215 protein-coding genes and 2 pseudogenes (1 of these 217 only partly in view) are annotated in these 226,569 nt (G+C 67.6%); 93 read left to right on the top strand and 124 right to left on the bottom strand.

Annotated features, from left to right (window positions below):
• The first annotated feature begins 434 nt into the window (after positions 1-434).
• The 4 genes from AB0F51_RS15315 (at position 435) to AB0F51_RS15330 (ending at position 2,665) form a co-directional block, all read left to right on the top strand.
• Positions 435-596, top strand: coding sequence for a hypothetical protein (locus AB0F51_RS15315; protein WP_360281570.1), 162 nt, complete (start codon positions 435-437; stop codon positions 594-596).
• Positions 597-999: 403 nt separating this feature from the next.
• Complete coding sequence (locus AB0F51_RS15320) at positions 1,000-1,161, top strand: hypothetical protein (protein ID WP_360279756.1); 162 nt, start codon at positions 1,000-1,002, stop codon at positions 1,159-1,161.
• Between the two features lie 169 nt (positions 1,162-1,330).
• Positions 1,331-1,639 carry a hypothetical protein gene (locus AB0F51_RS15325; protein WP_360279759.1) on the top strand — a complete coding sequence of 103 codons (309 nt, stop codon included), beginning with the start codon at positions 1,331-1,333 and terminating at the stop codon, positions 1,637-1,639.
• Between the two features lie 381 nt (positions 1,640-2,020).
• The gene (locus tag AB0F51_RS15330) at positions 2,021-2,665 is read left to right on the top strand and encodes a DUF4241 domain-containing protein (RefSeq protein WP_360279762.1); all 645 of its coding nucleotides are present in this window, start codon (positions 2,021-2,023) and stop codon (positions 2,663-2,665) included.
• A 478-nt stretch (positions 2,666-3,143) separates the two neighbouring features.
• Here AB0F51_RS15330 and AB0F51_RS15335 read toward each other — a convergent pair whose 3' ends face one another.
• On the bottom strand, positions 3,144-3,821 hold the full coding sequence (locus tag AB0F51_RS15335) for a hypothetical protein (RefSeq protein ID WP_360279764.1): 678 nt from the start codon (positions 3,819-3,821) through the stop codon (positions 3,144-3,146).
• A 419-nt stretch (positions 3,822-4,240) separates the two neighbouring features.
• Between AB0F51_RS15335 and AB0F51_RS15340 the strand changes: the two are divergent.
• Positions 4,241-4,654: pseudogene (locus tag AB0F51_RS15340) on the top strand (IS21 family transposase); the annotation flags it as partial.
• A gap of 435 nt (positions 4,655-5,089) precedes the next feature.
• Here the strand turns inward: AB0F51_RS15340 and AB0F51_RS15345 are convergent.
• Positions 5,090-5,470, bottom strand: coding sequence for a Rid family hydrolase (locus tag AB0F51_RS15345; RefSeq protein WP_360279767.1), 381 nt, complete (start codon positions 5,468-5,470; stop codon positions 5,090-5,092).
• A gap of 669 nt (positions 5,471-6,139) precedes the next feature.
• Here AB0F51_RS15345 and AB0F51_RS15350 point away from each other — a divergent pair.
• Complete coding sequence (locus tag AB0F51_RS15350) at positions 6,140-7,978, top strand: hypothetical protein (RefSeq protein WP_360279770.1); 1,839 nt, start codon at positions 6,140-6,142, stop codon at positions 7,976-7,978.
• Positions 7,979-8,130: 152 nt separating this feature from the next.
• Here the strand turns inward: AB0F51_RS15350 and AB0F51_RS15355 are convergent, their stop codons facing one another.
• Both AB0F51_RS15355 and AB0F51_RS15360 read right to left on the bottom strand, forming a co-directional pair.
• Positions 8,131-8,730 carry a hypothetical protein gene (locus AB0F51_RS15355; protein WP_360279773.1) on the bottom strand — a complete coding sequence of 200 codons (600 nt, stop codon included), beginning with the start codon at positions 8,728-8,730 and terminating at the stop codon, positions 8,131-8,133.
• Positions 8,731-9,022: 292 nt separating this feature from the next.
• Positions 9,023-9,475, bottom strand: a complete 453-nt coding sequence (locus AB0F51_RS15360; protein ID WP_360279776.1) for a GNAT family N-acetyltransferase — start codon at positions 9,473-9,475, stop codon at positions 9,023-9,025.
• Between the two features lie 323 nt (positions 9,476-9,798).
• Here AB0F51_RS15360 and kdpF point away from each other — a divergent pair, with 323 nt between their 5' ends.
• The 6 genes from kdpF to AB0F51_RS15390 all read left to right on the top strand — a co-directional run bounded on the left by kdpF (position 9,799) and on the right by AB0F51_RS15390 (position 17,692).
• Entirely contained in the window at positions 9,799-9,888 is a 90-nt protein-coding gene (gene kdpF / locus AB0F51_RS15365; protein ID WP_360279779.1) for a K(+)-transporting ATPase subunit F, read from the top strand.
• Positions 9,888-11,549 carry a potassium-transporting ATPase subunit KdpA gene (gene kdpA, locus AB0F51_RS15370; protein ID WP_360279781.1) on the top strand — a complete coding sequence of 554 codons (1,662 nt, stop codon included), beginning with the start codon at positions 9,888-9,890 and terminating at the stop codon, positions 11,547-11,549. Before kdpF ends, kdpA begins: the two co-directional genes overlap by 1 nt.
• Before the next feature lie 112 nt (positions 11,550-11,661).
• Positions 11,662-13,740: a potassium-transporting ATPase subunit KdpB gene (kdpB, locus tag AB0F51_RS15375; RefSeq protein ID WP_360279784.1), complete on the top strand. Its 2,079-nt coding sequence runs from the start codon at positions 11,662-11,664 to the stop codon at positions 13,738-13,740.
• Positions 13,741-13,770: 30 nt separating this feature from the next.
• A complete protein-coding gene (gene kdpC / locus AB0F51_RS15380) occupies positions 13,771-14,418 on the top strand; it encodes a K(+)-transporting ATPase subunit C (RefSeq protein WP_360279787.1) in 648 nt (215 codons plus the stop codon).
• A gap of 23 nt (positions 14,419-14,441) precedes the next feature.
• A complete protein-coding gene (locus tag AB0F51_RS15385) occupies positions 14,442-17,018 on the top strand; it encodes a DUF4118 domain-containing protein (RefSeq protein WP_360279790.1) in 2,577 nt (858 codons plus the stop codon).
• A complete protein-coding gene (locus AB0F51_RS15390) occupies positions 17,015-17,692 on the top strand; it encodes a response regulator (protein ID WP_360279793.1) in 678 nt (225 codons plus the stop codon). The genes AB0F51_RS15385 and AB0F51_RS15390 overlap by 4 nt, the downstream gene beginning before the upstream one ends.
• 14 nt (positions 17,693-17,706) lie before the next feature.
• On the opposite strand, the gene AB0F51_RS15395 is transcribed toward AB0F51_RS15390, so the two are convergent.
• Together AB0F51_RS15395 and AB0F51_RS15400 are read right to left on the bottom strand one after the other, a co-directional pair.
• On the bottom strand, positions 17,707-17,850 hold the full coding sequence (locus tag AB0F51_RS15395; RefSeq protein WP_360279796.1) for a hypothetical protein: 144 nt from the start codon (positions 17,848-17,850) through the stop codon (positions 17,707-17,709).
• Between the two features lie 2 nt (positions 17,851-17,852).
• Positions 17,853-19,832: an amino acid transporter gene (locus AB0F51_RS15400; RefSeq protein ID WP_360279799.1), complete on the bottom strand. Its 1,980-nt coding sequence runs from the start codon at positions 19,830-19,832 to the stop codon at positions 17,853-17,855.
• 125 nt (positions 19,833-19,957) lie between these two features.
• Between AB0F51_RS15400 and AB0F51_RS15405 the strand changes: the two genes are divergently transcribed.
• Both AB0F51_RS15405 and AB0F51_RS15410 read left to right on the top strand, forming a co-directional pair.
• A complete protein-coding gene (locus AB0F51_RS15405; protein WP_360279802.1) occupies positions 19,958-20,770 on the top strand; it encodes a sulfite exporter TauE/SafE family protein in 813 nt (270 codons plus the stop codon).
• Complete coding sequence (locus AB0F51_RS15410) at positions 20,763-20,972, top strand: hypothetical protein (protein WP_360279804.1); 210 nt, start codon at positions 20,763-20,765, stop codon at positions 20,970-20,972. The genes AB0F51_RS15405 and AB0F51_RS15410 overlap by 8 nt, the downstream gene beginning before the upstream one ends.
• Before the next feature lie 188 nt (positions 20,973-21,160).
• On the opposite strand, the gene AB0F51_RS15415 is transcribed toward AB0F51_RS15410, so the two are convergent.
• Positions 21,161-21,601: a cupin domain-containing protein gene (locus tag AB0F51_RS15415; RefSeq protein WP_360279807.1), complete on the bottom strand. Its 441-nt coding sequence runs from the start codon at positions 21,599-21,601 to the stop codon at positions 21,161-21,163.
• A gap of 116 nt (positions 21,602-21,717) precedes the next feature.
• On the opposite strand from AB0F51_RS15415, the gene AB0F51_RS15420 reads away from it, so the two are divergent.
• On the top strand, positions 21,718-22,377 hold the full coding sequence (locus AB0F51_RS15420; RefSeq protein ID WP_360279810.1) for a helix-turn-helix domain-containing protein: 660 nt from the start codon (positions 21,718-21,720) through the stop codon (positions 22,375-22,377).
• A gap of 11 nt (positions 22,378-22,388) precedes the next feature.
• Here the strand turns inward: AB0F51_RS15420 and AB0F51_RS15425 are convergent, their stop codons facing one another.
• Entirely contained in the window at positions 22,389-23,150 is a 762-nt protein-coding gene (locus AB0F51_RS15425) for a phytanoyl-CoA dioxygenase family protein (RefSeq protein ID WP_360279813.1), read from the bottom strand.
• 116 nt (positions 23,151-23,266) lie between these two features.
• Here AB0F51_RS15425 and AB0F51_RS15430 point away from each other — a divergent pair, with 116 nt between their 5' ends.
• The 3 genes from AB0F51_RS15430 to AB0F51_RS15440 all read left to right on the top strand — a co-directional run bounded on the left by AB0F51_RS15430 (position 23,267) and on the right by AB0F51_RS15440 (position 26,304).
• On the top strand, positions 23,267-23,923 hold the full coding sequence (locus AB0F51_RS15430) for an AraC family transcriptional regulator (RefSeq protein ID WP_360279815.1): 657 nt from the start codon (positions 23,267-23,269) through the stop codon (positions 23,921-23,923).
• A gap of 598 nt (positions 23,924-24,521) precedes the next feature.
• Positions 24,522-24,968 carry a hypothetical protein gene (locus AB0F51_RS15435; protein WP_360279818.1) on the top strand — a complete coding sequence of 149 codons (447 nt, stop codon included), beginning with the start codon at positions 24,522-24,524 and terminating at the stop codon, positions 24,966-24,968.
• A 163-nt stretch (positions 24,969-25,131) separates the two neighbouring features.
• Positions 25,132-26,304, top strand: a complete 1,173-nt coding sequence (locus AB0F51_RS15440; protein ID WP_360279820.1) for a serine hydrolase domain-containing protein — start codon at positions 25,132-25,134, stop codon at positions 26,302-26,304.
• Here AB0F51_RS15440 and AB0F51_RS15445 read toward each other — a convergent pair.
• The 4 genes from AB0F51_RS15445 to AB0F51_RS15460 all read right to left on the bottom strand — a co-directional run bounded on the left by AB0F51_RS15445 (position 26,288) and on the right by AB0F51_RS15460 (position 29,478).
• Positions 26,288-27,148, bottom strand: a complete 861-nt coding sequence (locus tag AB0F51_RS15445) for an LLM class F420-dependent oxidoreductase (RefSeq protein WP_360279823.1) — start codon at positions 27,146-27,148, stop codon at positions 26,288-26,290. The genes AB0F51_RS15440 and AB0F51_RS15445 overlap by 17 nt on opposite strands.
• A gap of 72 nt (positions 27,149-27,220) precedes the next feature.
• Complete coding sequence (locus AB0F51_RS15450) at positions 27,221-27,862, bottom strand: carbonic anhydrase (RefSeq protein WP_360279825.1); 642 nt, start codon at positions 27,860-27,862, stop codon at positions 27,221-27,223.
• 67 nt (positions 27,863-27,929) lie between these two features.
• Positions 27,930-28,673, bottom strand: coding sequence for a GAF and ANTAR domain-containing protein (locus tag AB0F51_RS15455; protein WP_360279828.1), 744 nt, complete (start codon positions 28,671-28,673; stop codon positions 27,930-27,932).
• Positions 28,674-28,728: 55 nt separating this feature from the next.
• The gene (locus AB0F51_RS15460) at positions 28,729-29,478 is read right to left on the bottom strand and encodes a ZIP family zinc transporter (protein ID WP_360279830.1); all 750 of its coding nucleotides are present in this window, start codon (positions 29,476-29,478) and stop codon (positions 28,729-28,731) included.
• A 163-nt stretch (positions 29,479-29,641) separates the two neighbouring features.
• On the opposite strand from AB0F51_RS15460, the gene AB0F51_RS15465 reads away from it, so the two are divergent.
• The 4 genes from AB0F51_RS15465 to AB0F51_RS15480 all read left to right on the top strand — a co-directional run bounded on the left by AB0F51_RS15465 (position 29,642) and on the right by AB0F51_RS15480 (position 32,916).
• On the top strand, positions 29,642-30,160 hold the full coding sequence (locus AB0F51_RS15465) for an Hsp20/alpha crystallin family protein (protein WP_360279832.1): 519 nt from the start codon (positions 29,642-29,644) through the stop codon (positions 30,158-30,160).
• Positions 30,144-30,566, top strand: coding sequence for an Hsp20/alpha crystallin family protein (locus AB0F51_RS15470; protein ID WP_360279835.1), 423 nt, complete (start codon positions 30,144-30,146; stop codon positions 30,564-30,566). The genes AB0F51_RS15465 and AB0F51_RS15470 overlap by 17 nt, the downstream gene beginning before the upstream one ends.
• Before the next feature lie 295 nt (positions 30,567-30,861).
• On the top strand, positions 30,862-32,301 hold the full coding sequence (locus tag AB0F51_RS15475) for an AI-2E family transporter (RefSeq protein ID WP_360279839.1): 1,440 nt from the start codon (positions 30,862-30,864) through the stop codon (positions 32,299-32,301).
• Between the two features lie 54 nt (positions 32,302-32,355).
• Positions 32,356-32,916 (top strand): hypothetical protein, encoded by a 561-nt coding sequence (locus tag AB0F51_RS15480; protein ID WP_360279842.1) that lies wholly within the window; start codon positions 32,356-32,358, stop codon positions 32,914-32,916.
• A gap of 33 nt (positions 32,917-32,949) precedes the next feature.
• On the opposite strand, the gene AB0F51_RS15485 is transcribed toward AB0F51_RS15480, so the two are convergent.
• The 3 genes from AB0F51_RS15485 to AB0F51_RS15495 all read right to left on the bottom strand — a co-directional run bounded on the left by AB0F51_RS15485 (position 32,950) and on the right by AB0F51_RS15495 (position 35,006).
• On the bottom strand, positions 32,950-33,816 hold the full coding sequence (locus AB0F51_RS15485; protein WP_360279844.1) for a cytochrome c biogenesis protein CcdA: 867 nt from the start codon (positions 33,814-33,816) through the stop codon (positions 32,950-32,952).
• Positions 33,817-33,829: 13 nt separating this feature from the next.
• Positions 33,830-34,417 (bottom strand): redoxin domain-containing protein, encoded by a 588-nt coding sequence (locus AB0F51_RS15490; RefSeq protein WP_360279847.1) that lies wholly within the window; start codon positions 34,415-34,417, stop codon positions 33,830-33,832.
• Positions 34,418-34,520: 103 nt separating this feature from the next.
• On the bottom strand, positions 34,521-35,006 hold the full coding sequence (locus AB0F51_RS15495; RefSeq protein WP_360279849.1) for a TspO/MBR family protein: 486 nt from the start codon (positions 35,004-35,006) through the stop codon (positions 34,521-34,523).
• A gap of 123 nt (positions 35,007-35,129) precedes the next feature.
• Between AB0F51_RS15495 and AB0F51_RS15500 the strand changes: the two genes are divergently transcribed.
• Positions 35,130-35,462, top strand: a complete 333-nt coding sequence (locus AB0F51_RS15500) for a TfoX/Sxy family protein (protein WP_360279852.1) — start codon at positions 35,130-35,132, stop codon at positions 35,460-35,462.
• 16 nt (positions 35,463-35,478) lie between these two features.
• Here AB0F51_RS15500 and AB0F51_RS15505 read toward each other — a convergent pair.
• The 3 genes and pseudogenes from AB0F51_RS15505 to AB0F51_RS15515 form a co-directional block, all read right to left on the bottom strand.
• Positions 35,479-35,553, bottom strand: a pseudogene (locus AB0F51_RS15505) (hypothetical protein); the annotation flags it as partial.
• 12 nt (positions 35,554-35,565) lie between these two features.
• Entirely contained in the window at positions 35,566-36,354 is a 789-nt protein-coding gene (locus tag AB0F51_RS15510; RefSeq protein WP_360279854.1) for an alpha/beta fold hydrolase, read from the bottom strand.
• Complete coding sequence (locus AB0F51_RS15515) at positions 36,351-36,872, bottom strand: PadR family transcriptional regulator (protein ID WP_360279857.1); 522 nt, start codon at positions 36,870-36,872, stop codon at positions 36,351-36,353. The genes AB0F51_RS15510 and AB0F51_RS15515 overlap by 4 nt, the downstream gene beginning before the upstream one ends.
• Before the next feature lie 204 nt (positions 36,873-37,076).
• Here AB0F51_RS15515 and AB0F51_RS15520 point away from each other — a divergent pair, with 204 nt between their 5' ends.
• Entirely contained in the window at positions 37,077-37,490 is a 414-nt protein-coding gene (locus tag AB0F51_RS15520) for a hypothetical protein (RefSeq protein WP_360279860.1), read from the top strand.
• 370 nt (positions 37,491-37,860) lie between these two features.
• On the opposite strand, the gene AB0F51_RS15525 is transcribed toward AB0F51_RS15520, so the two are convergent.
• The 11 genes from AB0F51_RS15525 to AB0F51_RS15575 form a co-directional block, all read right to left on the bottom strand.
• On the bottom strand, positions 37,861-38,727 hold the full coding sequence (locus AB0F51_RS15525) for an NmrA/HSCARG family protein (RefSeq protein ID WP_360279862.1): 867 nt from the start codon (positions 38,725-38,727) through the stop codon (positions 37,861-37,863).
• Between the two features lie 198 nt (positions 38,728-38,925).
• A complete protein-coding gene (locus tag AB0F51_RS15530; protein ID WP_360279865.1) occupies positions 38,926-39,084 on the bottom strand; it encodes a DUF2945 domain-containing protein in 159 nt (52 codons plus the stop codon).
• 33 nt (positions 39,085-39,117) lie between these two features.
• On the bottom strand, positions 39,118-39,879 hold the full coding sequence (locus AB0F51_RS15535; protein WP_360279868.1) for an anti-sigma factor: 762 nt from the start codon (positions 39,877-39,879) through the stop codon (positions 39,118-39,120).
• On the bottom strand, positions 39,860-40,432 hold the full coding sequence (locus AB0F51_RS15540; RefSeq protein ID WP_360279870.1) for a sigma-70 family RNA polymerase sigma factor: 573 nt from the start codon (positions 40,430-40,432) through the stop codon (positions 39,860-39,862). The genes AB0F51_RS15535 and AB0F51_RS15540 overlap by 20 nt, the downstream gene beginning before the upstream one ends.
• Positions 40,433-40,491: 59 nt before the next feature.
• Complete coding sequence (locus tag AB0F51_RS15545; RefSeq protein WP_360279873.1) at positions 40,492-41,172, bottom strand: class F sortase; 681 nt, start codon at positions 41,170-41,172, stop codon at positions 40,492-40,494.
• Positions 41,169-41,999: a DUF4397 domain-containing protein gene (locus AB0F51_RS15550; protein ID WP_360279876.1), complete on the bottom strand. Its 831-nt coding sequence runs from the start codon at positions 41,997-41,999 to the stop codon at positions 41,169-41,171. The genes AB0F51_RS15545 and AB0F51_RS15550 overlap by 4 nt, the downstream gene beginning before the upstream one ends.
• Positions 42,000-42,112: 113 nt before the next feature.
• A complete protein-coding gene (locus AB0F51_RS15555; RefSeq protein ID WP_360279879.1) occupies positions 42,113-43,714 on the bottom strand; it encodes a ubiquinol-cytochrome c reductase cytochrome b subunit in 1,602 nt (533 codons plus the stop codon).
• 208 nt (positions 43,715-43,922) lie between these two features.
• Positions 43,923-44,798 carry a MerR family transcriptional regulator gene (locus AB0F51_RS15560; RefSeq protein ID WP_360279882.1) on the bottom strand — a complete coding sequence of 292 codons (876 nt, stop codon included), beginning with the start codon at positions 44,796-44,798 and terminating at the stop codon, positions 43,923-43,925.
• Positions 44,799-44,972: 174 nt separating this feature from the next.
• Positions 44,973-45,305, bottom strand: coding sequence for a hypothetical protein (locus tag AB0F51_RS15565; protein WP_360279885.1), 333 nt, complete (start codon positions 45,303-45,305; stop codon positions 44,973-44,975).
• 226 nt (positions 45,306-45,531) lie between these two features.
• Positions 45,532-46,200 (bottom strand): response regulator transcription factor, encoded by a 669-nt coding sequence (locus tag AB0F51_RS15570; protein ID WP_360279888.1) that lies wholly within the window; start codon positions 46,198-46,200, stop codon positions 45,532-45,534.
• Between the two features lie 5 nt (positions 46,201-46,205).
• Complete coding sequence (locus AB0F51_RS15575; RefSeq protein ID WP_360279891.1) at positions 46,206-47,438, bottom strand: sensor histidine kinase; 1,233 nt, start codon at positions 47,436-47,438, stop codon at positions 46,206-46,208.
• A 208-nt stretch (positions 47,439-47,646) separates the two neighbouring features.
• Here AB0F51_RS15575 and AB0F51_RS15580 point away from each other — a divergent pair, with 208 nt between their 5' ends.
• Together AB0F51_RS15580 and AB0F51_RS15585 are read left to right on the top strand one after the other, a co-directional pair.
• Positions 47,647-48,609 carry an SDR family NAD(P)-dependent oxidoreductase gene (locus tag AB0F51_RS15580; RefSeq protein ID WP_360279894.1) on the top strand — a complete coding sequence of 321 codons (963 nt, stop codon included), beginning with the start codon at positions 47,647-47,649 and terminating at the stop codon, positions 48,607-48,609.
• A 92-nt stretch (positions 48,610-48,701) separates the two neighbouring features.
• Positions 48,702-49,730 (top strand): LacI family DNA-binding transcriptional regulator, encoded by a 1,029-nt coding sequence (locus AB0F51_RS15585; RefSeq protein ID WP_360279896.1) that lies wholly within the window; start codon positions 48,702-48,704, stop codon positions 49,728-49,730.
• A 122-nt stretch (positions 49,731-49,852) separates the two neighbouring features.
• Here the strand turns inward: AB0F51_RS15585 and AB0F51_RS15590 are convergent, their stop codons facing one another.
• The 4 genes from AB0F51_RS15590 to AB0F51_RS15605 form a co-directional block, all read right to left on the bottom strand.
• Positions 49,853-50,746, bottom strand: coding sequence for an alpha/beta hydrolase (locus tag AB0F51_RS15590; protein WP_360279899.1), 894 nt, complete (start codon positions 50,744-50,746; stop codon positions 49,853-49,855).
• Positions 50,747-50,830: 84 nt separating this feature from the next.
• Positions 50,831-52,486 (bottom strand): cellulase family glycosylhydrolase, encoded by a 1,656-nt coding sequence (locus AB0F51_RS15595; protein ID WP_360279902.1) that lies wholly within the window; start codon positions 52,484-52,486, stop codon positions 50,831-50,833.
• Complete coding sequence (locus AB0F51_RS15600; protein ID WP_360279905.1) at positions 52,483-53,817, bottom strand: SGNH/GDSL hydrolase family protein; 1,335 nt, start codon at positions 53,815-53,817, stop codon at positions 52,483-52,485. The genes AB0F51_RS15595 and AB0F51_RS15600 overlap by 4 nt, the downstream gene beginning before the upstream one ends.
• A 266-nt stretch (positions 53,818-54,083) precedes the next feature.
• Positions 54,084-55,109, bottom strand: coding sequence for a LacI family DNA-binding transcriptional regulator (locus AB0F51_RS15605; RefSeq protein WP_360279907.1), 1,026 nt, complete (start codon positions 55,107-55,109; stop codon positions 54,084-54,086).
• 179 nt (positions 55,110-55,288) lie between these two features.
• On the opposite strand from AB0F51_RS15605, the gene AB0F51_RS15610 reads away from it, so the two are divergent.
• Positions 55,289-57,604, top strand: a complete 2,316-nt coding sequence (locus AB0F51_RS15610) for a beta-galactosidase (protein WP_360279909.1) — start codon at positions 55,289-55,291, stop codon at positions 57,602-57,604.
• A gap of 240 nt (positions 57,605-57,844) precedes the next feature.
• On the opposite strand, the gene AB0F51_RS15615 is transcribed toward AB0F51_RS15610, so the two are convergent.
• The 3 genes from AB0F51_RS15615 to AB0F51_RS15625 form a co-directional block, all read right to left on the bottom strand.
• Positions 57,845-60,754 carry a S8 family serine peptidase gene (locus AB0F51_RS15615; RefSeq protein WP_360279911.1) on the bottom strand — a complete coding sequence of 970 codons (2,910 nt, stop codon included), beginning with the start codon at positions 60,752-60,754 and terminating at the stop codon, positions 57,845-57,847.
• A gap of 206 nt (positions 60,755-60,960) precedes the next feature.
• Complete coding sequence (locus tag AB0F51_RS15620; RefSeq protein WP_360279914.1) at positions 60,961-61,881, bottom strand: XRE family transcriptional regulator; 921 nt, start codon at positions 61,879-61,881, stop codon at positions 60,961-60,963.
• A 58-nt stretch (positions 61,882-61,939) separates the two neighbouring features.
• Positions 61,940-64,513 carry a BTAD domain-containing putative transcriptional regulator gene (locus tag AB0F51_RS15625; RefSeq protein ID WP_360279917.1) on the bottom strand — a complete coding sequence of 858 codons (2,574 nt, stop codon included), beginning with the start codon at positions 64,511-64,513 and terminating at the stop codon, positions 61,940-61,942.
• Between the two features lie 99 nt (positions 64,514-64,612).
• Here AB0F51_RS15625 and AB0F51_RS15630 point away from each other — a divergent pair, with 99 nt between their 5' ends.
• The 3 genes from AB0F51_RS15630 (at position 64,613) to AB0F51_RS15640 (ending at position 67,606) form a co-directional block, all read left to right on the top strand.
• Positions 64,613-65,416, top strand: coding sequence for an alpha/beta hydrolase (locus AB0F51_RS15630; protein ID WP_360279920.1), 804 nt, complete (start codon positions 64,613-64,615; stop codon positions 65,414-65,416).
• A gap of 387 nt (positions 65,417-65,803) precedes the next feature.
• Complete coding sequence (locus AB0F51_RS15635; protein WP_360279923.1) at positions 65,804-66,835, top strand: LacI family DNA-binding transcriptional regulator; 1,032 nt, start codon at positions 65,804-65,806, stop codon at positions 66,833-66,835.
• Between the two features lie 216 nt (positions 66,836-67,051).
• On the top strand, positions 67,052-67,606 hold the full coding sequence (locus AB0F51_RS15640; protein ID WP_360279926.1) for a hypothetical protein: 555 nt from the start codon (positions 67,052-67,054) through the stop codon (positions 67,604-67,606).
• 16 nt (positions 67,607-67,622) lie between these two features.
• On the opposite strand, the gene AB0F51_RS15645 is transcribed toward AB0F51_RS15640, so the two are convergent.
• The 3 genes from AB0F51_RS15645 to AB0F51_RS15655 form a co-directional block, all read right to left on the bottom strand.
• Entirely contained in the window at positions 67,623-68,582 is a 960-nt protein-coding gene (locus AB0F51_RS15645) for a DUF389 domain-containing protein (RefSeq protein WP_360279929.1), read from the bottom strand.
• Between the two features lie 64 nt (positions 68,583-68,646).
• Positions 68,647-68,868 (bottom strand): DUF2188 domain-containing protein, encoded by a 222-nt coding sequence (locus AB0F51_RS15650; RefSeq protein ID WP_360279932.1) that lies wholly within the window; start codon positions 68,866-68,868, stop codon positions 68,647-68,649.
• Positions 68,869-68,978: 110 nt separating this feature from the next.
• Positions 68,979-69,746, bottom strand: a complete 768-nt coding sequence (locus AB0F51_RS15655; protein ID WP_360279935.1) for a helix-turn-helix transcriptional regulator — start codon at positions 69,744-69,746, stop codon at positions 68,979-68,981.
• A 90-nt stretch (positions 69,747-69,836) separates the two neighbouring features.
• Here AB0F51_RS15655 and AB0F51_RS15660 point away from each other — a divergent pair, with 90 nt between their 5' ends.
• On the top strand, positions 69,837-70,517 hold the full coding sequence (locus AB0F51_RS15660) for an alpha/beta hydrolase family protein (RefSeq protein WP_360279938.1): 681 nt from the start codon (positions 69,837-69,839) through the stop codon (positions 70,515-70,517).
• A gap of 86 nt (positions 70,518-70,603) precedes the next feature.
• On the top strand, positions 70,604-71,653 hold the full coding sequence (locus AB0F51_RS15665) for a M23 family peptidase (RefSeq protein WP_360279941.1): 1,050 nt from the start codon (positions 70,604-70,606) through the stop codon (positions 71,651-71,653).
• A 43-nt stretch (positions 71,654-71,696) separates the two neighbouring features.
• On the opposite strand, the gene AB0F51_RS15670 is transcribed toward AB0F51_RS15665, so the two are convergent.
• Positions 71,697-72,245: a hypothetical protein gene (locus AB0F51_RS15670; RefSeq protein WP_360279943.1), complete on the bottom strand. Its 549-nt coding sequence runs from the start codon at positions 72,243-72,245 to the stop codon at positions 71,697-71,699.
• Positions 72,246-72,288: 43 nt separating this feature from the next.
• Between AB0F51_RS15670 and AB0F51_RS15675 the strand changes: the two genes are divergently transcribed.
• Positions 72,289-73,254, top strand: coding sequence for a helix-turn-helix domain-containing protein (locus AB0F51_RS15675; protein WP_360279946.1), 966 nt, complete (start codon positions 72,289-72,291; stop codon positions 73,252-73,254).
• A 6-nt stretch (positions 73,255-73,260) separates the two neighbouring features.
• On the opposite strand, the gene AB0F51_RS15680 is transcribed toward AB0F51_RS15675, so the two are convergent.
• Genes AB0F51_RS15680 through AB0F51_RS15695 form a run of 4 tightly spaced genes read right to left on the bottom strand, consistent with a single transcriptional unit; the run spans position 73,261 to position 79,305 of the window.
• The gene (locus AB0F51_RS15680) at positions 73,261-74,943 is read right to left on the bottom strand and encodes an extracellular solute-binding protein (RefSeq protein WP_360279948.1); all 1,683 of its coding nucleotides are present in this window, start codon (positions 74,941-74,943) and stop codon (positions 73,261-73,263) included.
• Positions 74,944-74,976: 33 nt separating this feature from the next.
• Positions 74,977-75,924: a carbohydrate ABC transporter permease gene (locus tag AB0F51_RS15685; RefSeq protein WP_360279951.1), complete on the bottom strand. Its 948-nt coding sequence runs from the start codon at positions 75,922-75,924 to the stop codon at positions 74,977-74,979.
• Complete coding sequence (locus AB0F51_RS15690) at positions 75,921-76,910, bottom strand: ABC transporter permease subunit (protein ID WP_360279953.1); 990 nt, start codon at positions 76,908-76,910, stop codon at positions 75,921-75,923. The genes AB0F51_RS15685 and AB0F51_RS15690 overlap by 4 nt, the downstream gene beginning before the upstream one ends.
• A 25-nt stretch (positions 76,911-76,935) precedes the next feature.
• Positions 76,936-79,305, bottom strand: coding sequence for a glycoside hydrolase family 95 protein (locus tag AB0F51_RS15695; protein WP_360279956.1), 2,370 nt, complete (start codon positions 79,303-79,305; stop codon positions 76,936-76,938).
• A gap of 133 nt (positions 79,306-79,438) precedes the next feature.
• On the opposite strand from AB0F51_RS15695, the gene AB0F51_RS15700 reads away from it, so the two are divergent.
• From AB0F51_RS15700 to AB0F51_RS15715, 4 genes are read left to right on the top strand one after another with little or no spacing between them, the layout of a single operon-like run.
• Entirely contained in the window at positions 79,439-80,755 is a 1,317-nt protein-coding gene (locus AB0F51_RS15700) for an L-fuconate dehydratase (protein WP_360279958.1), read from the top strand.
• The gene (locus AB0F51_RS15705) at positions 80,752-81,483 is read left to right on the top strand and encodes a FadR/GntR family transcriptional regulator (RefSeq protein ID WP_360279961.1); all 732 of its coding nucleotides are present in this window, start codon (positions 80,752-80,754) and stop codon (positions 81,481-81,483) included. The genes AB0F51_RS15700 and AB0F51_RS15705 overlap by 4 nt, the downstream gene beginning before the upstream one ends.
• A gap of 14 nt (positions 81,484-81,497) precedes the next feature.
• Positions 81,498-83,522 carry a glycoside hydrolase family 36 protein gene (locus AB0F51_RS15710; protein WP_360279964.1) on the top strand — a complete coding sequence of 675 codons (2,025 nt, stop codon included), beginning with the start codon at positions 81,498-81,500 and terminating at the stop codon, positions 83,520-83,522.
• An 18-nt stretch (positions 83,523-83,540) separates the two neighbouring features.
• Positions 83,541-83,693 (top strand): hypothetical protein, encoded by a 153-nt coding sequence (locus tag AB0F51_RS15715; RefSeq protein ID WP_360279966.1) that lies wholly within the window; start codon positions 83,541-83,543, stop codon positions 83,691-83,693.
• Positions 83,694-83,747: 54 nt separating this feature from the next.
• Here the strand turns inward: AB0F51_RS15715 and AB0F51_RS15720 are convergent, their stop codons facing one another.
• On the bottom strand, positions 83,748-84,461 hold the full coding sequence (locus AB0F51_RS15720; protein ID WP_360279969.1) for a helix-turn-helix domain-containing protein: 714 nt from the start codon (positions 84,459-84,461) through the stop codon (positions 83,748-83,750).
• Positions 84,462-84,549: 88 nt separating this feature from the next.
• Between AB0F51_RS15720 and AB0F51_RS15725 the strand changes: the two genes are divergently transcribed.
• Complete coding sequence (locus tag AB0F51_RS15725) at positions 84,550-84,981, top strand: DoxX family membrane protein (protein WP_360279972.1); 432 nt, start codon at positions 84,550-84,552, stop codon at positions 84,979-84,981.
• A gap of 36 nt (positions 84,982-85,017) precedes the next feature.
• On the opposite strand, the gene AB0F51_RS15730 is transcribed toward AB0F51_RS15725, so the two are convergent.
• On the bottom strand, positions 85,018-85,449 hold the full coding sequence (locus AB0F51_RS15730; RefSeq protein ID WP_360279975.1) for a hypothetical protein: 432 nt from the start codon (positions 85,447-85,449) through the stop codon (positions 85,018-85,020).
• Between the two features lie 121 nt (positions 85,450-85,570).
• Complete coding sequence (locus AB0F51_RS15735) at positions 85,571-86,263, bottom strand: helix-turn-helix domain-containing protein (protein WP_360279977.1); 693 nt, start codon at positions 86,261-86,263, stop codon at positions 85,571-85,573.
• A gap of 159 nt (positions 86,264-86,422) precedes the next feature.
• Between AB0F51_RS15735 and AB0F51_RS15740 the strand changes: the two genes are divergently transcribed.
• Together AB0F51_RS15740 and AB0F51_RS15745 are read left to right on the top strand one after the other, a co-directional pair.
• A complete protein-coding gene (locus tag AB0F51_RS15740) occupies positions 86,423-87,148 on the top strand; it encodes a DUF2249 domain-containing protein (protein ID WP_360279979.1) in 726 nt (241 codons plus the stop codon).
• Positions 87,141-87,560 carry a hypothetical protein gene (locus AB0F51_RS15745; RefSeq protein WP_360279982.1) on the top strand — a complete coding sequence of 140 codons (420 nt, stop codon included), beginning with the start codon at positions 87,141-87,143 and terminating at the stop codon, positions 87,558-87,560. The genes AB0F51_RS15740 and AB0F51_RS15745 overlap by 8 nt, the downstream gene beginning before the upstream one ends.
• Here the strand turns inward: AB0F51_RS15745 and AB0F51_RS15750 are convergent.
• From AB0F51_RS15750 to AB0F51_RS15765, 4 genes are all read right to left on the bottom strand, one after another.
• Positions 87,520-88,059: a DUF488 domain-containing protein gene (locus AB0F51_RS15750; RefSeq protein ID WP_360279985.1), complete on the bottom strand. Its 540-nt coding sequence runs from the start codon at positions 88,057-88,059 to the stop codon at positions 87,520-87,522. The genes AB0F51_RS15745 and AB0F51_RS15750 overlap by 41 nt on opposite strands.
• Positions 88,060-88,122: 63 nt before the next feature.
• Positions 88,123-89,154, bottom strand: coding sequence for a slipin family protein (locus tag AB0F51_RS15755; protein WP_360279988.1), 1,032 nt, complete (start codon positions 89,152-89,154; stop codon positions 88,123-88,125).
• 92 nt (positions 89,155-89,246) lie between these two features.
• On the bottom strand, positions 89,247-91,997 hold the full coding sequence (gene aceE, locus AB0F51_RS15760) for a pyruvate dehydrogenase (acetyl-transferring), homodimeric type (protein ID WP_360279991.1): 2,751 nt from the start codon (positions 91,995-91,997) through the stop codon (positions 89,247-89,249).
• Positions 91,994-92,974, bottom strand: coding sequence for a universal stress protein (locus AB0F51_RS15765; protein WP_360279994.1), 981 nt, complete (start codon positions 92,972-92,974; stop codon positions 91,994-91,996). Before AB0F51_RS15765 ends, aceE begins: the two co-directional genes overlap by 4 nt.
• A 177-nt stretch (positions 92,975-93,151) precedes the next feature.
• On the opposite strand from AB0F51_RS15765, the gene AB0F51_RS15770 reads away from it, so the two are divergent.
• The 3 genes from AB0F51_RS15770 (at position 93,152) to tal (ending at position 96,403) form a co-directional block, all read left to right on the top strand.
• Positions 93,152-94,390, top strand: coding sequence for a helix-turn-helix domain-containing protein (locus AB0F51_RS15770; protein ID WP_360279997.1), 1,239 nt, complete (start codon positions 93,152-93,154; stop codon positions 94,388-94,390).
• A gap of 116 nt (positions 94,391-94,506) precedes the next feature.
• Positions 94,507-95,259 (top strand): hypothetical protein, encoded by a 753-nt coding sequence (locus AB0F51_RS15775; RefSeq protein WP_360280000.1) that lies wholly within the window; start codon positions 94,507-94,509, stop codon positions 95,257-95,259.
• A gap of 43 nt (positions 95,260-95,302) precedes the next feature.
• Positions 95,303-96,403: a transaldolase gene (gene tal, locus AB0F51_RS15780; RefSeq protein WP_360280003.1), complete on the top strand. Its 1,101-nt coding sequence runs from the start codon at positions 95,303-95,305 to the stop codon at positions 96,401-96,403.
• A gap of 66 nt (positions 96,404-96,469) precedes the next feature.
• On the opposite strand, the gene ctaD is transcribed toward tal, so the two are convergent.
• From ctaD to AB0F51_RS15820, 8 genes are all read right to left on the bottom strand, one after another.
• Entirely contained in the window at positions 96,470-98,194 is a 1,725-nt protein-coding gene (gene ctaD / locus AB0F51_RS15785) for a cytochrome c oxidase subunit I (protein ID WP_360281542.1), read from the bottom strand.
• Positions 98,195-98,346: 152 nt separating this feature from the next.
• The gene (locus AB0F51_RS15790; protein WP_360280006.1) at positions 98,347-98,775 is read right to left on the bottom strand and encodes a TraR/DksA family transcriptional regulator; all 429 of its coding nucleotides are present in this window, start codon (positions 98,773-98,775) and stop codon (positions 98,347-98,349) included.
• 350 nt (positions 98,776-99,125) lie between these two features.
• On the bottom strand, positions 99,126-99,614 hold the full coding sequence (locus AB0F51_RS15795; RefSeq protein ID WP_360280009.1) for a GMC family oxidoreductase: 489 nt from the start codon (positions 99,612-99,614) through the stop codon (positions 99,126-99,128).
• A 20-nt stretch (positions 99,615-99,634) separates the two neighbouring features.
• Positions 99,635-100,288, bottom strand: a complete 654-nt coding sequence (locus AB0F51_RS15800) for a response regulator transcription factor (RefSeq protein WP_360280012.1) — start codon at positions 100,286-100,288, stop codon at positions 99,635-99,637.
• The gene (locus tag AB0F51_RS15805) at positions 100,285-101,241 is read right to left on the bottom strand and encodes a HAMP domain-containing sensor histidine kinase (RefSeq protein ID WP_360280015.1); all 957 of its coding nucleotides are present in this window, start codon (positions 101,239-101,241) and stop codon (positions 100,285-100,287) included. Before AB0F51_RS15805 ends, AB0F51_RS15800 begins: the two co-directional genes overlap by 4 nt.
• Positions 101,242-101,277: 36 nt before the next feature.
• Complete coding sequence (locus AB0F51_RS15810) at positions 101,278-102,081, bottom strand: rod shape-determining protein (RefSeq protein WP_360280018.1); 804 nt, start codon at positions 102,079-102,081, stop codon at positions 101,278-101,280.
• Positions 102,078-102,449, bottom strand: coding sequence for a TraR/DksA C4-type zinc finger protein (locus AB0F51_RS15815; protein ID WP_360280020.1), 372 nt, complete (start codon positions 102,447-102,449; stop codon positions 102,078-102,080). The genes AB0F51_RS15810 and AB0F51_RS15815 overlap by 4 nt, the downstream gene beginning before the upstream one ends.
• Before the next feature lie 30 nt (positions 102,450-102,479).
• The gene (locus AB0F51_RS15820; RefSeq protein ID WP_360280023.1) at positions 102,480-102,788 is read right to left on the bottom strand and encodes a TraR/DksA C4-type zinc finger protein; all 309 of its coding nucleotides are present in this window, start codon (positions 102,786-102,788) and stop codon (positions 102,480-102,482) included.
• Between the two features lie 169 nt (positions 102,789-102,957).
• Between AB0F51_RS15820 and AB0F51_RS15825 the strand changes: the two genes are divergently transcribed.
• Together AB0F51_RS15825 and AB0F51_RS15830 are read left to right on the top strand one after the other, a co-directional pair.
• A complete protein-coding gene (locus AB0F51_RS15825) occupies positions 102,958-103,194 on the top strand; it encodes a hypothetical protein (protein ID WP_360280025.1) in 237 nt (78 codons plus the stop codon).
• Complete coding sequence (locus AB0F51_RS15830; protein ID WP_360280027.1) at positions 103,191-103,889, top strand: alpha/beta hydrolase; 699 nt, start codon at positions 103,191-103,193, stop codon at positions 103,887-103,889. Before AB0F51_RS15825 ends, AB0F51_RS15830 begins: the two co-directional genes overlap by 4 nt.
• A gap of 31 nt (positions 103,890-103,920) precedes the next feature.
• On the opposite strand, the gene AB0F51_RS15835 is transcribed toward AB0F51_RS15830, so the two are convergent.
• From AB0F51_RS15835 to AB0F51_RS15845, 3 genes are all read right to left on the bottom strand, one after another.
• Positions 103,921-104,364 carry a PaaI family thioesterase gene (locus AB0F51_RS15835; protein WP_360280029.1) on the bottom strand — a complete coding sequence of 148 codons (444 nt, stop codon included), beginning with the start codon at positions 104,362-104,364 and terminating at the stop codon, positions 103,921-103,923.
• Between the two features lie 47 nt (positions 104,365-104,411).
• Positions 104,412-104,945, bottom strand: coding sequence for a hypothetical protein (locus AB0F51_RS15840; RefSeq protein WP_360280032.1), 534 nt, complete (start codon positions 104,943-104,945; stop codon positions 104,412-104,414).
• A gap of 63 nt (positions 104,946-105,008) precedes the next feature.
• Complete coding sequence (locus tag AB0F51_RS15845) at positions 105,009-105,911, bottom strand: serine/threonine-protein kinase (RefSeq protein WP_360280035.1); 903 nt, start codon at positions 105,909-105,911, stop codon at positions 105,009-105,011.
• 83 nt (positions 105,912-105,994) lie between these two features.
• Between AB0F51_RS15845 and AB0F51_RS15850 the strand changes: the two genes are divergently transcribed.
• From AB0F51_RS15850 to rph, 4 genes are all read left to right on the top strand, one after another.
• The gene (locus tag AB0F51_RS15850; protein WP_360280037.1) at positions 105,995-106,555 is read left to right on the top strand and encodes an RNA polymerase sigma factor; all 561 of its coding nucleotides are present in this window, start codon (positions 105,995-105,997) and stop codon (positions 106,553-106,555) included.
• 2 nt (positions 106,556-106,557) lie between these two features.
• Positions 106,558-107,319: a hypothetical protein gene (locus tag AB0F51_RS15855; RefSeq protein ID WP_360280040.1), complete on the top strand. Its 762-nt coding sequence runs from the start codon at positions 106,558-106,560 to the stop codon at positions 107,317-107,319.
• Positions 107,320-107,422: 103 nt separating this feature from the next.
• Positions 107,423-108,115 (top strand): hypothetical protein, encoded by a 693-nt coding sequence (locus tag AB0F51_RS15860; protein ID WP_360280043.1) that lies wholly within the window; start codon positions 107,423-107,425, stop codon positions 108,113-108,115.
• Positions 108,116-108,261: 146 nt separating this feature from the next.
• Complete coding sequence (gene rph / locus AB0F51_RS15865; RefSeq protein WP_360280046.1) at positions 108,262-110,880, top strand: rifamycin-inactivating phosphotransferase; 2,619 nt, start codon at positions 108,262-108,264, stop codon at positions 110,878-110,880.
• Positions 110,881-110,882: 2 nt separating this feature from the next.
• On the opposite strand, the gene AB0F51_RS15870 is transcribed toward rph, so the two are convergent.
• Positions 110,883-111,725 carry a universal stress protein gene (locus AB0F51_RS15870; protein WP_360280049.1) on the bottom strand — a complete coding sequence of 281 codons (843 nt, stop codon included), beginning with the start codon at positions 111,723-111,725 and terminating at the stop codon, positions 110,883-110,885.
• A gap of 4 nt (positions 111,726-111,729) precedes the next feature.
• On the bottom strand, positions 111,730-112,710 hold the full coding sequence (locus AB0F51_RS15875) for a hypothetical protein (protein ID WP_360280051.1): 981 nt from the start codon (positions 112,708-112,710) through the stop codon (positions 111,730-111,732).
• Positions 112,711-112,903: 193 nt separating this feature from the next.
• On the opposite strand from AB0F51_RS15875, the gene AB0F51_RS15880 reads away from it, so the two are divergent.
• Complete coding sequence (locus AB0F51_RS15880) at positions 112,904-113,458, top strand: hypothetical protein (RefSeq protein ID WP_360280054.1); 555 nt, start codon at positions 112,904-112,906, stop codon at positions 113,456-113,458.
• A 9-nt stretch (positions 113,459-113,467) separates the two neighbouring features.
• On the opposite strand, the gene AB0F51_RS15885 is transcribed toward AB0F51_RS15880, so the two are convergent.
• Entirely contained in the window at positions 113,468-115,222 is a 1,755-nt protein-coding gene (locus AB0F51_RS15885; RefSeq protein WP_360280057.1) for a GAF domain-containing protein, read from the bottom strand.
• A 111-nt stretch (positions 115,223-115,333) separates the two neighbouring features.
• Here AB0F51_RS15885 and AB0F51_RS15890 point away from each other — a divergent pair, with 111 nt between their 5' ends.
• The gene (locus tag AB0F51_RS15890) at positions 115,334-115,990 is read left to right on the top strand and encodes a response regulator transcription factor (RefSeq protein ID WP_360280060.1); all 657 of its coding nucleotides are present in this window, start codon (positions 115,334-115,336) and stop codon (positions 115,988-115,990) included.
• Between the two features lie 13 nt (positions 115,991-116,003).
• Here the strand turns inward: AB0F51_RS15890 and AB0F51_RS15895 are convergent, their stop codons facing one another.
• Together AB0F51_RS15895 and AB0F51_RS15900 are read right to left on the bottom strand one after the other, a co-directional pair.
• Positions 116,004-116,450 (bottom strand): pyridoxamine 5'-phosphate oxidase family protein, encoded by a 447-nt coding sequence (locus AB0F51_RS15895; protein WP_360280063.1) that lies wholly within the window; start codon positions 116,448-116,450, stop codon positions 116,004-116,006.
• Between the two features lie 89 nt (positions 116,451-116,539).
• The gene (locus tag AB0F51_RS15900) at positions 116,540-117,136 is read right to left on the bottom strand and encodes a M15 family metallopeptidase (RefSeq protein WP_360280066.1); all 597 of its coding nucleotides are present in this window, start codon (positions 117,134-117,136) and stop codon (positions 116,540-116,542) included.
• Positions 117,137-117,223: 87 nt separating this feature from the next.
• Here AB0F51_RS15900 and AB0F51_RS15905 point away from each other — a divergent pair, with 87 nt between their 5' ends.
• Both AB0F51_RS15905 and AB0F51_RS15910 read left to right on the top strand, forming a co-directional pair.
• The gene (locus AB0F51_RS15905; RefSeq protein WP_360280069.1) at positions 117,224-117,913 is read left to right on the top strand and encodes a response regulator transcription factor; all 690 of its coding nucleotides are present in this window, start codon (positions 117,224-117,226) and stop codon (positions 117,911-117,913) included.
• On the top strand, positions 117,906-119,003 hold the full coding sequence (locus AB0F51_RS15910; RefSeq protein ID WP_360280072.1) for a HAMP domain-containing sensor histidine kinase: 1,098 nt from the start codon (positions 117,906-117,908) through the stop codon (positions 119,001-119,003). The genes AB0F51_RS15905 and AB0F51_RS15910 overlap by 8 nt, the downstream gene beginning before the upstream one ends.
• Here the strand turns inward: AB0F51_RS15910 and AB0F51_RS15915 are convergent.
• Genes AB0F51_RS15915 through AB0F51_RS15930 form a run of 4 tightly spaced genes read right to left on the bottom strand, consistent with a single transcriptional unit; the run spans position 118,975 to position 122,757 of the window.
• The gene (locus AB0F51_RS15915; RefSeq protein ID WP_360280075.1) at positions 118,975-120,075 is read right to left on the bottom strand and encodes a UDP-N-acetylglucosamine--N-acetylmuramyl-(pentapeptide) pyrophosphoryl-undecaprenol N-acetylglucosamine transferase; all 1,101 of its coding nucleotides are present in this window, start codon (positions 120,073-120,075) and stop codon (positions 118,975-118,977) included. The genes AB0F51_RS15910 and AB0F51_RS15915 overlap by 29 nt on opposite strands.
• Positions 120,072-120,689, bottom strand: a complete 618-nt coding sequence (gene vanX, locus AB0F51_RS15920; RefSeq protein WP_360280078.1) for a D-Ala-D-Ala dipeptidase VanX — start codon at positions 120,687-120,689, stop codon at positions 120,072-120,074. Before vanX ends, AB0F51_RS15915 begins: the two co-directional genes overlap by 4 nt.
• A complete protein-coding gene (gene vanA / locus AB0F51_RS15925; RefSeq protein WP_360280081.1) occupies positions 120,686-121,717 on the bottom strand; it encodes a D-alanine--(R)-lactate ligase in 1,032 nt (343 codons plus the stop codon). The genes vanX and vanA overlap by 4 nt, the downstream gene beginning before the upstream one ends.
• On the bottom strand, positions 121,714-122,757 hold the full coding sequence (locus AB0F51_RS15930) for a D-isomer specific 2-hydroxyacid dehydrogenase family protein (protein ID WP_360280084.1): 1,044 nt from the start codon (positions 122,755-122,757) through the stop codon (positions 121,714-121,716). Before AB0F51_RS15930 ends, vanA begins: the two co-directional genes overlap by 4 nt.
• On the opposite strand from AB0F51_RS15930, the gene AB0F51_RS15935 reads away from it, so the two are divergent.
• The gene (locus AB0F51_RS15935) at positions 122,666-122,956 is read left to right on the top strand and encodes a hypothetical protein (RefSeq protein ID WP_360281572.1); all 291 of its coding nucleotides are present in this window, start codon (positions 122,666-122,668) and stop codon (positions 122,954-122,956) included. The genes AB0F51_RS15930 and AB0F51_RS15935 overlap by 92 nt on opposite strands.
• Before the next feature lie 18 nt (positions 122,957-122,974).
• On the opposite strand, the gene AB0F51_RS15940 is transcribed toward AB0F51_RS15935, so the two are convergent.
• The 4 genes from AB0F51_RS15940 to AB0F51_RS15955 are packed head-to-tail and all read right to left on the bottom strand — an operon-like array spanning position 122,975 to position 125,653.
• The gene (locus AB0F51_RS15940) at positions 122,975-124,108 is read right to left on the bottom strand and encodes a peptidoglycan bridge formation glycyltransferase FemA/FemB family protein (protein WP_360280087.1); all 1,134 of its coding nucleotides are present in this window, start codon (positions 124,106-124,108) and stop codon (positions 122,975-122,977) included.
• Between the two features lie 8 nt (positions 124,109-124,116).
• The gene (locus AB0F51_RS15945) at positions 124,117-124,485 is read right to left on the bottom strand and encodes a hypothetical protein (RefSeq protein WP_360280091.1); all 369 of its coding nucleotides are present in this window, start codon (positions 124,483-124,485) and stop codon (positions 124,117-124,119) included.
• A 41-nt stretch (positions 124,486-124,526) separates the two neighbouring features.
• On the bottom strand, positions 124,527-125,321 hold the full coding sequence (locus tag AB0F51_RS15950) for a hypothetical protein (protein ID WP_360280094.1): 795 nt from the start codon (positions 125,319-125,321) through the stop codon (positions 124,527-124,529).
• Entirely contained in the window at positions 125,318-125,653 is a 336-nt protein-coding gene (locus AB0F51_RS15955; protein WP_360280097.1) for a PadR family transcriptional regulator, read from the bottom strand. Before AB0F51_RS15955 ends, AB0F51_RS15950 begins: the two co-directional genes overlap by 4 nt.
• 80 nt (positions 125,654-125,733) lie before the next feature.
• Here AB0F51_RS15955 and AB0F51_RS15960 point away from each other — a divergent pair, with 80 nt between their 5' ends.
• Both AB0F51_RS15960 and AB0F51_RS15965 read left to right on the top strand, forming a co-directional pair.
• Complete coding sequence (locus tag AB0F51_RS15960; RefSeq protein ID WP_360280099.1) at positions 125,734-126,909, top strand: acyltransferase; 1,176 nt, start codon at positions 125,734-125,736, stop codon at positions 126,907-126,909.
• A gap of 24 nt (positions 126,910-126,933) precedes the next feature.
• Entirely contained in the window at positions 126,934-127,449 is a 516-nt protein-coding gene (locus AB0F51_RS15965; protein WP_360280102.1) for a DUF2231 domain-containing protein, read from the top strand.
• Between the two features lie 114 nt (positions 127,450-127,563).
• Here the strand turns inward: AB0F51_RS15965 and AB0F51_RS15970 are convergent, their stop codons facing one another.
• The 4 genes from AB0F51_RS15970 to AB0F51_RS15985 all read right to left on the bottom strand — a co-directional run bounded on the left by AB0F51_RS15970 (position 127,564) and on the right by AB0F51_RS15985 (position 132,582).
• A complete protein-coding gene (locus AB0F51_RS15970; RefSeq protein ID WP_360280105.1) occupies positions 127,564-128,193 on the bottom strand; it encodes a sigma-70 family RNA polymerase sigma factor in 630 nt (209 codons plus the stop codon).
• A 242-nt stretch (positions 128,194-128,435) separates the two neighbouring features.
• The gene (locus tag AB0F51_RS15975; RefSeq protein ID WP_360280108.1) at positions 128,436-129,902 is read right to left on the bottom strand and encodes a cation:proton antiporter; all 1,467 of its coding nucleotides are present in this window, start codon (positions 129,900-129,902) and stop codon (positions 128,436-128,438) included.
• 18 nt (positions 129,903-129,920) lie between these two features.
• Positions 129,921-131,264 (bottom strand): SidA/IucD/PvdA family monooxygenase, encoded by a 1,344-nt coding sequence (locus AB0F51_RS15980; protein ID WP_360280110.1) that lies wholly within the window; start codon positions 131,262-131,264, stop codon positions 129,921-129,923.
• A gap of 31 nt (positions 131,265-131,295) precedes the next feature.
• The gene (locus AB0F51_RS15985; protein ID WP_360280113.1) at positions 131,296-132,582 is read right to left on the bottom strand and encodes an ATP-grasp domain-containing protein; all 1,287 of its coding nucleotides are present in this window, start codon (positions 132,580-132,582) and stop codon (positions 131,296-131,298) included.
• Positions 132,583-132,858: 276 nt separating this feature from the next.
• Between AB0F51_RS15985 and AB0F51_RS15990 the strand changes: the two genes are divergently transcribed.
• On the top strand, positions 132,859-133,674 hold the full coding sequence (locus AB0F51_RS15990) for a BTAD domain-containing putative transcriptional regulator (protein ID WP_360280116.1): 816 nt from the start codon (positions 132,859-132,861) through the stop codon (positions 133,672-133,674).
• Positions 133,675-133,763: 89 nt separating this feature from the next.
• Here AB0F51_RS15990 and AB0F51_RS15995 read toward each other — a convergent pair whose 3' ends face one another.
• Positions 133,764-135,050, bottom strand: coding sequence for a glutamate synthase-related protein (locus AB0F51_RS15995; RefSeq protein ID WP_360280119.1), 1,287 nt, complete (start codon positions 135,048-135,050; stop codon positions 133,764-133,766).
• A gap of 145 nt (positions 135,051-135,195) precedes the next feature.
• Here AB0F51_RS15995 and AB0F51_RS16000 point away from each other — a divergent pair, with 145 nt between their 5' ends.
• From AB0F51_RS16000 to AB0F51_RS16010, 3 genes are all read left to right on the top strand, one after another.
• Positions 135,196-136,209 carry a matrixin family metalloprotease gene (locus tag AB0F51_RS16000; RefSeq protein ID WP_360280122.1) on the top strand — a complete coding sequence of 338 codons (1,014 nt, stop codon included), beginning with the start codon at positions 135,196-135,198 and terminating at the stop codon, positions 136,207-136,209.
• Between the two features lie 104 nt (positions 136,210-136,313).
• Positions 136,314-136,826 (top strand): SigE family RNA polymerase sigma factor, encoded by a 513-nt coding sequence (locus tag AB0F51_RS16005; protein WP_360280124.1) that lies wholly within the window; start codon positions 136,314-136,316, stop codon positions 136,824-136,826.
• The gene (locus tag AB0F51_RS16010) at positions 136,816-138,027 is read left to right on the top strand and encodes a hypothetical protein (RefSeq protein WP_360280127.1); all 1,212 of its coding nucleotides are present in this window, start codon (positions 136,816-136,818) and stop codon (positions 138,025-138,027) included. The genes AB0F51_RS16005 and AB0F51_RS16010 overlap by 11 nt, the downstream gene beginning before the upstream one ends.
• 8 nt (positions 138,028-138,035) lie before the next feature.
• Here AB0F51_RS16010 and AB0F51_RS16015 read toward each other — a convergent pair whose 3' ends face one another.
• The 6 genes from AB0F51_RS16015 to ddaH are packed head-to-tail and all read right to left on the bottom strand — an operon-like array spanning position 138,036 to position 143,416.
• Positions 138,036-139,310, bottom strand: a complete 1,275-nt coding sequence (locus AB0F51_RS16015) for an amino acid permease (protein ID WP_360280130.1) — start codon at positions 139,308-139,310, stop codon at positions 138,036-138,038.
• Between the two features lie 28 nt (positions 139,311-139,338).
• Complete coding sequence (locus AB0F51_RS16020; protein WP_360280133.1) at positions 139,339-140,352, bottom strand: asparagine synthetase A; 1,014 nt, start codon at positions 140,350-140,352, stop codon at positions 139,339-139,341.
• The gene (locus AB0F51_RS16025) at positions 140,291-141,655 is read right to left on the bottom strand and encodes a methylaspartate mutase (protein WP_360280136.1); all 1,365 of its coding nucleotides are present in this window, start codon (positions 141,653-141,655) and stop codon (positions 140,291-140,293) included. The genes AB0F51_RS16020 and AB0F51_RS16025 overlap by 62 nt, the downstream gene beginning before the upstream one ends.
• Positions 141,652-142,179 carry a cobalamin-dependent protein gene (locus AB0F51_RS16030; RefSeq protein WP_360280139.1) on the bottom strand — a complete coding sequence of 176 codons (528 nt, stop codon included), beginning with the start codon at positions 142,177-142,179 and terminating at the stop codon, positions 141,652-141,654. The genes AB0F51_RS16025 and AB0F51_RS16030 overlap by 4 nt, the downstream gene beginning before the upstream one ends.
• Positions 142,176-142,541: a hypothetical protein gene (locus AB0F51_RS16035; protein ID WP_360280142.1), complete on the bottom strand. Its 366-nt coding sequence runs from the start codon at positions 142,539-142,541 to the stop codon at positions 142,176-142,178. The genes AB0F51_RS16030 and AB0F51_RS16035 overlap by 4 nt, the downstream gene beginning before the upstream one ends.
• Positions 142,538-143,416, bottom strand: a complete 879-nt coding sequence (gene ddaH, locus AB0F51_RS16040) for a dimethylargininase (protein WP_360280145.1) — start codon at positions 143,414-143,416, stop codon at positions 142,538-142,540. Before ddaH ends, AB0F51_RS16035 begins: the two co-directional genes overlap by 4 nt.
• Before the next feature lie 142 nt (positions 143,417-143,558).
• Here ddaH and AB0F51_RS16045 point away from each other — a divergent pair, with 142 nt between their 5' ends.
• Entirely contained in the window at positions 143,559-144,953 is a 1,395-nt protein-coding gene (locus AB0F51_RS16045; RefSeq protein ID WP_360280148.1) for a hypothetical protein, read from the top strand.
• Positions 144,954-145,019: 66 nt separating this feature from the next.
• Here the strand turns inward: AB0F51_RS16045 and AB0F51_RS16050 are convergent, their stop codons facing one another.
• Positions 145,020-146,318 (bottom strand): MFS transporter, encoded by a 1,299-nt coding sequence (locus AB0F51_RS16050; protein ID WP_360280150.1) that lies wholly within the window; start codon positions 146,316-146,318, stop codon positions 145,020-145,022.
• 231 nt (positions 146,319-146,549) lie between these two features.
• On the opposite strand from AB0F51_RS16050, the gene AB0F51_RS16055 reads away from it, so the two are divergent.
• Positions 146,550-147,800: a cytochrome P450 gene (locus tag AB0F51_RS16055; RefSeq protein ID WP_360280153.1), complete on the top strand. Its 1,251-nt coding sequence runs from the start codon at positions 146,550-146,552 to the stop codon at positions 147,798-147,800.
• 76 nt (positions 147,801-147,876) lie between these two features.
• Here the strand turns inward: AB0F51_RS16055 and AB0F51_RS16060 are convergent, their stop codons facing one another.
• The 8 genes from AB0F51_RS16060 to AB0F51_RS16095 all read right to left on the bottom strand — a co-directional run bounded on the left by AB0F51_RS16060 (position 147,877) and on the right by AB0F51_RS16095 (position 157,749).
• Positions 147,877-149,667 (bottom strand): ABC transporter substrate-binding protein, encoded by a 1,791-nt coding sequence (locus AB0F51_RS16060; protein WP_360280156.1) that lies wholly within the window; start codon positions 149,665-149,667, stop codon positions 147,877-147,879.
• Between the two features lie 39 nt (positions 149,668-149,706).
• Positions 149,707-150,963, bottom strand: coding sequence for an ATP-grasp domain-containing protein (locus tag AB0F51_RS16065; RefSeq protein WP_360280159.1), 1,257 nt, complete (start codon positions 150,961-150,963; stop codon positions 149,707-149,709).
• A gap of 22 nt (positions 150,964-150,985) precedes the next feature.
• Entirely contained in the window at positions 150,986-152,134 is a 1,149-nt protein-coding gene (locus AB0F51_RS16070; RefSeq protein ID WP_360280161.1) for an FAD-binding oxidoreductase, read from the bottom strand.
• A gap of 6 nt (positions 152,135-152,140) precedes the next feature.
• Positions 152,141-153,796, bottom strand: coding sequence for a class I tRNA ligase family protein (locus tag AB0F51_RS16075; protein ID WP_360280164.1), 1,656 nt, complete (start codon positions 153,794-153,796; stop codon positions 152,141-152,143).
• A complete protein-coding gene (locus AB0F51_RS16080) occupies positions 153,793-154,260 on the bottom strand; it encodes a cupin domain-containing protein (protein ID WP_360280166.1) in 468 nt (155 codons plus the stop codon). The genes AB0F51_RS16075 and AB0F51_RS16080 overlap by 4 nt, the downstream gene beginning before the upstream one ends.
• 2 nt (positions 154,261-154,262) lie before the next feature.
• The gene (locus AB0F51_RS16085) at positions 154,263-155,798 is read right to left on the bottom strand and encodes a PqqD family protein (protein WP_360280169.1); all 1,536 of its coding nucleotides are present in this window, start codon (positions 155,796-155,798) and stop codon (positions 154,263-154,265) included.
• Positions 155,799-155,834: 36 nt separating this feature from the next.
• Positions 155,835-157,151 (bottom strand): SidA/IucD/PvdA family monooxygenase, encoded by a 1,317-nt coding sequence (locus AB0F51_RS16090; RefSeq protein ID WP_360280172.1) that lies wholly within the window; start codon positions 157,149-157,151, stop codon positions 155,835-155,837.
• 82 nt (positions 157,152-157,233) lie between these two features.
• A complete protein-coding gene (locus AB0F51_RS16095) occupies positions 157,234-157,749 on the bottom strand; it encodes a hypothetical protein (RefSeq protein ID WP_360280175.1) in 516 nt (171 codons plus the stop codon).
• An 80-nt stretch (positions 157,750-157,829) separates the two neighbouring features.
• On the opposite strand from AB0F51_RS16095, the gene AB0F51_RS16100 reads away from it, so the two are divergent.
• Together AB0F51_RS16100 and AB0F51_RS16105 are read left to right on the top strand one after the other, a co-directional pair.
• The gene (locus AB0F51_RS16100) at positions 157,830-159,149 is read left to right on the top strand and encodes a hypothetical protein (RefSeq protein ID WP_360280178.1); all 1,320 of its coding nucleotides are present in this window, start codon (positions 157,830-157,832) and stop codon (positions 159,147-159,149) included.
• Between the two features lie 88 nt (positions 159,150-159,237).
• The gene (locus tag AB0F51_RS16105) at positions 159,238-160,287 is read left to right on the top strand and encodes a biotin/lipoate A/B protein ligase family protein (RefSeq protein ID WP_360280181.1); all 1,050 of its coding nucleotides are present in this window, start codon (positions 159,238-159,240) and stop codon (positions 160,285-160,287) included.
• Here the strand turns inward: AB0F51_RS16105 and AB0F51_RS16110 are convergent.
• The 6 genes from AB0F51_RS16110 to uraD (AB0F51_RS16135) form a co-directional block, all read right to left on the bottom strand.
• Positions 160,284-161,048 (bottom strand): IclR family transcriptional regulator, encoded by a 765-nt coding sequence (locus AB0F51_RS16110; RefSeq protein ID WP_360280184.1) that lies wholly within the window; start codon positions 161,046-161,048, stop codon positions 160,284-160,286. The two genes, AB0F51_RS16105 and AB0F51_RS16110, sit on opposite strands and share 4 nt — an antisense overlap.
• A gap of 72 nt (positions 161,049-161,120) precedes the next feature.
• The gene (locus AB0F51_RS16115) at positions 161,121-162,359 is read right to left on the bottom strand and encodes an aldolase (protein ID WP_360280186.1); all 1,239 of its coding nucleotides are present in this window, start codon (positions 162,357-162,359) and stop codon (positions 161,121-161,123) included.
• 19 nt (positions 162,360-162,378) lie between these two features.
• The gene (locus tag AB0F51_RS16120) at positions 162,379-163,869 is read right to left on the bottom strand and encodes an 8-oxoguanine deaminase (protein ID WP_360280189.1); all 1,491 of its coding nucleotides are present in this window, start codon (positions 163,867-163,869) and stop codon (positions 162,379-162,381) included.
• Positions 163,866-164,771, bottom strand: coding sequence for a factor-independent urate hydroxylase (gene pucL / locus AB0F51_RS16125; RefSeq protein WP_360280192.1), 906 nt, complete (start codon positions 164,769-164,771; stop codon positions 163,866-163,868). Before pucL ends, AB0F51_RS16120 begins: the two co-directional genes overlap by 4 nt.
• Before the next feature lie 4 nt (positions 164,772-164,775).
• A complete protein-coding gene (locus AB0F51_RS16130; protein ID WP_360280195.1) occupies positions 164,776-165,426 on the bottom strand; it encodes a hydroxyisourate hydrolase in 651 nt (216 codons plus the stop codon).
• Positions 165,423-165,929: a 2-oxo-4-hydroxy-4-carboxy-5-ureidoimidazoline decarboxylase gene (gene uraD / locus AB0F51_RS16135; RefSeq protein WP_360280198.1), complete on the bottom strand. Its 507-nt coding sequence runs from the start codon at positions 165,927-165,929 to the stop codon at positions 165,423-165,425. The genes AB0F51_RS16130 and uraD (AB0F51_RS16135) overlap by 4 nt, the downstream gene beginning before the upstream one ends.
• A gap of 104 nt (positions 165,930-166,033) precedes the next feature.
• Between uraD (AB0F51_RS16135) and AB0F51_RS16140 the strand changes: the two genes are divergently transcribed.
• Positions 166,034-167,230 (top strand): transposase, encoded by a 1,197-nt coding sequence (locus AB0F51_RS16140; protein WP_360280200.1) that lies wholly within the window; start codon positions 166,034-166,036, stop codon positions 167,228-167,230.
• A 37-nt stretch (positions 167,231-167,267) separates the two neighbouring features.
• On the opposite strand, the gene guaD is transcribed toward AB0F51_RS16140, so the two are convergent.
• From guaD to AB0F51_RS16170, 6 genes are all read right to left on the bottom strand, one after another.
• The gene (guaD, locus tag AB0F51_RS16145; protein WP_360280203.1) at positions 167,268-168,560 is read right to left on the bottom strand and encodes a guanine deaminase; all 1,293 of its coding nucleotides are present in this window, start codon (positions 168,558-168,560) and stop codon (positions 167,268-167,270) included.
• Positions 168,557-169,393, bottom strand: a complete 837-nt coding sequence (xdhC, locus tag AB0F51_RS16150; protein WP_360281544.1) for a xanthine dehydrogenase accessory protein XdhC — start codon at positions 169,391-169,393, stop codon at positions 168,557-168,559. Before xdhC ends, guaD begins: the two co-directional genes overlap by 4 nt.
• 5 nt (positions 169,394-169,398) lie before the next feature.
• Positions 169,399-171,804 carry a xanthine dehydrogenase molybdopterin binding subunit gene (gene xdhB, locus AB0F51_RS16155; RefSeq protein ID WP_360280205.1) on the bottom strand — a complete coding sequence of 802 codons (2,406 nt, stop codon included), beginning with the start codon at positions 171,802-171,804 and terminating at the stop codon, positions 169,399-169,401.
• Complete coding sequence (locus AB0F51_RS16160) at positions 171,801-173,333, bottom strand: FAD binding domain-containing protein (protein WP_360280208.1); 1,533 nt, start codon at positions 173,331-173,333, stop codon at positions 171,801-171,803. Before AB0F51_RS16160 ends, xdhB begins: the two co-directional genes overlap by 4 nt.
• On the bottom strand, positions 173,330-175,258 hold the full coding sequence (gene uraD / locus AB0F51_RS16165; RefSeq protein WP_360280211.1) for a 2-oxo-4-hydroxy-4-carboxy-5-ureidoimidazoline decarboxylase: 1,929 nt from the start codon (positions 175,256-175,258) through the stop codon (positions 173,330-173,332). The genes AB0F51_RS16160 and uraD (AB0F51_RS16165) overlap by 4 nt, the downstream gene beginning before the upstream one ends.
• Positions 175,259-175,399: 141 nt before the next feature.
• Entirely contained in the window at positions 175,400-176,932 is a 1,533-nt protein-coding gene (locus tag AB0F51_RS16170) for a helix-turn-helix domain-containing protein (protein WP_360280213.1), read from the bottom strand.
• A 251-nt stretch (positions 176,933-177,183) separates the two neighbouring features.
• Here AB0F51_RS16170 and AB0F51_RS16175 point away from each other — a divergent pair, with 251 nt between their 5' ends.
• The 11 genes from AB0F51_RS16175 (at position 177,184) to AB0F51_RS16225 (ending at position 187,598) form a co-directional block, all read left to right on the top strand.
• On the top strand, positions 177,184-178,008 hold the full coding sequence (locus tag AB0F51_RS16175; protein ID WP_360280216.1) for a TIM barrel protein: 825 nt from the start codon (positions 177,184-177,186) through the stop codon (positions 178,006-178,008).
• Between the two features lie 37 nt (positions 178,009-178,045).
• On the top strand, positions 178,046-178,930 hold the full coding sequence (locus tag AB0F51_RS16180) for a 2-hydroxy-3-oxopropionate reductase (protein WP_360280219.1): 885 nt from the start codon (positions 178,046-178,048) through the stop codon (positions 178,928-178,930).
• On the top strand, positions 178,930-180,663 hold the full coding sequence (gene gcl / locus AB0F51_RS16185) for a glyoxylate carboligase (RefSeq protein ID WP_360280222.1): 1,734 nt from the start codon (positions 178,930-178,932) through the stop codon (positions 180,661-180,663). The genes AB0F51_RS16180 and gcl overlap by 1 nt, the downstream gene beginning before the upstream one ends.
• Complete coding sequence (locus AB0F51_RS16190) at positions 180,663-181,796, top strand: glycerate kinase (protein ID WP_360280224.1); 1,134 nt, start codon at positions 180,663-180,665, stop codon at positions 181,794-181,796. Before gcl ends, AB0F51_RS16190 begins: the two co-directional genes overlap by 1 nt.
• A 22-nt stretch (positions 181,797-181,818) precedes the next feature.
• Positions 181,819-183,168 (top strand): allantoinase AllB, encoded by a 1,350-nt coding sequence (gene allB / locus AB0F51_RS16195; RefSeq protein WP_360280227.1) that lies wholly within the window; start codon positions 181,819-181,821, stop codon positions 183,166-183,168.
• A complete protein-coding gene (locus AB0F51_RS16200; RefSeq protein WP_360280230.1) occupies positions 183,165-183,974 on the top strand; it encodes a bifunctional allantoicase/(S)-ureidoglycine aminohydrolase in 810 nt (269 codons plus the stop codon). Before allB ends, AB0F51_RS16200 begins: the two co-directional genes overlap by 4 nt.
• A gap of 660 nt (positions 183,975-184,634) precedes the next feature.
• Positions 184,635-185,300 carry a Type 1 glutamine amidotransferase-like domain-containing protein gene (locus AB0F51_RS16205; RefSeq protein ID WP_360281546.1) on the top strand — a complete coding sequence of 222 codons (666 nt, stop codon included), beginning with the start codon at positions 184,635-184,637 and terminating at the stop codon, positions 185,298-185,300.
• Positions 185,301-185,399: 99 nt separating this feature from the next.
• Positions 185,400-185,603, top strand: coding sequence for a hypothetical protein (locus AB0F51_RS16210; protein ID WP_360280232.1), 204 nt, complete (start codon positions 185,400-185,402; stop codon positions 185,601-185,603).
• A gap of 30 nt (positions 185,604-185,633) precedes the next feature.
• Complete coding sequence (locus AB0F51_RS16215) at positions 185,634-186,101, top strand: NUDIX domain-containing protein (protein WP_360280235.1); 468 nt, start codon at positions 185,634-185,636, stop codon at positions 186,099-186,101.
• 159 nt (positions 186,102-186,260) lie between these two features.
• Positions 186,261-186,563, top strand: coding sequence for an HNH endonuclease (locus AB0F51_RS16220; RefSeq protein ID WP_360280238.1), 303 nt, complete (start codon positions 186,261-186,263; stop codon positions 186,561-186,563).
• Between the two features lie 225 nt (positions 186,564-186,788).
• Positions 186,789-187,598 (top strand): hypothetical protein, encoded by an 810-nt coding sequence (locus tag AB0F51_RS16225; RefSeq protein WP_360280241.1) that lies wholly within the window; start codon positions 186,789-186,791, stop codon positions 187,596-187,598.
• Positions 187,599-187,660: 62 nt separating this feature from the next.
• Here AB0F51_RS16225 and AB0F51_RS16230 read toward each other — a convergent pair whose 3' ends face one another.
• The 5 genes from AB0F51_RS16230 to AB0F51_RS16250 form a co-directional block, all read right to left on the bottom strand.
• Entirely contained in the window at positions 187,661-188,059 is a 399-nt protein-coding gene (locus AB0F51_RS16230) for a VOC family protein (protein ID WP_360280243.1), read from the bottom strand.
• Positions 188,046-188,414 carry a metalloregulator ArsR/SmtB family transcription factor gene (locus tag AB0F51_RS16235; RefSeq protein ID WP_360280246.1) on the bottom strand — a complete coding sequence of 123 codons (369 nt, stop codon included), beginning with the start codon at positions 188,412-188,414 and terminating at the stop codon, positions 188,046-188,048. The genes AB0F51_RS16230 and AB0F51_RS16235 overlap by 14 nt, the downstream gene beginning before the upstream one ends.
• Positions 188,401-188,835 carry an SRPBCC domain-containing protein gene (locus AB0F51_RS16240; protein WP_360280249.1) on the bottom strand — a complete coding sequence of 145 codons (435 nt, stop codon included), beginning with the start codon at positions 188,833-188,835 and terminating at the stop codon, positions 188,401-188,403. The genes AB0F51_RS16235 and AB0F51_RS16240 overlap by 14 nt, the downstream gene beginning before the upstream one ends.
• Positions 188,836-188,989: 154 nt before the next feature.
• Positions 188,990-189,571: an HD domain-containing protein gene (locus AB0F51_RS16245; protein ID WP_360280252.1), complete on the bottom strand. Its 582-nt coding sequence runs from the start codon at positions 189,569-189,571 to the stop codon at positions 188,990-188,992.
• Positions 189,572-189,578: 7 nt separating this feature from the next.
• Positions 189,579-190,676 (bottom strand): helix-turn-helix domain-containing protein, encoded by a 1,098-nt coding sequence (locus AB0F51_RS16250; protein WP_360280254.1) that lies wholly within the window; start codon positions 190,674-190,676, stop codon positions 189,579-189,581.
• Positions 190,677-191,414: 738 nt separating this feature from the next.
• Here AB0F51_RS16250 and AB0F51_RS16255 point away from each other — a divergent pair.
• The 4 genes from AB0F51_RS16255 to AB0F51_RS16270 all read left to right on the top strand — a co-directional run bounded on the left by AB0F51_RS16255 (position 191,415) and on the right by AB0F51_RS16270 (position 195,728).
• Positions 191,415-191,663 (top strand): putative ATP-grasp-modified RiPP, encoded by a 249-nt coding sequence (locus tag AB0F51_RS16255; RefSeq protein WP_360280257.1) that lies wholly within the window; start codon positions 191,415-191,417, stop codon positions 191,661-191,663.
• Positions 191,663-192,457, top strand: coding sequence for an MvdC/MvdD family ATP grasp protein (locus tag AB0F51_RS16260; RefSeq protein ID WP_360280260.1), 795 nt, complete (start codon positions 191,663-191,665; stop codon positions 192,455-192,457). Before AB0F51_RS16255 ends, AB0F51_RS16260 begins: the two co-directional genes overlap by 1 nt.
• A 153-nt stretch (positions 192,458-192,610) precedes the next feature.
• Positions 192,611-193,741 (top strand): hypothetical protein, encoded by a 1,131-nt coding sequence (locus AB0F51_RS16265; protein WP_360280262.1) that lies wholly within the window; start codon positions 192,611-192,613, stop codon positions 193,739-193,741.
• Between the two features lie 505 nt (positions 193,742-194,246).
• The gene (locus AB0F51_RS16270; RefSeq protein WP_360280264.1) at positions 194,247-195,728 is read left to right on the top strand and encodes a glycosyltransferase 87 family protein; all 1,482 of its coding nucleotides are present in this window, start codon (positions 194,247-194,249) and stop codon (positions 195,726-195,728) included.
• A 1-nt stretch (position 195,729) separates the two neighbouring features.
• On the opposite strand, the gene AB0F51_RS16275 is transcribed toward AB0F51_RS16270, so the two are convergent.
• Positions 195,730-196,662, bottom strand: coding sequence for a threonine/serine dehydratase (locus AB0F51_RS16275; protein WP_360280267.1), 933 nt, complete (start codon positions 196,660-196,662; stop codon positions 195,730-195,732).
• 106 nt (positions 196,663-196,768) lie between these two features.
• Between AB0F51_RS16275 and AB0F51_RS16280 the strand changes: the two genes are divergently transcribed.
• Entirely contained in the window at positions 196,769-197,557 is a 789-nt protein-coding gene (locus AB0F51_RS16280; protein ID WP_360280269.1) for a class I SAM-dependent methyltransferase, read from the top strand.
• 7 nt (positions 197,558-197,564) lie between these two features.
• Here AB0F51_RS16280 and AB0F51_RS16285 read toward each other — a convergent pair whose 3' ends face one another.
• Genes AB0F51_RS16285 through AB0F51_RS16300 form a run of 4 tightly spaced genes read right to left on the bottom strand, consistent with a single transcriptional unit; the run spans position 197,565 to position 201,722 of the window.
• Positions 197,565-198,416 carry a hypothetical protein gene (locus AB0F51_RS16285; RefSeq protein ID WP_360280271.1) on the bottom strand — a complete coding sequence of 284 codons (852 nt, stop codon included), beginning with the start codon at positions 198,414-198,416 and terminating at the stop codon, positions 197,565-197,567.
• Between the two features lie 5 nt (positions 198,417-198,421).
• Positions 198,422-199,801, bottom strand: coding sequence for a glycosyltransferase 87 family protein (locus tag AB0F51_RS16290; RefSeq protein WP_360280274.1), 1,380 nt, complete (start codon positions 199,799-199,801; stop codon positions 198,422-198,424).
• Positions 199,798-201,072 carry a DUF2064 domain-containing protein gene (locus tag AB0F51_RS16295; protein ID WP_360280276.1) on the bottom strand — a complete coding sequence of 425 codons (1,275 nt, stop codon included), beginning with the start codon at positions 201,070-201,072 and terminating at the stop codon, positions 199,798-199,800. The genes AB0F51_RS16290 and AB0F51_RS16295 overlap by 4 nt, the downstream gene beginning before the upstream one ends.
• Positions 201,069-201,722 carry a glycosyltransferase family 2 protein gene (locus AB0F51_RS16300; protein ID WP_360280279.1) on the bottom strand — a complete coding sequence of 218 codons (654 nt, stop codon included), beginning with the start codon at positions 201,720-201,722 and terminating at the stop codon, positions 201,069-201,071. The genes AB0F51_RS16295 and AB0F51_RS16300 overlap by 4 nt, the downstream gene beginning before the upstream one ends.
• A gap of 122 nt (positions 201,723-201,844) precedes the next feature.
• Here AB0F51_RS16300 and AB0F51_RS16305 point away from each other — a divergent pair, with 122 nt between their 5' ends.
• Both AB0F51_RS16305 and AB0F51_RS16310 read left to right on the top strand, forming a co-directional pair.
• A complete protein-coding gene (locus tag AB0F51_RS16305; RefSeq protein WP_360280282.1) occupies positions 201,845-202,543 on the top strand; it encodes a response regulator transcription factor in 699 nt (232 codons plus the stop codon).
• Positions 202,540-203,685 carry a HAMP domain-containing sensor histidine kinase gene (locus AB0F51_RS16310; protein WP_360280285.1) on the top strand — a complete coding sequence of 382 codons (1,146 nt, stop codon included), beginning with the start codon at positions 202,540-202,542 and terminating at the stop codon, positions 203,683-203,685. The genes AB0F51_RS16305 and AB0F51_RS16310 overlap by 4 nt, the downstream gene beginning before the upstream one ends.
• Here the strand turns inward: AB0F51_RS16310 and AB0F51_RS16315 are convergent.
• Entirely contained in the window at positions 203,682-204,704 is a 1,023-nt protein-coding gene (locus AB0F51_RS16315) for an NAD-dependent epimerase/dehydratase family protein (RefSeq protein ID WP_360280287.1), read from the bottom strand. The genes AB0F51_RS16310 and AB0F51_RS16315 overlap by 4 nt on opposite strands.
• Positions 204,701-205,489 (bottom strand): S-methyl-5'-thioadenosine phosphorylase, encoded by a 789-nt coding sequence (locus AB0F51_RS16320; RefSeq protein WP_360280290.1) that lies wholly within the window; start codon positions 205,487-205,489, stop codon positions 204,701-204,703. Before AB0F51_RS16320 ends, AB0F51_RS16315 begins: the two co-directional genes overlap by 4 nt.
• 86 nt (positions 205,490-205,575) lie before the next feature.
• Here AB0F51_RS16320 and AB0F51_RS16325 point away from each other — a divergent pair, with 86 nt between their 5' ends.
• Positions 205,576-206,061, top strand: a complete 486-nt coding sequence (locus AB0F51_RS16325) for a hypothetical protein (protein WP_360280292.1) — start codon at positions 205,576-205,578, stop codon at positions 206,059-206,061.
• A 4-nt stretch (positions 206,062-206,065) separates the two neighbouring features.
• Here the strand turns inward: AB0F51_RS16325 and AB0F51_RS16330 are convergent, their stop codons facing one another.
• Positions 206,066-208,762 carry a substrate-binding domain-containing protein gene (locus AB0F51_RS16330; protein ID WP_360280295.1) on the bottom strand — a complete coding sequence of 899 codons (2,697 nt, stop codon included), beginning with the start codon at positions 208,760-208,762 and terminating at the stop codon, positions 206,066-206,068.
• A 67-nt stretch (positions 208,763-208,829) separates the two neighbouring features.
• Here AB0F51_RS16330 and AB0F51_RS16335 point away from each other — a divergent pair, with 67 nt between their 5' ends.
• The 3 genes from AB0F51_RS16335 to AB0F51_RS16345 all read left to right on the top strand — a co-directional run bounded on the left by AB0F51_RS16335 (position 208,830) and on the right by AB0F51_RS16345 (position 214,132).
• On the top strand, positions 208,830-209,876 hold the full coding sequence (locus AB0F51_RS16335; RefSeq protein WP_360280298.1) for a LacI family DNA-binding transcriptional regulator: 1,047 nt from the start codon (positions 208,830-208,832) through the stop codon (positions 209,874-209,876).
• A 172-nt stretch (positions 209,877-210,048) separates the two neighbouring features.
• Positions 210,049-212,058: a glycoside hydrolase family 6 protein gene (locus AB0F51_RS16340; protein ID WP_360280301.1), complete on the top strand. Its 2,010-nt coding sequence runs from the start codon at positions 210,049-210,051 to the stop codon at positions 212,056-212,058.
• Positions 212,059-212,182: 124 nt separating this feature from the next.
• Positions 212,183-214,132: a cellulase family glycosylhydrolase gene (locus tag AB0F51_RS16345; RefSeq protein ID WP_360280304.1), complete on the top strand. Its 1,950-nt coding sequence runs from the start codon at positions 212,183-212,185 to the stop codon at positions 214,130-214,132.
• 60 nt (positions 214,133-214,192) lie between these two features.
• Here AB0F51_RS16345 and AB0F51_RS16350 read toward each other — a convergent pair whose 3' ends face one another.
• Positions 214,193-215,845, bottom strand: a complete 1,653-nt coding sequence (locus AB0F51_RS16350) for a bifunctional 3'-5' exonuclease/DNA polymerase (protein WP_360280306.1) — start codon at positions 215,843-215,845, stop codon at positions 214,193-214,195.
• Between the two features lie 66 nt (positions 215,846-215,911).
• Between AB0F51_RS16350 and AB0F51_RS16355 the strand changes: the two genes are divergently transcribed.
• The 6 genes from AB0F51_RS16355 to AB0F51_RS16380 all read left to right on the top strand — a co-directional run bounded on the left by AB0F51_RS16355 (position 215,912) and on the right by AB0F51_RS16380 (position 220,659).
• Entirely contained in the window at positions 215,912-217,267 is a 1,356-nt protein-coding gene (locus AB0F51_RS16355) for a PLP-dependent aminotransferase family protein (protein WP_360280309.1), read from the top strand.
• 75 nt (positions 217,268-217,342) lie between these two features.
• Positions 217,343-218,245, top strand: coding sequence for a pyridoxal 5'-phosphate synthase lyase subunit PdxS (pdxS, locus tag AB0F51_RS16360; protein WP_360280312.1), 903 nt, complete (start codon positions 217,343-217,345; stop codon positions 218,243-218,245).
• Positions 218,246-218,251: 6 nt separating this feature from the next.
• Positions 218,252-218,812 (top strand): hypothetical protein, encoded by a 561-nt coding sequence (locus AB0F51_RS16365; protein WP_360280315.1) that lies wholly within the window; start codon positions 218,252-218,254, stop codon positions 218,810-218,812.
• Positions 218,806-219,273 carry a hypothetical protein gene (locus tag AB0F51_RS16370; RefSeq protein ID WP_360280318.1) on the top strand — a complete coding sequence of 156 codons (468 nt, stop codon included), beginning with the start codon at positions 218,806-218,808 and terminating at the stop codon, positions 219,271-219,273. The genes AB0F51_RS16365 and AB0F51_RS16370 overlap by 7 nt, the downstream gene beginning before the upstream one ends.
• Positions 219,266-219,865, top strand: a complete 600-nt coding sequence (pdxT, locus tag AB0F51_RS16375; protein WP_360280321.1) for a pyridoxal 5'-phosphate synthase glutaminase subunit PdxT — start codon at positions 219,266-219,268, stop codon at positions 219,863-219,865. The genes AB0F51_RS16370 and pdxT overlap by 8 nt, the downstream gene beginning before the upstream one ends.
• Before the next feature lie 32 nt (positions 219,866-219,897).
• Positions 219,898-220,659, top strand: a complete 762-nt coding sequence (locus AB0F51_RS16380; protein WP_360280324.1) for a YebC/PmpR family DNA-binding transcriptional regulator — start codon at positions 219,898-219,900, stop codon at positions 220,657-220,659.
• A gap of 57 nt (positions 220,660-220,716) precedes the next feature.
• On the opposite strand, the gene AB0F51_RS16385 is transcribed toward AB0F51_RS16380, so the two are convergent.
• The 3 genes in view from AB0F51_RS16385 to AB0F51_RS16395 are tightly spaced (each overlapping or abutting the next) and all read right to left on the bottom strand, a layout consistent with a single transcriptional unit that may run on beyond the window.
• Positions 220,717-221,790 carry a rhamnogalacturonan acetylesterase gene (locus AB0F51_RS16385; RefSeq protein WP_360280328.1) on the bottom strand — a complete coding sequence of 358 codons (1,074 nt, stop codon included), beginning with the start codon at positions 221,788-221,790 and terminating at the stop codon, positions 220,717-220,719.
• Positions 221,787-224,483: a Tat pathway signal sequence domain protein gene (locus AB0F51_RS16390; RefSeq protein ID WP_360280331.1), complete on the bottom strand. Its 2,697-nt coding sequence runs from the start codon at positions 224,481-224,483 to the stop codon at positions 221,787-221,789. Before AB0F51_RS16390 ends, AB0F51_RS16385 begins: the two co-directional genes overlap by 4 nt.
• Positions 224,456-226,569, bottom strand: the 3' portion of a protein-coding gene (locus AB0F51_RS16395) for a Tat pathway signal sequence domain protein (RefSeq protein ID WP_360280334.1). Its footprint extends 472 nt past the window's final position; the window shows 2,114 of its 2,586 coding nt (coding positions 473-2,586); its start codon lies beyond the right edge, outside the window; its stop codon occupies positions 224,456-224,458. The genes AB0F51_RS16390 and AB0F51_RS16395 overlap by 28 nt, the downstream gene beginning before the upstream one ends.

A 226,569-nucleotide genomic window follows, 5' to 3' on the forward strand; every position in this document is an offset into this window, starting at 1 on the left:
TTGGTCGGTCGGGTGCCGGTTTCGCCCTTGCTCCCCGCCAAGCCGAATACGACGACCAATCACCTGGCGGATCATTGCTCACCCACGGTCACATTATGTGCCCGTTAGACCCACTATGAACCGAAATTGTCACAATGGGTAGTGGTGGAGCGTTTGAGCTTCCGCACTACGCTCAGGTCGGCTCCATGATGAGGCCCGTCACGCAGAGAGTCGTTGATCCCTGAGGGCAGCGGCTCTCAGACAGATCTCTGTCGATCTAGCTTCGGGATCGGCCGGCTTTGAGGCCAGCGGCGACGGAGCCGGTTGACAGCTCGTGATTCGCGCTCGGCAGGGGCGAGGTTGCAAAGCACCGTCTGTCTGTGTCTAGGCACCACGGCCTAGCTCCGTCACTGCTCCGTGGGACGTTGGCAAACGATGATCGCCCTTGAGAACAGGTGACGACAAAACCGCAGGTCAGAGGGCAGATCGGCGGTTGGTGGCCGTCTGCCCTCGCCTGTACCGGGAAGATCCTCGACATCTTCGAAGGCACCCAACAAATCCAGCAACTCATCATCGCCCGCAAGTTGCTGGGGAAGACCTCCGCCGAACTCAAGTAGCCAAGGGAAGTCCCCACGCTGCCTCGCCGCTCGCTCCTCCGTCGCTCACCACTCGACGCTCCCACCCACCCGGCATTGCGCTCCTGCGTCGCGCGGACCAAGAGTAGGCACCCATGGCCCCGAGCCGAACGCCTCGCGTCGCCCTCCGCCGGTCCCGCCCAGTCGTGGGCCTTCGGCTAAGCCGCTTGGGCTGCGGCGAGGGCTTGGACGATGAGTTCGGTGCGGGCGTTCTGGCCGAAGGGGACCGTGGTGTGGACGCCTTCGCGGAGGTACTGAGTCAAGGGCGTTGGTTTGGCGGCCTTGTGCTCGGCCCAGCGGACGATGCGCAGGTTGGGGTGCTTCTTCTGGGCGTCGGACTGAGAGTTGACCCAGGCGCTGTTGCGCTGGTCCGCGAGCTGGACGGATGCAGGCTGGCCCGGTCCGGGCGATCTGGGTGTTGACCCAGATCACGGTGCGCGTCGGGCCGACGATTTTCATGGTGCGGTCGACCTGGGCGGCGAAGACCGGCGGGTTGAAGACGTCGTTGGCGCGGCGGCGGAAACAACTGGTTCAGAGCGGAGCGTGAGATGAAGATCGTCGGCGACTCGGTCCTCAGAGGGTATCGGGATTGGAGTAGTATTACCTTCCTACCGCGAGGGCAATGCGGTTGATATCCCGCTCCCGGGCTCCCTCCGAAGGATGAGATGGAAATATATATTGCGTGGGCGCGGGAATTTCGCCTCTGGCACTATGCCGTGAGCTACTCCCAACTGCTCTTTAGGAGCATTGATGCTAGCGGCAGTCCTAAGCGAATCGACCTGCTGTTTAGCAATGTCGAATGGACGCAGATCGCTGTCCACTACGGCAATTTCTCTGTTGAAGAAATCGTGGCCGTCACCGATCCAAGAGTGGCCGAATTCGGTCTTCGGGTTCCGGTTCACGGAAATATTTTCCTGATCAATGGTGGCCCGGATCATGTGACGGCGACCCATTGTCAATGGCATGAAGATGACGGTGACGTGCGTTCATCTTCGAAGTTCGGGCCATTGCGAGGGATGGACTAGGAAGGAATCGAACCAGGTCGCCGCCAAGGTTAGCTGCGGAGGGAGCGGCGAAGACCGCCGCCGCGGCTCGCGCGCGCTGCGGGGCGTATTGCCCGGGGTCGTCGGCCTGCTCTTCCTTCTCAGTGGCGACTCGGTACAGAACGAGCTGCTCGAGGTGGGCGCAACATGAGCGACATGAAAGAGGTGGAGAATAATATCTCCCGTCGCCTCGCGGCAGGACAGGCAATTTACTACGGGGTGTCTTCGGTCTACGATCCATAGTCGCGACGCCGCAGTACCAAGGGCGTCCAGATATATTGGCGGAGCAGTAACGGTGAATCCGGAGACCCGTATGTTTCCGACTCTCCGTGATCTATCTATGTGGGCCAGGGAAGGTAAACCGTGACAGGTTATGATTTTCCGTTTCGCGCGGGAGACCGGTACGCTTGGTCAAGCGGATCGCAAAGTGAAACAGAGATCATTTCTGCGGGTGAGGTGCATTTTCCAACCGGCAGGGTTGTCGCTGCCGATCCTGCTTGGTCGGTCAATCCGCTGGAGGAATCGGATGCTGTAGCGGCGACTGTACCGCCCGGCAGCTACCCGGTTTCTCTCCTGGTGTCGGTCTGGCGTCAGCCGCCCGCTTCCGGTGTTATTCCGCGGAGCAAGGTGTGCGCCTCCAAGGTTCGTATCACGAATGATCCGATTACTCAATGGAGGCCCGCTTTTCCGTCGGAGTCCGATCAAGGTGTGGCGCTCGGCTTCGCGGTGGACAGTGGAACGGCGAGCTTCTTCGACTTTTCCGCGAAAGAGTGGCTTACCGCGCGGCAGGATAATGACGACTGGTGGGACGAGGTTTCCGATGTAATCCTGCGCGATCTTTATGTTTTGATCGAAGATCAAGCCACCGGGGCTAATGCCATCATCTACGAATGCGGCATGGGCGACGGAGCCTATGAAGTCTGGCTCGGGCTAAATGCCGATGGGCAGGTCGCGGAGATCTTCGTCGATTTGGAGTTACTGTCCCACAGTATCGGCACTGTGTCCTGAGATTCTGAGGTTGGACCGTGGGGGCCTGGCTGAGCAGTTATCGAACGATCGACGAAGCGGTGTGCAGGGCCTCGGAGATGCTGATTGAGAACTCATTGCGACCGTTACCGTAGGGCGCGTTCGTGGACGGACGTGAGACGGGGGCAGTTGCTGACCGGCCGTTTCGCTATCGTGTCGTGTCTTTGCGGGGCCGGACTTCGTCCCAGGACGAGGCTAACCAGCCCGGTGGTGTCGCGGAACTTGGCGTACCGGCCCCTGTGCCGGTGTCTCGTGCCCAGGCTTCGATGTGGCCTTCGGACCAGGTTGCGCGGCGTACCGGTTGCGGGGCTGCGAGGTGTCTGACCGCACTGGCGGGCGGGGCCGTGGGCGTCGTACTGGATCTCGAATTCGACTGCCTGCTTGGCTGCGGTGAGTTCGTCGTGGAGTTTACTGGCGCAGAGGACTTGTTCCGGTTATGTCGTATTCCCGGGGCAACCACTCACGCTTCGTCGGCCGGAACCGCAGCGCCCAACGACCGAACTGCCCTCCAACCAATCGCGATCCGCCATCTGGTCACTCGGCGAGCGGCGATACACAGATCAAGCGCATCGCCGCGCTGAAGGCGATCGGTTGCTCCGAGAGCTTGGCCAGTCAGTTCCGACCCCGCCGGCGGTCTTGGAAAGCCACTGGCCGGGTGGAAGGCGATCGAGCCGTCCGACTGTTCCACGGCCTTCACCCCGGTCGGCTTCAAGCTGAACCGGTACGTCGGACCAGCCGGCGCCGACTCCAGAGCGATGCTCTCCTTCAGCTGATCCGGCCCGACCTGATAGACCAGATCCGCATCACCGAACATATCCGGACAGGTGACCGTGTCCCCGGCCGCCGACGGCGTCAGCGCCTTCGTGGTCGCCATGCCCAGGGTCATCCCGTGACCGCCCAGGTCGAACTTCACCAGTTCGTCGACGCGGGTCCCGAAGAAGCTCCGGAAGCTGTTGGACTCGTTGGCGAGGCTGAATCCCGACGCCCGGCTCGCCTTCACCGTGGTGTCGATCGGCCGCAGCGTGCCGTTGGAGGCCTGGAAGTGGATCGGGTCGCTGGACAGCTCGGCCTCCGTCCGGCCATCTGCCAGCTGGAAGACCTTGCTGGTCGGCGTACGGCGGCCAGGGAGTTCCTTCACACGCCGACCGTCCCGCTTGATCCGCGGCGGAGGCTGCTCGTTGCTGGCGACTCCCGCGGGCAGGACGTTGTTCAGCTGCGGAGCTGACTGACCTGACTGGCTACGCCAGCCCTTGAGGCCGGCAGCGGCCGAAGGCGCTGACGATTGGCCGAGTCCGCAAGGCCTGCGCCTGCAGACCGGACACGAGCAAGGCGACGGTGACGGAGCCCCGACCTTTTCGAGACGTTGAGAGACGCCGTCGGCAAGGGCCGGCTCAAACTCGGGATGACCGTCAGGTACTCCTGGAGGTGAGCCCACAGAACGAAGTTGGCGCTTGCCGGGCTGTCGACGGCAGCTGAAAACTGATCAGTGGGCGGCAACTGACGATTGACCAGCTTCCCGGAGAGATCCTGGCTTGAACCGAGCCGGGGAGCGAGCAGGTGTTAGGCGTGGAGGACTGGGCTGAGATCCGGCGGTTGTATCGGTCGGAGGGTGTGTCGATCTCGGAGATCGCGCGGGTGCTGGCGATCTCGAGGAACACGGTGAAGGCTGCGTTGGCCAGCGATGAGCCGCCGCGGTATCGGCGTCGGCCGGCGGGTTCGGTGGTGGATGGGTTCGAGCCGCGGATCCGGGAGTTGCTGCGAGCGTCCCCGACGATGCCGGCGACGGTGATCGGCGAGCGGATCGGATGGCCGTACTCGATCCGGACGTTGAGTGGCCGGGTGGCGCAGTTGCGGCCGGTATATCTGCCGCCGGACCCGGCGTCGCGGACCAGCTATGTCGCCGGTGAGATCGCGCAGTGTGATTTCTGGTTCCCCGACATCGAGGTGCCGGTCGGGTTCGGTCAGACCCGCTGTTGCGCTGGTCCGCGAGCTGGACCGAGGCGGGCCTGGCCGGTCCGGGTGATCTGGGTGTTGACCCAGATCACGGTGCGTGTCGGGCCGACGATTTTCATGGTGCGGTCCACTTGGGCGGCGAACCGGTTCCTGTCTCGCGACAACTACGACGGCGCCCTGAAAGACATGGCCCTCGGCACGGACCCGTGGACTGTAAACCGGTACTCCTTCGCCGGCGGCAACCCCATCACCGGCATCGAGCTCGACGGCTACTGTGTCCTCCCGGTCCTGCCTGTACCGCCGCCGAACCTCTAGCGAAGGCTCCCCCTCGAGCTGCAGCAACACGTCGAGAGCCCCCGGCGGCACCCCTCGAATCCCCCACTCACGCCCACCACCCTAACCACCACCGCACCCGGCGTAGTTCCCTTGCGTGCGGGAGGTGGCCGGGTGCCGTCAGCCGACGAAAGCGGTCATCCGGATCGAGACGAGCAGGCCGGGCAGGTCGACACCAAGCTTGGCGACGTACCGAGTCGGCGGGTTGGACGGAAACCACCGCGCATACTCCTCGTTCATGCCGGCGAAGTCGGCGGGATGTGTGAGCAGTACACCGACCTCGACGACGTCGTCCAGACTTGCGCCGCCGGCTTGGAGAACAGCCTGGCAGTTGGCCATCGCCTGCCTTGTCTGGTCTTGAATCGCAGCTCCGACGAGGCTGCCCGTGCCCGGGTCGATGCCGACCGTGCCCGAGACGAACACGTGAGGTCCGGCCTTGATTCCCTGACTGTACAGCGGGGACGTGGGCGCATTCGCAGTACTGATGATCTCCCGGGCCATGACGATCCTCCATGCTGTTCGCTAGGACGCGAACTCGGTGAGCACAGTTCGGAGTCACCTGTCGCACGCGCCACAACAGAGACTGCCCGGCACTACCAGGAAGGACAACCACCAGAGGCAATCGGGATCGCCACCGCGGCCTCCCGGCGGATCCGGGGTGGGGATCGTCCGGTGGGGGCGTGAGAACCTTGGGGCGGCGGTTGGACGCTGTGCAGCGGCGGCCCCGGCGGCTCGGGTTTCCGCTGGCCGTGGTGTACAAGGGACGACCAGGGCAGCTATCTCGCGGTGATCGTCACGTACTACGCCTTCGCGGCGATTGTCAGGTGGGTCGCCGGGCGCGACGGGTGCTGCGGGCCTGCGGTGGTGGTGTGATGGTGGGGCTGGCTGGGCCGGTGGACTTCGAGCTGGCTCAAGCGGTGGAGGCGTTGCCTGGGAAGAAGGCGCTCCCGGGTGGCACCGAGTCACGTGGCACCGGGTCACGGGGTCCGGTGAGACGGTGCGACCGTGTCTCGGCGAAAAGTAATTAAGAGGGCAACCTTTCTGCTCTGGGTGGCAACTGAGGGGTGACCGACGAGGGCGAGCCGTGGTCAGCGGCGCTACGCCCTCGGCATCAACACCCGATCGGAGCAGTACGTGTCACCAGACAACCCGAGATCCGCCGAGCAGCCGATGTTTTGGGATGGCGCGCCCCGCCGTGGCCGGATGCTCCGGCATTTCGTCGTGGGGACGGCGGCGGTGCTCGCCGCCTCGGCCGGTGTCGGCGCCCTGGCGCCCAGCGCAGGCGCCGGACCGACCGTCGGCATCAGTGTGGATGCCGGTACCTCCCTGGGCACGATGCCCAGCAGTGGTGTCGGCCTCAACACGGGCTACGGCGACGAGCACATGGGGAACGCCAAGGCGATATCTCTGATGAAGGCCGCGGGAGTTCGCCAGCTGCGCTATCCCGGCGGCTCCGGCGCGGACGACTACCACTGGAAGACCCACACCTACGGCGACGGCTCCGGCTGGATCCCGTCCAACACCGACTTCGACCACTTCATGGCCATCGCGAAGAGGGTCGGCGCCCAGCCGATCCTGACCGCGAACTACGGTTCCGGCACCCCCCAGGAGGCTGCCGACTGGGTCAAGTACGCCAACGTCGACAAAGGTTACGGCGTGAAGTACTGGGAGATCGGCAACGAGGTCTACGGCAACGGGCACTACGGCAACGGCAAGGGCTGGGAAACTGACACGCACGCCGACAAGAGCCCGAAGGAGTACGCGAAGAACCTGATCGCCTACGCGAAGGCGATGAAGGCCGTGGACCCGAAGGTGAAGATCGGAGCGGTGCTCACCACCCCCGGCTACTGGCCAGATGCGGAAAAGGCTCCCGGCGACAGCGCCGACTGGAACCACACGGTGCTCTCCATCGCGGCAAAGTCGATCGACTTCGTCATCGTCCACTGGTATCCGGGCGGTACCACCACGGCCGACCTGCTGAAGACCCCCTCCCGGATCGCCGGTGTCACGTCCTCGCTGCGCTCGCTGATCTCCACCTACGCGGGCTCGCGCGCCGCTTCGGTGGAGATCGCCGTCACCGAGACCGACGCTGTCGGCTCGCCCGCGTTGACCAGCCAGGCCGCAGCTCTGTTTGCGCCGGACACCTACATGACCTGGTTCGAGCAGGGCGCCACCCACGTGGACTGGTGGAACCTGCACAACGGCTCGGGCGAAGCACCCACCACCGTCAACGGCGAGACCGACTACCGGGACGGGGGTGTGCTGTCCGCTGGAACCTGCGCTGGTGGGAAGTGCGAACCGCCGCGCGAGACGCCCTTCCCCACCTACTGGGGCATCCGCTCGCTGACCGCACTGGCGAAGCCTGGCGACACCATGGTCAAGTCGTCCTCGGGCAACTCGTCGGTTGCTGTGCACGCGGTGCGGAGCAGCACCGGCGGTCTGAACGTCATGCTGATCAACAAGAGCCCGCGGAACGCGGCGTCGGTGTCGCTCTCGTACGCCGGATTCACCCCGGCCGCAGGGGAGGTCACGACCGTTTCGTATGCCAAGGGAGACACCGCCCTGACGACGGCGAAGCGGGGCACGGCGGCCGCACAGACGCTGCCGCCGTACTCGATCACGACTCTTCAGCTGAAGCCCGCGTCGGGTACCGCTGGCCCTGACAAGCCGACGCCCGCCCCCACGACGCCCGCCCCCACGACGCCCGCCCCCATGACTCCTGCCTCCACGACTCCTGCCTCCACAACACCCGCCTCCACAACTCCCGCCTCCACGACGCCCGCCTCCCCGCCGGTTGTCTCCGCCTCCGGCACGACCGGCACCCGTGCGCAGGCGGAGGTCGGCGCACCCGTCGGCCGCCTGCCCGCCAGCAGCACGTCCGGCGACCTGGCTCCCACCGGGGCGAGCAACGCTGTCACGTACGGCGCCCTCGGTGGCCTGCTGTTCATCGCTGCCGGCGGCGTACTGGTATTTCGCGGACGTCGCCGCAGGGCTTTGCACGGGAAGTGAGACCGCGTGAGTGACTGACGGCCCGGCAGCAACGCCACCACCCGTGGCGTGCCCGCCGGGCCGTCGGCCGCCGGGCAGCCAAGGCGTTCCGGCTGGAGCTTTGATGACGGGCTGGGCTGCCGTGTTGGTCGCGGCAGGCCAGGGTGTGGGTGTTACCAGGTGTGGGCGACGTCGACCACGACTCGGGTGTTGGAGCCGGGGCCTGGGAGAGTGTAGATGCGGTACGGGAGGCGGGCGCGGAGCCCGATTCCGACCCAGGCGGCGCCCTCGGTGCTTCCGGCGTACGCGATCTGGCGGAGGGTGCGGTAGCCGGTCACGTTCGCCAGTTCGTTTTCATTCGGCGGCTGGTACGCCCAGTGGCCGTCGTCGTCGAACTCGCGGACGCCGAGCAGGATCTCCAGCTTTGCTCCGCCTCGCAGCGGGAGAAGATGGCCGGCTCCTGCGCGGTAGACCTCCGGCACGTACCGCGCACCGTAGCCGGGCGACTTGCCGGCGATGTCGAACACGACCCGGTCGAAACAGGCGTGGCGCCCGGTCCGAACCGCGGCCAGAATCCCGCCGGTGACGAATGTATTTGCCTTCGGCAATGATCCCCAGCCAGTGGGACAGGTCGTGCTGGACGCGGCCACAGTGTGGGCTCCTGCAGCGCTGGGGACAGCGACCGCGCCCACCGGCAGGGCAGCGACGGCCAACACGGTCAACGCGGTACGGACAGGTCTTCGGATGGTGTGGATGGTTCGGATGAATTTCACTTGGTCCCCCCTTAGAGACACTTCTTAGATGCTTGGCCGAGCACCAAAGTTGCGCAAGGGTGTTGCCGCCGCCGAGTCCGAAGGTCCACGAGTGCGGTGTGGGCGGGGTCGAGGACCTATGCGTGGGACGTTGGCAGACGATGATCAGCGTTGAGACGGGATGAGGACCAAGGTGCAGGTCGGTGGGCAGATCTGCGGTGGGGCCGATCTGACCTCGTCTTTCAAGGTGGACGTCGCGCGACCTCATCCGGAGGTTGTGCGGTCGCGGTCGTCGCACGGCAGTCGCAGTAGTTCAGCGCGGCAGACCTGGGGCGAGGTCGCGGCGGAAGAGGGAGGAGGTGGGGGCTTGGTTGGTGTAGCCGTTGCTTTGGTAGAAGCTGTGGGCGGCTTCGCGGTGGTTCGAGCTGGTGAGCTCTACGCGGACGCATCCTTGGCTGGCGGCGAAGGACTCGGCTGATGCGACGAGTTGGGAGCCGATTCCTTGTCCGCGGACGCGGTCTGAGACGACCAGGGCGGTGATTCGCGCTGAGGCGCCCTCGCGTTCGAAGAACGGGTAGACGTGGACGGCCACGAGGCCGAGGAGCTGACCTTCGGCTTCCGCTACATAGGCGGCACTGGCCGGGTTGTCGGCCCAGGTCTGGATCCGGGCCGCCGTCTTCGCGCGGCCGTCCTGTAGGTAGCCCAATTGCTCGAGCAGTTCGTTGACAGAGTCGGCGTCGGTGGTGCGCGCCAGTCGAATCTCCATCCCCAGCCTCTGACGTAGTTTTCGAAATCTGTGTCCTTGCAACACGTGCCGCCAGTCAACGCATCGCGGTGTTGCTGCTGTGTATGCCGTTCTCGATACGCCGGCGATATGTTCCAAGTTGCTGTGAGAGGGCTGTGAGAAGTACGCAGGTGGGTGTGAGAGGTCTGCGAGAAGGCTGCTGACGGGGGAGTGGACGGTGTGCAGTGGTCCCATGAGCTCTTTTGTTGAGGGTTGGGGCCGGTCATGAAGGATGTTGTGTACCTCGCTCTGTGTGTAGCCACGTTCGCGGCCGTCTGGTTCGTGTTGCGAGGGGTGGAGAAGCTGTGAGCGCCGAGAACATTGCCGGGCTCGTGGTGGCAGCGGCGCTGGTGCTCTACCTGGTCGCAGCGCTGGTCTTCCCCGAGAGGTTCTGATGTCCGACACCTCCGCCGGCCTGCTGCAGGTCGGCCTTCTCGTCGCGCTCCTGGCCGTCGCGTACCGGCCGCTGGGTGGCTACCTGGCGCATGTCTTCACCACGGACAAGGACTCCCGGATCGAGCGCGGCACCTACAGACTGCTCGGCGTCGACTCCAAGGCAGACCAGACCTGGTCGGTGTATGCACGCTCGGTGCTCGCGTTCTCCGCAGTCGGCCTGATCTTGCTGTACCTGCTTCAGCGGTTACAGAGCCACTTGCCGTTCTCCAACGCCCTGCCGAACGTCGAGCAAGGGCTGGCCTTCAACACCGCAGCCTCGTTCGTCGCGAACACCAACTGGCAGTCCTACTCGCCCGAGGTGACGATGGGCCACCTGGTCCAGTTCGCCGGTCTCGCAGTGCAGAACTTCGTCTCGGCGGCCGTCGGCATCACCGTGGCGATCGCGCTGATCCGCGGCTTCACCCGATCGAAGACGGACCGGCTCGGCAACTTCTGGGTCGACCTGATCCGGACCCTGCTCCGGATCTTGTTGCCGATAGCCATCATCGGCGGCTTGGCGCTGGTCGCGATGGGCGTCGTCCAGAACCTGTCCGGTGGTCACGAAGTCACCTCGGTCGTCGGCCAGACGCAGACGATCCCGGGTGGCCCAGTGGCCAGCCAGGAGGTGATCAAAGAACTCGGTACCAACGGTGGCGGCTTCTACAACGCCAACTCCGCGCACCCGTTCGAGAACCCCAACGGACTGTCCAACCTGTTCGAGATCTTCCTGCTGCTGGTGATCCCGGTCTGCCTGACCCGCACCTTCGGCCTGATGGTCAAGGACAAGCGGCAGGGCTCCGCGATCCTCGGCGTGATGGCGACCCTTTGGACCGCCTTCACCGTCGCCGCGACGTACTTCGAAACCCAAGGCGCCGGTACTGCGACCCGCGCGGCCGGCGCAGCCATGGAGGGCAAGGAGACCCGCTTCGGCGAATGGGCCTCAGCTCTCTTCGCCTCCTCCACCACCGGTACTTCGACCGGAGCGGTCAACTCGGCCCACGACTCCTTCACCCCGTTGGGTGGTGGCGCCGCGCTCTTCCACATGATGTTGGGCGAGGTCTCGCCGGGCGGCACCGGTTCGGGGCTGTACGGGATGCTCGTGCTCGCAGTACTGGCCGTGTTCGTCGCCGGGTTGATGGTCGGCCGGACGCCGGAGTACCTGGGGAAGAAGATCACCGCGCGGGAGATGAAGCTCGTCTCGCTGTACATCCTGGCGACGCCGACGCTCGTCCTGGTCGGCACATCTTTGGCGATGGGTCTGGAGACGGCGAGGGCGTCGATCTTCAACACCGGCAGCCCGCACGGCTTCTCCGAGGTGCTGTACGCGTTCACTTCGGCCGGTAACAACAACGGCAGCGCCTTCGGCGGCCTGAGCGCCAACACATCCTTCTACAACACGATCCTGGGGATCGTGATGCTGCTCGGCCGGTTCGTGCCGATGGTCCTGGTCCTCGCGCTGGCTGGATCGTTCGCGCGGCAGACACCTGTCCCGGTGAACGAGGGCACGCTGCCCACCCACAAGGCCTTGTTCGTAGCCCTGCTCGTCGGCGTCGTACTGATCGTCACCGGCCTGACCTACTTCCCTGCACTCACACTCGGCCCACTCGCGGAGGGACTGTGACTGTGCACATGGCCACGCTCCGCGCGGCGGGTCCTGAGGCCTGGCTCCCTTTCTTCCCTCGTCGCTCCAGTCGCTTCGCTCCCTCCGCTCCTCAGTCCAGAAAGGGGGCCTCATGACCACCCTGACCAAGCCGCCCGCCACCACGGCGGCGGTAACGTCCAAGAAGACGACCTCGGGGCTGTTCGACCCGAGGATGCTGCTGACCTCTCTGCCGGACGCGGTGCGCAAGCTCGATCCGCGGGTGATGGTGAAGAACCCGGTGATGTTCGTGGTCGAGGTCGGCGCGGTCGCGTCGACGATCCTCGCCGTCACCGACTCCAGCGTGTTCGTCTGGTGGATTGTGGTCTGGCTCTGGCTGACCGTGATCTTCGCGAACCTGGCTGAAGCGGTGGCCGAGGGCCGGGGCAAGGCGCAGGCCGCCACGCTGCGCCGGGCGAAGACCGAGACCACCGCCCGCCGGCTGACTGCAGACCGCGAGGAAGAGGTCCCGGCGACTGCCCTGCAGTTGGGCGACCTGGTGGTTGTCGAAGCAGGGCAGATCATCCCCGGCGATGGTGATGTCGTCGAGGGTGTGGCGAGTGTGGACGAGTCGGCCATCACTGGTGAGTCGGCGCCGGTCATTCGGGAGTCCGGTGGTGACCGGAGCGCTGTCACCGGCGGTACGAAGGTGCTGTCGGATCGGATCGTCGTGAAGATCACCACCAGGCCGGGGGAGAGCTTCATCGACCGGATGATCGCCCTGGTCGAGGGCGCCTCGCGGCAGAAGACACCCAACGAGATCGCGCTGAACATCCTGCTCGCGAGTCTGACCATCGTGTTCTTGATCGCCACGGTGACGCTGCCGACCTTCGCGGCCTATGCCAAGGCCGACCTGAGCATTGTGGTCCTGGTGGCGTTACTGGTCTGCCTGATCCCGACCACGATCGGCGCGTTGCTGTCGGCCATCGGGATTGCGGGAATGGACAGGCTGGTGCAGCGCAACGTGCTGGCGATGTCGGGCCGGGCAGTCGAGGCGGCCGGCGATGTGAACACGTTGCTGCTCGACAAGACCGGCACGATCACGTTGGGCAACCGGCAGGCAGCGGAGTTCATCCCGCTCGCCGGGGTGACCGAGACCGACCTGGCCGACGCGGCTCAGTTGTCCAGTCTTGCCGACGAGACACCCGAGGGCCGTTCGATCGTGGTGCTGGCGAAGACGAAGTACGGGCTGCGGGAGCGGCACACTGGTGAGTTGCCGCACGCAACCTTTGTCGAGTTCACCGCGCAAACGCGGATGAGCGGCGTCGACGTTGACGGCCGCCAGGTGCGCAAGGGAGCCGCGGGTGCGGTGAACAACTGGATCACGATGCAGGGTGGTCGGAGCGATCGCGCGCTGGGCGAGATCGTCGATGGCATCTCAGCTTCTGGTGGTACTCCGCTGGTGGTTGCTGACAGCAACAACGGAACCGCGCGCGCGTTGGGTGTCATCCATCTGAAGGATGTGGTCAAGCCGGGGATGCGCGAGCGGTTCGACCAGATGCGGGCGATGGGCATCCGGACGGTGATGATCACCGGCGACAATCCGTTGACGGCGAAAGCGATCGCCGAGGAGGCCGGCGTCGACGACTTCCTGGCCGAGGCGACGCCCGAAGACAAGATGGCCTTGATCAAGAAGGAGCAGGAGGGTGGCCGCCTGGTTGCGATGACCGGCGACGGGACCAACGACGCTCCGGCGCTCGCGCAGGCCGACGTCGGGGTGGCGATGAACAGCGGTACGTCGGCCGCGAAGGAGGCCGGCAACATGGTCGACCTCGACTCCAACCCGACGAAACTGATCGAGATCGTTGAAATCGGCAAGCAACTGCTGATCACCCGCGGATCGCTGACCACGTTCTCGATCGCGAACGACGTGGCCAAGTACTTCGCGATCCTGCCGGCCCTGTTCGCGACCGCCTATCCGGGGCTGGACAAGCTCAACATCATGCAGCTGCACTCGCCGGAGTCGGCGATCGTGTCGGCCATCGTGTTCAACGCGCTGGTGATCGTGGCCCTGGTGCCGCTGGCTCTGCGTGGGGTCCGGTACCGGCCGTCGTCCGCCTCGGCGATGCTGCGGCGCAATCTGCTGATCTACGGCGTCGGCGGACTGATCACGCCCTTCGTCGGTATCAAACTCCTGGATCTGCTGATCTCCCTGCTCCCCGGAATCCGCTGACCGCCATGACGACCAGAAAGGCTCACGACAATGGCTAGCAATCTCCCCGGCTCCGTGCGGCAGTTCGGGGTGGCGATCCGGGCCATGGTGGTGCTGACCATCGGGCTGGGAGTCGTCTACCCGCTGGCGATGACCGGTGCGGCGCAGGCACTGTTCCACGACAACGCCAACGGTTCCATCGTCCAGGTGAACGGCAAGGACGTCGGGTCCGCGCTGATCGGCCAGGGGTACACGAAGCAGGCGGTCAAGGACGGCAACCCCGAGGTCGGCTTTGACGGCAAGCCGGTGATGGTGGCGGACCCGTTGTGGTTCCAGACCAGGCCGTCGGCGATCGACTACGACGCCATGGGTAGTGCGGCGTCGCAGTACGGGCCGAACAACGCCGATCTGCTGGCGTTGATCGAGGAACGTCGTCAGGCGGTAGCGACGCTGGAGGGCGTCGATCCGTCCCAGGTCCCGGCGGACGCGTTGACCGCCAGCGGCAGCGGGCTCGACCCGCACATCAGCCCGGCGTACGCCGAACTGCAGGTCGAGCGGGTGGCGCGGGAGCGCGGCCTCGAGGTGGCGAAGGTGCGTCAGTTGGTCGCGGACAATACCGAAGGCCGGACGCTCGGGTTCCTCGGCGAGCCGACGGTCAACTTGGTGAAGCTCAACAGCGCGCTGGCCGCGCTCAGTTGAGCCTTGATGGGACGATCATGAGCATGAGCGGTCGCGGCCTTCTGCGGATCTACCTCGGTGCGGCACCGGGAGTCGGTAAGACGTACAGGATGCTCGGTGAGGGGCAGCGGCGAGTAGCCCGTGGAACGGATGTGGTGGTCGGCTTCGTGGAGACCCACGGGCGGCCCCAGACCGAAGCCATGCTCGCAGGCCTCGACGTGATGCCGAGACGCATCCTGGACCATCGCGGCGCGAGTTTCACCGAGCTGGATCTGGACGCGCTGCTGGCTCGCCGGCCGGAGGTCGCCCTGGTCGACGAGCTTGCGCACACGAACATCCCGGGCAGCCGCAACGAGAAGCGCTGGCAGGACATCGACGAACTGCTCGGCGCGGGCATCGACGTCATCTCCACGGTGAACATCCAGCACCTGGAGTCGATCAACGACGTCGTCGAGAAGATCACCGGAGTACCGCAGCGCGAGACCGTGCCCGACCGGGTGGTCCGGGCGGCGGACCAGATCGAGCTGGTCGACATGACCCCGGAGGCGCTACGCCGCCGGATGGCCCACGGCAACGTTTATGCGGCCGACAAGATCGACGCTGCCCTGGGCAACTACTTCCGCGTCGGCAACCTCTCTGCCCTGCGGGAACTCGCGCTGCTCTGGCTCGCCGACCGGGTCGATGCGGGTCTGCAGCAGTACCGTGCGCAACATGACATCGACTCAACCTGGGAGGCGCGCGAGCGGGTTGTCGTCGCGCTCACCGGCGGACCCGAAGGCGAGACCCTGATCCGGCGTGCCGCCCGCATCGCCGCCCGCTCCTCAGCAGGGGATCTGCTCGCCGTGCACATCACCCGCTCGGACGGACTCACGGGGGCGAACCCGACCGCCCTGGCCCAACAGCGCCAGCTCGTGGAGAGCCTTGGCGGCAGCTATCACCAGGTTGTCGGCGATAACATCCCGGACGCGCTGCTGTCGTTCGCCCGAGCGGAGAACGCCACCCAGTTGGTGCTCGGCGGCAGCAGGAGGTCCCGGCTGCTCGCCTTGCTCACCGGTCCCGGCATCGGCGCGACCACCATCCGCGACTCCGGCGACATCGACGTCCACATCGTCACCCACTCGGAGATCGGCCGCGGCCGCCTGCCACGGCGGCAGGGGAGCCTGTCGCGCCGGCGGCTCGCCTACGGCTTTGCGCTCGCCGTGGTCCTCCCGCCCTTGCTGGCCGTACTCCTGGATCTCGGCGGGGACACTCTCAACCTGACCAGCAACGTGCTCGCGTTCCTCTTCGCGGTCGTCGTCGTTGCCCTGGTCGGCGGTCTCTGGCCGGCCCTGCTGATGGCGATCGCGGGCACCCTGGTGCTGAACTACTTCTTCACTCCGCCGACCAGGACGTTCGCGATCGCCGGGCCGAACAACGCACTTGCCCTCGGCATCTTCGTCGGCGTCGCGGCCCTGGTCTCGTCAGTGGTCGACCGCGCGGCCCGGCGTACCAGGCAGGCGGCCAGGTCCACGGCGGAATCGGAGACCCTGGCCACGCTGGCCGGCTCCGTACTGCGCGGCGAGACCGCCTTGCCCGCGTTGCTCGAGCGCGTACGGGAGGCCTTCGGGATGACGAGCGCATGCCTGATGGAGCGGGTCGACGACGAAATGACCGAGATCTGGCGCCCGCTGGCCTCGGCCGGTACGCCGACCTGCCGGCGGCCGGAGGACGGTGACGCGGAGATCCCGGCGCGAGACGATCTCGTGCTGGTCCTGCAAGGGCGTCAGCTCGCCGCGGACGAACGCAGGCTGGTCGGTGCCTTCGCGGCCCACGCGGCCGCCCTGGTCGACAAGGCCCGCCTGAGCGAAGCCGCCGCCGAGGCCAAACCGCTCGCCGAAGCCGACAAGCTCCGTACTGCGCTACTCCGAGCGGTGGGACACGACCTGCGCTCGCCGCTCGCGTCGGCCAAGGCGTCGGTGACCAGTCTGCGCAGCTCGGACGTCGAGTGGACCGATGACGAGCGCGACGAGCTACTCGAAACGGCTGACGAGTCGCTGGACCGGCTGACGCGACTGGTGGACAACCTGCTCGACCTGAGTCGCCTGCAGGCCGGAGTACTGCCCGTCTTTCCCCGGCCGGTGGCGCTCGAGGAGATCATGCCCGGTGCGCTGGCCGAGTTGGGTGATGCCACTGGTGAGGTCACTGTGGACATTCCACCGGAGCTGCCGCTGGTACAGGCCGATCCGGCGTTGCTCGATCGCGTTCTGGTGAATCTGGTCGCCAATGCCCTGCGGTACTCCCCGCCTGGCCGGCCGCCGCTCGTGACGGCGAGCGCGCTGGGAGACCTGGTGGAGATCAGGGTGGTCGACCGCGGACCGGGGATCCCGAAGCCCGACCGGGACCGGGTCTTCGCGCCGTTCCAACGACTGGGCGACACCGACAACACGACGGGGGTCGGGCTCGGCCTGGCGCTGGCGCGGGGGCTGACCGAGGCGATGGAGGGCACGGTGCAGCCGGAGGACACGCCGGGCGGAGGACTCACGATGGTCGTCTCGATCCCGACGGCATCGAGCCGGACAGATGACGATCCCGTCCCCGGTAGCCGGGAGCGGACCGAACTGGCAACGGAGGAGGGCGAATGACCCGGGTCCTGGTGGTCGACGACGAGCCACAGATCGTCCGTGCCCTGGAGATCAACCTGAAGGCGCGAGGGTACGAGGTCCACACTGCGGCGCGCGGCTCGGCCGCACTGTCGACGGCCGGTCAGTACCCGCCGGACGTGGTCATCCTCGATCTGGGGCTACCCGACCTCGACGGGATCGACGTGATCCGCGGGCTGCGCGGCTGGAGTCAGGCACCGATCCTGGTCCTGTCCGGACGCACCGACAGTACGGACAAGGTCGAGGCGCTCGATGCGGGTGCGGACGACTATGTGACCAAGCCGTTCGGCATCGACGAGCTGCTGGCGCGGCTGCGCGCAGTACTGCGGCGCAGCAACGCGGTGCCCGATCAGCCAGTCTTCTCTATTGGTGACTTCCAGATCGACCTGTCCGCCAAGAGGGTGCGGCAGGCAACTGGCGGCGACGTCCACCTGACCCCGACCGAGTGGCACCTGCTGGAGGTGTTCGCCCGGTATCCGGGCAAGCTGCTGTCCCAAAACCAGTTGCTGGCCGAAGTCTGGGGCCCCGGCTACGAGACAGCCAGCGGCAATCTGCGGTTCTACATGGCACAGCTCCGCCGGAAGCTCGAAGCCGACCCTGCCCGCCCCCAGCACCTACTGACCGAACCAGGCATGGGCTACCGCTTCGAACCATGAGTCGCCGCGGCATCCTAGGGAAGCTGCTCGCTGGCCCAGATGCCGAGGCCCAGCCCGCCACAGAGGAGTACCACGCTCAGGATGAGCTTGTAGCGGAGGGCCGACGCCAAGGCGGCGAGCACCAGGGTGAGGGCCAGCGCCCATAATCCGATTCCCATGATCAGCCGACGTGGATGCCGGGGCGGTGGGCGGGGTCTGGTTCGTGCTGGCGGATGATTTCGCGGACGACGGGGGCAGTGTCGCCATGGCCGAGGATGAGGTAGCGGAGCAAATGGGTCAGCGGGTTGCCCTCGGACCACTCGAAGTGGCAGTGCGGCCGTACGCCGGTGGTGTCGCGCAGGGTCAGCAGGATCGCGGCGATCGCGTTGGGGGCGGCCGGGCTCTGCGCTCGGAGGATGCGGTAGCCGTCCACGTCGACGCCTTCGACGCGCAGTACGTCGCTGAAGGTGGAGGGGTCGACCACGTCGATCTCCAGGAACATCACGTCGGCGTGCCCGGGCACGGGGTCCATCGCGCGGACCTCGGCCTCCTTGGCGGAGTACTCGGCCGCGTCTCCGCCTTGCCGGCGGTTGGCGATCAGGTTGAGCGCTCCGTCGTTGCGGATCGAGTCGGTGATGAACCGGCGGGCGGTGTCGTCGAACTCGATCCGGTCGGCGCGCAGTTCGGTGGTGCGGGCGACGCGCGAGATCAGTGAGACCACGATGATGCCGGCGATGAACAGGCCGGAGATGGCGATGCCGTCGGGCTTCTCGCGAATGTTCTCGACCAGGGCATAGAGCAGGACGAGGGTGAGCACGGTGAAGGCGATCGTCTGGCGCCGCTGCCGGCGGTGTCCGGCGGAGATGGTGACCGCGACGGCTCCGGAGACCATCATGGCCAGGATTCCGGTCGCGTACGCGCCCGCTTGCGCATCGACGTCCGCACCGAAGGCAATGGTGATCGCCACGCTGATCGCGGTGTAGACGAGCACGACCGGCCGTACTGCGCGGCCCCATTCCGGCGCCATGCCGTAGGTCGGGAGGTAGCGCGGGACGATGTTGATCAGTCCGGCCATCGCCGAAGCACCGGCGAACCACAGGATCAGGATGCTGCTGATGTCGTAGGCGGTGCCGAAGAACTCACCGAGGTGCTCGTGGGCGAGGTAGGCCATCGCGCGGCCGTTGGCCTCTCCGCCCGGCTTGAACTCGTCGGCCGGGATGAGCACGGTCGTGAGGAAGCTGGTGGCCAGCAGGTAGACGCTCATGATCAGCGCGGCCACGGTGAGCAACTTCTTGGTGTTACGGATCCGATCGGCAAGCCGCTGCTCCGCGTCCTCACCCTCGGAGGCGACCAGCGGCATCATGCTCACACCGGTCTCGAATCCGGACAACCCGAGGACGAGGAGCGGGAACGCGATGATCGCCGGTCCGACGACTCCACCGAACCCGCCACCGCCCTCGGTCAGCGCGTCGATCCACTGGGAGAACGCGCCGGCGCCCGTGACGACGTCGTACAGGCCGACGACCACGACGGCGGCGTTGAGGATGAGGAAGATGCCCACGAGGGGGATGGCGACGCCGACGGCCTCGCTGAAGCCGAGCAGGAAGACTCCGCCGAGGATCAGCAGCAGCACAACTGTGACTACGACCTCTTGACCATGCAGAAACCCTGGCGCGTAAGGGTTTTCGAGCAGGTGGACGGTCGCGTCGGCCGAAGAGAGCGTGATGGTGATGATCCAGGAGGTCGCCACGAAGCCCAGCAGGACAAGGACGAACAGCTTCCCGCGCCAGAACGGCAGCAGGTTCTCGAGCATGGCGATCGAGCCCTGACCGTGTGGGCTCTCCTTCGCCACCCGCCGGTACATCGGCAGCATGCCAAGCAGAGTCAGTGCGACGATGAGCAGGGTCGCGAGGGGCGAGAGAGCGCCGGCGGCAAGGGCTGCGATCCCTGGCAGGTACGAGAGCGTCGAGAAGTAGTCGACCCCGGTCAGGCACATCACCTTCCACCAGGCCTGCTGCGGAGCGTGTCCCTCGCTCGCCTCGGGCCCGACCGGCTGTACCCGGTGCTGCAACAGCCATCCGCCGACCCCGCGAGACGGCCGATCCGGGCCACCTGGGCCGTCGACAGTTGCCGGTACTGCGTATTCGTCTGCGGTCGTCACGCGAGACAGAATGCATGACCTTCGGGCCAACTCCGAATCGGTGTTAGAACCCTGTGAGAAGACCGCAAACCAGCCCGAACAACAGCTATCCTCCGCCTTTGTTGTGTGTGAGGAGGGGGCGGGCGGTGTCGTTGGAGGTGCTGCTGCTCGGTGGGGTTGTGCTGGTGGGCGCATTGGTGCAGTGGCTCACGGGGATGGGGTTTGCGCTGGTTGCGGTGCCTGCATTGGTGATTGTGTTGGGGCCGGTGGACGGCGTGACGTTTGCGAACTGTGCCGCCGGTGTCGTGTGTGTCCTGGGGTTGTCGCAGGGGTGGCGACGGGTGCGGTTGCGGGCGATGGGACCGTTGCTCGTCGCGGCAGCCTGTACGGCGCCTGTCGGCGCGTGGTTCTCCCGGGCGCTTCCTGGGCCGGTGTTGCTCGTGGTGATGGGCGGTCTGGTGACAGTGACGGCCGCGCTGCTGATGAGCGGGCTGCGGGTACCGGCCCTCAAGGGGCTCGCCGGCGCCCTGACGGCCGGCGCGACCGGTGGGTTCATGAACACGGCGGCCGGGCTGGGCGGTCCGCCGATGTCGCTGTACGCCGTCAACGCGAACTGGACGATCCGCGAATTCGTTCCGAACGCGCTGTTCTATGGTGCCGTCGTCAATGTCTTCTCGCTCGTCACCCGCGGCGTCCCTCCACTCGCGGACGGCGAATGGCTGGCCGCCGGTTTGGGTTGCTGGCCGGGGCGGGGATCGGGGCGCTGCTGGCCGGCCGGATCCCAGACCGGACGGCTCGTTTCCTGGTGCTGCTGCTGGCCATCGGCGGCGGTATCGCCACCGGGCTCAAAGGGTTGTTCGCACTGTAGGAACCGGTCCAGTGCGTGCGTCGGGCACCAGCGGGGTACTGGTGCCAAAGGCAACCGTCTGGCGCCGCGAGAGGAGCAGCGCGATGACTGAGGCGAAAACGACCCGTGGCAGCGGCCGGGAATGGACCGATGACGACGTGCAACAACTGCGGGAGTTGGCCGCGGGTAATACCCCGGTCGGGGTGATGAGCGTGCGTCTGAGGCGCAGCGAGGAAGCCGTCAGGTCAAAGGCAGAAGCCGAAGGCATCTCGCTCCCGCCGGCGAAGCGGCCGCCGTACTACGACGCGTCGTAGTACCGGCATATCCTCATGGTCGGCCAGTGGCGGTGCGCGAAGTGCGACGGGGCCGACGTGCCCGCGCATTCGCGACACTGCCACCTGTACGACGAGGACGAGAGTCTGAGCCTGATCGACTGGTCAGAACTCCATCAGTTGCGACGCCGACCGGACCCGCCAGACGACGACGCCTCGCCGCTCGTGAGTTAGACCGGGATCGAGTCGTAGCGCGACGACACTGCCTTGCGGGCGGCTGGATCGGTCACCGCGTGGGGCTCGAGTTCGCCGAGTTCGATGAACATCTCCTCGAGCCCGCCGGGGACCATCAGGGTCAGGAAGCGCCCGCCACCGGGTCCCGCGCTGATCGTGTGCGCGGTTTCGCGGGGCACCAGGATGTAGGTCCCCGGCCCGGCGACCACTGGCTCGCCGCCGACGGTGAAGGTGAACTCGCCGTCCAGCACGAAGAACGACTCCTCGAAACCGTGGTGCAGATGGGGCACCGTCCAGGCGCCCTCGGCCGTCCCGGCGAACTCGGTCAAGGAGAACGCCCCGGCAACGGTGCTGTCCGCCAGTACTCGCATTCGCGCCACGCCGAGGTCCACCGAACGGCCCTCACCGGGCGTCACCACATGTGCTTGTCCCGTCATCGTCCCCACCGCCTTCGTTGAGATTGCTCCTGCTTTCACGGTGGGCGCCACAGACCGGTCCGGCAATATCAGATTCTGAAGTTGCCATCGGCATTCTCCGGGCGGACTCTGAAGACGTGCGCGACTACGGCCAGTTCTGCCCGATCGCCAGGAGCTCCGAGCTGCTGGCCGAGCGCTGGACGCCGATCATCGTGCGCAACCTGCTGAACGGCTGCCGCACGTTCAACGAGATCCGCCAGGGGGCGCCCGGCATCTCCACCGCCCTGCTGACCCAGCGTCTCGACGTCCTGGAGCGGCACGGCGTGCTGCGTCGTACGGTCAAAGGGCGCGGCGTGACGTACGAGCTGACCGAGATGGGTCAGGCGCTGCGGGCCGTGCTCGACGCGATGGGGCAGTGGGGCGCGCACTGGCTGGAGATCGAACCGCACCACCTCGACCCGGCGTACGTGCTCTGGGCAACGATGAAGCTGGTCGACCCGGACCGGATTCCAGCGGGTACGACGGTCGTCCGGTTCGAGCTGCGCGATCGGCCGGCCGACAACCACTGGATGCTCCTGCAGCGGCCGCGATCCGAATTGTGCACCCGGTCGAGCGGGTACGACGAGGACCTGGTGTGCCGCACGGACTCCGCGACCCTGGTCGACCTGCACCTGAAGCGACTCAGCTACCCTGCCGCACTCCGCACCGGCCGCGTCGAACTGCTCGGCCCACCGGCACTCACCCGCCAGTTCCGAAGCTGGTTCCGAACCAGCCCTTTCGCCGACTATGTGGCGTAGCTCGTGGTCCGTCAGACACGGGGAAACTGTTCGTGGTCGAGGGGCTTGCCGATTGGTAGGCCGAGTCCGTCGGTGACCACGTGTTCGCCCCCGGAGTACGTGGTGTTGGCGTCGATGTAGATCGCGACGTGGGCGAACCGGGGATCGTCGGTCAGGTTGGGCGTCGCTGAGTGTGCCAGGTAGGCGTTGTGGAAGGTGCAGTCGCCGGCCTGCAGCGGGATCGTCAGCCGCTCTGCCCAGCGCAGGTCAGGCGCGGCCCGGAACATGTCGTCGCGGTCGGACAGATCCTGGCTGCGGAGGCCCTGGTGATGCTGCGAGCCGGGGATGAACGTCATGCAGCCACGCTCGACCGGTACGTCGACCAAGGCGACCCAGGCCGACAACGAGGCGCGCGACCCGGCATGTGGCCAGTACGGCGCGTCCTGGTGGAACTCGGTGGCGGCGCCGTTGTGGGGTGGCTTGATCAGCAGTTGGTCGTGCCAGATCCGCAGCGGTACTCCGGCGAGCGCGGTGGCAGCCGCGGCGAGTCGCGGGTCGAGCGTGAGCTCGCGTAGTACGTCGTTCTGCCGCCACACGTTGACGTACTGGTTGAAGATCTTGGACCCTTCGAACAGGTCATCGGCGGTCGCGGTCCACTCAGCCGCGGCGTCGCGGAACCGGGCGGCCTCGTCGCGGCTGATGATGTTCCGGATCCGGACCACGCCGTCGCGGCGGTAGGCGGAAATGATCTCTTCGTCCAGCGGGACAGCTGTCGTAGGGTCGGTAGTGGTCATCGGCCGGCTCCTCGCGATCCTGTGGGTAGGGGCCTCCAGCCTCACGCGTCCGGTTGTTCGGCGACAGGCAGACATTGACCAGTACTTGACTGATCTTGACCTCTGGGAGGCCGGACGTGCACAAAGTCCTCAGCAGCGAGGTCTTCCCCGACCAGCGGCTCCCGATCGCGGGCGAACAGGTCGAACTGGGGGCCGACGTCATCCCGCACAGCCATGCGTTCTTCGAGATCGCGGTCGTGGTCGAAGGCCAGGGCATCCACCTGTCGGCCGCCGGCGAGACGCCGCTCCAGCGTGACTCGGTCGTCGTACTGCGGCCAGGGGAGTGGCACGGCTACGTCGAGTGCGAAGGCCTCGTACTGCGCAACGCCTATCTCGGTGCCGACGTCTTCGGCATGCTGTCCGGTGCTCTGATTCCGGGCGCCAAAGCGCCGTACCCGGGTGATCAACCGCCGCACCCGACCGTCCAGCACGCCATGCGGTTGCTAGAGGCAAGTATCGACGACCGGTGGACGCTGACCCGGCTGGCCTCCGAGGTGAACCTGGCGCCGAGCTATCTAGTCCGCTTGTTCGGCCGTACGGCGGGGGTGTCCCCGATGGCCTACCTGAACCGAATCCGCGCAGAACGCGCCGCAGGCCTCCTGATCGAGACCGACCTACCGATCGCCACCATCGGCGCGATGGTCGGCTGGCACGACCCCAGCCACGCCACCCGCCGCTTCCAAGCCGCCTTCGGCTACAGCCCCACCCACTACCGCACAACCTTCCGCCCCTAACCCCACGCAGCCTCGCCGCTCGCTCCTCCGTCGCTCACCGCTCGACGCTCCCACCCACCCGCCAACCCGCTCCTCCGTCGCGCGAACCGAGAGTAGGCACCCACGCCGCCAAGTCCGGATGCCGTGTGCGGTCGCCCAGCTTTCGCGCGGCAGTTCGCTATCCGACCGGATAAAGAACTGGGGGCTTCAGGAGGTGTTGGTGCGGGTACTGGCGGGGCCTAGCAAGGCAACCATGCGGCTTCGCGTCGGGTTTGCGCCCGGCCAGGCCGAGTGCAGCCAAGTTCGAGGGCCGGGTCTCGTCTGGTTCCAAGGGTTGGCGCTCGGCGCGGAGCATCGAATCATCGGGACCGGGTCGATCAGGGCCTGGCCCGATGCCAGGCGGCTGGCGGCTTCGGTGCTCGCTCCCCCTCCGGGCCCCGGAGCCGGCCAGCCACGGGGACCTGTCTGGTGCGTCGCGTTCGGCGCCGGCTTTGCAACAAGCTGCAATCTGACGCGGGTCGGTGCCTGGGCGGGGTAGTGGGAGGCCATGCGTGGATCTTTGCGGAACACTCCAACCTGGGTCGCTGGTCTACTGAGTGCTTTCCTCTTCGGTCTTGGGATGGGGATCTTCACCAAGTACGACGGGGCGAGTACGAGGTTCGCCGTCGTTGGCGGGCTGATCTCCGGCCTGGTCTTCGGCGTCGCGATGACGCTTCTCCTCCGCAGGATCCACTACCTCACGAAGCAGGCGTTGGGGGAGACCCCGGTGGCCGTGCGACGAGCGGCGTACCGGGCGCTTCGGCACGGCGCACGGAGGCCCACTGATCCAGAGGTTCGGGCCGCTGCGATCAAGCTGGCCCAACATCAGCTAGCCATGCTCCTTCGCTGGCGCATCGCTGCCCTACTCCTCTGGGGATTTCTGCTCGCCATCAACGTCTTCCTCCTGACCCAAGAGGTTTCTCTCTGGCGCATCCTCCAGCTGGCGCTGAACCTGTTCTTGATCGGCCAGCAGCTCTACCGCCCCAAGTTCCTCCGCTCCCGGATAGCGCTCCTCCAATCCGCCTAAGGCAAACGGAAGGGCATCCGAGGTGGCCATCGCCGATCGTGCTTGCGGTGGGTTCGCTCCAGTCGACAGCGGTTGAGCTGTTCAGCTATTGTGCTAGGTGTCTAGTTATATGAATGATTCGGGGAACTGCACCCGCCGGGTTGTTCCGACCAGGGAGAGTCTGATGATCAGCCGTCGAAGCACGCTCAAGGCCGGGGTTGCCGCGTTGACTGTCGGAGGGAGTGGGCTGGTCCGGTCGGGCTCACTTGCTGCCCACGCCGTACAGGTGACGTCGGGGCCCGATGCCGCTGGGCTGCAGGAGGTTTTGGACGACATCGCCGGCTCGGCCGCGTCTGCTGTGTTGGCCGAGGTGCGCGACTCCGGGCAGGTATGGCGGGGGAGCAGCGGGGTTGCCGAGCTCGGGTCGGTGAAGCCGGTTGCCGTCGACGGACGGTTCCGGGCGGGCAGTATCACCAAGACGTTTGTGGCCACAGTCGTTCTCCAGTTGGCCGGCGAGCGGCGGCTTCGGCTCGACGACACGGTTGAGCGCTGGCTACCGGGCGTCGTCGCAGAGGGCGGCCGCATCACGCTGCACCACCTGCTGCAGCACACCAGCGGCATAGCCAACTACACGAACACCCGCGAGTTCCGCACTCTCTACGGCACTGCCGACCAGGTGCTCGGGCTCCGCGAGCGGACCTGGACCCCGCAGGAACTGCTGGAGTTCACCGCCGGGCAGCCGCTGCTCTTCGAGCCGGGCACCTCCTGGATGTACTCGAACACCAACTACATCCTGCTCGGTTTGGTGATTCAACGGGTGACCGGCAACCACTACGCCAAGGAGGCCGAGCGCCGGCTCCTGCATCGCCTAGGGCTGCATGGGACGAACTTCCCCGGCCGCCGCTCGGTCATCGCGGGACGTCATGCCCACGGCTACCTGCCGCGAGAGGTAGGCGACCAGCTCGAGCCGGTGGACATCACCAGGTTCAACCCGTCGGTCACGGGCGCGTCGGGTGAACTCGTGTCCACGGCGGTCGACCTCAACCGCTTCTACCGTGCCTTGCTCACCGGCAGGCTCCTCCGTGGGGAGCAGCAGAGCCAGTTGCTGCAGATCCGGAGTACAGGCCGCAGCTACGACTACGGCCTTGGGTTGCAGACCAGGATGGTCAACGGCGTCAGGCTGTGGGGCCACGAGGGCGACATCTTCGGCTACCAAGCCGCCTCCTGGACCACCGCCGACGGCCGCAGACAACTGACCATCAGTTGCAACCCGTGGGGCACTGGTGACCTGAAGCCCTTGACGGAGCGACTACTCGCCGTCGCCTTCCAGTCACCGGGTACTACGGAGACTCCTTGAGGAAGCGGGCAGCGAAGGCGGAGAGCTCTTCGCGCTGCTTGCCTGGGTCTGCTGTGGAGGTGCTCACGACGAGGCGGGTCACCCCCTGTGCCGCGTAGGTTTCGACCATGTCGGTAGGCATGTCGATGGACCCCCAGCGGGTGTACTCCAGTGCCTCGGGATCGCGGCCGGCCTCCACGGCACTGGCCCGGACGAGTTCGTACTGCGCGCGCCGCTCCTCATCGCTGAGGGCACCACCGGGGAAGTAGCCGTCCCCTCGGCGCCCCGCACGGCGAGCTGCGGCCTTGCTCGACCCGCCGACATGGATCGGCAGGTGGGCAACTCCGAGCGGCTTGGGATAACTGCAGATCTTCTCGAAGTTGAAGAACTCCCCGTCAAAGCTCACGCCGTCCTCTTCGCCCGCCCAGAGCAGGCGCAGTACGTCGATCGCCTCGTCGGTACGCCGTCCCCGCGTGCTGAAGTCGACTCCCATGGCTTGAGCTTCCCCCGGCAGGTTCCCGATGCCGACGGTCAGCAGGCGCATCCGGCCCTTGGACAGTACGTCGATGGTCGCCAGCCGTTTCGCCAGCACGACCGGGTGGTGATACGGCAGCAGCAACACTCCCGTCCCGAGCAGGATCCGCTCGGTCGCCGCGGCCACAAAGGTCAGACAGTCCAACGGATCCGGATACGGCAGGTTCGGCGGGAGCTCCATCTGGCCGACCCGCGCGCCCGGATAGAGCGCCACATGCTCCGGCAGGTAGATGGCCTCGAAGCCCGATTCCTCGGCCAGTTTCGCGAATCCCACCAGCTTGTCCGGATCCGCTCCGAAGAACGGCACGCTGTAACTGATCGCAAATTTCACACCGGCACCGTAAAACCTTGCCCTTGGGGTCAAGGCAAGCGCAGCGTCATGATGCTGTCCGAAGCGATGCGATTACGGCGCGGAGGCGGCGGGGACCTCAAGGCCGTGAGTTGCGACTGGTTGGGCGGTGCCGTCGGCCAGGCGGTAGCAGAGGCCGACGACGGCGGTCTGGCCGGTTTCGACTCGTTCGGCGAGTGCGCGCGAGCGGTCCAGGAGCAGGTCGACCGTGTGCCGCACGTGCTCGGCCAGGATCTCGTCGGGCTCGGTGTGACCGGCGGCCCGCGCCGCGAGCACGCTGGGGGTGACCCGCTCGATCACGTCGCGGATGTAGCCGGCCGGCGGCACACCTTCCTCCAGCGCGGTGCACGCGGCGGCCACTGCGCCGCACGAATCGTGGCCGAGGACAACTACCAGTGGGCAACTCAAGACGTCCACGCCGTACTCGATGCTGCCCAGCACCTCGGCGCCGATCACGTGCCCTGCGGTGCGTACGACGAACAGGTCGCCCAGCCCACGATCGAAGATGATCTCGGCGGCCAGCCGCGAGTCGGAGCAGCCGAACAGTACTGCGAACGGACGCTGGCCCGGCGCGATCTCGGCCCGGCGGGCCGCGTCCTGGTTCGGGTGTTCGGGGCCTCCGGCAACAAAACGCCGGTTGCCCGCGAGCAACAACTCGAAGGCTTCCTGGGGCGACGGGGACTCGATCTCAGCCATGCCCGCAGCTTAAATCAGGGCTGTTGTCCCCATGTCCGGTAGTCCGGCTGAAAGCAATCCCGGTGTTTCAGACGGACGGCAGTTTGCGATCGGCGATGAGTTGGGCGGCGACGTCGCGGAGCTTGGTGTTGGTGTCCTGGGAGTGACGCTTGAGTACTTCGAAGGCGCGGTCACCGTCGATGTCGAAGCGCTCCATCAGGATGCCCATCGCCTGGCCGACCAGCTTTCGTGCGTCGACCGCCTTGGCCAGGGACTCCTCCTGGCGAGCCGTGGCCACGGCGACCGACGCGTGCCGGGCCAGGATGTGCGCGATCGCCTCATCGTCGGTGTTGAAGCCGTCACGTTCGGTGCTGTACAGGCCGAGTACGCCGACGGTTCCGTTTCCGGTGGCCAGCGGCACGTCCAGCACGCTGCGTACGCCGAGGGAGAGGACCTTGGCCGCCCACTCCGGCCAGCGTTCTTCAGTGGCGGTGTCGCGGATCAGTAGCGTGCTGTGATCGCGCATCGATTCGACCAGCGGTCCGTCGCCGGCCGTCATCTGGAACTGGAAGATCTCGGCGACGACGGGGTCGGTCGCTGCTGGAACCTCGGGAAGTTGACCGCGGACGGCGAGCGCCACACCGGCGTACGAGCAGTTCAAAGCGTCCAGCGCGAACTCGACCACGGCTTCTACGGTCTCCTCGACGCCGTCGGAGTCGTGGAACTCGACGGCGAGCCGGGCGAAGGTGGCCGCGGGTTCGTTCGCTGCGCCGTCGAGGGCGAGCTTGCCGGGCTCTGCCCGCTCGACGCTGTCCTGGTCAACACGATCCATGTGGGCAATGATGCCGCAGCAGGAAGCGGGCGAAACCGAAGCGGGAGAGCGAGTCTCAGAGGCGTTCGACAGCGAAGGCCGTGATGAATCCGACGGTGGCGATCAGGCCGGTGTAGAGGTGGGTGCGCTCGAAGGCCTCGGGGATCATGGTGTCGGCGATCATCGCCAAGATCGCGCCGGCGGCCACTGCGGTGATGAGCGCGATCGTCTGCGGTGAGGCTCCTTGCAGGAACACCACCCCGAGCAGGCCGGCTGCTCCACTGGCCAAGGCGATTCCTCCCCAGACGCCGAACACATAGCCCGCACTGCGGCCGCTGCGTTTCATACCGGCGGCGCTGGACAGTCCCTCGGGGAGGTTCGAGATGGCGATCGCCACCAGGACCGGTACGCCGACCCCGCCACCGCCGAGCAGAGACAGTCCCAGTACTACGGATTCGGGGATGCCGTCGAGCAGCGCCCCGATCGCGATGGCCGCGCCGCTGCCTTGCTGCTGGGCCTCCGAGGGCTGCTGCCCCTCGGACCGTTTGCGGTGGCGTGCTCCGCGCCGGGCCAGGATCACGTTGGCGGCGACGTACGCCGTCGCACCGGCGAGAAAGCCGATGATGGTCGGCCGCAGCCCACCCGTCGTCTCCGCTTCGTCGACCAGGTCGAACGCCAACGCGGAGATGAGCACGCCGGCGCCGAAAGCCATGATGCTGGCCACGACCCGCCGCGGTACGGGGATGAACCACGCGATCGCAGCACCTACGACCAAGGCTCCGCCGGCCAGCAACCCCCAGAATCCCGCTTGGAGCCAGATCGGCATCTAGGACGACCCCTTCAGGTCTCGCATGGATGGGGCTGTACCCAGCCGGGGCATTGTCATGAGCATCGGTGCCCGGAGGGGCTTGATGGGCAGGGCTGTCATCGATACGATGACAGATGGGAATGTCATCGGAAAGATGACGGTCTGTAGGAGGTGAGTAGCAATGGAACTCTCCGTTCGCCGACGTAACCATGAGAAGTCTGGCGGCAACGGTGCCCAGCCGGTGCGGTGGCTGCCGACGGATCCGTTCGCTGACCTCGAGGACATCTACCGGCGGATGGACCAGATGATGCGTTCCTTCCCGACGGTGGACCGCGGCCAGTGGCCGGCCTTCGGAGTGGACATCGAGGAGACCGACGACAGCTACCTCGTCGAGATCGACCTGCCTGGCGTGTCGTCCAGCGATGTCAGCCTGGAATGGGGCAACCGGGAGCTCACGGTTCACGGCGAGATCAAGGAACGCGAGCGCACGGGCTTCCTGCGGAAGCAGACCCGCCGGGTCGGCCAGTTCCACCACTCGGTCTCGCTACCGGGCGAGGTGGACGGTGACGGGATCACCGCCTCGCTGGAGGACGGCGTACTGGTGATCCGAGCCCCGAAGGCCGCGACCGCCAGATCCCGCCGGATCCAGATCGGGACCCACAAGACTCAGGAGGTGAGCGACAATGCTGGTTCGGACTGATCCGTTCCAGCCGTTCGACCGACTTGCCGAGCAGCTGGCCGGCGCGAGCGGCAGGCCCGCGGTGGTGCCGATGGATGCCTACCGGTCGGGAGATGAGTTCGTGGTCGTCTTCGACCTGCCCGGTGTGAACCCGGAGGCGATCGACGTGAGCGTTGAGCGCAACGTACTGACCGTAAGGGCGGAGCGGCAGCCGCTGCAGGTGGGCGATGACGTCCAGTTGCAGATCGCAGAGCGGCCGATCGGTGTGTTCTCCCGGCAGTTGTTCCTGGATGACAGCCTTGACACCGACAACGTCGAGGCCGGCTACGAGGCCGGCGTACTGCGGCTGCGGATCCCGGTGGCGCCGAAGCCCACGTCACGCAAGATCGAGATCGGCGGCAGTCAAAAGAATCAGCTGAACAGCTGACGGGCGCGGACCCTGGGCTTCGCGGTGCCGCCGCAGGCGGGGCGGCACCGCGAGCCGTGCAGGTGGCCCGCGCTAGCTGCTCAACGTCGGACCGTCCCGGCATCTGATCGACCAAGCGTCAGACGCCTGTACCGCCCTCCGTACCCGCCCGGCTGAAAGTTAGTACTTGACCGGCGTGTGGTCGTCTTCACGATGTCGCCTCGGCTGCTGAGTGGTGCGCCGGCGGGTGGGGGTGGGTACCGGGGCGCTGGGTCGCGGCGGCCGCTGGGGCCAGGACTTGGGGCGGGTGGATGCGATGGCTGGTGAGTACGACGAGCCCGTGGGCGAGCTGGCGGCGCCGCGTCTCACTGGTCAGGAGTCGCAGCCCGCCGAAGCGCAGATCGAGCAATCCCAGGACGACATCGCGCCGGAAGTCGCACCGGTTCCGGTCGATGACGAGCCGTCAACGGCCCGAGTTGAGCCGGTGGTGGTGCCGCGGTGGGTGCAGGCGGTCGTGGTCGCTGTCGCGCTGTTCGCGGTGACGCTGCTGGCTCGGGCGGCCGCGCCGGTGCTGGTGATCTTCCTGGTCGCCGCCATCCTGGCGCTGATCATCAATCCGATGGTGGCACTGCTGGAGCGGGGCCGGGTGCCGCGGGGGATCGCGATCGGTTTCGTATTCGTCGCGTTCTTCGCCGTACTGGCCGGTGCGATCGCGTTACTGGTCCGGCCGGTCGCCGCGCAGGTCTCGGAGTTCCAGTCCGATCTGCCCCGGCTGATCGGTTCGGCGAACGCGTCGCTGGCGGATCTGCAGCGCTGGCTGGACGAGCGCGGTATCGGCATCCAGGTCAAACGGCCGGGCGAGACGGCGCTGGAAACCCTGCAGGCGTCGATCCTGCGGGGTTCCGGTGATGTGGTCGCGTTCACCCGGGACCTGGTCACGACGATCGTCGAGGCCGGCTTCAAGTTGATCCTGATCCTGGTGATCGCGATCTACATGCTGCTGTACGGCCAGCAGATCGGTGCCCAGGCCCGCAACCTGATGCCAACCGGTGACGGCAGCGTCGAGGACGACTACCCGACCCGGATCCAGCGCGCGGTGTCCGGTTATGTCCGCGGCCAGCTCACCTTCAGCTTCATCATGGGGCTGTCCGCCGGCATCTCGCTGTGGCTGTTCGGGGTGTTCGGGATCTTCCCGGCCGGTAAGACCTACGCGGTGTTCTTCGGGGTGTTCTACGGACTGATGGAACTGATCCCGTACCTCGGGCCTGTCCTCGGCGCGACACCGGCGCTGCTGGTCGCGCTGTTCCAGGGTGAACCGCTGACCGCGCTGTGGCTGCTGATCCTGTTCATCGTGCTGCAGCAACTCGAGGGCCACATCGTGGCGCCGCAGGTCTTCAGCCACACCCTGCGGATCAACCCGTTGGTCGTGCTGTTCTCGCTCCTGCTCGGCGGCCACCTGCACGGCATCACCGGCGCCCTCATCGCGCTACCGCTGGCAGCGATCGCCCGCGAAACCGTGCTCTACCTGCGACGCCACCTGATGATGGAACCCTGGGGGACTCCCACCGCCGCAGTACTGCGCGCCCAGCCATCCGGGGCTACTGCTTCTACCTCGCAGAGGCCCGGCGCGGGCGCTAGTCCGCGCGCCATCGCCTGGCTTGGCAGGCGGGTACGACGCTGGTTGCCCACTCGGTCCCGAACCACCGAGCCAGAAAACCCGGCCGGCGACACAGCTGAGGAACGTGGAGAAACCTGAGTCCTGGGTTCTCCGGTGCCGAACGATAGCTCGGGATGTCGTATTGTCGCGGTCGTGGCGCCATCGGCTTTTCCTCCGCTCCCGTGGGAGCTCCCTCCGGCGGCGGAGCGGCTGGTCGACACGTTTCGTCGTACCGGGTCGGTCGAACTGGTGACGTCCCGCAAGGCGATCGCCGGAATCGTGGCGTGCGCCTTGCCGTTCGTCGCGATGATCGGCTACTCCTTCACCAGTCCGAACCCGAGGATGCCGATCGCGATCGGTGCGGTCTTCGCGGGTCCGCTGCTCGGTGTCGCGATCTGGATCACGCGGCTGCTCGTCCCGCGCGTCCGGGTCGTCGTCGACGGCAACGGATTGGTTGTCCGGGGCAAGCGAGTGCTGTGGGCCGAGATCTCGGAGTTCCGCGTCGGCATCGTGCAAAGCCGCGCGACGTACACCTTCGTTGTCGCCGAACGCACCGGCCCCGACGGCCACCCGATCCCCCCGCTGAACCTGCCGCTCCTGCTCAGCCCCAACGCAACCCAACTGAAGGCAGCCCTCGACGTCCTGCTCGCGGAGCGGCACGCCGCTGCGCGCGGCATCCCGGGAAGAATTCAGCGCTGGCCGCAGCAACCGTGAGGCAGGTTCAGGCACCGAGACGGACGCCCGGCTTCAGGTCGAGCTAGGTGTCCCGCGGCGGGATCGTCGGGCACGGCGTACGACGATGATCGCGATGATCAGCAGTAGGGCGAAGAGCGCGGCAACGGTCGCGGTGCCGAGTCGGCCGACGCCGTTCGCGATCCAGTGTTGGATCCGGCCCGCGGTATCGATGACCGGATCGGTGGTCGTGGTGCCGCGGAACACCCGGATCTCGTACCACCCGTAGTACGCGACGTAAGAGCCCGCAACCAGAAGCAGCCCGCCGCCGAGCCGGGACGCGATACCACCGAAGCGGCGGATCCGATGGGCGGTGCCAGCCTGAGCCAGCGCTACCGCCAGCGCGGCCGCGCCCACCAGCAGGCCCATGCCGGCGGCGTAGGCGGTGAACAGCGCTATCCCGGTCATGGTCGAGTCCGTGCGGAAGGCGGACACCACGATCGCCAGGAACGGCCCGATGGTGCAGCCGAGCGATGCGATCGCGTAGGCGCCACCGAACAACGTCATCGACAGGGCGGACCGGGTGACGGCTGGACCACGACGCGACTTCGGCACGAGGGCGGGCAGCTCCCGGCCGGCCAGCAACCAGCCGCCCGCGACGGCCAGCACCAACCCCAATCCGATGGTGAACCAGGGCAGGTGCTGCTGGAGCTGGCCGGCAACGGGCGCGACAGCCAGCCCGAAGAGTCCGAAGACCGCCGCGAACCCAGCCGTCATTGCCGCGGTCGCCGCCAGCGCTCGCCCGATCGCCACCCGCCGCGACGGCGAATCGTCGCCGATCACCAGCAGCGACAGGTACGCCGGCAACATGGCGAAGCCGCACGGGTTGACCGCGGCCAGCATGCCTGCCGCGAGGGCGAGCGCGAACGGAATCTCACTCATCCGAGCAGCCGGATCAGCCGACGAGTTCCGCGAGCTTGTCGGACAGACCGGCGCCCGCGGGGAGATTGCCGGTGAACACCTTGTTGCCCTTGGCATCGAGGATCACATAGACGCTCTGCTCGGTGATCTCGAACCGCTTCCAGACGGCGCCTGCCTCGTCCGACAGGTGGGGGAAGCCGGCAACCTTCTGCTCGGTGACAAAACCGCGCATCGCGTCTGCCTTGTCCAAACCCGCAACCCCGACGACGTTGACTCTGCCCTGGTAGTCGCCGGCAACCTTGGCCGTCGCCGCGGCCTGCGCCCGGCACCTCGGACACCACGGTGCCCAGAACCACAGCACCGCCGGCTTCCCGGCCAGCGCGGCGCCGTCGAAGGCTTTCCCGTCCAGTGTGGTGCCGGTGAACTTCAAGGACTCCGGCACCGCGACCGACGGCGAAGCGTTCGTAGTGCGGGGAACTGGCGACGTGACCGTGGGAGAAGGCGTGCCGGCAGATCCGTCGGTTGCGGGGCCGGCGCTCGGTGGGGAGTCCGTCTCACCACAACCGGAGAGCGCGAACAAGGCGACCGCCAGCGCGGCGGGGGCGAATCGTCGTACGAGCATCAAAACTCCAGGACCGCAGGGACTGATCCACCCAAACCTAGAGCGGCCGTGGACCGAACCGGGGCCTCGCCTCCTTACGGCTCGATGACCTTTGCAACGGCGGTCAACGGTTCAGGTGCCAGATGGCTGCGTTGAGTGCGGCGGCGTAGGTCGTCCAGGCCCAGTAGGGGATCAGGAGTGCTGTCGCTGCCGTGCTGATCAGTCGGAAGGTCAGGACGGTCCAGCCGATCATGATCCACAGGGCGATGATGTCGATCAGGGCGAGGCCGCGGGTGCCGGCACCGAAGAAGAGTGGCGTCCAGACAGCGTTGAGGGCCAGTTGTACGCCGTACGGAACCAGTTCGCGCGACCAGCCGACGCGGCGCCACACGAGCCAGCCGCTAGCCGCGATCGCGGCGTACAGGATGGTCCACACCGGGCCGAACACGCTGCTGGATGGCGCCCAGGCGGGTTGGTCGAGCGTCTGGTACTCCGCTGAGGTTCCGGTGACGCCGAGCGCTCCGATCAGCGCGGTGACCACCACCGCGGCGGCGAAGACGGCCAACGCCGAGAGCATTCGGACCGGGCGGCGTTCGATGATGGCTTCCACAGGTGTTCTCCTCGGGCGGTCGTCAGATGCCGGCTACGCATGCGAAGTACCCCGGACTGAATCGCCTGTACGCCGATGGTGGATCAGGGCCAGATTGTCGGGGGCGGTCGTTAGGGTCGGGGCATGGCGTACGACGAGGAGTTGGCCGACCGGGTCCGGGAGTTGCTGGCGCCGGAGAGCGGATTGAGCGAGCGCCGGATGTTCGGCGGGCTGGCGTTCCTGCTGGACGGGAACATGGCGGTCGCGGTCAGCCCGGGCGGCCTGCTGGTCAGGGTTGATCCGGACGAGATGGAGAAGTTGCTGACGAACACGGACGCAGAGGTTGCAGTGATGGGCAGTCGTGAGATGCACGGGTGGTTGCGGGTTGATGCCGAGCATCTTCGGACTGCCCGGCAGCTGCGGCCGTGGGTGGAGCGTGGAGTCGCGCGGTCGAGGTCGTACCCGCCGAAGGGCTGATCAGGCGGCCGAGACGCTAGCCCTCGTCGCGGGTCGGATGGTCGGTCAGTCGGCCTGTCGGTCGGATGGTCGGTTGGTCGGTTGGTCGGTTGGTCGGTCGGGGTTAGAGGTTGCGGAGTCGTGGTTCGACGCGGCCGTCGAGCCAGGCGAGGATCATGGCGTCGAACAGGTCCGGGTCCTCGATGTTCCAGATGTGGTGCATTCCGGGCGCGAGTCGGGTCAGGGCGTGCGGGACCGCGGTGGCAGCTGCGGTGAGCGAGCGATGGGCGATCTTGGCCTCTCGTTCGCCGGCCACGAGAAGCATCGGGCCGTCGTACTGGTCGAGGCCGTCCGGGATCTGGCCGGCCAGGACGTCGTCGTACATGCGTCGCGCTGTTTCCGGTCGTACTGAGAGTCCGTGGCTGACGTACAGGTCGCGGGCATCGGGCGGGAGGCGGAACGCCGCCGCTTGGGCCTTCCAGAACCAGGCCTTCTCCAGCAGCGCCAGCTGTAGCCCGGATATGAGCCGATGCGTACGGCCGAGCGGTTGGAGCGGCGCGCCGGTGGCGAGGACAGATGCCACGGCGGCGGGGGAGCGGGCCGCGAGGTGGAGGGCGACGACAGCACCGAGCGAGAGCCCGACGACATGGAAGCGTCGCCGTCCGGTCAGCGCGGCGACGCGATCGGCGACGTCGTCGGCCGCGCCGGCGAGTCCGGGCCAGGACTCGGCGGTCCGCGAACCGAAGCCGGGCAGGTGAGGCGTGACGACGGTGCGGTGCCGCAGTGCTGCGAGCTGCGGTTCCCACATCCAGCCGGCGACGTTCCCGCCGTGCAACAGGACGACGGGATGGTCGTCGTGAGCTGACGGCTGCTCGTCGGTCGCCGGATGGAGCTCGGGAAACGTCGTGGTCACGGCAACTCCTCGATGAGGCTGTCGAGCCAGTCCAGCTCGGTGCGAGTGTGCCGGAGGCCGTTGTCCAACGTGGCAAGCCGAAGACGCCCGGCGCGGTCGTGGGGTGCGGGGGCGCTGTCGCGGACGAGCTCGAGCGCGGCGAGAGTGGCCCGCACCGCCGAGCGCCGCTGCTCCAACAGCTCGGCGATTTCCGCAGGCGACAGGTCGTCGGCGAAGAAAACCCTGGCCAGAAAGGCGTTGCGCTCGGGCGTTTGGTCCAAGTCGGAGGTCAACCACTCGTGCAACGCCGCCCGCCCGGCAGCCGTGATGCGATGCTCCTGCCGACTGGGTCCACCCACCCCCGGCACCGTCCGCACCTCAGCCAGCCCTTCACTCACCAGCGCAGCCAGCGTCCGATAAATCTGCGCCTTATCAGCCGACCAGAAGTAGTCAACAGTCGAGTCAAAATGCCGCTTGAGGTCATAACCGCTCAACGGCCCCATCGCCAAAAACCCCAAGATGATGCGCTGCAAGATCACCCCAGTAGTAGACAACACACCTAGCTGATTTGTCGACTAGCTGGGTGCGATCGTTCGCTGGCGTTATCAGCTTCGTCATCGCGCGGGTGATCTTCGCCTTGGTCGGCGACTGCTCGCTCAGGTGGCATTACCTGGGACGTCATCGATTTTGGTGAGGGTTGGCGGCAGAGTCTTCGTCAAGAGCTACTACTGAAGGAGACACAAATGAGCACTCAGGCGATCGGCGCCGCTCGTACTACGACTACCGTGCGCAGCCGGTTTCTCTCCCAGGTACTGCGGTTTGATGCCATCGCATCGGGTGGTCTCGGGGTTTTGTTGCTAGGGGCAAGTGGTGTGCTGGATGGCGTGCTTGGGCTGCCTAGGGGACTGAGCCTTTCAGCTGGCGCGTTCTTGCTGGTCTGGACCGCGGCACTGCTCCTGATCGCCCGTCGGCCCGAGCTGAACCGGACGGCGGTGAGCGAGGTGGTCATCATCAACCTCGCGTGGGTGGTCGCCAGTATCGCGGCGGTCTTCACCGTCGACCTGACCGGTCTCGGCGTCGCCTTCGTCCTCGTCCAGGCCGGAGCTGTTGCACTGTTCGCCGAACTGCAACTCACCGCCCTCCGCAAAACCACCTGAAGGGCCCCGCGCTGCCTCGCCGTTCGCTCCTCCGTCCCTCACCACTCGGCGTTCCCACCCATCCAGTGATGCGCTCCTCCGTCGCGCGGAGCCGAGAGTAGGCACCCACGTTGCAAGTGCTGGACGATGTGCCGATGTTCGGATCGCGGCTGGGCGATCCGGGCCTGCCGCCGCAGCTGCGGAAGCCGGGTTGGTCGCGCGACCTCGACCGGAGGTTGTGCGGCCCCACGCGTGGCACCGCAGGCGCGATGCTCCGGCCGTGCTCTGTCAGCCGCAGAGCAAGCCGTTCCAGCCGACGGTTTTGAGAGGGTTCTGACACCGACGCGGTTCTGCGGACTGTTCTGGCGAGCGGCCTCTCGCCGTGGCATCCTCAGCGGTCGGCGGGGTGGTGGCGTTCTAGGAACTCTTTGACTGTTGTTACGCGGCCCAGTAGTCTCACGGTTTCCATCGGGTCGGCGGCTACTGGGTTGGCTGCCAGCCAGCGCCACATTGTGGTGAGGTCTTTGCCGGTGAAGCGTTCGAAGAGCCATAGGGGCATCGGGAAGCTGCGGGGTGGTCGGCCTGTTGCTGCGGTCCAGGCCTGGCGGAGTTCGGCGATGGTGCGGAACTCCGCTGCCAGTGGGAGCTCTGCGCCGATGAATTCGGCCGGGTTGGCGAAGGCCCGCGCGGCGATTGCGCCGAGGTCGTCGACTGCCAGCCAGGGCACCGGGGTCTGTTCGCCGGCAAGCTTGGGCATCAGGCGCCAGACCGCGACAGGCGGGTAGAGGTCCTTGTCGGTCATCAGTTCCATGAACGCTGTTGGTCGCAGTACCGTCAGTGGAACGCCGAGCTCGCGCAGGTAGTCGGCGATGATCAGCTTCGACTCCCAGGAGTCGACACCGGTGCCGCGCACACCCGGCCCGGCCGATCCGTAGACCACGTGCTGTACGCCGGCGGCCTTCGCTGCGTCTGCGACATTCTTGCCCTGCTGTACCTCGCCGTCGTGGCCGGCGATCATCGGGTTCTGCACGCTGTACACGCCGTACGCACCCCCGAAGACACGCAGCACCGAGTCGGGGTCCGCCATGTCGCAGCCAACAACCTCGGCACCAGCCGACCGCAAGGCATCACTGGCCGGGGAGTCCGGCTTGCGCGTCAGGGCGCGCACGCGCCAGCCGTCCGCCAGCACATGCCGGGCGACCGCCCCACCCTGCCGACCTGTTGCCCCCAGCACCGCAATAAGCCCGTTGTTCTCCATGCCACGCCCCCTGCTGCCAGGGTAGGCCTGCCAGCACTTCCCGACCAGAGCTAAACCTCCGGTCGGCCCGATAGAGCGATCCAGCAACAAAGCGGCGCGGGAAACCAGGCGGGCCGGCCGCACCTATCACTCGCACGTCACCTCGCGGTACGGGCGGCGGCGCGATGCACTACTCGCGGTACGTTGCCTCGTGCTCGGTCATGCCGGCCCCTTCGCCGACCGGCGCAGTGCTGACGGCTTGTGTACCGCGGTACGGCCCGACTTGTCGCTGCGCACCAGGTACTGCGGTTCGTCCGGTGACGCGTCGACTGTCCGCCCGCCCGCTTCGGTCCGCTCGGTGAGGTGCCGGTGGGTCACCGGTACCCACCGCGGAGGGGGCGACGCGGGCACTCAGGCCGGCAGGGTGCCGCGGATGATGCTGTCCAGCGAGTGCACCGGGTTACCGTCGTCGGGCTCGAGGGACACGTCGACGATCCGGTATCCCTGGGCCGTCAGATCCGGCGGTACCTGGAAGGTGCCTCCGGTCTGCGGGTTGAGCACGCCCAGCGAGACCATCCGCTTGCCGTCGACGTTGATCAGCCAGACCTCGTAGTACCCGTTGGCTGCGGCCAACCCTGCCGCATCGACCTTCAGCCGGGTTCCGGACGGCTCCCGGATCAGGTCTGCGCTGCCGCCGCCGGTCTTGCCGGTCAGGGGGGCGAGCTTGACCATCACTTCGGCGACTGGTTGGTCGGGCTCGCCGTCGCGGGTGACCAGCAGGGTGCCGATGATGCCCGCACCGACGCCAAGGAGTGCCGCGATACAGGCGGCAAGCGCGAGCGTCGGGCGGCGGAACCGCCGGTTGGTGCCGGCCGAGCTGGGTGCTTTCTCGTCGGTCAACGGATGGTCGGGACCTTCTGGAGACCGCTGGTCCAGGACCACCTGTTCGGAGGAGGGCGGTGTGCTGACCTCTTCGACGATGCGTTGCCAGACTGAGTCGTCCGGTTGCTCCAGCGAGGGCAGCGTCTTGCTGACGGCCACGAGGGATCGCAGCTCACCGAGGCTGGTCCGGCAGCGGTCGCACAGCTGAAGATGATCGGCGGCAGCGGCGTCATCGGGCTGACCGTCGAGGGCCCATTGCGCGAGCAGTTCGTCATCGAGATGCCTCGTCACCTGTCACCTCCTTCAATCGGTCTCGCAGATGGAGCAGGCCGCGCCGTACGTGGCTTTTCACTGTTCCGATCGGGAGCTCGAGCCGTTCGGCGATCTGCGGGTACGTCTGGTCTTCGTAGAAGGCGAGCCGGAGGATCGTTCGCCGGGGATCACCGATGCGTGCGATTTCGTCGGCCAGGACGACTCGTTGGACTGTGAGGTTGTCAATTGTCTCAGTCACGTCGCTCGTGCGATCCAGGGTGGTGGCGGCCGTGTCGAGGGCGCGACTGCGTTCTTTCAGGCAGTCGGCGATGCGATGGCGGGTGATGCCGGCCAGCCAGGATCCGAGCTGTCCGGTCGAGGGGTCGAAGGTTGCTCTTCCCCGCCAGGCGGCGACGAAGACCTGCTGGGTCACGTCTTCGGCGTCGCTGCGATTGCCGAGTGCCCGCACGGCCAAGGTGAAGACCAAGCCGGACCACTGACGGTAGGCATCAGCCAAACTGTCGTCGCGCCCTTCCGCGAAGCGTTTGGAGATCTCGGCCGGCGAGGGTCCGCCGACGTCGTCGGTGGTCACGTCGCGACCATAGCGAATCTCACCGTCAAGAGCATCGCCGAAGCGTGCGGTCCCGGTGGTCAACCGGTGGCCGCAACTGCGGTGATGACCACGTTGTCGCGGTACCCACCGCGGTCCCGGTCATAGCGGCCGCCACAGGTGACGATGCGCAGCTTGCGATCACCCGCACGGTCGAACAGGTCCTCGACGGCCAGTTGTGTCTTGGGTACTTCGCGGACCAGCTGGACCCGGTACTTCGCCGTCGACCCGTCGGACGACCGGACTCTGACATCGTCGCCAGGGCGGAGCTTGCGGAGTCTGACCAGAGGTCCGCTCCCGAACTCCTTGCTGTCCAGGTGCCCGCCCAGGACGGCCGATCCCTGCGGGTCGGACGGTGTTGGTCCGAACTTGTACCAGCCGACCACCGCTGGGTTCGGTGGTAGCTCCATCTGTCCGTCGGCGCCGACACCGACGGCCTGGATGGCCAAGTCGAGGTTCACCGACTCGATCTGGAGCCGGCTCGGCTGTCCGACGATGATGACGGGTGGAAGTTCGGCGTCGCGAGTCCGGACGGCCGGCCGGGGTCCGGTGGCCGAGGGCTGTGCCCCCGGCGTTGTGGCTGTCGGCCGTGGAGAGCTGACGGCAGGCTCAGCGCTCTTGCGAGCACCAGCCGTCGTACTGGAGTTGCCGCACCCGGTCAGTAGACCGAGGCAGGCGAGTGCGGTCGTCACCAGGACGACCGCACCACGCCGCGTGATCACGGTTGGGTGCGCGACCGGACGGCTACCGTGCCGAAGCCGACCACTGCAAGGCCGGCCGCGGCGAGGAGGCCGCCAAGCCACAGCGGTACGTCGGAGCCCGCGGCCTGCCCGCCGGTGCCGCCGGGGATGCCGGTGGGGCTGTGGTGCAGGCCGGTGATGGTCTGGACGGCGAGCTTGAGGTTCTTACCGCCGGCGCTGCCCCAGGCGTAGACGATCGTGTTCGTTCCTTCCTTGAGGTTCACGTCAGCTGGGCCGATGGCGACCGTCGAGGTGCCGGCCAGGGCCACGTCGGCTTTCACGACGCCGGCCGGCAGGTCTGCCTTGCCTTCCTTGGGGTTGGTCACCCCCTTGAACACGGGTGTTCCGCCGGCCCGGATGTCGACAGCGGGTGCGGCGGCGGCGTGGCGAACGGTGATCCGCGCCTTGCCCGCGGCGACCTTCGACACGTCGTTGACATAGGGCGTCAGGACGGGCTTTCCGCCCGCGTTCAGGTGTGCGACGACGGTGATGTTCGCGCCGCCGGGCACCGTGACGTCGTTGGCCTGGATGACCGCGGCGCCGCCCGCGCCCGCACCGGCAGCCGTCACCTTGAGGTCGTAGGTTCCTTCCGGGAGCTTGACCGGGTCGGTCAGGGTGCCGGGTTTGAAGTTGGTCAGCAGGGCCTTGCCGTTGGCGTAGACGTCGACGGTCGGGCCGGGCACGGCGTGCAGGACCGAAACGGTCGCGTTTGCGGTCGGCCCGGCTTGAGCTGAGGTCGCAGCGGCTGCCGGCAGGCTTGCTGCGAGCAGACCGGTGGCCGACAAGGCGATGACACGGCGAACAGACATGGAAACTCTCCTCGGAGTCGGGGTTGCTTGACATGTCTTCGGTCCGGCAGCGCCCAACGGATGCACTGGGAGACAAACTTATGCAAATCTGGTGCACACTCCGCACCGAGCGGTCACTCGGGTCGTCGGGCCGGCAGCTCGTCGTGGTCGAGTTCGGCCCCGGTCGGCTTGGGGACTGTATCGGCGTAGTAGAAGCGCGACAGTGCTGCCCGGACCCTTGCGCGCCGGCGTCGTGGGGTGGGAATCCCGTTGGCGTCGGTGTCCGGGTCGACGGACTGGGGGAGTTGCCGTTCGTGGGCGGTCAGGGTGTAGGCCTCGTACTTCGAGATCGGGGTGTGCTTCTCGTAGTACGCGCCCTCGGGGGAGCGGACGATGATGCCGGACTCGAGGCCGTGCAGTACCCGGTCGCGATCCGCGCGTTGCAGTGAGATCGCGATTCGCCGGGTGATCCAGAAGGCGAGGATCGGGCCGATGACGATGAGGACCCGGCAGACCCAGGTGATGGTGTTGATCGAGGAGTTGAAGTGGGTGGCGATCAGGTCGTTGCCGCTGTTGAGCCAGAGCACACCGTAGAAGACGATGACGGCGACGCCGATCCCGGTGCGCGTTGGCTGGTTACGTGGCCGGTCCAGCAGGTGGTGCTCCCGCGTGTCGCGGGTGACCCAGGCTTCGATGAACGGGTAGAGCGCGACGAACCCGATGAACAGCGGTGGCATCAGCAGTGCGGGTACGACGACGTTCCAGCTGATCGTGACGCCCCAGAACGACGACTCGATGCCGGGCATCAACCGGACGGCGCCGTCGAGCCACGCCATGTACCAGTCGGGTTGTGAGCCGGCGGTGACTTCGGCCGGGTTGTAGGGCCCGTACAGCCAGACCGGGTTGATCTGCAGCAGGGCCCCCATCAGGGCCAGCACCCCGAAGACGACGAAGAAGAAGCCGCCCGCCTTGGCGAGGTAGACCGGCAGCAACGGGTAGCCGACGACGTTCTTCTCGGTCCGGCCGGGACCGGCGAACTGGGTGTGCTTGTGGTAGACGACCAGGAAGAGGTGCGCGGTGATCAAGGCCAGCAGGATGCCGGGAATCAGCAGGACGTGAACGGTGTAGAACCGCGAGACGAACTCGTCGCCGGGGAACTCGCCGCCGAAGATGAAGAACGACAGGTAGGTGCCGACGACAGGGGAGGCCAGGACCAGACCCTCGGTGATCCGCAGCCCGGTACCGGACAGCAGGTCGTCGGGCAGGCCGTAGCCGATGAACCCTTCGACGATGCCCAGGAACAGCATCACGATGCCGATCAGCCAGTTCAGCTCGCGCGGTTTGCGGAACGCGCCGGTGAAGAAGATCCGGAGCAGATGCACGCTCATCGCGGCGACGAACAAGACCGCGGCCCAGTGGTGGATCTGCCGCATCAGCGGGCCGCCGCGGATGTCGAACGAGATCCGCAGCGTCGACTCGTAGGCCTCCGACATGTGCAGGCCCTTGAGCAGGCTGTATGAGCCCTGGTACTCGACCTCCGCCATCGACGGCCGGAACCACAGGGTGAGGAACACGCCGGTCAGCAGCAGGATGACGAAGCTGTAGAGCGCGATCTCACCGAGCATGAAGGACCAGTGATCGGGGAACACCTTCCGCAGGTTCTTCCGGCCGAGCTTGCCGATCCCCACTCGGTCGTCGAGCCAGCCGACCGGTCCGGGCAGTTCTGTTCGGGTCACTTGTCACCTCAACTGGTGCCGACGGTCGGTGCGCGACGTTTCGACTCGGCGGTGCCTGGACACCGCTTCACCAAACTTAGGCACAAGTGATGCGTAACGGCGATGGCTGCACAAGTTCGGCAGGAAGTTGGGAGGCGGGTGCATCCGACGGCCGCAGTGCGGCGGAAGAGGGTGTGACCAGTCTGTTCGTCTGTGGAGGTCGACTGGCTCAGTGACGTCGGGCCCTGGTGATCAGCCGCTCGGCGGCCTGCTCCAGGTCAGTGAGTGTTCGTACCGATCGCGGCCACCCGGGACCGGCGGATTCGACGGCGAATCCCTGTCTCAGCAACCGAGTCCGCAGGGCGGCCTGGCCCGCCTGCCGGCGAAGCGACCACAAGACGACGACCCGAGGAGCGGTCCTTTGTGCTGCCGACATGAGGGCCACCTCCCCGGCGTCAGGACCGATGAGCACCACGGGCTGGGCCCGCTCCGCGAGCACTGCTTCGAGCACGGTCATCGGCATCGTGTGCCGCTCGTTCGGGCAGACTGCCAGCAGCACCGGGGCGACACCATTTCGACGTAGACGGCGGTCGTTGAGGTACCGCTCGACTGCGCCCTCGAACGACCGAGCCAGCACGACCTCGATATCGGTGCAGTCACCATCGCGCTGGAATCGCTGCCCCAGCTGGCGAAACGCCGGCGCAACCAAGTCGGTCCAGGTTCGTCGCACACCGGATCGAGCCAGCGAACCGTCCAGCAACTCGTCGAGCGCCGGCAGCCGCAGTACCTCGGCTTCCCGCAGCAGTGTGTCGAGCTCGGCCGAGGCTGGATCGCGCGGAGCCGGAACCTGGAGACGGCTCAGCCGAGCCGCGTCCACCGGCGAGGTGCCCTGCTGAATCAGGAGCTGCATGCGTCGTAACCGATCGACATCGGCCTGTGTGTAGCGACGATGCTGACCCTGACTGCGCTGCGACGGCCCGATCCCGTACCGCCTTTCCCAGCTGCGCAGCGTCATCGCCGAGATCCCCAGCATGGCCGCGACCCGGCCAACCGGCCACACCGCGCGCGACAAGTCGGCGCCCGGCCCAGCTCCCGCGTCGGTCACGTCCCTACGATGACACGATCGCCGCCACCTCACGACCTCGACGTCAGACGCGGACAGAACTTGTGCGCGCCGGCGGTTGGCCAGGACTTGTGGCTCTGCCACTGGCTGTCCGCGCCGAGGAGCGCGCGCACCGACGCGGCTGTGGGGTTCCGCGGGTGCGCTGGAACAGCGCGTTCACGGGGTGTCCTGGTTGGTGGGGCGGAGGTCGGCTTGGGGGACCCAGGCGATGTTGCCGTTGCGGTCGCGGACTCGGCCTAGCCATTGGCCGCCTTCGCGGATCCAGGCGTCCAGTTCGCCGGACTCCCACGCGACGAGCTGTTCGACGGGTTGGGGTGGGTCGACGGTGCGGATGTCGTCGGGCGGCCGGGTTCCCTGGGCGTTGAACTGCAGGTCGAGGTCAGTTTTCATCTGTTCGGCCGCGGCCCGGTCGAGGTTGGTCACACGCCAGCCGTTGACCGCGCTGTCCCACACCCCGAAGGTGCCGCTGCCGTCGTCTGAGAGACGCACTGTGAACCGTCCTAACATGCCTCCACGGTAGCTCACTCTCGAACATATGTTCTAGTGTTCGCAATCCGGATGTTTGGCAGCTGCCCGCATCCGTCCGGCAGGTTCACTGGGCGGCACCGCACACGGCACCGGGTTCGTCGACCAGCGGCTTCAGCGAGACACGGAGAGGAACTCTGTCTTGATCTGTTGCAGCGCGTGACTCGGCTTTGCAGCTTCTCTGGTCTTGTTACTGGCCGGCGAGGGTTTGGTGGACGAAGACTGCTAGTTGGGTGCGGTCGCGGAGGTTGAGTTGGGCGAGGATGCTGGAGATGTGGGTCTTCACGGTTCCTTCGGAGATGATCAGTTCCTGGGCGATCTCGCGGTTGTTGGCGCCGGCGGCTACCAGGCGGACGACTTCGCGTTCCCGGTCGGTCAGCCGGGACAGTTCGGTCGGCAGCTTCCCCTCAGATGGTTTCAGCGGGGTTGAGGCGAGGAGGGCGACGACCTTGGCGGCAGCCGCCGGTGCCAACTGAACCACCCCGCGCCGTGCCAGGCGGATGGCCCGGGCCAGATCTCGGGCGGGCAGGTTCTTCAGCAAGTAGCCGGTTGCGCCCGCTTGGAGCGCCTGGTGCACGTGTTCGTCGTCGTCGAACGTCGACAACACGAGCACCGTGGTGGACGGTTCGCTACGCAGGATTTCTGCTGTCGCGCGGACCCCATCGAGAACGGGCATCCGGACATCCATCAGTACTACGTCAGGTTTCAGCTCCTCGACCAGGCGCAGCGCTTCGGCGCCATCGGCCGCGCTGCCGATCACCTCGATACCGGATTGCTGTCCCAGGATGGCAGTGAGCCCGTCCCGCATCAGCTCCTGGTCGTCCACGACCAGCAGCCGGATCGTCTCACTCGGCTCCATCCCGGTCACCGCTTTCCCGTCGTCGTCCGCGGAACACTGACAGACAACCTTGTACCGCCGCCGGGTGCGACCGACAGCTGGAGCCGGCCGCTGACCAGCTCCAGCCGCTCGCGAATGCCACGCAAACCGTTGCCAGGGTCGATCGGTGGACCGATGCCGTCATCGTCCAAGGTCAGCGAGGCCGCGTCGGTGCCAAGGTCCACCTCCAGCCTCACCCGGCTGGCCCGAGCGTGCCGCTGCACATTGGTCAGACCCTCTTGAGCAGCGCGGTACAGCGCCAGCAACTGCTGTCCCGAATAACGTTGCTCGTCTCCGGTGAGCTTGAGGTCCAGTTCGAACGGCAGCACCTGGAGATCCGCAACGAGCGACTCGAGCGCCGGCCCCAGCACGAACGGCGCTTCATCTTTGCGGAGAGCACGGACCGAGTCCCGTACGTCGGACAACGCTTGGTCGGCGAGCCGTTTTGCGTTGCCAACGGCAACAGCCGCGGCTCCCTGGTCGGCTTCCACCAGTAGTTGGGCCTTCTCCAGTTGGACGCTGATCACGGTGAGGTGCTGCCCGAGGCTGTCGTGGATGTCGCGGGCGAGACGGTTGCGCTCCTCGATCGTGGCCAGCTCTGCTACCCGGCTCTGGGACTCGATGAGCTGGCGGTGCGAGGCGCCGAGATCGTGGAGCAGGGTTTCTGCCCTTTGGCGGCTGGCTTGCTCACGCCGGATCAGCAGAGCGGTGGCCGTGACCAGGACGACGGCGATCACGAACAGCGTGAACGCGTTCATGCTGGCTGGGTCGGTGAGCCAGGCAGGCTTGTGCCAGGTGAACCTCAGGGTGAACCAGGCGAGGATCGCCGCGCCTGCCCAAACACCGGCCCGTCCGCCCACCCAGAACACGACTGGGAATGGCAGGGCCAGGTACATGATCGAGGCCACGCTGAGCCCGTCGGTCAGGGTCAGCGCCTCGACCAGTACCGCCTGAGCGGCCAGCGCCGTCCCGGCGGTCAGCGCCGGCGGCGCATCGCCGTACCGACGGCTGACCAGGATCTGCAAAGTCAGCAAGACGGCCACGGTGATCAGTGCGAGTCCAGAGGTGCCGGCGGATGGGCCGGACTCACGAACGTCGCGGCTGATCACGGCGAGGAGGCAGCTGAAGCCGACGACTCCGGTCACGCCGACTGAAACAGGGATCGGGCGTGCCGCCCGCCCTGCAACTTGCGTCTCGGTCGCCATATCGCCCTTCGACATTCGGGTCAGGACGGTAGTAGTCCAGCACACGCCAGGCGCATCGGCATCGTCCAACCGGCTGGGCCGGGTCTGTCCAACGACCTATGCCGAAGGTCGCGCCGGCTGACGCCGACCGACGGATCAGGTCACGCCATCTTGCCGATGCTCCGGTCCGTCCCGGCTTCCTACGCTGCAGGCACAGATTGCCCGAGCGAAAGGTACGAGCAAGATGACCGAACAGCAGGATGCTGGTGAAAGCACCCAGTCAGAGCGCCGGCTGGGACGGCGAGCAGTGGTGGCCGGGGCCGCCGTTGCCACGGCGGTGGCGGCTGGGGCGGCCGGAGTAGCCGGCGGAAGGCTGACCGCGGCTCCCGGCCCGCGAATGAGTGCAGCGCCGGCGGACGGGCAACGTTTCGCGGGCAAAGTGGTGCTAATTACGGGTGCGACGTCGGGGATCGGTCGCGCCACCGCTGAGGCCTTCGCCGCGGAGGGAGCGAAGGTCGGTTTCTGCGGGCGGCGAGAGGATCGCGGCCGCCAGGTCGAGCAGCAGATTCGCGCTCGGGGGCACGAAGCGACGTACCTGCGGGCTGATGTCAGGGTGGAGGACCAGGTGGTCAAGTTCGCCGACGGGGTGGCGTCGCGGTACGGGCGACTGGACATCGTCTTCAGCAACGCCGGCGTCCATCACATCAGCCCTGTGCACAAGATCAGCACGGCACAGTGGGACGACGTACTGAACACCAATCTGCGGGGCGCGTACTTCACCCTGAAACATACGATCCCGCACTTGCTCAGCGCGGGTGGCGGGAACATCGTTCTCACCGCCTCGATCAACGCGCTGGCGGTGCGGCAGGGCTTTTCGGCGTACGGCGCCAGCAAGCACGCCCTCCTCGGACTCATGCAGGCAGCGGCCCTCGACTACGGTGCCCAGGGAATCCGCGTGAACGCAGTACTGCCCGGTCTGGTCGACACCGAGATGGCCCGCAGGGTCTCGGGAAACGAGCGGACCCCCGACGCCCTCTACAACGCCGGCCTCGCTGTCACCGCCCGATCGCGGGCCCCAGCAGTCGGCCGCACCGGCCGACCCGAGGAAATCGCTGCGTTCGTCCTCGACATCGCGTCCGACCGCTATCCGTTCATGACCGGCTCGGCCCAGGTGATCGACGGCGGCGCCACGGCATCACTCCCGTAGCGTCACCCGACCCAGCGCCACTCAGGTGCCGTCGGCAATGAACGGGTGATCGCGGGTAGAGTTCGGTCATCATTCGTCGCCGTCGAGGAGCCATGACCGACATCGCGCCACAGCGCGGCAAACGCCCGCCGACCATCCACGACGTCGCCGCGCAGGCGGGCGTCTCTCGCGGTACGGTATCGCGCGTCCTGCAGGGCGGGCGCAATGTCAGCCCGGCCAGCCATCGAGCGGTGGACGCCGCCATCCGCAAGCTCGGCTACGTGGTGAACCAGGCGGCCCGCAGCCTGGTGACCCGGCGTGCGGGATCGGTCGCGTTCCTGCTCTCGGAGACGCAAGACCGGTTGTTCCTCGATCCCAACCTGGCCACCATGTTGCGTGGCTGCACCACCGCGCTTGCGGCGCACGACATCCCGCTCGTACTGGTCGCGGCGGGCACCGAGGCGGAACGCCGTCGTATCGCTCCCTACCTGGCCGCCCAGGTCGACGGAGCGTTGCTGTTCACCTGGGACCGCGGTACGCCGATGTTCGACCTGCTCCAGGAGACCGAGCTGCCGTTCGTGTGCTGCGGTAAGCCACATGACCAGAATGCCGCGGTCTCCTACGTGGTTGCGGACGACCGCGAGGGCGCTCGGACCATGGTGCGCTACTTGCTCGAGACGGGCCGCAAGCGCATCGCGCATATCGCGGGGCCTGCCGACGGACCTGGTGGGTCTGAGAGGCTGGAGGGCTACCGGGAGATGCTTGCTGAGCACCGGATCCGTTTCAGTAAACGGCTCGTGGCGACGGGCGACTACAGCCGGGCAAGTGGTGAGGCGTGTATGCAGCAGTTGCTGACCCGGGTGCCGGATCTTGACGCCGTATTCGTCGCGTCGGACCTGATGGCTGAGGGTGCTTTGGCTGCGATCGAGCGGGCGGGGCTCAGCGTCCCCGGCGATATCGCCGTGGGTGGCTTCGACGACTCATCAGTTGCCGCTGGCACCAACCCGCCGCTGACCACGATGCGGCAGCCGTGGGAGCGGATCAGCGAGATGATGGTGCGCCAGTTGCTGGCTCAGATCGACGGCGACGGCCCGGCCAGCGTCATCCTTCCGACAGAACTGGTCATCCGCGAGTCGGCCTGAGTCCCACACTGCCTCGCCGCTCACCACCCGGCGCCGGCCATCGTGGCCGGCCCCGGGGGATGTGCTCAGCTCAAAAGCGTCAGCTCAGCTCAAAGGCGAGAGCTCAGCTCAAAGCGGGGTGCTCAGGTCAAGAGCGCTTCCCACCGGGTGGTGCTGGAGGTGGCGTCGGTGCGAAGGCGGTCGCGGGCGACGGTATCGGCGTACAGGCTCCAGCGCATCCAGTCCACGAACGTGTTGCGGGCCCGGGAGTCGCTGAAGTAGCTGCTGTGACTCCCGCCGACGAAGGTGAGGAAGGCCTTCGGCGTGGGCAGTTCGCGGTAGGCCTGGCGGGCGGAGGAGTAGGGGCAGGTGCTGTCCCGATCCCCGTGGATGAACAGGACTTTGGCCCGCACCGAGGACGACGGGTTGCCCATGTCCACACAGGCCCACGGCGCAGCTGCGACGATCCGCGAGTCCGGCGCGATGGTCAGCAGGCCGTGGGTGGTCATGCCGCCCATCGAGTAGCCAGACACGCCGACACCCACCGTGGTGTTGATGTGGCCCCGCAACGGGTCGTTGGCCGACGTGTTCAACCCGAGAGTGCCGGTGATTGCCACGGAGGCGTCCTTGGACAGGTTGCCGTTGTACGCGTCGCCGATGGAGGCGCTGGTGAAGACCGGGGCGGGGACGATGAATCCGGCCGCGGCCAGTGGACGGATGTGACCCAGCGCGCCTTGGGGGCTGGCGCCGGAGCCGTGCGTGTACTGGCAGATGGGGAACACGCCGTCGGCAACCGGAGCGTTGGTGGTCGGACCCGAACCGGGCGTGCCTTTGGCGGGGTAGTAGACGTAGGTGTTCACGCGGCGACTGCCGCGCCACCAGGTGTATTGGCGGACGCCGACCGCGAACGGTGTGGTCGGCGCGCCGGCTAGTGGGGTGGCTGTCCCGAGGGCTTGGCCGGCGCCGAGCGCGGTCAGGCCTGCGCCGGCGGCTCCGGCGGCGGTCAGGCTGAGGAAGGTACGACGTTGCATGGTCATGAGCACTCCAAGGGGGCGGAAGTGGTGGGGCCTGGCGGTCTTGCATGAGGGATGGGCCGTCAAGGCGGCTCGGTGTGGGGTGGGCTACTGGCCGGCGTAGATGGTTGCTTCCTTCGAGGTTTGCCGGATGCCGTTGGTGCCGTTGATGATTCGCTGACCCCAGGGGGTCAGGCGGGTGGGGTCGAAGGAGTAGACCATGTCGAGGTACTCGACGCCGCCGCCGTTGCCGCTCCAGGACCAGCCGAGATAACCGAGGCCTATGGCCTGCGCCTGAGCCAGGATGGTGTTCTCGTCGGGATCGCCGTCACTGTGGGAGTGGCCGAACTCGCCGACCACCAAGGGCAGCCCGGCGTTGCGGAAGGCATCGAAGTACGCGGTGATCTTGGCCGCGGTGTTGTAGACGCCGTACATGTGGATGGAGAACACGGTGTTGCGCTGTGGATCGGCGGCCAGTACTGCGGCCGCGTTGTTGCGCATGATGTTCTGCCAGTCCTGGCCCCACATCGGTGCGTCGGCCATCAGGAGATGCTGCAGTCCGGCACCGCGCAGTCGCTTGATCGCGTTGCTGGTCGCGGTTGTCCAGGTCGCGCTCACCTGCTGGTTGTTGCCGAACGGTTCGTTCCCCAGGTTGATCACGACGTAGTTCTCCTGGCCACGGAGTACGCCGGCGATGCTGATCCAGTAACCCGCCGCCTGGTCCAGAGTCGCGGCCCCGCTCTCGTCGCCGTACCCGGTCGTGTCGTGCACCTCGAGGACGCAGATCAGCCGTGACCGCTTGCACAGGGAGATGATGGTGGTGACTTCACCTGCTGTGGTTGGCGCCGCTCGATGGCCGCTGCTGAGCACCACGCGGACGGTGTTGGCGCCGGTCGCCTTGATGTTGGCGAAGGAACTGTTCTGCGTCTTGTACCAGGCGTACGGGTGGTTCACGCCGCGCATCACCAAGGTGGCGCCGTTCGCCTCGACGACGCGGGTGCCGTTGACGCGCAGACCGACCGCGGCTGGCGTATCCGCGGACAGAGCCGCCACGACCGCGGGGTACCAGCGCTGCTCCATCTTCTGGATGCCAGAGTTGTTGGGGTGTACTCCGTCGTAGGTGTCTGTGGCGGTGTTGAACCCCGACCACTGGTCGACAACTGTGATGGGTGAAGCCGCGGTGGTGTTCGCTTGGGCCCAGCCGGGGATGACGTTGTTCAGGGCAACGACTCGCTGAGAGCAGGCGGAGCAGTTGGCGGGGTTCATCGGGATGATCCGGGCGACGACGAGTTTCATCCGGGGGTTGCTGGCTCTCATCTGGCTGAGCAGCGTGGTGTAGGCGTTCAGGATCGAGCCGGCCGGAATGTTGCTCCAGGCATCGTTGGTGCCGAGATGCATCATCACGATGTCGGGGCGGGTGGCGGACAGCCAGCCGGGGAGCTGGTTGTTGCGGGCGATGTTGGTCGCCAGGAACCCACCGTGCCCTTCGTTCTCCCCGTCGTGGCTGAATCCACAGCCCTGGGCCGGCAGCGTGCCGACGAAGTCGATGTTCGTGTGGCCGGTATCTCGTAGGTGCCGCCACAGCAGGGCGCGCCAGCAACCGAGCGATCCGGTGATCGAGTCGCCCAGCGGCATGATGCGGGTCGCCGCGGTGGGCGCTGCTGCCGCTGTCGTCGTGACGGGCGCCGCGGCGGCCTGGGGCAGGGTGAACAACAGGGACGCCAGCAGGGTCAGCAAACTTGCGAGGCTGAATCGTCGGGTCATTCTTCCTCCAGTTGCGGTTGGGTCAGAGCGGCGGTCAGGACTGGGACGTAGAAGGTGGAGATACCGGCGAGGTTGGGGTGGGTGCCGGTGCCGCCGGTTCCGGGGAAGCCGTTGACGAGGTCGTTGAAGGTGTAGGCCACCCGCTGGCTGTCGACGCGGGTGTCCAGGGGCGTCCCGTTGAAGAGATCGGCGACCGAGACCTTCCACTTGCTGCAGATCTGCAAGGTCACCGCGCGGATGGCGAGTTGGGTGTTCCAGTCGCGGGAGCCGAGTTTGTGGACGGCGACGTAGACGATCCGCGCGGTCGGCCACTTGGTACGCATGGCCGACAGGGCGGTCTCGAGCGAGCCCGCGTAGGTGGACTTGTCGAACCTGGTGGGATCGAAGCCGTCAGCCATCACGCCGACGCCGTACTGGTGACCGTAGATGCGTTCGGCGTCGTTGGTGCCGCCGTCGAACACGACGTAGTCGGGAGAGCGGGTCGAGGCGTTCCGCACCTGGGTGATGAGCTGGTTGCTGCTGGGGCCGACCGTGGCGCCGTTGACGGCGTACTTGGACAGGTTCATCAGTTCGCGTTCCGCGGTGAGGTTCACGAAGCTTCGCGGATAGCTGTGGCCGTAGACGATGCTGTCGCCGAGGGCGTACATCGTTGTGCCCTTCAGGCTGCCGTATGCGGCGTTCGCCGGGACGGTGAGCCGGAAGTTGTCGATCGACTGCACACCGGTGCCGTAGTAGTTGGCGGCGACAAACTTCGCGAGATTTCTGCCGGTCACGGTCGCGGTACCCGAGGCCATCACCCGCGCGGCAGTCTCTCTGGTGGCGATCGTGTACTGCACTCGCTGCAGGGTGAAGTCGAGGTGCAGATTCACCGTGTACCACCTGCTGCGGTCGTAGCCGATCCTGATCCAGGCCGGGTTGAGTGAATCCGGGGCAGTCGTGGAGTCGGACACCGGGCCGGTCAGTCCGTACCGGAGTTCGGTCGTCGTACCGGCGAGTGAGAACACGAGATTGCCTTGGCTGTCACGGAGTTCGACACCCGTCTTGTTTCCGCTGGTGGCGACGGCGGTTTCCCAGTCGAAGGCGAGATCGAGGGTCTTCTCCTGGACGACGGCGGGGTCGAACGGCTTGACCGAGGTGGTGTAGTTGCGCATCTGCCTGGTCAGGTTGAGGACGCCGCCGGCCACGTCGGCTCCGATCGGGAAGCCGAAGTTCGGCGGCGTCGTCTGGACACTGAACGATTGGTTGATGAGGACACCTTCGGCCGCAGAGGCAGGTGCTGCGGGGAGGGCGAGAAGGGCGAGAACAGGACAGGACGCGACGAATTTCCTCACTGTGGGACTCCACGGGGCGGTAGGTCGAGGAGCTCCGGCCGGGCCACGGGGGAGGAGGCGATCGAAGCGCTTCGATGTGGGGTGTAAGCAGAGGGTTACATCCTGCGACTACCGCGGTCAAGACTTCGGGATCGATCCCAGTCTGTTTTGAGTCCGCTCGCATTGGGAGCGTTCACATCCTTGAATTGCTCCACTCGAAGGGATTTCTGGCCAGAATTGTCCCTCGCCGCCCTCAGATACGTGCACGTTCCCAGCAGGCCGCCGGTTCAGGCCGTGGTAGAGGCTCGGATCACCAGTTCGGTCGGGACGGTGAGGTGGCGCGGGTTGGCGCCGTCGATTCGCTCGGTCAGGAGTTCGACGGCGGCCTTGCAGATCAGGTCGAAGTCCTGGCGCATCGTGGTGATCGCCGGTACGACGGACGTCGCCGCCGTACTGTCGTCGAAACCGGCCACGGCGACGTCTTCGGGGACTCGTCGTCCGGCCCGTTGGAGGGCCTCGATCGCACCGGCAGCCATCACGTCGTTCGCGGCGAACACCCCGTCGAGATCCGGCACCCGGTCCAGCAGTGCCAGCATCGCGCGCGCTCCACCTGCGCGCGAGTAGTCCCCGGTTTCGATCCAGTCCGGGTTTACCTCGCCGCCGAGTGCTTTCGTATAACCGGCCAGGCGCTGGTCGCCGGTGGGGCCGCGCTTCGGACCCGCGATGGTGACGACGCGTCGCCGGCCCAGTGAGCGGAGATGCCGCGTCGCAGTACCGGCGCCGTCCTCGTCGTCGGCGGCTACCCAGCTCAGTCCGGCTGTCGATGGTGGTTCGCCAGCGCTGACCACCGGGATCCCGGTACTCACGACGCGTGAGACGAAGTCCGGGTCCTGGTTCCAGGAGGTGATGAACACGCCGTCGACGACGCCGTCCTCGATGAACTCGATGGCCTGGTCGCGCTCCGCGCTGTTGCCGGCCATCAGCAGGACGATCGACGACCCGCGCTCACGAAGTGCGTCCGAGCTGCCCTGGATCAGTACGGCGAAGTTGGGGTCGGCGAACAAGCGGTCGACACCCTCGTTGATCAGGAACGCCACCCGGCGGCTGCGGTGCCCGCGGAGGCTCCTCGCCATGCTGTTGGCGCGATAGCCGGTCTCTGCGATGGCGCGATCGACGGCGGCGCGCGCGGACGCGCTGACCCACCGTTCGTTGTTGAGAACTCGCGAGACGGTACCTCGGGACACCCCGGCGGCCGTCGCGATGTCATTGATCGTCGGACGCTTGCCCGGCTGCCGGTCCGTAGGTCCTGCCACCCTGCTCCGTCCGCTCGCTGTGGGCCACTGCGGCCTTCCACGGTCAACCGTAGAACAAGCGCAACGTGGCCGGGGTGCTCGCGTGGCCGATTCCGGTCACGCGCCACGGGGAGACGATTCGCGGGGCAGCACATGGTGGACGGCATACTCGCGAAGATGGACTTCGCATTCGAGAACCGATGAGCGGTCACCGGATCAGAGTGGCGCCGTGGCCGGACGAGGCGCGGCGGCCGCGGATGGCCAACTCCGATGATCGGCGGCCCGGGATTGGGCTGTCCAACCGTGGGCTGGAGCGGGACGGCGTTCCGGTCATCCCGATCTCCGGGGAACTGCACTACAGCCGGATGCCACGAGATCGCTGGGAGGACCGGCTACGGGCGACGGTGGCGGGTGGCGTGACCGCGGTGTCGACGTACGTGCCGTGGTTGCACCACGTTTCGGAGCGCGGCGAGCCGCGGTTCGATGGCAATCTGGATGTGGGCGCGTTTATTGATGCCTGTGGCAACCATGGGCTCGATGTGGTGTTGCGGATCGGGCCGTGGTGTCACGGCGAGTTGCGCAACGGTGGCTTCCCGGACTGGGTCGCGGCCGCGAACGTCGCGCATCGGACCGATGATCCGCAGTACCTCGAACTGGTCGAGGAGTGGTTCGGTCAGCTGTCCGGACATCTCGGACGGCGGGCCGGGCCCGACGGTGTCCTGCTGGCGATTCAGCTCGACAACGAGTTGTACGACCAGCCCGGTCATCTCGTCACGCTCAAGGCGCTGGCTCGGCGCGCAGGGCTGGCCGCTCCGCTCTGGACGGCGACGGCTTGGGGTGGAGCGAAGCTGCCCGACGAGGAGGTGTTCCCTGTCTACGGTGGGTACGCCGAGGGGTTCTGGGTCGACTCCGAGGCGGGCTGGGATCCGTCGTTCCGGGAGCACTTCTTCTTCAGCCACCGGTGGGACGACCCCGGGATCGGCGCGGATCTGCGGCACCACGAGCCGTCCGTCCCGGCTGATCCCACCGCGTCCGGTTTCCCGCCGGCGACCTGTGAGCTCGGCGGTGGGATGGCGACGGCGTACCATCGCCGCCCGCTCCTGGAGCCGCTCGACGTGGCGACGGTGGCGTGGTGCAAGATCGGCAACGGCTCGGCCTGGCAGGGGTACTACATGTTCGCCGGCGGGACGAATCCGGCCGGCGGCCCGGACGGCTGGCAGGAGTCGCATGCGACCGGATACCCCAATGATCTGCCCAGGCTGGGGTACGACTTTCATGCGCCGATCGGGGAGGCTGGGGAGATCACCGGCTCGCACGCCGAGCTTCGGCGCCAGCACGCATTCTTGACCGCCTTCGGCGCCGGGCTGTCGGAGTTGCCGTCGTGGCTACCCGAGGTCAGGCCGGCCGGGGTGGGGGACAGGACGACACCTCGGTGGGCGGTGCGGTCGGACGGCGACAAAGGATATCTCTTCGTGGCCTGGCATCAGGCTTATGAGCAGCTGGATCCCTTGCGTGACGTGCAGTTCGAGATCGCTGCGGCCGATGGGAATGGCGCGTTCACGGTGCCGGCGGAACCGGTCACCATCGAACCCGGGCTGCTGGCGTGCTGGCCGCTGTTCCAGGAGTACGGCGGAATGGTGATCGAGTGGATCACGGCCACGCCGGTCACGTTGCTCGAGGGGACCGAAGCGCCGGTCCTGGTGTTGCTGGCGGATCGGTCTCTGCCGGTCGAGCTGCGGCTGCCTCGTGGCGTGGCGGTTTGGTCGGAGAGTGGTTCGGTCGACAGCGCGGGCGACGGGACGACGTACAGGTTGGTGGCTTCGGAGGTGCCGGTCAGGTTGGTGTCGGCCACCGGATCGCTCGATCTGCTCGTCCTGCCGCCGGATCTTGGGGCCGAGCTTTGGGTGCGTGAGCAACCCGAACGGACACTGCTTCTGTCTGACTGCGAGGTTTCGTGGGGTGTTGAGGGGCCGGTGCGGGTGGTGTCCGCGGGAAGGGTGCCGCGGTTGCGCCGCTATGAGCCTGATGCCGGGCACTTTGTGTCGGTGCCGTTGGGCCCGTCGCCGGTCAGTGGCCGGACTGCGACGGCGCAGGTGGAGGTCATCCGGCCCGCGGGCGAGGTGCCGGCTGCCTATGGAGAGCGGGAAAGCCGCGCCTCCAGTCCTCAGCCGTCGGACCTCGACCGGCTCGCGAGTCTGTATCGCGTCACCTTGCCGGACTGGGCCGGCGACGTCGAGGCACGGCTGCACATCACGTGGGCCGGCGATGTCGCCGAGCTGGTGGTGGACGGCGTGACGGTCGGCGATCGCTTCTGGGACGGGAGCGTCTGGACGATCGACGTGCGGGACGCGGGGCTTCACGCAGCAACTGACGTCGTACTGCGAATCCTCCCGCTGGCGGCCGAGAGCCCGGTTTGGCTACCACCCGAAGCCCAGGCAATCCGAGCTAGCCAGCCGGGTCAGCTGATTCGCACACCGACCATCGTCGTCGAAGAACTGGTGACCTGCGAGGAGTAGCCAACAAACCCCCACGCTGCCTCGCCGCTCGCTCCTCCGTCGCTCACCACTCGGCGCTCCCACCCAGCCCATGCGCTCCTACGTCGCGCGAACCGAGAGTAGGCACCGTCTCGCTGAGCTGAGCGCATTGTGGTGATCCCAGCGATTGCGTGCTTTTCCGCATGGCAGGCCGATGCCGTCGGCAACATGTGATTGCCGACGGCATCGGTTTCCTCTGCTTCCGGCACCTGGCCGGGAAGGTTAGTACGGGAAGATGAACCAGTAGAAGGTGGCTGAGGCTGTTGCGCCCGAGGTGTCGGTGACTCTTACCGTCGGGCGGTAGTTGGTTGCGACGGTTGGGGTGCCGGTGATCAGGCCGGTGGACTGGTTGATGGACAGGCCTGCGGGTAGGCCGGTGGCGGTGAAGCGGTTGCCTCCGGTGCCTCCGGATGCCTTGAGTTGCAGGGTGACCGGTCGGCCTCGGACCGATGTCTGTACGCCGGGATCGGTGAGCGTGAGGGTGGTTGTTCCACCGTTGACTGTGAGGCGGTAGGTCGTTTGGCGGCTGACTGCGTCGCGGGTGCCGTTGACGGTGATGGTGTAGTCCCCGGCCGGGGTGGAGGCCGAGGTGGTGATGGTTAGTTGTGAGCTGCCGCCAACCGCGATCTTCGTCGGGCTGAACGACGCGATGGTGCCACTTGGTAGACCGCCGGCGGTCAGGTTGACCTCACCGGTCGGCGGCTCGGTGGTGCCTAGTTGCTCGTTGGCCCAGTCGCCCATCACGCCCCACAGCTTGCCGTGCGCTTGGTAGGTGGCGCAGTCGGTGCGCAGCCAGGAGAAGACGCCGTAGATCTTGCCGTTGTAGAGGTAGGGCCCACCGCTGTCGCCCTGGCAGAGGCTCGGGCCGCCGCTGGCGTAGCCGCTGCACATCATGTACCGGTCGTCGAAGTGCCCGGAGTACGAGCCGCAGTTCTGACCGTCGACGGTCGGCAGCACGGCCTCGTACAGCTTGGTGTTGCGTTGGGCATCTTGTGAGTCGCTCTTGCCGTAGCCGATCGCGGTGCCACGGGTGCCGAGGGCAAGCGTGTCACCGGATTTGGCGACCGCCGGATAGGCCATGCCGGCCGGGGTCGGGATGTCGCTGATGGTGGTGATCACCGCGACGTCGTAGCCGGTGCGCCAGCCGTCGTTGGCGTTGTAGTTGGGGTGGGTCAGGTACTCCTGGATCGCGATCCGGACGCCCTTGCTGGTGTCGGCCAGGTCGTCGCGGCCGTAGATCAGGTACTTCTCGCCCTCGGCGAACTTGCAGTGGGCCGCGATCAACACCTTGCGCGGAGCAACCACCGAGCCGGTGCAGGACTGCTCTGTCGGACGCGCACCACCGGTGCGGTGCTGCGAGATGATGAACGGGTACTTGCTGACGGTCGTCAACGTTCCACCGACGACTCCCACACCGGAGCCCGGCCCGGCGCTGCTCTCCTCCCGCATCGCGGTCTTGGACTGGCCAGTGTTCGCTGGGGCAACGCTCGTCGCCGTCGCCCGCACGGTGGTGGTTACCGAGTTGCCTGCGGTCACGGTTCCGGATGACGGGTCGGTGCTCAGCGAGAAGTCGTCGGGGACGTCACCGTTCACGGTGAGCCCGACGTTCGTAGTACGGGTGACTGCTGTGCCCTTGCCGGTGACGGTGACTGTCGCTCGGGCCGGACTGGCCGCAGCGGCCGCGGTGAGGGTGAGCCGCGACGAGTTGCCCGCGGTGACCGACGCCGGATCGAACGATGCGGTGACACCGGACGGCAGGTCGCCGGCCGACAGCTGCACGGTCTGCGCCGCGCCGCGAGTCACCGTGGTCGCGATGGTGGTGGTCACCGAGCTACCAGGGTCGACACTGACCGCGGTGGGGTTGGCGGCCAGCGAGAAGTCGTCCGTCGCCGGCGGGGTGTTCGGTACGTAGACGAGCTTGTTCGGCGCATCCGACGGGATCCCCGACATCTTCCCGGTACTGGCGTTGTCCATCACCCATTGGTGCAGCTGGGCCGGAGTACTGCTCGGCGCGTCGTGCAGCCGCAAGGCCATCGCCCCGGCGACGTGGGGTGCCGCCATCGACGTACCGCTCAGAGTCCCGTACGCCGAATCGCTGCCGCGGAACGCCGAGTTGATCCCGGAGCCGGGTGCCCACAGGTCCATGCAGCTGCCCGCGTTCGAGTCGGACGCCCGGGTGTCCTGGTTGGTCGAGTTGCCGACTGTCAGGGCCTCGGTCATCTGACCACCAGGGCCGTATTTGCAGGCGTTGCCGCCGTTGTTGCCGGTGATCAGCGACCACTGGACGCCGGCGTTGACGATCGAACCGCGGATCGCGCTCACGGCGATGTCCGGGTCGTCGGTGTACACGCTGAGGTTCGCCACGGCCGGCTTGACCGCGTTCTGCGCGATCCACTCGGCCGCCTCGACGAGGTCGGCGTCCACCCCGAACCCGTCGCAGCCCAGGATGCGAACCGAGACTAGGTTCGCCTTTTTCGCCACGCCACGGGTGCTGCCGGCGACGATGCCGGCCACGTGTGTGCCGTGGTTGTGGCAGTCGTTGCCTTGGTTAGGAGTCGCGTGGAAGTCCGCGCCGAACTTGGCCCGGCCCTCGAACTCCTGGTGGGTGTAGCGGATCCCGGTGTCGACGATGTACGCCGTCACGCCGGCGCCGTCGTTGGGATAGGTGTACTTGCTGTCCAGCGGCCGGTCCCGCTGGTCGATCCGGTCCAGGCCCCAGTTCGGCGGGTTGTTCTGGGTGCCGCCCGGCCCGGTGGCATCTCCGATCCGAGCCGTTCCACTCTGCCGTACCTCGGCGACATCCGGGTGGGCCGCGAGCCGACGCGCCTGCTGCTCGGACAGGTCCCGTACGACGAAGCCGCGCATCGTCTTGGTCAGTACTGCGCCCAGCCGGCCGTCGTACCGGTCGGCCAATGCGCTGGCGGCTCGCTCGGTCGCAGCGGCTGTGGCCACCGCTTGGCGGCCGGGCGCCAGGGTGACCAGATACGTCCCGGCGACGGGTTTCTTGGCGACGCTGACCACGTGTCCTTCGGGCTCTGGCACGGCTGACCCGGCCGATGCTGTCGCCGCGGTGACGGCGAACGCGGCCAGCGCCGCAACCACGAGTGGTGCGGTTCTTCGCAATAGGCGCATGCGAGCTACCTCCTTGGGGCGGAGGGGTCCCGACTTCGGCCGGCACCCACGAACAGCAGGAAGGTAGCGACGCGAATGCGCCTGGTGAGGGGAATTCCGGCGTTCCCAAGCGAATGCTTCCGCGACCGCGTTTGCGCAGGTCAGCGGGCGTTTCTGTTCACAGTTTTACCGGGTATTCGCGGTGCTGTTGACAGCTTGGTTGGCTGTCACCACACCCAGCGGACGCCGACCGTGCCGGCCTGCACCTGCGGGACGACCAGCGAAGTGGTGCCCGCGCTGCCCAGCCACAGGTCCTCGACGTGCCGGTCAACCTCGTCGGTCCCGGAGCGATCGTAGCGGCGTACCCATGCGGGCCGGCGGCCGACGAACCTGAGTTGCAGGGTGTAGAGCGCACCTGGCCGGGTGAAGCGCCGGTAGAAGTTGTCCATCGGCACACTGAGTGGCAGCTTCACCTCGTACTCGACGATGGCCCGCTCGCCGGCCATCAGTGGCCGGTCGAAGAGGAACTCGGCGACGAACTGGCGAGTGGCCAGGTCGCAGCGGACCCGGCCGCGTCGCGCGAACGCCACCCCCACGAGCTCAGGCACCAAGTCCGACGGGTCGTCGACGATCTCGTGGTACACCATGCACCGGTCGACCCGTTCGGTCAGTGCCTCGGCGACCAGCCGGACGCGTTGACGGCGTACGTCGCTGTCCTCGTCCACGACGAGCAGGTCGCTCACGCTGAGGAAGGCGAGTTGCCCGTCGGGCGGTGCGTGCATGGCAGCGAGCAGTGGCTCGGACGACGGCCACAGCTTCCACCGGTCGACCGAACCCGCAGGGTGCCCGACCCAGCGGCCTCGGGGTCGACGGGTGCCGAGCAAAGCGAGCAGTGCCGACGAGGGTAGGCCGAGGATCTCTTCCAGCCTGGCCACTGCCTTCAGGGACTCGCTGCGTTCCGGCCGGCTGCGGCCGTTGCGCCAGTACGACAACGCCGTACGGCTCACCGAGACGCCGTCGGCCGCCAGCCGGTCGCACAACGCGCCCAGCGACAGGCCGGACGCCGCGATCGCCGAGTCGAGCGCGGCCTCGAACGGACCGGTCCGTAGCAGCCGTGCCAGCTCCCGGTTCTTTCGCGCCACAGCCATCCGGCAATGGTCACGCGGCAGCCCGCCGCCGTCCAGGCCAACTGCCTGGGTCAAATATTTAACCCAGTAAGGATTTCAGTTGTGCCGCCGCCGACGGATCGAGTTCGCGAAGGATCGCCTCGGCCCGTCGGCGTGCCACCGCGTCGTCCACCAAGGCGGCGAGGTGCGCGCAAGTGCTCGCTTCGCCGTACCGGTCTCCCAGTTGGACGAACACCAGCACGGCTTCCCGGTACGCCGATTCTGCCGCTGCCACGTCGTCGTTGCGTGCGTACATCTCCGCTAAGCAGGACAGGGTGTGTGCCTCGTACGCGCGATTACCCACCTGGCGGTGCAACTCCAACGCCCGCTTGCCATCAGCAAGCGCCGCCTCATGCGCCCCGAGCCGGCCCGAGTACCAAGCGACATCGCTGAGCGCCATCGCCTCACCCGCGACGTCCCCAGCAGCCCGGAACAGCTCCAACGCCGATCGCGCCGCCTCCAGCGCAGCCACCTCGTTGCCCTGTACTCCGAAAGTCAGGTCGCGGTAGTGCTCGGTCCACGCCCGGTCGACAGGAGTCGGGGCCAACGCCAGCGCCCGGTCCAGGTGCACGTGTGCATCGGCGAACCGACCCAGGTCCGCGTACGCGAACCCCAGGAACCGGCGCGAACGCGACTCCGCTGCCTCCGACCCCAGCCGACCTGCAGCGTCCACCGCCGCGTGCTGTGCAGGCACGCGATCGTGCCAGTGTCCCTGCCGGTGTAGGTAGACATGGGTCGCCCACGCCAACTGGCAGACGTACGCCGGTTCGTCGACGCGGAGCAACGCGAGCAGGGCCGACCGCTCGGTCTCGAACCAGGCCAACGCATCGTCCTGCGACTCCAGCGCCGACACCACCACGCCGGCCGCCGGCTCGTCGACCGGGATCGTCTCGCCGTGACTGAACAGCAGCCGATCCGCTGCCCGGGCAGTGTGCACGTAGTGGTCGAGCAACCGCGTCAGCGCCGTCTCATCGCCTGCACCCAGCTCCCGGGCGTAAGCGCGCAGCAGGTCGTGGAACGCGTACCGCCCCGGCGTCGGCTCCATCACCAAATGCGCCCGAGCCAGCTCGGCCAGCTCGCGTCGTACGTCCTTGCCCGCCAATGAGGCCGCGGCATCCAGCCCGACGTCAGGTCCAGGATGCAGCGCCAGCAAGCGAAACACCCGCGCCGCTGACTCCGATAGCGACCTGTACGACCACGAGAACACTGCGCGCGCATTGCTCGTCGCATCGCCCGCGTCGAACCCGTCCAGTCCCGCCTCGGACAACTCCGCGCCAAGCGCAGCCAACTCGTATCCCGGTCGCAGGACCGCACGCGCTGCCACGATCGCCAATGCCAGCGGCAGCCCCGCGCATCGCTTCGCCAACTCGGCCACGTCGCCAGGCGAAGCCTCTGCCCGTACTGCGCCGAGTCGCGTGGCCAGCAGTCTCTGAGCCCCCTCTGCGTCGAGCAGGTCCAACGCGACCACGTGTGCGTCGGCGCCGGTCACCAGACCCGGCAGCTGGTTGCGGCAGGTCACCACTGCGAGGCAACCAGGCGCTCCCGGCAGCAGTGGCGCAACCTGGCCCGCGTCTCGCGCGTTGTCCAGCACTACCAGCGTGCGGGTGTTCGCGACGAGGCTGCGATACAGCGCGGCTTGTGCCGACGGGCTCGCCGGTACCTGTCGCCGTGGTACCCGCAGTGCTTCCAGGAACCCGCGCAGCGCCTCACTCGGGGCCAGCGGTGGCTCCGACGGGTCGAAGCCACGCAGGTCGACGTACAGCTGACCGTCCGGGAACCGCTCGGCGACCCGATGAGCCCAGTGCACCGCCAGGGTCGTCTTGCCGACGCCCGCCGTACCTGAGATCACCACTGGTCCGGCTGGTAGCGCGTCGAGCGCTGCGAGCTCCGTCTCCCGGCCACTGAACGACGCCGGATCGGCCGGCAGTTGCCGCGGTACCGCCTGCGTGGCTGGCTCCCCGGAGAGCAGTGAGGCGTGCAGGTTCCGCAGTTCCGCGCTGGGATCCACACCGAGCTCGTCTGCGAGTCGGCGCCGCAGCTGCTCGTACCGCGCGAGCGCCTCCGCGTCTCGGCCCTCCGACCGCAGTGCTTCGAGCAACCGCGCCCACAGCGACTCCCTGAGCGGGTACCGGTCAGCGAGTTCGACAAGGGCCGTCACGTCGCCACTGCGTTCCACAGCGTCGAGGTACCGCTCCCACAGCCGCACCCCGTAGGTCTGGTCCAGCCAGTCCGAGCGGAGCCCATCGAACGGGTCGCCGCGCCACAGCGCGAGCGCCTCAGCGAGTCGACCGCCATCCAACAGGGCAGCGAACCGCAGCGCGTCTACAGCATCGGGGGAGACCGCGAGGGCGTACCCAGCGCCGTGCGTCTGCACAACAGAATCGCCCAGCAGCCGCCGGAGCCGCCGTACGTTGCTCTGCACGTTTGTCCGCGCATCCACGCCGCTGTCCACGCCCCAGACCGCGGCAGCGATCCGCTCGGCCGGCACCATCTGACCCGCCGACAGAGCCAGTACTGCGAGGAGAACGGGCAGCCGCTCACCGGGCACTGCAAGCGCCTGGCCGTCGACAACCACGCGCAGCGGACCGAGCAAGCCGATCTCCACCTGCGTCACGGGCGCCATCCTAGGCGCGAGTTGCCGCCCCTGGCGGAGGTCTGGGCCTTGAGCAGCGGTTTTAGCGCCGTGTCAGCGCCGGCTGATTCGCTTCCCGGCATGACCAACTACGTGACCTCCACCGACGGAACATCCATCGCCTACGACCGCCAGGGCTCCGGGCCGAACGTCATCATGGTCGGCGGCGGGCTCGACGACGGCCGTGAGAACGAGCCGCTCGCCGCCTGGCTCGCCACCGACTTCACCGTGTACAACTACGCGCGCCGCGGCCGCGGCAAGAGCGGCAACACCCAGCCGTACGCAGTGGAACGCGAACTCGAGGACCTGGAGGCGCTGCTCGCCGAGGCCGGCGGGACCGCCCATCTGTTCGGGGCCTCTTCGGGAGGCGGCCTGGTGTTCAGTGCCGCCATGGCCGGTCTGCCGATCGACCGGCTCGCCGTCTACGACGTTCCGTACTGCATGGACGACGAGACCTACCGGCGGGCGCAGGAGTACGTCGCGAAGGTCGGTCCCGCCGTTGCCGAGGGCCGGCTCGACGACGCGCTCGAGCTGTTCCTGTGGTTGGCGGGCTCGGCGCCCGAGGAGATCAGCGGGATGAAGGCCGGGCCGTACTGGTCTGCCATGCGCGAGGTCGCCCACACGCTCGCGGCCGAGGCCGCCTGCCTCGGCGACTTCCGCCCGCCGAAGGAGCTGGCCGGCATCACCCAGCCCGCTCTGGTCATCGACAGCGGCCAGAGCGCGGGCGCCCAGGGGATGAGTGGCCTGCCCAAGGACTTCTTCGCCAGCGCCGCAGACGCCATCGCCAACCTGATTCCCCACGCCGACCGCCGCACCCTCCACGACCAGGGCCACGTCGGCGCCCCCGACGCCGTAGGACCGTTGCTCAAGGCATTCTTTCGCTAACCGCAGCGGGTCAACGTGGGATTGCGGGTGGCGGGTGGTTCTACGGCTTGTGCTGCGCGGTGCAGGGTTCGCGCCAGCGCCGATCGCAGGTGCGTCGCACGGGCCGGTCGGGTCGTGCGCTTCAGGTCGGGAACGACCGGGGCGTTCGGGCGGGCGCTGTTCACGTCGCGGTTCACTGCGCCGATTGCCATCAGCATCGCTGAGTCAAAGTCTCCGTGCATCGTCGTCAGGCCTCCGTCGGGTGATGCCGTTACCGTTCACGTTACCGTTAACGGCGACTAGTCTGGCCCACCCGCCGGGGCTTCGTCAACGAATTTCCGGGCGGCCGATCGGCGGGGTGGTTGACTTGCGCACAGCGACTGACAGCGCGGGGAATGAGCGGAGAGCATGGCCGAGCGAGGCAACGACGAGCCGAACCACCGCAGCGGTAAAGCGCGGAGCGTCAATCGGGTGACCCTGCGGGACGTGGCGAAAGTGGCCGGCGTCTCGCACCAGACCGTCTCCCGGGCGATCAACGGCAAGGGGGAGATCGACCCGGAGACCCAGCGCCGGGTGCTCGAGGTCGCCCGGGAACTGCGCTACCGGCCGAGCAGGTTCGGCCGCGGCCTGGTCCGCCCCGACGTCACCAGCGTCGGAGTCATCGTCCCCGACGTGGTCAATCCGTTCTTCCCCGAATTCATCGCCGGGGTGATCCGGGCCGCGGACAGCCGCAACTGGCGGGTGGTGGTGACCAGCACCGAGAACGATCCGTCCCGGGAACAGGAGATCGTTCGCTCGCTCGGCCAGCAGGTCGACGCGATCGTCGGCTACTTCAGCCACACCGACGAGGAGCTCGACCCGTACGTCGGAGGGGTTCCCCTCGTCATCGTCGATCGCGGCATCGACTCCTCGACGTACGGGCTGGTGAAGGTCGACACCGCGGCCGGAATCCGGGACGGGTTGCGGCATCTCATCGATCGCGGGCACCGCAAGATCGCCTTGATCGACTGGGAGTCGTCCTGTGATCCGGTGGTGCGGGGCAACACCTTCCGTGAAGTCGTGGGCGAGTACGACCTACCTGTCGACGACGACTGGATCATCGTGGGGGAGCAGTCCATCGCGGGTGGCGATGCGGCCTTCCTGAGACTGCGAGAGGCGCACCCGGACGCCACCGCCACGCTGGCCGCCAATGACCTGATGGCAATCGGCGCGCTCCAAGCGGCCCGCCGCCTCGGGGTGCGAGTCCCCGATGATCTCGCGCTGGTCGGCTACGACGGGCTGAGCATCGGAGAGCTCGTCGAGCCGCCGTTGACCACCGTCCATCTCGACAAGGGACGGCTCGGCGAACTGGCAATCGGCCAGGTCGACCGACTCCTGTCCGACGAACTGCCGCCCCCCGCCGTACTGACGCCCCACCTGATCGTCCGCAGTACGACGTGACCGTGCTCAGAGCTCGTTGAATGCGGTAAGTGCGGCAAGGGTTGTCTTGGTCAACTGGTCCGCCTCGGCTGAGCCGATGGTGTTGCGGAGCCGCTCGTCGACCTCATTCAGGACGGCGCGACAGCGGTTGCAAATTGACCGGCTGATGTCAGGCCGGCGAGCGCGACGCTGGGGTTGGGTCAGGGGGATGGACGGGGGTTCGGGGAAGATGTTCGGGTGAATGAGGATGAGGACTTCCGGGCCGACCAGGCGCGGTTGGCGAAGGCCGAAGCGGAGGCTGAGGCGAAGGCGCGGGCTGAAGCGGAGGCTGCGCAGATCTGGCAGGAAGTGGATGCGGCGGCCGCGGATCCGGCGGTGCAGACGGAGTGGATCCGGCAGTCCAACCTGGCGTACGGCGGTTTGGTGGCTGCCGGGCTGGTGATGGTGCAGCCGTTCCTGACCGAGACTTCACTCGACCCGTCGGCGATGGTGTGTGTGATCGCGTTTGCGGTGTCGATCCCGCTGCTGGCCGCGCTCCTGGTCCTCAACCGGCAGGAGGAGTTCCGGCGCCAGATGACCAGGTCGAGGGTGGTCGGGATGGCCAAGGCGGTCGCACAGGGCTCAGCGTTCGTCGGCATCACCGCGGGCTTCTGGCACATGACGATGGTCGCGGGAATCGTGTTCCTGGCCGTCGGGTGCGTCGCGCTGGGCGTGCACTCGTCCGGCTTCGTGCAGTTGGAGTACGACGGCAGGTTCCGCTCGCGGTTCCGTTCGGGCAAGCCGCGCTCGTAGCTCGAAGGTGGCGGAGTCAGGCCTGGACCGAGTGGTTCACGCGGCGAGGTGCGCGGGCGATCAGCCAGCGCCAGAGGGTTCGGTGGATCAGGAGGGTGGCGATGCCGGCGATCGTCATGCCGGCGAGGTTGATGGCCAGTTGGGTGGCCGAGCCGCCGATCTGGTGGGGTGCCCAGAGGGCGATGGACAGGGCGAGGTCGCCTGCGGCGGGGACGGTGGTGACCGAGATGAAGACGCCGACCAGGGCGTTCGAGCGTCCGGCGGTTTGGGACAGGACGCCTGCGCAGCCGGCCAGTACGGCGACAACGGCGGACCACCTGTCGGGGCGCCAGATGAATCCGGTGAGCGGTCGGGCGGCGGTCACGTCGCCGACGTCGATCCAGCCGACGGCACGTGCTGCGAGGGCGGCGATGATGGTGAGCAGGATCGCCACCAGGAATCCCTTGGCGAGCAGGAGCAGCGATCGGCCGGCCAGTCCGGGTCTACCGAGCGCCAGGCCGACCGCCAATGCGGCCACTGCGCCGAACTCCGGTCCGACCACCATCGCGCCGACGACGAGGATGGCCGAGTCGTTGATGACGGCGACCGCGGCGATCAAGGTCGCCAGGGTGAGGAACGCGTAGAACGCCCAGGAGTCGCGGGCTTCGGCGTACGCCTGGTCGACGACCGCATCCCAGACCACGGCGTCCTCCGGCGCTCCGGGCGCGGCCTGCTCGGCGTCGCGGGCGTTCCGCGACGGTGCGGAGTCGACGGAGGTGAGCGCCACTGCTCCGTGGTCGTAGACGCCTCGATCCCGCAACATGGCGAGGATGTCCGAGGTGGCCTCGCGAGCGACGTCGCAGTACACGACATCGCCCGCCGGGCGCTTGGCGGCGGCAGCCAGTACGACGACGTTGGTGACCCGGTCGTCGGCGACGAGCGAATCGACGATGGCATCGGTGCAGCCGGCCGGGAGGATCAGTCGAAGATGGATCACGCGCCCATGATGACCGACCCGGCGACAGCGGCCGCCTGCTCCCCTCGAAGGAGTCCCAGCAAGGTCAGGAAGCGTCGACCTCGGTGGGCTGGCGATAACAGTTCTTCTCCGCGACCGTCCCGTCGGAATCCCTGATGATGTGGTCCACCCCGTACCAGCGAGCAACGATCGAGCCCTGCTCGATCATGCGCTCCCGGTCAGGTCCGGTGGCAAAGGGCGCCCGGCGACCGCCGGCCCAGCGGCACTTCCACGAGCCGTCCTCGTAGAAGGTCTCGATGTCCTGCATGATCGTCACACCTCCCATCGCCCGCGCGATCACAGCCGTGCCGTGATGACGGAGCCGTGCCTTTCCGGTACCCACCAACCTCACCCGGACACCCGCAGCCTGGCGCGGGGTCAGCTGCCTGCTCGGGCCGTTCGGTAGCGCCCTGGGGTGGTGCCGACGAGGTAGGTGAAGGCTGCGATGAAGCTGCTGGGGTTGGACCAGCCACAGGCGTGGGCGGTGTGGGTGGTGTCGTGGCCGTCGGCGAGGAGGATGAGGGCGTGGTAGATGCGGAGCTGCGTTCGCCACTCGTAGAAGGTCATGCCCAGCTCGTTGCGGAACAGCCGACTGAGGGTGCGGGTGCTGGCTCCGATCGTCCTGCCGAGTTCGGCCAGTGAGGCGTTGTCCGCCGGGTTCTCGTAGAGGAGCCGGGCGATCGCTTGCAGGCGGTCGTCTTGGGGCTCCGGCAGGTGCAGAGGTTGTTCGTGGGCTTCGCGGAGTTCGTCGACGAGGACTCGGAGGAGACGAGCGCGCGCGGACCGGCTGTAGGCGGGCGCGTTCTCGTCGTAGTTCCGGGGTCCGGTTAGTGCGAGCAGGACCTCGCGGGCGAGGTCGGAGACTCCGAACACCGCCGGACGATCTGGGATCAGCCGAGCGAGGGACGGCGCGAGGAAGACGATCCGCATATCGGTCTCACCGTGGGCGCGGTGGTAGTGCGTGAAACCGCCAGGGGTCCACGCGACGCGGTTGGCGGGGACGATCGACGTACCGCGCTCGGTGTGAACTGCCAGTACGCCGCTGGCCGCGTAGACCAAGTGCCCGCGTTCGTGCGACTGAAGTGCGCTGGCTTCGCCGGACGGCCAGAGGTGACGCCCGCCGGACGGCCACAGCTGTGACGTCACACCGGCGAGTTCACGAGGTTGGCGGCGAAGAGGCATCAGTTGGCACTTTAGCGCTACCAAGCCACGGCTGAAGCTGGTGAGACTGGCTCCATGACTACCTTCGTCCTCGTGCCCGGCGGTTGGCACGGCTCCTGGTCGTTCGAGACGGTGGTGCCACTGCTGCGACGCGCAGGTCATGCCGTTCACGCCCTGACTCTGACGGGTCTGCGGCCCGACGACGACCCCGCGACCGTGGCGGCCGCCAACCTCGACACCCACGCCGACGACGTACTACGGGTCCTCGACCGCGCCCACCTCACCGACGTGACGCTGGTCGGCCACAGTTACGGCGGGATGGTGATCGCGGCTGCTGCCGATCGCGCCGACGGCCGGGTCTCGCGACTGGTGCATCTCGATGCCTACGTGCCGCTAGATGGCGAATCGTGCTGGTCGTCCACCACCGAGCGCTACCGCGAAGTGTTCGCGGCCGGCGCTGCGACCACCGGCTACGCCGTACAACCGCCGGAGGGTGGCGATCCCCGCCGCCGTCCCCACCCTCTCGCCTCGTTCGTGCAAACCATCCGGCTCACCGGCGCGTCCGCCCAGGTGCCCCGTCGCGAGTTCATCTACTGCTCAGGCTGGGAGGACCGTACGCCGTTCGCCGGCCTCCGCACCCGACTCCAAGCCGACCCCGAGTGGCAGGTCCACGACCTGCCGACCGCCCACAACGCAATGCGCGAAGCCCCGGAAGCGGTAGCCGCGCTCCTGATCGGCGACCCCACCGCGGGTTAAGCGTTTGGCTTCAACTTGTCGAAGCGGGCGGTGGCGTTCTGTCACACTCTCGGCACTCATCAGCACGAACAGAAGGGTCGCCGCCCATGCCCTCGAACCTGTCACTGAGAATCTCCGCCACTGCTCTCGCCGCCGTCACCGTCTTCGCCGTGGCACCCACGGCCACCGCGGGACCACCCGATGCCGCCGCAAATGATGTGGTGCTGAAGATGCCCACCACAGTCGCCGAAACGCTCGGTGCTTCCCGGCAGTCGTTGGTGGACGCGGTCGCCGCCGACGCGCTGGGCAGGTCCACCGCCGGCCGGGGCCTCACCAAGTCCGTTGCCCTCGGCAAGCTTGCCGCCGAGGGCCGCAAGGTCGTCGTCGATGTCCGGTCGGCCGCTGACGGCTGGGCGCGGGGTGTCGCGTACGTCGAGGCGCCGGCCACTTCCGAAGCGCATCCCGAAGGATGGCTGTACATCGCTCGCTACACCAACGGCCGCTGGGTCAGCGGCGTCGAAGGTGACGGGGAGTTCGCCGAGTACGTCGCATCGTCCCCGCTCGTCGGCGCGACCGAGCGCCGGACCATGTCGGCGTACGCGAAGCACGAGAGCGCGACCAGCACCATGGGAGTCACGGCCAACACCGGCGGGATGTTGCTGCCGTGGATGCCCGACTACTACATGACAGTCACCGGTGGGCCGCACGCCAGTGACGGGGTGAACGGCTACTGGAGCAGCCTCGACCTCGCCGGCGGCAACGCCAGCGGGCGGGTCCGGTCATCGCGGGAGGGCACGGCCACCTCCATGTGCGGTGCCGGCGGCGGTTGGACGCGCGTGATCCATCCGAACGGCTTCTCCACGGACTACTACCACATGTGGAACGCGACCTACTACAACGGAACGGCGGTCGGCAGCAGCGCCCTCCTGGGCAACATCGGCACCGATGTCTGCGCCGGAGGTTCGGCGAGCGGCGCACACGTCCACTGGAGTCTGCGGACGTACGACGCCAACTACAACGGCGCCTACACCTGGTTGCACGGCCGCACCATCGGTGGCTGGACCTGGTGGAACGGCTCACAGCAGTACTCAGGCTGCGCGACCCGTCTCGGCGTCACCGCCTGCCCGGGCACCGCGATCTACAACCGCACCAGCTGAGCCACCCGTACTCCGCACCCGGCGGATTCCGTCGGGTGCGGAGCTACGGGACCCGCTGGAAGGGGGTCCTCCGCAGCTGATCGGTGCCCTCGACATCGATGCTGACTCGAACCCCTCCCGAGCCGTCGGAACTGCCGCCGATCGCGGCCAGGAAGGCGAGGGGCATCAGCAGAGTGCGGATCAGCATCGCCCAGCCCGCCTTGGCGAGTCCGACCCGGCTTCCGTCCTTCACCCGCACCAGCTGAGTCCCGGTGAGCAGCGCCCCGACTCCCCGGCCGTTGCCGTAGAACCAGCCGTACAACAGCGGCAGGACGAAGAGCAGGGTCAGCGCGATCACCCCGGCGCCGGCGCCCTTGTTCGGGTCGGTCGAGCGGACGTAGTACAGGATGCCGAGCCCGACCGCGGTGCCGTTCACCAGGACGGTGTCGACGAACCAGGCCGCGAGGGCAGACGACAAGGTCGCCTCGACGAACAGCGTGCCGTCCTTGTAGGCCTTGACGCGACTGGCCAGGCTGGGTCCCAGCACCGGCTTCAGCTGATCCCGGACCTGCTGAACGGCATCCAAGCGGTCTTGCTCGTATTTCATCCCCATCGGACGGCCCACCCCAAAGCCTGGTTCCTGCTTACAATCGGTTGTGGCGCGTTATCTGCTGGAGGCGGGCGACTACGGGCTGGCGCGCTTCGCTGTCTCGCCGCTGACCGAGCTCGGCAGTTCGCTGCGCGCGTTGCGGTCGCCGGCCAGCTATCCGCTGCAGGCGCCATGGTACGCGGCGGTGTGCCGGGTCCGTGACCAGCTCCCGCTCGACGTCCTGAGCGGGCTGATCGGGCCGAACTTCGACACGCCGGACCTGTTCAACCCCCGCGTGGGCGTGCCGCTGACCATCGAGGCGCAGCTCGCCTACCTGCGCGACCAGGACCTACGGGTGCTCGCGTCGGACATCGAATCCGCGGTCGGCGCGATCCCGCGCAGCCTCGGATCGCGCCGGCTCGGTGCGCACGGCCGGTCGTTCGGCGACCGGCTGGCGGATGCGCTGGCGGCGTACTGGCGGACCGCCTTTCAGCCCCATTGGCCGCGGATGCGCGCGATCCTGGACGCCGACGTCGCTCGCCGGGCCCGGTCGCTGGCCGCGAACGGAGTGATCGACACCCTGAACGGCTGTGGCCCGGGCATCCGTGCGGACAGCACGTCGATCACGGCGCACATCCTGGGGAGAGGTGACGACGAGCTCACCCTGTACACCCGGGGGCGGCCGTTGTTCGTCGTACCGTCGCTGTTTACGCTGAGCAGCTCGACGCCGCTCGGCGACTCGGATCCGCTGGTCATGTACCAGGCGACCGACCAGCGCTCGATGTGGACCGACACGGTCGGCCGCCCGGGCGAGGCCGGCCCGCTCAGCCCGCACCGGCTGCGCTATCTCCGCGCTCTCGGGCAAGGACAGTCGACGACTGCGCTCGCCGCGCGGTTCGGGGTGTCCCCGTCGGCTGCGAACCAGTCCCTGCGCGCGATGGCTGCGCAGGGACTGGTTCGCGCGCGTCGTGACGGCAGAACCGTCATGTACGAACGCACCCCACTCGGAGACCAGCTCTCCGATCCAGCCTGAGTTGGGCTACTTCGGCATCTTGTCGTACGCCGTCTGCTGGATCTCGAGGTAGCGCTTGAGGCCGAGACCCTCGAGGCCCTTCACGTAGGCGTCCCAGTCGCTGTCGATGTTCTTCGAGCCGGTGATGAACTGCAGGGCGTTCTGCTGGATGTAGTTCTCGATGTTCGTCTGCAGGGTGGCGATCTCACTGCCGAGCGACGGGTCGATCCAGACCTTCCAGTACGGATAGATCGCCGACTTGTCCTCCTTGCCCTCGTAGAGCTTGGTTGCCTCGAACAACCGCCGCTCGAAGCCGGCCTGGGAGTAGATGTCGGTCGCGATCGCCTCGGAGTTCCGGTACCGCTCGGTGTTGTTGTACTGCGCCAGCGCCTGCCACCCGGAGTTCGGCGGAGTCGCGCCGGGCTTCTGCTGGATCTGCGCGTACAGCGGCTTCAGCGACTTGTCGAGCGCGACGTCCCCGGCCTGCGGCTTCCGCCAGGTCTTGCCCTCCTTGCCCCAGAAGGCGTTGATCTGACCTTCGTCGGTGAACATGTAGTCGAGCAGCTTGATCGCCTGGATCTGCTCCTCGGGGGTGGCCTTGTTCGTCAGCACGAAGGTCGCACCCGGCGCGCTCGGGAAGTTGTACCCGGTGTGGTTCACGCCCTGCGGTCCGGTGAGCGGCGGTACGGCGTCGTACTGCTTGTCGCGACCGTCGGCCCTGCCGATGCTGACCGCGATGCCCAGGTGCAGGACGGTCGCCGAGCCGAGGATCGGTACCTTGCCGCTGTCTCCCTGCTGCTGCAGCGCGTCCGGATTCTGGGTGAAGGCGCCCTTGTCGATCAGGCCTTCCTTGTACAGCGAGCTCAGGTACTTGAGGCCCTCCCGCCAGCCGTCCTTGTTGGCCTGCGTGTCGACCTTGCCGTCCTTCAGCACCAGGGTCGAGTTGTTGTTGCCGCTGGTGCCCTGCGGGTCGTAGATGAAGGCGTTCATGAAGTACGGGATCAGCGCGTCCCGCACGCTCGCGCTGAGCGGGATCTCGTCGGCCTTCCCGTTCCCGTTCGGGTCCTGGGTCTTGAAGGCCCGCAGGACCTTGACCATGTCCTCGGTGGTCTTCGGCTGCTGGAGCCCGAGCTTCTTCAGCCAGGCCGAGTTCATCCACAGCTTGCCCTGGTACGAGCAGTGGTAGCAGTCGACCCACTGCGGCAGGCCGTAGATCTTGCCGTCCGGCGCGGTCGCCATCGCCTTCCACTCGGGTTCCGCGTCGAGGGCCTTCTTGATGTTCGGCCCGTACTGGTCGATCAGCTGGTTCAGCGGTACGACGACGCCCTGGTTCGACAACCTGAGCAGATCGGCCTGGGTGAACTGGTCCACCCAGGGGATCAACAGGTACAGGTCCGGATAGTCACCGCTGGCCAAAGAGATCTGGCGCTTCTCCTTGGCCGGTCCACCGTCGAACGTGGTGTTCTGCCACTTGAAGGACAGGTTGAACTTCTCCTTCACCAGCTTCGTGAAGTCGTTGGTCGCCAGGTTCCAGTCGGCCGCCTGTGGGGCGAACACGTCGATGGTGACGGCGGGATTCCCGGTGATGGTCGGCAACGGCTTGCTCTGGGGGTCTTCCGAGTCGCCACCGGTACAGGCCGCGAGCACGAGTGCCAGGGCGGTCACACCGGCGAGCGCGGCGTACCTGGTCTTTCTGAGCTGTACAGACATAGTCCCTCACAGGGGTCGAGGTGATGCGGAAGATCAGCCCTTCACGGCGCCGATCATGATTCCCTTGGTGAAGTAGCGCGCGACGAACGGATAGATGAGCAGCACGGGCACGCTGGCGACGACGATCAGCGAGTACTTGAGCAGATCGGCCAGTTGCTGGCGCTGCAGGACGACCGACGCGTCGACGGCACCGCCGCCGGTCGTGTTGAGGATCAGGATGTTGCGCAGGACCAGCTGCAGCGGGAAGAGATCGGGGCTCTTCAGGTAGATCAGCGCGTCGAAGTACGAGTTCCACTGCATGATCGCGTACATCAGCGCGACCACCGCGATCATCGGTTTGGCCAGCGGGATCACCACCGACCAGAGGAACCGCAGGTCGCCGCAGCCGTCGAGCTGGGCGGCCTCGACCAGTTCCTCGGGGATCGCGGTCCGCAGGTAGGTGCGGGCGATGATGACCTGCCAGACACCGATCGCCTGCGGGATGATCAGCGCCCACCGGGTGTCGAGCAGACCGGCCGACTGAACCACCAGGTACGTCGGGATCAGGCCGCCGGTGAACAGCATCGTGAACAGGATCACGGTCATCACCACGTTGCGGCCGACCAGCGTCCGGCGCGACATCGGGTAGGCGATCGCGAGCGTCATCGTGACGCTGACGATCGTGCCGACGACGGTGTAGAACAACGAGTTCAGGTACCCCTGCACGATCTGCGGGTTCTGGAACACGGCGTGGTACCCGCGCAGCGAGAACTCCACCGGCCAGAACAGCACCCGCCCGGACGAGACTGCCTCGGGACTGCTGAACGAGCTGGCCAGGATGTACAGCAGCGGCGCCAGGACCACCACCAGGAACACCGTCAGCAGCAGATACACACAGAACAGGAAGATCCGGTCGGTCCGCGGCTCGCGGATCCGGCGAGCCCGCTCGGCGCGGCGCTCGGCCCGCTTGCCCAGCATCGTGGCACTACTGGAAGCGCTCATGACCACAATCCGTTTCCGGTGATCCGCTTGGCCACGGCGTTGACGGCCAGCAGCAGCACCAGGTTGATCACCGAGTTGAAGAGCCCCACCGCGGTGGCCATGCTGAAGTCGGCGTTCAGCAGACCCGTCTTGTACACGTAGGTCGCGATGATCTCCGACTGGCTCAGGTTCAGCGGGTTCTGGAACAGGAAGGCCTTCTCGAAGCCGATCGCCATGATGTTGCCGACAGCAAGCACCAGGATGATCACCGCCGTCGGCATGATGCCCGGCAGGTCGACGTGCCGGATCCGCTGCAACCGGCTGGCCCCGTCGATCCTGGCCGACTCGTGCAGCGCCGGATCGATTCCGGAGAGCGCGGCCAAGTAGATGACCGCGGAGTACCCGGTGGTCTGCCAGACGTCGGACCAGACGTAGATGTGGCGGAAGTAGTTGGGATCACCGAGGAAGTCGATCGCCGGTACGCCGAAGAATCCCAGCCCCTCGTTGACGATGCCGAGCCGCGGCGACAGCACCAGGATCGTCATCGACACGACCACGACCGTGGAGATGAAGTACGGCGCGTACGTCACCAGTTGCACGCTCCGCTTGAACAGCCCGTTGCGGATCTCGTTGAGGGCCAGCGCGAGGATGATCGCGATCGGGAAGCTGGCCGCCACGGTGTAGACCGAGAGCAGGAAGGTGTTCTTCACCAGGGTCCAGAACACCGGGTTCTGGAAGAACAGGTCGAAGTTCTTCCAGCCGATCCACGGGCTGCCCCAGATGCCCTTGGTCACGTTGAAGTTCTTGAACGCCAGCACGGCGTTGGCCATCGGGATGTACTTGAAGACGCCGAACCAGATCAGCGGCACGACCATCAGCAGGTACAGCGTCCAGTGCCGTTGCAGGCTGCGCCGCAGCCCTTTGACACCAGGGCGTTCGCGTCGCCGCCGTCGTTTCGGCCGGGTGGTTTCACCCGCCGGTGGCGGGACGGTTGTCAGGACTGCCATCAGACCTCCTCGTCAGGGCCGGCTGTCACGTCAGGCTCACCCGCTGACCGACCCCAGCCGTCAGTCGCACCGGAGCCCGTACGCCGTCCTGGCGGACGAACCGCTCCTGGTCGCGATCAGCGGTCAGGACCGCCTCGACCCCTTGCGGCGTCCACTCGATGTCGACGGTGACTCCGCCGCGTGCTCTGAGACCGGTCACCCGGCCACTGGCCCATTCCGCCGGAAGAGCCGGCAGCAACTCGATGTCGCCGGTGTGACTCTGCAGCAGCATCTCGGCGATGCCCGCGGTCGCGCCGAAGTTGCCGTCGATCTGGAACGGCGGGTGCGCGCAGAACAGGTTCGGATAGACGCCCGCGCCACTGCCGGCGTACCCGACGGCGGTGTCGTCCGCTGGTCGGAGAAACGCCCGGACCAGGCGATGCGCCGCTGCCGCGTCACGGAGCCGTGCCCGCAGACAGATCTTCCACGCCAAGGACCAGCCCGTTGCCTCGTCGCCGCGCAGATCAAGTGTTCGCGTGGCCGCCGCGGCGAGGTCCGGCGTACCGTCGGGCGTGATCGCGTCACCCGGATGCAGACCGACCAGGTGGGACATGTGGCGGTGGTGCGGATCTTCCTCCGGGAGGTCGACGGCCCATTCCTGCAGCTGGCCTTGCGCGCCGATGGACGGGTCGGGCACGCGCTTCCGGGCCGTCGACAGCTCGTCGACAATCGGGTCCACGAGGTCCAGCAGTTGGGCCGCCCGCTCCACCCGGTCGAACAGGTCCGAGATCAAAGCCAGGTCCATCGTCGACGACACGGTGACAGAGGCCGGTTGCCCGTCGGGTGCGAGGTAGTCGTTCTCGGGTGAGGTCGACGGCGCCGTACCGAGACTGCCGTCCGGCAGTTCGACCAGCCAGTCGAGGCAGAACTCGGCCGCTCCGCGCAGCGCCTCCCACGACTCACCGAGGAACTCCAGATCGCCGGTGAACTCGTAGTGGTCCCACAGATGACGGACCAGCCAGGCGCCGGCCATCGGCCAGTTCGACCAGCGCGGATCGCCTTCGACCGGGAAGGTCCAGCACCAGGCGTCCGTGTTGTGGTGAGCCGTCCAGCCGCCGCACCCGTAGCGCTCTTGCGCCGTACTGCGTCCTGCCTGGGCGAGCTGACCGATGAACCTGAGCAGCGGCTCGTGGCATTCGGAGAGGTTGGTGGTCTCCGCCGGCCAGTAGTTCATCTCGGTGTTGATGTTCACCGTGAAGTTCGAGCTCCACGGCGGTCGCAGGATGTCGTTCCAGATTCCCTGCAGGTTGGTGGGAAGCCCGCCCGGCCGTGAGCTCGCGATCATCAGGTAGCGGCCGTAGTTGAACACCAATGCGGCCAGCGCGGGATCGTCGGTGCCTCTCGCCACTCGCTGATCGGTCGGCAGCTCAGCTTCCTCGGCAAGCCCGGTCAGTTCCAGCGATGAACGACGGAACAGCCGCCGGTGATCCTCCTGGTGAGCTTCCAGCAGTACTGCGTAGTCGCGGTCGATCGCAGCACGGACGGTCTCGTCCGCAGCGGTCCAGCACTCAGCTGCTGTTCGGGTCGGAGCCGTCGACGGCCCGGCGTACCCGGTGGCGGTGGAGAGGACGAGGACGATCTCCGTTGCGTTGTCGATGGTGAGTTCGGTCGCGGCCGCCTGGAGCTCGCCGTCGCTGGTTGCCCGCAGTGCGATCGCCGCGGCCATCCCGCGATCCGCGCCCTCGGAGTACCGGATCGGCTCCGGCACGTCGCGATGTGGGGGAGCGACATCGGCAGGAGCCTGCAGCAACAAGCCGAGCCCGCCTTGTACTGCGTGCGCCTGCGACTGCAACTGCGAAGCGAGCCGACAGGTGAGTGACAACTGGGGTTCAGAAGCTGTCAGTCGCACGACCAGTACGCCGTCGGGTGCGCTGACGAACGCCTCCTGCCGAATGCTCACCCCACTGACCTCGTACTGCGTGACGGCCACCGCGGCGTCGAGATCAAGCGTCCGGCTGTACTGCGCTACGTCGTCGGCCACCGGGGACGAGCCATCGACTCGGATGTCGATCAGTAAGTCACCGAGCGGCAGATACGCCTGCGAGTAGCCGGAGTGGAAACCACCAGCCAGGTCGTGCGCCCGACGGAGGTCGCCTGTCCACAACGCCTCGCGGACCGCGTCGACGGCGGCTGCGCCGGTCGCTCCGAGCGGGGTCGACAGTTGCCGCGCGGTCTCCGGGCTGCCGGACCACAAGGTCTCGTCGTTCAGTCCGATGCGATCGGTTCCGGTACCGCCGAAGCACATCGCTCCGATGCGGCCGTTGCCGAGCGGCAACGCCTCCAGCCAGGTCGCGGCCGGCCGGTCGTAGTACAGCCGCCGGGCACCGGACCGGTCTGGGCTCCCCAGGTCGCTCATCAAGCAGCCTTCCGTCGAGACGACGATTAATCCCATGAATTTCCGGGATCGTAGCGCTGGCGTTCGGCTTGGTCCATACTGAACGCCATTAATCCCGGAGAAACATCCCATCTATCGCGAACAGGGGCCCGCCATGCCACGCATCACGTCGGTGGAGGTTGTCGACGTCCGCTTCCCGACGTCGCTCACGCGCGACGGGTCGGACGCGATGAACAAGGACGGTGACTACTCGGCGGCCTACGTCGTGCTGCACACCGACGAGGCAGGGCTGTCCGGTCACGGCTTCACGTTCACGATCGGTCGTGGCAACGACCTGTGCGTCATGGCGGCCTCCCAGCGCGCCGAGCCGCTGCTGGGGCGCGACGTCGACGCGCTCTGCGACGATCTCGGTGCCGTCTACCGGGAGTTGCAGTCGGACACCCAGTTGCGCTGGCTCGGGCCGGACAAGGGTGTGATCCACCTTGCGCTGGCCGCGGTGATGAACGCGGTGTGGGACCTGGCCGCCCGCCGGGCCGGCGTACCACTGTGGCGACTGCTGTCCGAGATGTCACCCGAAAAGCTGGTCGCGGCGGCCGACCTGCGGTACCTGAGCGACGTCCTCACCGCGGAGCAGGCGGTGACGCTGCTCAGATCCCGCGAAAGTGGCCGTGAGCAACGAATCGCCGAGCTGGAGGCGTCCGGCTACCCCTGCTACACGACGTCGGCCGGCTGGCTCGGGTACTCCGATGCCAAGCTGCGCAGGCTTTGCGAGGAAGCCGTTGCCGCCGGCTACCGGCACGTCAAGCTCAAGGTCGGTGCGGACCTCGACGACGACATCCGGCGCTGCCGGATCGCCCGGGAGGTGCTCGGTCCAGGCGGAAACCTGATGATCGACGCGAACCAGGTCTGGGAGGTGCCGGAGGCGATCGAGTGGGTCAAGGCGCTGGCCGAGTTCGAGCCGCTGTGGATCGAGGAGCCGACCAGTCCGGACGACATCCTCGGTCATGCGGCGATCCGCAAGGCGGTGGCGCCGATCGGGGTCGCCTCCGGTGAGCACGGCATGAACCGGGTGCTCTTCAAGCAGATGTTCCAGGCCGGCGCGCTCGACTACTGCCAACTCGACGCGGCCCGCCTCGGCAGTGTCAACGAAGTACTCGCTGTCTACCTGCTCGCCGCGTGGTTCGACGTACCGGTCTGTCCTCATGCCGGCGGTGTCGGGCTGTGCGAGCTCGTCCAGCACCTGGCGATCTTCGACTACGTGGCCGTCTCCGCCAATCTCGATCGCCGGGTCACGGAGTACGTCGATCACCTGCACGAACACTTCGTGGATCCGTGCGCCGTCCGGAACGGGGCGTACGTGTTGCCACAGGCGCGCGGCTACAGTGCCGAGATGTACAGGGAGTCGCTAGAGACCTACAGCTTTCCGGATGGCAGCTACTGGGCGGCCCGCACCGCCGGTGAGCAGTCATGAGCCCGGCGAAGGCCGCCGTGCAGCCACGGCCCGCCGGCGCGTCCCAGACCGACGTGGTGGTGCAGAGCATCCGGCAGATGATCATCGACGGCCGGCTCAAACCGGGGGACCGGCTGCCGATCGAGAAGGACCTCGCCGTGGCGCTAGGGGTCTCCCGGAACCCACTGCGCGAGGGCGTCCGGGCGCTGTCGATCATGGGCGTGCTCGAGACCCGGCAGGGCGACGGCACCTACGTCACCAAGCTCGACCCGTCCATGCTGCTCGCCCCGATGGGTTTCGTCGTGGACCTGCAGGACGGCACCGGCACCCACCACCTGCACGTCGTACGGCGGATCCTGGAGACCGAGGGTGCGGCGCTGGCAGCGCGCGACATCGCCGCCGACAAGCTGGCCGCGGCGGAGGAGCTGCTGCGCCGCAACGAGGCCCAGCTCGCGCTGCCGGAACCCGATCACGAGGCCGTCATCGAGAACGACATCGCCTTCCACCGGATCATCGCCGACGCGGCCGGCAACCCGGTGCTGTCCGCGCTGATCGACGCGCTCGGCGGACGCACGATGCGGGACCGGCTGCGTCGCTCCATCGCCGAGCCCGGCGCCGACGAGACCGCGCACCGCGAACACCTCTCGATCCTCGCGGCGCTCCGCAGCCACGACCCCGATCGCGCCCGGAACCGGATGGCCGCGCACCTGTTCACCGTCGAGGACTACCTCCTCGAGCACCGCCCTTGACGAACTGAGGACCTATGACCGATTTGCTGCGCTGGAGTACGCCGGAACTGACGCTGACCTTCGCCCTCGACGACGGTCCGGTCCGACTGATCGCGGTCCGCGAGGCCGCACAGCCGAGCGGTGACGAGCCTGATCCGAGCCAGCCCTTGGTCGAGGTCGCTGCCGTCGGGCACGGTCATTCCAGGCATCGTCAGGCCAGCACGGTCCTCGGACAGCAGTTGCGGTACGTCCGGCACGACGAGACCGAGACCACGCTGCGCATCGTCCAGGAGGAGCCGGCCACGGGTCTCCGCGTCACCAGCGTCTTCGAAGCGGGAGCCGGCGTCCGCGCCTGGACCGAAGCCTCGATGATCGGGCCGGGCTCGCTGGAACTCACCTTCCTGTCGTCCCTTGCGGTCGGCCTCGCCTCGATCGACGCCGAACTGTACTCCGCGGTCAACAGCTGGATGGCTGAGAACCGGTGGTCGAAGCGCGTACTCCGGGATGCGCTAGCCGACATCGTCACCGAGTCCCACCACCACGTCGCCCACAGCCGGGTCGCGATGACCAGCACGAACTCCTGGTCCAGCGGCGAACGACTGCCGATCGGCGTTCTGGTCGACCGCAGTACGCCGTACGCGCTGGGCTGGCAGATCGAGCACAACGGACCGTGGCACTACGAGCTCGGTGAGAACCGGCGCGGCGGCTATCTCCTGCTGAGTGGGCCGAATGACCAGGAGCACCAGTGGAGCGTCGAGGTGACGGCCGGCAGGCCGTTCACGACGGTCCCGGTTTCGCTGGTCGTCGGAACCGACGTCGACAGTGTGTTCGCGGCGCTCACCCGTCAGCGCCGCGCGATCCGTCACCGGCGCCCGATCGACGACCGGATGCCGGTCGTCTTCAACGACTTCATGAACACGCTGCTGGGTGATCCGACCACGGACAAGCTGCTGCCGCTGATCGATGCCGCGGCCGGGGTCGGGGCGGACTACTTCTGTATCGACGCCGGTTGGTACGCCGAAGGTGACTGGTGGAACACAGTAGGCGCCTGGCAACCGTCGACGACCAGGTTCCCTCAGGGTCTCGGTGAAGTGATCGAGCGGATCCATCAGCACGGCATGGTGCCCGGACTCTGGCTGGAACCCGAGGTCATCGGGGTCCGGTCACCGATCGCCGGCGAACTGCCTGACGACGCGTTCCTGACCCGTCGCGGCCGGCGAGTCATCGAGAGCGGTCGCTACCTGCTCGATCTGCGGAATGTTGCTGCCCGCAAGCATCTCGACGCCACGATCGACCGGCTGGTCGACGAGTTCGGCGTGGGCTTCTTCAAGTTCGACAACAACACCATGACCGGGCCCGGTACCGACAAGGACGGGACGTCGCTCGGGCATGGGCTGCTGGAGCACAACCGCGCACTGCTGAGCTGGCTGGACGGTATCCACGAGCGCCATCCGGACCTGCTGGTCGAGAACTGCGCCTCGGGTGCGATGCGAATGGACTACGGCATGCTGTCCCGCCTCCCTCTGCAGTCGACCTCGGACCAGGAGCACCCGTTGCTCTACGCAACGATCGCCGCGGCCGCGCCGGCCGCCGTACTCCCGGAACAGGCCGGCAACTGGGCTTATCCGATCGCCGGTTCGACGCGCGAGGAGTTCACCTTCGCACTCGTCAACGGCATCCCCGGACGCCTCTACCTCTCGGGTCACCTCAACAAGATGACACCGACGGAACTGGAGTTGGTTCGCTCCGCACTCGCCGCTCATCGCGCCGTACTCGCTGATCTGGACACGCTCGTCCCTGCCTGGCCGCTGGGACTCCCGAGGTGGACCGACGACTGGGTCGCCCTTGCTCTCAACGGCGCAGACATCTCCTACCTGACTCTCTGGCACCGCACCGCCGGGCCGTCGACCATCACCCTGCCGATCCCGCGCTCGAAGATCACTCCGCACTTCCCTGAAGACCTCGGCGACTGGACCTACACCTGGACAGACGACGGCCTTGCCGTCACCGCCAACACCCCCGCCCCCTCAGCCCGCGTCCTCCGCCTGCAAGCCCTATGAACTACGCCGGTTGCCTCTATGTGCATTCAAGCGCGAGTCGATTTAGGCAACGACCCGCTGCACTTCGATGACCTCAACGGCGGCAAGCCGATCCTGTACTCCGCCCTGGGTGAAGGCGGCGTCGGCGATCCGCACATCGTGCGTTCTCCGAAGGCGGCCGGTTCTACCTGATCGCCACCGACCTGCGCGGGGTACGAGAGACTTCGCGCCGCCTGGAGTCGAGGGTTACGGCCGGGCTGGTTCGAGGCGGACGCAGCAGTGGCCGGGGTGGGGTTTGAGGTGGGCCTGGAGTTTGGTGCCGAGGCCGGAGAGCAGGCCGCCGATCAGGCACAGATTCATCTGGCAGACCAGGTCGGTGTGCTGCTTTGCGAGGGTGTGGAACGGGCAGTTGCCCAGGACTATCGCGTCCTCGTCGGCGCGGGGTTCGAAGCCTTGCGCCTCGAGGATGCGCATGACGGTCCCGGCTTCCGTAGTACCGGCTGCCGCGGTACTGGCTTCCGTGGTGCCATTGGCTTGTGCTGTCGCTGCGAGTTCGGTGCCGAGTTGGCGGGCGTGCCGGTCAAGCGCTTCGCGCGGGGACTCTCCGGTGGTTTCGGCGTCTTCGATCGCTGCGGCGAGTAGCCGGCCGGCCAGGTCGTAGCGGTGTTCCGGGAGGGATACGTCCACGTGTTGCTCGGAGCGGCGGTACAGCTTGGACGGCCGCCCGGCGCCGGGGCCGGTGCGGCCGGTACGGCGCTCGTAGATGACGTCCAGCAGCCCCTCGTCGGCGAGCCGGTCGAGGTGGAACGCCGCGGTAGCGCGCGGCACGCCCAACGCCTTGGCCGCTTCCTCCCGGGTCACCGCGGCAGGTTGCCGTACGACGTGGTCGTAGAGCCGCCGCCGCGTCGGTTCGTCCAACGAGGCGACCGCCAAGATCCGCGCTTCCCTGCTGGGGTCCACGGCAGCAGTCTAAAGCTAACTCCCATTGACTAAAACCTGGCCCGGCTTCTAAAGTCGAAACATATCTACTTTAGAAGGAGTGGGAGCCATGACAACCGAGATGCCGAGCAAGCGCACTACAGGCCGAGCGGCGCTGTCCGACCCGGCGTACCAGGCTTTCCTGGTCTTGCGAACGGTGTTCACGGTGGCACCGATCGCGTTCGGCCTGGACAAGTTCACCAACCTGCTCACCGAGTGGCCCGGCTACCTGGCCCCGTGGATCAACGACCTCGTCCCCGGCTCCGGGCAGGACGCGATGTACGCCGTCGGAGTGATCGAGATCGTCGCCGGCGTCGCGGTCGCCGTGATCCCGCGGTACGGCGCGCTCCTCGTCGCCGCCTGGCTCGCCGGCATCATCCTCAACCTGCTCACCCTGTCCGGCTTCTACGACGTAGCCCTCCGCGACTTCGGCCTCCTGATCGCCGCGGTAGCCCTCTCCCGCCTCGCGGTCCAGTACGCCCCCGCCCGCCACAGCTCCTAGCGCCACCTCGTTGGAGCCTGGACGGCGCCCGAGGAGTCAGCCTGCAACGAGAAGACAGATCCCGAGCGCCGCCAGGACCAGCACCTTGGCCGCCTCGAGACCGATGTAGTACAGGTGCATGGTCGATCGAGGCAGGTCCTCACCAGCGAGAACGCGGTCGGTACGCCGATTGAGTCGCAGGCGAACGACAACGAGCTGCCCAGCCAAGATGACCAGCGCAACCGCCGTGAGAGCCGCCACCGATCCAGTCGGCTCTCCCACGACGACTGCCACGAGCACGACCAGCGCCCAGCCGATCTCGACGAGGTTGAGTGCCCGAAAGACGATCCGACCGATCCCGAGCCCAACGCGCAGGTCGACACCAGGAGCTCGAAACTTGAGCGGCGCCTCCAGGAACGAAATCCCAAGCACCATGCCAAGCCAGATGAAGACAACGGCGGTTGCCAGGGCAGCTGGTACGGCGTTCACAGGTGCTCCTTCTGGATCACGCGCGATTGCTTGCGATCTTGCCTCACGAGGACTTCCATCGCCGGTCCTCCGGGGATGGGTGCCCGGCGCCGTGGCGTGGTACCGATCCTGGTGAGGTGCATCAGGCGCTCCTGTTGGCGGTCTGGGGTGGATGGGCGCGGGTGGGGGAGAGGTGGGCGATGCAGGCGTCGCGTTCTGCGAAGGGCTCGAGGCTGGTTGCTGTGATGGGTGCGCGGATTGCCGTGAGTGCACCTCGCATCAGCCCGAGGTGTAGCGGACACAGGGTGGACGAGTATTCCTCCGCGAGTTCCAGGAAGGGGCAGTGTCGCAGTCTGATGCGCTCGGCCGGGTCGCCCTCGGGTTCGGGGGCGAACCCGAGGTCGGTCATCATCGCGGTCAACCGGTGGGTGGCCTCGGCGACGCCGGGCTGACGGGTCGGTGCGACCTGGTCGACCAGATGGCCACCCCAGGTGCGTCCGGCGGCTTCGGCTGCGCCACCCGCATCGGGGTCCGTGGACAACTGGCCGAGCAGGATCTTGGCCAGCAGGTGGTACTGGCGCTGGCCGCCTCGGTCCATCCCGGGATGTGGTGTGTACACGGTCCGAGGCCGGCCGGGCCCAGTTGGCTGCTCGAGCCGGCGGTCGATCAGGGCGTCCCTCACCAGCGCGTCGAGGTGGAAGCGCACCGTGTTGGGGTGGATCCTGAGCCGATCGGCGAGCTGGGTGACACCCAGCGGGGTGTCGGAGGTTCGCAGTACTTCGAGCAGCGCCTGCCGTCTTGGCTGCTCGCCGGCCGTCTGGTCAGTCCTGGTCATGGCGACCAGCTCGCGTTCGCAGGGTGGCGCGGTCCGTGAGGTCGACGCACGGTAACGCGATCACAGAGGTCACAACCACTCCTCCCAGCAGGTACTTGTAATTACTACAAATATCACATGTAATAATCATTGAAAATGGTGACGTGAGGAGAGTGCGGCATGGCGGCTTCGGACATCTTCATCCAGGCGACCGAGACTGATCCCGACGTCATCGCTCGAGATGTGGTGGCCGAGGCCCACCGGCGGCTGCGGTCCGGACTTGTGGCGTTGACCGCCCCACAGCAAGTGGGCGAGGGCCCCGAGCCGCGGTCAGCCGAGCTGGTGGACTTCTGCCTCAATGAGGTGCGCCGCTACCTCGTCATCGCGGACCAGAACCTGTACGCGCCCGCCTCCGAGGACGACGAGACCCGGCTCCTGGTCGACGCTCTCCGCATCGGAGCCGCAGCGCTCAATGCACTGATCGACGAACTCGTTGCCGCCGAGCCGATCGACGCGGCGAGGCTCGGCGTACTGGTCGCAGCGGCCTTGAGTCTTCACCTCCAGATCGAGGGGTCGGTGTTGCTGCCCGCCCTCGCCGGCCTGCCCGGCGTGGATCCGTCGCTGCTGGCCGCCGATATGCGAGCCCACCTCGCCAGGGGACAGATCGAGCAGCCGACGGTCATCGACGTACGACGAGTCGCGCGCGGCGGGCGCCATCCACGGGTCTTCGCCCGGTACGCCCGGCTGGCCCCGGGAGAGGCGTTCATCCTGGTCCACAGCCACGACCCCAAACCGTTGCGCCGGGAGTTCGAGGCCATCTACGCCGGCGCGTTCAGCTGGGACTATCTGCAGGCGGGTCCCGAGGAATGGCGAGTCCGTATCGGCAGGGTCACCGCTGATGCCTGACGAGGCGGCGGCAGCCGGCGCCCGGCCCGAGCACCCGGCGCTGCGGGTGCTGGCCGACGTACACGAACTCGTCGACGATTCGACGGTGCCGTCGGGCGCTCGGTGGACGCTCGCCGAACCGGGTCGCCAGCTTGACGCGAATCTCGTCCATCTACCGGCCGGGCAGCGCGTGGACACCCACACCGAGCCCGATCTTGATGTCGTACTCATCGTCGTCGCGGGTGGCGGCACCGCCGGTACACCCGACGGCGAGCTGACACTTGCCGACGGCAACATCGTCTGGTTGCCCCACGGCTCGACCCGCAACATCACCGCCGGCAACAACGGCCTGTCCTACCTGACCGTCCACCGCCGCCGTCCCGGTCTGCAGATCAGCAAGCGCCGGGATACGTCAGCCGCCCGTCTGCGCTGATCCGCGTCCTGGCGCCCCACTTACCCAGTTCGTGAACCCGTGGTTCACCGGCGCCGACGATGTGCCGTACCGTCCAGCCGCGGGCGGTGAGGGTGTTGGCGATCAGCAGCCGGTGACAGCGCCAGGGCATCGGTTCCCCGCACATGATGGCGACCCGGCTGTCGGCTGCGAGCTCCGTCAAGCGGGAGATACCGTGCTCATACGCCGGAAGCAAGGTGTAGTCGGCGTAGTTCTTGAAGCTTGTGTTCTGCCAGCCGGCGTTGGCGGTCGGGTCGACGTCCTGCTTCGGCCGACGGCCGCCGAGCTCTTCGAGGTACTGATAGCTGATACCGGCGCGCTCCAACCACTCGCGCATCGCTTCCTGCTTGTACTGCGGGCTCCTGCGCGAGCCGGGATGAGCCCGGACGTCCACCAGGAGATCGATCGACCACGTGTCCAGTCGGGCGATGAACGTCGCTTCCGGGCACGTCCAGTGCCCGATCGTCCAGATCTCGCCCATCTTCGCCTCCCCGAAGGGCAGCCTGCCGCAACTCCAGTGTCCGTAGTTGCGCGATCTCGCCTACTACGGTTGCCACGCCGGGTCGGCACAACCGGCGGGGAGTCCGCCCCACTGAGGTTGTGCCGACCCGGCCGTTTCGGGAACCGGCAGTGCGGTTGGTTTTGCGGTCACCGCGGAGGATGTCGTCAACGAGTCGAGTGAGATCTGTCCGTTGGCACGCAGGGACTGCGCGATCTCGCGGATCGGTGAAGTTCCGGACGCCGGCGAGCCGTTCCCCGCGGCCGGGGCTGGACTCGGCGCCGGCGCCGCTTGATCGGCACTGGTCGCCTTCGCGGACTCCGGCGGTGTCGATCGTTCCAGGAATCGGAGTAGTTCGACCGGGAAGGGCAGTACCAGGGTGGAGTTCTTCTCGGCGGCGACTTCGACGACGGTCTGCAGCAGCCGCAACTGCAGGGCTGCTGGGTGTTCGGACATCACCTCGGCGGCTTGGCCCAGTTTCTCCGAGGCCTGAAGTTCGCCGTCCGCGGTGATGATGCGAGCGCGGCGTTCCCGTTCGGCCTCGGCCTGGCGTGACATCGACCGCTTCATCGTCTCGGGCAAGGCAACGTCCTTGATCTCGACCCGGTCGATGTGGACGCCCCAGTCCAGCGCCGGGCTGTCGATCATCAGCGCCATGCCCTGATTGAGGCGTTCGCGGTTGGACAGCAGGTCGTCCAGGTCGCTCTTGCCGATGATCGAGCGCAGCGAGGTTTGGGCGACCTGGCCGATGGCCGAGACGTAGTCCTCGACGTCGACGGCCGCCCGGACCGGGTCGACGACGTTGAAGTAGACGACCGCGTCGACGCGGACCGTCACGTTGTCGCGGGTGATGCCGTCCTGTGCGGGAACCGGCATCGTGATGATCTGCATGTTGACCTTGTGCATCCGATCAGCGATCGGCACCAGCACGGCAAGCCCCGGCTTCCGGATCACCGGCCGCACCCGGCCGAACCGGAAGACGACACCGCGTTCGAACTGCCTGACCACACGGAAGCACGCGGCCGATCCGATCAGACCCACCACGAACGCCAGGACCAGAAGATAAAAGATGATCATTTCTCCTCCGTTGAGACGTCGTCGCGGTCTCGTCGATGTACTTCAATGCTCGCCCGACGGCCACGGACTGGCACTGGTACTGGTCGGCTGACTTAGATCCCTTGCGGTTGCCGGTGATCGGCAACATGCGGATCCTGCCGAGCTGGGTAGGTCGTTCTGGCCAACCGCGGTATTGATTCGTCCAGCTCGCCGCACTCGGCCAGCTGCTGCAGCGTGCGCTGGACGATTGATTGCGGATCGATTCCGAAGTGACGGCGCAGTGCGGTGCGGGTATCGGAGTGGCCGAAGCCGTCGGTTCCCAGGGAGGTCCAGGGCCGGTGGACGAACGGTGCGATCTGGTCGGGTACTGCGCGCATCCAGTCCGAGACGGCCAGGACTGGGCCCGCGGTTTCTCCTAGTCGCCTTGTGACGTACGGGATTCGGGGAGGCTGGTCTGGGTGGGTCTGGTTCCATTCGTCGGCGGCGAGCGCGTCACGGCGTAGTTGGGTCCATGACGTCACCGACCACACGTCGGCGAGGACTCCCCAGTCTGCTTGGAGGAGGCGTTGTGCCTCCAGTGCCCAGGGCATCGCGATGCCCGAGGCAAGGATCTGCGCCTTCGGACCGTCGCCGGCCGGGGCTGGGGAGTAGCGGTGCATCCCGGTCAGGATCCCCGCGATGTCGACGTCATCGGGTTCGGCCGGCTGGCTGATCGGTTCGTTGTAGAGGGTGAGGTAGTAGAAGACGTTCTGGTCCTCACCGGGGCGCGGTTCGCCGTACATCCGGCGCAGTGCGTCGGCGGTGATGTGGCCGAGCTCGAACGCGTACGCGGCGTCGTACGCGATGCATGCGGGGTTGGTCGATGCCAGCAGCAACGAATGGCCGTCTTGGTGCTGCAGGCCTTCGCCGTTCAAGGTGGTGCGGCCGGCCGTGGCGCCGAGCAGGAATCCTCGGGTCAGCTGGTCTGCCGCGGCCCAGAGTTGGTCGCCGGTGCGCTGGAAGCCGAACATCGAGTAGAAGATGTACAGCGGGATCATCGGTTCGCCGTGAGTAGCGTACGACGTACCGGCAGCCGTCCAGGATGCCGCGGAGCCGGCCTCGGTGATGCCTTCGTGCAGGAGAACACCGCTGGTGTCTTCTTGGTAGCTGAGCATCTGGTCCCGGTCGACCGACAGGTAGTTCTGTCCGTGCGGGGAGTAGATCTTCTTGGACGCGAACAGCGAATCCAGCCCGAAGGTGCGGGCTTCGTCGGGGATGATCGGAACGAACCGGTGACCCAGCTGTGGGTCCTTCATCAGGTCCTTGAGCAGCCTGACGAACGCCATCGTGGTGGCGACCTTCTGCCGGCCGGAGCCGCGCCGGACGATCTCGTACGCCGCCGTGCCGGGCAGCGCAAGAGGCGTGCTGCGGACCCTGCGCGCGGGCAGGTAGCCGCCCAGGGCGCGCCGCCGCTCGTGCAGGTACTCGAGTTCCGGTGAACCCTCCGGCGGTCGGAAGTAGGGTGGCTTGACCTCGTCGAGGGCTGAGTCGGGGATGTCCAGGAACAGCCGGTCCCGGAATCCCTTGAGGTCCTCGGGAGTCAGCTTCTTCATCTGGTGGGTGGAGTTGCGGCCTTCGAAGTGGGATCCGAGCGTCCATCCCTTGATGGTCTGCGCCAAGATCACCGTCGGCTGTCCTGGGTGCTCGGTTGCCGCTCGATAGGCGGCGTACAGCTTGCGGTAGTCGTGACCGCCGCGTTTCAGGTTCCAGATCTCGTTGTCGGACAGGTGCTCGACCATGGCAGCGGTGCGAGGGTCGCGGCCGAAGAAGTGCTCGCGGACGAACGCGCCGGACTCGGCCTTGAAGGTCTGGAAGTCGCCGTCCGGTGTGGTGTTCATCAGGTTGAGCAGCGCGCCGTCGGTGTCGGCGGCCAGCAGCGGGTCCCATTCGCGGCCCCAGATCACCTTGATGACGTTCCAGCCGGCACCGCGGAAGTACGACTCCAGCTCCTGGATGATCTTGCCGTTGCCACGGACCGGTCCGTCGAGGCGCTGCAGGTTGCAGTTGACGACGAAGGTCAGGTTGTCGAGTTCCTCGCGGGCTGCGATGCCGATCGCGCCCAGCGACTCGGGTTCGTCCATCTCGCCGTCGCCGAGGAACGCCCAGACCCGCTGCCGGCTGGTGTCTTTGAGGTCCCGATTGTGCAGGTACCGGTTGAAGCGGGCCTGGTAGATCGCGTTGATCGCACCCAGCCCCATCGAGACGGTAGGGAACTCCCAGAAGTCCGGCATCAACCGCGGGTGTGGGTACGACGGCAACCCGCCGCCTTGGCCTGCGTGGGAGAACTCCTGCCGGAAGCCATCCAGCTGATCACTGGTCAGCCGGCCTTCCAGGAACGCGCGTGCGTAGATGCCGGGGGAGGCGTGGCCCTGGAAGTAGATCTGGTCGCCTCCGCCGGGCGCATCGTGGCCGCGGAAGAAGTGGTTGAACCCGACCTCGTAGAGGGCCGCAGCGGAGGCATAGGTGGAGATGTGCCCGCCCACGCCGATGCCTGGCCGCTGGGCGCGGTGGACCATGACGGCCGCGTTCCAGCGGTTGTAGGCACGGATACGTCGCTCGATGTGCTCATCGCCTGGGAACACCGGCTCGGCGTCGGGGGCGATCGTGTTGAGATAGTCGGTACTGCGCAGATTCGCCACACCCACGCGCCGGTCACGGGCCCGCTGCAGCACGCTCAGCATCAGGTACCGCGCCCGGTTACGTCCCGCGTGGTCAACCACCTGGTCCAGCGATTCCAGCCATTCCTGAGTCTCTGAGGGGTCCAGGTCGAGAAGCTGGGAGTTCAAGCCGAGGCTGTCCGGTAGGCCTTGCGACGCGGACGTCATGACAGCTCCTTCAGGTCCGTGGAGAGGTTCGGTGCCGTGAGTTGGAGTCTGCGGTAGTTCGCCGGCAGGGGTTTGATGACCTTGGTTTGTTGCGGATGAACCACGGCGACCGGGCAGGCAGCGTGATGCAGCACGGCCTGGCTCACCGAGCCCAGCAACATCCCGGCGAAGCCTCCGCGCCCCCGGGAACCGACCACGACCAGTGCGGCGCCCTCGGATTCATCGACCAGCGCCTGTGCTTGATGACCGTGCACGACCTTTGCTTCCAGGTCGATGCCGGGGAAGAGCGCTCGCTGGCTGTCCATCGCTTCGGTGAACAGGTGGTGCTCGATGATCTCCGCCGGGACGACGAGAGAGGGCTGCCGGACAGGCATTGCTGCGTGCACGGCAGTGACTCCGACCCGGCGACGTGCCGCCTCCTGAAAGGCGAACCGGATCGCCGCGCCCGACACCTCCGAACCGTCGACGCCGACCACGACCCGGCCGGACGGAACGGTCGGAAACGCCGTACCGTCTCGCTGTGGGTGGATGACGATCACCGGGCACGGCGCATGTGCGGCTACTGCGGCGCTCACCGATCCCACCAGCAGGCCGCGGAAGCCGCCGAGGCCACGGCTTCCCACGACCACCAGGGCGGCGCCCTGAGCCTGGCTCAGCAACGTCGGCGCAGCTCCGCCGACGAACAACTCGCTACTGATTCTGATACCGGGGGCGACGTGGCGCGCGTGCGCCTCGGCTTCGGCCAGCACCCACTCAGCCGCTGACTGAAGCCCGTTGGTCATCTCGCCGGAAAAGCTCAGGTCGAGCGCGTTGCCGATGATCGGCCAGCTGAAGGTGTGAACGATGCGCAGCGGGCAGCGCCGCGACGATGCTGCTGCGGCGGCCCAGACCAGCGCACCCCGCGCCGAGACCGAACCATCGACGCCGACCAGGACCGGAGGCCGGCCGCTGTTCCTCACCGCAGCTGTCTTCGTCATGTCACCGCTCCGCTTCGCTCTGAATGCCCCTGACGGCTTCGACTCTGCCCTCTGGGTGACGCAATGAGTACGGCAACGATCGGCGAACCTGTGACCGGCCTGATGGCCGACGCTCGGCAACGATGCTCTACTGGGACAGCACCGCACACCTGCGTCGAACCCCGCGGAGGGAGTGAGATGAGCGACTTCGTCGACCTTCCAGGCCTTAGCGACAGCGCTCCGAGCAATGCCGACGAGGCCTGGCTGACGGCCATCGCCCAGGCGGCCGCCGGGGATTCGCAGGCGCCGCTGGAGCTGTTGGTCGAATACCTCACCCTGCTCGCGGACGCTGCCATCTCCGGGCGGCGCCCGGGCGAGCACGAGCTGGCGATCGTGCGCGAACTCGGGCGTCGCGCCGCGGAACAGGGCATCCCCGCCGGCCGAGTCGCCGATCTGTACCTGTCCGCTGCCTGGCGGATGTGGCGAGACCTCCCCGACGTCGTGCCCTACCGCGACCGCGACACAGTCCGCGCCTCGGCCCAGGCGGTACTGCGCGCTGTCGGCGAAGCGATCGCCGTCCTCGTCGACAGCTACCAGGCAGCGAGCAAGGACCTGATCCGCCAGGAGGAGTCACTGCGGCGCGAACTGGTTGACGACTTGCTTCGTGGTGACCCCGACGTCTCCCGGATGGTGGAGCGCGCCGAACCGTTCGGGCTCGACCTCGGCCGCCCCCACCTGGTGGTCCTCGCCGCTCCGGTTGACGGGCTGTCCGACGGCGACCCGACAGCAGGCATGCTGGAACGGTTCATCCTCGACCAGTTCGGCGACCGTGAAGTGCTGGTGGCCACCAAGGAAGGCCTTCTGGTGATGTTGCTCCCGGCAACCACCCCCAAGGCGGCCCGCGATGCTGACAAAGAGGTTGGGGAACTCGTCCACGACGCGTTGATCCGGCACCGGGCCGGCCGCGTCTGGCGGGTGGCCGCCGGCCGCGCCTATCCCGGCACCTACGGCATCGCCCGCTCCTACGAGGAGGCACGAGAGGCGCTGACGCTGGCCGAGCGGTTGCAACTCGACTCGCCCGTGGTCGATGCCCGGGACATGCTCGTTTACCGGGTTCTGATCCGCGACCAAGCCGCTATCGCCGATCTCATCCAGGCCGTCCTCGGACCGCTCACCCAGGCCCGCGGCGGCGCTGAGCCCCTGCTGCAGACCCTCGAGGCGTACTTCGCGACCGGCGAGGTCGCCACCGAGGCGGCTCGGCGCCTGAACATGTCGGTCCGTACCGTCACCTACCGGCTGGACAAGATCAAAACCCTGACTGGACACGACCCGGGCGACCCAGCACAGCGGTTCACGCTGCACATCGCCGTCCTCGGCGCACGCCTCCTCGACTGGCCTGCCCGGGACATCCACTCAGGCACAGAGACCCGCGCTTAGCCGACGGTCGGTCCACCGAAGGCGCCATCTTTGCCGGACGTCGGCCAACAAGCCGTCCCCAGGTTCGCCGATCGTTGCAGTACCTTCATCGTCTCGCCGCGGCCATGGTGGATGCCATGAGGATCTATCGAATCTTCTGGCTGTTCTTCTGTGGTGTCCTCGGTGCCCTGGGCACCGTCGTCGCCCTCACCTGGTCCGTGTCGATCGTCCTCATGCTGTTTGCGGCCGCGGCCCTGACGGGCGGCGTCGTCGCCATGGTCATGCTGGACCCGGACGACGGCTCCCGGCTCCCGCGGGAAAGCCGGCAAACAGTCGCCAGGGGCTCGGTTCTGGCAGGAGCCGGGACGGTGGCCTTCGTCGGTATCGGCGTGATGGTCGGTGGTCCGACGACGGTCCTGCTGCTGGCGATCACGGCCGGCGGGTCGCCGTACGCGATCGCCTTTTGTCTCCGCTGGCTCAGGGAACACGGCCACCTCCCCAGCCCTTCACCGCAGCCCACCGAACCGGCCCTTGACGAGCCCTCGTCAGGGGCCGCGGCGGCGGTGTCTTCTTCCTGGACCGAGCAGAGCCGGCCCTCCGAGCCGTACGTCGAACCGGCATCGCTGAGCGACGACGCCCTGTGCATGGCGTGGCGGGCCAGCTTCTCGGCTCTGCAAAGGGCCAGTACGCCGGCGCAACGGTTGCGCATCGTCGACGAGCGCCGGGCTTATCTCGACGAGATCGAACGCCGCAGTGCCCACGGCATGGCAGCGTGGCTGGCGTCAGGAGCCAGAGCAGCGGGAGATCCCAGCCGATTCGTCATCGGAGACAGCGCGGCCGGCCGCGCCCGCATCGACTGGGACCGCCTGCTCCACGACACAGACAACTGAACAATCACCGCTGCTGGCAGCTGCCAGGGAAACCAGGAACGCGATGGCCAAGCTCGAACACCTCTACAGCTACTACGGTCAGAGCCCGTGGCTGGACAATCTCACCCGGGCCTCCCTGCGAAACGGAACCCTGGCGCGCATGGTCGACGACGGGGTCCGCGGCGTCACCGCGAATCCGTCGATCTTCGCCCGGAGCATCTCGGGTTCGGACGACTACGACGAACAGTTCTCGGCGCTGATGGCGACCGGAAAGTCGGTGGAAGAGGCCTACTGGGAGTTGGTCATCTCCGACGCCTGCCAAGTCCTCGACATACTGCGTCCGGTCTTCGACGGTGGCGACTGCGTCGATGGGTTCGTGTCCGTGGAGGTATCTCCCGAGCTGGCTCACGATGCGGCCGCCACGATCGCGGCCGCGCGGTGGCTGCGCCGCCGGATCAAGCGGCCGAACCTGCTCGTGAAGATTCCGGCCACCTCCGAAGGCGTCACCGCGGTCGAGGCTCTGACAGCCGAGGGCTGCAGCATCAACGTCACGCTGTTGTTCTCGCTGCCCCGCTACGCCGAGATCATCGATGCCTACCTGTCCGGCTTGGAGGCCTTCACCTCCAACGGAGGAGACCCTTCGACGATCTCCAGCGTCGCTTCGTTCTTCGTCAGCCGGGTCGATGTCGAGGTCGACCAGCGACTCGAGGCGCTCGGCACCGATGCGGCGCTCGCTCTGCGCGGCCAAGCCGCGGTCGCGCAGGCCAAGCTGGCCTACCGGTTGTTCACCCAGCAGTTCGCCACTGACCGCTGGCACCGGCTCGCCCGCCTGGGTGCAGATATCCAGCGGCCGCTGTGGGCCTCGACGTCAACCAAGAACCCCGAGGACCGCGACACCCGCTATGTCGAGGAGCTCATCGGCCCCGACACGGTCACGACATTGCCTGAAGCAACCATCGCTGCGTTCGAGGATCACGGCACGATGGCGCGGACTGTCGACAGCGGTGTGCCGCAGGCCGCCCAGTTCCTGGACCGCTTGGCGGCAGCCGGCGTTGACATGAATGCCGTGGGTCGCACCCTGGAGGAGAACGGCATAGCCACCTTCGAGAAGGCCTACCAAGACGTGCTGACGAACCTCACGGACAAGACGGAAGCCCTGCGCTGACCGACCGCACCCGCGATAAGGGTTAGCCGACGAGTTTCAGCCTGGCAGAGCTTTGCCGAGCTGGAGTCACTCGGTGGGATCGCCGTCGTGGCCGGGTGCCTTGGGGTGTTGTTGTTCGACGTCCTCTTCCAGGTTTTCCAATCGGCCCTGGTCTTCGCCGGCGTCGACTAGGTTGTCGCGGGGTGCGCCGCTGTCCGGGTACTCCGCCATCGCGACGTCCGGGTGGTGCAGGTCGAAAGCAGGGCTCTCGGACCGGATCCGGGGCAGTTCGATGAAGTTGTGTCGCGGTGGCGGCGAACTGGTCGCCCACTCCAGCGAGCGTCCCCAGCCCCAGGGCTCGTCGACGCCGACCAGCGGCGACTTGCGCGACTTGTAGACGTTGTAGAGGAACGGCAGCGTTGAGGCGCCGAGGATGAAGGCGCCGATGCTGGACACCTGGTTCAGGGTGGTGAAGCCTTCGTTTGCCCCGTACGACGCGTAGCGCCGCGGCATGCCCTCGACACCCAGCCAGTGCTGGACCAGGAAGGTGGTGTGGAAGCCGAGGAACAGCAGCCAGAAGTGCAGCTTGCCGAGCTTCTCGTCGAGCATCCGGCCGGTCATCTTGGGCCACCAGAAGTAGAAGCCGGCGAACATCGCGAACACGACCGTGCCGAAGACGACGTAGTGGAAGTGCGCGACCACGAAGTACGTGTCGGTGACGTGGTAGTCCAGAACGGGCGAGGCGAGGATCACCCCAGTCAGGCCGCCGAACAGGAACGTGGTGAGGAAGCCAACCGACCACAGCATAGGGGTGTCGAAGGAGATGGATCCGCCCCACATGGTGCCGATCCAGTTGAAGAACTTCACCCCTGTCGGCACGGCGATCATGAAGGACATGAAGGAGAAGAACGGCAGGCTGACCGCGCCGGTGGCGAACATGTGGTGTGCCCACACGGTGGCGGACAGTGCAGCGATCGCGAGCGTCGCGCCGACGAGTCCGATGTAGCCGAAGACGGGCTTGCGGCTGAAGACCGGGAGGATCTCGGTGATGATGCCGAAGAACGGCAGCGCGATGATGTAGACCTCGGGATGGCCGAAGAACCAGAACAGGTGCTGCCACAGCAGGGGCCCGCCATTAGCCGCGTCGAAGACGTGCGCCCCGAGGAGTCTGTCCGCCTCCAGCATCAGCAGCGCGCCGGCCAGGATCGGGAACGCGATCAGGACCAGGATCGACGTGACCAGGATGTTCCAGGTGAAGATCGGCATCCGGAACATCGTCATGCCCGGTGCCCGGAGGCAGATGATGGTGGTGATGAAGTTGACCGCGCCCAAGATGGTGCCCAGGCCGGCCATCCACAGACCCATGATCCACAGGTCACCGCCGACGCCCGGTGAGCGGATCGCGTCGGACAGCGGCGCGTAGCCAGTCCAGCCGAAGTCGGCGGCGCCACCGGGCGTCAGAAACCCGCTGAACGCGATCAGCCCCCCGAACAGGAAGAGCCAGTAGCTGAACATGTTGAGGCGGGGGAACGCGACGTCCGGTGCGCCGATCTGGACCGGCATGATCACGTTGGCGAAGCCGACGAACAGCGGTGTCGCGAAGAGCAGCAGCATGATGGTGCCGTGCATGGTGAAGAGTTGGTTGTAGACCTCTTCGTTGACGATCTGCAGGCCCGGTTTGGCCAGCTCGGCGCGGATCAGCAGCGCCATCAGGCCGCCGATCAGGAAGAACGCGAACGAGGTGATCAGGTACAAGTCACCGATCAGCTTGTGATCCGTGCTGGTCAGCCACTTCACCACGACCTTACCCAGCGGACGGCGTCCTTCTGCAAGTGCCGCCCTCGGCTGGCCACGCCCGGTCTGTGACCGTATCCGCTCTCTGTGAGTGGTGATATGTGTCAGCTGGTCCGTGAGTGAGTCAGCATCGTCGGTTCCGTGCATCCGGGTGATGCCACGTTGCCGCTTCACCAGTTCGCCGGTGGGTCGCTAGCTGGGAATGAGCCATAGCCCCAAACGTCAACGATATCCGCAGGCAGCGGGCCTCTCATCTCCTTCGCATACTGGCAGTCCATGCACAGGCTGGCCATGGGCAACGCAGTCAGACGGTCCAGAGCGATGACCTCACCGCATTGCTGGCAAATCCCGAAACATCCATCCTCGATGCGATGCAACGCCGCGACGATGTCCTGCAAGGCAGCCGAGGCTGCCGTCACCAGATCCGAGGTCACGGCGTCGGTGGCGTCGTTGCCGGCCAACCTGTCGCCCTCGAGGCCTTTGAGTTGCTCGATCCGAAACCGTCGATGTTGTTCCAGCCTTGCGCGAAAGGCATCCCCACTGCGGACTCGCTGTTCGTGCTGGTCGTTCGGCGAGACAACCTGTCCGAGATGCGTCACTAAGACCTCCTTGCCTACCTGTGGGCAGTACGACCGGTCCGTGTGGTGGCCATCGCTGCCCCATCCGAAACCACCATGTCCCTCGGAGTCGTCGCTGGCCAGGGCCGCTACCGGCACCGGCAACCGGCCATGTTTGCCGGGCATCGGCAAGCGCTCCGCTGTCCCGAGTAATCACCGACAGCGGCCACGCAGGCCTCGGTGGACCGCTCACTGGGGTGTCTCGATGACGTAGTGGCAGCGCATGCAGTAGCGGCTCGGCGGATGGATCCGTAGGCGCTGATCTCTATGGCGGAGCCGCACCGATGGATACAGATGAGGACTGTCGACCGGAGAGAGCTGATCGATCATGGTCATGCCTCCTCGAGGACATAGTCTCCGGCGATCCATCCGACCGCCATCGTCGGTGCGGCGGTGTTGCCGGACACCTGGACAGGCAGGACCGAAGCGTCGGCGATCCGCAGACCGTCGACCCCGCGGACCCGGAGTCGCGAATCAACGACATCCTCTTCGTCTGGGCCCATGGCTGCCGATCCGACCGCGTGGAAGATGCCTGCGCCGGTGTCGAGGGAGTACCGGAGCACCTGCTCTGGGGTGGAGACCGCAGGCCCGGGGTACTCCTCGTCCAGGATGTAGTCAGCGATCGGGCCCTGGCTGAAGACGCTGCGTGCGGTGTTCAAGATCGTGGCGGTCGCCTTGCGATCGCCTTCATCCTCGAGGAAACGTGCGTCGATGATCGGTGCGTTTTCGGGAAGCTTGCCGGACAGGTGGATGGACCCGGTGGTGGTGGGGCGGGTCTGGTAGCCCATGAACATGATCCCGGAATGCTTTGCGAGCTTCATGGTGGCGCTGGGTCACTGCTTCAGGGTTCGATCAGGCCGGCTCGGATGGCGTAGCGGGTGAGGTCCAGCCGGTCGCGGAGGCCTAGTTTTTGGAGCATGTTGGCGCGGTGGCGTTCGACGGTTTTGACGCTGATGAAGAGGAGTTCGCCGATTTCTTTGGAGGAGTGGCCTTCGGCGACGAGTTTGAGCACCTCCTCCTCGCGGGCGGTCAAGACCTGTTCCGGCACGCCTTCGCCGCGGCGTACGCGGTCGAGGTAGTCGCGGATGAGGGCGGTGACCGCGCCGGGGTAGAGGAACGGTTCGCCGCGCATCGCGGCTCGGCAGGCTGCTACCAGGTCGCGGTCGGCGACCGACTTCAAGACGTAGCCGGATGCTCCGGATCGGAGGGCCTGGAAGAAGTACTGCAGGTCGTCGTACATCGAGAGCATGAGGATGCGCAGTTCGGGGCGGAGGACGGACAGTTCGCGGGCGGCTTGCAGGCCGGTCATTCGGGGCATCGCGACGTCGAGAATGGCCAGGTCGAAGTCCTGGGTGCGGGCCGCGGCGATCGCTTCCGCGCCGTCGCCGACCTCGGCGACCACGGTCAGGTCGGGTTCGCTGTCGAGGATGAGGCGGACTCCGCGGCGTACCAGCGCGTGGTCGTCGGCGAGCAGGATCCGGATCGGTGTGGTCATCGGCTGTTGCGGGACAGAGGGACGGACAGGCTCACTTGGACGCCACCTTGGGGCGATGGCTCGAGTTCCAGTTTCGCGCCGATCAGCAGGGCGCGTTCGCGCATGCCGCGGATGCCGGCGCCCTCGTGGGCGAGCCCGATCCCGTGGCCGTTGTCGCTGATGACCAACCGGAGGTGGTCGCCGTCGCGGAAGAGGCTCACCGCGACCTCGGTGGCCTCGGCATGCCGGGCGACGTTGGTCAGTCCTTCTTGGGTGACGCGGTAGAGCACTAGTTCTGCTTGCTGATCCAGCTTCGGCAGGTCGGAGTCGAAGCGGCGATCGACGGCCAGTCCGGTGTGTGTGGACAGATCAGTGGTAAGGGTCGTCAGCGCACTGATCAGCCCGAGATCTTCCAGTACGCCGGGCCGCAGCCGCCGCGCGAGTCGGCGTACGTCGTCCAGGCTCCCGCGAGTCGTCTCCTGGGCATGCTGCAGGTCGGCTCGCAGAGCCGGATCGGTCGTGTGGTCGGCGGCCCGTTTCAGCTCGAGCAGGACTGCGGTCATGCTTTGGCCGACCTCGTCGTGGAGCTCCTGCGCGATGCGGCGCCGCTCGCTCTCCTGTGCCGACAGGGCTCGCGCGCTGCTGGTGGCTCGCTCATCCTCCAGCCGGCCGAGCATGTCGTTGAACGCCCGGACCAGATCCGGAACACCTCCGTGGCCGGCCACTGACAGCCGCTGTCCCGGGCGAAGCAGATCAACCGTGGCCATCCGCCGGGTCACGCGCTCCAACGGTGCCAGGCCCACGCGCAGCAAGACGGCGTTGGCCACCAGCATCACCCCTAGGCCGACGATCAGGACCACAGCCTCAGCCAGGGCAACCGGTACTGACACCGTCACCGGCGCCCACAGCAGTAACGCCGTGGCCGCGCCGAGCACGAGCGCATTGAGCCCGAAGATCCGCCAGAACAACGCCATCGATACCGTCGCCTTCCTCGATCACACCTCTGCCCACTATCCGCCCTTGGCCCCGCCGGGGTGCCGCCGGGCAGCGCCCAGGACGAGGCCGGCGCCGCGGAGAGCGGCGACCTGTGGGGCGGCAGCCGGCCGCACCGAGGCGTGCAACTGTTTGGACAACCGGTACGTGATCTCAGGTCGCAGCGCACCACCTCCGGTGAGCAGCACCCCACGGTCCAGAGCATCGACGACCTGTACTCCGCAGTCGAGGCGCAGCAGGTCGGTCACCGCTCCCACGATCGACTCCACCAGCCCGGCAATGCTCGTACCAGCGCCAAGATCGGAAGTGCCCAGTTCGAGCCGGCAGCCCTGCGCTACCTGACCGTCCACCAGCAGACCCACCTCGGTCAGCCCGGCCCCGACGTCCACCACCAGCAAAGGCCGAATCAGGTCGGCGCGAGCTCCGAGCGCGGCGGCCTTCACGCTCGCGATGGTCACGATGCTGCGCGCGTCGAGCACCTCCAGAGTCGCGATGGCCGTACTGCGGTGCGGGTCGGCGCAGAGAAGCGGAGTGATCAGGACGACCGTCGAGTACCGACCGAGACCTGCTCGGCGACCGAGAAGATGATCGAGGCATCGGCTGGCTCCGGGCAGGTCGACGACGACACCGCGCTGCACCGGACGTCGGATGCCGCTCATGCCCGCAGGGGCGGCCGTGGCTGCGTCGACGGTCAGCCCTGTGTCGGGCATCCATGCTCGAGTGCGGGCGCTGCCCAGGTCGATCGCGATGCCGCTCGACCGCTGGGTGGCCCACCAGGTGCCGCGTCGCCGTTGCGGAATCGCCCGGCCCAGTGACGTCACGAGATCCCTTCTTTGAGTTGGTGGCAGGGGCCGCAGTAGCGGGCGTGGGGGAGGATGCGCAACCGGCGTACGGGGATCGGGCGGTCGCAGAGGTGGCAGTTGCCGTAGTGGCCGGTTTCGACCCGCCTGAGGGCGGCGTCGACTTCGACGAGGACTGCTTGGGCGGCGGTCGCGAGCGCGGTCAGCACCTCTTCGCGGGCCAGCGTGTCCTGGTCGCGGGAGAGACTGCGGTGAAGCGGCAGGAGCTCGGCGAGGCCGTCGAGTTGCTCGCGACGGAACTTGCGCTCGTCCTGGAGGGCGGCCCGCAGCGCGGTCACGTCCCCGGGAGTCAGGCGCCCTTCGTCGACGGTGGCGAACGTGTAGCTCAACACATCACCTCTCCAAGACGGGCAGAACCCTCAGGACTTCTGCTGGCAACCGACGCAGTACCGGGTGTAGGGCAGGATCTCGAGCCGTTCGACCGGGATGCCGGTGCCACAGCTCTGGCAGGCGCCGTAGGTGCCGTCGGCAACACGGCCCTCGGCTGCGTCGATCTCGGTCAGAACTCGCCGGATAGCGGCCGCCTGAGCCGAGCTGAGTTCCTTGTCGGCAAGGGCCGCGCCGGCTTCGATGGCACTCAGCTGGGTCAGCCGGGAGTTGCGTTCATGGGCCAGCCGGCGCCGGGCCTCGGGCGCGGTCAGGTTGGGGGAGCGAGCCACGGTGGTCACAGAAATCCGTCCTCTCAGGGGGTCCTGTCTTCAACCATGGCCGACGGGACCGGCCGGGACCATCGGTGCCAGCACCCATCTTGCGGAGGGTCTAGTGATCGGCTGAGGGGATCGAGTTGATCGGAGATCATCGCTTTTCTCGATCCAAGGATGGCCATAGCGTCGTGGCATGACGACCTTGGAGCCGACTCCGGAGCCGCTGTCCAGTCCGCGCGCCACGCCCTTCACAGACCTGGGCTGGGTGGACGTCCAGACGCGGGTGGCCGAGGCGGGCGACTACCTGGTGGCGACCACCGACCCGGACGGACGGCCGCACGTGGTCGAGCCGGCCCAGGTGTTTGCCTTCGGCAAAGAAGACGGATTCACCGCCACTTGCTGGCGTTTCACACGAGGAGATGGGCGATGAGCACCTTTGTGTTGATCCACGGCGGTGGCGACGTCGGTTGGTCGTGGCACCTGGTGGAGGCCGAACTCCGGGCCCGTGGGCACGAGGTGCTGGCTCCCGATCTTCCGGGCGACGACGAGTCGCACACCCTGACGGACTACGCCGACGCCGTGGTCGATGCCGTCGACGGAAGGCAGGACCTGGTCGTCGTGGGTCAGTCGTTCGGTGCGTTCACCGCGTCGCTGGTCGCCGATCGGCTGTCTGCCGACGTACTGGTCCTGCTGGCCGGCATGATCCCGGCACCGGGCGAGTCGCCGGACGACTGGTGGGCCAACACCGGTTACCAGGCGGCAGTGGCCGAGCAGTCCGCACGCGACGGGGGCCTAACGGGCAACAAGGATCCCTACGTGAGCTTCTACCACGACGTACCGCGGCAGCTGGCCAAGGAAGCGTTGAGCCGGGAGCGCGCGCATCCGTCCAGTACGGCGTCCGCAGCGCCGTGGCCGTTGGACGCGTGGCCCGACGTACCGACGAAGTTCATCCTCTGCAGCGAGGACCGCTTCTTCCCACCCGACTTCTTCCGCCGGCTGGTCCCCGACCGCCTTGGCATCGTCCCGGACGAAATCCCCGGCAGCCACTGCGTCGCCCTCAGCCACCCGACCGAACTCGCCAATCTCTTGGAGAGCTACGCGACGGGCGCAAAACTCGAGCGGTAAAACGAGGCCGTCACCCCGAAGATCGGAGCCGTCAGAGGATCATGCAGGTGGTGGTGGCGTGGGCGATCAGCTTTCCCTGGTCGTCGAGGACTCTGCCCTCGGCCGTTGCGGTACGACGGCCCGCGTGGATGACCGTACCCGTCGCGGTGAGGGTTTGGCCGTCGGTGCGGGCGGTGCGGATGTAGTTCACCTTGAGTTCCAAGGTGGTGAAGCCGACACCGGCCGGCAGAGTCGTGTGCACCGCGCAACCGAGAGCGGAGTCGAGGAGGGTCGCCGCGATCCCGCCGTGGACCGCGCCCAGCGGATTGGCGAAGTCCGGCCGGGTGTCGAGGGAGATGACGATGCGGCCGTGCTCGACCTCGTCGAAGCGCATCCCGAGCAGGCGGCCAATGGACGGGAAGTCGGTGGGGCTGTGCTTCTGCACCCACTGCATCACTTCCAGGCCGGACATCTGGGTGAAGTCTGCGGTCGTCACGATGGTTCCCCTCGGCTCGGCGTGCCGGAGGAACACTACGTTGCCGTTCAGGGGCTGGGATCCAGTGGGTTGTCCTGGTGCTGTTCGAGCAGGTGAAGGACCGGTACGCCGAGGTGGCGGCGGGCCTGGGCGGACCAGTCGATGTGGAGCAGTTCGGTGACGACGTGGGGGCGGGTGAGGACAACGACCTCCTGGCCGTTCACCAGTTTGATGTGGTCGACGAGCTCGTCCACAGGATGCCGGTGAGTGATCCACCCGTCCGCTTCCGGACCCAACGAGCGCAAGCGGTCAAGGCTGCGATCGAGCGCGGCGGTGGCCTGGGCGTCGATGGCGTGTTGCGCTTGCTGGGAGGCCTTGCGCGCCTCTTCGTCCGACTGGAGCGAGTAGCGTTCGGCCGCGATCCCGGTCAGTTCCGTACTGGCGAGGCTGGCCAGCGAGGCCTCGACCCGGGCGCTCGCGTCTTCGCACGGAACGATCAGGTGAAACTTGACCGGCTCCGGCGCGCTCGCGTAGAGCTCCACCAACCGGTCGGCGTCCGGCACGCTGACCTCTTGTTCCACCAGCACGACAACGTCGTACATCAGAACCACCTTCTTTCGACGCCGTACCAGTACCCAGAGGGCGGCGCGGCGACGCCGATGAGGTCAGAGGACCAGCCAGGCGGTGAGGGTGGCGAGTCCGAAGACGGCCAGGGCCGCGGTCCACACCAACGGAGCCGGCCAATCGGATGGTTGTGGGGGAGCGGCAGCGTCGTTTGCCGCGAGCAACTCGCGAGCGAAGGTCTGGGCGTCCTGGGGCCGCGTGTCGGGATCGGGGTCGAGCGCCGTCGTCAGTACGTCGACCACGCGCGGGCTGACGCCGTCGATCTCGGCAACAGGACGGCGCTGTGGCCGCCAATTCGCGCTGCGCCCGCTCGACGTACTCAGGTCCGGCGCCGGCCGGTCACCGGTCAGCAGCTCCCAGGTGACCACGGCGAGGGAGTACACGTCGGCGCGACCGTCGAACGTACCGATCCCGCCGGTCTGCTCCGGCGCCATGTAGGCAGGGGTGCCGGTGTTGACGGTGTACCCGGTGGCGTCCGCGAGCCGCTTGACGCTGCCCAGGTCGGCGACCAGCACTCGGGCGGGCTCGCTGGTCTTGTCCAGCAGAAGGTTGCTGGGCTTGATGTCGCGGTGGATGAAGCCGGCTTCGTGCAGCACCTGCACCGCTTCCGCCGCTTCGGCCGCGAGACGCAACGCCTCGGCTGGTTCCACCTGGCCCACGCACTCGGCCAGCGTCCCGCCGTTGACGTAGTCCATGACGAAGTACGGCCGGTTGTCGTCCACTCCGACGTCGTGGACCCGGACCACCCGCCGGCTCTCGATCCGGCGCAGCAGCCGCGCTTCGCTGAGGAATCGCTCCCGGACATCGGCGTGCAGCACCCAGTTGTCGGCGAGGACCTTCACCGCCACGGCCGTGTCGAGTTCGGGGTCGTATCCTTTCCAGACCGTGGCGAACGCCCCGGAGCCGACCCGGTGGTCGAGTCGGTAGCGGCCGATATGTTTCATCCTGCTCATTGTGACGTATCGCGGGGTGCTCCCAGGTCATCCTGGGGAGCCCGTGACCGGGGGATCGAGGGAGGACGACGGGCGTGCTGGATGACGACGGTGCACTGGACGAGCTGGTCGAGGCGGCCAGGCAGGGCGACCGGGAGGCCCTCGACGAGGTGCTGCTCCGGATCCGCCCGATGGTGGTGCGCCGGTGCACCCGGTTCCTGCCCCATCACGCCGACGCCGAGGACGCCGCTCAGGAAGCACTCCTGATCATCAGCCGCAAGATCACGTCGTACGCCGGACGTGGCTCCTTCCTGGGCTGGGTCACCGTGATCACCTCCAACGCCGCCCGGGCCACCTACCGATCGCTGCGGGACCGGGCGGACGCTCTCAGCGGGGTGGGAGCCGTGCCGGACGCGCCCGACCCGCGCACCACCAGCGTGATCGCCGGGACCCGCCTCGACTTGCTCGACGCCCTGGACGAGCTGGAGCAGTCGCATCCCGTGCTGGTCGAGTCGTTCATCCTGCGCGACCTGGGTGAGATGAGCTACAACGAGATCGCCGAACTGACCGAGACCAAGCTGGGCACAGTCAAAGACCGGATCCACCAGGCCCGCAAGTTCATGGAGCCGCGGCTGCGGCTCCGCGGCGTGCGCTAGCCATGCGATCGCGTACTGCGGGGTTGGTGCTCGGCGTCGCCGCGACGCTCGGGACGCTGGTGGGCGCGGTCGTCCTGCCTGATCGCGGGGCCGGCGGGGGCAACGACAACCAGACAACCGGGAAAACCCCGATCACCACGGCTACCAGCAAGTCAGCGTCACCGCGCCCGACACCGGCCCCCAGTACTCCGGACGGCGGACCGGTCACCGCTGCGAACATGCTGGACGTGGCCGATTTCCGCAAGGTCGGCCTGACCCTGACCGCGCAAGCTTCGGACGTCCGCCTGGAGATCGTGGGCTGTCAGAAGAACGAGACGCTGGACGCCATCGCGCTGAGCGGGCCGCCGGTCCAGCGGGTCTGGGAAGGCGGCACCGTCGTCGCCTACGAGCAGGCGATCGCCGCCCGCGACGAGGATGAGGCCGCGCAGGTCGCCAGGAAGGTGCTGCGCAAGCTCGAGGCCTGTCAGAAGGCCGCCGCCGGTCAGTGGGTCTACGGGCCGACTCACAGCGAACAGCTCGATCCGGCCACCGCCGCCAGTTGGCTCGGACAGGTCTCCGGCGAACTGAACACCACCGGACGCGCTCCCAAGGGCGAGAAGATCAACGGCGGAATGGCGGTACTGCGGCGCGGCACCCATGTCGGCGTACTGGCCATCAACTGGTGTTCGAGCGAAGGCGACGAGCCGGCCTGTGTGGTCGCCGGCAAGGGGGCGTACCAGCAGCTGGTAGCCCTGAGTCGTGCGGCGGCACTCCGCCTCGGCTGACGCCCGAAAAAGTCGTACCCAACAAAACCGCGCACCTGCCCCTCTCTGGTGGTGACAAAGCAACCGCCGTGCTCACCAGGAGCACGACCAGAGAGGAAATCTCATGCCCAGCGCGACCGGAACCACCAGCACGAAGATCGCCCGGCGTCCGATCCGTACCCTCGTCCTAGTCACGGTCGCCGGCGCGGCAGCGACCGCGGCCTCGGCGGGTCTGGGACTGGGCTCGGGTCCCACCAAGACCGCGCAGGCCGACCCGGGAGACACCGTGCTCCCGATCGGATCGAGCCAGTTGCTGCAGAGCGAGGACCTGGTCTCGATCGAGGTACCGCTGGACACCGCGAAGGTGGTCCTGAACCGCAACGACGACTTCTCCTCGTGCCTGGGTGAAGGCAACCCGTGGACCGCCGTTCTGCAGGGCTCCGCCAAGCCGGTCACGGTCTCCTGGTCGAGTCGGCGCAACGCCAACCAGGGGCTGTCCGAGTCGATCGCCCAGGCGAAGACGCCGGCCGAGGCCAAGGGCTACGCCAAGACGCTGGTCGACGAGGCGATCGGGCAGTGCCAGGGCAGCAAGTCCGACTGGGACTTCCACTACGGCAAGACCACGTCCTCGCCGGTCGGCACCGGTACTGCGACCTGGGCGTTGTCCTACACCGGCGACTCCAAGCGCGCGGACGGCGGCGTGATCGTCTTCTCGAAGGGCAACAACTTCGGCATCATGCACGTCACCGGCACCTGGGGCCCGGCCGGCCAGACGATGGAGTCGCTGGCGAAGGTCGCCGTCAGCCGGCTGGCCTGAGACGAGGCTCTGAAACGACGAGTGGCAAGGAGTTGATCTCCTTGCCACTACTAACGTATAGCAGCACAGGGGGCTTGCCGCAAGGCCCCGTTGGTGCTGGAGAATCCTCCACCGAAGCCATTGCCGACACGGTGGGGAAGTAGCGAATGCTTGAAGAAGGCAACAATCTGGCCCGGTCCGCGGAATCCGGCTACGTGCTGGATTTCGCGGAGATCGACCGGACGCAGGTCGCGGTGGTGGGAGGCAAAGGCGCGAACCTGGGAGAGCTTGCCCGGCTGGAAGGTGTCGACGTACCGGCGGGGTACTGCGTGACGACGGAGGCCTTCCGCCGGGTGCTGGCCGAGGAGCCGTCGATCGACGATCAGCTCGATCGACTGGCCCTGCTGGCCCCGGACGACCGGGAAGCGATCCGGACCCTCAGCGCGGAGCTCCGCGAAAGCATCGAGAAGATTGTTATCCCTGACGAGGTGGCGGCGGCGATCATCGGACCGCTCGCGCGGATCGGCGAGGACGCCGCGTACGCCGTCCGGTCGAGCGCGACGGCCGAGGACTTGCCGACCGCCTCCTTCGCGGGCCAGCAGGACACATACCTGAACGTCGTGGGGCCGAAGGCCGTGCTCGAGCACGTCAGCCGTTGCTGGGCCTCACTGTTCACCGAGCGAGCCGTGACGTATCGCCTGCGGAACGGCTTCGACCATCGCCGGGTTCAGATGGCCGTCGTCGTCCAGCGGATGGTCTCGTCGGAGGTCGCCGGCATCTTGTTCACCGCCGACCCGGTCACGTCGAACCGCAAGATCACCACGGTGGAGGCGAGTTTCGGCCTGGGGGAGGCGTTGGTCTCCGGTCTGGTGAACGCGGACGTCTACAAGGTGCGCGACGGCGAAGTCGTGGACAAGACGATCGGCACCAAGCAACTGGCAATCCTGGCGTCGCCGGAAGGCGGGACGCGGGAACAGGCGATCGAGCCCGAGTCGCGGGGCCGGGCCGCGCTGACGGATGCGCAGGTGCTCCGGCTTGCCCGGTTGGGCCGGGAGATCGAGGCGTACTTCGGCCAGCCGCAGGACATCGAGTGGTGCCTGGCCGACGACGGCTTCCAGATCGTCCAGAGCCGCCCGATCACGACGTTGTTCCCGCTCCCGGAGATCGGGGACCAAGGCAACCATGTCTACGTCTCGGTCGGCCATCAGCAGATGATGACCGACCCGATGAAGCCGCTGGGACTGTCCGTGTGGCGGTTGACGTCACCCGCACCGATGACCGAGGCCGGCGGCAGACTGTTCGTCGATGTCACCAAGATGCTGGCCTCGCCGGCCAGCCGGGACGGACTGGTGGCGACGCTGGGGAAGTCCGATCCGCTGATCGGGGACGCGTTGCGATCCGTCCTGGACCGCGGCGACTTCGTCCCGACGCTGCCGGACGAGGGACCCGCCTGGACGCCACCGGGCGGCGACTCGGACTCGATCGCCACCGACCCGGCCATCGTCACCGAGCTGGTCGCGAACATCCAGAGCTCCATCGAGGCCGCCCGGCGTGACCTCGCGACCATGTCCGGCCCCGAGGTCTTCGACGCCATCGTTGCCAACATCAAGCAGATGTGGGGCATCCCCCGGAGCCTGGAGGTGGTGATGGCGGGGATGAAGGCCTCGTGGTGGCTCAACGAGCACCTGCTCGAGTGGCTGGGCGAGAAGAACGCGGCCGACACGCTCACCCAGTCCGTCCCGCACAACGTTACCTCGGAGATGGGACTGGCCCTTCTCGATGTGGCGGACGCGATCCGTCCGCACCCCGCGGTGGTGGCCTTTCTCGAACAGGTCGAGGGCGATTCTCTGGACGGTCTGACCGAGGTCGAGGGCGGGCCGGAAGCGCTGGCTGCCATCCAGGCGTTCCTCGCCAAGTACGGCATGCGCTGCGTCGGCGAGATCGACATCACCAGGCCGCGCTGGAGTGAGCGGCCCACCACGCTGGTACCGCTGCTCCTGGGCAACGTCCGGAACTTCGAGCACGGCGCTGCGGAGCGTCGTTTCGAGCAGGGGCGGCAGGAGGCGTTGAAGAAGGAACAGGACGTCCTGGCGCGCCTGCGGGATTTGCCGGACGGCGAGCAGAAGGCCGAAGAGACCAAGCGGATGATCGACCGGGCCCGGACCTTCACCGGGTACCGCGAGTATCCGAAGTACGCGATGATCAGCCGGTACTTCGTGTACAAGCTAGCCTTGCTAGGAGAAGCGGACCGCCTGGTGGGTGCTGGGGTGCTCCGCGAGAGGGACGATGTCTTCTTTCTCCGGTTCGAGGAGTTCCGCGAGGCGGTGCGCACGCATGAGGTCGACTACGGGCTCATCCAGGAGCGGAAGGACGCGTTCGAGTCCTACCAAGCGCTCACTCCGCCGCGCGTGCTCACCTCGGACGGCGAGTCCGTCACCGGGACATATCGCCGCGACGACCTCCCAGCCGATGCGCTGGTGGGCCTTCCTGTGTCGGCCGGGACCATCGAGGGGCGCGCCCGCGTCATCCTCGACATGGCCGAGGCTGACATCGAACCGGGCGACATCCTGGTCACCGCCTACACGGACCCGAGTTGGTCGCCCCTGTTCGTCGCGATCGAAGGTCTGGTGACGGAGGTCGGTGGCCAGATGACCCATGGAGCAGTGGTGGCCCGGGAGTACGGCCTGCCGGCCGTCGTCGGGGTGGAGAACGCCACCCGCCTGATCCAGGACGGGCAGCGCATCCGGGTCAACGGAACGGACGGTTACATCGAGATCCTGCCCTGATCTCAGGCCGAGACCCCGTCGTGGACGATGGCGACCGGGCACCGGGCGTAGTGCAGAACGCCGCGGGAGACGGAGCCGAGGCGTAGCGGCGTGAACTGGGATCTGCCGAGACCGCCGACGACGAGCAGATCGGCGTACTGGGATTCTTTGGCGAGGACCTGGACGGGGTGGCCGGGGCGGTAGTGCGTCCTGAACACCACGTCCGGGTACTTGTCGCCCCAGCCGGCCAGTGCCTCGGTCACCATGACGCGAGCGTCGTGCCGCCAGGGCGCGTCGGCGGGGTCGAGCCAGAGGTCGGGTGACGGGAAGCTCTCCGGTATGTCGGGCACGTGGACGAGGGAGAGTTCGGCGCCACGTTCCGCGGCCGACTCGAAGGCGAACCTGATCGCGCCCTGACAGGCGTGCGAGCCGTCGACCCCGACGACGATCTGGCCCCGCGGACCGTGCACGGGCTGCCAACTGTCTGGTACGACGACCAGCGTGGTGCGAGCCAGTGCCGCGCAGACCTGTGAGGTCGAGCCCATCACCAGTTCGGCAAAGCCACCCAGGCCACGCCGGCCGACCACCAGGACCGGTTCGTCGGACGACAGCTTGAGCAGCACCTCGGCGGGATTCCCGGTCTCGAGTTCGAACGTGGCGTCGGTGCAGCCGAGCCGGCGGAGCTCCTCGACGGCCTCGTCGAGGACGCCGGCACCGGTCGTTTGCGTCTCCTCGTCGACAACGTGCACCGCTCTGACCCCCCAGCCGCGCCGCGCGGCAAGGTCGGCGGCCCAGGCGAGGGCGAGCAGGCCGTCGGCGGATCCGTCGATACCAACCACGATCGAGGGGCAGGGGTGCGGTAACACGAGGTCACCTCTCGCTGGGCGCGGTATGGACGAAGGTCGAGATGGGACGCCGGGGCGTCGTGGCCTGGCCGGTGGAGTGACCGAAACGGATCACCATGTGGGCGTAGCCCGGCTTTCCGGTGATGCGCTGGACGGTGCGGCGCAGGTCGTCGTACTCGAGCAACTGGTTGAGGAAGGCGGCCTTCAGTCCGTCGCGGGTGGCAGCGAGCAGGGTGTGCTGCAGCGCGAGGCCGGCCGTGAGCTGGTCGGTCAGCGAGTCGCCGACGGTGGAGAGAATCGCCAACGTGGGTTCGGCTTCGAAGGTCGCTTGCATCCGAGTCTGGTCGGTCGGCCGGGTGCCGAGGTCACGGACGGGAGACGGGTAGGCCGCCGAGCGCGGTCCCAGGACGGAGCTGGGAATACCGTCGGTACTGCGTTCGCCGCCGACCCAGTGGGAGCGCTCGGCGCGGCGGTGCCAGTCGCCGATCTCGCGCAGGTCGGTGTCGATCAGCAGCCTGAGCACTTCGTCGACCTTGTCGGCCGGCAGCCAGGTGAGCTCGGCGCCGTCGGCCATCGCGGCCTGGCTGAGCGCCATCCGCTCCTCGACCAGCACGCGCACCGGCCGGGCCGGCTCGCGGTTGGTGTGCCGGCGCGGGATCTGCTGGGCGAGTTCCTTGAGGGCATGGTCGGGGTTGTCGGTGGGCTCGACGACGACGCGGGCGACCAGGTCCGGCCGCGCCGGATCCGGTACCAGCCCGAACCAGCTGCTGTAACTCAGCGAGGCCGCGGCGCAGCGCAGGTTGAAGGTCGCGGCGCCGGCCGCGATGCGCATCGCCCGGCCGGTCGGGTCCTCGGCGGGGAGCGCGCGGGAACCGTCCAGGAAGACGTCGATCACGTTGCCGCTCACCTCGAACCGCCAGGGCTGGGTGTTGTGCATGCTCGGCGCGGCGACCGCGGCGATGAGCAGGGTGTCGATCTGCTCCATGGACAGCTGGGCTTCGGACATCAGGACCCTCCTCGACAGAACGGGCGGCGCTCGCTGCCCGCAGTACCAGCCTCGGTCCGGAGCCACCGGTTGCGCTGCGGGCAAGGGTCCCCTCTGGTCGGGCCCTTTGGCACCAGCGATCGTGACCAGGTGCTCTGCCGTGACCGGCCGGCCGGCCGCGACGATCAAGGTGTCCCGATGAAAGGAACAGACCATGACCACCACCTCGCACCGGCCGCACAGTCCCGCACCTGCGGTGAAGTCCGATCCCGTACCGACCCGGACCACGGCCACAGCCCGGGTTTTCGCCGTACTGCGGATCGCGTTCGGCCTGACGTTCCTGTGGGCCTTCGTCGACAAGGTCTTCGGCCTCGGCTACGCCACCCCGGCCGGCAAGGGCTGGATCGACGGCGGCGACCCGACCGCGGGGTTCCTGGGCAAGGGCGCCAGCGGACCGTTCGAGAACTTCTACCACTCGCTGGTCGGCGACTTCTGGGTCACGCCGCTGTTCATGCTCGCTCTCGCGGGGATCGGTCTGGCCCTCACCCTGGGTATCGGGATGCGGATCGCCGCGATCTCCGGCACGCTGCTCTACCTGATGATGTGGACCGCCGTGCTGCCCCCGGACAACAACCCGGTCATCGACGACCACATCCTCGGCGCCATCACCCTGGTCGCCCTCGCCATGGTTGCCGCAGGCAACGTCTGGGGCCTCGGCCGGAAGTGGTCCCAGCTGCCCATCGTCCAGCGCTACTCCTGGCTGCGGTGAACGAACTGTTCAGCTGGGGGTGGCGTTGAGGGGCGCGCGTAACTCCAGCACGGTGCCGTGGGGCTGGTTCGAATCCAGCCGCACGGCACCACCCAGTGCGGTGGCGCGTTCCTCGAGGTTGCGCAGGCCGCTGCGGCGATCGGTCGAGGTGATGCCGATGCCGTCGTCGGAGATCCGCGCGGTGACGTCGCTTCCGCTGACGATGATCTCGACCGTGACGCTGCCGGCCTCGGCATGACGGACGACGTTGGACAGGGATTCGCGGACGGCGGCGATGATCTGGGGCCGGACCGAGGCCGGTACGGCGGTGTCGATCGGGCCGGTGACGATCAGCTTGGGGCGGAAGCCCAGCGGACCGGCGTACTCGTCGACGAGGGTCTGCAGGTCGGTGCGCAGGGAGGGTTTGCCGGGCTGGCTCTGCAGCTCGAAGATCGCGCCGCGCAGGTCCCGGATGGTGGCGTCGATGTCCTCGACCGCGCGGGTGATGCGTTCCTGGACGTCAGGCTGGACCATCCGGTGCATGCCCTGCAGTTGCAGGCCGGTGGCGAACAGTCGCTGGATGACCAGGTCGTGGAGGTCTCGGGCGATCCGGTCGCGGTCTTCGAGGACGGCGAGAACCGAACGATTGCGCTGGGCCTGGGCCCGGTCGAGGGCCAGCGTCGCCTGGTTGGCGAACATCCGGACCAGGTCGGTACCGACCGACACCGCGAAGACGGCGCTGTGCTCGGCCGCGACCATCAGGATCCCGCCGGCCGTCGCGGCACCCGCGGGGAGCGGCGCGAAGATGGTGCGGCCCAGGTCGCCGATCTCGGGGAAGCCGGCCAGCTCACCGGTCTCCTTGGCGAGGGCGGACAGATCCTCGACCACGACCTGCTCGTCACCATTGAGTACGTCGGTGATGGCCGGCCGGCCCGCCGGCAGCCGCCGGCCGAGATAGCTGGTGAATTCCGCCGGCCCGTCGATCGCCTCGACGACCAGGTCACCCTCGTCGAGCAGCAGCACCGCTCCGAGTACCGATCCCGAGACCTCCCGGGCGCGAGTGGCGATCAATTGCAACGCCTGCTGGGAGTCGAACTCGCCGAGCATCAACTGGGTGATCTCGGCGGTGATCTCGTGCCACCGGCGGCGGCGTTCGGTGTCGGCGTACAGGCGGGCGTTGTCGATCACGACCCCGGCGGCGGCCGCCAGTGCGCTGACGGCCCGCTCGTCGTCCTCGGTGAAGTCGGCGTCCTCGGCCTTCTCGGTGAGGTAGAGATTGCCGAAGGCGTGCTCGCGGGTCCGGATCGGTACGCCGAGGAAGCTGCGCATCGGCGGGTGGTTGGCGGGGAACCCGAACGAGCGGGGGTGTTCGGCCAGGTCGGTCAGCCGCAGGGGCGTGGGGTGGTCGATCAGCAGGCCGAGGATGCCGTGCCCCTCGGGGTATGGGCCGATGGCGGCGATCTCCTCGGCGCTGACGCCGTGGGTGATGAAGCGGACCAGCCGTTTGCCGTCGGGGCCGACCACGCCGAGGGCGCCGTACCGGGCCCCGACGAGTTCGCAGGCGGCGGTGACGATTCGGTCCAGGGTGCTGTTCAGGTCGAGATCGGCGCCGATGCCGACGACGGCGTCCAGCAGCGCGCGGAGCCGTTCCTGGGAGTCCATGATCTCGTCGACCCGCCCAAGCAACTCCTGCAGCAGGGCATCGAGACGGACCCGGGACAGTTCGGCGAACTCCAGCGCGCCGTCGTCCCAGGACCCCGACCGCTTGTCCTCTCGCCCACCCATGCCGCCACCGTACGGAACTGCTGCCGGATTGGGAACCTGCCTGCGTACGCAGCGTCATCACAAGAGGAACCGGTCTACGCTGGGCAGCGAGAGCGTGTGGAGAGGCGGGACATGGCGATCAAGGTCTTCTTGCTCGACGATCACGAGGTGGTCCGGCTCGGGCTGCGGCAGCTGCTGGAGGCTGAGGACGATATCGAGGTGATCGGCGAGGCGGGGACGGCGGCGCAGGCGATCGCCCGGGTGCCCGCGTTGCGCCCGGATGTCGCCGTCCTGGACGTGCGGCTGCCGGACGGTGACGGGATCGCGGTGTGCCGGGAGATCCGGTCGGCGATGGACGTTCCGCCGGCCTGCCTGATGCTGACGTCGTACTCCGACGACGAGGCGCTGTTCACCGCGATCATGGCCGGTGCGGCCGGTTACCTGCTCAAGCAGGTGAGCGGGACCGACCTGGTCGGCGCCGTACGCCGGTTGGCGGCGGGCGAGTCGCTGCTGGACCCGGCGATGACCACGGCCGTGCTGGAGCGGTTGCGGCATCCCGCCGACGAGGACGACGACCCGCGGTACAAGTCGCTGACCGAGCAGGAGCGCAAGATCCTCGACCTGATCGCCGAGGGCAAGACCAACCGGCAGATCGCGGAGGCGATGTTCCTGGCCGAGAAGACGGTGAAGAACTACGTCTCCGGCCTGCTCCGCAAGCTGGGCATGGAACGCCGGACCGAGGCCGCCGTCTACGCCGTGGAACGCGCCAGGAACAGCCCGCCGAAGTGATGGCCGGGCAAGGTCAGTTGTCGTGGAGGCGTTGGGCCCAGGCGAGGAGTCGGCGGCCTTGGAGGGACTCGATCTCCAGCCGGATCAGATGACCGTCGTGGTGCGGTGCCCACGGGCGGAGTGGGAGCGCCTCGCCGAGTGGCGGGTCCTCCTCGGTGTCGGCGACGGACAGATGCCCGATCGCGGTCACTGTCCAGCCCAGGTGCCGGTCCTGGTCGATCTCGTCCACCTCGAACGCCACCACGTCGCCTCGCTGGGCGGCGCGCAGCTTGTCGCCGTCCGAGGTTCTGAACAGGATGGCGCCGTCGGCGACCAGGAAGTTCACCAGCCGGACCGCGGGCAGCGCGCCCTGGGTGAAGACGAGCCGGCCGACCGGCACGGATCGCAGCAACCGGTGGCAGTCGGTGTGGCTGAGAATTTCCAGACCGGAATGGTCGAACTGTCGGCCCGGCATACTCATCGTTCACTCCCAGCTGGCTTGGTCTATCCAGCATCGCCGGACCGGGAGACAGCACACCAGGGCCGAAGGTCCCGACCGAGCCGGTCCGTTCAGCGTCGCATCCGTGGGTCGTGGGACGGGTCGGGGTACATCGGCGGGCAACCGTCGGTGATCGCCTGGGGGCGGAGTTCATAGTGCCAGGGCTCGTTGGCGTAGATCTGGCACAAGCCGTACCGCGCGCCGTTCTCGGACAGCCACGCGGTGGCGTCGGACCGCCCGATGTCGACCGCGTTCCCGGACACGTGCGGAGACGTTTCCGGAGTGGCGACCCAGCGAGCAGCCTCCTTCTCCGAGCCGTACTTCGCCACCGCGTCGCGCAGCAGCTTCCGCTGGTACTCCGGGGAGCGCCATCCGCTGTTGACGTAGAACCGCACCCCGTCGTCAGCCGCGTCCGTCGCGGCCTGGCGCAGCGCCTTGAGCAACTCGGGCTCGAGGTTCGCCACGCCGGGGTACTGGTCGTCGAAGACGGTCACCTGGCCGGGGAGCGAGCCGCCCTTCTCGGCTGTCGTCAGGCGGTGGTCGCCGCGAAGGACCTCGCCGACCGAGAACACCGAGGTCTGGTGGACGATTCCGGCCACGGCGGCCGTGATCACCAGCAGGCCGAGGGTCCGGCGAGTCGTTGTTCGTGTCGATGCCCTGTGCTTCATGCTGCCCAGTCAAGGCAGTGCGATGTTGCCGGTTCGTATGGGCTTTTCGATATACGGACGATATGTTCCGCCTCGTAGCATGTGGCCATGCGTGTGTTGGTCGTAGAAGACGAGCCGTTGATGGCCGAGGCGATCCGGGACGGGTTGCGGCTGGAGGCGATCGCGGCCGACCTCGCGGGCGACGGGGACACCGCGCTGGAGCTGCTCAGCATCAACTCCTACGACATCGCCGTGCTCGACCGCGACGTGCCCGGGCCGTCCGGTGACGAGATCGCCAAGAGCATCGTTGCCTCCGGCACCGGCATGCCGATCCTGATGCTCACCGCCGCGGACCGGCTGGACGACAAGGCCTCCGGGTTCGAGCTCGGCGCCGACGACTACCTGACCAAGCCCTTCGAGCTGCAGGAGCTGGTACTCCGGCTCCGGGCTCTCGACCGCAGGCGCAGCCTCAACCGGCCGCCGGTGCGGGAGATCGCGGGTCTGCGGCTGGACCCGTTCCGCCGCGAGGTCTACCGGGACGGCCGCTATGTGGCGCTGACCCGCAAGCAGTTCGCAGTACTGGAGGTTCTCGTCGCTGCCGAGGGCGGTGTGGTCAGCGCCGAAGAGTTGCTGGAACGGGCCTGGGACGAGAACGCCGACCCCTTCACCAACGCGGTCCGCATCACCGTATCGGCGCTGCGCAAACGGCTCGGCGAGCCCTGGATCATCGCCACCGTGCTCGGGGTCGGCTACCGCATCGACACAGGCTCCGGCGCCGGAGACGGGGACCGTGGCTAGGGAGCCTGGCTGGAGTGTCCGGCTCAAACTGACACTGAGCTATGCCGGCGTGATCGTGATCTCGGGTGCCGTGCTGCTCCTGGCGGTGTGGGTCTTCCTGTTGCGCTACGTCCCGGACGTCGGCATCAGAGGCCAACCGGGCGCCGGCAATCTGTGGCCGAACTTCCCCGACCGCAGCGATCTGGTGGTCGCGTTCCTGCCCAGGGTGGCCGTCATGCTGGCCGCGCTGCTGGTCTTCGGCCTGGTGGGTGGATGGCTCCTGGCCGGCAGCATGCTCGCGCCGCTGACCCGGATCACGAATGCGACTCGGCTGGCCGCGAACGGATCGCTGTCGCACCGGATCCTGCTGGAGGGCCGGAACGACGAGTTCCGTGAACTCGCGGACTCCTTCGACACCATGCTCGCGCAGCTCGAGGCCCACGACGCCGAACAGAAGAGATTCGCGGCCAACGCCTCTCACGAACTGCGCACCCCACTGGCGATCACGCAGACCCTGCTGGAGGTGGCCCGGAACGATCCGGGGCGCGACACCAAGGACCTCGTCGACCGCCTCCACTACGTCAACACCCGGGCGATCGACCTCACCGAGGCTCTCCTGCTGCTCAGCCGGGCCAACCAGCGCGCTTTCACCCGTGAGGACGTCGACCTGTCGCTCGCGGCGGAGGAAGCGACGGAAACGTTGCTGCCACTCGCAGAGAAACACGGCGTCACCATCGAGACCTCCGGCGACAAAGCCACGACCGTCGGCTCCCACGCGTTGCTGTTGCAGCTGACAACGAACCTCGTGCACAACGCGATCGTCCACAACCTGCCGGAACACGGCACGGTCTGGGTCAGGACCAGCGCTCGCTCCGGTTTCGTGGTGCTCGAGGTCGAGAACACCGGCCAGAAGCTGTCCCCGCAGGTGGTCTCGACCCTCACCGAGCCTTTTCAGCGCGGCACCCAACGCGTCCGCACCGACCACGCCGGCGTGGGCCTCGGCTTGGCGATCGTCAAGAGCATCGCCCAGGCCCACGACGGAACCGTCAAGCTCACTCCCCGTCCCGGTGGCGGCCTTCGCATCAAGGTCCGACTGCCCGCCGGGGGTTGATGGCGGCGAGCACGTGCCGGGCCAGGACGACGTCCGCGTCGAGGGCACCGCTCGCCGACGCCCGGGCCGACATCGCCGCGATCCGAGCAGGATCGGTGAGGATCGGGAGCAGAGTCGTCTCGATCCAGGCACAGTCGAGCTCGGCGTTGTCGACGAGCAGTGCGCCGCCCGCCCCGACGACCGGCTCGGCGTTCAGTCGCTGCTCACCGCCGCGCAGCGGCAGCGGGACGTACGCGGCGGGCAGGCCGACAGCGGTGAGCTCGGCACACGTCATCGCGCCCGAGCGGCAGATCACGAAGTCGGCCGCGGCGTACGCGTACTGCATCTCGTCCACATAGGGCAACGCCACATAGGGCGGTTCACCAGCCGGTACTTCGATCGTGTGCTGCGGCCCGGTGATGTGCAGCACCTGTACGCCGTTCGCCCCCAACGCCCCAGCCGTGCCGGCTACCGCGGTGTTGATCGTCCGAGCGCCCTGCGAGCCGCCGGTGACCAGCAGGACCGGACCCTCGGGTCGCAGCCCGAACCGCTGCCGGGCGGCTTCGCGTTGCGCGGGCCGGTTGAGCCCAGTGATCGACGGCCGCAGTGGGATCCCGATGGCTGTGGCGTGAGCCAGCCGGACACTCGGCGACGCGGTGTACACATGCGTTGTCATCCGGGCGGCCAGCCGGTTCGCCACTCCCGGCCGCGCGTTCGCCTCGTGCACGACGATCGGTATGCCTCGCCTGTGGGCGGCGAGGTAGGCCGGTGCTGCCACGTAGCCGCCGAAGCCCACCACTACCTCGGCCTGCACGCGATCGAGCACTTCCCCGGCCGCCAGTACCGAGTCGCGCAACTTGCCTGGCGTCTGCAGCAGCTCCCTGTTCAGTTTCCGCTGCAGCGGTACCGGCGGGATGAGTTCGAGTGGGTAGCCGCGCGCCGGGATGAGGGTGGTGTCCAGGCCGCGGACGGTGCCGAGGGCAACGACCTCGGCGGTGGGCTCGAGCCGGCGCAGCGCATCGGCGAAGTTCATCATGGGCTCGATGTGGCCGGCCGAATGGCCACCGGCGACAACGACGCGTGGTCCCGTCACTCCGCGCCCCCGACGGGGAAGTCGAAGTACAGGTCCGGGTAGGGCTCATCGGTGAGGGTGTAGTGCCACCACTCGCTGTCGTACCGGCGGAAGCCGCAGTCCTCCATGATCGAGCAGAGCAGCTGACGGTTCTGCGCCTCGGCCGGCGTGATGCTTTCCGCGTCGTGATGGGAGATCGGGTCCATCAAGTCATGACCACCGCCCATAGCAGCGAGTTCACCGGTGTGCAGGTGATAGAGCGTCAGGTCGACGGCACTGCCCCGGGTGTGGCCCGACTTGGCTGCCACGTAGCCCTTGCCGACCATCTCGCTGCGGTCGATGTTCGGATAGTGGCGTTGTTTCGTCACGCCGTCCTCCGGCTGCGTCGACCAGCGCAGGAAGCAGTCGACCGCACGTTGTGGCCGGTAGCCGTCCCAGATGAGCAGGCCCATGCCGACGGACTCGGCCTTGCCCTGCGCACTGTCCAGCGCCGCGCACAGGGCCGTCGTACCGACGATGCGATTGGCCAGGTAGCCGTCCACCGGGCGACCGGTGAAGTTGTCCCAGGTGGCGTACTTCGCATCCCAGCGGATACCGGGCACGACTTCGTCCACGTAGACGAAGTCCGCATTCACTGGATCTTCCCCGTCACCGCCAGCGAAACCACCCGGTCGAGCACTTCGGTCAGCGACAGGCCGGCGGCGGCCATCATCCTCGGATAGCGGCTGTAGGAGGTCAGGCCGGGCAGCGTGTTGACCTCGTTGAGGATCACCTTCCCGTCGGCGGTGAGGAACAGGTCCACCCGGGCAAGTCCGCGGCAGCCCAGCGCGCGATAGACCACCTTCGCGGTCTCCTGGACGAGCGAGCGCGACGCCGCCGAGATGTCGGCGGGCACGATGATCGTCGAGTTCTCCGACCCGCTTTCGGGATCGTCTTCCAGATGGATCTTGAAGAAGCCGTGCGTCAACGAGATCTGGTCCACCTCACCCGCGATCAGGTGCTGCTCGTTGCCGAGGATGGCGCAGCCGATCTCGCTGCCGGCCACGGCTTCCTCGATCACGATCTTCGCGTCGTACTGCCGGGCGGTCTCCACCGCGGCCGGCAACTCCGCTTCCGACGAGACCTTGCTGACCCCGAACGACGATCCCGAGCGGGCCGGCTTCACGAACACCGGATAGTTCAGCCGGCCGGCGTCGATCTTCTCGTCCGGGGTGAACGTCCAGAAGTTCGGGGTGGCGACGCCCGCGCTCCTGGCGACCAGGTAGGTGAGGGATTTGTCCATGGCCAACGCCGAGCTCTGGATGTCGCAGCCGACGTACGGGATGCCGGACAGTTCCAGCAGGCCCTGGATCGCGCCGTCCTCGCCTTGTTTGCCGTGCAGGACGGACAGCACCGCGTCCAGCCGGATCTCTTCGTAGCCGCCCTGCTCCAGGACGAGCAGGCCGTGGACGCTGCGGTCCGGGGACAGTACGGCCGGCCGGCAGTTGCCCTCTTCCCAGTTCCCTTCGGGCCCATCACAGAGCTTCCAGGCGCCGCTCTTGGTGATCCCGAGGTAGAACGGTTCGAACTTGTCGGTGTCGAGACTCTTCGCGACCTCCCGGGCGGACTTGACGGAGACGTCGTGTTCCTCGGAGCTGCCCCCGAAGATGATGCCGATCTTCATATCCATTGCTGCTTTCTGCGTTCGAACCTCAGGCAGTTGGCCAGAGAGTTCTCGACGGTGTCGGTCAGGGCGCGGTCGGTGTAGTAGGCGGTGTGCGGGCTGATGATCACGTTCGGCAGTTCCTGCAGCCGCACCAGTGCCTTGCTGTCCAGGGGTTGGTCCCGGCAGTCGGCGTAGAAGATTCCTTCCTCTCCTTCGAGCACGTCCAGCGCGGCGCCGCCGAGCCTTCCGTTCTCCAGAGCAGGCACCATGGCCTCGGTGTCCAGCAGGGCGCCACGGCCGGTGTTCACGACGAAGGCCCCCGGTTTCATTCGCTCGATCCGCTGGGCGTTCAGGAGGTGGTGAGTCTCAGCGGTCAGCGGAGTGTGCAGTGTGACGAGGTCGCTCAGCTGGAGCAGCTCGTCGAGCGGGACGTAGTCGGCGGAGGTCGCGGGGTGGTTGTCATAGGCAAGCACTTGGCAGCCGAAGCCCTGCAACCTCTCCATCACCGCCGCGCCGATGCGTCCGGTTCCGACCACCCCGACGGTCAGGTCGCGCAGTTCCTTCCCGCGAGCCTCGTTCAGCCGGTAGTCGTGAACGTCCGTCCGGCGAATGATCGACTTGGCCTGCCGGAGCAGCATCAGCATCAACATGAGCGTGTAGTCGGCCACGCCGTCGGGCGAGTACGGGGCGTTCTCGATCTGAAGGCCGATGCTCTCCGCGTAGTCGACGTCGAGGTGGTTGTAGCCGATGCTCCGGGTGGAGATGTACTGCACGCCGGCCTGGCTCAGCGCCCGCAACGTGGCGTTGGTGATCTGGGTCTTGTGACCGACGCTGATGCAGCGGCTCCCGGCGGCCAAGTCGGCCGTGGCTTCGGACACGGGTTCCTCGGTGATGGCCGGTACCACGCCGTGCCGAAGAGCAAGCTCCCGGAACAGAGCGGCCTCGTCCGGCTCGCAGTTGTAGACGGTGATTCTTGTTGTCAGCAAAGCCGAGCTGCACCAGGATGCCAGCGATCCGGTGCGGGGGGCCGCAGTGGGTACTGGTTCGCTGAAGATCATGGCTGCCAGTCAAGCCAGCGGGGTGTATCGCCCGCGTATCCAAAACTCCATACGTACCGAGAACATCGCGCTCGCTTCACTGGACAACGTGACCCTCACTCTCTGCCTCGTCGCCCTGGCCGTCGTGTTCGTGAGCCGGGTCCTGTCCATCTGCGCACGCCAGCGGCGCGAGCGACTGAGTGAACGCTCCGACGGCTGAGGGTCGGTGGCCGGATCTTCAGGGACGTTTTCTCCTGGACTCGCGGCGTTTCATGTAGAGGTCGAAGGCGCGGTAGGTGATCGATCGGAGCGGGAGGTCCCACTCGCCGGCGTAGCGGACTGCTTGGCCGCCGGTGCCGACCTTGAACTGGATCAGGCCGACGTGTGGGTCGTCGGCGTCCAGGGTGGGTGTGATGCCGCGCAGGTCGTACACGTCGCACCCGGCCGCCAGTGAGTCGCGGATCATCGCCCACTGGCAGGCGTTCGAGCCGCGCACCTCGCGCTTCTCGGTGGAGGAGGCGCCGTAGGCGTACCACGCGTGGCCGCCGACGCGGATCAAGATGGTGGCGGCGACCAGCTCGCCCTGGTGGCGGGCCAGGTAGAGCTTGATCCGCTCGGGATCCTCGGCACTCATCGCCGCGAACATGGTTTCGAAGTACCGCAGGGGCCGGGGCGTGAAGTGGTCGCGCTCGGCGGTGTGGACGTAGAGATCGTGGAACGCCTTCAGTTCCGCACTGGTCCCCAGCTCGACCTCGACACCTTCCTTGGCGGCCTTCTTGATGTTGCGGCGCCACTGCTGGTTCATGCCCTTGAGCAGGGCGTCCTCGGTCCGGCCGGCCAACGGAATCTCGAACCTGTACTGCGGATGCCCGGTCCCGAAGCCGCTCTCCGGGTTCTGCGGCAGCCACCCGGCCGCGCTGAGCTGGATGTGGACGCCAGAGCCGACCGGGTAGGCCTGACCCGGCAGGTCGGTGAGTCGCTCGATGCCCGGGTCGGCGATGCCCTCCTTGACCTGGGCGGCGCTCCAGGTGTGGGTGTGCACCGGTGGGCCGAGCCGGATCGCGAACGCGCCGTGTTCCCTGAGGTAGGTCGCCAGCGGGTCGAGCCACCTGTCGATCTCGCCACTCCAGTCGATGGCTGGGCCCTCGGCGAGGTAAGCCAGGGTGTAGCGGTCGAGTCGCGGTACCGAGCGGTGCAGAACGAGACCGGCGCCGACCAATTGGCGGCCGTCGTACCAGCCGAGGGACTCGCTGCGCCATTCGGTCTTGACGTGGGCCCACGCTGGGGTCTGCAGGAAACTGACCGATGGCTGCGTCCGGATGAACGCCAGGTGCTCGGAGACGCTGATCGGTTTGACGGTCAGGGAGGGCATGCCTCCAGTCAAGGCAGCTTGATGTTGCCAGGGCGTATGGCAGTTTCAATACGCCGACGATATGTGGTGAGGTGCCAGGCGATCGTGTAGAGAAGCAAGGCGACCGCGAGGGCGGCGCCGGCTCGCTTTGCTGCTCCGGTCAAGACGCCCTCGGTGACCGCGGCCCAGGACGTTGTCACGCTCCTGTAGTTGTCGTAGTCGTCGCGGATCAGGACGGCAGCGCCTAACAGCGGGGCTGCGATCAGTAGCGCTACCACCAGCCGCCGGGACTTGGTACCGAGGTGGTCGGCTGCCGGATCGTGGTGGCGGAGCAGCGGCAGGACCACCGCGGGGTGAGCCAACGTGAAAGGCATCTCGATGGTCTTCTCTCGTCGCACCTGGATAGTACGTCTCGGAGAATACTCACTTCAGCGGACTATTACGAACCGAGCATCCCTTGGGTCGCGGCGTGAGCGAGGAAGAGTGGGGACGCTGCCGTGATGGCGGCCAGGCCGCGTAGGTCTGACAGGCGTGAGCGGAGAGCGAGGGCGGCGCCGGTCAGGAGGGCGGTGAGCAGTGGCCAGACGCCGTAATCGGTGCTTATGACGAAACTGCGCGTCTGGACGAGGGCGACGGGGAACCACGCAGCGGCGGCCATGGCTCCGGCTACTGCCGAGAGGTGACGGTCGCCGCGGCGGTCTGGGGGAGAGGCGAGTACGACGGCTGCGGTGAGGGCTGCGGCGATGGGCTCTAGCGGGCTTTCGCCGTACAAGACAGGTGTGAGTGCTGCGTAACCGAGCTGGCCGGCGATGGCCAGAGGTGCGCCTGTTGACCGGCGGCCGAGGAGGGCGATGATTGCGCCGAGGCACATGGACGTCAAGAACAGCACTTGCAGCGCTTGGCGGCCGTCGGTTGTCGCGAGGTGGCTCCAGGTCGAGCCGGGGGAGATGGCGACTCCGGCGTACCAGCTCCTCAACTGGATCCCGCCGTACGCCGCGGTGACCCCTAGGGCGAGCGGCGCTGCGAGGGCGAAGAAGCGGCCGCCGGGTGAGGCGGAGTCGAGGCCGAGGCGGACGCGGAGAGCGTGGGCGAGTAGGTCGGCGTCGGCTCGGAGCCGGGCTGGGCGGGAGAGGTCCAGCGTCATTTCACGATGGACGTCGAGAATCTCTTCTCCGTAGGCGGCTCGATGGGCAGCCGGATAGATCCGGAGAAGGCCGCCCGGGTCTCGGCTCATGTTGCAGTGGCTGTGCCGGCGGCCAGGCGGCGGCGGACTTCGCGGGCGGTGGCGGACAGGCGCTCCGCCTCTGCTTCCAAGCGCTCGCGGCCGGTCGGGGTGAGGACGAAGATCCGGCGGGCGCGGCCGGCCACCACCTCTTCGCGCTCGACCTTGATCAAACCGTCCGCCAGCAACCGGTCCAAGGCGCCGTACAGGGCCCCGGTCCGCGTCACCACCCGGCCGTCGGTGATGGTCTTGACCTCCTGCGCGATCGCGTAGCCGTGCCGTGGTTCGTTCGCGAGCGCGGTCAGCAACAGCAGCGCCAGCTCCTGCATCCCTCGATCGGTCATGTGAACAGACTATTCCGCCGAACGGACCACAGGGAAAAACCAGGGTGGTACAGACCGGGAGGTTGCTCGATCCTTGCGGGATGGAGAGCGAGGGGCGGCTGTGGTTCCTGGACTGGTTGCGGGTGCTGGCCGTGGGCGGGGTCTTCCTGTTTCACACCCTGCGGCCGTTCGACGACGGCGACTGGCATGTGAAGAACGCCGAGGTCAGTGAGCCGATCTCGATCACGATCGCGTTCTTCGGCCTGTGGGGGCTGGCGTTCTTCTTCATGATCTCCGGGGCGAGCGCGTGGCTGGCGTTGCGGTGGCGGACCGGTCGGGAGTTCGTGCGCGAGCGGTTGCTCAGACTGCTCGTCCCGTTCGTCGTCGCGTACGTGCTGCTGTCGCCGCCGCAGTACTACCTCGAGGAGCATCACAAGGGCCGGTCCGACGGCTCGTTTCTGGAGGACGTGGAGGCGTTCTTCAGCGACCTGGGTGGTGATCCGCCGCTGTGGGCGCGCGACACGTACCACCTCTGGTTTCTCGTGTACCTGTTGCAATTCGCGCTGCTTGGTCTGCCGATCTTCCTGTGGTTGCGCGGTCCCGCGGGCCGTCGCCTGGTCGACTGGATCGCGGTGCGCTGTACTCGGCGCGGGAGCATCCTGCTGCTCGCCGTACCGCTCGTGCCGGTGCACCTGCTGCTCTACGGCGCACCTGGTCCCGAGCACGGTTGGGGCGAGTTCGTCTTCTTCTTCGACTTCTTCGTGGTCGGGTGTCTGGTGTTGTCCGACGCCCGCCTGATCGCGGCCGTACGCCGCGACGCCGTCCCCGGGCTGGCTTTGGGGCTTGGCGCTTTCGTGCTCGGCGTGGCGACCGGGATCATCGACTTCCTCGAGGAGTGGTGGGAGAACCCGAGCTACTCGTGGCCGTACGTCTACTACTCCACGCTGATCACCTTGGCCGTCTGGGGCTGGCTGGTCGCCGTACTGGCTCTCGGCCTCCGGCTCCCTGCCTTCCAGCGGCCGCTACCAATGCCGGTCGCCCGCGCGGCGATGCCGTTCTTCCTCATCCACCAGCCGGTGATCCTGCTGATCGCGTACTACGTGGTCGAGTGGAACGCGAGCATCGCCACCAAGTACGCCGTACTGATGCCAACGGCCCTCCTCCTGACTACAGCCCTGGCCTTCACCCTCTCCGCCCTCCCCGGCCTCTCCACCCTCCTCGGCGTCAAACACCGAAACAAGCGATGGTTTGAGGCGGAAAGGGGTACTGAGCAGTAAAGCCGTCGGGGTCTGGAGGTCGTGATGAGCCGGGATCTGAGCGTTGGGGCTGCCGGGCGGGGGAAATACCCGAAGACGGTGGTGGCGGGGCCGTACGGGCATCCGTTTCACCCGGTGCTGGTGACCGTGCCGATCGGGTCGTGGGTGGCCAGCGTGGTTTTCGACGTGGTGGCGCTGGCCGGGGACGACTCCGCGTTCGCGCAAGGCGCGTACTGGCTGATTTTGATCGGCCTGGCGGGCGCCGTGATGGCCGGAGCGGTCGGGTTGCTGGACCTGCTCAACATTCCCCGCGGTACGCCGGCGTTCCGGACCGGCGTGACCCACATGTGCCTGAACCTGACGGCCATCGTGCTGTTCGTCGTCGGCCTGTTCGTGCGAGCAGCGAACGACATCGAGGAAACCACGGTCGTCGGCTTCATCCTGAGCCTCGTTGCCCTCAGCATCCTCGGCGCCTCCGGCTGGCTCGGCGGCAAACTCGCCTACCACTACGGCGTCCGAGTAGCCACCGAAGAAACCCAGCAAGAAGGCTTCAAGCCCTAGTGTGAACGCTCGGCGGTGGCGGCAACCATTTTGTTGCTGATGGCATCGAGTCGCGCGGCCAGAGGAGCCGGGGGCTGCTCCTCTGGGCGGTCGCGGCGACTCGCCAGGCTCCGGTCAGCTCGCTGCTGCGAAGGCCGGCGCCAGTTCAGGGGTACGGCGGAGCATCTGGAGCGCCCGCATCCGCATCGGGCCGATGCTGCCGATCGGCAGGTTCAGCATCTCCGCGATCTCCGTGTACGACGGGCAGCTGTCGGACATCAGCAGCCGGATCAGCCGCTGGTAGCGTCCGGGCAGCCGGCGCAACGCCTGCTCGGTGGTCGGTTCGTACTCGCCGTCGACCGGGTACACGTCGACCACGGCGGTGCGCTGGCCGTCGCTGTGCTCGGCCGTCGGGTCGGCGTACAGCAGGTACCGCTTCCGGCTGAGGGCCAGTCGCAGTCCCTCTCGCCGGGCGGTGGCGGCCAGCCAGGCGGGAAGGCATTCGGGGTCGCGGATCTGGCGACCGTGCTGCCACAGCCGCAGCCAGGTGAGCTGCGCGACGTCGCCGGCGTCGCTGTGGCTGAGGCCCACGCCACGAGCCGCGTGGAGCAGCAGGTGGCCGTAGCGTCCCTCCAGCTCCTTCCAGGCTGACCAGTCGGAGGCCAGTGCCCGGCCGAGAAGCACCTCGAGGGTGGGTCCGGAATCGTGGTGATGGCGATTCCGCTCGGGCGTCCGTTCAGTTTTGCGTGGCGAGATCGTCGACACGTTCCACGTCCTTTCGCTGATCCTCGCAGACCGGCGACAACACGGGAGCACAAAGGCACAGGTGTGACCTGCGGCCGTCGGTGGACGTCCGCAGCTAGCTCGCAAGGGCGTGCGGGCTGGGTGAAACCTCACTCGGCAAAACCTTTGGAGCGACCTGTGCCTCACGCTGCCCCGGTCGTCGTCAGTGCTGCCTTCGCGCGCTATTCGATCACCGGCGGCGTCACCTCGACGTAGTCGTGCCGTCACCGAATCACGGGTGCGGCGTCACCGCTGGCATACGTATCACCAGTGGGTAGTTGCCCGGTCGCGCTACGTTCTCGGATGGCCGGTCCGAGCAGCCGCAACAGCGGTGCGGCCATCATCGTGGTGATCAGGGCCATCATCACCATCACCGTGAAAGCGCTCTGATTGATGATGCCGACACTCAGACCTGCGGACAGTACGACAATCTCGGTGATGCCCCGGGCGTTCATCAGGACGCCCAGACCGATTGCGGAGCGGCCTGGTAGTCCACCGCCCCGAGCAACCGGTACGGCGCCCAGGAACTTGCCCAGGACCGCGGCAACCAACAGCAGGCCACCAGCCGCAAGGACCTGCGGATGCGACACCGCCGCGGTGACGTCGGTGCGCAGTCCGATCGAGGCGAAGAAGACAGGCACCAGCAGGGCGCGGTTCAGCCCGCCGAGCTGATCGGCCACCTGTCGTACCGGGAGGCTGTCCTTCGGCAGCACGATGCCGGCCAGGAAGCCACCGAAGATCGCGTGGACGCCGATCGCGTCGGTTGCTGCCGCGAGACCGAGGATCAGGCCCAGCACCAGCAGCACCAGGATCGGGGTGGGCAGCGGATCGGCGTACCGGTCGGCGAGCAGCCGCAGGAGCGGCTTGAGGACCAGCACGGTGGCAGCTCCGAGCAGGATGGTCAGAACGAGCGCCACGAGGGCGTCAGCGGGATCCGCGGACCGGATCATCGCCAGCACGATCGCGAGCGCACACCAGGCCAGTACGTCGGCGACGGCGGCACACAGCATGGCGAGCGAGCCGAGCCGGCTGCCGAGCAGACCACAGTCCTGGACGATCCGGGCCAGCACCGGGAAGGCGGTGATGCTGAGCGCAGTACCGATGAAGATTGCGAACGGCAACCTGTCGACGCCTTGGCCGGCCAGGGTGGAGAACAGCGGCAGCGCCACGACCACCCCGAGAGCGAAGGGGACGGCCATGATCGCGAGGCTGCCGCCGGCGATCGCCCCTCGGTCGCGGCCGACTCCGTCCCGGCCGAAGTCGGCGCCGACGGTGAACATGAAGATCGCCAGCCCTGCCTGAGCCAGCAGGTTCAGATTGGGCAGGACCTCGGCCGGCAAGATCGCGTCGAACAGCCACGGTGCCAGCGATCCGATCACGGACGGCCCGAGCACCAGTCCGGCGATGATTTCCCCGACCACCGGTGGCTGGCCGATCAGCCGGGCGAGCCGGCCGAAGACGGTCGCCAGCGCGCAGACCACGGCGACCGCGATCAGCAGCCGCCACATCTGTTCCGCCGGTGTCGATCCGGCCTCCGGTGGTGCGGCGGCGGCCGTGGCCGTGTGCTCCGGTTTCAGCCACCCGGCCGCGAACGCAATGCCGAGGAGGGCGACCGCGCCGGCGACGAGAGCGCCGGCGACGGCCAGTCCGCGACCGGGGTTGGGCAACAAAGAACCTTCGGTTGCGGACATCGAGCAATGTCTCCTCAGTTAGCTGTGCAAGACCCCGTCAGCCGACAGCGGTACGGCGGCAAGGTGACCGTTGGTGGCCCGATGGGTCCCGTTGACCTTCGTTCCGGCGCGACGGGCGAGCAGGTCGTTGGCGATGTCGCCGGCCCGGTTGCCGAGCACGCTGAGCAGCGAGTCGGCGATGCCGTGCGTCGCCTCGTTGACCCCTTGCAGATAACAAGCCGCGTCCGACTGTTCGTTCAGCTCCAGCCGGTACCGCCGACTGACCTCGATCCGGTCCAGTCCGATGGCCGCGGCCAGATCACGCACCATGGCAGGCATCTCGCGAACGAACCCGGTGCCGAGCAGCACCAGGTCCCGACGCAGCTCGGTCACCTCGTCGGTCCGCCGGTCGGTCAGCTCGAGGACGATCTCGTCGCCTTCCTCCCGTGCACCGGTGATGTCGGTCATCGTCACCAGCCGCCGCCGGTCGACACCGGCCAGCTTGTCCAGGTACATGCTGGTGTAGAGCTCCTGCAGCAGATCGGTCTCCACACCGGAGTAGTTGGTCAGGTGCATCTCCCGCAGGATCTGCTCCCGGCCCTCCGGCCGCGCTTCGAAGACCTTGTCGATGTACGACGGGTAGTACAGCTCGTTGGTGAACTTGTTCGTGTCGTACGCGCGCAGCCCGATCGACCGCATCACCCAGCTCACGTCGCCGGCCGGCAGATCGGTCTGCAGGGCCCGGAACATCTCGGCCGCGCTCTGCGCCGCACCGACCACGGCGATCCGGTGCGCTCCGGCCTTGTCCAGCTCGGAAACCCGGTACCGGTACTGCGTGCTGTGGATCAAACGCTCGGCTGGAAGGCCCGCCAGTGTCGGCGGCACATATGGGTCACGGCCGGCGCCGATGACCAGGTACTTGCTGGAGATCGTGGTGCCGTCGGCAAGTTTGGTCAGCCAGCCGGTCAGCGTGCCGGCCGCGTCGCGGACCGGCGCGATCGACGTACATTCACAGCCCAGTTGAAGTTTCACCTTGCGCAGCGACTGCGCGACCCAGCTGAGATAGCCGGAGATCTCCACCCGGTACGGCGTGAAGCTGCCCATGTTGATGAAGTCGTCGAGCCGGCCCACGCTGCGCAGGTAGTTGAGGAAGGTGAACTCGCTGCGCGGGTTCCGCAGCGTCACCAGGTCCTTGGCGAAGGCCACCTGGCTTTTCGTCCACGGCAGCAGGAGACCGCGTTGCCACTCGATCGAGTGCCCCCGCTCGATCACCAGGGTGTTCTCGGCCAGGCCGTCGACTCCGAGCTCCTCGATCGCGACGGCGAGGGCCAGGTTGGCCGGTCCTCCGCCGATGGCGAGCAGCTCGACCTCACGGTTTGTCATACGTGCTCCCCTTTGGTTACGCGGGCTCGGCTCACCATGGCCGTCCGGAATACTCGGTCTCGTTCAGGGCGTCGTACTTCAGTTCGACCAGGTCCGCCGCGGCGGACAGCCGGTCGGCACAGGTGGCCGGGTCGTCCGCGGTGCAGATGACGTAGGCGTGCCGGCCGATGTGGGCCCGCGGTGGCAGCCGGACCGTGGCGCCGGGCGCAACCATCGGGTGCGCCTCGAGCAGGCCGGGACTCGTGCCCGGTTCGGGCACGGTGATCTCCACCACCCGGCAGTCCTCGGGCGGATAGCAGAACCGGATCCCGACGCAGGTGCGGTGATCGGCCTCCAGGGCCGGCCGGACGCCTTCGGCGACCTCGACCAGGACCGTGCCGGGATCGATGCCAGTAGCAAGTTTCCCGACGTACGGGATCAAGTCGCCGCCGAGCCGGCCGTTGATCTCGATCACCACCGGGCCGCGCGTGCTGAACCGGACCTCGGTGTGGGTGATCCCGTACGGCGCGCCGATCGCCTCGTGGGCGGCCCGGAGCAGCTCGCGCAACTCCGGATCGGTCAGCAGCGGATCGTTGCCGTCGACCAGATGGCCGATCTCCTCGAAGTACGGGGCCGGCCCGAGTTGCTTGTGGGCGATGCAGAACGGCAGGTACTCGCCGGCCACCACCGCGCCGTCGATGCTGATCTCGGGGCCGTCGACAAGTTCTTCGATCAGGGCGCCGCCGTGGTACTCGGCCGGACCGTTGCGACTTGAACCATCTGCTCGGCCGAACGCGTCGGCGATGCCGTCCGGTCCGTCGACCAGCGCAACGCCGATGCTGGCTGCCATCCCGCGTGGCTTGACCACCACCGGATAGCCGATGTCGGCTGCCGCGGCGGCGGCCTCCTCGGCCGTCGTCACCACTGCGTAGCGTGGCTGCGGTAGGCCGGCCTCGGTCAGCGCTTGCCGCGTGCGTGCCTTGTTGCGGCAGCCTTCCGCGCCTTCGGGTGTCAGCCCAGGAAGTCCGAGTTTGTCCGCCACCAAGGCCGTGATGATCACTGACGGCTCGTCGTAGGTGATGACTCCGCGGACCTGATGGGATCGGGCAACGGATTCCGCAGCCGCGAGCAAAGCCTTGTGATCAAGGACCAAACCGTCTCCCGGCAGCGGCAGCACCACGGTGCTGCCGGCCAGGTAGGGCTGTTGCCAGCCGGCCGGTTCGTCGTCGATCAGCCACAGCGGCCGGCGTTTGGCGGCGCCCTCCATCAGGTATTCGCGGTACGGCTGGAAGCCGCTACCGAACTGCAACACGACACCGTCGATGTTGTCGTCGTCCACGCGTTTGCCTCCTGGGTCAGCACTACCGAACGAGAGGAGCTGACCTGTCACGGGTGATACACGCTGCGCCGCCGGAATTGACAGATACCCGCCTGCCCCAATGCCTTGCTTGTGATTAGTTGACGCCTCAGACTTCACGGCAGGTAATGCGGAGGTCACTGGAAGGGGAGGTCGCCGATGCCCAGGCCGGGAGACGGCTCCGCCGAAAGCTCTCGCGGTAACGGAGTGTCGACAAGTCATCACCAGAAGTGGGAATTCATGCCTGTGGGGGAGCATATGCAGTTCGAAACTGTTGCAGCGGAGCGTCCTGACCTGGACGCCGAGCCGACGGAAAGTCAGGAGGCGGCCAAACTCCGGCTGCTCGACGGCTTCCGGGTCATCGTCGACCAGCAGACGCTGTCCATTCCGCTCAGCGCGCGGCGGGTGGTCGCCTACGTCGCGCTCCGCGGCCGCTCCAGCAGGGCAGAGGTGGCCGGCACGCTGTGGCCGGAGGTGTCGGACTCGAAAGCCCAAGCCTGCCTGCGAACGGCCTTGTGGCGGCTACGCCAGCTGAGCAAGTACCCGTTGGTCACCGGAGACGAGACGCTGCGGCTGGACGAGTCGCTCGACGTCGACGTCAGCCGGCTCGTCACCGCCATCCGCCGGGTGATCAACGAAGGCGAGTGCGGGGCCGACCAGGGCCTGCTGCCGACGCTGGCCACGATGGGCGAGTTGCTGCCCGGCTGGTACGACGACTGGGTGCTGCTGGGCCGGGAACGCCTTCGCCAGTTGCAGTTGCACGCTCTCGAGCTGACCGCTCAGGCGTTGACCTGCGAGGGCCGGTACGCCGAGGCGATCGAGGCCGCGATGGCTGCAGTACGGCTGGAGCCGTTGCGGGAGAGCGCGACCAGAGTGCTGATCGAGGTGCACCTGGCCGAGGACAACGTGGTCGAGGCGATCCGGCGGCTTGAGTTCTTCCGCAAGAGCCTGGCCTCCGAGCTCGGGGTCGAGCCGACCGAAGAGCTGGTCCAGCTGGTCCGCAGCCGGCAGACCGTCTCGCACGCGCGGCGCGATCTCCCCGAGATGCTCGGCCGCAACCGCCATCTGGCCTAGTCCACAGCGACGGGGTCCTGTGTCCGAAACCCCTTCGGACGCAGGCCTTCCGGGCCGCTCACAGCCGGCCTCGTCGCAGCCCGGGCTCGTCACAGCACGGGCGGACTCCAGACGTCGTCCTGGTCGAGTGCTTCAACGTGGTACTTGCCGAGAGCGCTGACGAGCAACTGGAGCTCGAGTGCGAGGCACTCGACGAGGTTGGCCAGTCCGTGCTCTGGATCGGTGTCCACCGCGATGAGAGCAGCGCGGCCCAGACCAGCCGCGTTCGCGCCGAGTGCCAGGCACTTGGCGACCCGCGCGCCTTCCCACATCCGGCCTGACACCAGCAGGCAGGACGGAGCCGGTGTCGGGGCCGGTGCGGCTCGTTTGTTGCCGATGCGGCGCAAGCACTCGCCGAGTGGAAGACCGACCTGGTCGAGGAACGCGCGCGGCGCCCAGCCGGTACCGGCTTCCGCGCCGTCGACCGTCACGGCATCCGCGCCGGCTTCCCAGGCGACCTCCGCCGCGGCCGCGACATCGCGCGCGGGCGGCAACTTCACCCAGATGCGGGCGCGCGGATAGTTGTTGCGCATCAGCCGGATCTGCTGACGCAGGATCTCCTCGGTGAAGGTGCCGGGGCTGCTGCTGCGCAGTACGTGGCCGTCGCCGGCGATGGGGTCGATGAGGTACGCATCGGCGAGTCGCTCGGCCGCGGCAGCGCCCATCAACGTCATCCCGCCGAGGCCGGGCTTGGCGCCCTGGCCCACTTTCAGCTCGAACGCGAGGCGCCCGGACTGCAACAGGGGCAGGGCATTCGGGTCGCTGTAGACCAGGTTCCACACCTCGGCGTCGGCGTCCTCGGTGCTCTGCTGAACGACGACACCGCCGTACCCGTCGAGTGCCTCGGCCTGGTAGGCGCTGATCCGGCCGAGCAGTGAGCGTTCGGCGTCGGCTTCGAGCCGGCCGTAGCTGTTCATCGGCATCACGTTCTCGCCGACCACCATCGGGATGCCCAGCCGCCCGGCCTGCCGGCTGGCCGCGATCCCGAGGGCGACACTGGCCGCCTCGGTCGAGCCGAAAGCCGAGACGTACAAGGGCAGAGCGGACCGGAACCCGCCGATCTGGGTCTCCATTACGACGTCCCGGTACACCGGCTCGCGGGCCAGCTCGACGAGCCGGGCCAGCCGCTGCGGGACGAAGACCGGCGGCACCAGCCGGAGCCGGTCGATCAGGCAGGACGGATCCGCTCCACCGGTCTCGGCGCCGAACAGCGAGTGCCCGTACTGGTCCGCGGGCGGAAACGCATCGGCAGCACCGGCACGGGCCCGGCTTCGGACAGCTGCCTCGGGAAACGACTCGGCGCGCAGGGTGCTCTCCTTAGATCGGCCTTTGCCCAACAGAGGCCGCGGCCGACCCGCGAAAATACGAACCCGGCGGTCCACCCTCCGGACGCCCGTATCAGCAACCGTGAGTCGTTCTCTCCAGCTAGTACTGGGGCGACGCACGGGGGACCTTCTCATATTCGGCCTTGGGGGGCAGACCATGAACTCCACACGCGCGCTCACCATGCTGACGGCCTTCACGTTAGGCGTCGGCTCAGTCCCATCACCCGCTACTGCCGCGACCGGCCAGTGCCGCCTGCCGGCAGGTGTCCTGCAGTCCACAGCCCTGGAAGCGAAATCCGTCGCGGAGTGCGGCGCTGTCGGCAGGTTGATGGATGCCGGCGACGGCGTCGCCCTTCCAGTACAGGAACCTGGGGGCAGCGTCACCATGGACCTGCTGTTTCCCGACGGCGCCCGCACCTACTCCCTGACCACGGACGAGCAAGGACGAGTGTCCACGACCAAGCGTCCGACGATGCCGCCGGAACACTTCCAGGACCTACCGGGTCCCGGCGCCTGCGAACGCGACAGCTACCAACTACGTCCGTACAAATGGGACAAGCCCTGGCTTTTCCGTACGACGAAGGGCACGGCGCTCGCCACCCATCGGCAGTCCGACTTCGACGCGGCGGCCCGACGCGCCACCGCCAACATGACCCAGGGACGCAACACCTGCGGCATGAGCGGCCGGACCCATGCGAGGGGAGCCTTCATCGGCCACACCGCCAAACAAGGCAACTTCGTGTACGCCGACGGCCAGACCACCTGCGGGGAGTCCGACGGCCACAACGTCATCGACACGGGTGATCTGCCGGGTGGCTTCCTCGAAGCGACTCTGGCCTGGACCTGCACCTGGGCCGAGACCCGCCACGGTGTCACGCGAGCGGTCTCGGCCGACATCCGGATGAACAACGCCGACTACAACTGGACCTATCGACCGGGTGACGATCCCGCCTGCGACCCGGCGTTCCCACCGGACCCTCAACGCTGGCGGTACGACGTCGAGTCCGTTCTGACGCACGAGATCGGCCACGTGTACGGCCTGGTGAACCTCAGCGCCCCCGAGGACCTGAACCAGACGATGTACCCCGGCATCAGACGCTGCAGTGGACACATGCGCACCCTCGGCCGCGGGGACGTCCTCGGCATGCGGGCGCTCTACGGACCTCGCTGAGCCGCGAACAGGCCCCACCCGGAAACTGGTAGGCAGCAGATCGACCCCGAGCGCAGTCTTTAGTGGTACAGGCCGGATGAACCGGCCCGGACCGAGGAGACGGCGTGACGTTCGAGGAATGGGCCCGGGTGGGGCTTCCCAAACTGCTCAGATTCGCCACGGTCCTGTGCGGGTCCGGCGATCTCGCGGGTGACCTGGTCCAGGACGTCGCCGTCAAGGCGCACCGGCACTGGGAGCGGGTTGCTCAGGCCGATTCGTCCGATGCCTATCTGCGCAGGATGCTGGTCAACGAGTACCTGTCCTGGCGGCGCAAGTGGTCCCGGATCGTGCCGCGCGCCGAGATCTTCCCGAGCGAGCCGGTCGCCGACCACGCGAACCAGCAGGCCGACCACGACCAACTCGTCACCGAGCTCGCGAAACTGCCCAGGCGGCAACGCGCGGTACTGGTGCTGCGGTACTACGGCGGGCTGTCGGACCCCGAGATCGCCGAGACGCTCGGCTGCTCCGCCGGCACGGTCCGCGCCTATGCCTCCCGGGCACTGGCCGCACTCCGCATCGAGATGGCGGCTCCCCAACCCTTTCAGACCTCCCGAGCAGGAGTGACCCATGCGCACTGAGGACGACCTCCGCGCCACCTTCGACCACCTGGCCGACACGGCCCCGTCCGCCGACGAGATCCTCGCGACGCTCCGAACCGACCGCCCGGTACGCCGCAGCCGCACGCCGCTGGTGCTGGGCGCCGTCCTGGCCACAACCGTCGTCGCCATCGGGGCGCCGCTCGCCGTTTCCCACCTCAAAGACCATGCGGTCACCGACTCCGCCGGGGAGGTAGGTGGCGGCCCCGCGTGGCGGCCGTGGCTCTCGATCACCGTGCCCCCGGAGCTGACCCTCAACCCTCGGACCTACACCAAGGACAGGCAGGTCTACCAGATCTACAAGCCCCTCGGGCCCTGGTCGAAGAGCTGTCTGCTGACCGTTCATCGCAACGGCGACTTCGACCCCAGGTCCATCCCGGCCGACAGCCCGGTCGTGGAGGTCAACGGCATCAAGGGCCGAGTGATCACCTCGCCCGCGCGCAAGCCGCCGGCGCCGCACGACAGCCTCTCGCGCTGGAACGCCGTCGACGCGATGAAGACCATCGCCTGGCAGCCGGACAAGGGCATGTGGGCCCTGATCACCTGCGAGAGCCAGCTGGAGGAATCCGCTCGCGGGCTCCCGAACCTCACCAGCCCTTACAAGAGCGACCTGGCCTTGGCTTCGAGGATCGCGAGAGGCACTTCGACGGGCGGGCAGCGGCTCGCGTCGCCGTACCAGGTTGGTTACCTCCCCGCGGGGATCACGCCGCGCACCCTCAGGTACCTGAGCCCGACCGGCGCAGTCGCGGGGGCTGGGCACACCTTCACGATGACGCTCTCCGACGGCAAGGCGTCGACCGGCTACCAAGAGCCAACCCGGGCCAAGAGCATGGCGGGGCCCGGCTGGTGGCCGCAGCCGGGTGACGACCTGAGGATCTCGTACGAGACCAGCAAGTTCTGGAACACCCTGTCCGACAACCCGGGGACGGAACCGGATCTGCGGATCAACGGCATGGACGCCTGGTACATCAACGACACGACCACCAAGGTCGGTGGCGCCAAGGGCAAGGGGAACGGGATCCGGATCGAGTATCGCGGTCGAGCGGTGGTCGTCGAGAGCTTCGGTGCCGGTGTGTCCCTGGCTGAGGTCCGTAAGGTCGCCGAGCAACTCCAGATTGCGCCGAGCACGACCGACCTGACGACCTGGTTCGACGCTGCCACCGCGATTCCCGCCCCGAACTGAGGCGGAGGTCACGGACGTCGCTGAGCTCCTCTACCGGCGAGGTGGCGGTAGAGGAGGGCGGCTGCGGTGACGAGCAGGGCCCAGACCAGGTAGGGGCCTGCCATCAGCAGGAGGACCACCACGGCGCCCTGGGCTACCAGGGCGGCGCGGCGGGCCTTGCTGCCTCGGGGGAGGAGCTTGACGGCTGCGGCGACACCGACGGCGTACACGGTGACGAAGAGGCCGGTGGTGAGGAGCACCAGGGGAGACGGGCCGATGCCTGCCGCCATCACGATCAGAGCGGTGGTGATCGACATGGTGCACAGGAGGGCCAGGCTGCGACGCGGTATCTCGCCGGCAGCGCTGCCCTGGGCCAGCCACCCAGGAAGGGAGCCGTCGCGAGCCAACGCGGCGCCCAGCTTGGAGGCGCCTGCGTAGTACGCGTTCATGGCGCCGAAGCTGAGCAGGAGGGCGGCAACGGCGGCCAGGATGCGGGAGTTGCCGCCGAGACCGATGGCCAGCAGGTCGCCTAGCGGAGCACCGGTCTCGGCGGCGCCCTCGCCGAGAACCGTGATGGTGGCGAAGGCGACACTGAGGTAGAGCACGCCGACGACGACCACCGCGATGGCAGTGGCTCGCGGTACGTCGCGGGCCGGGTTGCGGAACTCCGCAGTCAAGTGAGTGACGGCCTCCCAGCCGACGAAGCTCCACACCAGCAGTGCTGCCGCTGGGCCGATCGCCTGCCAGCCATGCGGCGCGAACGGCTGCAGGTTGCCCAGGTCCGCATGCGGCAGCGAGAGCGCGACTGCGCCGACCAGGAAGACAGTGAGCAAGGCTGCCAGGGCAATCTGGACGCGGCCCGTCACCTGGATGCCGAATGCGTTCGTGGCCGGCACTGCCACCAGCAGAACCATCATGGTCGCGAGCACCGTCGTCTGACCGCCGCCAATACCCGCTTCGACGTAGCTACCGGCCCAGAGCGCGGCGGCCGGCCCACCGACGGGTACGGACAGGTAGAAGCACCACCCGACGACTGCGGCCGCCTTGTCCCCGAACGCCAGCCGCGCGTACGTCGCAACGCCACCGGCATCCGGGTAGCGCGCACCGAGCGCGGCGAACGTTGCTGCCAGGGGAGCGGACACCACCGCGAGACCGAGCCAGGCAAGCAACGAGGCCGGCCCGGCAACGTCGGCAGCGAGTGCAGGCAGGGCGATCACGCCGGTGGCCAGCACGGCCCCGACGTACAGCGCCGTGCCCTGGCCGAGGCTGAGGCGGCCGGCCGGTTGGGTGGTTGCGTCCGTCATGCGGGACATCTTCCCCGCAGTCCGGTCGTCACGGCGAGGCGATGCCCGGGACCTTGGGGAAGGCGCTGGCCTGCCAGACCGAGTCGAGTCCCGCGACGTACCGGGTGAACCGTTCCAGCCCGAGCCCGAAACCGGCGCTGGGCGGTACGCCGTCGCGCAGCATCTGCAGGTACCACGCGTACTTCGCCGGGTTCTCGGCCGTCTCGCGCATCCGCGACACGATGGTGGCGTAGTCCTGCTCGCGCTCGCTGCCGCTGCACAGCTCGCCGTACCCCTCGGCGGCGATCAGGTCGAAGTTGCGCAGCATGCCCGGCTGGTCGGGGTTCTCCTTGTCGTAGAAGCCGCGCGAGCCCTTCGGGTAGTCGGTGACGAAGAACGGCCGGTCGACCTGCTGGGACAGCTTCGCCTCGCCGACCCAGTCGATCTCCGCGTCCGGGCTCTGGTCGTGGTCGATCGCCTGCAGGTCCGCGACCGCGGTGGCGTGGGTGCGCCGACCGAAGGCTCCGGTCAGCACCTCGGCGAGTGCACCGGCGTCGCGGCCAAGGGCGTGCAGCTCAGCCGGCAGGTCGGTCAGGACCCGCTCGACAACGTGCTTGACCAGATCCTCGGCCACCGCGATCGCGTCGTCGCGGCCCGCGTGGGCCATCTCGATGTCGATCTGGTGGAACTCGGCCAGGTGCCGGCTGGTCGACGCGGTCTCCAGCGGTTCCAGCCGGATGTTCGGGGCGATGAAGAAGATCTTGTCGAACGACGTCAGCGCGGCCTGCTTGTAAAGGATCGCACTCGTCATCAACTTGTACCGGAAGCCGTAGTAGTCCACGTCGACCTGCTTCGCGCCCCGCGCTCCCGGGTCGGTGACCGGGCCGATGATCGGCGGCAGCAGCTCGGTGAATCCCCGGCCGGCCAGGAACGCGCGGGTCGCGGCCAGCATCTTGTTCTGGATCACCAGCACCGACCGGGTGACCGGCGAGGTCAGGTGCTCACGCGGACTGGCGGGCAGCCGGGCTTCGGCCTGGGCTGGGGGGATCCGGGTCTCGGTCATCTGCTGTGCTCCCTGTGAGTTCGTCCGGCCGGGGCGCGGCCCGGTATTCCTGCTCGAGACTGGCGTTGTCGAACTTGCGCTCCATGTACGACAGCGACGTGAGCAGCCCCGCGGCGGTCAGCTCGGTCGCCTGGCCGGCCACCTCGCGGATCGGCATCGACCCGATCGCCGACCACTGCAGCCGTCCGGAGCTGTCCAGGTGACTGCGGGTCCGGCCCGCGTTGTCCGGGTGCAGGCAGTACGGCACGTCGAGGTACCCGCGGCGGAACGCGGTGATCAGGGCCGCGCCGAGATCGGGGTCGAGGCCGACGACCGCCTCGATCAAGGCACTCGCCTCGGCGTGGATACCGGTGTCGACGACATCGCCGATGATCCTGGTGCAGCGATCGGCGGCGGCCGCGGCGGTCTCCAGCGCGGCGATGTTCTCGGCGAAGGTCGGAATCCGATAGCCCTCGGCGACCGTCTTGACGATCAGCCTCGCCGAAGCCGTCCGGACCGCCAACCGCGCGGCCTCTTCGAGCAGCCGGGAAGCGCCGTTCGGCGTCCGCGGGTAGACACCCATGTAGGTGTAGATGACCACGTGCCAGTCGATGTCCGGCAGCCACTGGGCGGCCAAGCGTCGCATCGCCAGTACTGCTTCGGCGTCCTGATCCGGATCGGTCTGCTGCGCATAGCTCAGCGACACGCTGCGAATGCCGTGCTGGCGAAAGAACATGCACTCCAGCACGCTCAGCGCGACCAGCAGGCCGGGCGGACAGAGTTGCCCCATCATGCAGCCGCCGAAGCTTTCCACGTGCGGCTCGACACCCGTCGTCCGTACGCCGGCCAGCAGTTCGCAACTGCGAGCCCAGTTGGGGATCGACTCGGTCAGCGGCACCCGGCTGTAGGGCAGGCAGTACGAGACCGGTCCACCTTCGGTCGCGTGCAGACCCGCGTCGATCAGTGCGGCGATGATCGACTCCGGCAACGGCGACCCGTGCCGGATCTGGACCGGGAAGTCGGGACCGACCACACCGTCCAGGACGCCGCGCGTCGTCGCCGCGTCGTGCGCGACGATGGGGTAGCCGTTCAGCTCGACCCCGGCCGCGAGGGCGGCTCGGGCGCTGGCGTCGTCCCCGGTACGGGTGTAGCTGTCGAGCGTGATGGTGCCGACCGTGGTCGCTGCCGAAGCCTTGGTGAGCAGCAGTCCCGCGCGCATCGCATCGGCATCACTGACACCCATCCGCGGCTGTACGACGAGCCGGCCGGCCGCGTGGGCGCGCGCGACGAAGTCACCGAACGAACCGGTAGAGGTGAGGCTCACGCGCCGTACCCCGGGTCCGCGACGGCGCCCACCGGGCCTGCTGGAGCAACGCCGATCGCGAGCCGGCCGACGAACGACTGGAAGGCCGTCAGCCCGGTGCCGTCGTCGAAGACCGCATCGAACCCCGCGGCCATCAGCTCGGCCCGGCTGAGGTCCGAACCCGGACCGGCGATGCCGAGCTTGCCGCCGATCACCGCCGGGATGCCGGCCAGTTCCGGGTGCCCGCGGAACTGGCCGATCACCCGTAAACCGTCGTGAAAACCATGTCCGTTGACCGTGCTGACCACCACCAGGTCGGGGCGCAGCCGCAGGCTCTCGGCGACCAGCAGCTCGTCCGGAACGCAGGCCCCCAGGTTGTGCACCCGATGGCCGAGCTCTTCCAGTACCAGCTGCAGGAACACCAGGTTCCAGGTGTGCGAGTCCGACGAGACGCTGGTCAGCAGGACGGTCAGATCGCCGTCCCCGACGGCTCTGCCGGCAGGGACGGCGGCGACGTAATCCATGACAAGCAGAGGCCTTCTCATCCTTGCCCTGATACACGCGACCGGCCGGCCGGCTCGACGATCTCGTCGAGCTGGGAAACACCGGTGGCTGCCTGGGGTCCGTACCGCTCCCAGCGTTCGTGCAGCCGGATCTGCCCACCGGGCAGCATTTCGGGCGTGCTCTCGCAGTAGCCGGCCAGCAACGTGCCGTCGGCAAGCACCATCGTGTAGGTGAACTCGAGGGTGCCGTCCGGATGGCACAGGCCGCTCAGTGACCCACGCCGTACCCGGCCGCCGCTGAAGTCGGCCCACAGGAGGTCACCGTGCTGCCGGTACGCCGCGACGGGTCCATCGCCCTCGGCGTGCGCGGCATCACGGAACCTCCTGCCGTTGTAGTCGATCACTGGGCCCTCTGGTCATGCAGTTCGAGCGTGCAGCACTTCACCCCGCCGCCGGCCCGCAGCAGCTCCGAGACGTCCATCCCGATCGGCTCGAAGCCCGCGTTGCGCAGCTGGGCGGTCAGGTTGCTAGCGCCCTCCGGCATCAGGACGTGCTTGCCGTCGGAGACCGCGTTCAGGCCGAACGCTTCGGCGTCCTCGGCGGTCGCGATGATGGCGTCCGGGAAGAGCTCGCGCAGGATCGCCTGGCTGCCAGGGGTGAAGGCGTCCGGGTAGTACATGACAGTGCGCTCGTCCAGCGCCGCCAGTGCCGTGTCCAGGTGGTAGAACTTGTCGTTGACCAAGGTCAGGCCGATCACGGCCCGGCCGAAGTACTCCTCGGTCTCGACGTGGGCGCGGCGGTCGGTACGAAAGCCGTTGCCGGCCAGCAGCCAGGGTCCGGCGGCCAGGTAGTCGCCTTCGCCTTCGTTCTCCCGGGTCGCTTGCTGGACGGACAGTCCGCGCGCGGCGAACCATTCCAGGTACCCGGCCGATTCGGCTTCCCGCTCGGGGAACCGGAACCGGGCGACCAGCGCGCGGTCGCCGTACACGGTGGCGCCGTTGGCGGCGAAGACCATGTCGGGCAGGCCGGGCAGTGGCGGGATCAGGTCGACGGTGTGGCCGAGGTCGACCAGCTGGTCGTGGATCCGCTGCCACTGGGACATCGCGATCGACTGGTCGGTCGGCTTGCCCGGATCCATCCACGGGTTGATCGAGTAGGTGACGTCGAAGTGGGTCGGCGGGCACATCAGGTAGTGGCGGACGGTACTCCGCCGCGCGACCACGTCGGACGGGTTGCCGGCAGTGGCCGTTGAGGTGCCGAGCTCGGTAATGAGGTCCATGCGGACAAGAGCGCACCAGGGGCCTGATCAGATACCTGGGCAGGGGAGTGTATTTCCGCGGGTGTCCGGAGGTCTCTGTCCGAGCAGGAGCCGTTCTGGCTTCGCCCAGCCCACCCCGGAGGTCCTGAACATGGTTACCGGCTTGAGCCGAGCTGAACTCACGGCACAGTACTTGGACGAGATCAAGCGGCGCGGGATCTCGGCCGGCGAACTCGTCAGCACGCAACCGGAATCCGTCGGGCTGCAGTCCTTCTACGGCGGCCGTTGGCTGTCCCGGCCGCTGTTCCTCGGCGCCGAAGAGGCCGAGCAGCTGGCGGACGACATCCTCACCATGCACGCGGCGCTGATCAGCCTGCCCGACAAGGTGTACGGCGGCGACCTGGCCGCGTTCGGCAAGGCGGTCGGCCTGACCGACGTGCAGATTTCCGCCGTACTGCGCAGTCGCGGCACGTCGGTCACCAAGCAGAGCCGCGCCGATCTGTACCTGGACGAGACCGGCTTCAAGCTGCTCGAGTTCAACATGGGCAGCGCGCTCGGTGGCATCGACCAGTCGGACATGGCCCGCGCGCTGCTGGACCAGCCCGTGCTGGCGGAGTTCGCCGAGAAGCACCGGCTCGGGTACGTCGACACGATGCGCGAGCAGGTCAACAACATGCTGGTGGAGAGCGGGTTCGAGCGCGGGTCGCGGCCGGTGATGGGCACCGTCGACTGGCCGGCCAGCTACGAGACGCTCGAGCCGTACATGGAGCACTTCTCGGGTCGCCTGAACCAGATGGGGATCCAGAGCATCTACGGTCACATCGGACAGCTCGAGGTACGGGACGGTGGAGTCTGGCTGCACGGCCGGCGGCTCGACATCATCCAGCGGCTGTTCATGCTGGAAGACCTCGAGGACCCGGACTCGCTGGCACTGATGGAGCCGGTGCTGGACGCGGCGGCGCGCGGCGAGGTGAAGATCTTCACGCCGCTGGACTCGGAGATGTTCGCCAGCAAGAGCGCGCTGGCGATGCTGTCCGACGAGGCGAACCGCAAGTACTTCGACGAGCGGACGCTGGCAGCCCTGGACCGGATCCTGCCGTGGACCCGGATGGTCCGCTCCGAGCCGGTGACGCTGGAGGACGGCAGCCAGGTCGAGCTGATCGACTACGTGCTGAGCCACCAGGAAGAGCTGGTGCTCAAGCCGACGTCGCTGCACGGTGGCGAAGGGGTACTGCTGGGCTGGCGGAGCGATACGAGCAAGGAACTGTGGGAGGAGAAGGTCCGGGCGGCCGTCGACGGCGCCTGGGTCATCCAGCGGCGGATCCGTCCGGTGGTGGAGTACTTCCCGATGCCCGAGGGTGATCCGGTGCCGTGGTTGGTGAACTGGGGTGTGTTCACGGTCGTCAACGGCTTCGGTGGCGTCTTCGCCCGCGCGGCGACGGTGGAGTCGGACCTCGAGGTCATCCGCCTCCATGGCGGCGCCTCGGTCGGTTGCTGCCTCCACGTCCTGCCGGAAGACTCCGATGCTCAACCCGGCCAGGCGATCCCGGTCAAGTAACAGCTAGAGCCACGAAACGGTCCGGCCTGACGGCCGGACCGTTTCGCGTTGTTCAAGAAGAGCTCTTTAGGTGGCGGGTTCGGGAGTAGGGCCCCCGGTGGAGGGTTCTGGGGTGGTGGCGGGGGCTTCGTCGGGGCGACGCATGCCGATTCGGGCGCAGACTGCGGAGAGGACTGCGACGCCTGCCGCCCAGAGCCAGAAAGCCTGGCCGAGGTGGGACCAGACCCAGACGCCGACCGCCGGGCCGATCGCGTTGCCGAGGCCGAAGACGCTCAGCATGGCGCCGGAGTACCGGCCACGCAGGTGCGGCGGCGCGACCATGCCCGGGTAGGCGAAGGTGGTCGGTGCGCCGATGATCTCCGACGCCGTCCAGATGATCGTGCCGATGATCAGCAGCGCCGGGATCAGCGCGATCGCGTAGACGCCGTACCCGATCGCCACCAGTCCGAAGCCGGCGATCGCGGTGATCCGCAACGGCCACTTCTGCACGTACTTCGTCGCCGGCACCTCGCACACGGCCACGACGACCGCGTTGGCCGAGACGACGAGGCTGTACCACCACAGGCTGAGGCCTTCGTCGACGATCGCCAGCGGCAGTACCGCGATGTACTGGCAGTAGACGATGGTCACCAGGAACACGGCGGCCAGGTAGAAGTCGTAGCGCCAGTCGGCCAGGACGGCCCGGTAGCCCTGCTTCTTCTCCGCGGCCTTCGCGGCAGCAGCCTCGGCGCGATCCTCCGGACTCGCCTTGCCAGGCAGGTACTTCCACGCGATCGCGCTGTAGAGCACGGCAGCGGCCGCCTCGGCCCAGAACAGCAGGTTGTAGGAGACCGAGACCAGCGCGACACCGACGATCGGGGTGACCGCGGTGCCCAGGTTGATGGCCAGCCGGTACATCGCCATCGTCATCACCAGCTGGCCGGGCTTGGTCAGCTCGGCGAGCATCGCCTGCGCGGCCGGCCGGTTCAGCTGGCTGACCGTGCTGACGACCAGGATCGCGATCAGGATCAGCCAGTAGGTGTTGATGTACAGCAGCGAGACGATCAGCGCGGCCGAGCCGAGCATGCTGATCAGCGTCGCGGCGCGGGCGCTCAGCCGGTCGGTCAGCCAGCCGCCGACGAACGAGCCGAGCACGTGGCCGGCGCCGTAGACGCCGAGGGCGAAGCCGGCTTCCCCGGCCGTGAAGCCCTTGTGCGTCATGAACAGCACCAGGAAGATCTGCAGGAAGGCGCCCAGCCGGTTGACGAACACGCCGAACAGCAGGGCCTTCGACGTGAGCGACGTCTGGCGCCAGGTCGCGATCGCGCCCAGGCCTGCGCCCGGTTGTTCGGTCGATGCCGGTTCGCGGTCGACTTCTTCACTCATCGGTTACTTCACCCCTTGGTCCGGGCAGGCGGGATGCTCCGGCGGTTTTGCCGGTGGACATTTGGTCCCGCACGCTACCGCGCCAAAGGCCGGACCGACAGGGTTTGAAGGCAACAAAACAAGGCGTATCAGGGCCCGTTCCCCGATGCCTCTTCTGGGGTGACGGCGAGACATCGCTCAGCGCATGTACGCCCCTGTCGTCATGCCCTGCAGGTAGGAGGATCGGACCATATGACCATCGAAATCCACCAGGGACTCGATCGAATCCCGGACGACTTCATGCAGAGGCCGTACGAGATCCTCGAGCCCTACCGGAAGGCCGGCCGCGTGCACCACGTGGTCTTCCCGCACGGAGCCGATGTCTGGCTCGTCACCCGGTACGCCGACGTACGGTTGCTGCTCCAAGACCCCCGGGTGAGCAAGGACGGCACCCGGATGAACGAGATGTTCGCCCGTCACACCGGCACCTACGTCGAGACCGACAAACCCGACGTCGGCTTCGACGACGAGCTGTCCCAGCACATGCTGAACACCGACGCGCCCCGGCACACCCGGCTGCGTTCGCTGGTCAGCAAGGCGTTCACGCTCAAGCGGATGGAGAACTTCCGCGACCGGATCGAGGAGCTGGTCGCGCAGTACCTGGACAAGCTGGAGGGCCGCGACGACGTCGACCTGGTCACCGAGTACGCCCAGCCGCTGCCGATCGTGATCATCTGCGACGTGCTCGGCATCCCGTTCGAGGACCGGGAACGGTTCCAGCAGTGGGCGGTCGAGCTGGTCGGCGCCGGGCACCCGCCGGAGGTGGTCGAGAACGCGTCGAAGAACGTCCAGGAGTACGGCCACGCGATCATCGAGATGAAGCGCAAGAACCCCGGTGACGACATGGTCAGCGCGATGATCGAGGGCAACCCGGACGGCGACCGGCTGACCGACGACGAGCTCGTCGCGATGATCTTCCTCTACACGGTGGCCGGCCACATCACCTCGCAGCACACGCTGTCGAACGCCATCCTCAGCCTGCTCACCAACCCCGACGCGATGGAGCGGCTGCGCGGCGACCTGTCGATCATGCCGCAGGCGATCGACGAGCTGATGCGGTACGACGGTGGCGTCGGCGTGGCCACCTTCCGGTTCTCCCTCGAGGACATCCAGATCGGTGACACCGTCGTACCGGAGAACAGCATCCTGGCGCTGTCGATCCTGTCGGCGCACCGCGACGAGGAGCAGTACGAGAACGCGAACAAGCTGGACCTGGACCGCCGCCCCAAGGGTGTGCTCGGGTTCGGCCACGGTCCGCACTTCTGCATCGGTCAGCCGCTGGCCAAGATGCAGACCAACATCGCGCTGACCCGGCTGCTGGAACGCTTCCCGGACCTGCGGATGACCGCCGACCCGAAGTTCCTGGAGTGGGAGCCGAGCACGCTGCTGCGCGGTATGCACCACCTGCCGGCCGCGACCATCCCGCCGCCTCCGGGGTCCTGACCCAAGGCAGACAGAACGCCGCCGCCCCAGCCCGATCGGGCTGGGGCGGCGTTGTCGTTGCCGGGGGAGGAGCGGGTCACTCCTCGACGTAGTACCAGTTCTCCGGGTTGATCAGGCCGTACGGGTTGACCGGCTCGACCCCGTGCAGGTTCTTTGCGACCTCGAACATCCGGTTCGGGAAGCCGGGCGACCAGATCGTCGGCACCTGCTCGGCGATGTAGTCCTGGTACTCGTACAGCGCCTCGGGGTCGTCGCTGTGCACGGTCCGGTCGATCAGCTCGTCGGCCTTCGGGTCGCTGTAGTCGCCGAAGTTGCTGCCGCCGCCGGTGCGGAACAGCATCTCGCCGGTCAGGTGGCCGTAGTACGACCAGCCCCCGTTCCAGGTGTTGATCTCCCACAGCCGCTTGGCCGGCTGGTTCGGGGCGTGGTCCTCGGCCACCATCACCGAGCCGTAGACGGGCTCCAGCTTGAGCTCGATCCCGGCCTTGGCCGCATCCTCCTGGAAGATCTTCAACAGGTTGAGCAGCGCGTCCTTGCCCTCGACGTACCGGATCGTGAAGGACAGCCGGTCGCCGATCTCGACGCCCTCGCCGGCGCACCCGGCCACCTCACCAGGCTGCACGCAGCCGGCGGGCAAGGTGCTGGTGTCCCAGCCGTGCGCCTCGAGCAGGGCGTTGGCTGCCTTGGGGTCGAACGGCATCGGGTCCTTGCGCTGCTTCGGCGACACGTGCGGATTGGCCGGCGACGGCGGGATCGGCCCGTCCATCCGGTAGGCGTTGCCGTTGAAGACCTCACGGATGATGCGGTCCTGGTCCAGGCACATCTGCAGCGCCTGCCGGACGTAGGTGTGCTTGTAGATCGCGGCCGCGGTGGAGTCGTTGTCGAAGTTGAACGGCATGTACCGGACCACGAACACGTCCTGCGGTACGACGCGGTACAGGTCCGCGAGCGGGTCCGGACCCCCGTCGGTGACCTCCATCCCGGGCGGCAGGTAGCCGATCTGGATGCCGTCGTCTGCCTTCGGACCGGCCAGCAGCCGCTGGTACATCAGCTCGTCGGTGTCGTTCTGCACCTGCCGGAACTCGTCCAGGTGCGGCTTGTTCGGCCCGGAGTACTGCTCGTTCGGGACGAAGGTGACCATGCCGTCGATGGTGTAGCTCTTCAGCTTCCACGGGCCGTTGACCACGCTCCAGACCGGGCTGTCGGCCCAGCGGCCGCGGTGCAGGTTGGCCTCCTCGGTCCAGTCGCCGTTCTCCGAGACCAAGTAGTCGTAGACAGCCGGGATGTCGTCCTTGTCGAACGACGCGCGCGCCGGGCCGTCCGCGGTGCGGTCCCAGGCCTTCGGCATCGGGGTGATCAGCGACAGCTGGTTCATCTCCACCCAGGTCTTGGAGTACACCTGGTCGAAGGTGAACCGGACCTTGTCCTCGGCAACTTTCTCGTACGACGACAGGTTGTCCGGGAAGTAGCCGGGGACGTAGTACCCGAGCCGGTCGCCCTTGACCGCCATCATGTTCACCCAGAACATCACGTTGTCGGCGCAGATCGGTTCGCCGTTGGACCACTGCCACGGCTTCAGCGTGACGGTGACGCTCAGTCCGTCGTCGCTCCACTCCGGCGGGTAGGCCAGGCTCAGGTCGGGGTCGACCTCGGGCGCACCGTCGCGGCCGAGCCAGTACAGCGGGCGGAACATCAGGATCTGGAACTCGTACAGGTTGCGGATCCCGATCCGTTCCCGCGGTGTGAACGGGAAGATGGCGGCCGGCGGGAAACCGGGGTTGCAGGCCCAGGTGACGACGCCACCCTTGACCGGCCGGCGGGCCTCGGACGGCTGGTCGGAATCCTGTGTGGTCAGCGTTGTGGACATCAGGTCACCCTTCTTCACTTGCGGTGCTTGTGCGGTAGGTCAGGCTGTGGCGGGCAGTGCCAGGCGGACGTCGATCTGCGCGGCGAACTCGTACGCCGTCCGGATCGCCTCGTCGAAGGTCGATCCGCTGGTGCACAGGAAGCCGAGGATGTTGTTGCCGTCGGGCGGACGCCGTACGACGTCTCCCGGCTTGGCCGTGATCTTGAGGAAGAACACCCGGTCGTCGTCGGCCACTTCGGGCGGCACGGTGATCTGCTCGATCCGGCCGGGCCCACTGATCAGGCACGTGCCGGCCAGGTGTACGCCGGTCGGGTGGTAGTGCCGCACTTCGGGTTTCACCCCGGCGGCGACAGCCATCAGGGCCCGGATCGGGCAGTAGCCGGTGCTCAGCCGAGCGAAGTAGTCCAGCCCGCCACCGCCCGGCCTGACCGCGATCTCCAGCATGTGTGGCTTGCCTTGGTGGAAACGAACTTCCGCGTGCATCACGCTGCGGCGCAGGCCTTGCGCCCGGGCCGCGGTGGCGACGACCTCGTGGACCGCGGCCAGCTGGTCGGCGTCGAGCGTGGTCGGTGCCTGGTGGGCGTCGTCGTCGAACGTGTTGCCCTCGATGGTGATCCGGTCGACGATCGAGCCGAGGTACACCTCGTCGTCCCAGGCGAGCGCCTCGATCTGCATCTCCCGACCGTCCAGGAACGACTCGACCAGCAGTCCGTACGGGCCGAGATCGATGCCCTCGGCCTCCATCCGGAACCACGACATCCCGGCCATCCCGGCGACCGCCTGCGGGAACCGGGTCCGCAGCTCGTCCGGTGTGTCGATCTTGAACACGAAGTTGCTCGCGGCACCTAACGTCGGCTTGAGGATGATCGGATAGCCGAACTCGTCGGCCGCCGCCAGCGCCGCCGCCAGATCCGGCACCAACCGGTACTGCGGTACCGGCGCACCGCCGCGTTCCTGGGCCTGACGCATCAGGAGTTTGTTCCTGCTGACCCTGGCCACGTCCAGACCGACACCGGGCAGTCCGAGTGCCTCGGCCACCGCGGCGACCGTGAGCACCCCTGACTCGGAGAAGGTGAGGACGCCGTGGAACCCTTCGACGGCATGCCACTCGCGGGCCGCCGCGATGATGTCGTCGATGTGCTTGGAGCCGGCGATCCGGTACCGGTCGGCCGGCCAGTAGCCGGGTTCGCCGAGTCCGTTGAGCACGAACAGGGTGCCGCCGAACTCCTCAACCTGCTGGTAGCGGGACTGGTAGTAGCCGGCGTTCTGCACGGCTTCCAGCGCGAGCAACTTCATTGTGACCAACACAGCATGGGATCTACTCCTCACCGACCGCGGCGAGCTGTCGCGGCCTGTCGATCGAGTCGAGACCGGTCGGGCGGGGTGGCGCGCCCACAGCACGATCGGCGATCGCCTTGGCGATCTGGGGTGCGAACTTGAAGGACATCCCGCCGCAGGCCGCAAACGCCCACACCGTTCCCGCCCCGTACGCCGCGAGCAGCGGGCCACCGTGAGTGCGTTCGGACAGGTAGAAGCCGTCGGTGGAGCCGACGACAGCAGCCGGGTCAAAGGCCTGCAGCAGTGGGGAGAACACGTCGATGAGGTGTTGCCGCCACTGATCGGACGTGACCCGGTCGGTCATCGCGTCCACTGGCCGGCAGGCGCTCGCGGCGCTCAACCGCATCGGCGCATCCGATTGCGGTACGGCCGGCATGAACCAGGCATCGCCGGCCGGCCCGAGCCCGAGAACAGCAGGCATGTCGGACCAACTACGGCGCCCGGTCGGCGGCCGGTACGAAAGAACGCTTTGCCGATACAGCGTCAGGTCGGAACCGACCTCGCCTGCCAGCAACTCACGAGACCACGGCCCGGTTGCCACCACGATCTTGTCCGCGGTCTGGGTGCCGCCGTCGGCGAACCCGATCACTCCAGCTCCGTCGACCTCGGACACCGCGACCGCTTGCCGATGCGGATGCAGCCGGACCCGAGGCTGGGCGCCCAGCCAGTGCGCCATGGCGACCAATGCGTGATCGGCCAACACCACACCGGCTGTCGCCTCCAGCACTCCGGCTGACCCTTCCGGGAAGTTGACGCGGGGGTACCACTTCGCCAGGTCCAGTGGAGACAACGCCCAGGCCTTCGCGCCGGCGGCCGTGAGCAGCGCGAGCTCAGCCGACGCCTTCTCGGGCGACATCGCAGTCAGCGCGCCGGTCGGGTGGTAGAAGCGCGTGCCGACCAGACGTTCGACGTCCAGCCAGCCGTCGTGCGACGCCGCGGCCGCGGTGGTCAGCGCGGGCTCACCACGATGCAGCGCGCGGACCACCCGCAGCCGGTCGTTCGACGTGGCCGACGGCGACGGGATCGGGCCCGCGTCGACGAGATCGACCTGTTCCACACCAGCGGTACGGACGCATTCGATCGCGGTGAGCAGCCCGATCACGCCACCGCCTACGACCGTGATCCGCATCGGGTGTCACCCACCCGCGGTGAGAGCACCGTCGGCCGGCGAGGCGGCCAGCGACGGCGGAGCGAACGGCACGATGTCGGCAACGTCGAACGATCCCGCGACGAGCAGCCCGGCGTCCGGCGTACCGTCGAAGACTCCGGCTTCCTGGGCTGCTGCGACGAGGTCGATCAGCAGGGGAGAGGCCAGTGCCAGCAGGGCCTTCACCTCGCAGAACAGGTCGCCCCACTCCTCGGGCCGCTCGTCCAGGCCGATGCCGTCGAGCTCGACCGCGCGGCGCCGGAGCCGGTCGATGTGCACCAGCACGGTGTCCGCGGCACGGTTCAGGTTGAAGGTCGGCATCTCGTAGGTGAGGTCGAAGCGCTCGAGCATCTTCGCGACTCGGCCGCGCGCGGTCGGCGAGACCGGCAGCCTGGAACTGTCGCCCGCGTTGGCAACTGCCTTGGCGAGTGCACCGGCGAGCTGGTTCCACGGACCGATCAGCCGTTCCTCGGCCATCTTGTCCAGACCCGCGCGGCTGAAGGTCGACCGCTGGTACTCCGGGGCGGTCAGCGCCAGGTAGAGCCTGGCGATGTCGCGCGGTACCTCCTCCAGCAACGCCTGCGGGGTCAGCACATGACCCTTGCTGGTCGAGAACTTCGAGCTCTCCAGCTCGTAGAACTCGTTGTTGATGATGGACTCGGGCCAGACGTACTTGTCGCCGTGCGCCATCAGCATCGCGATGTGCGGCAGGCAGAAGTAGTAGGCGTTGTCGAAACCGAGGAAGTGCACGATCCGCAGGTTCTCCGACTTGCGCCACAGCTCGCCGGGGACCGTGTCGCGGCCGAGGTTCCTGGCGGCGTACGACGTGGTGAACATGCCGGCCGGGATGAGTTCGAGCCAGGCGTTGAGCACCTGCCCGGGCACCTCCGGGAACTGCGGGTCGATGCCCCAGTTCAGCGGGAAGGTGATCGGCACGTCCTGCAACGGGCGGGCCAGCAGCTCGGCGATCATCTGCCGCACGTGCGGGCGCCGGTGCTCGGCCAGCGATTCGTGGTACTTCGTCAGCCGGTCGCGGTACTCCTCCAGCGGCAGCACCATGATGGTGGCCTCGCGATACGTCAGCTTGTCGCTCGGGTCGATCGTCGAGTGCGGGTTGATCAGCTGGTCGAAGTTGTTCGGGTGGCAGCAGGTCTCACACAGTCCGCCGCGGCTCATCGTCAGGCAGACCGGGCACTCGCCCTCGATCAGGCCCTCGACCATGAACTCCCCGGTCCGCTCCAGATAGGGCAGCCGGACCGTCTTGAGCTTGAAGACACCGGCGGCGTGCAGCGCGCTGAAGTACTGCAGCACCGTGGCCTTGTACGCCGAGTCGAACGGGCCGAACCCGTCGAAGGAGATGCCGATCGCTCGCAGGGCTTCCTGGATCTGTCCGGTGGAGCGCTTGCACAGCTCTTCCGGCGTGATCCCTTCCCTGGCAGCCGATGCGACCACGTAGGTCTGGCTGTCGTCGGTCTCGGTGGTGAAGATGACGTTGCGGCCGCGGGCCCGCTGGTAGCGCGCGTAGACGTCGCCGGCCAGGTACGGACCGGCGATGTGGCCCAGGTGCATGCCGCCGTTGGGGGTCGGGTTCGGTCCCAGGACGAGGACGGGACGGTCGTCGTCGGAGGGCAGGACTCGGCTCATACGTTCACTCCCGCTCGCTCGGCGTTCTCGATCTCTTCCGCGGTGGCAGCGTTCTGGTCTGCCTTCGCGGCGGCCTCGGCGGCCAGCGCTTCGGTCTCGGATCCCTCGTACTCGGCGAGGAAGCGCTTCGCCATCTCCGGGTCCCACCAGATGCTGGTGAAGACGAAGTCCTCGTCGTTGTGGTTGTGCACCCGGTGCAGCTGACCCGGCGTGAAGTAGCAGACGTCCCCGGCCCGGAAGGGCTGCCGTTCGCCGCCGCACTCCACCACGCACTCGCCGGAGACGGCGACGAAGATCTCCTGCTCGTGGTGGGTGTGCAGCTTGGAGACCGTGTTCGCCCGGCAGACGGCGTACGAGACCTCGAACGGGGCGTTCAGCACCGCCCACGGCATCAGCCGCTGGGTGTCGACGCTGTACTCGTGGACGAGGTTGTCGCGATCAAGCCGGGAGATGTGTACGACCATGGTTACCGTCCCGAAATCTGCTCGAAGGTGTTCGGACCGTTCTGGGTGTGCCGGGTCTCGATGACGGCCTTGTGCGGGTCGCCCTGCAGGATCAGGTCGATCACCGGCGTACCGCCGCCGCCAGGGGTCTGCACCGACCGGCTGTAGAGCACGCGGAGCTGGCTCGGCTCGAGGCCGCTGATCCGCTCGAGCTCGGCGGCCAGGTCCGGGTCGTTCGTCACCCCGGCCAGCAGGCTGTGGATCTCGGCGAGCCGGGGAGACAGCTCGGGGTGCTCGCGCTCGAGGAACTGCTCGAGACCGGCGCCCTGCCCGGCAAAGGGGGAGTACGTCATGCAGACCAGGTGGCTCTCGGTGAGTCCGAAGGTCTCCAGCGCGTACTCCTCGGCCAGCAGCCGCATTCGTTTCAGCGCGTCCGGGGTGTCGTAGCGCGCCCGCATCAGCTCGATCAGGCTGGCCGGGATGTCCTTCTTGCGCATCAGGCCCAGTGCGAACTCGACGTACTCCGCCATGCCCTCGTCGTACGAGCGCTGGAACAACCGCTCGGCCTTCAGCCCGCGCAGGTGCGCCATCAGGGCCGGGTTGGCGCAGTCGGACTCGGTGAAGCTGAACGCCAGGTCGTCGAACTGGAAGCCGAGGAAGCCGGTCAGCAGCTCGAAGTGGTCACCGGCCGCGTAGTCGGTCTCGTCGTAGATCGAGAAGAACCGCAGGTGCTCCGGTACGGCGGTCCGTACCTGCCGCTCGGCGATCGCGGTGGCGGCGTCCGGACCAAGGATGTCGGTGAAGTAGGCACCCGAGATGTCGTCGAGCTGGCCGAGCACCTTGCCGAAACCGTTGTCGGTGCTGGCGTGCTCGCGCAACGTGCCGGGTTCGGTGGCGCGGATCTGGCGGGCCAGCCGGCCGACCCAGGCGGTGTACTGACGTTGCTCCCGCGGGGAGTCGCCGGTGATGATGATGTCGGCGCCCTCGCCGTGAGCCGCGGCGACCCCGAAGGCGTTGAAAACACTGAGGTTGCAGGAGTTGCAGAACGTCGGCCGGCCGTCGGCGAAGGTGCGGTGACCGGTCATCAGGATGTCCAGCCGGTTGCGCCGGATCACGTGCTCGCGTTGCGGCGAGTCGACGTAGAACTCCGACACCTCGTCGCCGTCGACCAGCAGCAGCTCGCAGTCCGGGTCGCCGAACAGGCGCAGTGCGTGGTACTCGCGATCGATGTTCTCCATCACCGGGCGGGGCATGCCCGCGTGCCGGTTGGTGGCCACCCGCATCCGGAACGTCCGGCCGTACACCCGGTACAGGATCAGCTGCATCGTGCGGACGAAGGCCAGCGTGTACGAGCTGTCCTTGCCGCCGCCGTAGGCGACCAGGACGAGGTTGCGTTCCAGCTCCTCGCGGTGCGGCAGCACCGCCTCGAGGCGGACGCTGCACCGCAGGGCCTCGGCCAGGACGCCCGGTGGCATTGCCGCCCGCAGACCTGCGAACGCCTGGTCACGGGCCCAGGCCACTTCGTCGTCTGAGGTCCGTTCGAGTTCGACCATTGCCATCCGGGCTCTCCTCGGGGTGCGCGGTTCTGCCACCCGTTAGAGCGTGCTGCCCGCCTTGCCTGATACAGCGTCGACCGATCCGGCGACGGCCGGAATCCGCTCGCGGTGGGCGATGATGTCGCGGCAGATCTCCTCGGCCCGCTGGGCCAGCACGCTGAGCAGGGTGTCGGAGATGCCGTGTGTCTGCTCGTTGACGCCTTGCAGGTAACAAGCTGCCGGACCCGGTGTGCCCTGCGGGCCGAGATCCAGGCGGTACTCGCGGGAGACGTCGATCCGGTCGAGTTCCAGGCTGCCGGCCAGCTCGCGAACCAGTCGCGGCATCCGGACGTCGAAACCCGTGCCCAGGAAGACCACATCGCGATGCAGTTCGGTGACTGCGCCGGTCCGGCGATCGGTGAGTTCGAGGACGAGTTCGTCGCCGGTGTCGCGGGCGCCGGTGATGTCGACCATCGTGACGAGTCGCCGTTCGTTGCGCCCGTTGAACCGGTCGAGGTACAGATCGGCGTACAGGTGCTCGAGCATCGCGGGCGTGACGACGGAGTAGTTGGTCCGGTGCATCTCCGCGAGGATCTGCGCACGAGCGGCGGGCCGGGCGTCGTAGAAGTCGTCCACGAACGCCGGGTAGTAGAGCTCGTTGGTGAACTTGCTCGACTGGTCCGAGCTGAGCCCGATGGAGCGCATCAGCCAGGCGACGTCACTGTCGGGCAGGTCCTCGCGCAGGGCCCGGAACATCTCCGCCGCGCTTTGCGAACTGCCCACGACGGCGACCCGGTACGGCAGTTCGCCGGAGAACTCGGCGACCCGTTGCCGGTACTCCGTGCTGTGGACGATGCGGGTCCTCGGGAGGTCGGCAAGCACCGGCGGGATGTTCGGCTCGCGACTTCCGCCGTACACGAGATAGCGGCTGGAGATCGAGGTGCCGTCGGCCAGCGTGGTGAGCCAGCTGGTCACCGCGCCGGCCGGGTCGCGTTGCGGCTCGATCCCGACGCATTCGCGCCCGAGCTCGATCCGGACCCGGGCGAGCGAGGTTGCCACCCAGCGCAGGTACTCGGTGAACTCCACCCGGTACGGCGTGAAGGTGCTCATGTTGACGAAGTCGTCGAGCCGGCCGGTCTCGTACAGATGGTTCAGGAACGAGAACCTGCTGCGCGGGTCCCGCTGGGTGACCAGATCCTTGAGGAACGACACCTGACTGGTGGCCCACGGCATCAACATGCCTTGCTGCCAAGCGATCGTGGGGTTCCGGTCGATCAGCAGACTGTTCTCGGCCAGCTCCGGCGCCAACTCCTCGAGCGCCACCGCCAGCCCCAGGTTCGACGGTCCCGCCCCAATCGCCAGCAGCTCGACTTCCACACACTGTCCAGACATCCACGCCGCCCTACTCTCGGGGAACACCTCCCCATCGAGAGGCTCCCGGGACGGCCGGCTGATACACCTAGCCCGACTCGGACAGCAAAGCGAGGCGCCTGCGGATGCGTCGCGGGGCGATCAGGAACTGGGCGAGCAGGCCGGCGAAGGGGAGGACGTAGAGCAGCCGCCAGGGGGAATCGACGATGGCTCCGCCGACGGCAGCCACCAGCCCGAGTGACAGGGCGATGATCAAGATGGGTCGGCTCCGGCGCATCTGCCGGAGCTGCTCCTGCGCGACGTGGATCGCCGCGGCACGGGTCTCGGGGTCGGTGGGGATCGGGCCCTTCCAGGCGGCCTTCAGCGCCACTCGCCGGGCGTCCTTCGGAACGTCACCGAGTGCCCGGTTCTCCCACCGCAATCTGGTCTTGATCGCGAAGGTGAGACCCGCTGCCACGATGAGTCCGATGCCGAGGGAGAAGACGGCGTTCCAGAGCAGGGAGCCGCCGGCGACCACGCACAGGACGAAGATGACCACCGTCCAGAGCAACCAGGTGATCAGCAGCAGGGCCCAGGTGGGCATCGTGTTCAGGCGCTCGCGCATGCCTGATGATCCCCTGCCGGAGGGTCCCTCATAACTTCCTGTGGTCGGGGCGCATCTAGTTGGTGTCCTAAGGGGGCATCATGAAGGTGATTCCTGGCATCCAGGTCCACAGATCGATTCGCACCGCAGTTGCCGTGATCGTCGTCGCCGCGGGGGCGGTGGGAGCGATCGGCGGTCCGGCGGCGGCCGGTGGTGACCGAGATCCGGGGACGATCAGCATGGTCTCGGTCGGACTGGGCGGGACCGGCGGCAACGAGTACTCCGGGGGCGGCTCGGGGACGTCGGAACACGGGCGGTACGTCGTCTTCGTCTCGGCCGCGACCGATCTCGTCGCCAACGACACCAACGGCCAGACGGACATCTTTGTCCGCGACCTGGTGACCAGCCGGACGACGCTGGTTTCGGTCGGTCCGGGCGGAGTGCAGGGCAACGCCGAGAGCCGGGCGGCCTCGATCTCGGCCGACGGGCGGTACGTCGCGTTCGACTCGTTCGCCTCGAACCTGGTGCCCGGGGACAGCAACGACAGTCCCGACGTCTTCCGGCGCGACTTGCTGACCGGACGTACTGCGCTGGCCTCGGGAGGTTTGCACGGTCCCGGGGACCAGGGAGCGGTCTTCCCCGACATCTCGGCGGACGGGCAGCATGTCGCCTTCCAGTCCAGCTCGACGAACCTCGTGCCCGGCGACACCAACGAGACCCAGGACATTTTCGTCCGGAATTTCCTGGCCGGTAGCACCGAACGGGTGTCGCTGACCTCCGCCGGAGACCAGGCCGACTGGGTCTCCGCCCAGCCGGCTATTTCCGGCAACGGACGCGTCGTCGCCTTCGACAGCAACCTGGACATGCAGGTCCGTGACCGCGACCAGGGCACGACGCGCTCGGTCTCGGACGGCGTACCGGGCGATCCGCGGTCCCCCATCCACAATTACAGCGCTGCGGATGTCTCCAGTGACGGCCGGTTCGTGGTGTTCTCGGTCTACAGCATGCTAGGCAGCGACCAGGTTGCCAACGTCTGGCTCCGCGATCTCCGCACCAACAGAGTGCAGCTGATCTCGGCCGATCACCTGGGCAAACCCGCGACGACCTTCGGGGGTGCCACTGGCACTGTCTCGACCGATGGCAGGTACGTGACGTTCTCGACGACGGGCCGTACCTCACCCTCGGACCGCGGCCTCCTCGGCGACGTGTACCGGCTCGACCGGTTGACCGGCGCTCTCGTCTGGGTCACGCATCGTCAGGACCAGACCAACCCCTGGCGCAACCGCAACGGCAGCTATCTCCCTGCGATCTCCGATGACGGGCAGCACATCGCGTTCGACTCCGACGACAAGCTCCTGGCCGGTGTCGTCGGTCCGTCCAGCTACGAGAACTACCTCTGGAGCCTCACCCCGCCGAGCTGACCTACCTGCAGCAGCTGGTCCGGCGAGTTCGCCGCTGGATCAGCATGGCTGCGGAACATTCGGTGTGGGTTGGCGGTTGTGGGTTGACGTGCATGGCGAATACAAGGTGCCTGGTGGGAAGTTGGTTGTTGCGGATCTGGATGTCGCCGGGGAGGTGGTGCGGCGGGCTCGGATCAGTGGGGACTTCTTCCTCGAGCCGGATGACGCGTTGGAGCGGATCAACGGGGCGCTGGCCGGCGTACCGGTCGGGGCGCCGGTGGCGCAGCTCGCGGCTCGGGTGCGAGGTGCGCTGGGGGATGGTGTCGAGATGCTCGGGTTCTCGCCGGAGGCGGTTGCGGTCGCAGTACGGCGGGCGGTGACCGGCGCGTCGGCGTGGACGGATCACGCGTGGCAGTTCGTGCACGACGTACCGCGGGAGCCTGCGTTGCAGATGGCGCTGGACGAAGTACTGGCCGAGCAGGTCGGTTCGGGGGAGCGGCCGCCGACGTTGCGGATCTGGGAGTGGGCCTCGAACGCGGTCATCATCGGCAGCTTCCAGTCGCTCGCCAACGAGGTCGACCTGGCCGGCGCCGCTCGCCACGACGTGACCGTCGTACGCCGGATCAGTGGTGGCGGCGCGATGTTCGTCGAGCCCGGCAACACGATCACGTACTCGCTGTATGTGCCCGAGTCCCTCGTATCGGGTCTGTCCTTCGTCGACTCGTACGCGTTCCTCGACGACTGGGTCGTGGGTGCGCTCAACGAGCTGGGCATCGCCGCGACGTACCAGCCGATCAACGACATCACCTCGCCGGCCGGCAAGATCGCCGGGGCCGCGCAGAAGCGGTTCGCGGGTGGCGCGGTCCTGCACCACGTGACGATGGCCTACGACATGGACGCCGCGAAGATGGTCGAGGTACTGCGGATCGGCCGCGAGAAGCTGTCGGACAAGGGCACCACCAGCGCCAACAAGCGCGTCGACCCGCTGCGCAGCCAGACCGGTCTGGAACGCGGTGAGGTCATCAAACGTCTCGTCGGCACCTTCGACCAGCGCTACGGTTTGGCCGACGGCTCGATCGACGACGCGACTGTCGCTGAGGCGCAGCGACGGGTGGATGCGAAGTTCGGCACCGAAGAGTGGCTGACCCGAGTTCCCTAGCGGAGGTCGTCGGAGAGGGCCTTGGCTGCTTGGGTGAGCATCGGGACCGCGTGGTGAAGGAGGTCTTCGGTCATCCGCCCGGCGGGTCCGGAGATCGACATGGCCAGACGTGACGGGGCATCCGGGACCGGTACTGCGACGCAGCGGACTCCTTGCTCCTGCTCGCCTTCGTCGATGGCGTACCCGTCGGCCTGGGCCTTGTGGAGCTGGATCGTGAACTCCTCGACATCCGTGATGGTCGTCGCGGTGTGCTTCGGCATGCCGGTGCGGTGCAGCAGGTCGCGAACCTCGGGCTCGGGCAGCTGAGACAGGATCGCCTTGCCGACGGCCGTGCAGTGGGGGAGCACCCTGCGGCCGACCTCGGTGAACATCCGCATCGAGTGCCGCGACTGAACCTGGGCGAGATAGACGATCTGGTCGCCGTCGAGCATCGCCATGTTGGCCGACTCGCCGAACTCGTCGACGAGCCGGGCCAAATGCGGGCGGGCCCAGACGCTCAGCATGCGCGAGGAGGTGTCACCGAGGCGGATGAGCTTGGGACCGAGCACGTACTGCCGGGACGGCTCCTGGCGGACGTAGCCGAGGTCGACGAGGGTACGGACGAGGCGGTGGATGGTCGGCAGCGGGAGCCCGGAGGCGGTCGCCAACTGCGACAGCCCCATCATCCCGCCCGCATCGGCCATCATCTCGAGCAGCCCGAAGGCCCGCTCGATCGACTGCACACTCCCGGTCCGGCTCTTGGCACCCGCTACCTCCGTCACCACGACCCCGCTCTGCTCGGCAAATTCCGGATGCCGGAAGTTTACCCCCAGATACCGGAATCGTGGCTACGGCTACCGGCGGGCGAGGACGGACAGCCCTGGAAGGTCCACGCCGATCAGCGTGTCGACCTCGGACAGATCGATGGCGCCGCACTCGACCCCACGCAGTACGAAGCCGGCCAGGGCCGCGGCGGTTGCGGGCTCGTCGAGGTAGCCGGAGTTGCCGCCTTGCAGGTAGGCGCGCAAGCGGGTCGCCGCGGTCTCCAGGCCTTCGCGATAGAAGGAGTAGGTCGCGAGATAGCGGGTGGGGAGTTGGGCGGGATGCATGTCCCAGCCCTGGTAGATGCCGCGCTCGAGGGAACGGCGTACGAGTCGGCTGTGGAGGCGCCATGCCGCGTGGACCTGGTCGCGGGAGCCGATCGGTAGGACGTTGGTGGAGCCGTCGCACACGAAGACGCCGGTGCCTGCAGCGGCCAGTTGCATCACGTCCTTGGCATGGTCGGCGACCGGGTGTTCCATGCTCTGGTACGCCGCCGCGACGCCCAGCGAGGCCGAGTAGTCGTACGTGCCGTAGTGCAGCCCGGTGACTCGGCCCGCGCCCGCCCGGATCATCCGGGGGAGGGGAGTCGTGCCGTCCGGAGCCAGGATCGCCTGCGGGGTCTCGACCTGGATCTCGAACTTCAGCGTTCCCGGCGGCAGCGACTGCGCGCCCTCGATCGCTTCCAGCACGACCACCATCGCCTCGATCTGCTCGAATGAGGTCACCTTGGCGAGGGTGATCACGAAGCCGTACGTCAGTTGGCCGGCGCTGGTCAGTTCGCTGACAAACAGGTTGAGCGTCCGGACGCCGCGGCGGCGGCTCGGCGCTTCGAGCGACTTGATGCGGAGGCCGTAGTACGGCGGGGCCGCGTCGGTCTTGAGCAGCGCGGCCAACGCGCGGGCCGCGTCGACGGCCGCTGCGTCTTCCTGCTCGTCGGGGCGATTGCCGTAACCGTCTTCGAAGTCGATGCGGAGATCCTCGATCGGCTCGCGCTCCAGCTTGGCTACGACCCGTTCGTAGACCTGGGCACCATGACTTCGTGGCAAGTCCAGGAGCTTGGCCAACTCGTCAGCCGAGCCGCCGTGTTCGTCGAGCGCTGCACGGGCGGCCTTGGCCCAGTCGTCGATCGTGCCGGCGTCGTACCGGTCGGCGGGGACGTAGACGGTGTGGATTGGTTGCCGAAGGCCACGGTCGCCGGGGTAGCGCGAGGTCAGTTCTGCGTCGGCTTCGGCCAGCCGCCGGTCGAGCTCGGCATTGAGTGCGTCTTCCACAGGTTTGGCCTCTCGCGGATCAGGTGGTCTTGGTGAGGAGGTCGTGGTGGGTCTGGGCGACCTGGCGGGCCAAGGTCTGTTCGTCGATGGTCACGACGGTGTCGTGTTCGACGACGGGCCGGCCGTTGACCAGGAGGAGTTCGAGCGGCGGTGGCGAGCCGAGGACGAGAGCGGCGATCGGGTCGGTGATCCCGGCGTGAGCGAGCGTGTCAAGCCGCCAAACAGCAAGATCAGCCAGCTTGCCAACCTCCAGCGACCCGATCTCATCCTGACGACCGAGGACCCGGGCACCGTCGAGGGTGGCCAGCTCGAGCGCCGAGCGGACATCGAGCGCCTGCGGGTCGCCTCCGCCGCCGACTCCACCCCCGCCGACTCCGCCCTCACCGACTCCATCGCCACCACTCCCGGCTCCGTGGCCACCACTCCCGGCTCCACCCTCGGCTCCACCGCCCCGGCTGCCTCCACCGCCGGCGAAGCCGGCTTGAGGGCGGGCTCGGGCGAAAAGTAAAGCGTGGCGGAGTTCTTCCAGGAGGCTGCCGGCTTCGTTGCTGGCGGCGCCGTCTACGCCGAGGCCGACTGGGCAGCCGGCTGCTCGGAGGTCGGCGACTCGGGCGATGCCGGCTCCGAGCCGGGCGTTGGAGCTGGGGCAGTGGGCGATGCCGGTGGACGACTGGCCGAGGTTCTTGATCTCCGCGTCGTCGAAGTGGATCCCGTGCGCGAACCACACATCCGCACCCGTCCAGCCGAGCTCAGCCGCGTACTGCGACGGAGTACAGCCGAATCTCTCGTCGCACCAGCTGACCTCGTCGACGGTCTCGGCCAGATGCGTGTGCAGCCGGACCTCCTTGCGGCGCGCGAGTTCGGCCGCCTCGCGCATGAGTTCGGCGGTGACGCTGAACGGTGAACACGGCGCCACCACGACCCGCAGCATCGAGTCCGGCGAAGGGTCGTGCCAGCGATCGATCGCCGCCTCGGTCGCGAGCAGGATCTCGTCGCGGTCCTCGACGACGGAGTCGGGCGGCAGGCCGCCGTCCTTCTCGCCGAGGTCCATCGATCCGCGCGCCGGGTGGAACCGCAGGCCCACCTTCGCCGCGGCGGAGATCTCCGCTTCCAGGAGATCACCCCCGCGGCGCGGAAAGACGTAATGGTGGTCGGCCGCCGTCGTACAGCCGGTGCGGGCGAGCTGCGCCAGCGCGCCTTGCGCGGCAACGTGCACCGACTCCTCGTCGATCCCCGCCCATACCGGATAGAGCTTGGTCAGCCAGCCGAAGAGGGTGGCGTCGGCGGCGAGTCCGCGGGTCACCCACTGGTACAGGTGCTGGTGCGTGTTGACGAAGCCGGGCGTGACGAGACATCCTCGTCCGTCGATCACCCGCGCTCCGTCGTACGCCGGTGCCGGGCCGGTGCCGACCGCAACGATTCGCTTGCCGTCGACAACTACGTGCCCGCTGCTCAGCTCGCGACGGTCGCCGTCGAGGGTGGCGATCGCGGCGTTGTCGATGACGATCAACAGAACCCCGGTACCGCGTGCCAGGCCGAGCCGGAATCGCTGGCGTCATCACGCACCACGGTGGCCTCGATCAGCCCGTACGGCCGGTCCGCGGCGATGAAGACCTCGCCCGGGTTCTCCACCTCGAACGGGCTCAGGTCGACCAGGAAGTGGTGCTTGTTGGGCGCTGAGAACTTGATCTCCGCGACCTCCGGGTGCCGTTGCAGCACGGCTTCACCCATCCCGTACAGGGTTTGCTGCAACGCGAGACTGTGAATCCGTGCGAACTGCTCCAGCAGCAGACCCTTGATCTCGTCGTACGACTTGTCCCAGTCGACGTCGGTGTGGTCGTAGCGCCAGCGGGCGACCAGCGAGGTCGCGAGGATGCGGTCGTCGGTCTCCTTCAGCGTCGTGTACTTGTCCTTGAGGAAGCCGTGGAACTCCGAGCCGGTGGACTTGAGCACGGTGAGATCGCGGATGCCCGACACGACGTACTGTTTGCGGTCGTCGCCGCGGCCCTCGACGTTGACGACCGTTGTCCGGATGCCGCTGCCACTGCGGACGAACGAGTGGTCGTGGCCGGCGCCGTCGACGGAGATCCGCTCCCACGGGTACTCCTCGATCTCGACCCGGGCGCCGTCGGCCGCGGGAGCCGCCTCGAGGAAGTGGTTGCCGAGGGTCAGGGCGAACTCCTCGATCGAGTCGATGCCCTTCTCCTTGGCGAAGGCGAAGGCGGTGTTCTTCTGGGTGTCGGTCGGCAGCACCTCGGACTGGTCGCCGGTCGTGTGCGCGTCCTCGAACCGGCCGCGCAGCGCGGACGAGACGTTGAGGTCGCGGATCTGGTGGCGTGGAGTGTCGCGGTAGATGCGGACGACCCGGCTCTCGGCCTTGCCGTACTGGTTGGCTCCCAGGTGGATCGCCATCGGATCAGCTCCCTCGATAGGTGGAAAACGCGAACGGACTGAGCAGCAGCGGAACGTGATAGTGCCGCTCCTCGGTGATCGTGAAGGTCACGGTGACCTCGGGATAAAACGACTCCTGACCATCCCGGGCAACCTCGAACCACAACTGGTAAACCCCAGCCACCAACTCCCCAAACCCGGCAACCCGCCCGTCACTGTCCGTCCGCCCACTGGCCAGCACTTCGAACTGCCTCGTGACCGTGCTCCCGACCGCGGACAAGTCCGCGGTCGTGTCCGCGCTCGGAAGTGGTGCGTCGAGAGGTGCCCTCAGGGTGGGCCGTGGTGAAGTGATGGCGGTCTCACCCGAATCCAGCTGGCCGGGCGGAACCAGGCTGCCGCCGCTGGCGCTGCTGCCGCCGCTGCCACTGCCGGTGCCAGCGCCACTGCCGCTGCCGGTGCCAGCGCCACTGCCGCTGCCGGCGCCAGCGCCCCTGCCGCTGCCGGTGCCGGCGCCCCTGCCGCTGTTGCTGTCGCCGCTGGCGCTGCCGCCGCCACTGCCCACCACAGCCGTGTCCGCCGCAGGCGGCGGTGCGATCACGCGGGTGAGGAGGACTCGCACGTCCGGGGCGGGGGTGCCGGTGGTGGTGTTGAGGATGTGGGTGCTGAGGGTGCTCATGCTGGGACCTCCGCGGTGAGGAGTTTGGTGAGGCGGAGGAGGGTGATTTTGCGGAGTTCTTCCTGTACTACGGCTGCTTCGGTGGAGTCGTCGTTGGTGAGGCGGCGGTTCAGGGCAGTGAGCATCTCGGTGGCTGACAGGCCGGTGGCGCAGATCAGGAACACCCGCCCGAAGCGTTGCTCGTACTCGCGGTTGCCCGCCGCCAGAGCCGCGCGGATCGCCGGGTCGTCACCAACACCTGACTGCTCGCTGCGCGACCAACCAGCCTCCGTGCTTTCCCCCGAGGCGCGATCACCGATCCGCGGGTGAGCGGCCAGCGCCATCGCGACTTCACCGTCCTCGAGATCTCGGACCGCCCGGTCGGCAACCGCGGCGAGCGCGTCGGCATCGGCGTACGGGCGGCCGGCGAGCACTCGATCGACCCAGCGCGGCACGCCGCAGCAGGCAGCCAAGAGCGGCCGCAGCTGGCCGGCCGGAGCCGTGTTGAACTCCTGCAGATTCATCGGGTTGGTCGCGGGGAAGCCCCACCGTTCAGGAGGGGGAGGGTCCGCGACTGCCTCCCTTCGCGGATCGGGGATTGTCGGTCCCAGCTGATTGGGTAGGTGGTATGTCCAGGTTTCGGATGTACCCGGCGCCCGCGCAGCAGGCTGCGTTGCTGGAGCAGTGCCGGCACGCCCGGTACGTGTGGAACCTCGCGCTTGAACAGTGGTCGATGTGGACGCGCGACAAAGGTGCGACGCCGGGCTATGTGGCCCAGGCACGGCAACTGACCGAGGCGCGATCCGCCTTCGGCTGGCTGCGGGCCGGATCGCAAACCGTCCAGCAACAGGCATTGCGCGACTTCGACCAGGCTGTCAAAAACTTCTACGCCGGGCACCACCGGCGCCCGACCTGGCGGCGGGCAGGACTGAACGAGGGATTCCGGATCGTCGGAAGTCAAGCGTCCCGAGTAGTGAAGCTGAACCGGAGATGGGCAGCGGTCAACGTGCCGAAGGTCGGCTGGGTGCGCCTCCGGCTGTCCCGCGCGCTCCCGGCGGCCAAGTCGTACCGCATCACCCGCGACCGGAGGGGGCGCTGGCACCTCGCATTTGCCGTGATCCCGGAACCGATCCCCGCTCCGGGTACGGGTGGAATTGTCGGAGTTGACCGCGGTGTCGCCGTCTCGGCGGCGCTGTCCACGGGTGAGCTCTTGTCGTGTTCCAGTCTGTCGGACCGGGAGATGACGCGGCTCAAACACCTGCAACGCCGGTTGTCCCGCTGTCGCCGCGGCTCCCACCGCCGTCAGCGGGTGAAGGCCGCGATCGCGAAGCTGCATGCCCGCGCCACTGACCGTCGCAAGGACTGGGTGGAAAAGACCAGCACTGACCTCGCGCGACGATTCGACCTCATCCGCGTCGAAGACCTGCGGATCGTGCAGCTGACCAGGCGCCCCAAGCCGCAACTCGATCGGGACCGACCAGGCGCATACCTGCCGAACCGCCGGCGTGCCAAAGCCGCGTTGAACCGCGGCATTCTGTCCAACGGCTGGGGCCTGCTCGTCCGGCGATTGCAGCACAAGGCAGCTGGTCGAGTCGAGAAGGTGAAAGCTGCTTACACATCGCAGACCTGTAGCGTCTGCGGGCATTGCGCGCCGGAGAACCGCGAGAGCCAAGCGGTGTTCCGGTGTACAGCCTGTGGACATCGGGCCAACGCGGACGTGAACGCGGCAGTGAACATCGCGGCCGGACGGGCCGTCAGCGCACGCCGAGAGACGCCCGTACGGGTCTCGCCGAAGCGTGAACTTCAACACGCTACCTCCACGTAGTAGTTGGAATCCCTGCTTATCACCAGCGGGGAGGACGTCAACCAACCTCCAGAGGGGACAACAGTTCGCCGTCGATCCAGACGGCGCGGACGTCGGCCGGCGTACCGAGGGTGAAGACCCGCGCCAAGGCGTCGTCGGCGTCGTCGGCGTGTTCGAGTCCGACTGCGAGTGGTGAGCCGTCGGCCGGGCGGATCAGTTGGGCGTCGAAGCGTTTGCCGACGCTCAGCTCGCCCACGTCGCCGAGCCCGAGCGCCGCCGCTCCCGCGGTGGTTGCCAGGTGCAACAGATGCGCGGAGTTGAGCGGAAGTCCGTGATCACCCATCAGCTGCTGGCAGAAGTAGGCCTGCAAGCCTTCCTTGAGCAGCGAGAAGCCGGTGCCGGCTCCGACGTCCGACCCCAGCGCCACCCGTACTCCGTGTTCGAGGTGCCGCGTCAGGGGGAACAGCCCGCTCCCCAGGACGGCGTTGCTCGTGGGGCAGTGGGCGACCGTCGCGCCGCTGTCGCCCAGGACCTTGAGCTCGACGTCTGTCGGGTGGACGTTGTGCGCGAGCACGCTCCGCCGGTCGACCAGGCCGTGCTTCTCGTACGTGCTGACGTAGTCGCTCCCACCGAAGAGTTCGGCCACCGTGGCGATCTCGGCCTCGTTCTCGTTGAGGTGTGAGGTGAACAGCGCGCCGGGGATCTCCTCCAGCACGGTGTGACAGGTCGCGAGCAGCTCGTCTGTACAAGACAGCGAGAAGCGCGGCGTCACGGCGTACCGGTTGCGGCCGACGCCGTGCCAGCGGGACGCCAGGGCGAGCGACTCGGTGTAGGCGCGTTCTGGTGTGGTCAGCAGGTCGGCGCGCAGGATGCGGTCGCTGACGACCAGCCCGCTGGTGATCCGCAGGCCCACCCGCGACGCGGCGGTGAAGAGCGTGTCGACTGCTTCGGCAAAGTGCGCTCCGAAGACCAGTGCGCTCGTAGTACCGGCTGCTGCGAGACCGCGCACGAACTCGTCGGCCACGCTGGAGGCGTAGGCGGCGTCCGCCATCCGGGCTTCTTCGGGCAGGGCGTAGCGGTCGAGCCATTCGAGCAGCGGCATCCCCATCCCGCCGACTGCGCGGATCTGGGGGAAGTGCACGTGGGTGTCCACGAAACCGGGTAACACCAGGCCGCCGGTCAGGTCGACGACGCGCTCGGCCGGGTGCGCGCTGCGCAGTTCGGCGTACGGGCCGCGGGCGGTGATCACCCCGTCCTCGACGAGCAGGGCGGCGTCGGTCGCGACCCGGAGGGTGCCGCCGGCGAACGGGTTGTCTGGTGTGTCGAGGAACGTGCCTCTGAACAGCGTCATGCTTCTGCCTCACGGTGAACCGGCGCGGAGTTGCGCTCGGCAACGAACTGTTGGAGCAGCCAGGCGGCCACGCCGACCGCGATGACGGCCGGCTCCTTACCTGGCAGGTCTGGCAGGCCGATCGGAGTGGTGATCTTGTCGATCGCCTCGGCCGGGTTGCCGTCCTCGGCGAGCTTGTGGCGGAACCGCGCCCACTTCGCGCGCGACCCGATCAGGCCGATCGTTGCCAGTTGCCCGTTTCTCAAGGCGGCGTCGCAGAGGGCGGCGTCCTCCGCGTGGTCGTGGGTCATGATCAAGGCGTGGGTCCCCGGCGGGAGCTCGCCGACGACGAGCTCCGGGAGCACTGGTACGTGATGCACGTGGACGCCGGCGATCGCGTCGTCCAGCACCGCGAGTCGCTCGGGGGTGAGCTGGTCGGGCCGCGAGTCGATCAGGTGCAGCTCGAGGTCGTGCCGGGCGAGAATCCGCGCGAGCTCGAGACCGACATGCCCGATCCCGAAGATCGCCACAGCCGGCACAACCGGGAGCGGCTCCAGCAGCAACTTCACCTCACCACCACAACACTGAACCGCCTGCTGGAACGGCGCTTTGTCAGACAGCGCAAACTCCAGTACTTCGGGTTCGCGGCTGCCCGCCGCCAGCAGACCCCGAGCACGCTCGATAGCAACCGCCTCAAGGTTGCCCCCACCAACAGTCGCCCAGACCCGATCCTCAGAAACCACCATCTTGGCGCCGGCATCCCGCGGCGAATGCCCCCGCACAGCCATCACCGTCACCAGTACGCCGCCCTGCCGCTTCTCCCGAAGCACCTGAACAGCCCGCATCCACTCCATCTCGATCACACCCCCGTCAGCTCAGCAGGAGAAACCACTGAGTCGGCAGCTGAAGCGTTCTCGCCGTCGTGGTCCGGCTGCCCGGACTTCCGGGCGCTGTCAAGCGCCCAGTAGACCGCCTCGGGTGTGGCGGGGGAGGCGAGGTCGACGCTGGTGCCGGGTGGGCCGAAGGCGGCTGCGGCTTGGCGTAGGGCTTCTCGGACTGAGAAGGCGAGCATCAGCGGCGGCTCTCCGACTGCCTTGGAGCCGTAGACAGCGCCGTCCTCGTGGGCCTTCTCCAGCAGATGGACGTTGAAGACTTCGGGCATCTCCGAGAAGCTCGGCAGCTTGTACGTGCTGGCGGCCTGCGTCGCCAGCCGTCCACGATGAGGCCCATCGCTCTCGTCCCAGCGCAGGTCCTCCAGCGTCAGCCAGCCCGCGCCCTGCACGAACCCACCCTCGATCTGACCGATGTCGATCAACGGGCTGAGGCTGTCACCCACGTCGTGCACGATGTCGACCCGCCGCAACGTGTACGCACCGGTGAAGCCGTCGACCTCGACCTCAGCCGCCGCCACGCCGTACGCGAAGTACTTGAACGGTTCACCCCGCATCGCATTGGCGTCCCAGTGCAGGCCTTCGGTGCGGTAGAAACCGGCCGCCCACAGCTGGACCCGCTGCATGTAGGCGGCGCTGACCAGCTCTTCCCAGTACATTTTCCCGCCGCCGAAGGTCAGCCCCTGGACGACGCCGCCCACGAAGCGGACGTCCCGCGGGCTGATCCCAAGCTTGCCACCGGCAACTTGTTCGAGTCGCTCGCGGATCTGCTCACACGCGTTCTTGATCGCGGCGCCATTGAGATCGGCACCCGAGCTCGCCGCGGTAGCCGACGTGTTGGGCACCTTGTCGGTCCGGGTCGGCGCCAGCCGTACCCGAGCCAGCGGAACGCCCAGTGTCGTGGCAGCGACCTGCAGCATCTTGGTGTGCAGCCCTTGGCCCATCTCGGTGCCGCCGTGATTGATCAGCACCGAGCCGTCCTTGTACACGTGCACCAGCGCACCGGCCTGGTTGAACGCCGTCAGGTTGAACGAGATGCCGAACTTCACCGGCGTCATCGCCAGCGCCCGCTTCGTGAATGGATGTGCGGCGTTGAACCGCTCGATCTCCACCTTCCGCCGCTCGACGTCACCGGCCGAGAGCACTTCGCTCCAGCAGGCCTCCAACCGCTCGGCATGACGGACAGGCATCCCGTACGGCGTGCTGTGCTGCGACTGATACAGATTCCGCCGGCGCAGCTCCATCGCGTCGTACCCGAGCAGCGGTGCGCACCGCCCGAGCAGATCCTCCACGACGAGCATCCCCTGCGGCCCGCCGAAGCCGCGGAAAGCAGTCTGCGAGGTCTTGTTCGTCTTGGCGATCCGCCCGTCGACGCGGACGTTGGGGATCCAGTAGCTGTTCTCGATGTGGCACATTGCCCTGGCCAGCACCGGCTCCGACAGGTCGAGGCTCCAGCCACCGTCGGCGGTGAGCGTGGCGTCGAGCGCGACCAGGTGACCCTCGTCGTCGAACCCGGCCCGCCACTCACTGTGGAACCCGTGTCGCTTGCCCGACATGGTGATGTCCTGCGTCCGGTTGAGCCGCAAGCGCACCGGCCGTCCGGTCAACGTCGCGCCCAGAGCAGCGATGGCAGCGAACCCGTGCGGCTGCATCTCCTTGCCACCAAAGGCGCCGCCCATCCGCAGACACTGCACGGTGACCGCATGGCTGGCCACGCCGAGCACGTGCGCAACAATCTCCTGCGTCTCCGACGGATGCTGCGTGCTGCTCTGCACGAAGATCTGACCGGCCTCGTCGACCAAGGCCAACGAGGCATGGGTCTCCAGGTAGAAGTGCTCCTGACCCGCGAACTCGAACTCACCCTCGAAGACATGCGGCGCCGCGGCCAACGCTGCCTCGACATCGCCGCTCTCGAGATGCCGCCCGGTGCCCTGGAAGTTGCCAGCGGCAATCGCTTCGCGAACCGTCACGAGCGAGGGCAGCTCCTCGTACTCGACCTCGACAGCAGCACCCCCGAGCCGAGCAGCCTCCAGAGTCTCACCGAGCACCCAGCAGATCGCATGCCCGTGGAACATCGCTTCCGACGGGAACAGCGGCTCGTCATGTTTCACCCCGGCGTCGTTCACACCCGGAACGTCATCGGCGGTCAACACCCGAACGACCCCCGGTACGTCGTACGCAGGCTTCACCCGCAGGTCGACGATCCGGGCATGGGCGTGCGGCGACTGAACCGGCCACGCGTGCAGGACATCGCGCGTCCGGACGACGAGGTCGTCGGTGTAGAGCGCCTCACCGGTGACATGCAGTGCAGCGCTTTCGTGCGGCAACGGCAGGCCGACAATCGCCTGCTCCGGTCGCTGAGACAACGAACTCATGCGCTAACCCCCTCGGCAGCGAGGTGCTGGGCATACAAACGGAGAAGTGACTGGCCGAGCATCGCCGACCGGTACGACGCGCTGGCGCGGTGGTCGTCCAGCGGCGTGCCCTCTGCAGCCAGTACTGCGGCCGCTTCGCGGACGGTGCGCTCGGTCCATGGCCGGCCGGTCAGGGTTTCCTCGGTCGCCCGGGCGCGCAGCGGTGTTGCAGCCACTCCACCCAGGCCGATCCGGGCCTGGCTGACGACCCCGTCGGCGAGTTCGAGCGCGAAGCCGACCGCGACGCTGGAGATGTCGTCGAACCGGCGTTTGGCGATCTTGTGGAAGGCCGTGACGGGCGCGAGCGGCAGCGGGACCCCGATGGTCCGGATCAGCTCGTCTGCCGCCTTCACCGTTTCCCGGTACCCCGTGAAGTAGTCGGCCAGCGGGACGACTCGCTCGCCGCGGCTGGAGGTGAGGACGAGCGACGCGTCGAGGGCGAGCAGCGCGGGCGGAGTGTCACCGATCGGTGACCCTGTGCCCAGGTTGCCGCCGATGGTGGCGCCGTTGCGGATCAGCCGCGAGGCGAACTGCGGGAACATCTGCGCCAACAGCGGCACGCGGCCGGCGAGCAGCCGCTCGATCTCACTCAGCGTCAGCGCGGCACCGATGCGGACCTCGTCGGGCCCGAAACTGAACTCTCGCAATTCGTTGAGCCGGTCCACGGCGACCACCAACGGAGCGCGGACGCCGCGCAGGTTCACCTCGACCCCGGCATCCGTTGAGCCGGCCACGATCCGCGCATCCGGCCGCTCTGCCAGTACTGCGAGCGCCTCTTCCAGACTCGCCGGCCGGAGGAACTCCGCGCCGTTGACCGCCACCTTCGTCGCCGCGGGCGGGGGAGGAGGCGCTGATCGGCGGGCGGCGAACACATCATCCGCCGCAGGATCGCCAAGCGCGTATGCCGCGTCCCGGATCGGCCGATAGCCGGTGCACCGGCACAGGTTGCCGCTCAACGCATGCAGATCGAACCCGTTGGGCCCATGCTCCAGATCGCAGGGCGCATCGGCGGATGCGGAGCGCTCGTGGTCGTGGGTCGCGCCAACCGGCGCAGTACGGGCGGAGCGCCCGTCGAGTTCCTGCTGCTCGGCGCGGGGCGCGGCGGGCGTCGTACGGGTGGGGCGGTAGTACTCGGCGGCCATGCTGCAGACGAAGCCGGGAGTACAGAAGCCGCATTGGGAGCCGCCTCGGACTGCCATTTCCTGCTGCACGGGGTGCAGTTCGGTGCTCTTGCCGAGACCCTCTGACGTGACGATCTCCTGGCCGTCGAGGGAAGCCGCCGGCAGCAAGCAGGCGTTCAGGGCGGTCCACTCGGTCGGGCTGTCGATCCCGGGGCGGGCGACGAGCACCGAGCAAGCACCGCACTCGCCCTCGGCACAGCCCTCCTTCGCGCCCGTCAGGCCGCGGTCGCGCAACCAGTCCAGCACGGTGGTGTGGACTGGTACGCCGTCGAGGCTGGCGTCCTGGCCGTTCACCTTGATCTTCGTCATGGTCGGCTGCTCCAGCGGGTCCTTGCACTGTGGATGGGGTTCGCGTCGGAGAGGAAGTCGTCGAAGCGGAAGCCGGCGATCTTCGCGATCTCCAGCAGCGCCGCGGCGTGTTCCTGGTTCTCGCAGTTGCCCAGCCGTTCCCGGCCTTGTTCTACGATCCGCTCGAACGATTCCGCGTCCCGCACCGAGATCACCAGCGGGAAGCCGAACCGCTCCTTGTACTGCGCGGTGATCGCGGCCAGCTCGTCCCGGTCGGGCTCGGCCAGGTAGGTCAGGCCCCGGGTCGACTGGTCCCGCAGCGACGCCTCACCGCTGAGGCCGTCGGCAACGAGTTGGGACCCGAGCTGCGGGTAGGACGCGATCAGCTCTCGCTGCTCCTCCTGCGATCCGGAGAAGAGCGCCTCCTGGAACGAACGACGCAGCGCGTGCGTGTCGGCGAACGGACGCATCTCCCAGGCGCGCTCGACCATCCAGGTCGGTCCCTGGAACAGTTCGGCGAAGGTCCTCACGAACTCTTCGCGAGACATCTCGTTCACCTGGTCCAGCCGGATGGTGCCGGTGCCCCTCGGCTGGCCGGCGACCGCCGGGCCGAAGTCCTTGCCCACGTGGTGGAAGAGGATGTTGAGCCCGATTGCGGTCAGGCTGCCGAGGGTGATGCCGCTGCCGAAGATGATCTCGGCCCAGCCCGGGACCGCCTGGGCGACCTGCGGCTGTGCTGTCACGTACATGGCCAGGCCGACGCTGGTCGCCACGATCACGACGTTGCGGTGGTCGTGGAAGTCGACTTTCGCCAGCGTCTGGAAGCCGACCACCGCGACGGTGGCGAACATCGCCAGCGCGGCGCCACCCAGGACCGGGTGCGGGATGCCGGCGACGATCGCACCGGCCTTCGGGACCAGGCCGAGCAGGATCATGATCAGGCCGGCCGCCGCGACCACCCAGCGGCTCTTCACCCGGGTCAGCCGGACCAGGCCGACGTTCTCGGCGAAACACGTGTAGGGGAAGGAGTTGAAGACGCCGCCGATCGTGGTGGCCAGGCCGTCGGCCCGCAGCGCCCGGGCGATGTCCTCGCGGCCGATCCGCTTCTCCACGATCTCGCCGGTCGCGAACACGTCACCGGTGGTCTCCACCGCGGTGATCAGCATGACCAGGACCATCGAGATGATCGCGGCGATCGAGAACTGCGGCCAGCCGAAGTGGAACGGCGTGGTCACGCCCACCCAGTCCGAGCCGTTGACCGCGTCGAAGTGCGCGTCACCGAAGGCCCAGGCGACCAGCGTGCCGACGACCAGCCCGGCCAGTACCGCGATCGTCGCCACAAAGCCCTTGAACACCCGCTGGATCAGCACGATCAGTGCGAGCGTGCCGAGCGCGTAGGCCAGGTTCTTGCCGCTGGTCGGGTCCGACGTCGGGCCGGCACCACCGGTCGCGTCGCCCGCGGCCACCGGCAGCAGTGCCAGGCCGATGATCGTGATGACCGAGCCGGTGACGACGGGTGGGAAGAACCGGATCAGCCGGCTGAAGAACGGCGCGATGAAGAAGGTGGCCAGTCCGGCCACGAGCACCGCGCCGTAGATGACCAGCAGGCCGTCGGTCCCGCCGCCCGCGGCCATGCCGATCGCGATCATCGGGGAGACCGCCGTGAAGGTCACGCCTTGCAGCAGCGGCAGCCGGACGCCGACCTTCCAGAAGCCGACCGACTGGATGATCGAGGCGATGCCACAGGTGAACAGGTCGGCGTTGATCAGGTGCACCAGCTGCTCGGTGCTGAGCCCGATCGAGTTCGCCAGCAGGATCGGGACGATCACCGCGCCGGCGTAGAAGGCGAGCACGTGCTGGGTGCCGTAGACGGCGAGGCGCCCTGGTGACAGCACCTGGTCGACAGGATGACGGGCGGCGCGGCTCGGTCGTGGTTCTGCCTTCATCGGGGCACCTTCCAAGGGGTCGCGGCGGATCTGACCTGCACGACAGCTTGGGCTCCGGCGCCGGCCGATTGCACCCGAGAAACCTCCGAACTTCCGGGGTTTCCGTGGGCCCGTTTTGGAGGATCCTCCAAAAGCCGAGGCTCAGAGCGACTTGAGCGCCAGGAAGACGTCGACCCGGTCCTCGAACTGGGACAGATCGCGACCGGTCAGTTGCTCGATGCGTTCGATCCGGTACCGAACGGTGTTGACGTGCAGGTGCAACGACTCCGCCGTACGGGACCAGGAACCCGACCAGGCCAGGAACTCGTCCAGCGTGGCGATGAGGTCGGCGCGGGTCTTGCGGTCGTGCTCGAGCACCGGCCCGAGCACCCGGTGTGCGTAGGTCCGCCGTACGTCGTCCGGGACGGTGGCGAGCAGCAGCACATGGGAGGCGACCTCGTCCGAGGTCACCACCGAGACGCGGGTCCGGCCGGCCAACGCGGCACGCTGGGCGAAGCGCGCCTCCTCGAGCGCTCCGGTCAGCGCGTCGAGAGTGGTCGCGCCGCTGACGCCGACGGTGAGTCGCGCCTTGGCGAGGCCGGGGGAGAGACGGCCGAAAGCCCGGCGGAGCAGGCTCGGCAACTCGGGCGATGAGGGCAGGAGCGCGACCAGCAAGCCGTCCCGTCCCGTAGCAACCACGGCCGGGCCAACCGTGAGCGCGACGTCCTCGAACACGGTGAGCGCGATCTCGACCGGGCCGTCGTCTCGCAACTCGGCCACGGCGACAGCCATCGGCCGGTCGGAATGCGCTCCGGCCTGGCGCAGCCGAGTCGCCACCTCGGCGTGCGGTCCACCCGACTCGACCAGGGCCAGCGCATCCGCGACCAGCGGCCGCAATGCGAGTCGTCCCTCGTCCCGGCGTACCCGGTCGAGGGCGGCGATGGCGCACAACTCCTGCACCGCTTCGACATGAGCGCGCGGCCACTGGGTGTGGTCGCCGTCGACGACCAGCAACCACGCGGTGAGCCGATTCCCGAGACCCGACCCGATCGGAAACAGGCTGTACGCCGTACCGCTCGCGTCAGCGACAGCGGGAGTGCGATCGGCGGTCAGAAATCGGCGGGTGACCGCGTCGAGCGTGTCATCGTCCAACGGCTCAGGACCCGGTACGACGTGGCGCCCGGTCGACGTGATCACGCGGCAGTCGTGGCCGATTTCGGTGGAGATGCGGGCGGTGAGCTCGTCGAGGCTGCGGCCTGATGCGATGGCCGACAGCAATTGGCGCTGGCGGACGAGACTCGCGGACAGCCGGGCGCCGGTGTCGGCCGCGCCGGCCGCCGCGACGTACTCGGTGACGTCCGCGAAGGCGACCTCGGTGGGCACCTCGACGAGCGTGACCTGATGCCGACGGCAGGCCTCGAGCAGGTCGTCCGGGATCGTGCCGAGCAACGCCTTACCGGCGAGGATCGTGGTGGCGCCGCGCTCGGCCACCGAGGCCACGAACGTCTCGCTGTCGGCGGGGCTGCGGCGCCAGACCAGCCCGGTCAGGACCAGTTCGCCGCCGTTGAGGTAGTTGCCCGGTTCGAGCAGGTCGGTGGTGACGAGGCGGCCGATCGGCAGGTCGTACGCGCCACGCGCCGCGTGCAACAGGCGAAGCCCTAGTTCTGGCGCGTCGAAGAGCTCGGAGAGCAGCACGGCGCCTCCTCTGATCGCTCGGGGACCGCAGCAGGTCCTTGGAGGAACGTACAACGCGAGCCCGCGCGCGCGAAACGACCGCGCGAACGAGCGCCCGCGAAGCAACCGCGCGCGGAGCGCCCACTCACCCCACGCTTGCGGCCCTTCGAGCTGCCGGGGTCGGTGCTTGACGGGGTCGTGAGACCCACTCTATGGTCATTTCGCATAGCAGAAGCAAACTTCCACAATGCGGAAAACGAGAGAAGGATGCCATGAGCCACGCGCTGCGCCACGCCGTGAACTGCTCGATCCTGTTCACCGAGCTGCCACTGCTGGAGCGCCCGGCTGCGGCCCGTGAGGCCGGCTTCGGAGCCGTCGAGTTCTGGTGGCCGTTCGCCGGCGCGGTGCCGTCGGACCACGAGGCCGACGCCTTCGTGACCGCCATCCAGGACGCCGGAGTGCAGCTGGTCGGGCTCAACTTCTTCGCCGGCGACATGCCGGCGGGCGACCGCGGCCTGGTGTCCTGGCCCAAGCGCACCGGCGAGTTCCGCGACAACATCGACGCCACGCTCGGTATCGGCGAGCGGCTCGGCTGCCGGGCCTTCAACGCCCTCTACGGCAATCGCGACGACGCACATTCCGCCAGTGAGCAGGACGAGCTCGCCGCCGAGAACCTCGGGCTGGCCGCAAGCGCCGCCGCCCGGATCGACGCGACGATCCTGATCGAGCCGGTCAGCGGGGCTGAGCGCTACCCGCTCCGCACGGCCGCCGAGGTGCTGAGCGTCATCGACCGGGTGCAGACGGAGTACGGCGTACAGAACCTTGGACTGCTTGCCGATCTGTACCACCTCGCGGTCAACGGCGACGACGTCGATCGGGTGGTTGCCGAGCACACCGACCGGATCGCGCATGTGCAGATCGCGGACGCGCCTGGCCGCAACGAACCCGGTACCGGATCGCTGCCGCTCGACCGGCAGCTCGCCGCCCTCGAGAGCGGCGGCTACGCCGGCTGGGTCTCGCTCGAGTACAAGCCGTCCACCACCACCCCCGAGAGCTTCGGCTGGCTGCCGCGCGAGCGCCGCGGCCTCCCCGCCTGACTGCCAGTCCGCCTGATCTAGCTAGGAGATTTCCGTCATGACCAACATCGCCTTCATCGGCCTCGGCATCATGGGCAACCCGATGGCCGTCCACCTCGCCAACGCCGGCCACACCGTCGCCGGCTTCGACCGCAGCCCGGACCGGGCCGCCGCCCTGATCGAGGCGGGCGGGCGCGCCGCGACCTCGCTGGCCGACGCGGTCAAGGGCGCCGACGTGATCTGCGTGATGGTGCCCGACTCGCCCGACGTCGAGCAGGTGCTCAACGCGGACGACGGCGTCTTCCAGCTGGCCGAGACCGGCACGCTGATCATCGACTTCTCCAGCATCCGTCCCGACGTCACCCAGCAGCTCGCCGAGCAGGCCCGCGCGCTCGGCTTCCGGATGCTCGACGCTCCAGTCTCCGGTGGTGAGGCCGGCGCGAAGAACGCCGCGCTGTCGATCATGGTCGGCGGCGAGGCGGACGACTTCGCCGTCGCGAAGCCGCTGTTCGATGCCGTCGGCAAGACCGTCGTGCACGTCGGCCCCAGTGGTTCGGGTCAGACCGTCAAGGCCGCGAACCAGCTGATCGTTGCCGCCAACATCCAAGCGGTGGCCGAGGCCGTCATCTTCCTGGAGGCGTACGGCGTCGACACCAAGGCCGCCCTGGAGGTGCTCGGCGGCGGGCTGGCCGGTTCCGCAGTACTGAACCAGAAGAAGGAGAACATGCTGTCGCGCTCCTTCCAGCCCGGCTTCCGGATCGATCTGCACCACAAGGACATGGGCATCGTCACCGCAGCCGCGCGCGAAGCGGGTGTCGCAGTACCGCTGGGGGCTCTGGTTGCGCAGTTGGTGGCTTCGGCTCGCGCGAACGGCGACGGTGGCCTCGACCACTCCGCGTTGCTGCGGGGCGTGGAGCGTCTGTCCGGGAAGGCGACGGCCTGATGGCCCGCATGCGCGCGGTCGACGCCGCAGTACTGATCCTGGAGAAGGAAGGCGCCACTCAGGCGTTCGGCCTGCCCGGTGCCGCGATCAACCCCTTCTACAGCGCGATGAAGAAGCACGGCGGGATCAAGCACGTCCTGGCCCGTCACGTCGAGGCCGCCTCCCACATGGCCGAGGGGTACACCCGGGCCACAGCGGGCAACATCGGCATCTGCGTCGGTACGTCGGGCCCCGCGGGCACCGACATGATCACCGGCCTGTACTCCGCTTCGGCCGACTCGATCCCGATCCTCTGCATCACCGGGCAGGCGCCGGTGGCCAAGTTGCAGAAGGAGGACTTCCAGGCGGTCGACATCGCCTCGATCGCCAAGCCGGTCTCGAAGTGGGCCGTCACGGTGATGGAGGCGGCTCAGGTGCCGGGGACCTTCCAGAAGGCCTTCCACCTGATGCGCGAAGGTCGGCCAGGTCCGGTGCTTGTCGATCTGCCGATCGATGTTCAGTTGGCCGAGATCGAGTTCGACATCGACACCTACGAGCCGCTGCCGGTGACCAAGCCGGCCGCGACCCGGGCGCAGGCCGAGAAGGCGCTCGCGATGCTCAACGAGGCTGAGCGGCCGCTGATCGTGTCGGGTGGCGGGGTGATCAACGCCGACGCGGCTGGGTTGCTGGTCGAGTTCGCCGAGTTGGTCGGCGTGCCCGTCGTACCGACACTGATGGGGTGGGGGACCATCCCGGACGACCATCCGCTGGCTGCTGGGATGGTGGGGTTGCAGACCTCGCACCGGTACGGGAACGCGACTCTGCTGGCGTCCGACTTCGTGCTCGGGATCGGGAACCGGTGGGCGAACCGGCACACGGGTTCGGTCGCGAAGTACACCGAGGGCCGCAAGATCGTGCACGTCGACATCGAGCCGACGCAGCTCGGCCGGGTGCTGGCGCCGGACTACGGGATCGTCTCCGATGCTCGTGCCGCGTTGGAGGTCTTCGTCTCGGTGGCGCGCGAATGGGCTGCTGATGGCCGGCTGGCCGATCGGTCCGAGTGGGCTGAGGAGTGCCGTCAGCGGAAGGCGACGTTGCTGCGGAAGACGGATTTCGCGAACGTGCCGATCAAGCCGCAGCGGGTGTACGCGGAGATGAACAAGGCCTTCGGGCCGGAGACGCGGTACGTCTCGACGATCGGGTTGTCGCAGATCCAGGCTGCGCAGATGCTGCATGTCTATCGGCCGCGGCATTGGATCAACGCTGGTCAGGCGGGGCCGCTGGGGTGGACTGTGCCGGCGACTCTTGGTGTCGCGGTTGCGGATCCGGACAGTACCGTCGTGGCGCTGTCGGGGGACTATGACTTCCAGTTCCTGATCGAGGAGTTGGCGGTCGGTGCGCAGTTCAACATTCCGTACATCCACGTGGTGGTGAACAACTCGTACCTCGGCCTCATCCGGCAGGCGCAGCGCGGTCTGGAGATGGATTACTGCGTGCAGCTGTCCTTCGAAAACATCAACAGCCCGGAACTTCAGGGCTACGGTGTCGACCATCTGAAGGTTGCCGAAGGCCTCGGGTGCAAGGCGCTTCGGGTGACCGAGCCGGACGAGATTCTGCCGGCGCTGGAACAGGCGAAGAAGCTGATGATCGAGTTCCGTGTGCCGGTGGTTGTCGAGGTCATCCTGGAACGCGTCACGAACGTCTCCATGGGTGTTGAACTCGACGCCGTCACAGAATTTGAGCCAGTGGCCTGATGGGTGAGCGCTCTTCGCGGCGGGTGATCGTTGCCTCCGACAAGTTCAAGGGGACTTTGGGGAGTGCCGAGGTGGCCGCGTTCGTGGGGGAGGGTGTGCGGCGGGTGCTTCCTGATGCTGAGGTCGGCTGTGTTCCGGTGGCCGACGGGGGTGACGGGACGCTCGCCGCTGTTGTGGCTGCGGGGTTCGAGTTGGGCCCGGTCGTGGCCAGCGGGCCGACGGGCGAGCCGGTCTCAAGCGGGTTCGCTCGGCGTGGCGGGACGGCTGTGGTGGAGTTGGCTGATGTTTGTGGGCTGGTTCGGTTGCCTGGGGGTGAGTTGGCTCCGATGGTTGCTTCCTCGCGCGGGGTTGGTGAGGTGATGGCGGCGGCGATCGACAGTGGGTGCCGGCGGGTGATCCTCGGGATCGGCGGGAGTGCTTCGACGGACGGTGGCGCCGGGTTGTTGCGGGCGCTCGGAGCGAGGGTGCTCGATGCGCGGGGTGATGAGGTTGCCGAGGGTGGCGCCGGGTTGCTGGCTGCGGAGGTTCTCGACCTAACCGGGCTCCACTCTCGTCTACAGAGAGTGGAGGTTGTGGTCGCCTGCGATGTGGACAATCCGCTGACCGGGCCGGCCGGCGCTGCAGCGACGTACGGGCATCAGAAGGGCGCCAGCGCCACTCAGGTTGAGCAGCTTGATGCCGCGCTCACGCACTGGGCTGACCTAGTCGCCCGCACCACCGGCCGTGACCTTCGGGACTCGCCGGGGGCCGGTGCCGCCGGGGGAGTGGGATTCGCGGCGATCGCGCTGCTCGGGGCTGAGTTGCGGTCGGGGATCGAGCTTGTGCTGGAACTGGTGGGGTTCGAGCAGCGGGTGCTGGGTGCGGATCTCGTGGTGACTGGTGAGGGCGCGCTCGACGAGCAGACGCTGCACGGAAAGGCCGTGGCGGGTGTGGCTGCCGCCGCGCGAGCTGCCGGAGTACCGGTGATTGCTGTTTGTGGCACCAATCGGCTCGAGGCTGCGCAGCTGCGGTCGGCAGGGATCGGTGCGGCGTACGCGCTCACCGATCTGGAGCCCGACGTACGGCGTTGTATCGCCGATCCCGCGCCGTTGCTGCGACAGCTCGGTGAGCGGATCGCGGCGGATCTACGATGAGGACAACTGAGAGGGGGACCGCATGACCGTGCTGGACCTCGTCATCCGGGCCCGCCGGATGGTCAGTACTGCGGGTATCGGGACTACGGGTATCGGGCCGGGCGTGATCGGCGTCGCGGACGGCCGGTTCGTTGCCGTCGAGCCTGGTGACACCGGCCGCGAGGAGCTCGAACTGGCCCACGACGAAGTGCTGATGCCCGGGCTGGTCGACACCCACGTGCACGTCAACGATCCCGGCCGGACCGACTGGGAGGGCTTCACCAGCGCGACCAGGGCGGCCGCGGCGGGCGGCGTCACCACGATCATCGACATGCCGCTGAACAGCATCCCGCCGACCTGCGACGTACCGGCGCTGGACGTGAAGCGGAAGACCGCGGAGAGCCAGGCGTACGTCGATGTCGGGTTCTGGGGTGGGGCCATTCCCGGCAACCTTGCTTGGTTGCGGCCGCTGCATGAGGCGGGCGTCTTTGGGTTCAAGTGTTTCCTGCTGCATTCGGGCGTGGATGAGTTTCCGCCGCTTGATCTTTTTTCGGTGGAGCAAGCGATGGTTGAGATCGCGTCTTTTGACGGGCTGCTGATCGTGCATGCCGAGGACGCTCACGGGATCGACAGCGCGCCCGCTCCGGAGGGTGCGAGTTATCAGCGCTTCCTGAGCTCCCGGCCGCGCGAAGCTGAAAACGTCGCGGTCGCTCAGGTGATCGAGCTCGCCCGGCGAACTGGTTGCCGGGTGCACATACTTCACGTGTCGAGCGCGGAGGTTCTGCCGCTGCTGGCCGCCGCTCGCAGCGAGGGTGTGCGGATCACGGCTGAGACTTGTCCGCATTACTTGACCTTTGCCGCCGAGGAGATCCCGGACGGCGCCACGCAGTACAAGTGCTGCCCGCCGATCCGGGAATCCGCTAACCGCGCGCTGCTGTGGGAGGGGTTGCGGGATGGGGTGATTGATCTGGTGGTGTCCGACCACTCACCTTCGACTGTTGAGCTCAAGCGGCTGGACACGGGCGACTTCGGCGCTGCTTGGGGTGGGATCGCGTCACTTCAGGTCGGGCTGCCGGCGGTGTGGACCGGGGCGCGGGAGCGCGGCTTCACCTTGGGTGATGTCGCTCGTTGGATGTGTGAGGCGCCGGCGGCGCAGGCGGGGCTCTCGCGCAAGGGTTTTATCGAGATCGGGTATGACGCCGACTTCTGCGTTTTTGCGCCCGACGCGTCGTTTGTTGTCGACGTCGACGCGCTTCACCACAAGAACGCCATCACGCCGTACGCCGGACGGTCGCTCGCCGGCGTGGTTCGCAGTACCTGGCTGCGCGGCCGGCCCATCGACATCTTCGCCGAGCCCAGAGGCCGGTTACTTTTCCGAGGAGACGACGCATGACCTACTACTCCCCAAAGGGCGGGCTGCCCGCGCAGACCGAGCTGACGACTGACCGGGCTGTTTTCACCGAGTCGTACGCCGTACTGCCGCGCGGCACGATGCGGGACATCGTCACGAGCCAGTTGCCGTTCTGGGAGTCGACGAGGCTGTGGGTACTGGCGCGGCCGTTGTCTGGGTTTGCGGAGACGTTCTCGCAGTACTTGGTGGAGGTTTCGCCGGGTGGGGGGAGTGATCGGCCGGAGACTGACCCGGGTGCTGAGGCTGTGCTGTTTGTTGTTGATGGCAACTTGGTGCTGACGGTTGCCGGGGACAAGCATGAGGTGGGGCCGGGCGGGTATGCGTTCGTGCCGCCTGGGGTTGAGTGGACGCTTCGTAATACGAGTGACCGGGTCGCTTCGTTTCATTTCTTCCGGAAGGCGTACGAGCGGGTGGAGGGGGTCGACGTACCGGAGGCCTTTGTGACGAACGAGGTCGAAGTTGAGGCTGTTGAGATGCCGGACACCGAGGGGCGGTGGCGGACGCAGCGGTTTGTGGATCCGCTTGACGTCCGGCATGACATGCACGTCAACATCGTTACGTTTGAGCCCGGCGGAGTGATTCCGTTCCCGGAGACGCACGTGATGGAGCACGGCATCTACATCCTCGAAGGCAAGGCTGTGTACCTGCTCAACAAAGACTGGGTGGAAGTCCAGGAAGGCGACTTCCTCTGGCTCCGAGCCTTCTGCCCCCAAGCCTGCTACGCCGGCGGCCCTGGGCGCTTCCGCTACCTCCTCTACAAAGACGTAAACCGCCACGGGAAGCTGTAGACGTCGTACTACGCCCCACGCCTCCGCCGCCGGTCGCTCCTGCGTCGCGCCCTGCTCTGGGGGTGCTCCCGCCCGCCCGTGTTGTGCCGCTCCTGCGTCGCGGTGACACCGACGCGTGGCCGGCGTCTTGCCGGTGGTGGGCTGGTTGGGTGGTTCCCCGCGCACCCGCCGCCGGTCGCTCCTGCGTCGCGCCCAGCTCTGGGTGCTCCCGCCCGCCCGGGTTGTGCCGCTCCTGCGTCGCGGTGAAATCGACGCGTGGTCGGCGTCTCGCGGGTGGCGGGCTGGTTGGGTGGCGTTCCCCGCACTCCCGCCGCCGGTCGCTCTGACATCGCTCCCCGCTCTGGGTGCGCGCGCCCACGGGTGCTGTGCCGCTCGTGCGTTGCGATGCCGGCTGGTCTGCTGCAGGGAGCCATCGGTCGGGGTAGGGGCTAGTCGATGTCTGGTCGTCCGTCGACTGGAGTGGGCTTGGGTGCTGTTCCACCGAGCTGTCGAACACGGTGGGGGCATGCGTCGTACAGCTGGATCTGGCAATGTGTCGGATTCGGGCTGCGGCGTTCGTAGTACAGGTGAATGGCGGCCACTTGAGGGCGCCAATACAAGGAGTCGGGCAATGACGTGTCCACTGTCGGCAGTCCACACGAATTCGGCTCGGGAGGCGTTGTGAAGCTTCTGCTCACCTCTGGAGGTATTACGAACGAGAGCATCCGCGAGGCGCTCGTGGGGCTGCTGGGTAAGCCGATCTCCGAGTGCCGGGCGCTCTGCATCCCCACGGCGCAGTGGGGGCACCCGATGTTGGGGCCGGCGACGGTGCGGAAGTTTGTCATCGGCGAGTCTCCCTGGCACATGTCCAGCATGGGCTGGAGGTCTGTGGGCGTGCTCGAGCTCACCGCGCTGCCCAGCATCGGTGAGGACCGGTGGGTGCCGTGGGTTCGGGAGGCCGATGTGCTGCTGGTGGACGGTGGCGACGCGACGTACCTGAGTCACTGGATGCGGGAGTCAGGGTTGTCGGAAATCATCTCGTCGCTGCCCGAGACCGTGTGGGTGGGGATGAGCGCCGGCAGCATGGTGATGACACCGCAGATCGGCGAGGACTTCGTCAGTTGGCTTTCCGCGCCGGACGACCGGACGCTCGGGGTCGTCGATTTCTCGATCTTCCCGCACCTGGACCACGAGGATATGCCGGAGAACACCATGGCCGACGCGGAGAGCTGGGCTGCCGACATCGGAGGTCCGGCGTACGCCATCGACGACCAGACCGCCATCAAGGTGACCGACGGCACCGTCGAGGTCATCTCCGAAGGACACTGGAAAGCCTTCCCCGGATAGCTGCCGAATCCCGGGAGGCGAAAAGCTGCTCCTGGAACAAACTGCTCGGTCCGAGCGTCTATCACCGCACAGGATCATCTCTTCCCGAGGAGCACGATCATGACGGACGCGACGCCAGCCACCCCGGAAGAGCCCCAAACTAGCAACACCAAGCACCAGCCGCTGACCGGCGACTTCAAGCACCTGCCGCCAGCGGTGAAGCTCGAAGACACCATCGCCACCCGCAATCCCAACGCCCCCGCCGACCCCACCCTGGGCCGAGACCCCGAAACCGACTTCGTACTCCGCCACGGCGCAGGCTGACTGTAGGTCCGTTCCTCTACTGTCTGGGACATGGCAAGGCTAGCTGTGAAGTTGCTGTTGCTGGATGGAGATGACCGCGTTCTTCTCATCCGTGCCGAGGATCCGGAGACCCGGGCCCACTGCTGGTATCCGGTGGGCGGGGGCGTCGAGGTCGGCGAGACCTTGCAGCAGGCCGCGGCTCGTGAGGCCTACGAAGAGACCGGCCTGGTCGATCTACCGCCGGGATGTCTTGTCTGGCAACGCGATCACACCTATCAGTTCGACGGTCGTGTCATCGCCGTGCACGAGAAGTGGCTGCTGCATGCGGTCGAGTGCTTCGATCCCACGCCAGCGGCTCTGTCCGAGTACGAAGCCCGCAGCATCGTGGGCTTCCGCTGGTGGAACGTGGAGGACTTGACCGAAGCAACCGAGACGATCTTCCCGCCACGACTCGGTCACCTACTCGAGAACCTCCTCGCTGATGGTGTGCCCGCCGAACCGCTCGATATTGGCATCTGACGGTCTGACGGCTGAGGTTTTCCGTCCGACCCGGGCACTTGGTCGTCCTCGCGACTCTCTGGCGCCTTCCCCGGTACGGCGGGGTGTGCGCAGTACGCTGCGCGGATGGCGGTGGATCGGAGCCGTAGGGCCAGGGCGGCTCGGAAGCGTAAGCGGCGGATGGACAGTGTCGAGCATGATCTGACCGACGAGCAGTGGGTGGCGCTCAAGGCGGCTTGGGTCGGTTGTGCGTACTGCGGTGCGATCGACCGGCCGTTGCAGCGGGATTGCGTCCTGCCGTTGTCCCGTGGTGGTCGGTACACCCTGGCCAACATTGCGCCGGCCTGCGACTCCTGCAATGCCAGTAAATGCAACGACGAAGTCACCGCGTGGCTCCGGCGCAAACGCCTCGATGAACGCGCTTTCCTCGAACAGCATTACAAAGTCCAGAGCGCGCTCGCGTTGCAGTTCCCCGCGCTCTGACGGGTCGCCCAAATCGGCCGTTGTTTAGCCTTTTACGCGGTGGGCACTAACGATGACCGTTTCGACAGAGCGTCTCATCGACCGTCTCGATCCGTGGATAGGTTTCACGCCTGAGCGGTGGTAAACAAACGTTTCGTACCTAGCCAAAATCCTTGCATCGGTGTTGCGGTGAAGTAGCGGTTCGATTACTCAGGGGAACCGCGCATCGCTATCGAGAGGGAAATCGTGAGGCTAGCGAAACGCTTTGCTGCCATTGGCGCGGTCGGGGTGCTGACTGCCGTCGCGCTGACCACCAGCAGTAACGCCCAGCCAGCAGAACCGGTCGCGGCTCCCGCCGCTGCGGCGACGGACTCCGATCACGACACGGTCTACGTCACCGGCAAAGACCGGGCGGGCAATCTGACGGTGACCATTTACGACCCGGCCAAGGGTGTGACTCCGGATCAGTTGCGCGACCAGCTTCGCCGCAGCGGGGTTACCGGAGTACTGGACAAGGGGGAGACGCCGCCGTCCAGTCAGCCCAACCAATCCACCCAGCCAAAAGCCCTGGCCTGCTTGAGTTCGGGAACGGCTCGCCAATGGTGTGATCACCAATGGGACTACGGCAGCTATAACGACCCGCAGATCTATTTCCTGGATTCCTCGTCGTCCGCCTGGCCCGTGGTGGCCTCGGTGACCGAATGGAACAGGGCCACCGGCATCGATTCCTACTGGAAATCCGGATCCTCATCCTGCCCGACCGGCGTCCATTGCGTGACGGTCGCCAGCGGCGCGTACGGCGCCACCGGCTGGCTCGGCCTGACCTCGTGGACCCCGAACACCCAGGGCCCGGTCTCGGTCCACCTCAACGACAGCTACACCCTGACCGCCGCCGAGCACCGCACAGTCGCCTGCCACGAACTCGGCCACGCGCTGTCGCTCAACCACAACACCTCAACATCCAGCTGCCTGTACTCCGGCACGTACATCTCGCTGGTCCCCAACGCCGACGACTACAAGCTCCTCCCGTTGATCTACCCCCTCGCCGGCACCTGATCGTCTGAAGCACCGAGGCGCCATCCGTTCGTGGGTGGCGCCTCGTCTTGATCGTCTTCAGCTCACTGGGCGTTGGGATCTGCGGTTTCTGCGAGGAGGTGGACGATGCCGGCTGGGTTTTTGATCCAGTGGGTTCTGGAGTCGAGGTTGTGCAGGGGTTCGACCTCGTCGCAGGGGTGGATGCCTATGGTGGCTAGCTTGCTTGCTGCTGCGTCCAGGTCGTTGGTGTGGAGTTGTAGCCAGAGGTCGGGCTGGCTGTAGGTGTCGACGCGGTCGAGCCACAGGGTGTTGGGGCCGAACTGGACCGAGTGGGTTTTCGAGACGGTCGGGGCGTAGGAGACGTCTTCTTCCTTGACGTCGAAGCCCAGAGTGTCGCGGTAGAAGGCGACGGTGTCGTCGTACTGGGCCTTGGGGATCTTCATGGCGATGTTCAGGCCCGCGGTGAACTCAGGGTTGCTCATCGTTGGGTGACTCCTTGTCCGTGTCGGCGTCCAGTGCGTGTTCCAGCGCGGTCAGCCGGTCGTCCCATCTGTTGGCGAGCCTGGCCAGCCACACCTGGGCAGGGCGGATCGCGGCTGGTTCCAGTCGGTAGGGGTGGCGGCGGCCGGTTGGTTCGCCGGAGCTGATGAGGCCGGCTTCGGCGAGCTGGCCGAGGTGTTTGGCGACCGCTTGGCGGCTGATCGGCAACCGCCGCGCCAGGTCGGTGACGGTTGCGGGCCCGTCGCGGGCGAGCTCTTCCAGCAGAGCCCGACGCGTTGGGTCGGTGAGCGCCGTGAACACCGCTACGGCCTGCTCTTCTGAATCAGGCGGCTGCATCGAGGTAGCTCTCCAGATCGGTGAGCTCCGCGGTCCATCCGTGGCTGTTGGCTTCGTGAGCAGCCTCGGCCGCGTCGTCGGCTGCCTGCGCGAACCCGCTCTCCACGAGCCGCAGACGAGTGCCTTCCGGTACCGGCTCGAGGGTGAACTCCACCAGCGTCTGGGGAGCGTCCTCCTCCGGCAGGCCGTAGATCGCCCATCGGAACGCGAAACGGTGCGGGGGCTCGACTGTCACGATCGTGGCAGTGGATTCCTCGTCAAGTTCCTCCCACCGAAAGAACGCCCGCCCACCGGGCCGCAGGTCCAACTCAGCCTCCGAGCCGAACCACCGGGACAGCCCTTCCGCGGTCGTCAACGCCGCCCACACCCGCTCAACCGGATGCCGCAACACCACAACCCGCTCAATCACGTCCGAAACCATCGCCACCCTCCTTCGCAACCTTTCAGTTGCCATCTATGGCAACGTATAGGTTGCGATAGTCGCTCGCAAGCCCAGCATGCAGAGCAAGCTGACGCGCACGCGCGGATGCGGCAATGGTGTGGCGGACCGGAAGCGACGGGTTCGGACGTAGCTGCTATCTATTGCGCCAGGCGAGTGGTGAGACTGTCAGGGCTGCCTCGGCCAGGCGCTTGCCGAAGTCGGTCTGGAGCTTGGCGCGGGAGGACTCGATCCAGCCGTCAACGCGGGTGTAGCCGGACTCGCGGTACTCGACGGCTTGCATGAGGCATTCCAGTCGGTCCGCATCCTTGGCGCAGCGGGCTTCGATCGTGTTCAGGGACTCGTACTCCGCTACGGCGTCCCGGATGCTCTTTGCGGCGGCATCTGGGAGCCCTGCGACCTGATCCTCGGTGATCCGCTCGTTGGAAGCTACTTCGACGTACGGGCGTGCGCTGTGTGGGATGTCGCCGATCCGGGTTTCCTGCGAGTCGTGCCACATGCCCAGGTAGGCAGCCCGCGCAGGATCGCCGCCTTCCTCAGTGGCGATCAGCGCCGCGAGTTGAGCCACCCGCAGGCTGTGCTCCGCGACCGACTCCGGATCGCGGACACCTGCGTGCCACCAGCCGGCGCGACGGAGACGCTTGAGGACGCCCATCTCGTAGGCGAAGGCGACAACGCCCGAGGCGTCCTGATCTGTCGTGTCGTCTGCCACGCTCATCCCTTCATCAGCGGCCGGCAAGCTGTACGGCGCACCGTAAGTTAACCAACTCGTCCCTCGTCTCGCCGTCGAACCCTGCGTCAAGTGCATGCTCGACGCGCCGAGCGGTCCTCTGGCGGAGCTCTTGGTTCCCTCTGAGTAGATCGGGTTTCGCAAGAACGAGGACCCACAGGCTGTGGATGTTCAGGTGGCTGTGAACAGAGTCGTCCAGATGCTGCAGGAGGTGGTCAGCCAACCGACCGCCAGACCACGCGTAATCGTCGACACCTGCGATCAGGTACGAGTCATCGGCGTACGACTCAGTGATCTCACCCAGCCAGTATGCCCAGTAAGCCAGGTTCGCGGCCGCGTGAGGTTCGCTGTTGAGGGTGTGCTTGATGAAGTACCGCAGCGGATCGCTGTCTCCGCGGCGGGCAAGTGCAATGGTTGCTGACCGCGCAGCGATGCCGGCCGGAAGATTCGTGGAGGCGATGCGGACGGTGAAAGCGCGCCTGTGCTTGGAGGAAAGCCACTCGGCTGATCCGCTCCGCGGGTCGAAACCGAGCAGATACATGGCCTGTCGCTGAAGTACCGGCGACTGGGCGGCGTTCTTGGAATCGACGGTAGCCAACAGATGGTCGAAGAATCGGGCCTGGTTCTCGTGAGTCAGACTTGGATGCTTGGAGACTGGTCCGCGGCCTGGCGCAGAAGGCAGATTGCGGAGGTGTGGCGGTGCTATGCCAGTGAAAGGCCACGTGATCATGTGGACCAGGTTGCGCCGGTGAACTGCCGCCGCGAGCGGGTTCATGTCGATGTTGATCGGCTGGGCGCCCGCCGCTATCGCTAACGTGAGTATTCCGTCGGCCTCGATGGCGTTCTGGAACGAGGCGACGACTGAGGGGGCGGCACCCAGCATGGTGAGGCGAGTCTTCAGTCGCAGCAGGTCGGCGGCCCTCTGCGCTGTGAGTGGCCGCTTGCCGGATTCCCAGCCCTGAATCGTGCTGATGTCGACGCCGAGACGTTCGGCGAGATCTGCCTGAGTCAGCGCGAGCGAACCTCGGATCAGTTTCAGAACGAAGCCCGATACCACGCCGATCTCGGAGCTTGGTGTGACCAAACCCCGCATGCCAGTGCGACTTTCGGATGACCCCATCGTCGTTGCCGGCACCCTCTCCGTTGACGGTCAGTGCGGAAACCCGTACTGCCAGTCAGTTCAGCATGGATCAGCTCTCCACGATCGTTGACGGCATGTTCAGACGATCTGGCCACGATGAGGAATCGATCCCATGAGGTCGGCGGTTCCGCGGGCATTCCTGCTCATTCGTCACCGTGACCCCACGGGGATCAGTGGGACGGGCATCGTGGCTGAAGGGACCGAGTGGACGGATGGGTCGGCGTCGGTGCGGTGGCGTGGGGAGCATCCGACTACAACCTTCTTCGAAACCGGTATCCGTTCGGTCGTGGCGCTCCACGGTCACCAGGGCGCCACGGAGATCCTGTACTCCGATGGGACGGTGCCGAATCGGTCAGCGGCTGACTGTGAGTACCCGCTGGCGACCGGCGAGCGGGTTCCTACGGCAAGCGTTGACGGACTTTGTCAGCGATGCGGTGCCGCATGGCCGTGCACACGTTGTGGTGACTGCCTCGCGGCGGTGTTGTCATGACGGACGGCGCCACCGAGTCTCCCACCCAGAGCCGCTTGAGGCTCACCCTGATCCGGCGCGCGGGCTCGTCCCTGAGGCATGCGCCCGGGCGCCGTTCCATCAGCCTCGACTTGACCGTTCGCAGGCCAGGTCGATCAGTAACAACCACCAACCGAGAGGAAGTCAGCCGATGACTACAGTCGCGCCTGCTAGTCCGTGGGGTGTACGCCGGGCCTCCGCGTCTACTCATTCGCCGCCAGAGGGAGAGTTGTCCCCGACCATCGTCACGGTGGAATCCAGATACGCAGCTGGCTGTCTATCGTGACCCGACCGGTCGCGTGATCCAGGCAGGGCCACCCAAGCACGGAACGTCCCGTGCTCAGTTCAAAAGTCTGCCCACTGGCGGAGGCGACGGAAGCAGGCCCAGCAGTCCGGATGACACGAAGATCGTCGAATACGTTCCCGACTGATGATCACCGGCAGCCCGGTTCTCGTACTGACTTGTGCAGATGATCCCACTGCGGACGTGGTCATCAACGAGCTCAATGCCCGTGGCGTACCCGTCGTCAGGTGTGATCCGGCAGATGTTCTTGTCGGCAGGCTGGAGGTGTCAGCCCACCTGGGCAGGAGCGTCCGCGGTGGTTACCTTCAGACTGAGTCCCGAGGACTCGACCTCGCTGCAGTGCGGTCGGTCTACTACCGGCGGCCATCCTCGTACGCCGCTCCGGCCGGTCTCGCGGTGCAGGACGGCGAGTTCGCCAAGGCACAAGCCAAGCACGGCATGGGTGGAATCTTGGCGAACATCCGCGGCCGATGGGTCAACCACATTTGGCGGGCCATCGAGGCGGAGTTCAAGCCGACGCAACTCACGGTGGCGGGTGCTGTCGGGTTCACAGTCCCGGCGACACTCATCACCAACAGCCTCGACGAAGCCCGCTTGTTCGCCAAGGAGTGGGGGCCGATCATCTACAAGCCATTGCAGAACACCGAGCTCACGAAGCCGGATGGCAACGCGCTGATGGTGTGGGCGGACGTCGTTCAGCCCGACGAGCTCGACGAGTCGGTCTCCTTGGCGCTGCATCTGTTCCAGGAGCGGGTGGACAAGGTGGCCGACGTCCGCACGACCGTGATCGGAAACGAGGCGTTCAGCGTGCGGATCGTGGTCGCCGTATCTAGATTGGCGCCGAGACTACGACGAGGTGACGTATGCAGTGATCGAGACCCCTCAGCACGTCGTCGACGCATGCCGGCGCTATCTCGGTAGGTTCGGGTTGCTGTTCGGGGCCTTCGACTTCGGCCTCGCGCAAGACGGCTCGTGGATTTGGTACGAGTGCAACACCGGCGGGCAGTGGCATTGGCTCGAACTGGAGACCGGGCTGCCGATGACTGCAGCCCTGGCTGACCTTCTGGAGATCAGATGACGACCAACGACGCGGGACCGGATTCTTGGAAGCGCCGGGCCGGCGAGCTGATTGCCGCCCTGGAGCAGAAGGGACACCTGGCTGACCCCAGCCTCAGAGCGGCATTCACGGAGGTACCTCGTCACCTCTTCGTGCCGGACTATCTGCGGATCAAGCTCGATGAGAACGGCTTCGCCGTCAGGGAGGGAAAGGTAGACCGGTCGGATGCCGAGTACTACGACGCCGTGTACTCGGATCAGGCACTGATGACGCAGACCAAGCCAGTCGAGGGCCAGCCGGACAGCTTCGTCTGGAGTTCGTCCTCTTCGATGCCCTCGGTGATGGCCGACATGATCGAGGAGCTTGAGGTCCAATCGGGCATGTCGATCCTGGAAAGCGGCACCGGCACTGGCTACAACGCCGCGATCCTCTGTCACCTGCTGGGGGATCAGGCCGTGACCACGATCGAAATCGATCCAGACCTCCTGCGTGAGGCGTTGGAACGGCTCGACAACCTCGGATACCACCCGGCAACCGACCCCGCCGGGCGGCTCCATGACCGGGTCCTAGCGACCCATGCGGTTGATCACGTGCCCTACGACTGGATCCGATGGAGTAAGCCAGGCGCCGTCATCCTCACCGATCTACGGCCTCCGTCGAACACCGATATCGGCGCCTGGTTGAAGCTCACCGTGAACTCAGACGGCAAGACCGCCACCGGGAAACTGATGCCACCCCGCGGTTACTTCATGAGCGCTCGGCAGGTCGCCGAGTTCGCAGATATCGGCCATCAACTTCCTGAGCTGACCCTGGAAGAGCATCAGGCGCGGGCCGAGATGATGAAAGATCGCGAGACGCATCTGTCTCCGGCCGTTTTCCAGGACGAGGTCTACGGTCTCTATTTCTGGCGGCAGAGCAGCGACGTCTGGTGGGGGAGCCAGGACGAAGTCATCATCCTCAATTCCTCCGACGGGTCATGGGCTCAGGTCCAGGACGGAACGGTGATCATGCTCGGCCCGCGAGACCTCTGGACCGAGGTCGAGCAGGCTTACCAGCGTTGGCAGGCCGCGGGGGAGCCTGACCTCTCAGAATGGACCGTCGAGGTGACAGCCGACGGCCGGACGTTGATAGATTTGCCGCACCGCTAGCGCCGCTCTCTCGTGAACAGCACAGCTGATGATCTCGGGCCACCATCGGCGAGGCGCGCGGTCGGGAGGGCTGAGCTGAGGGTGGCGAACGGTAGGTGCGGTTGCGCGGACTGCGCAGAGCTGTGAGCGCACCGGTCCGGCCCTGTCCCGACGGCGGCCGCCGGCGTCACTTGAGCCTCGACCGAGGAGTGGCGGCCACTCCACCCGTCTGGCCCACCCCCTCACCCGGTCATACCCGCGCCCATGTGGTCGCAGGCTCATCGCCGGGCGCGGGGCTAATCAACGAGGCCTCCATCGGCGACACACCGGCCACGCATCGGTGTCGCCGCGACGTAGGAGCGGCAAAGGTGGGGTGGGTGGGAGCGCCCAGAGCGGGGAGCGACGTAGGAGCGAGCGGCGGAGGGGGCGTGGGGGCGTAGTAGATGGGTGTCCTGACGCATGGGGGTGGACATCGTGGGTAACCTGGCGGGCGCCGCCTGATAGGCGGTGGAGCTGATAGGAGACGATGGCCACCGTGACGCCACCACGTGCCCAGGGCGAAGGTCCGGGCGGGGTCCGGGACTCGCAGTCCCGGCCGCCTGAGGTTGAACCGGCCGTTGCGGGGTTGACGGTGGGGCTGGGCGGTCCGGCGGGCCGGTTTGCCCGGCTCAGTTCGTCCTGGTGGACTCCGTTGCGGATCGCGCTTGCGGTGTGCACGTTCACGTTCGCGCTCGGTGTGCTGCAGAAGGCGCCCTGTATGGACGCCGGCTGGGATCGGCAGAGCTGGCGGCCGTTCAAGGCGCTGTGCTACTCCGATATCGGGTATCTGTACCAGGAGCGCGGTTTCGCCGAGGGTAACCGGCCGTTCCTCGACACCGGGAACTATCCGGTGCTGGAGTACCCGGTGCTGACCGGCGCTTTCATGGAGGCCGCGGCCCAGATCACCTGGGTGTTCACCGGCGACCCGAAGAAGGATCTGACGGAGGCGCAGAAGCGCGACACGGCCGGCGTCTTTTTCGTCGTGAACGTCGCGTTGCTGTTCCTCTGCGCGCTGTTCCTCGTCGGGCTGACCATGGCCACCGCGCGAGGCGTCGCCAGACGGCCGGGCGGGGCGCGTGGCCAGCCGATGGTTGCCCTGTACGTCGCTGCCGCGCCGGTGCTGGCCTTCACTTCGACCATCAACTGGGACCTGTTCGCCGTCGTGCTGACCGCGGGGGCGATGTATGCCTGGTCGCGGGGCAAACCGATCTGGTTCGGTCTGCTGCTCGGGCTCGGCACGGCCGCGAAGTTCTATCCGTTCCTGCTGCTCGGGCCGTTGCTGATCGTCTGCTTGCGGGGCCGCAAGCTGTGGCAGTGGTTCCTGGCCGCGGTGGCGACGGCGTTCAGTTGGGGTTTGGTGAACGCGCCGATCTACCTGCTGGCCAAGAACGAGTGGATGTCGTTCTGGGTCTTCAACGACGAACGCGAGAGCGACTACGGCTCGATCTGGTACGTGCTGAAGCTCGCCAAGCACGAGGTCGCGGACGTCAACCAGCTGAATATCGTGATCTTCGCCGGCTTGTGTCTGTCGATCGCGATCCTCGGGCTGATGGCGCCGAGGCCGCCGCGGTTCGCCCAGCTGGCGTTCCTGGTGGTCGCCGCGTTCTTGCTGGTCAACAAGGTGTACTCGCCGCAGTACGTGCTGTGGTTGCTGCCGCTGGTTGCGCTGGCCCGGCCGAAGCTGCGGGACTGGCTGATCTGGCAGGCCTGCGAATGCTTCTACTGGATGATGGTCTGGCTGCATCTGGCCCAGTTCCTTGTGCCCGGTTCGCCGGAGGAACCGGACCGGATCTACTGGCTGTCCGTCGTCCTCCGGATGGCCGGAACGTTGTGGCTGATGCTGGTCGTCGCGCGGGACATCCTGCTGCCGGAGAAGGACCCGGTCCGCCACGGGGACCTGGTGGATGATCCGAGCGACGGCGTCACCTCAGACCTGCCCCCGCGGAAGCTCGACCCGGCCCACGCCTGAATCAGAGGGCCAGCTTGGCGACGTCCAGGTTGCCGCCGCTGACCACGCTGGCGGTCAGGCCGCCGCCCAGCTCGAGCTTCTGTTCGAGCAGGGCGGCGAAGGGTGCCGCCGCGGCCGGTTCCAGGGCCAGCTTGGTGCGGGACATGACGAGCTTGGTGGCTTCGACGAGCGCGGTCTCGCTGACGGTCACCATCTGATCGACGTACTCCGCGATGATCGCGTAGTTGTGAGTGCCGCAGACGGGCGCGGCGAGGCCGTCGGCGACGCTCTTGGCGGTTGGCAGCTTCTGGGGTGAACCCGCGGCCAGGCTGCGACTGACCACGTCGGCGTTCTCCGGCTCGACGCCGATCACGCGGATGCTCGGGTTGAGGAGTTTGACCGCGAGCGCGACGCCCGAGATGAGCCCTCCGCCGCCGACCGGGACCAGCACGGTGTCGATGTCCGGACGGTCCTCGAGCAGCTCCAGCCCGAGGCTGCCGTGCCCGGTGATCACCGCGAGGTCGTCGAACGGGTGGACGCCGGTCAGCTTCCGCTCGTCCCGGATCGACTCGTAGGCACCCATCAGGTCGCCGTCGACCAACTCGACCCGAGCCCCATAAGCGCGAGCAGCCGCGATCTTGGCCGGTACTGCGGTAGTCGCCATCACCACGGTCGCCGGTACGCCGGCGTCGCGGGCAGCCCATGCCAACGCGCCCGCCGCGTTCCCGGCCGACACGGTGATGACGCCACGCACGCGTTCCTCCGGAGACAAAGCGACCACTTTGTTGAGCAACCCGCGGACCTTGAAGCTCCCGGTCTTCTGGAACAGCTCCGCCTTGAGCGTGAGCCGCCCGCCGAACAGCTCGTCCAGCGCCGATGACTCGACCATCGGCGTGCGGTGAATCCGCCCCCGCAACCCCGCGGCGGCAGTGCGAACATCCTCGAGACTTGGCATGCCCCGACATTAGTGCGCGCGGCCGGGAACCCGGACAGCGATCGGCGTCGTCTCATGCGATAGCCCAGGGCGTGGATTTGAAGGCCCGGCCTGACACAGTGGAGGTGTGGACTTGGGGTTCGGAGGTGAGGTGGCCGGGTTCTACCAGCGCTATCGGCGCGGGTACCCGGCTGAGGTCATCGACGGCCTGGTCCAGGCCTTCGAGCTGACCCCGGACGATGTCGTGCTCGACCTGGGCTGCGGCACCGGGCAGCTGGCCCTGCCGCTCGCGGAGCGGGTGCGGGCCGTCATCGGCATGGACCCGGAGCCCGACATGCTCGCCGAGGCGCGCCGGGTGGCGGCCGGCCGGACCAACCTCAGCTGGATGGTCGGCTCCGACGCGGATGTCCCGAGCCTGGCCACGCTGCTCGGCAAGAACTGCCTTGCGGCGGTCACGATCGGCCAGGCGCTGCACTGGATGGATCACGACACCCTGTTCCACGCGCTCCACCCACTGCTCCGCACCGGCGGCGGGGTCGCGGTCGTCACCAACGGCACACCGCTCTGGCTGCAGGACAGCGACTGGTCGCGCGCACTCCGCCGCCACCTCGAGCTCTGGCTGGACTCCGAGGTCACCGCGACCTGCGGCACGGACGACGCCAGTCGCCACCGGTACGCCGAAAGTCTCGCCGCCGCCGGCTTCACCGTGAGCGAGACCCGCTACCAGTACTCCGACGTACTCGATCTCGACCGCGTCATCGGTGGCGTCTACTCCGCCCTGCCTGTGAACCTGCTGCCCCCACTCGAGCAGCGCTCGTACTTCGCCAAGCAGGTCGGCCGTGCACTAGAGGGCCACGCCCCGTACGCCGAGAAGATCGACGTGACCCTCCTGATCGGCACCAGCCACCCCCGCTGAAGCAGGCTCAGCTCAGGCGGTTGGCAACCGCCGTGGCGAGGCGGGTGTTCGCTTCGGGCGCCTCAGGGAGGAACAGGTAGGGCTCGATCAGCTCCAGCTCCATGAGCAGGTAGCGGCCGGCCGAAACGATGCCGTCGACGCGGGCGTAGACCGGCGGGCGGCGGGTGTTCGCCGCAGCCAGCGCCTCGGTCGACCCGGTCAGTACTGCGGCCGGCGGGTCGAGCTGTTCCGCAGTACCGCCGAAGTCGTCCTGGACCCGGTAGTCACCAGCTGCCGGGCGCTTCAGGACCGCGTGGCTGAACTCGCCGTCGAAGAAGATCAGCGACCACTCACCCTCGGTCTGGATCTCCGGCTGGAACGGCTGCACGAGGTAGACGTCCTCAGGCAGGTCCTCCATCGCCCGGCTGAGCTCGGCGGAGCCCGCAGTACCGCGGACGGTGTGGTGCGCGGTGGCGCTGACCGTCGGCTTGATGACGATCTCCTGGCCGTCCAGCCCGGCGACGACCTCGCGCAGGCACGCACCGGCTGCCACCTGCGACGGCACGATCGCGACACCCCGCTCGCGCAGCTCCAGCAGGTAGCGCTTGTCCGAGTTCCAGCGGACCAGGTCGCTGTCGTTGAGCACCTTGACGCCGGCCTTGTCCAGCTGGCCGAGCCACTCGGTGAACTCCAGATGGCGACGGTGGTAGTCCCAGACCGCACGCAGCAGCACCGCGTCGTACGAGGACCAGTCGACCGACGGGTCGCTCCAGGTCTCGGCCACCGGGTGGAGCCCGGCAGCCTCCAGTGCGGCCTTGAGCGGCAGGTCGTGCGGGTGCAGCTCCGCGTAGTCGGCGGAGTTGGCCAATGCGATTCTCACGCCGATCAGTGTTGGCGGGCCCCAACCAGTTCGTCAAACCGGTTCTGCAGGACCGGTCGGTGACGGACAGTGATCACGCTGAGGACCATCACAGCGGCGGTGAGGTAGATCAGGCCCTGGCGGTCGTCGTGGCCGAAGCTGGCGTAGGCGAGGTACGCGGCGGCCGGTACTACGAGCCACTCGAAGCGGTTGGCCAGGACGGCGAGGGCGATCAAGGGCAGTCCGTACCACGGGTAGGTGGGCGTGGTGATCAGCAGCGCGGCGCCGTACAGCCAGCAGCACGTGACAGCGATCGGTTCGCGGTCGTGGCGGTGGAGGGCGAGGACGGCCAGGGTGACGGCGAGTAGTCCAGCGGCGAGCTGGCGGGCCTCAGGAGGCAATACCAGCGCGAGAATCGCCGAGCGGGAGCTGCCGTCGGAGAACCCCTCCTGGGTCAAGTAGCCGGGCAGGAAGCCGATCACCAAAGCCCCGGCCGCGAGGAGATGCGGCAGGTAGCTTGCGGCCAAGGTGCCGACGGCAACCAACGGTGTACGCAGGTCGCGACGGCGTACGGCGGTGAAGGCTGGGAGCAGCAGCAGAGGCAGGAGCTTGGTCGCGGCCGCGGCTCCGAGGAGGAGACCGGCGAGGACTGGGCGCCGGCGCGTGGCGAGGCTGACAGCGGCGACTATGAAGACTGCGGCGAGGACGTCGACGTGGGCGGCGCTACTGGCCTCCAGCGCCACGATCGGTGACCAACCCCACAGCAAGGCCCAGCGGGGATCGCGGTCGCGACGCTTCAGCTCCAAGGCGAGCAAGGCGGTCAAAGCGACCGCGAGTGCTGCGGCGGCTACCTGGAGTCCGAACGTGCCTGCAGACCAAGGGGTGACGAGCGCTACCGCCGCGAAGTACGCCTGGGCGACGGGCGGGTAGATGGTCGGCACTCGCGGTCGGTTGATCCTGGTGCGTGAGTCGTCGGCCGACAGGGCCGCTACGGCCGCTGGATTGTGCGGCACGCTAGGCGGGCCCGTCACCCCAGTGCGATCGGCAGGCGACAGTCCTGGGAACAGCACAGGGTCGCGCAGCCCTGCCAGCTCATCAGCAAGCGGAACATGCGAGTACGGCGAACTCCCCGACAGCTGCACCCGCCCATCCCAGACATACCGGTAGGCGTCGGTACTGGTGATCGGAGCACTCAGTAGCCCCGGCACCTGACACAGAGCAGCAACAGCCACCACACCCAGTACTACGTGCGCCCCGGCCGGCCGCCGCACGAGCAGCCAGCCGACACCGCCGACGACCAGACAGCCCACGACCAGCACCAGATTCGGCCACCACCCAGCGGCCGCCGCGGCAACCACCCCTGCCGAGATAGCAATGGCGACGAGACCGCCCGCAACCCCTCTCATCGGTAGGCCGCCGCAGCGGCGGGGGAGCGGCGGAAGGCGAGGAAGGCCCGGTTGTCGGCGCGCCAGTCCTCGGTAGCCAGCAGGTCGGCGGCCAGCGCGTGCCGCAGCACAGCGCGGCTTCCAACCCTTGCCCAGGGCAACGGCTTCGATCGGCGACCGCCGGAGGTGTGCAGGACGATCGGCGCGGTGTCGTCCAAGTCGTCATCAGGATCGACCTCGACCAGGACCATGCCGTCCGGGCGGACCAGCTCGGCGCAGCGGCGCAGCAGTTGTTCAGGCGCGCCGCCGATGCCGATGTTGCCGTCCATCAACAGCACGCTGCCCCAGCGGCCCTCGCCCGGCAGCGGTTCCTGCACCGGCCGGCGCAGAGCTGGAGCCCCACGGTTGGTCGTGAGCAGGACGGCTTCGGCGGAGATGTCCACGCCCAGCGCGGGGATCCCTCGCTCGGCCAGAGCCGTCACGATTCGTCCCGGCCCGCAGCCGATGTCGAGCACCGGCCCCTCGCACCGGCTGAGGGCCAGCCGATCCACCTCGTCGGCAGGTGCCTGCCAGCGATCCACCTCGCACAGCGACGGCACCCGCTGACCATCGGTGCCGGTAGCAACGACCCGCGCCCCGCCCAGCGCCTTCTCGAACAACAGGGCCGGTGATGCCGAGTGCTGCAACCGCCGATGCAACCGGGATACCCGCAGATCCGGGAAGCGCGCAGCAAGAGCCGCGGCGTCCTCTGGCGTGTCCATGTCTCGCAGCCTCGGCAGGAGCAAGACCTTGTAGCCCAGCAACCGCAACCGGGTCAGCTGGTCGGCACCAGTGTGATCAGTGGACATCGGTACGCCGACCAGCGCGCGACGGTCCGGCTCGCGCAACCCGAGACACCAGTAGCCGCCGTCCTCGGTCAGGCCCAGTACTGCGTCGTGCTCACCCCAGTCGACCGACAGGAGCTCACTGGTCAGCTGCGGAGTGTCCATCCCCACCAGCAGCATCGGCGCACCGGCGTACGCATCCTCAAACGCACTCGCGAGCCGCTCTGCCAGGCCGTCGCCTCGTTGCGCCACCACCTGGAAGCCAGCGGGTAACCAGGGCCCGGGCCGGCCGTCCAGCGCGAGGACGTGTCGCCGCACCGCAGTGGAGCGGACGGCGGCGAGTGTGTCGGACAGGGAGGCGCGGGCAAGGGCAGCAGCCTCCGCAGGGGTGAACTCGGTCTGGAGTCGCGTCTTCACCCGGCCGGCGACGGGCTCCTTCGCGATCACGATGAGCGTGTCCGCGATCACGCCGACAGCACCTTCGACATGTCCAGCACGGCGCGCGCGGCGCCCAGCGGCGTACCGGTGACCTTGGAGCGGCCGGAGCGGGGCAGGTAGTCGACGTCGACCTCAGCGATCCGCCAGCCCGCGTCGGCAGCCTTCACCACGGTCTCCAGGGGATAGCCGGACCGCCGGTCGCGCAGATCCAAGCCCAGCAAGGCCTCTCGCCTCGCTGCCCGCATCGGTCCCAGATCACGAAGCTGTACTCCGGTACGCCGCCGTATGCGCCGCGACAACTCGGCATTGGCCAGCCGTAGGTGCCAGGGCCACACACTGCGCGACACGGGCCGTCGCCTGCCGAGCATGAGGTCGATCTGGCCGCCCAGGACCGGCGCAGTCACCCGGACGAGCTGACGCGGGTCCAGGGAGGCGTCCGCATCGAGGAAGGCGACCACTGGCGCAGTACTGGCTTCTAGGCCCGCGTGGCACGCAGCGCCGTACCCACGGACCTCGCAAGGCACCACTAGTGCGCCCAGGTCGGCAGCGATCTCGGCAGAGCCGTCAGTGGAACCGTTGTCGGCGACAACGGCCCGTACGCCGTCCGGGAGCCGGGCAAGCACCCAGGGCAGCGCGGCCGCCTCGTTGAGGCAGGGGAGGATCAGATCGACATCAGGCACTCTTCGACGGTAGGGAGGATCGGGACGTTTCCGGGGCCGCGGGCGACTACCGCTCGCTTACGTCCCACCTCAGACGGCGTCAGGTCGCGCAGTACGGCGGACGGAAGATCTACGCTCGACCCGTGGCTACTCGTGTGCTCGTAGTGGACGACGACCCGACCGTCTCGAACGTCGTCTCGGCGTACCTGACCAAGACCGGGTACGACGCCCGCGTGGTTGCCGACGGCGTCCAGGCAGTGGAGGTGTGGCAGCAGTGGAAGCCGTCGGTCGTCGTACTGGACGTGATGCTGCCCGGCCTGTCGGGTTTGGAGGTACTGCGCCGGATGCGCGCCGCCGATGACGGAGCGGCAGTCATCATGCTGTCGGCCCGGGGTGAGGAAGAGGATCGTCTGGTCGGGTTGGAGTTCGGTGCGGACGACTACGTGGTCAAGCCCTTCAGTCCCCGCGAGCTGACCCTGCGGGTGCAGGCGATGCTGCGGCGCGAGGAGCGGCTGGCCGGGCTCGACCTGACCCCGACCAAGCTGAGTGCCGGTCCGATCGTCGTGGACACCGCGGCCCGGATCGCCACGCTGGACGGGACCGAGCTGGCGTTGACGCATCGCGAGTTCGACCTGTTGGCGTTCCTGGTGGCGCATCCCGGCAAGGCCTACACGAAGGCGGAGTTGCTCCGGCGGGTCTGGGGCTGGGACTTCGGTGATTCCTCGACCGTCACCGTGCACGTCCGACGGCTCCGGGAGAAGATCGAGACCGATCCGTCCGATCCGCGGCTGGTGCTGACCGTGCCGCGGACCGGCTACCGCTTCGCGGGTGAGGCCGAATGAACCGCGACCAGCTCACGATCTTCGCGATCACCGCCGGCTGGACGCTCGTGGTCGGATTGTTCGGCGGCGCGATCCTGTGGCGGTTCCGGCGCAAGTCGCTGCGGATCACGATGATCGTCGCCGGCCTGGTCCCGATGCTCGCCGCACTGGCCGCGGTGACCCAGAGCGTCCAGCTGATGTTCATCTCGGCCCACGACTCGCTCGTCGTGCTGTGGACGCTGGTGTTCTCCGGGCTGCTGGGCCTGGCCATGTCGGTCCTGCTCGGGCACTGGGTCAGCACCGGTTCCCGCGATGTCGGGCGACGCCTGCGGCAGCTCGGTACGTCGTACGAGCCGGTCGAAGGCCGTGCCGCCGTCCCCGCGGAGCTGGCCGCGATCACCGACGAACTGGAGCTGACCCGCCAACGACTGGCCGCCTCCCGCGAACGCGAGCGAGCCCTCGAAGCAAGCAGGCGCGAGCTCGTCGCCTTCATGTCCCACGACCTCCGTACTCCGCTCGCCGGGCTGCGGGCCGTCTCCGAAGGCCTGGAGGACGGCGTCGTCGACGACGTACCGGGTGCGTTGCGGCAGATGCGAACAACGGTCGACCGGATGACGGGACTGGTGGACGACCTGTTCGAGCTGTCGCGATTGTCCACGGCGCCACCACCGCGTCGGCGGTCGGCCGTGAGCCTGCGTGAGCTGGCCGAGGACGTGGTGGGGGAGAGTTGCGAGCACGCCCGGTCCGAAGGCGTGGCGCTGTCGGTGTCGACACCTGACGACGACGATCGGCTGGCGGTGCATGGCGATGCGGACGAACTGACCCGCGCGGTCACGAACCTGGTCGGCAACGCGATCCGCCATACCGAGCGAGGCGGCGCGGTGAAGCTCACGGTCGATCGAGCCGAGGACGGCCGGGTGCGGCTGGCTGTGACGGACGGTTGCGGCGGCATCCCGGACGACGATCTGGAACGCGTCTTCGACATCGGCTGGCGGGGCGACGAGCAGCGGACGCCGTCGTCCGGCAGCACCGGAGGCGGCGGGCTCGGCCTGGCGATCGCTCGAGGTGTCGTCGAATCGCACGCGGGGAGCATCGCCGTGGCCAACGTCGAAGGCGGCTGCGCCTTCGAGATCGACCTCCCCGCAGTGTCCAGCTCTGCTTAACCGTGGCGGAGGAGGTCGGCGAGGCCGGAGCGGAGGTCGTAGTCGGGCTTCCAGCCGAGCTCGTCACGCAGGCGGGCTGAGGAGGCGGTGATGTGGCGGACGTCGCCCAGGCGGTAGGCGCCAGTGACGACGGGAGCGGGGCCGCCATAGGCACGAGCGAGTTCGGTTGCCAGGTCGCCGATGGTGCGGACTGTTCCGCTGCCGACGTTGTACGCCGTGAACTGCTGCGCGGGGTCGGCCATCGTCGCTGCTGCGACGGCTGAGGCGATGTCGGCGACGTGGATGAAGTCGCGGCGCTGGCCGCCGTCCTCGTAGACCTTCGGGGCCTCGCCCCGTTCGAGCATCGAGCGGAAGATCGCGGCTACACCGGCGTACGGGGTGTTGCGGGGCATGCCCGGGCCGTAGACGTTGTGGAATCTGAGCGCGGCGACCTGGCCGCCGGTCTCACGGGCCCAGGTGGCGGCGAGGTGTTCGCCGTGCAGCTTGGTGGCGGCGTAGGTGTTGCGTGGGTCGGTCGGCGCACCCTCGGAGATCAGGCCGGGCCGGAGGGGCGAAAAGCACACTGGGCAAGGTGGCTCGAACTGGCCTGCTTCCAGGTCCTCCACCCGGCGAGGCCCGGGGCTCACCACGCCGTGCCGATCGCACTCGTAGTGGCCTTCGCCGTAGACGACCATCGAGCTGGCGTAGACCAGTCGACGGATCTTCCGTCGGCCGAGGGCTTTCAGGAGGACGGCCGTACCGAGGCTGTTGGTGCTGACGTAGTCGTCCATGTCGTCGAGATCGACGCCCAGCCCGACCTTCGCCGCCAGATGCACGACGGTGTCCGCGCTTTGCACAGCCTGGTCCACCGCCTCGGCATCACGGATGTCGGCGACGATCAGGTCGTCGATGACCGGCTTCACCACATGGACATCCGGGCGCAGCGAGTCGAGCACGCGGACCTCGTGGCCGTCCGCCAGCAGTTGCTTGTGGACGTGCCGCCCGATGAAGCCGGCGCCGCCGGTGAGCAGGATCTTCACCAGAGGTCCTCTCCGGCCGTGCCGTCGAGGGCGTGCCTACAGGTGCAGTCCTCATCGGCCTTGGGCAGCCGGCCGATCACCTCGGTGAGCAAGGACTTCAGCCGTTCGATACTGCGGCCGAACACCTCGAACACCTCCGCCTGGGTGACGCCGCCACCCGCCTCGACCCCGGCATCGTGGTCGGTGACGACGGCGACCGAGGTGTAGCAGAGGGCCAGTTCCCGGGCGATCGACGCCTCGGGCGCACCGGTCATGCCGACCACCGACCAGCCCTGTGCGGCATGCCAGCGAGACTCCGCCCGAGTCGAGAAGCGTGGCCCGTTGATCACCACCATGGTGCCCTCGGCAACCACTTCACCGTTGCCCGAGGCAATCACAGCGGCGCGGCCGGCGGCGCAGTACGGGTCGGCGACGGAGACGTGGACGACCGGCGCTTCGTCGTACACGGTGTGCGGCCGGCCCCAGGTGCGGTCGACGTACTGGTCGGGCACGACCAGCGTCCCGGGGGTGAGCGAGGCGCGGAGTGAGCCGACCGCGCACGGGCCGAGCACCTGGCGGACGCCGAGGTGGCGCAGGGCCCAGAGATTGGCGCGATAGTTGACCCGATGTGGTGGGAAGCGATGGTCGGCGCCGTGCCGTGGGATGAAGGCGACCTCGCGTCCGTTCACCTCGCCCACGACCGGTGGCTCGCTCGGTGGCCCGAACGGCGTATCGACCTCGACCGGCCGTGCCCCGGACAGGAACGAGTAGAAGCCAGAACCACCGAGCACACCGATTTCTGCCATGGCATCGACCCTAGAAGCCTTCGACCCGCCGGCTACCAAATCTGCCCGGTCCGTCAGCGCTCCGTAATCGATGGTCGAATGGCCCCGTGACGGTCACGGGTGCGTTGATTCTGGTGGGAGCTCTGCTGCTCTTGCTCGGCGCGTACTGCAGCTGGACCGCAGGACGTCTCGACCGCCTCCATCACCGCGTCGCCACCGCGCGTGCCTCCCTCGAAACCGAGCTGGCTCGCCGCGCCGCCCTAGTGGTCGAGCTTGCCGGCAGCGGCGTACTGGACCCTGCTTCGTCACTCCTGCTGCTCGACGCGGCCCACCGAGCCCGTACTGCGGACTGCGACGAGCGTGAGCGAGCCGAGTCGGCCCTGACCCGCGCGATCGGGGCGACCGTGACAGACGTGGAGCCGTGGGCAACAGAACTCGGTACTGCGACGCGACGGGTCCAGCTGGCCAGGCGTTTCCACAACGACATCGTCGGGTCGGCCCGCGACCTGCGCCGCCGCCGGATCGTCACCTGGTTCCACCTGGCCGGTCATGCCCCGATGCCCACCACCATCGAACTGGAAGACGGCAGCTGATCGGCTAGCGCGCGGGGGAGCGGCGACGGGGCTCGGTCTGGGCTCGCAGCAGGGCGATGTCGGCGCCGCGCAGTACCTCGTCCGCGTCCTGGAAACGCTTGATGCTCGGCACCACACCGACGGCCAAACCGATGCCGGACCAGGACTGCAGCGACTCGACCAGCTCCTCGGTCCGTACTGCGCCACGGCCCACGTCATCGAGCAGGATCGCGAACTCGTCCTGCCGCAACCGTGCCGCGGAATCCCCATCGGCCAGCACCTTCCGCAGCCGCCGGACAACCTCCCGCCGTACTCCGGACTCCGCCGTGCCGGGGTCGTCACGCACAGGCTCATCTGAAGTGTTCTCGTCAGGCGCGGGGATGACGCGGAGCAGGACGACAGCGCAGTCGTAGTCCTCCGAGCGCCGGGTCCGGGCGATGGCGGCGCCGAGCCGGTCGAGGAAGAGCATCCGGTTGACCAGGCCGGTCTCGGGATCGCGCAACGCGTTGCGGCGCAGGGCGAGCTCCTGCTCCTTGCGCTCGGTCATGTCGACCAGAGCGCCGACGAGCCGGGCAGGACAGCTGGCGTCGTCCAGTACGGTCACGGCGCGACACAGCATCCAGCGGTAGTCACCGGACGAGGTGCGCACCCGGTGCTCGAGCTCCAGCGGCGTACGGGCGCCGCCCAGTTGGGCTGCGATCGCTGCCGACAGTTCACGCCGATCTTCCGGATGCACGCGGTCGAGCCACTCGGTGGGCGACGAGCCGATCTCATCCTCGGCATAGCCCAGCGTCTGCTTCCACCGCGGCGAGTAGTAGACCGTGCCGGCCGAGACGTCCCAGTCCCAAGTGCCGTCCTGGGCTGCCATCGAGGCGAGCGCGTACCGCTCTTCGCTGGCCCGGATGGTGTCCGCGAGTGCACGCTCTCGCGCCGCGGCCTCCTCCAGCGCCAGGCGCTGGTCGCGCAGTGACGACATCAGTTGCTCTTGGTCCAACGCCACCGCCAGCAGCGCGGCCCAGTGGTTGTACTTGTCCCGGCCGCTCGTCATCCGGGTGTCGACGGTGCCGTCAATCGCGAGCAGGCCCCAGTCGCTCCCGCCGAACGTCACCGGAAGAACCAAGGTGAGATCGCTGCTGCCGATGCTTCCCGGTCGGGTCAGCGCCGTCGGCGGGAACTGGCTGGCCGGCGTCCGCGTGCCGACCAGGCGCGACAGCATCCCGGACGTGTCGTTGACGCCGACGATTTCGATCTCCCGATCGCCGGGGGAGCGGGTGCTCCACAACCCGAGGCAGGCAGCGCCGCGCCCGGCGCGGGGAAGCCAAGTGAGAGCGCGGGGGCTCGGACCCTTGCCGCGCAGCAGATCCATGTCGACCTCGTACTGGTCGGCGATCGTTCGCTCCAGATAGCCACTGCGGGCGAGCAGCGGCCTGGTGCAGCCCTGGGTCAACGCGAGCAGGACGTCGGTGGTGACCCGGCGCAGGATCGGCAGCCGGTCGGAATCCGGTGGCAGCGTGCTCATCAGCTCGGTTTCCAGATCGCGCACCGCCGCGACGAACTGTTCGAGCGCCTCCGGGTACGGACGTCGTACCGAGGTCAGATCGGCGAGCCTGCCGAGGGAAACCACGGCGGGAACGGAGCCGCGCTCGGCGGCCGCGGTGATCGGAGCGACGACGGCATGCAGCCAACTCCTGCGAGCCTCGTGGTCGCCCGGGCGGAAGTCGCCGGTCGCGGCGGACCGGCCGCTGAAACCCGTGTCGGACAGCCGACGCAGCCGCGACCGTGCCGGTGTCGAACCGTAGGTCTCGAACAGCGGATCGTCGGTGTCAGCATCGGGCTGGGCGGTCGATTCGCCACACCCGCAGGACTCGCGGATGACCAGCGTCGACGGCGCGCGGTACTCCCCGGGAGCCACCTCCTCCCCACGCAGCCGGGCCAGCAGCAACTTGAGCGCGAGCCCGCCGACCCGGTCGTTGTGCGGATCGACGGTCGACAACCGCGGTACCAGCCGGGCGCCGGTCTCGGTCCGGTCGAACCCGATGACCGCCTGATCCCGCGGCAGCACGAGCCCGGCTGCCCGGAGTGCGCGGATGAAGCCGACCGCGTTCCGGTCCGTCGCCGCGATCGTCGCGGTGGTGGGTACGCCGTCGGCCAGCAGCCGTGCCGCAGCTTCGGAGCCGCCTTGCTCGTGGTTGTCGGTGGTCTCGAAGAACCACCGAGGGTCCGCCTTGATCCCGTGCTCGGCCAGCCCGGTCCGGTAGGCGTCGTACCGCTCGCGGATGTCGCGTTGCAACGGGCTGCCGATGAAGCCGATCCGGGTGTGCCCGTGATCGAGCAGGTGCCGCAGCGCGGCGTACACCCCGCCGGCGTTGTCCGGAACCACCACAGGGGTGGGGATCCTGGTCTGGTCCTCGCTGATCATCACGACCGGGCGGCCCCACTCCTGCAGGTTCGGGAGCCGGTCGTGCCGGACCGCCTTGACGATGACGATGATGCCGTCGACGGCGTCGAGCGCGACCGGGACCTGGAGCAGCGGCTCATCCGGATACCGCTCACGATCCAGCCCCGCCGGATAGGTCTGTACTGCGACCACGCTGTGCCCGGCCTGGCGTGCCGCTCGCGAGACGCCGGCGATCAGCGCACCGAAGTAGAACCCACCGACCACCGGCGACAGCACGCCGATCGTCTTTCGTGCGGTCGCCCCACCGCGCCGGCTCCCACCCATGCACACCCCTCGATCAGAGAGCGCGAGCCGATGCGCTCGATCACATCGGCCGACACACTAGGTAATTGTGGTACCACCAACCGCTGACAGTCCTGGGCCGCCCGCGCGCCGTCCCACGATCACCGACGTCGCGAGGGCGGCCGGGGTGTCGATCGCGGTCGTCTCTTACGCGCTCAACGGCCGGCCCGGAGTATCGGCGGCGACCCGGGAGCGGGTGCTGCGGATCGCCGACGAGTTCGGCTGGCGGCCCAACGCGGCGGCTCGTTCGTTGCGGACCGGTCCGCGGGCGGCGGGTCTGGTGCTCACCCGGGAGGCCGGTGCCGCGGCCCACGCGACCTCGTTCCTCGACTTCGTCTCCGCCGTGCAGGACGTGGTGGCCGAGCGCGACATCGCCCTGCTCGTGAAGATCGTGGACTCCACCGAGGCCGCGGTCGCGACGTACCGCAAGTGGTGGGCCGAGCGCCGCTTCGACGTGATGATCGTGACGGATGCCCTGACCCAGGATCCCCGGGTGGACGCCTTGCGGCGGATGCGCGCGCCCGCCGTCGTACTGGCTCCGTCGGAGTTCTGCCAAGGGCTGGCGTCAGTGTGGCTCGACGAGGACGCGGCGTACTCCAGCGTCGGGACGTATCTGGTGGAGCTCGGCCATCGCGACGTCGCGGCCGTGACTGCTCCAGGCGGGCTGCACCGCACTCGCTTGCGGCTGGACGTGCTGACCCGGGTGCTCGACGCGGTGGGCGGCACGCTGATCCATGAATCCACCGACGCGACTGCCGAGGAGGCCGCCGCGACCACCAAGCGGCTGCTGACCGGGCCCACTCCGCCGTCGGTCATCGTGCTCGACTCCGACCAGATGGCCGTGGCCGCACTCGACGTCGCGCGACGGCTCGGGCTGCAGGTGCCGTGGGATCTGTCGATCGTTGCCGGCAGCGATTCGGCGCTGTGCCGACTCGCGACTCCGTCGATCACCGCGTTGCCACTGCCGTCCGGCCGGCTCGGAACCGCGGTCGGCCGGGCTGTGCTGGCGGTGCTCGACGGCGAACCGGAGTACCGGTGGGTGGAGCCGATCGGCGGCGTCGCGGTGCGCGGCAGCACCGCGCCTCGTTCCCGCTGACGCCTGCCAACGGTCACGAAACGGTAACGCGCCGTTGTCCTAAACGTTTAACCCCATCCCGGACGCGGCGGCCCGCATGTGAAGTTCGCGGAAGTCGCCGCGGATTGTGCGCGGCGGCTCGTGCCGGGACCTCCTGGAGGAACCGGTACGCCGACCACACCTGGAGGCACGTGTGCTCAAGATCCCCCAACGGCTGTTGGCCGCCACCACAGCCTTAGCAGTCGCCCTTCCCCTGACCCTGATGAGCGCGAGCGGTACGGCGAACGCCGCCGAACCGCACGTCGACAACCCGTACGCCGGTGCGACGCAGTACGTCAATCCGACCTGGGCGGCCGCCGTCGAGGGTGCCGCCACCCGGGTGTCCGATCCGGCCCTGGCCGCGAAGATGCGGGTGGTGAAGACCAACCCGACCGCCGTCTGGATGGACCGGATCAGCGCCATCACCGGGAACGCCGACGGCAAAGGCCTGCGGTTCCATCTCGACAACGCCCTGACCCAGAAGCAGTCCGGTACGCCGCTGGTCGTGAACCTGGTGATCTACGACCTGCCCGGCCGGGACTGCTACGCGCTCGCCTCGAACGGCGAACTGCCGGCCACCGCGGCCGGGCTGGCCCGCTACAAGACCGAGTACATCGACCCGATCGCGGCCATCCTCGCCGACCCGAAGTACCAGGGTCTGCGGATCGCGGCGACGATCGAGCCGGACTCGCTGCCGAACCTGGTCACGAACATCTCGCAGCCGGAGTGCCAGACGGCCGCGCCGTTCTACCGCGAGGGCGTGAAGTACGCGCTGGACAAGCTGCACGCGATCCCGAACGTCTACAACTACATCGACGCGGCCCACTCCGGCTGGCTCGGCTGGGACAACAACGCCGTACCGGCGGCCAAGCTGTTCGCCGACGTGGCCCGGACCACCCAGGCCGGCCTGGCCTCGGTCGACGGCTTCGTCACCAACACGGCCAACACCACGCCGCTGGAGGAGCCGTACCTGCCCAACTCGTCGCTGACGGTGGGCGGCGCGCCGATCCGTTCGGCCTCGTACTACGAGTGGAACTTCGACTTCGACGAGCTCGACTGGACGGCACACCTGCACAGCCTGCTCGTCGCCGAGGGCTTCCCGGCCGGCACCGGCATGCTGATCGACACTTCGCGCAACGGCTGGGGCGGGGCCGCGCGGCCGACCGCGACCTCGACCAGTACGGATCTCAACACCTACGTCAACCAGTCGAAGGTCGATCGCCGCAACCACCGCGGTGCCTGGTGCAACCCGCTCGGTGCCGGCATCGGCGAGCGTCCGCGCGCGACTCCGCCCGCCCCGGCGGCGTCGCACCTCGACGCGTTCGTCTGGATCAAGCCGCCGGGTGAGTCCGACGGCGCGTCCACCGACATCCCGAACGACGAGGGCAAGCGGTTCGACCGGATGTGCGACCCGACCTTCGTGTCGCCGAAACTGGGCAACCAGCTCACCGGTGCCTCACCTGACGCTCCGCTCGCGGGCCGCTGGTTCGAGTCGCAGTTCGTCGAACTGGTCCGCAACGCCTACCCGGTGATCGGTGGCGGCAACCCGCCCACCGACACGGTCGCGCCGTCGGTACCGACCGGTCTGCAGGCCGGCTCGGTCACCAACACCTCGGTCGCGTTGACCTGGACACCCTCGACGGACAACGTCGGAGTGAGCGGCTACGACATCTACCGCGGTACGACGCTCGCCGGAACCTCCAGTACTGCGAGCTTCACGGCCACCGGGCTCACGGCCAGTACGGCGTACTCGTTCACCGTGCGGGCCAAAGACGCGGCGGGCAACGTATCCGCGAGTTCCGCGGCCTTGGCGGTGACGACCAGCGGCACCCAGTCGCCGGGCGGCTGCAAGGTGAGCTACTCCGCGAACAGCTGGAACACCGGCTTCACGGCGTCGATCAAGGTGACCAACACGGGGACGACTCCCTTGGCCGACTGGCGGCTCACCTTCGACTTCGCCAACGGGCAAACGGTCCAGCAGGGCTGGAACGCGGTGTGGAGCCAGTCCGGCAGCACGGTGACCGGAACCGGTCAGCCTGGCACCTGGAACGCGACGATCGCACCGGGAGCGACCGTGGACATCGGGTTCAACGGCACCCACACCGGTACCAACACCAACCCGACCGCGTTCTCGGTCAGCGGCAAGACCTGCACGATCGGCTGACCTTCCCCCGTCACCACCCGCCGCCGCTGTACCTGACGCGGCCTGAGACGCCGGTCGTGGTTCCGCCCCTGCCCCTCAGGGAGGAACCACGGCCGGCCCCCGCCCCAAGTACCAGGAGGTTCTCGTGATCTTCCGACCACGTTCGACGATCGGCCGCACGGTGCTGTCGATCGTCGCGGCCGCAGCACTGTTCACCGGTGCACTCGCATTTCATCCGTCCTTGTCCTCAGCCCAGCCGGCAGCTGCCGCGGCGGCGCCGGCCCAGGACTGGTTGCATGTGCAGGGCAACAAGATCGTCGACGAGGCCGGCCAGGAGGTCTGGCTGACCGGCACCAACTGGTTCGGCTTCAACACCAGCGAACGGGTCTTCCACGGTCTGTGGTCGGGCAACCTGCAGCAGATCACCAAGTCGATGGCCGACCGCGGGATCAACGTGGTCCGGATCCCCGTCTCGGCGCAGCTGCTGCTCGAATGGTCCGCCGGCCAGACGATCACGCCGAACGTCAACGTGTTCGTCAATCCCGACCTGTCCGGGATGAACAACCTGCAGGTGTTCGACCGTTTCCTCGCACTCTGCGAGCAGTACGGGCTGAAGGTCTTCCTCGACCTGCACAGCGCCGAGGCCGACAACGCCGGGCACGTCTACCCCCTCTGGTACAAGGGATCCATCACCACCGAGCACGTCTACCAGGCCTGGTCGTGGGTCACCACCCGGTACAAGACCAACGACACGATCATCGGCGCCGACCTGAAGAACGAGCCGCACGGTCAGTGGTCCGAGACCGCCTTCGCCAAGTGGGACAACTCGACCGACCTGACCAACTTCAAGCACTTCGCCGAGACCGCGGCGCAGCGGATTCTCGCCATCAACCCGAACTGGCTGATCTTCGTCGAGGGCACCGAGGTCTATCCCAAGGACGGTGTCTCCTGGACCTCGAAGAACAAGGACGACTGGTACAGCACCTGGTGGGGCGGCCAGCTCCGCGGTGTCGCCCAGCGCCCGATCAACCTCGGCCAGCACCAGGACCAGCTGGTCTACTCGCCGCACGACTACGGGCCGCTCGTCTTCGAACAGCCCTGGTTCACCGGTGACTGGAACCGGACGACCCTCGAGCGGGACGTCTGGGACCCGAACTGGCTCTACATCCACAAGCAGAACATCGCCCCGCTGCTGATCGGCGAATGGGGTGGCTTCCTGGACGGTGGCCGGAACGAGAAGTGGATGACCGCGCTGCGCGACCTGATCAAGGAGCACCGCCTGCACCAGACCTTCTGGGTGCTGAACCCGAACTCCGGCGACACCGGCGGCCTGCTCAACCACGACTGGGCGACCTGGGACGAGGCGAAGTACGCGCTGCTCAAGCCGGCGTTGTGGACGCACGGCACCAAGTTCGTCAGCCTCGACCACCAGGTGCGGCTCGGCGGAGCGGGCAGTACCACCGGCATCTCGTTGTCGGAGGCAACTAGTGGCCCGGTCGACACGACCGCACCCAGTACGCCGACGGCGCTGCGCGCCGGGGCCGTCACCGCCACGTCGATCCCGCTCACCTGGACGGCGTCGACCGACAGCACCGGCGTCGCCGGCTACGACATCTACCGCGGTACGACGCTCGTCGGCACCTCGACCACCACGAGCTACACCGCGACCGGGCTGACTCCGTCCACGACGTACTCGTTCACCGTGCGGGCGCGCGATCTGGCAGGAAATGTCTCAGCGGCCTCTGCCGCCGTCACCGCTACGACGGCCGCCGGCCAATCGACAGGCGCGTGCTCGGTCAAGTACCGGGCGAATGGCTGGAGCGGCGGGTTCACCGCAACTGTCCAGATCACCAACACCGGTACGACGGCGCTGACCGGCTGGACGCTCGGCTTCACCTTCCCGTCGGGTCAAACCGTGTCGAACGGCTGGAATGCCACCTGGACCCAGACCGGCTCAGCCGTCACTGCGGCCGCCTTGTCCCACAACAGTGCCCTTGCTGCCGGAGCCACGGTCGAGATCGGTTTCAACGGCACGGGCGCGAGTACCGCTCCTACCACCTTCACTCTCGACAACAGCAGCTGCAGTACGACCTAACCCCCGAGCGCAGGTGCGGCAGGGCTGACGACCCCGCCCCGCCGCACCTGCATCCACTGGTCACTTGGCGTCGGCGTAGCACTCCACGATCGCGGTGGTGAACGGGAACCGGGTCGGCGTCTCGCCGAAGGTGATCCGGCCGGCCAGGTCGCCGGCCGCCTGGATTGCCGTCGCGACCTCCTCGGCCTCCTCGGCCGGGCAGTGCACGATCACCTCGTCGTGCTGGAAGAAGACCAGCTCAGCCTTGAGATCAGTGATCGACTGCCGAAGAGCGGCCATCATCAGCAGTGCCCAGTCGGCCGCGCTGCCCTGGACGACGAAGTTCCTGGTGAAGCGCCCGCGGGCCCGAGCATGCTTCGAGTCGGTCTGCCGCTCCTCGGACGGCCCTTCCAGCAGCGCGTCGTCGATCGGCGACCCGGACGGCGGGCAGGTCCGGCCGAGCCAGGTGCGGACCAGCCGCCCTTCCTCACCGGCCCGCGCCGCGTCGTCGACGTACGCGACAGCCTTCGGAAATCTCTTGCGCAACGCGGCCAGGTTCTTCAGCCCATCACCGGAGGTCTGCCCGTAGACAGCACCCAGTACGGCGAGTTTCGCGGTCGCGCGATCGCCCGAGAATGCCTTGTCCGAAACGGCTTTGTACAGGTCGCCCGCATCTCCGGCGACTTCCATCAACCCCGGATCGCGCGAGATCGCAGCCAGCACCCGCGGCTCGAGTTGGGACGCATCGGCAACCACCAGCCGCCATCCGGGATCGGCGATCACCGCGCGGCGGATCACCTTCGGGATCTGCAGACCGCCACCACCGTTGGTCACCCATCGGCCGGACACCGTGCCGCCCGGGATAAAGCCTGGCCGGAACCGCCCGTCGTGGATCCAGTCGCTCAGCCACGACCAGCCGTTGGCCGTGTAGATCCGGTAGAGCGTCTTGTACTCCAGTAGTGGCGCCACCGCCGGATGATCGATCCGCTCGAGCTCCCACTTCCGCGTCGAGGTGACCTGGAAACCCGCCTGCTTGAAGGCCTTCAGTACGTCGGCCGGCAGCTCCGGCCGGACCCGTCGCCCGAACGCCTCCGAGATCTGCTCGGCCAGCTCGGTCAGCCGCCGCGGCTCGCCGCCACCCGCGAACCGCTCGCCGAGCAGCTCGGTCAGCAGCGCCCGGTGCCTCTCCGCGCTCCAAGGCAGTCCGGCGCGGTCCATCTCGGCGGCCACAAGCATCCCGGAGGACTCGGAGGCGGTCAGCAGGCGCATCCGGTCTGGATGCTCCGCCAGTTGGTGCCGGCGAAGCTGGTCGGCATAGACCCGGAGCAGCGCCTCGAAGGCGATCGGCTCCTCCTGGATCTCGAACAACGAGGACTGCTCACCCGGCGTCGCGGCCCTCAGCGGCGGATCGGGTGGCACGGGCTTGCCGCTCAGCCGCGCCCAGGCCGCCGCCGCCGACCGAGGCTCGCCAAGTCGCCCCTCGTGCCCGAGCAGCAGCACCTCTGCGCACTCGATGTCGTAACACCGCTCGACCCGTACGCCGGACGCCAGCAACCGCGGGTAGATCTCCGGTGTCGACCGCCAGACCCACCGAGTCACCTGCGGCCGCGACCCGACAGCGGCGGCCAGGTCCGGCTCGCGCAGTACCGGGCCGGCGGGTTGGCCGTCGGGATGGAGGGCAGCAAGGAGCGCGCCGCCTCCCTCCGCCGGCGCGATCGCCCACCGCTCGTCCATGCGCTGATCTTCACACCTCACACCGACAATTCCGGGTCGTGAGGCCAATCGTGGGAGACTGGACTTATGTGGCGGGGGAGTGATCTGGATCCGGCGGACGGGACCAAGACCGAGCAGGTCGAGGCGTTGGTCCTGCGCAGGATCGAACGCGGTGAGCTATCGATCGGTTCGCGGCTCCCGTCGGAACGCGTGCTGTCGGAGCGACTCGGGCTCAGCCGCGTGACCGTAGTACGGGCGCTGGATCAGTTGCGGGCGGACGGCGTACTGGAGACGAAGCGTGGGTCGGGCACTCACGTCAGGCCGCTCGACCGGCTGCTGGACCCTATTGCTCCTGCTTCGACAGTCTCCGCGGGAGACCAGCCGCTGCTGGACCTGCGCTTCGCCACTACTGCCGCTCCACATGACGTAGCCGAGGTTGCGGCGCAGATAGTCGCCGAAGGGCTCCCGCAGGCGATGGGTGGCGACGGCCCGCCCTCAGGCGGCTCACTAGACCTCCGTACTGCGCTCGCGGAGCGCCTCACGCTGGAAGGGGTTCCGACCGAGCCGGGCCAGTTGACGCTGACAGTAGGCGCGGCGGCTGGCCTGAACGCGGCACTGGCCGGGTTGGACCTGGGACCCGGAGTAGCGATCACCGAGTCGCCGACGTACCCGGCAGCCTTCGACCTGCTGCGTCGGCACCGGCTGGACGTCGTCGGCTGGCCCGCCGGCGTCTGGGACACGGATCAGCTCGCACACCTGTGTCGGCGGCATAAGCCCAAGGTGATCTACCTCCAGGCGGACAACCACAACCCGACCGGGCTCAGCCTGCCAGCGGACCGGCGTACGGCCGTGGTGGAGATCGCCCGGCGGTACGACGCCGCACTGATCAGCGACGAGACCATGCGGCCGCTTTGGTTGGCCAGTGGCGAACAGGCGGACCCGCTGAGCCGCTACCCGCGCACTGTCAGCGTCGGGTCGCTCAGCAAGACCGTGTGGGGCGGGCTGCGGGTCGGCTGGGTGCGGACCGGCCGGCAGTTGCGGCGGCGGATCAACACGTCGGCACAGCTCAGCGTGACGTCGCCGAGCGCGCTGGACGACTTGCTGGCGCAGGCGATCCTCGGCCGGCTCGACCGGGTGATCTCCCGGCGCAAGACGCGGCTCAGGACCAACCTGGCCGCGCTGGAGACCGGGCTGAAGCCACTCGACGGGGTGGCGTGGGCCACCCCGACCGGTGGGATGACGTTGTGGCTGGAGTTCACCGAAGTACGGGCGCGGCGGGTGCTGGAGGCCGCGCGAGAGCAGGGGTTGCTGCTGGGGGCGGGGGATCTGTTCACGCCGGACGGGACCGACCGGCGGCACATCCGGATCCCGTTCACTGCTCCGCCGGCCACGCTGCGGCTGGTCGTGGCCCGGTTGGGCGCTGCGCTGAGTCAGTCCAGTTGATCCGGAGTGGACTGAAGCTAGTCAGTCCACTCGTCCTACGCTGGACGGGTGCCAGACCGCGACCAGGAGGACTCAGTGACCGAGAACCAGAACAGCCCGCAGACCGGTACCGCGAAGGTCAAGCGCGGGATGGCCGAGATGCTCAAGGGCGGCGTGATCATGGACGTCGTCACCGCCGAGCAGGGCAAGATCGCCGAGGACGCCGGTGCCGTCGCCGTGATGGCGCTCGAGCGGGTCCCGGCCGACATCCGCGCCCAGGGCGGCGTCTCCCGGATGAGCGACCCGGACATGATCGAGTCCATCATCAACACCGTGTCGATCCCGGTGATGGCCAAGGCCCGGATCGGTCACTTCGTCGAGGCGCAGATCCTGCAGAGCCTGGGCGTGGACTACATCGACGAGTCCGAGGTGCTCACCCCGGCCGACTACGCCAACCACATCGACAAGTGGAACTTCACCGTTCCGTTCGTCTGTGGCGCGACCAACCTGGGCGAGGCGCTGCGCCGGATCACCGAGGGCGCGGCGATGATCCGCTCCAAGGGCGAGGCCGGTACCGGTGACGTGTCCAACGCGACCACCCACATGCGCCAGATCCGCCAGGAGCTGCGCAAGCTGCAGAACCTGCCCGAGGACGAGCTGTACGTCGCGGCCAAGGAGCTGCAGGCGCCGTACGAGCTGGTCAAGGAGGTCGCGGCGGCCGGCAAGCTCCCGGTCGTGCTCTTCACCGCCGGTGGCATCGCCACCCCGGCCGACGCGGCGATGATGATGCAGCTCGGCGCCGAGGGCGTGTTCGTCGGCTCCGGCATCTTCAAGTCCGGCAACCCGGCCCAGCGCGCCGAGGCCATCGTCAAGGCCACCACCTTCTACGACGACCCGGACGTCCTCGCCAAGGTCTCCCGCGGCCTGGGCGAGGCGATGGTCGGCATCAACGTCGACGAGATCCCGCAGCCGCACCGGCTCGCCGAGCGCGGCTGGTAAGTCTTGGTGACAGAGCAGGTGATCGGTGAGCGGACCGCGCGCGAGTTGCGCGGTCTCGCTCGGGTCCTGGTCCGTTCCGGGTACGCCGACCGCGCGGCCGCGACGGCTGCGTTGACGGAGGCCGTGCAGGAGGATGCCCCTTCGGCCGACCCGGCAGTGCTCGTGCCGGAGCTGGTGGACGAAGCGGTGGGCGCGCTGGCGGCGGATGCGGCTGGCTGGCCCGAAGAGACCGATCCGGACCGGCTGGACGCAGTACTGGCTGAGCTGGAGTCGCTGGGCGTCGTGGTTGTTCGCTACACGTCGGATCACCACGCCGCACGGGAGGCACTGGAGGCTGCTCAGGATCCGAAGGGGCTGGTGTTCTTCACCGACACCGACGTCTGGCACGCGGTTGACTTCGGCATGCTCGAGCTCAAGCTCTGGCACCCCGACACGGCCAACGTCGCGCCGGGGGAGCCCCTGCTGGACGACGTACTGGCCCTGCTGCACGAACGCGACCTACCAGCCACCTTCGACGAGGGCCGCATCGAAGTAACCATCAACTGGCAACGCCGGCCCACATGGTGAACGAGCACCTGGTCGAGGTCGGCTCGGAGGTGGTCAAGGTGCGCTGGATCGCCACACCGGACAAGTACGAAGGCCCGCGAGAGTTCGACGACTATGCCGAAGCAGAGTCCTTCGCCCGGCGCACGCTCGGGTTGATCGACCTGCTGTGGACAGTGCGCCCACCGGCAGGGCCGGAGCAGGAACTCCGGAGTACAGCTCCGGAGCCGGCGGACCTGGTGGTGGGATCCTTCGTGGTCTCCAGCCGCTTCCTGCTCGGCAACTGGGTGCACGGCGAGGCCTACGCGACGGCAGCCGAGGCTTACCAGGCGGCCGCGATCGGTGAGCGCACCTTTCTGCTGCAGGAACTCCGGGTCGGTCCCCGGGGGTCCGAAGGCGTCCGGGTGCTGGGGCCGTCGTTCGAGTTCACCGGTGGCGGCGGACCGACTTGGTTGGATGGATGGGGAGGAGTGGGCGATGAGTGAGCCTGTGATCGGGGTCTTCGCGTTGCAGGGCAACGTGCGGGAGCATCTGGCGATGCTGGCCGCGGTTGGGGTCGAAGGGCGGCCGGTGCGGCGGCCGGCGGAGCTGGCCGCGGTGGACGGGCTGGTGCTGCCCGGCGGTGAGTCGACCACGATGGACAAGCTGGCCCGGTCGTTCGAGCTGTTCGAGCCGCTGCAGAAGCGGATCGCGGACGGCATGCCGACCTTCGGGACCTGCGCCGGGATGATCATGCTGGCGAACGAGATCACCGGCGGGATCGAGGGCCAGGAGACGCTCGGCGGGCTGGACGTGACGGTCCGGCGCAACGCGTTCGGGCGGCAGGTCGACTCGTTCGAGGCCGATCTCGGCTTCGCCGCGTTCGACGCGCCGTACCATGCCGTGTTCATCCGGGCACCGTGGGTGGAACGGGTCGGCCGGGACGTGGAGGTACTGTCGACAGTGAGGTCGGGCCCCGCCACGGGTAGGATCGTCGCGGTTCGCCATGATCGGCTGCTGGCCACGTCGTTCCATCCGGAGATGACCGGGGACGCCAGGCTGCACGGCTACTTCGCCGATCTGGTGCGCGGCCTCTAAGTCAGTTCGGCGGTAGAAGGGTTGGGTTCGCGATGTCAGGCCACTCCAAATGGGCCACCACCAAGCACAAGAAAGCGGTCATCGACTCGAGGCGCGCCAAGCTCTTCGCGAAGCTGATCAAGAACATCGAGGTGGCCGCCCGCACGGGCGGTGGTGACCTCGCGGGCAACCCGACCCTGTACGACGCGGTCCAGAAGGCGAAGAAGTCGTCGGTCCCGAACGACAACATCGACCGCGCGGTCAAGCGCGGCTCCGGTGCCGAGGCCGGTGGCGCCGACTGGCAGTCGATCACCTACGAGGGCTACGGCCCGAACGGTGTGGCGATGCTGATCGAGTGCCTGACCGACAACCGCAACCGCGCCGCGGCCGACGTCCGGACCGCGATGACCCGCAACGGCGGCTCGCTGGCCGACCCGGGCAGCGTCGCGTACCTGTTCAACCGCAAGGGCGTCATCGTGGTGAACAAGGAGCAGGACGGCAAGTCCTACTCCGAGGACGACGTGATGGAGGCCGTGCTCGAGGCCGGCGCCGACGAGGTGAACGACCTCGGCGAGTCCTTCGAGGTGATCAGCGAGGCCAGCGACCTGGTCAAGGTCCGGACCGCGCTGCAGGACGCCGGCATCGACTACGAGTCGGCCGACGCCTCCTTCGTCCCGTCGATGACCGTCGAGCTGGACGCCGAGGGCGCGAACAAGATCTTCCGCCTGATCGACGCCCTCGAGGACAGCGACGACGTGCAGAACGTCTACGCCAACTTCGACGTCTCCGACGAGGTCATGGCCGAGGTCGGCTGATTCCGGCCACCACCACCTCACCGGCGTACCGGATCACTCCGGTACGCCGGTTCTGCGTCAGCCGGCAGCCCAGTACCGGTCGGGGATGAGGCTGAGGTCCTTCAGGGCGGTGGCGACCAAGTCGGCGTAGATGGTTGCTCCGTGCTCCGAGGTGTGGGTGTCGTCTCGCTTCTCGCGGGTCAGGTAGAGGGCTTTGGCCTGCTCGGGGCCGAGGGTCTCGACCACTGCCTGGCTTCGGGCGGTGAGGTCGATCAGCGGGACGGACTCGGCTGCGGCCACCGCGCGCATTTCGGCCGGTAGGTCTACGCCGAGGCCGTTGACGATCAGGCCGGTCGAGTTGAGCTTGCTGCCCGTGAACCAGCGCCGGACCACGGGAGTGACCAGCACGGGCTGAGCTCCGGTCGCACGGATGCCCTGGACGATTTGGGTCAGGTTGGCGCGGAACACCTCCGCCGTACTCTGCTTGTCGTTGTGGCCGAACTGGACCAGGGCAACGTCTCCCGGCCGGAGTTGCGGCTGCAGGGCTGCCCACATCTCCGGCTTGGCCAGGAACGAGACCGAGCTTTCGCCTGAGCCGGAGTGGTTGACGACCGAGAGCCCACGCCGGAACGAGATCGGCAGCCGCTGACCCCAGCCGGTGTACGGCACGGCGTCCTGATCGGTGACGGTGGAGTCGCCGGCCAGGAAGAGCCGCTGGGTCTCGCAACCGGCGGGTGCCAGGCCGATCCCGCTGACCTTGGGTGCCGATCCGGCGAAGGTCAGCGTGAGTCCCGGCGTACCCGGTCCGCTGAAGCCGTTCTGCTGCGCTTCAGGGTTCCGTACGTTGACGGTGAAGGTACGCCGTACCAGTTCGCCGGCCGCGGTGTCGATGGAGCTGACCATCAGCCGACGCGCCTCGGCAAAGACCTCGGTCTGTGCCGCCACCCGACGATCGCCGAGCTGAACCGTCACGTCGTAGTGCCCGGGCGGTACGTCGAACGTGCACGTGATCGGCGCGGTCCCGGTGCACTGCGCGAGCAGCGCGGGATCCGGTTTCGGGGCGGGGCCGAGCCCACCAGCAGCGGCAGGGGCGGGGGACAGAGCCAGGCCAGCGCAGATGACCAGGGCGCCGGCCACGATGCGGGACCTCACGGGTTCACAATCTGGTCGCCGACCAGCGCGAGGGTCTGGATCGCGGCCAAGCCGTACAGCGCGGTGGTGTTGGTCGAGACCCAGGTCGCCGCCTCGCTCGGGTTGAGCGTCGAGGTGACCTGCTTCGAGGACCAGGGGAGGTTCGGGGCGTAGCCGTCGCCGGTGTAGAACTCCTTCCACGCCCGGGCCGCCAGATCGTTGCTGTTCAGCCGGGTCGCCGCGTAGGCGGTGAGCCGGGAGTGACCCTGGCGAAGGATGAGGTTGCCGAAGTGCGCGCCGCATTCCGCCGTCTGCTCGGCCCGGCTGGCGTTGTAGAGCCGGCAGTACTGCAACCACGCCTGCTCGAAGGCCGGTACGTCGACCAGGTCGATCAGCTCGGCGCAGATCTCCACCTGGCCGAACATCGCGGACAGGTGGGAGACGCTGACCGTCTTCGCGGTGACCGGCGCGAACCGGCCGGTGTCCAGGTCGTAGAGCCCGCCGCCGGTGACAAAACCGTTCGGCATCGCACCGATCGTCTCCATCGTGGCGAGCAACTTGGTCTTCGCGATCGTTGCCTTGGGCCCGTTTCGCTCCCACTCGGTGAGCCAGGCCGCGGCCAGACCGCTCCAGTCGGTCCCGAGCCCGATCGCCAGCGCGTGCGGGTCCGGCGTGTACGGCTCGGTGCGGATCTTCCGCAGCGGGTCCAGCACCAGGAAGGTCCGGTCGGAATCGACCAGCTCGGACAGCAGGTCACCGGTCCGCTCGTCGGCGGTGAGGTAGTAGTAGAATCGCCGGTAGATCGCCGTACTGATGCGCTGCTGCTTGGCGCTGTCCGCCCAGTGCTGTACGCCGTGCCTGGTGCCGAGCCCCGCCCACTGGCCGAGGTGGTAGACGTCGACCTCGCCGGTGTGCCGCGTCATCGCCTCGGCGAAGCGGAAGATGTCCGCGCGCCCCGAGCGCAGGAACGCGTACCAGAGCCAGAGATCCGGCGACAGCTCGGAGTTGTCCCAGGCATAGCCGCCGACGTCGTACCGCCAGACCAGCCGGTCCTCGTCGAACGTGTGCATGATGTCGCCGTAGTCCCAGAACCCGTACCAGTGCCGCTGCTCCACCTGTCCGCGGTAGAAGTCGAAGAGGAAGTCCAGGTGGTCCTCGATCGCCTTCTTGGCCGGGTGCGACCGGTCCACCGGCGAGACCAGCCCGCCGAACACCTTCGTGGTGATCAGGTGCTCGACCGGGTTGATCAGCTGCGCCGGAGTGCGCACCTGGTCGGCCATCGCGCCGAGCCGCTCCGCCGTCGGGGTCGCCCCCAGCGCCCAGAAGGTCAGCTCACTCGTCCGGGCGATCCCGTACGGCGTACCGAAGCCCGGTTCGTAGTCCTCATAGGTGATGTTGAGGCCTTCGATCTGCTTCGGATACGTGTCCTGGCCCATGCCGTCGTGGTAGAAGCGCATGTCCATCGGCTCCGCCTCCGGCGACCAGAGCCACACGGTGACCTCGGCCTCTTCGGTGTGCGCGCCACGGATGTCGAGCTGGGTCGGGTGCCGCTGCCAGAAGTCGCGCAGGCCGAACGCGAGACCGCCGCTCACACCGCCGACGTACCCGAGTCCCGAAGCACGCTCGCCCTGGTCGACCGGGATCCAGCCGTGGCCCTTCTTGGTCCGCTTCTTCACCGTGAAGCCGTCCGCCGACAACTGGCTGAGCGAGTAGTCACCCCACTCCGGGATGTACTGCAGCCGAGTGGTCACCCGCTGGTCCCAGGTCGCCGGATCAGGCAGCTTCGTGCCAGCCACCTGCGCGGCCCGTACTGCGGCGCCCGGATCGCGCCGCAACCCGGTGATGCCTTTGACCGCCTCGGCGAGCATCCCGTGCTCGGCGCCGACGAACCGGACGTGCCGGTCGTACGTCGCGTCGCGCAGCGGCACGCGGAAGCGGACTCCCAGCCCGGCGATGTAGTCGTGCTGCCCGTCGCGGTCGTAGACGAACGTGTGCACCATCCGGAAGTTCTCCGCGCCGGCGTAGAAGTACAGCCGCACGGTGAACGGCAGCCAGGACTTGCCCTTGGCGTTGGTGTGCTTCCCGTCGATCCGGATCACGGCCCGGACCGGCCCGGACTGCTCGACCTTCACCGAGCTGATCGCACTCTCGAACCGGACCCGGGCGATGGTGGCTTCCTCGTCCTCGGCGATCTTGTCCTGCTTGAGGTTGACCAGCCGTCCCTTGCGGGCGATCTCGACGCCACCGCGCCAGACCTGGCTGATCAGGTCGGTGCCGGACTTGCGGATCCGGGCCTTGATCACACCGGTGTCGATGTCGACGTACTGCTTCTCGTCCTTGACCGTGACGGCCGTCGCGGGAGCGGCGCCAGAGCCGGCCTTCAGCGTGTACGAGTGAGCCGGTGCCTCCACGGCGATCGCGTGCGCACTCCACTTGAGCGAACCGTCGGGCCAGTACGCCGTCGGCCAGCTCTGCACCGGTACTGCGCTGCCGTCCGCGGCCGTGAGCGCGAACGTCTGATCCGGGCTCACCGCGCCTTTGGGCCAGGGCGTTCCCCAGGTCGTCACGGCCGCTGTGTTCGGCTTGCCTTCCAGCCAGTTCAGCTTCACTTCGGGGACTGCGGCCGGCCGGGCGGCCGCGGTACGGGTATCGAGCAGTGACGCCACCGGGGCGGCGGCCAGTCCGGCTAGGACTTGGCGTCGGGAGATCTCCATGCCGTTTCACCTTTGCTGGTTCGGTGTTCGGGGATCAGGGCGAGATTCTGGATCGCGGACAGGCCGTACTGCGCCGCGTCGTTGGTGCTCACGAAGGCCGCTTCGTCGACGGGCATCAGCGCGTCGAGGATCGGGGTGGTGCGCCAGACGGGTTCGCGTTGCAGGGCGTTGCGGTTGAGCTGGTCGCCCTCGTCGAGGAAGAACTTCCGCCAGGCCAGCCGGGCCAGTCCGACATCGCCGGTCCGCGCGGCGGCGTACGCGGCAAGCCTGCTGTGGGCCTGGACCAGCGAGATGCCCTGGAGCGCCTGCCCGACCTCTGCCGCCTGCTCGTCGGCAGGAGCGAGGTAGAGCCGGCAGTAGTCCAGCCATGCCTTCTCAAATCCCGGTACGTCGAGGTCCAGGTCGATCAGCTCGGAACAGATCTCGGGTAGGCCGAAGACGGCTGACAGGTGGGAGACCGAGACGCCGGAGCGGCTGGAGTCGAACCGTCCGGTCGACAGGTCGAACAGTGCCTGTCCAGTGAGGAAGCCATACGGCAAGGCAGCGATGTCGGCCATCGTCCCCATCAGGCGTGCCCGTGCCTGCTCGTCGCCGTACCGCTCCCAGCGGGTGAGCCAGGCGGCAGCCAAGGCGCCCCAGTCGACTCCCAGGCCGACGGACAACGCGTGCGGGTCGGGGGAGTAGACGTCTGTGCGGACCTTGCGCAGAGGATCCAGCGCCAGGAAGGTCTCCTCAGCGGTGGTCAGTTCGTTCAGCAGGTCGCCAGTGCGCTCGTCGGCCGTCAGGTAGTAGTGGAAGCGGCGGTAGATCGCGCTAGAGATCCGCAGTTGCTTGCAGCTGCATCCCCAGTGCTGGACGTTGTGCCGCGAGCCCAAGCCCTTCCAGGGCCCGAGGTGATGCACGTCGACCTCGCCGGTATGCCGGGTCATCGCCTCGGCGAACCGGAAGACGTCGGCCCGGCCGGTCCGGAGGTACTGGTACCAGAGCCAGAGATCTGGCGAGAGTTCGGAGTTGTCCCAGGCATAGCCGCCGACGTCGTACCGCCAGGTGTGGCGGTCGGGGTCGTAGGAGTGCATGACGTCGCCGTAGTCCCAGAACCCGTACCAGCGGCGTTGCTCGCGCTGGCCCACGTAGTACTGGAAGAGGAAGTTCAGCCGGCCCTCGATGTCCTGGTGGTCGGAGTCGGGGAGTGCCCAGCTGCCGAAGACTCCAGCCTCGAGCATCCGGGCCGGCGAAACCGTGAGCAGCCGTGGGGAGTTGAGGAGATCGACGTGCTCGGCCAGCTCCTCGGCAGATGGTGTCTTGTCGTGGACGCGCAGCGTCAGTTCATGGGTCCGGGCGATGCCGTGGGCGTTGCCGAAGCCTGGTTCGTAGTCCTCGTAGGTGATCTCGAGACCTTCGAGCTGTTCGGCGTAGCTGTCCTGGTCCATCCCGTCGTGCCAGAAACGCAGGTCCATCGCGGGTGCGCTGGGCGACCACATCCACACGGTGGCGGTGGCCAGCTCGCTTGCTGCCGCGCGGATGTCGAGGCGGGTGGGATGCAGCTTCCAGAAGTCGCGGAGGCCGAACCCCAGGCCGCCGCCGGCTCCACCGACATAGCCGTAGCCAGGTGCCCTGGTCCCGGCCGGGATGGTCACCCAGGCCTGGCCGGGTCCGGTCCGTTTGCGGAGGGTGAATCCGTCGGCGCTGCTCTGGTCGAGCGTGTAGTCGTTCCATTGCGGGATCAGGTGCAGCCGCTCCGAGACCTCCGGATTCGGGATCTCGCCGACGGGACGGCCGGCCACCTGCGCCCGGCGTACCGGCTCGCTCGGGTCGCGGCGCAGGCCGGTCAGGCCTCGGACGGCCTCGGTCAGGAACCCGGACGGTCCGGCCAACCGGACATGCCGGTCGTGCGGTTCGTCGCGCATGACCACGTCCGCGCTGAGCCCCAGGCCCGCCAGGAAGTCGCGGTCGGGATCACCGTCCCACACGAAACTGTGCACGATCCGTACGTCGGTCGCGCCGGCGTAGAAGTACAGGCGGACGCTGAACGGCAACCAGTCGCCGTGCTTGCCCTCAACCCTGACCACGGCGCGCACCGGCCCGT

This window comes from Kribbella sp. NPDC023855 (assembly GCF_040639475.1).
Lineage (GTDB): Bacteria > Actinomycetota > Actinomycetes > Propionibacteriales > Kribbellaceae > Kribbella.

Bases quoted from the DNA above. Each gene is read 5' to 3' on its own strand.
- AB0F51_RS15320 (WP_360279756.1), top strand. From the start codon at position 1,000: ATGCAGGCTGGCCCGGTCCGGGCGATCTGGGTGTTGACCCAGATCACG.
- AB0F51_RS15345 (WP_360279767.1), bottom strand. From the start codon at position 5,470: ATGGCCCGGGAGATCATCAGTACTGCGAATGCGCCCACGTCCCCGCTG.
- AB0F51_RS15350 (WP_360279770.1), top strand. From the start codon at position 6,140: ATGTTTTGGGATGGCGCGCCCCGCCGTGGCCGGATGCTCCGGCATTTC.
- AB0F51_RS15360 (WP_360279776.1), bottom strand. From the start codon at position 9,475: ATGGAGATTCGACTGGCGCGCACCACCGACGCCGACTCTGTCAACGAA.
- kdpA (WP_360279781.1), top strand. From the start codon at position 9,888: ATGTCCGACACCTCCGCCGGCCTGCTGCAGGTCGGCCTTCTCGTCGCG.
- kdpB (WP_360279784.1), top strand. From the start codon at position 11,662: ATGACCACCCTGACCAAGCCGCCCGCCACCACGGCGGCGGTAACGTCC.
- kdpC (WP_360279787.1), top strand. From the start codon at position 13,771: ATGGCTAGCAATCTCCCCGGCTCCGTGCGGCAGTTCGGGGTGGCGATC.
- AB0F51_RS15385 (WP_360279790.1), top strand. From the start codon at position 14,442: ATGAGCGGTCGCGGCCTTCTGCGGATCTACCTCGGTGCGGCACCGGGA.
- AB0F51_RS15390 (WP_360279793.1), top strand. From the start codon at position 17,015: ATGACCCGGGTCCTGGTGGTCGACGACGAGCCACAGATCGTCCGTGCC.
- AB0F51_RS15395 (WP_360279796.1), bottom strand. From the start codon at position 17,850: ATGGGAATCGGATTATGGGCGCTGGCCCTCACCCTGGTGCTCGCCGCC.
- AB0F51_RS15410 (WP_360279804.1), top strand. From the start codon at position 20,763: ATGACTGAGGCGAAAACGACCCGTGGCAGCGGCCGGGAATGGACCGAT.
- AB0F51_RS15415 (WP_360279807.1), bottom strand. From the start codon at position 21,601: ATGACGGGACAAGCACATGTGGTGACGCCCGGTGAGGGCCGTTCGGTG.
- AB0F51_RS15425 (WP_360279813.1), bottom strand. From the start codon at position 23,150: ATGACCACTACCGACCCTACGACAGCTGTCCCGCTGGACGAAGAGATC.
- AB0F51_RS15435 (WP_360279818.1), top strand. From the start codon at position 24,522: ATGGGGATCTTCACCAAGTACGACGGGGCGAGTACGAGGTTCGCCGTC.
- AB0F51_RS15440 (WP_360279820.1), top strand. From the start codon at position 25,132: ATGATCAGCCGTCGAAGCACGCTCAAGGCCGGGGTTGCCGCGTTGACT.
- AB0F51_RS15450 (WP_360279825.1), bottom strand. From the start codon at position 27,862: ATGGCTGAGATCGAGTCCCCGTCGCCCCAGGAAGCCTTCGAGTTGTTG.
- AB0F51_RS15455 (WP_360279828.1), bottom strand. From the start codon at position 28,673: ATGGATCGTGTTGACCAGGACAGCGTCGAGCGGGCAGAGCCCGGCAAG.
- AB0F51_RS15460 (WP_360279830.1), bottom strand. From the start codon at position 29,478: ATGCCGATCTGGCTCCAAGCGGGATTCTGGGGGTTGCTGGCCGGCGGA.
- AB0F51_RS15465 (WP_360279832.1), top strand. From the start codon at position 29,642: ATGGAACTCTCCGTTCGCCGACGTAACCATGAGAAGTCTGGCGGCAAC.
- AB0F51_RS15470 (WP_360279835.1), top strand. From the start codon at position 30,144: ATGCTGGTTCGGACTGATCCGTTCCAGCCGTTCGACCGACTTGCCGAG.
- AB0F51_RS15475 (WP_360279839.1), top strand. From the start codon at position 30,862: ATGGCTGGTGAGTACGACGAGCCCGTGGGCGAGCTGGCGGCGCCGCGT.
- AB0F51_RS15485 (WP_360279844.1), bottom strand. From the start codon at position 33,816: ATGAGTGAGATTCCGTTCGCGCTCGCCCTCGCGGCAGGCATGCTGGCC.
- AB0F51_RS15490 (WP_360279847.1), bottom strand. From the start codon at position 34,417: ATGCTCGTACGACGATTCGCCCCCGCCGCGCTGGCGGTCGCCTTGTTC.
- AB0F51_RS15500 (WP_360279852.1), top strand. From the start codon at position 35,130: ATGGCGTACGACGAGGAGTTGGCCGACCGGGTCCGGGAGTTGCTGGCG.
- AB0F51_RS15520 (WP_360279860.1), top strand. From the start codon at position 37,077: ATGAGCACTCAGGCGATCGGCGCCGCTCGTACTACGACTACCGTGCGC.
- AB0F51_RS15525 (WP_360279862.1), bottom strand. From the start codon at position 38,727: ATGGAGAACAACGGGCTTATTGCGGTGCTGGGGGCAACAGGTCGGCAG.
- AB0F51_RS15550 (WP_360279876.1), bottom strand. From the start codon at position 41,999: ATGTCTGTTCGCCGTGTCATCGCCTTGTCGGCCACCGGTCTGCTCGCA.
- AB0F51_RS15570 (WP_360279888.1), bottom strand. From the start codon at position 46,200: ATGGAGCCGAGTGAGACGATCCGGCTGCTGGTCGTGGACGACCAGGAG.
- AB0F51_RS15575 (WP_360279891.1), bottom strand. From the start codon at position 47,438: ATGTCGAAGGGCGATATGGCGACCGAGACGCAAGTTGCAGGGCGGGCG.
- AB0F51_RS15580 (WP_360279894.1), top strand. From the start codon at position 47,647: ATGACCGAACAGCAGGATGCTGGTGAAAGCACCCAGTCAGAGCGCCGG.
- AB0F51_RS15585 (WP_360279896.1), top strand. From the start codon at position 48,702: ATGACCGACATCGCGCCACAGCGCGGCAAACGCCCGCCGACCATCCAC.
- AB0F51_RS15590 (WP_360279899.1), bottom strand. From the start codon at position 50,746: ATGACCATGCAACGTCGTACCTTCCTCAGCCTGACCGCCGCCGGAGCC.
- AB0F51_RS15595 (WP_360279902.1), bottom strand. From the start codon at position 52,486: ATGACCCGACGATTCAGCCTCGCAAGTTTGCTGACCCTGCTGGCGTCC.
- AB0F51_RS15610 (WP_360279909.1), top strand. From the start codon at position 55,289: ATGAGCGGTCACCGGATCAGAGTGGCGCCGTGGCCGGACGAGGCGCGG.
- AB0F51_RS15615 (WP_360279911.1), bottom strand. From the start codon at position 60,754: ATGCGCCTATTGCGAAGAACCGCACCACTCGTGGTTGCGGCGCTGGCC.
- AB0F51_RS15620 (WP_360279914.1), bottom strand. From the start codon at position 61,881: ATGGCTGTGGCGCGAAAGAACCGGGAGCTGGCACGGCTGCTACGGACC.
- AB0F51_RS15630 (WP_360279920.1), top strand. From the start codon at position 64,613: ATGACCAACTACGTGACCTCCACCGACGGAACATCCATCGCCTACGAC.
- AB0F51_RS15635 (WP_360279923.1), top strand. From the start codon at position 65,804: ATGGCCGAGCGAGGCAACGACGAGCCGAACCACCGCAGCGGTAAAGCG.
- AB0F51_RS15650 (WP_360279932.1), bottom strand. From the start codon at position 68,868: ATGCAGGACATCGAGACCTTCTACGAGGACGGCTCGTGGAAGTGCCGC.
- AB0F51_RS15660 (WP_360279938.1), top strand. From the start codon at position 69,837: ATGACTACCTTCGTCCTCGTGCCCGGCGGTTGGCACGGCTCCTGGTCG.
- AB0F51_RS15665 (WP_360279941.1), top strand. From the start codon at position 70,604: ATGCCCTCGAACCTGTCACTGAGAATCTCCGCCACTGCTCTCGCCGCC.
- AB0F51_RS15670 (WP_360279943.1), bottom strand. From the start codon at position 72,245: ATGGGGATGAAATACGAGCAAGACCGCTTGGATGCCGTTCAGCAGGTC.
- AB0F51_RS15680 (WP_360279948.1), bottom strand. From the start codon at position 74,943: ATGTCTGTACAGCTCAGAAAGACCAGGTACGCCGCGCTCGCCGGTGTG.
- AB0F51_RS15685 (WP_360279951.1), bottom strand. From the start codon at position 75,924: ATGAGCGCTTCCAGTAGTGCCACGATGCTGGGCAAGCGGGCCGAGCGC.
- AB0F51_RS15690 (WP_360279953.1), bottom strand. From the start codon at position 76,910: ATGGCAGTCCTGACAACCGTCCCGCCACCGGCGGGTGAAACCACCCGG.
- AB0F51_RS15695 (WP_360279956.1), bottom strand. From the start codon at position 79,305: ATGAGCGACCTGGGGAGCCCAGACCGGTCCGGTGCCCGGCGGCTGTAC.
- AB0F51_RS15700 (WP_360279958.1), top strand. From the start codon at position 79,439: ATGCCACGCATCACGTCGGTGGAGGTTGTCGACGTCCGCTTCCCGACG.
- AB0F51_RS15705 (WP_360279961.1), top strand. From the start codon at position 80,752: ATGAGCCCGGCGAAGGCCGCCGTGCAGCCACGGCCCGCCGGCGCGTCC.
- AB0F51_RS15710 (WP_360279964.1), top strand. From the start codon at position 81,498: ATGACCGATTTGCTGCGCTGGAGTACGCCGGAACTGACGCTGACCTTC.
- AB0F51_RS15715 (WP_360279966.1), top strand. From the start codon at position 83,541: ATGTGCATTCAAGCGCGAGTCGATTTAGGCAACGACCCGCTGCACTTC.
- AB0F51_RS15725 (WP_360279972.1), top strand. From the start codon at position 84,550: ATGACAACCGAGATGCCGAGCAAGCGCACTACAGGCCGAGCGGCGCTG.
- AB0F51_RS15735 (WP_360279977.1), bottom strand. From the start codon at position 86,263: ATGACCAGGACTGACCAGACGGCCGGCGAGCAGCCAAGACGGCAGGCG.
- AB0F51_RS15740 (WP_360279979.1), top strand. From the start codon at position 86,423: ATGGCGGCTTCGGACATCTTCATCCAGGCGACCGAGACTGATCCCGAC.
- AB0F51_RS15745 (WP_360279982.1), top strand. From the start codon at position 87,141: ATGCCTGACGAGGCGGCGGCAGCCGGCGCCCGGCCCGAGCACCCGGCG.
- AB0F51_RS15750 (WP_360279985.1), bottom strand. From the start codon at position 88,059: ATGGGCGAGATCTGGACGATCGGGCACTGGACGTGCCCGGAAGCGACG.
- AB0F51_RS15755 (WP_360279988.1), bottom strand. From the start codon at position 89,154: ATGATCATCTTTTATCTTCTGGTCCTGGCGTTCGTGGTGGGTCTGATC.
- aceE (WP_360279991.1), bottom strand. From the start codon at position 91,997: ATGACGTCCGCGTCGCAAGGCCTACCGGACAGCCTCGGCTTGAACTCC.
- AB0F51_RS15765 (WP_360279994.1), bottom strand. From the start codon at position 92,974: ATGACGAAGACAGCTGCGGTGAGGAACAGCGGCCGGCCTCCGGTCCTG.
- AB0F51_RS15770 (WP_360279997.1), top strand. From the start codon at position 93,152: ATGAGCGACTTCGTCGACCTTCCAGGCCTTAGCGACAGCGCTCCGAGC.
- AB0F51_RS15775 (WP_360280000.1), top strand. From the start codon at position 94,507: ATGAGGATCTATCGAATCTTCTGGCTGTTCTTCTGTGGTGTCCTCGGT.
- tal (WP_360280003.1), top strand. From the start codon at position 95,303: ATGGCCAAGCTCGAACACCTCTACAGCTACTACGGTCAGAGCCCGTGG.
- AB0F51_RS15795 (WP_360280009.1), bottom strand. From the start codon at position 99,614: ATGAAGCTCGCAAAGCATTCCGGGATCATGTTCATGGGCTACCAGACC.
- AB0F51_RS15800 (WP_360280012.1), bottom strand. From the start codon at position 100,288: ATGACCACACCGATCCGGATCCTGCTCGCCGACGACCACGCGCTGGTA.
- AB0F51_RS15805 (WP_360280015.1), bottom strand. From the start codon at position 101,241: ATGGCGTTGTTCTGGCGGATCTTCGGGCTCAATGCGCTCGTGCTCGGC.
- AB0F51_RS15825 (WP_360280025.1), top strand. From the start codon at position 102,958: ATGACGACCTTGGAGCCGACTCCGGAGCCGCTGTCCAGTCCGCGCGCC.
- AB0F51_RS15830 (WP_360280027.1), top strand. From the start codon at position 103,191: ATGAGCACCTTTGTGTTGATCCACGGCGGTGGCGACGTCGGTTGGTCG.
- AB0F51_RS15840 (WP_360280032.1), bottom strand. From the start codon at position 104,945: ATGTACGACGTTGTCGTGCTGGTGGAACAAGAGGTCAGCGTGCCGGAC.
- AB0F51_RS15845 (WP_360280035.1), bottom strand. From the start codon at position 105,911: ATGAAACATATCGGCCGCTACCGACTCGACCACCGGGTCGGCTCCGGG.
- AB0F51_RS15855 (WP_360280040.1), top strand. From the start codon at position 106,558: ATGCGATCGCGTACTGCGGGGTTGGTGCTCGGCGTCGCCGCGACGCTC.
- AB0F51_RS15860 (WP_360280043.1), top strand. From the start codon at position 107,423: ATGCCCAGCGCGACCGGAACCACCAGCACGAAGATCGCCCGGCGTCCG.
- rph (WP_360280046.1), top strand. From the start codon at position 108,262: ATGCTTGAAGAAGGCAACAATCTGGCCCGGTCCGCGGAATCCGGCTAC.
- AB0F51_RS15875 (WP_360280051.1), bottom strand. From the start codon at position 112,710: ATGTCCGAAGCCCAGCTGTCCATGGAGCAGATCGACACCCTGCTCATC.
- AB0F51_RS15880 (WP_360280054.1), top strand. From the start codon at position 112,904: ATGACCACCACCTCGCACCGGCCGCACAGTCCCGCACCTGCGGTGAAG.
- AB0F51_RS15885 (WP_360280057.1), bottom strand. From the start codon at position 115,222: ATGGGTGGGCGAGAGGACAAGCGGTCGGGGTCCTGGGACGACGGCGCG.
- AB0F51_RS15890 (WP_360280060.1), top strand. From the start codon at position 115,334: ATGGCGATCAAGGTCTTCTTGCTCGACGATCACGAGGTGGTCCGGCTC.
- AB0F51_RS15895 (WP_360280063.1), bottom strand. From the start codon at position 116,450: ATGAGTATGCCGGGCCGACAGTTCGACCATTCCGGTCTGGAAATTCTC.
- AB0F51_RS15900 (WP_360280066.1), bottom strand. From the start codon at position 117,136: ATGAAGCACAGGGCATCGACACGAACAACGACTCGCCGGACCCTCGGC.
- AB0F51_RS15905 (WP_360280069.1), top strand. From the start codon at position 117,224: ATGCGTGTGTTGGTCGTAGAAGACGAGCCGTTGATGGCCGAGGCGATC.
- vanA (WP_360280081.1), bottom strand. From the start codon at position 121,717: ATGAAGATCGGCATCATCTTCGGGGGCAGCTCCGAGGAACACGACGTC.
- AB0F51_RS15930 (WP_360280084.1), bottom strand. From the start codon at position 122,757: ATGATCTTCAGCGAACCAGTACCCACTGCGGCCCCCCGCACCGGATCG.
- AB0F51_RS15940 (WP_360280087.1), bottom strand. From the start codon at position 124,108: ATGCCCTCCCTGACCGTCAAACCGATCAGCGTCTCCGAGCACCTGGCG.
- AB0F51_RS15950 (WP_360280094.1), bottom strand. From the start codon at position 125,321: ATGAGCCGAGACCCGGGCGGCCTTCTCCGGATCTATCCGGCTGCCCAT.
- AB0F51_RS15955 (WP_360280097.1), bottom strand. From the start codon at position 125,653: ATGACCGATCGAGGGATGCAGGAGCTGGCGCTGCTGTTGCTGACCGCG.
- AB0F51_RS15960 (WP_360280099.1), top strand. From the start codon at position 125,734: ATGGAGAGCGAGGGGCGGCTGTGGTTCCTGGACTGGTTGCGGGTGCTG.
- AB0F51_RS15965 (WP_360280102.1), top strand. From the start codon at position 126,934: ATGAGCCGGGATCTGAGCGTTGGGGCTGCCGGGCGGGGGAAATACCCG.
- AB0F51_RS15975 (WP_360280108.1), bottom strand. From the start codon at position 129,902: ATGTCCGCAACCGAAGGTTCTTTGTTGCCCAACCCCGGTCGCGGACTG.
- AB0F51_RS15980 (WP_360280110.1), bottom strand. From the start codon at position 131,264: ATGACAAACCGTGAGGTCGAGCTGCTCGCCATCGGCGGAGGACCGGCC.
- AB0F51_RS15990 (WP_360280116.1), top strand. From the start codon at position 132,859: ATGCAGTTCGAAACTGTTGCAGCGGAGCGTCCTGACCTGGACGCCGAG.
- AB0F51_RS16000 (WP_360280122.1), top strand. From the start codon at position 135,196: ATGAACTCCACACGCGCGCTCACCATGCTGACGGCCTTCACGTTAGGC.
- AB0F51_RS16010 (WP_360280127.1), top strand. From the start codon at position 136,816: ATGCGCACTGAGGACGACCTCCGCGCCACCTTCGACCACCTGGCCGAC.
- AB0F51_RS16015 (WP_360280130.1), bottom strand. From the start codon at position 139,310: ATGACGGACGCAACCACCCAACCGGCCGGCCGCCTCAGCCTCGGCCAG.
- AB0F51_RS16020 (WP_360280133.1), bottom strand. From the start codon at position 140,352: ATGACCGAGACCCGGATCCCCCCAGCCCAGGCCGAAGCCCGGCTGCCC.
- AB0F51_RS16030 (WP_360280139.1), bottom strand. From the start codon at position 142,179: ATGAGAAGGCCTCTGCTTGTCATGGATTACGTCGCCGCCGTCCCTGCC.
- ddaH (WP_360280145.1), bottom strand. From the start codon at position 143,416: ATGGACCTCATTACCGAGCTCGGCACCTCAACGGCCACTGCCGGCAAC.
- AB0F51_RS16050 (WP_360280150.1), bottom strand. From the start codon at position 146,318: ATGAGTGAAGAAGTCGACCGCGAACCGGCATCGACCGAACAACCGGGC.
- AB0F51_RS16055 (WP_360280153.1), top strand. From the start codon at position 146,550: ATGACCATCGAAATCCACCAGGGACTCGATCGAATCCCGGACGACTTC.
- AB0F51_RS16060 (WP_360280156.1), bottom strand. From the start codon at position 149,667: ATGTCCACAACGCTGACCACACAGGATTCCGACCAGCCGTCCGAGGCC.
- AB0F51_RS16065 (WP_360280159.1), bottom strand. From the start codon at position 150,963: ATGAAGTTGCTCGCGCTGGAAGCCGTGCAGAACGCCGGCTACTACCAG.
- AB0F51_RS16070 (WP_360280161.1), bottom strand. From the start codon at position 152,134: ATGCGGATCACGGTCGTAGGCGGTGGCGTGATCGGGCTGCTCACCGCG.
- AB0F51_RS16075 (WP_360280164.1), bottom strand. From the start codon at position 153,796: ATGAGCCGAGTCCTGCCCTCCGACGACGACCGTCCCGTCCTCGTCCTG.
- AB0F51_RS16080 (WP_360280166.1), bottom strand. From the start codon at position 154,260: ATGGTCGTACACATCTCCCGGCTTGATCGCGACAACCTCGTCCACGAG.
- AB0F51_RS16085 (WP_360280169.1), bottom strand. From the start codon at position 155,798: ATGGCAATGGTCGAACTCGAACGGACCTCAGACGACGAAGTGGCCTGG.
- AB0F51_RS16095 (WP_360280175.1), bottom strand. From the start codon at position 157,749: ATGCGCGAGCGCCTGAACACGATGCCCACCTGGGCCCTGCTGCTGATC.
- AB0F51_RS16100 (WP_360280178.1), top strand. From the start codon at position 157,830: ATGAAGGTGATTCCTGGCATCCAGGTCCACAGATCGATTCGCACCGCA.
- pucL (WP_360280192.1), bottom strand. From the start codon at position 164,771: ATGGCGATCCACCTGGGAGCCAACCAGTACGGCAAGGCCGAGAGCCGG.
- AB0F51_RS16130 (WP_360280195.1), bottom strand. From the start codon at position 165,426: ATGAGCACCCTCAGCACCCACATCCTCAACACCACCACCGGCACCCCC.
- uraD (WP_360280198.1), bottom strand. From the start codon at position 165,929: ATGAATCTGCAGGAGTTCAACACGGCTCCGGCCGGCCAGCTGCGGCCG.
- AB0F51_RS16140 (WP_360280200.1), top strand. From the start codon at position 166,034: ATGTCCAGGTTTCGGATGTACCCGGCGCCCGCGCAGCAGGCTGCGTTG.
- guaD (WP_360280203.1), bottom strand. From the start codon at position 168,560: ATGACGCTGTTCAGAGGCACGTTCCTCGACACACCAGACAACCCGTTC.
- xdhC (WP_360281544.1), bottom strand. From the start codon at position 169,393: ATGGAGTGGATGCGGGCTGTTCAGGTGCTTCGGGAGAAGCGGCAGGGC.
- xdhB (WP_360280205.1), bottom strand. From the start codon at position 171,804: ATGAGTTCGTTGTCTCAGCGACCGGAGCAGGCGATTGTCGGCCTGCCG.
- AB0F51_RS16160 (WP_360280208.1), bottom strand. From the start codon at position 173,333: ATGACGAAGATCAAGGTGAACGGCCAGGACGCCAGCCTCGACGGCGTA.
- uraD (WP_360280211.1), bottom strand. From the start codon at position 175,258: ATGAAGGCAGAACCACGACCGAGCCGCGCCGCCCGTCATCCTGTCGAC.
- AB0F51_RS16175 (WP_360280216.1), top strand. From the start codon at position 177,184: ATGAGCCACGCGCTGCGCCACGCCGTGAACTGCTCGATCCTGTTCACC.
- AB0F51_RS16180 (WP_360280219.1), top strand. From the start codon at position 178,046: ATGACCAACATCGCCTTCATCGGCCTCGGCATCATGGGCAACCCGATG.
- gcl (WP_360280222.1), top strand. From the start codon at position 178,930: ATGGCCCGCATGCGCGCGGTCGACGCCGCAGTACTGATCCTGGAGAAG.
- AB0F51_RS16190 (WP_360280224.1), top strand. From the start codon at position 180,663: ATGGGTGAGCGCTCTTCGCGGCGGGTGATCGTTGCCTCCGACAAGTTC.
- allB (WP_360280227.1), top strand. From the start codon at position 181,819: ATGACCGTGCTGGACCTCGTCATCCGGGCCCGCCGGATGGTCAGTACT.
- AB0F51_RS16200 (WP_360280230.1), top strand. From the start codon at position 183,165: ATGACCTACTACTCCCCAAAGGGCGGGCTGCCCGCGCAGACCGAGCTG.
- AB0F51_RS16210 (WP_360280232.1), top strand. From the start codon at position 185,400: ATGACGGACGCGACGCCAGCCACCCCGGAAGAGCCCCAAACTAGCAAC.
- AB0F51_RS16215 (WP_360280235.1), top strand. From the start codon at position 185,634: ATGGCAAGGCTAGCTGTGAAGTTGCTGTTGCTGGATGGAGATGACCGC.
- AB0F51_RS16220 (WP_360280238.1), top strand. From the start codon at position 186,261: ATGGACAGTGTCGAGCATGATCTGACCGACGAGCAGTGGGTGGCGCTC.
- AB0F51_RS16230 (WP_360280243.1), bottom strand. From the start codon at position 188,059: ATGAGCAACCCTGAGTTCACCGCGGGCCTGAACATCGCCATGAAGATC.
- AB0F51_RS16235 (WP_360280246.1), bottom strand. From the start codon at position 188,414: ATGCAGCCGCCTGATTCAGAAGAGCAGGCCGTAGCGGTGTTCACGGCG.
- AB0F51_RS16240 (WP_360280249.1), bottom strand. From the start codon at position 188,835: ATGGTTTCGGACGTGATTGAGCGGGTTGTGGTGTTGCGGCATCCGGTT.
- AB0F51_RS16245 (WP_360280252.1), bottom strand. From the start codon at position 189,571: ATGAGCGTGGCAGACGACACGACAGATCAGGACGCCTCGGGCGTTGTC.
- AB0F51_RS16250 (WP_360280254.1), bottom strand. From the start codon at position 190,676: ATGCGGGGTTTGGTCACACCAAGCTCCGAGATCGGCGTGGTATCGGGC.
- AB0F51_RS16260 (WP_360280260.1), top strand. From the start codon at position 191,663: ATGATCACCGGCAGCCCGGTTCTCGTACTGACTTGTGCAGATGATCCC.
- AB0F51_RS16265 (WP_360280262.1), top strand. From the start codon at position 192,611: ATGACGACCAACGACGCGGGACCGGATTCTTGGAAGCGCCGGGCCGGC.
- AB0F51_RS16270 (WP_360280264.1), top strand. From the start codon at position 194,247: ATGGCCACCGTGACGCCACCACGTGCCCAGGGCGAAGGTCCGGGCGGG.
- AB0F51_RS16275 (WP_360280267.1), bottom strand. From the start codon at position 196,662: ATGCCAAGTCTCGAGGATGTTCGCACTGCCGCCGCGGGGTTGCGGGGG.
- AB0F51_RS16290 (WP_360280274.1), bottom strand. From the start codon at position 199,801: ATGAGAGGGGTTGCGGGCGGTCTCGTCGCCATTGCTATCTCGGCAGGG.
- AB0F51_RS16310 (WP_360280285.1), top strand. From the start codon at position 202,540: ATGAACCGCGACCAGCTCACGATCTTCGCGATCACCGCCGGCTGGACG.
- AB0F51_RS16320 (WP_360280290.1), bottom strand. From the start codon at position 205,489: ATGGCAGAAATCGGTGTGCTCGGTGGTTCTGGCTTCTACTCGTTCCTG.
- AB0F51_RS16330 (WP_360280295.1), bottom strand. From the start codon at position 208,762: ATGGGTGGGAGCCGGCGCGGTGGGGCGACCGCACGAAAGACGATCGGC.
- AB0F51_RS16350 (WP_360280306.1), bottom strand. From the start codon at position 215,845: ATGGACGAGCGGTGGGCGATCGCGCCGGCGGAGGGAGGCGGCGCGCTC.
- AB0F51_RS16355 (WP_360280309.1), top strand. From the start codon at position 215,912: ATGTGGCGGGGGAGTGATCTGGATCCGGCGGACGGGACCAAGACCGAG.
- AB0F51_RS16370 (WP_360280318.1), top strand. From the start codon at position 218,806: ATGGTGAACGAGCACCTGGTCGAGGTCGGCTCGGAGGTGGTCAAGGTG.
- pdxT (WP_360280321.1), top strand. From the start codon at position 219,266: ATGAGTGAGCCTGTGATCGGGGTCTTCGCGTTGCAGGGCAACGTGCGG.
- AB0F51_RS16380 (WP_360280324.1), top strand. From the start codon at position 219,898: ATGTCAGGCCACTCCAAATGGGCCACCACCAAGCACAAGAAAGCGGTC.
- AB0F51_RS16390 (WP_360280331.1), bottom strand. From the start codon at position 224,483: ATGGAGATCTCCCGACGCCAAGTCCTAGCCGGACTGGCCGCCGCCCCG.